Source organism: Bacillus infantis NRRL B-14911 (assembly GCF_000473245.1).
Classification (GTDB): domain Bacteria; phylum Bacillota; class Bacilli; order Bacillales; family Cytobacillaceae; genus Bacillus_AB; species Bacillus_AB infantis.
In genome coordinates, this window is sequence record NC_022524.1 from 1,942,310 (window position 1) to 2,172,995 (window position 230,686).

213 protein-coding genes, 4 pseudogenes and 1 riboswitch (2 of these 218 cut by a window edge) are annotated in these 230,686 nt (G+C 45.4%); of the genes and pseudogenes, 169 read left to right on the plus strand and 48 right to left on the minus strand.

What is annotated here, in order from left to right; all coding sequences use genetic code 11:
- From N288_RS09790 to N288_RS09915, 26 genes are all read left to right on the plus strand, one after another.
- Window positions 1-445, plus strand: partial view of an SIS domain-containing protein gene (locus tag N288_RS09790; RefSeq protein ID WP_009790977.1) — the 3' end only. It extends 530 nt beyond the left edge of the window; 445 of the gene's 975 nt are visible here — the last part of the coding sequence; the start codon falls outside the window, past its left edge; the stop codon is at window positions 443-445.
- 57 nt (window positions 446-502) lie between these two features.
- The gene (locus tag N288_RS09795) at window positions 503-1,783 is read left to right on the plus strand and encodes an ABC transporter substrate-binding protein (RefSeq protein ID WP_009790978.1); all 1,281 of its coding nucleotides are present in this window, start codon (window positions 503-505) and stop codon (window positions 1,781-1,783) included.
- Window positions 1,784-1,846: 63 nt separating this feature from the next.
- The gene (locus N288_RS09800) at window positions 1,847-2,731 is read left to right on the plus strand and encodes a carbohydrate ABC transporter permease (RefSeq protein ID WP_009790979.1); all 885 of its coding nucleotides are present in this window, start codon (window positions 1,847-1,849) and stop codon (window positions 2,729-2,731) included.
- Window positions 2,731-3,621 (plus strand): carbohydrate ABC transporter permease, encoded by an 891-nt coding sequence (locus N288_RS09805; RefSeq protein ID WP_009790980.1) that lies wholly within the window; start codon window positions 2,731-2,733, stop codon window positions 3,619-3,621. The genes N288_RS09800 and N288_RS09805 overlap by 1 nt, the downstream gene beginning before the upstream one ends.
- Entirely contained in the window at window positions 3,621-4,442 is an 822-nt protein-coding gene (locus N288_RS09810) for a PfkB family carbohydrate kinase (RefSeq protein ID WP_009790981.1), read from the plus strand. Before N288_RS09805 ends, N288_RS09810 begins: the two co-directional genes overlap by 1 nt.
- A 65-nt stretch (window positions 4,443-4,507) precedes the next feature.
- Window positions 4,508-5,248 carry a GntR family transcriptional regulator gene (locus N288_RS09815; RefSeq protein ID WP_009790982.1) on the plus strand — a complete coding sequence of 247 codons (741 nt, stop codon included), beginning with the start codon at window positions 4,508-4,510 and terminating at the stop codon, window positions 5,246-5,248.
- A 95-nt stretch (window positions 5,249-5,343) separates the two neighbouring features.
- Window positions 5,344-5,622 (plus strand): hypothetical protein, encoded by a 279-nt coding sequence (locus N288_RS25100; protein ID WP_156917004.1) that lies wholly within the window; start codon window positions 5,344-5,346, stop codon window positions 5,620-5,622.
- 304 nt (window positions 5,623-5,926) lie between these two features.
- A complete protein-coding gene (locus N288_RS09820; protein WP_009790985.1) occupies window positions 5,927-7,867 on the plus strand; it encodes a BglG family transcription antiterminator in 1,941 nt (646 codons plus the stop codon).
- A gap of 240 nt (window positions 7,868-8,107) precedes the next feature.
- Window positions 8,108-8,413 carry a PTS sugar transporter subunit IIB gene (locus N288_RS09825; protein WP_022543755.1) on the plus strand — a complete coding sequence of 102 codons (306 nt, stop codon included), beginning with the start codon at window positions 8,108-8,110 and terminating at the stop codon, window positions 8,411-8,413.
- Between the two features lie 14 nt (window positions 8,414-8,427).
- On the plus strand, window positions 8,428-9,777 hold the full coding sequence (gene celB / locus N288_RS09830) for a PTS cellobiose transporter subunit IIC (protein WP_009790987.1): 1,350 nt from the start codon (window positions 8,428-8,430) through the stop codon (window positions 9,775-9,777).
- 12 nt (window positions 9,778-9,789) lie between these two features.
- The gene (gene chbG, locus N288_RS09835) at window positions 9,790-10,533 is read left to right on the plus strand and encodes a chitin disaccharide deacetylase (RefSeq protein WP_009790988.1); all 744 of its coding nucleotides are present in this window, start codon (window positions 9,790-9,792) and stop codon (window positions 10,531-10,533) included.
- Window positions 10,534-10,665: 132 nt separating this feature from the next.
- Window positions 10,666-10,980, plus strand: a complete 315-nt coding sequence (locus N288_RS09840) for a PTS sugar transporter subunit IIB (protein ID WP_022543756.1) — start codon at window positions 10,666-10,668, stop codon at window positions 10,978-10,980.
- An 83-nt stretch (window positions 10,981-11,063) separates the two neighbouring features.
- Window positions 11,064-11,393: a PTS lactose/cellobiose transporter subunit IIA gene (locus N288_RS09845; protein WP_009790990.1), complete on the plus strand. Its 330-nt coding sequence runs from the start codon at window positions 11,064-11,066 to the stop codon at window positions 11,391-11,393.
- A complete protein-coding gene (locus tag N288_RS09850) occupies window positions 11,390-12,718 on the plus strand; it encodes a 6-phospho-beta-glucosidase (RefSeq protein WP_009790991.1) in 1,329 nt (442 codons plus the stop codon). Before N288_RS09845 ends, N288_RS09850 begins: the two co-directional genes overlap by 4 nt.
- A 211-nt stretch (window positions 12,719-12,929) precedes the next feature.
- Window positions 12,930-13,847, plus strand: coding sequence for a LysR family transcriptional regulator (locus tag N288_RS09855; RefSeq protein ID WP_009790992.1), 918 nt, complete (start codon window positions 12,930-12,932; stop codon window positions 13,845-13,847).
- 140 nt (window positions 13,848-13,987) lie between these two features.
- The gene (locus N288_RS09860; RefSeq protein ID WP_022543757.1) at window positions 13,988-15,091 is read left to right on the plus strand and encodes a 5-methyltetrahydropteroyltriglutamate--homocysteine S-methyltransferase; all 1,104 of its coding nucleotides are present in this window, start codon (window positions 13,988-13,990) and stop codon (window positions 15,089-15,091) included.
- Between the two features lie 131 nt (window positions 15,092-15,222).
- Window positions 15,223-15,663: a cell wall hydrolase gene (locus N288_RS09865; RefSeq protein ID WP_022543758.1), complete on the plus strand. Its 441-nt coding sequence runs from the start codon at window positions 15,223-15,225 to the stop codon at window positions 15,661-15,663.
- A gap of 299 nt (window positions 15,664-15,962) precedes the next feature.
- Window positions 15,963-17,552, plus strand: coding sequence for a malate:quinone oxidoreductase (locus N288_RS09870; protein WP_083783059.1), 1,590 nt, complete (start codon window positions 15,963-15,965; stop codon window positions 17,550-17,552).
- A gap of 99 nt (window positions 17,553-17,651) precedes the next feature.
- Window positions 17,652-18,116: an NUDIX hydrolase gene (locus N288_RS09875; RefSeq protein WP_022543759.1), complete on the plus strand. Its 465-nt coding sequence runs from the start codon at window positions 17,652-17,654 to the stop codon at window positions 18,114-18,116.
- A 217-nt stretch (window positions 18,117-18,333) separates the two neighbouring features.
- A complete protein-coding gene (locus tag N288_RS09880) occupies window positions 18,334-18,936 on the plus strand; it encodes a VanZ family protein (protein ID WP_009790999.1) in 603 nt (200 codons plus the stop codon).
- Complete coding sequence (locus N288_RS09885; RefSeq protein ID WP_035400995.1) at window positions 18,890-19,597, plus strand: response regulator transcription factor; 708 nt, start codon at window positions 18,890-18,892, stop codon at window positions 19,595-19,597. Before N288_RS09880 ends, N288_RS09885 begins: the two co-directional genes overlap by 47 nt.
- Window positions 19,587-20,717: a sensor histidine kinase gene (locus N288_RS09890; RefSeq protein ID WP_009791001.1), complete on the plus strand. Its 1,131-nt coding sequence runs from the start codon at window positions 19,587-19,589 to the stop codon at window positions 20,715-20,717. Before N288_RS09885 ends, N288_RS09890 begins: the two co-directional genes overlap by 11 nt.
- A 229-nt stretch (window positions 20,718-20,946) precedes the next feature.
- Window positions 20,947-21,348, plus strand: a complete 402-nt coding sequence (locus tag N288_RS09895) for an Rrf2 family transcriptional regulator (protein ID WP_009791002.1) — start codon at window positions 20,947-20,949, stop codon at window positions 21,346-21,348.
- 34 nt (window positions 21,349-21,382) lie between these two features.
- Window positions 21,383-22,294, plus strand: a complete 912-nt coding sequence (locus N288_RS09900) for an NAD(P)/FAD-dependent oxidoreductase (protein WP_009791003.1) — start codon at window positions 21,383-21,385, stop codon at window positions 22,292-22,294.
- 23 nt (window positions 22,295-22,317) lie between these two features.
- Window positions 22,318-22,893: a class I SAM-dependent methyltransferase gene (locus N288_RS09905; protein ID WP_009791004.1), complete on the plus strand. Its 576-nt coding sequence runs from the start codon at window positions 22,318-22,320 to the stop codon at window positions 22,891-22,893.
- 648 nt (window positions 22,894-23,541) lie between these two features.
- On the plus strand, window positions 23,542-24,747 hold the full coding sequence (locus N288_RS09915) for a YecA family protein (RefSeq protein ID WP_009791006.1): 1,206 nt from the start codon (window positions 23,542-23,544) through the stop codon (window positions 24,745-24,747).
- An 80-nt stretch (window positions 24,748-24,827) separates the two neighbouring features.
- Here N288_RS09915 and N288_RS09920 read toward each other — a convergent pair whose 3' ends face one another.
- Window positions 24,828-25,817, minus strand: a complete 990-nt coding sequence (locus tag N288_RS09920) for a linear amide C-N hydrolase (RefSeq protein WP_009791007.1) — start codon at window positions 25,815-25,817, stop codon at window positions 24,828-24,830.
- Between the two features lie 232 nt (window positions 25,818-26,049).
- On the opposite strand from N288_RS09920, the gene N288_RS09925 reads away from it, so the two are divergent.
- From N288_RS09925 to N288_RS09950, 6 genes are all read left to right on the plus strand, one after another.
- Window positions 26,050-27,384, plus strand: a complete 1,335-nt coding sequence (locus tag N288_RS09925; protein WP_232217714.1) for a PepSY-associated TM helix domain-containing protein — start codon at window positions 26,050-26,052, stop codon at window positions 27,382-27,384.
- A gap of 12 nt (window positions 27,385-27,396) precedes the next feature.
- Window positions 27,397-27,858 (plus strand): FixH family protein, encoded by a 462-nt coding sequence (locus N288_RS09930; protein WP_022543761.1) that lies wholly within the window; start codon window positions 27,397-27,399, stop codon window positions 27,856-27,858.
- 121 nt (window positions 27,859-27,979) lie between these two features.
- Window positions 27,980-29,422 carry a YcdB/YcdC domain-containing protein gene (locus N288_RS09935; protein ID WP_009791010.1) on the plus strand — a complete coding sequence of 481 codons (1,443 nt, stop codon included), beginning with the start codon at window positions 27,980-27,982 and terminating at the stop codon, window positions 29,420-29,422.
- Window positions 29,423-29,540: 118 nt separating this feature from the next.
- A complete protein-coding gene (locus N288_RS09940; protein ID WP_009791011.1) occupies window positions 29,541-29,837 on the plus strand; it encodes an SDR family oxidoreductase in 297 nt (98 codons plus the stop codon).
- Between the two features lie 332 nt (window positions 29,838-30,169).
- Entirely contained in the window at window positions 30,170-30,973 is an 804-nt protein-coding gene (locus N288_RS09945; protein WP_022543762.1) for a zinc-dependent metalloprotease, read from the plus strand.
- A gap of 286 nt (window positions 30,974-31,259) precedes the next feature.
- Complete coding sequence (locus tag N288_RS09950) at window positions 31,260-32,945, plus strand: methyl-accepting chemotaxis protein (RefSeq protein WP_009791013.1); 1,686 nt, start codon at window positions 31,260-31,262, stop codon at window positions 32,943-32,945.
- 42 nt (window positions 32,946-32,987) lie between these two features.
- Here N288_RS09950 and pdxR (N288_RS09955) read toward each other — a convergent pair whose 3' ends face one another.
- Window positions 32,988-34,391 carry a MocR-like pyridoxine biosynthesis transcription factor PdxR gene (gene pdxR / locus N288_RS09955; protein ID WP_035400998.1) on the minus strand — a complete coding sequence of 468 codons (1,404 nt, stop codon included), beginning with the start codon at window positions 34,389-34,391 and terminating at the stop codon, window positions 32,988-32,990.
- 107 nt (window positions 34,392-34,498) lie between these two features.
- Between pdxR (N288_RS09955) and N288_RS09960 the strand changes: the two genes are divergently transcribed.
- Window positions 34,499-35,203 (plus strand): aspartate/glutamate racemase family protein, encoded by a 705-nt coding sequence (locus tag N288_RS09960; RefSeq protein WP_022543763.1) that lies wholly within the window; start codon window positions 34,499-34,501, stop codon window positions 35,201-35,203.
- Between the two features lie 337 nt (window positions 35,204-35,540).
- Here the strand turns inward: N288_RS09960 and N288_RS09965 are convergent, their stop codons facing one another.
- A complete protein-coding gene (locus N288_RS09965; protein WP_009791016.1) occupies window positions 35,541-37,304 on the minus strand; it encodes an ABC transporter ATP-binding protein in 1,764 nt (587 codons plus the stop codon).
- A 33-nt stretch (window positions 37,305-37,337) separates the two neighbouring features.
- The gene (locus N288_RS09970; RefSeq protein ID WP_009791017.1) at window positions 37,338-38,024 is read right to left on the minus strand and encodes a rhamnogalacturonan acetylesterase; all 687 of its coding nucleotides are present in this window, start codon (window positions 38,022-38,024) and stop codon (window positions 37,338-37,340) included.
- A 295-nt stretch (window positions 38,025-38,319) separates the two neighbouring features.
- Here N288_RS09970 and N288_RS09975 point away from each other — a divergent pair, with 295 nt between their 5' ends.
- The 5 genes from N288_RS09975 (at window position 38,320) to N288_RS09995 (ending at window position 45,434) form a co-directional block, all read left to right on the plus strand.
- The gene (locus N288_RS09975) at window positions 38,320-40,542 is read left to right on the plus strand and encodes a helix-turn-helix transcriptional regulator (protein ID WP_022543764.1); all 2,223 of its coding nucleotides are present in this window, start codon (window positions 38,320-38,322) and stop codon (window positions 40,540-40,542) included.
- Between the two features lie 461 nt (window positions 40,543-41,003).
- A complete protein-coding gene (locus N288_RS09980; RefSeq protein ID WP_022543765.1) occupies window positions 41,004-42,152 on the plus strand; it encodes a glycoside hydrolase family 88/105 protein in 1,149 nt (382 codons plus the stop codon).
- Window positions 42,133-43,464 (plus strand): glycoside hydrolase family 28 protein, encoded by a 1,332-nt coding sequence (locus tag N288_RS09985; protein WP_009791021.1) that lies wholly within the window; start codon window positions 42,133-42,135, stop codon window positions 43,462-43,464. Before N288_RS09980 ends, N288_RS09985 begins: the two co-directional genes overlap by 20 nt.
- On the plus strand, window positions 43,461-44,363 hold the full coding sequence (locus tag N288_RS09990) for a dienelactone hydrolase family protein (RefSeq protein ID WP_009791022.1): 903 nt from the start codon (window positions 43,461-43,463) through the stop codon (window positions 44,361-44,363). The genes N288_RS09985 and N288_RS09990 overlap by 4 nt, the downstream gene beginning before the upstream one ends.
- A 303-nt stretch (window positions 44,364-44,666) precedes the next feature.
- Window positions 44,667-45,434, plus strand: a complete 768-nt coding sequence (locus N288_RS09995) for an NAD-dependent epimerase/dehydratase family protein (protein WP_009791023.1) — start codon at window positions 44,667-44,669, stop codon at window positions 45,432-45,434.
- A gap of 249 nt (window positions 45,435-45,683) precedes the next feature.
- On the opposite strand, the gene N288_RS25820 is transcribed toward N288_RS09995, so the two are convergent.
- Both N288_RS25820 and N288_RS10005 read right to left on the minus strand, forming a co-directional pair.
- Entirely contained in the window at window positions 45,684-45,971 is a 288-nt protein-coding gene (locus tag N288_RS25820; RefSeq protein WP_022543767.1) for a hypothetical protein, read from the minus strand.
- Between the two features lie 322 nt (window positions 45,972-46,293).
- A complete protein-coding gene (locus tag N288_RS10005; protein WP_009791026.1) occupies window positions 46,294-47,163 on the minus strand; it encodes a carbohydrate ABC transporter permease in 870 nt (289 codons plus the stop codon).
- A 351-nt stretch (window positions 47,164-47,514) separates the two neighbouring features.
- Here N288_RS10005 and N288_RS10010 point away from each other — a divergent pair, with 351 nt between their 5' ends.
- The 5 genes from N288_RS10010 to N288_RS10030 all read left to right on the plus strand — a co-directional run bounded on the left by N288_RS10010 (window position 47,515) and on the right by N288_RS10030 (window position 53,083).
- The gene (locus N288_RS10010) at window positions 47,515-48,498 is read left to right on the plus strand and encodes an ABC transporter permease (protein WP_022543768.1); all 984 of its coding nucleotides are present in this window, start codon (window positions 47,515-47,517) and stop codon (window positions 48,496-48,498) included.
- Between the two features lie 36 nt (window positions 48,499-48,534).
- A complete protein-coding gene (locus tag N288_RS10015; protein ID WP_009791028.1) occupies window positions 48,535-49,200 on the plus strand; it encodes a YesL family protein in 666 nt (221 codons plus the stop codon).
- Window positions 49,201-49,252: 52 nt separating this feature from the next.
- Window positions 49,253-50,773 carry an extracellular solute-binding protein gene (locus N288_RS10020; protein ID WP_009791029.1) on the plus strand — a complete coding sequence of 507 codons (1,521 nt, stop codon included), beginning with the start codon at window positions 49,253-49,255 and terminating at the stop codon, window positions 50,771-50,773.
- A 100-nt stretch (window positions 50,774-50,873) separates the two neighbouring features.
- A complete protein-coding gene (locus N288_RS10025) occupies window positions 50,874-51,866 on the plus strand; it encodes a pectinesterase family protein (protein WP_009791030.1) in 993 nt (330 codons plus the stop codon).
- A 275-nt stretch (window positions 51,867-52,141) separates the two neighbouring features.
- Window positions 52,142-53,083, plus strand: coding sequence for a pectinesterase family protein (locus tag N288_RS10030; protein ID WP_022543769.1), 942 nt, complete (start codon window positions 52,142-52,144; stop codon window positions 53,081-53,083).
- Between the two features lie 125 nt (window positions 53,084-53,208).
- On the opposite strand, the gene N288_RS10035 is transcribed toward N288_RS10030, so the two are convergent.
- Window positions 53,209-54,006, minus strand: coding sequence for an alpha/beta hydrolase (locus N288_RS10035; RefSeq protein ID WP_022543770.1), 798 nt, complete (start codon window positions 54,004-54,006; stop codon window positions 53,209-53,211).
- Between the two features lie 304 nt (window positions 54,007-54,310).
- On the opposite strand from N288_RS10035, the gene N288_RS10040 reads away from it, so the two are divergent.
- The 13 genes from N288_RS10040 (at window position 54,311) to N288_RS10100 (ending at window position 68,217) form a co-directional block, all read left to right on the plus strand.
- Entirely contained in the window at window positions 54,311-55,075 is a 765-nt protein-coding gene (locus N288_RS10040; protein ID WP_009791033.1) for a Nif3-like dinuclear metal center hexameric protein, read from the plus strand.
- A 108-nt stretch (window positions 55,076-55,183) separates the two neighbouring features.
- Window positions 55,184-56,134, plus strand: coding sequence for an aldo/keto reductase family protein (locus tag N288_RS10045; protein WP_022543771.1), 951 nt, complete (start codon window positions 55,184-55,186; stop codon window positions 56,132-56,134).
- Between the two features lie 354 nt (window positions 56,135-56,488).
- On the plus strand, window positions 56,489-57,925 hold the full coding sequence (uxaC, locus tag N288_RS10050; RefSeq protein ID WP_009791035.1) for a glucuronate isomerase: 1,437 nt from the start codon (window positions 56,489-56,491) through the stop codon (window positions 57,923-57,925).
- Window positions 57,926-58,018: 93 nt separating this feature from the next.
- On the plus strand, window positions 58,019-59,014 hold the full coding sequence (locus N288_RS10055; RefSeq protein ID WP_022543772.1) for a LacI family DNA-binding transcriptional regulator: 996 nt from the start codon (window positions 58,019-58,021) through the stop codon (window positions 59,012-59,014).
- A gap of 72 nt (window positions 59,015-59,086) precedes the next feature.
- The gene (locus tag N288_RS10060; RefSeq protein ID WP_009791037.1) at window positions 59,087-60,550 is read left to right on the plus strand and encodes a tagaturonate reductase; all 1,464 of its coding nucleotides are present in this window, start codon (window positions 59,087-59,089) and stop codon (window positions 60,548-60,550) included.
- Window positions 60,547-62,040: a UxaA family hydrolase gene (locus tag N288_RS10065; protein WP_009791038.1), complete on the plus strand. Its 1,494-nt coding sequence runs from the start codon at window positions 60,547-60,549 to the stop codon at window positions 62,038-62,040. Before N288_RS10060 ends, N288_RS10065 begins: the two co-directional genes overlap by 4 nt.
- Before the next feature lie 38 nt (window positions 62,041-62,078).
- On the plus strand, window positions 62,079-62,735 hold the full coding sequence (locus N288_RS10070) for a bifunctional 4-hydroxy-2-oxoglutarate aldolase/2-dehydro-3-deoxy-phosphogluconate aldolase (protein ID WP_022543773.1): 657 nt from the start codon (window positions 62,079-62,081) through the stop codon (window positions 62,733-62,735).
- Window positions 62,732-63,745, plus strand: a complete 1,014-nt coding sequence (locus tag N288_RS10075) for a sugar kinase (protein WP_009791041.1) — start codon at window positions 62,732-62,734, stop codon at window positions 63,743-63,745. The genes N288_RS10070 and N288_RS10075 overlap by 4 nt, the downstream gene beginning before the upstream one ends.
- A gap of 28 nt (window positions 63,746-63,773) precedes the next feature.
- Window positions 63,774-64,604 (plus strand): 5-dehydro-4-deoxy-D-glucuronate isomerase, encoded by an 831-nt coding sequence (gene kduI, locus N288_RS10080; protein WP_009791042.1) that lies wholly within the window; start codon window positions 63,774-63,776, stop codon window positions 64,602-64,604.
- 27 nt (window positions 64,605-64,631) lie between these two features.
- Window positions 64,632-65,414 (plus strand): 2-dehydro-3-deoxy-D-gluconate 5-dehydrogenase KduD, encoded by a 783-nt coding sequence (gene kduD / locus N288_RS10085; protein WP_022543774.1) that lies wholly within the window; start codon window positions 64,632-64,634, stop codon window positions 65,412-65,414.
- A 58-nt stretch (window positions 65,415-65,472) separates the two neighbouring features.
- Window positions 65,473-66,333, plus strand: a complete 861-nt coding sequence (locus tag N288_RS10090; protein ID WP_009791044.1) for a sugar phosphate isomerase/epimerase family protein — start codon at window positions 65,473-65,475, stop codon at window positions 66,331-66,333.
- Between the two features lie 226 nt (window positions 66,334-66,559).
- The gene (locus tag N288_RS10095; RefSeq protein ID WP_022543775.1) at window positions 66,560-67,570 is read left to right on the plus strand and encodes a VanW family protein; all 1,011 of its coding nucleotides are present in this window, start codon (window positions 66,560-66,562) and stop codon (window positions 67,568-67,570) included.
- Window positions 67,571-67,911: 341 nt separating this feature from the next.
- On the plus strand, window positions 67,912-68,217 hold the full coding sequence (locus N288_RS10100; protein ID WP_009791047.1) for a YkvR family protein: 306 nt from the start codon (window positions 67,912-67,914) through the stop codon (window positions 68,215-68,217).
- A 54-nt stretch (window positions 68,218-68,271) separates the two neighbouring features.
- On the opposite strand, the gene N288_RS10105 is transcribed toward N288_RS10100, so the two are convergent.
- Together N288_RS10105 and N288_RS10110 are read right to left on the minus strand one after the other, a co-directional pair.
- The gene (locus N288_RS10105; protein ID WP_022543776.1) at window positions 68,272-68,514 is read right to left on the minus strand and encodes a hypothetical protein; all 243 of its coding nucleotides are present in this window, start codon (window positions 68,512-68,514) and stop codon (window positions 68,272-68,274) included.
- Window positions 68,515-68,835: 321 nt separating this feature from the next.
- Window positions 68,836-69,129: a phage holin family protein gene (locus N288_RS10110; RefSeq protein ID WP_371931605.1), complete on the minus strand. Its 294-nt coding sequence runs from the start codon at window positions 69,127-69,129 to the stop codon at window positions 68,836-68,838.
- 204 nt (window positions 69,130-69,333) lie between these two features.
- On the opposite strand from N288_RS10110, the gene N288_RS10115 reads away from it, so the two are divergent.
- The 8 genes from N288_RS10115 (at window position 69,334) to N288_RS10150 (ending at window position 74,357) form a co-directional block, all read left to right on the plus strand.
- Window positions 69,334-71,079 carry a carbon starvation CstA family protein gene (locus tag N288_RS10115; protein ID WP_009791052.1) on the plus strand — a complete coding sequence of 582 codons (1,746 nt, stop codon included), beginning with the start codon at window positions 69,334-69,336 and terminating at the stop codon, window positions 71,077-71,079.
- A gap of 55 nt (window positions 71,080-71,134) precedes the next feature.
- On the plus strand, window positions 71,135-71,398 hold the full coding sequence (locus tag N288_RS10120) for a cory-CC-star protein (protein ID WP_009791053.1): 264 nt from the start codon (window positions 71,135-71,137) through the stop codon (window positions 71,396-71,398).
- 10 nt (window positions 71,399-71,408) lie between these two features.
- On the plus strand, window positions 71,409-72,362 hold the full coding sequence (locus tag N288_RS10125) for an ArsA family ATPase (RefSeq protein WP_022543778.1): 954 nt from the start codon (window positions 71,409-71,411) through the stop codon (window positions 72,360-72,362).
- A 96-nt stretch (window positions 72,363-72,458) separates the two neighbouring features.
- Complete coding sequence (locus tag N288_RS10130) at window positions 72,459-72,752, plus strand: DUF3817 domain-containing protein (RefSeq protein ID WP_022543779.1); 294 nt, start codon at window positions 72,459-72,461, stop codon at window positions 72,750-72,752.
- Between the two features lie 477 nt (window positions 72,753-73,229).
- Window positions 73,230-73,448, plus strand: a complete 219-nt coding sequence (locus tag N288_RS10135) for a DUF1659 domain-containing protein (RefSeq protein WP_009791056.1) — start codon at window positions 73,230-73,232, stop codon at window positions 73,446-73,448.
- 30 nt (window positions 73,449-73,478) lie between these two features.
- Window positions 73,479-73,697 carry a DUF2922 domain-containing protein gene (locus N288_RS10140; protein ID WP_022543780.1) on the plus strand — a complete coding sequence of 73 codons (219 nt, stop codon included), beginning with the start codon at window positions 73,479-73,481 and terminating at the stop codon, window positions 73,695-73,697.
- A 91-nt stretch (window positions 73,698-73,788) separates the two neighbouring features.
- Complete coding sequence (locus N288_RS10145; RefSeq protein ID WP_022543781.1) at window positions 73,789-73,956, plus strand: YvrJ family protein; 168 nt, start codon at window positions 73,789-73,791, stop codon at window positions 73,954-73,956.
- Between the two features lie 200 nt (window positions 73,957-74,156).
- Window positions 74,157-74,357 carry a cold-shock protein gene (locus N288_RS10150; protein WP_009791059.1) on the plus strand — a complete coding sequence of 67 codons (201 nt, stop codon included), beginning with the start codon at window positions 74,157-74,159 and terminating at the stop codon, window positions 74,355-74,357.
- A gap of 69 nt (window positions 74,358-74,426) precedes the next feature.
- Here the strand turns inward: N288_RS10150 and N288_RS25105 are convergent, their stop codons facing one another.
- Window positions 74,427-74,579, minus strand: a complete 153-nt coding sequence (locus tag N288_RS25105; protein ID WP_009791060.1) for a hypothetical protein — start codon at window positions 74,577-74,579, stop codon at window positions 74,427-74,429.
- A gap of 255 nt (window positions 74,580-74,834) precedes the next feature.
- Here N288_RS25105 and N288_RS10155 point away from each other — a divergent pair, with 255 nt between their 5' ends.
- A complete protein-coding gene (locus N288_RS10155) occupies window positions 74,835-75,980 on the plus strand; it encodes an exonuclease SbcCD subunit D (protein WP_009791061.1) in 1,146 nt (381 codons plus the stop codon).
- Window positions 75,977-79,117 (plus strand): SbcC/MukB-like Walker B domain-containing protein, encoded by a 3,141-nt coding sequence (locus N288_RS10160; protein ID WP_009791062.1) that lies wholly within the window; start codon window positions 75,977-75,979, stop codon window positions 79,115-79,117. The genes N288_RS10155 and N288_RS10160 overlap by 4 nt, the downstream gene beginning before the upstream one ends.
- A gap of 553 nt (window positions 79,118-79,670) precedes the next feature.
- Here the strand turns inward: N288_RS10160 and N288_RS10170 are convergent.
- On the minus strand, window positions 79,671-82,724 hold the full coding sequence (locus N288_RS10170; protein ID WP_009791064.1) for an efflux RND transporter permease subunit: 3,054 nt from the start codon (window positions 82,722-82,724) through the stop codon (window positions 79,671-79,673).
- Window positions 82,725-82,898: 174 nt separating this feature from the next.
- Between N288_RS10170 and N288_RS10175 the strand changes: the two genes are divergently transcribed.
- The 8 genes from N288_RS10175 (at window position 82,899) to selB (ending at window position 89,907) form a co-directional block, all read left to right on the plus strand.
- The gene (locus tag N288_RS10175) at window positions 82,899-83,780 is read left to right on the plus strand and encodes a TetR/AcrR family transcriptional regulator (protein WP_009791065.1); all 882 of its coding nucleotides are present in this window, start codon (window positions 82,899-82,901) and stop codon (window positions 83,778-83,780) included.
- 99 nt (window positions 83,781-83,879) lie between these two features.
- Window positions 83,880-84,557, plus strand: a complete 678-nt coding sequence (locus N288_RS10180) for a Dph6-related ATP pyrophosphatase (protein WP_009791066.1) — start codon at window positions 83,880-83,882, stop codon at window positions 84,555-84,557.
- A 24-nt stretch (window positions 84,558-84,581) separates the two neighbouring features.
- Window positions 84,582-85,289, plus strand: a complete 708-nt coding sequence (locus N288_RS10185) for a YwaF family protein (protein WP_009791067.1) — start codon at window positions 84,582-84,584, stop codon at window positions 85,287-85,289.
- Between the two features lie 695 nt (window positions 85,290-85,984).
- Window positions 85,985-86,341 (plus strand): hypothetical protein, encoded by a 357-nt coding sequence (locus tag N288_RS10190; RefSeq protein WP_009791068.1) that lies wholly within the window; start codon window positions 85,985-85,987, stop codon window positions 86,339-86,341.
- Window positions 86,342-86,506: 165 nt separating this feature from the next.
- The gene (locus N288_RS10195) at window positions 86,507-86,707 is read left to right on the plus strand and encodes a hypothetical protein (protein ID WP_157638536.1); all 201 of its coding nucleotides are present in this window, start codon (window positions 86,507-86,509) and stop codon (window positions 86,705-86,707) included.
- Between the two features lie 91 nt (window positions 86,708-86,798).
- On the plus strand, window positions 86,799-87,020 hold the full coding sequence (locus N288_RS10200; RefSeq protein ID WP_009791070.1) for a hypothetical protein: 222 nt from the start codon (window positions 86,799-86,801) through the stop codon (window positions 87,018-87,020).
- Between the two features lie 130 nt (window positions 87,021-87,150).
- A complete protein-coding gene (locus N288_RS10205; RefSeq protein WP_009791071.1) occupies window positions 87,151-87,987 on the plus strand; it encodes an acetate and sugar kinases/Hsc70/actin family protein in 837 nt (278 codons plus the stop codon).
- Window positions 87,988-88,023: 36 nt separating this feature from the next.
- Window positions 88,024-89,907 carry a selenocysteine-specific translation elongation factor gene (selB, locus tag N288_RS10210; RefSeq protein ID WP_022543783.1) on the plus strand — a complete coding sequence of 628 codons (1,884 nt, stop codon included), beginning with the start codon at window positions 88,024-88,026 and terminating at the stop codon, window positions 89,905-89,907.
- Between the two features lie 32 nt (window positions 89,908-89,939).
- On the opposite strand, the gene N288_RS10215 is transcribed toward selB, so the two are convergent.
- Window positions 89,940-91,334 (minus strand): M28 family peptidase, encoded by a 1,395-nt coding sequence (locus tag N288_RS10215; RefSeq protein ID WP_009791073.1) that lies wholly within the window; start codon window positions 91,332-91,334, stop codon window positions 89,940-89,942.
- A 417-nt stretch (window positions 91,335-91,751) separates the two neighbouring features.
- Between N288_RS10215 and N288_RS10220 the strand changes: the two genes are divergently transcribed.
- Entirely contained in the window at window positions 91,752-92,741 is a 990-nt protein-coding gene (locus N288_RS10220) for a C40 family peptidase (RefSeq protein WP_022543784.1), read from the plus strand.
- 471 nt (window positions 92,742-93,212) lie between these two features.
- Window positions 93,213-93,722: a M15 family metallopeptidase gene (locus N288_RS10225; RefSeq protein WP_232217729.1), complete on the plus strand. Its 510-nt coding sequence runs from the start codon at window positions 93,213-93,215 to the stop codon at window positions 93,720-93,722.
- Window positions 93,723-93,757: 35 nt separating this feature from the next.
- Here the strand turns inward: N288_RS10225 and N288_RS10230 are convergent, their stop codons facing one another.
- On the minus strand, window positions 93,758-94,807 hold the full coding sequence (locus N288_RS10230; protein ID WP_009791077.1) for a M42 family metallopeptidase: 1,050 nt from the start codon (window positions 94,805-94,807) through the stop codon (window positions 93,758-93,760).
- A gap of 156 nt (window positions 94,808-94,963) precedes the next feature.
- Here N288_RS10230 and N288_RS10235 point away from each other — a divergent pair, with 156 nt between their 5' ends.
- Entirely contained in the window at window positions 94,964-96,388 is a 1,425-nt protein-coding gene (locus N288_RS10235; RefSeq protein WP_022543786.1) for a PAS domain-containing sensor histidine kinase, read from the plus strand.
- 63 nt (window positions 96,389-96,451) lie between these two features.
- On the opposite strand, the gene N288_RS10240 is transcribed toward N288_RS10235, so the two are convergent.
- Entirely contained in the window at window positions 96,452-97,537 is a 1,086-nt protein-coding gene (locus tag N288_RS10240) for an AI-2E family transporter (RefSeq protein WP_009791079.1), read from the minus strand.
- A gap of 165 nt (window positions 97,538-97,702) precedes the next feature.
- Between N288_RS10240 and N288_RS10245 the strand changes: the two genes are divergently transcribed.
- Window positions 97,703-98,737, plus strand: coding sequence for a mechanosensitive ion channel family protein (locus N288_RS10245; protein ID WP_009791080.1), 1,035 nt, complete (start codon window positions 97,703-97,705; stop codon window positions 98,735-98,737).
- Window positions 98,738-98,784: 47 nt separating this feature from the next.
- On the opposite strand, the gene N288_RS10250 is transcribed toward N288_RS10245, so the two are convergent.
- Window positions 98,785-98,976: a hypothetical protein gene (locus tag N288_RS10250; protein WP_009791081.1), complete on the minus strand. Its 192-nt coding sequence runs from the start codon at window positions 98,974-98,976 to the stop codon at window positions 98,785-98,787.
- A gap of 215 nt (window positions 98,977-99,191) precedes the next feature.
- Here N288_RS10250 and N288_RS10255 point away from each other — a divergent pair, with 215 nt between their 5' ends.
- The 4 genes from N288_RS10255 to N288_RS10270 all read left to right on the plus strand — a co-directional run bounded on the left by N288_RS10255 (window position 99,192) and on the right by N288_RS10270 (window position 104,350).
- On the plus strand, window positions 99,192-99,638 hold the full coding sequence (locus N288_RS10255) for a C40 family peptidase (RefSeq protein WP_009791082.1): 447 nt from the start codon (window positions 99,192-99,194) through the stop codon (window positions 99,636-99,638).
- 103 nt (window positions 99,639-99,741) lie between these two features.
- A complete protein-coding gene (locus N288_RS10260; protein ID WP_022543787.1) occupies window positions 99,742-102,033 on the plus strand; it encodes a helicase C-terminal domain-containing protein in 2,292 nt (763 codons plus the stop codon).
- Between the two features lie 102 nt (window positions 102,034-102,135).
- Window positions 102,136-102,242, plus strand: a riboswitch (SAM riboswitch).
- An 81-nt stretch (window positions 102,243-102,323) separates the two neighbouring features.
- Entirely contained in the window at window positions 102,324-103,370 is a 1,047-nt protein-coding gene (locus N288_RS10265) for an LLM class flavin-dependent oxidoreductase (protein ID WP_009791620.1), read from the plus strand.
- Between the two features lie 14 nt (window positions 103,371-103,384).
- Window positions 103,385-104,350 (plus strand): ATP-grasp domain-containing protein, encoded by a 966-nt coding sequence (locus N288_RS10270; protein ID WP_009791621.1) that lies wholly within the window; start codon window positions 103,385-103,387, stop codon window positions 104,348-104,350.
- Between the two features lie 576 nt (window positions 104,351-104,926).
- Here the strand turns inward: N288_RS10270 and N288_RS10275 are convergent.
- Window positions 104,927-105,541, minus strand: a complete 615-nt coding sequence (locus N288_RS10275) for a YczE/YyaS/YitT family protein (RefSeq protein ID WP_009791622.1) — start codon at window positions 105,539-105,541, stop codon at window positions 104,927-104,929.
- Window positions 105,542-105,910: 369 nt separating this feature from the next.
- On the opposite strand from N288_RS10275, the gene N288_RS10280 reads away from it, so the two are divergent.
- The 10 genes from N288_RS10280 to N288_RS10325 all read left to right on the plus strand — a co-directional run bounded on the left by N288_RS10280 (window position 105,911) and on the right by N288_RS10325 (window position 113,932).
- The gene (locus tag N288_RS10280) at window positions 105,911-107,881 is read left to right on the plus strand and encodes an LTA synthase family protein (RefSeq protein WP_009791623.1); all 1,971 of its coding nucleotides are present in this window, start codon (window positions 105,911-105,913) and stop codon (window positions 107,879-107,881) included.
- Between the two features lie 133 nt (window positions 107,882-108,014).
- Window positions 108,015-108,248: a hypothetical protein gene (locus N288_RS10285; protein ID WP_009791624.1), complete on the plus strand. Its 234-nt coding sequence runs from the start codon at window positions 108,015-108,017 to the stop codon at window positions 108,246-108,248.
- An 82-nt stretch (window positions 108,249-108,330) separates the two neighbouring features.
- Window positions 108,331-108,570, plus strand: coding sequence for a hypothetical protein (locus N288_RS10290; protein WP_009791625.1), 240 nt, complete (start codon window positions 108,331-108,333; stop codon window positions 108,568-108,570).
- A gap of 122 nt (window positions 108,571-108,692) precedes the next feature.
- Entirely contained in the window at window positions 108,693-109,655 is a 963-nt protein-coding gene (locus tag N288_RS10295) for an RNA polymerase sigma factor (protein WP_022543788.1), read from the plus strand.
- Between the two features lie 91 nt (window positions 109,656-109,746).
- Window positions 109,747-110,118, plus strand: a complete 372-nt coding sequence (locus N288_RS10300) for a VOC family protein (protein ID WP_022543789.1) — start codon at window positions 109,747-109,749, stop codon at window positions 110,116-110,118.
- 21 nt (window positions 110,119-110,139) lie between these two features.
- A complete protein-coding gene (locus N288_RS10305) occupies window positions 110,140-110,862 on the plus strand; it encodes a nucleotidyltransferase domain-containing protein (protein ID WP_009791628.1) in 723 nt (240 codons plus the stop codon).
- A 34-nt stretch (window positions 110,863-110,896) separates the two neighbouring features.
- Window positions 110,897-112,081: a serine-tRNA(Ala) deacylase AlaX gene (locus N288_RS10310; protein WP_022543790.1), complete on the plus strand. Its 1,185-nt coding sequence runs from the start codon at window positions 110,897-110,899 to the stop codon at window positions 112,079-112,081.
- Between the two features lie 534 nt (window positions 112,082-112,615).
- Window positions 112,616-112,831, plus strand: a complete 216-nt coding sequence (locus N288_RS10315) for a helix-turn-helix transcriptional regulator (RefSeq protein ID WP_009791630.1) — start codon at window positions 112,616-112,618, stop codon at window positions 112,829-112,831.
- Between the two features lie 4 nt (window positions 112,832-112,835).
- Window positions 112,836-113,210 carry a hypothetical protein gene (locus tag N288_RS10320; RefSeq protein WP_009791631.1) on the plus strand — a complete coding sequence of 125 codons (375 nt, stop codon included), beginning with the start codon at window positions 112,836-112,838 and terminating at the stop codon, window positions 113,208-113,210.
- An 86-nt stretch (window positions 113,211-113,296) separates the two neighbouring features.
- The gene (locus tag N288_RS10325) at window positions 113,297-113,932 is read left to right on the plus strand and encodes an FMN-dependent NADH-azoreductase (protein WP_009791632.1); all 636 of its coding nucleotides are present in this window, start codon (window positions 113,297-113,299) and stop codon (window positions 113,930-113,932) included.
- Between the two features lie 47 nt (window positions 113,933-113,979).
- On the opposite strand, the gene N288_RS10330 is transcribed toward N288_RS10325, so the two are convergent.
- On the minus strand, window positions 113,980-114,606 hold the full coding sequence (locus tag N288_RS10330) for an FMN-dependent NADH-azoreductase (protein WP_022543791.1): 627 nt from the start codon (window positions 114,604-114,606) through the stop codon (window positions 113,980-113,982).
- 702 nt (window positions 114,607-115,308) lie between these two features.
- Between N288_RS10330 and N288_RS25825 the strand changes: the two are divergent.
- The 17 genes and pseudogenes from N288_RS25825 to N288_RS10410 all read left to right on the plus strand — a co-directional run.
- Window positions 115,309-115,701 (plus strand): annotated as a pseudogene (locus N288_RS25825) (PAS domain-containing protein); the annotation flags it as partial.
- Window positions 115,702-115,749: 48 nt separating this feature from the next.
- Window positions 115,750-116,244: a methyl-accepting chemotaxis protein gene (locus N288_RS25830; RefSeq protein WP_232217730.1), complete on the plus strand. Its 495-nt coding sequence runs from the start codon at window positions 115,750-115,752 to the stop codon at window positions 116,242-116,244.
- A 670-nt stretch (window positions 116,245-116,914) separates the two neighbouring features.
- Window positions 116,915-117,574 (plus strand): L-serine ammonia-lyase, iron-sulfur-dependent subunit beta, encoded by a 660-nt coding sequence (gene sdaAB, locus N288_RS10340; protein ID WP_009790788.1) that lies wholly within the window; start codon window positions 116,915-116,917, stop codon window positions 117,572-117,574.
- A gap of 26 nt (window positions 117,575-117,600) precedes the next feature.
- Window positions 117,601-118,473 (plus strand): L-serine ammonia-lyase, iron-sulfur-dependent, subunit alpha, encoded by an 873-nt coding sequence (gene sdaAA, locus N288_RS10345; protein WP_009790789.1) that lies wholly within the window; start codon window positions 117,601-117,603, stop codon window positions 118,471-118,473.
- 222 nt (window positions 118,474-118,695) lie between these two features.
- Window positions 118,696-119,748, plus strand: coding sequence for an ArsR family transcriptional regulator (locus N288_RS10350; RefSeq protein WP_009790790.1), 1,053 nt, complete (start codon window positions 118,696-118,698; stop codon window positions 119,746-119,748).
- 13 nt (window positions 119,749-119,761) lie between these two features.
- The gene (locus N288_RS10355; RefSeq protein WP_009790791.1) at window positions 119,762-120,478 is read left to right on the plus strand and encodes a class I SAM-dependent methyltransferase; all 717 of its coding nucleotides are present in this window, start codon (window positions 119,762-119,764) and stop codon (window positions 120,476-120,478) included.
- Between the two features lie 10 nt (window positions 120,479-120,488).
- Window positions 120,489-121,379 carry a phosphotransferase family protein gene (locus N288_RS10360; protein WP_009790792.1) on the plus strand — a complete coding sequence of 297 codons (891 nt, stop codon included), beginning with the start codon at window positions 120,489-120,491 and terminating at the stop codon, window positions 121,377-121,379.
- Between the two features lie 109 nt (window positions 121,380-121,488).
- A complete protein-coding gene (locus N288_RS10365) occupies window positions 121,489-122,436 on the plus strand; it encodes a Gfo/Idh/MocA family protein (protein WP_009790793.1) in 948 nt (315 codons plus the stop codon).
- 23 nt (window positions 122,437-122,459) lie between these two features.
- Complete coding sequence (locus N288_RS10370) at window positions 122,460-123,308, plus strand: GNAT family N-acetyltransferase (RefSeq protein WP_009790794.1); 849 nt, start codon at window positions 122,460-122,462, stop codon at window positions 123,306-123,308.
- 59 nt (window positions 123,309-123,367) lie between these two features.
- Window positions 123,368-124,297 carry an aminoglycoside phosphotransferase family protein gene (locus tag N288_RS10375; RefSeq protein WP_009790795.1) on the plus strand — a complete coding sequence of 310 codons (930 nt, stop codon included), beginning with the start codon at window positions 123,368-123,370 and terminating at the stop codon, window positions 124,295-124,297.
- Window positions 124,288-124,734 (plus strand): GNAT family N-acetyltransferase, encoded by a 447-nt coding sequence (locus N288_RS10380; protein WP_009790796.1) that lies wholly within the window; start codon window positions 124,288-124,290, stop codon window positions 124,732-124,734. The genes N288_RS10375 and N288_RS10380 overlap by 10 nt, the downstream gene beginning before the upstream one ends.
- A 146-nt stretch (window positions 124,735-124,880) precedes the next feature.
- Complete coding sequence (locus N288_RS10385) at window positions 124,881-125,288, plus strand: GNAT family N-acetyltransferase (protein WP_009790797.1); 408 nt, start codon at window positions 124,881-124,883, stop codon at window positions 125,286-125,288.
- A 54-nt stretch (window positions 125,289-125,342) separates the two neighbouring features.
- The gene (locus N288_RS10390; RefSeq protein ID WP_198018088.1) at window positions 125,343-126,584 is read left to right on the plus strand and encodes an MFS transporter; all 1,242 of its coding nucleotides are present in this window, start codon (window positions 125,343-125,345) and stop codon (window positions 126,582-126,584) included.
- Window positions 126,585-126,603: 19 nt separating this feature from the next.
- Complete coding sequence (locus N288_RS10395) at window positions 126,604-127,125, plus strand: NUDIX hydrolase (RefSeq protein ID WP_009790799.1); 522 nt, start codon at window positions 126,604-126,606, stop codon at window positions 127,123-127,125.
- 1 nt (window position 127,126) lies between these two features.
- The gene (locus tag N288_RS10400; RefSeq protein ID WP_009790800.1) at window positions 127,127-127,606 is read left to right on the plus strand and encodes an NUDIX hydrolase; all 480 of its coding nucleotides are present in this window, start codon (window positions 127,127-127,129) and stop codon (window positions 127,604-127,606) included.
- A 62-nt stretch (window positions 127,607-127,668) separates the two neighbouring features.
- On the plus strand, window positions 127,669-128,037 hold the full coding sequence (locus N288_RS10405; protein ID WP_022543794.1) for a hypothetical protein: 369 nt from the start codon (window positions 127,669-127,671) through the stop codon (window positions 128,035-128,037).
- A 242-nt stretch (window positions 128,038-128,279) separates the two neighbouring features.
- A complete protein-coding gene (locus N288_RS10410; RefSeq protein WP_009790802.1) occupies window positions 128,280-128,738 on the plus strand; it encodes an SRPBCC family protein in 459 nt (152 codons plus the stop codon).
- Between the two features lie 866 nt (window positions 128,739-129,604).
- Here N288_RS10410 and N288_RS10415 read toward each other — a convergent pair.
- The 3 genes from N288_RS10415 to N288_RS10425 form a co-directional block, all read right to left on the minus strand.
- Window positions 129,605-130,522 (minus strand): nuclease-related domain-containing protein, encoded by a 918-nt coding sequence (locus N288_RS10415; protein WP_022543796.1) that lies wholly within the window; start codon window positions 130,520-130,522, stop codon window positions 129,605-129,607.
- 71 nt (window positions 130,523-130,593) lie between these two features.
- Window positions 130,594-132,168 carry a histidine kinase N-terminal 7TM domain-containing diguanylate cyclase gene (locus N288_RS10420; RefSeq protein ID WP_022543797.1) on the minus strand — a complete coding sequence of 525 codons (1,575 nt, stop codon included), beginning with the start codon at window positions 132,166-132,168 and terminating at the stop codon, window positions 130,594-130,596.
- 148 nt (window positions 132,169-132,316) lie between these two features.
- Entirely contained in the window at window positions 132,317-132,742 is a 426-nt protein-coding gene (locus N288_RS10425; protein ID WP_022543798.1) for a VOC family protein, read from the minus strand.
- A 142-nt stretch (window positions 132,743-132,884) separates the two neighbouring features.
- On the opposite strand from N288_RS10425, the gene N288_RS10430 reads away from it, so the two are divergent.
- From N288_RS10430 to N288_RS10470, 9 genes and pseudogenes are all read left to right on the plus strand, one after another.
- The gene (locus N288_RS10430; RefSeq protein WP_009790806.1) at window positions 132,885-134,165 is read left to right on the plus strand and encodes an MFS transporter; all 1,281 of its coding nucleotides are present in this window, start codon (window positions 132,885-132,887) and stop codon (window positions 134,163-134,165) included.
- Window positions 134,166-134,317: 152 nt separating this feature from the next.
- Complete coding sequence (locus N288_RS10435) at window positions 134,318-134,716, plus strand: MarR family winged helix-turn-helix transcriptional regulator (protein WP_022543799.1); 399 nt, start codon at window positions 134,318-134,320, stop codon at window positions 134,714-134,716.
- Window positions 134,717-134,745: 29 nt separating this feature from the next.
- Window positions 134,746-136,344 (plus strand): MDR family MFS transporter, encoded by a 1,599-nt coding sequence (locus tag N288_RS10440; RefSeq protein WP_009790808.1) that lies wholly within the window; start codon window positions 134,746-134,748, stop codon window positions 136,342-136,344.
- Window positions 136,345-136,548: 204 nt separating this feature from the next.
- Window positions 136,549-137,732: pseudogene (gene kynU, locus N288_RS10445) on the plus strand (kynureninase).
- Between the two features lie 13 nt (window positions 137,733-137,745).
- Window positions 137,746-138,369 carry an arylformamidase gene (gene kynB / locus N288_RS10450; RefSeq protein ID WP_009790812.1) on the plus strand — a complete coding sequence of 208 codons (624 nt, stop codon included), beginning with the start codon at window positions 137,746-137,748 and terminating at the stop codon, window positions 138,367-138,369.
- Window positions 138,370-138,384: 15 nt separating this feature from the next.
- Window positions 138,385-139,083 carry a tryptophan 2,3-dioxygenase family protein gene (locus N288_RS10455; protein WP_009790813.1) on the plus strand — a complete coding sequence of 233 codons (699 nt, stop codon included), beginning with the start codon at window positions 138,385-138,387 and terminating at the stop codon, window positions 139,081-139,083.
- Window positions 139,084-139,363: 280 nt separating this feature from the next.
- Window positions 139,364-141,685 (plus strand): RNA polymerase recycling motor HelD, encoded by a 2,322-nt coding sequence (gene helD / locus N288_RS10460; protein ID WP_009790814.1) that lies wholly within the window; start codon window positions 139,364-139,366, stop codon window positions 141,683-141,685.
- A gap of 126 nt (window positions 141,686-141,811) precedes the next feature.
- Window positions 141,812-142,159 (plus strand): hypothetical protein, encoded by a 348-nt coding sequence (locus N288_RS10465; protein ID WP_009790815.1) that lies wholly within the window; start codon window positions 141,812-141,814, stop codon window positions 142,157-142,159.
- Between the two features lie 69 nt (window positions 142,160-142,228).
- Entirely contained in the window at window positions 142,229-142,420 is a 192-nt protein-coding gene (locus tag N288_RS10470; protein WP_009790816.1) for a hypothetical protein, read from the plus strand.
- 35 nt (window positions 142,421-142,455) lie between these two features.
- On the opposite strand, the gene N288_RS10475 is transcribed toward N288_RS10470, so the two are convergent.
- On the minus strand, window positions 142,456-143,832 hold the full coding sequence (locus tag N288_RS10475; protein ID WP_009790817.1) for a dipeptidase: 1,377 nt from the start codon (window positions 143,830-143,832) through the stop codon (window positions 142,456-142,458).
- Window positions 143,833-144,050: 218 nt separating this feature from the next.
- On the opposite strand from N288_RS10475, the gene N288_RS10480 reads away from it, so the two are divergent.
- The 13 genes from N288_RS10480 (at window position 144,051) to paaX (ending at window position 158,233) form a co-directional block, all read left to right on the plus strand.
- Window positions 144,051-147,464, plus strand: a complete 3,414-nt coding sequence (locus N288_RS10480) for a hypothetical protein (protein WP_009790818.1) — start codon at window positions 144,051-144,053, stop codon at window positions 147,462-147,464.
- A 118-nt stretch (window positions 147,465-147,582) separates the two neighbouring features.
- Window positions 147,583-148,338, plus strand: coding sequence for a TraR/DksA C4-type zinc finger protein (locus N288_RS10485; RefSeq protein WP_009790819.1), 756 nt, complete (start codon window positions 147,583-147,585; stop codon window positions 148,336-148,338).
- Between the two features lie 942 nt (window positions 148,339-149,280).
- A complete protein-coding gene (locus N288_RS10490) occupies window positions 149,281-149,709 on the plus strand; it encodes a hypothetical protein (RefSeq protein ID WP_009790820.1) in 429 nt (142 codons plus the stop codon).
- A 254-nt stretch (window positions 149,710-149,963) separates the two neighbouring features.
- Complete coding sequence (locus N288_RS10495; RefSeq protein ID WP_022543801.1) at window positions 149,964-151,298, plus strand: phenylacetate--CoA ligase family protein; 1,335 nt, start codon at window positions 149,964-149,966, stop codon at window positions 151,296-151,298.
- Between the two features lie 18 nt (window positions 151,299-151,316).
- Window positions 151,317-152,273, plus strand: a complete 957-nt coding sequence (gene paaA / locus N288_RS10500) for a 1,2-phenylacetyl-CoA epoxidase subunit PaaA (RefSeq protein WP_009790822.1) — start codon at window positions 151,317-151,319, stop codon at window positions 152,271-152,273.
- Between the two features lie 15 nt (window positions 152,274-152,288).
- Complete coding sequence (gene paaB, locus N288_RS10505) at window positions 152,289-152,654, plus strand: 1,2-phenylacetyl-CoA epoxidase subunit PaaB (protein WP_009790823.1); 366 nt, start codon at window positions 152,289-152,291, stop codon at window positions 152,652-152,654.
- Window positions 152,623-153,450 carry a 1,2-phenylacetyl-CoA epoxidase subunit PaaC gene (gene paaC, locus N288_RS10510; RefSeq protein WP_009790824.1) on the plus strand — a complete coding sequence of 276 codons (828 nt, stop codon included), beginning with the start codon at window positions 152,623-152,625 and terminating at the stop codon, window positions 153,448-153,450. The genes paaB and paaC overlap by 32 nt, the downstream gene beginning before the upstream one ends.
- A gap of 16 nt (window positions 153,451-153,466) precedes the next feature.
- Window positions 153,467-153,967 carry a 1,2-phenylacetyl-CoA epoxidase subunit PaaD gene (paaD, locus tag N288_RS10515; protein WP_009790825.1) on the plus strand — a complete coding sequence of 167 codons (501 nt, stop codon included), beginning with the start codon at window positions 153,467-153,469 and terminating at the stop codon, window positions 153,965-153,967.
- Between the two features lie 37 nt (window positions 153,968-154,004).
- Window positions 154,005-154,313 carry an EthD family reductase gene (locus N288_RS10520; protein ID WP_009790826.1) on the plus strand — a complete coding sequence of 103 codons (309 nt, stop codon included), beginning with the start codon at window positions 154,005-154,007 and terminating at the stop codon, window positions 154,311-154,313.
- A 13-nt stretch (window positions 154,314-154,326) separates the two neighbouring features.
- Complete coding sequence (locus N288_RS10525) at window positions 154,327-155,100, plus strand: enoyl-CoA hydratase/isomerase family protein (protein WP_009790827.1); 774 nt, start codon at window positions 154,327-154,329, stop codon at window positions 155,098-155,100.
- Between the two features lie 70 nt (window positions 155,101-155,170).
- A complete protein-coding gene (locus N288_RS10530) occupies window positions 155,171-156,025 on the plus strand; it encodes a 3-hydroxyacyl-CoA dehydrogenase (protein ID WP_009790828.1) in 855 nt (284 codons plus the stop codon).
- A gap of 4 nt (window positions 156,026-156,029) precedes the next feature.
- Window positions 156,030-157,232 carry a thiolase family protein gene (locus tag N288_RS10535; RefSeq protein WP_022543803.1) on the plus strand — a complete coding sequence of 401 codons (1,203 nt, stop codon included), beginning with the start codon at window positions 156,030-156,032 and terminating at the stop codon, window positions 157,230-157,232.
- 125 nt (window positions 157,233-157,357) lie between these two features.
- A complete protein-coding gene (gene paaX / locus N288_RS10540) occupies window positions 157,358-158,233 on the plus strand; it encodes a phenylacetic acid degradation operon negative regulatory protein PaaX (RefSeq protein ID WP_022543804.1) in 876 nt (291 codons plus the stop codon).
- A 723-nt stretch (window positions 158,234-158,956) separates the two neighbouring features.
- On the opposite strand, the gene N288_RS10545 is transcribed toward paaX, so the two are convergent.
- The 4 genes from N288_RS10545 to N288_RS10560 all read right to left on the minus strand — a co-directional run bounded on the left by N288_RS10545 (window position 158,957) and on the right by N288_RS10560 (window position 164,187).
- Window positions 158,957-160,468, minus strand: a complete 1,512-nt coding sequence (locus tag N288_RS10545; protein WP_009790831.1) for a glycine betaine uptake BCCT transporter — start codon at window positions 160,466-160,468, stop codon at window positions 158,957-158,959.
- 184 nt (window positions 160,469-160,652) lie between these two features.
- On the minus strand, window positions 160,653-161,789 hold the full coding sequence (gene sat, locus N288_RS10550; protein ID WP_009790833.1) for a sulfate adenylyltransferase: 1,137 nt from the start codon (window positions 161,787-161,789) through the stop codon (window positions 160,653-160,655).
- 5 nt (window positions 161,790-161,794) lie between these two features.
- Window positions 161,795-162,433, minus strand: a complete 639-nt coding sequence (gene cysC, locus N288_RS10555) for an adenylyl-sulfate kinase (RefSeq protein WP_009790834.1) — start codon at window positions 162,431-162,433, stop codon at window positions 161,795-161,797.
- Window positions 162,424-164,187: an SLC13 family permease gene (locus N288_RS10560; RefSeq protein WP_022543806.1), complete on the minus strand. Its 1,764-nt coding sequence runs from the start codon at window positions 164,185-164,187 to the stop codon at window positions 162,424-162,426. Before N288_RS10560 ends, cysC begins: the two co-directional genes overlap by 10 nt.
- Before the next feature lie 243 nt (window positions 164,188-164,430).
- Between N288_RS10560 and wecB the strand changes: the two genes are divergently transcribed.
- Genes wecB through N288_RS10580 form a run of 4 tightly spaced genes read left to right on the plus strand, consistent with a single transcriptional unit; the run spans window position 164,431 to window position 168,263 of the window.
- Window positions 164,431-165,522: a non-hydrolyzing UDP-N-acetylglucosamine 2-epimerase gene (gene wecB / locus N288_RS10565; RefSeq protein ID WP_022543807.1), complete on the plus strand. Its 1,092-nt coding sequence runs from the start codon at window positions 164,431-164,433 to the stop codon at window positions 165,520-165,522.
- A complete protein-coding gene (locus tag N288_RS10570; RefSeq protein WP_009790838.1) occupies window positions 165,515-166,504 on the plus strand; it encodes a polysaccharide biosynthesis protein in 990 nt (329 codons plus the stop codon). Before wecB ends, N288_RS10570 begins: the two co-directional genes overlap by 8 nt.
- On the plus strand, window positions 166,501-167,328 hold the full coding sequence (locus tag N288_RS10575; RefSeq protein ID WP_009790839.1) for a dTDP-4-dehydrorhamnose reductase family protein: 828 nt from the start codon (window positions 166,501-166,503) through the stop codon (window positions 167,326-167,328). The genes N288_RS10570 and N288_RS10575 overlap by 4 nt, the downstream gene beginning before the upstream one ends.
- On the plus strand, window positions 167,325-168,263 hold the full coding sequence (locus tag N288_RS10580; RefSeq protein WP_009790840.1) for an NAD-dependent epimerase/dehydratase family protein: 939 nt from the start codon (window positions 167,325-167,327) through the stop codon (window positions 168,261-168,263). The genes N288_RS10575 and N288_RS10580 overlap by 4 nt, the downstream gene beginning before the upstream one ends.
- On the opposite strand, the gene N288_RS10585 is transcribed toward N288_RS10580, so the two are convergent.
- Entirely contained in the window at window positions 168,260-168,964 is a 705-nt protein-coding gene (locus N288_RS10585) for a glycosyltransferase (protein WP_009790841.1), read from the minus strand. The genes N288_RS10580 and N288_RS10585 overlap by 4 nt on opposite strands.
- A 158-nt stretch (window positions 168,965-169,122) precedes the next feature.
- Here N288_RS10585 and N288_RS10590 point away from each other — a divergent pair, with 158 nt between their 5' ends.
- Window positions 169,123-170,352, plus strand: a complete 1,230-nt coding sequence (locus tag N288_RS10590) for a glycosyltransferase family 4 protein (protein ID WP_009790842.1) — start codon at window positions 169,123-169,125, stop codon at window positions 170,350-170,352.
- 43 nt (window positions 170,353-170,395) lie between these two features.
- Here the strand turns inward: N288_RS10590 and N288_RS10595 are convergent, their stop codons facing one another.
- From N288_RS10595 to N288_RS10620, 6 genes are read right to left on the minus strand one after another with little or no spacing between them, the layout of a single operon-like run.
- The gene (locus N288_RS10595; protein ID WP_009790843.1) at window positions 170,396-170,854 is read right to left on the minus strand and encodes a dTDP-4-dehydrorhamnose 3,5-epimerase family protein; all 459 of its coding nucleotides are present in this window, start codon (window positions 170,852-170,854) and stop codon (window positions 170,396-170,398) included.
- Window positions 170,844-171,695: a dTDP-4-dehydrorhamnose reductase gene (gene rfbD / locus N288_RS10600; protein ID WP_009790844.1), complete on the minus strand. Its 852-nt coding sequence runs from the start codon at window positions 171,693-171,695 to the stop codon at window positions 170,844-170,846. The genes N288_RS10595 and rfbD overlap by 11 nt, the downstream gene beginning before the upstream one ends.
- On the minus strand, window positions 171,692-172,648 hold the full coding sequence (gene rfbB, locus N288_RS10605; RefSeq protein ID WP_009790845.1) for a dTDP-glucose 4,6-dehydratase: 957 nt from the start codon (window positions 172,646-172,648) through the stop codon (window positions 171,692-171,694). The genes rfbD and rfbB overlap by 4 nt, the downstream gene beginning before the upstream one ends.
- Before the next feature lies 1 nt (window position 172,649).
- Window positions 172,650-173,537, minus strand: coding sequence for a glucose-1-phosphate thymidylyltransferase RfbA (gene rfbA / locus N288_RS10610; RefSeq protein WP_009790846.1), 888 nt, complete (start codon window positions 173,535-173,537; stop codon window positions 172,650-172,652).
- Window positions 173,538-173,578: 41 nt separating this feature from the next.
- Window positions 173,579-174,217 (minus strand): acetyltransferase, encoded by a 639-nt coding sequence (locus N288_RS10615; protein WP_009790847.1) that lies wholly within the window; start codon window positions 174,215-174,217, stop codon window positions 173,579-173,581.
- On the minus strand, window positions 174,214-175,335 hold the full coding sequence (locus N288_RS10620; RefSeq protein ID WP_022543809.1) for a DegT/DnrJ/EryC1/StrS family aminotransferase: 1,122 nt from the start codon (window positions 175,333-175,335) through the stop codon (window positions 174,214-174,216). The genes N288_RS10615 and N288_RS10620 overlap by 4 nt, the downstream gene beginning before the upstream one ends.
- Window positions 175,336-175,935: 600 nt before the next feature.
- Here N288_RS10620 and N288_RS10625 point away from each other — a divergent pair.
- From N288_RS10625 to N288_RS25650, 3 genes are all read left to right on the plus strand, one after another.
- Window positions 175,936-176,292: a hypothetical protein gene (locus N288_RS10625; RefSeq protein ID WP_009790849.1), complete on the plus strand. Its 357-nt coding sequence runs from the start codon at window positions 175,936-175,938 to the stop codon at window positions 176,290-176,292.
- A 598-nt stretch (window positions 176,293-176,890) separates the two neighbouring features.
- A complete protein-coding gene (locus tag N288_RS24675; protein WP_442852296.1) occupies window positions 176,891-179,950 on the plus strand; it encodes a hypothetical protein in 3,060 nt (1,019 codons plus the stop codon).
- A 188-nt stretch (window positions 179,951-180,138) separates the two neighbouring features.
- Window positions 180,139-180,333, plus strand: a complete 195-nt coding sequence (locus tag N288_RS25650) for a hypothetical protein (protein ID WP_269147789.1) — start codon at window positions 180,139-180,141, stop codon at window positions 180,331-180,333.
- Window positions 180,334-180,609: 276 nt separating this feature from the next.
- Here the strand turns inward: N288_RS25650 and N288_RS10635 are convergent, their stop codons facing one another.
- A complete protein-coding gene (locus tag N288_RS10635) occupies window positions 180,610-182,145 on the minus strand; it encodes a glycosyltransferase (protein WP_009790855.1) in 1,536 nt (511 codons plus the stop codon).
- A 187-nt stretch (window positions 182,146-182,332) separates the two neighbouring features.
- On the opposite strand from N288_RS10635, the gene N288_RS10640 reads away from it, so the two are divergent.
- Both N288_RS10640 and N288_RS10645 read left to right on the plus strand, forming a co-directional pair.
- Window positions 182,333-183,193 (plus strand): glycosyltransferase family 2 protein, encoded by an 861-nt coding sequence (locus N288_RS10640; RefSeq protein WP_009790856.1) that lies wholly within the window; start codon window positions 182,333-182,335, stop codon window positions 183,191-183,193.
- Window positions 183,194-183,213: 20 nt separating this feature from the next.
- Window positions 183,214-183,954, plus strand: coding sequence for a glycosyltransferase family 2 protein (locus tag N288_RS10645; protein WP_009790857.1), 741 nt, complete (start codon window positions 183,214-183,216; stop codon window positions 183,952-183,954).
- 85 nt (window positions 183,955-184,039) lie between these two features.
- On the opposite strand, the gene N288_RS10650 is transcribed toward N288_RS10645, so the two are convergent.
- Entirely contained in the window at window positions 184,040-184,882 is an 843-nt protein-coding gene (locus N288_RS10650) for a hypothetical protein (protein WP_022543811.1), read from the minus strand.
- Window positions 184,883-184,978: 96 nt separating this feature from the next.
- Window positions 184,979-186,184, minus strand: coding sequence for a hypothetical protein (locus tag N288_RS10655; protein WP_009790859.1), 1,206 nt, complete (start codon window positions 186,182-186,184; stop codon window positions 184,979-184,981).
- 160 nt (window positions 186,185-186,344) lie between these two features.
- Here N288_RS10655 and N288_RS10660 point away from each other — a divergent pair, with 160 nt between their 5' ends.
- Window positions 186,345-187,580 (plus strand): BMQ_0737 family morphogenetic spore coat protein, encoded by a 1,236-nt coding sequence (locus N288_RS10660; RefSeq protein WP_022543812.1) that lies wholly within the window; start codon window positions 186,345-186,347, stop codon window positions 187,578-187,580.
- A gap of 87 nt (window positions 187,581-187,667) precedes the next feature.
- On the opposite strand, the gene N288_RS10665 is transcribed toward N288_RS10660, so the two are convergent.
- Entirely contained in the window at window positions 187,668-188,762 is a 1,095-nt protein-coding gene (locus N288_RS10665) for a glycosyltransferase family 4 protein (protein WP_009790861.1), read from the minus strand.
- 143 nt (window positions 188,763-188,905) lie between these two features.
- Here N288_RS10665 and N288_RS10670 point away from each other — a divergent pair, with 143 nt between their 5' ends.
- Window positions 188,906-189,649 (plus strand): glycosyltransferase, encoded by a 744-nt coding sequence (locus N288_RS10670; protein ID WP_009790862.1) that lies wholly within the window; start codon window positions 188,906-188,908, stop codon window positions 189,647-189,649.
- 170 nt (window positions 189,650-189,819) lie between these two features.
- Here the strand turns inward: N288_RS10670 and N288_RS24285 are convergent, their stop codons facing one another.
- The 4 genes and pseudogenes from N288_RS24285 to N288_RS10690 form a co-directional block, all read right to left on the minus strand.
- Entirely contained in the window at window positions 189,820-191,460 is a 1,641-nt protein-coding gene (locus N288_RS24285; protein ID WP_022543813.1) for a collagen-like protein, read from the minus strand.
- A 332-nt stretch (window positions 191,461-191,792) separates the two neighbouring features.
- Window positions 191,793-192,992 (minus strand): annotated as a pseudogene (locus tag N288_RS10680) (collagen-like protein); the annotation flags it as partial.
- 193 nt (window positions 192,993-193,185) lie between these two features.
- Window positions 193,186-194,079: a glycosyltransferase gene (locus N288_RS10685; RefSeq protein WP_009790867.1), complete on the minus strand. Its 894-nt coding sequence runs from the start codon at window positions 194,077-194,079 to the stop codon at window positions 193,186-193,188.
- Window positions 194,080-194,116: 37 nt separating this feature from the next.
- The gene (locus tag N288_RS10690; protein WP_009790868.1) at window positions 194,117-194,734 is read right to left on the minus strand and encodes a hypothetical protein; all 618 of its coding nucleotides are present in this window, start codon (window positions 194,732-194,734) and stop codon (window positions 194,117-194,119) included.
- A gap of 119 nt (window positions 194,735-194,853) precedes the next feature.
- Here N288_RS10690 and N288_RS10695 point away from each other — a divergent pair, with 119 nt between their 5' ends.
- From N288_RS10695 to N288_RS10780, 17 genes are all read left to right on the plus strand, one after another.
- Entirely contained in the window at window positions 194,854-196,080 is a 1,227-nt protein-coding gene (locus tag N288_RS10695; protein WP_009790869.1) for a hypothetical protein, read from the plus strand.
- 303 nt (window positions 196,081-196,383) lie between these two features.
- Window positions 196,384-196,581: a hypothetical protein gene (locus tag N288_RS10705; protein ID WP_009790871.1), complete on the plus strand. Its 198-nt coding sequence runs from the start codon at window positions 196,384-196,386 to the stop codon at window positions 196,579-196,581.
- A gap of 498 nt (window positions 196,582-197,079) precedes the next feature.
- The gene (locus tag N288_RS10710) at window positions 197,080-198,048 is read left to right on the plus strand and encodes an NAD(P)H-dependent flavin oxidoreductase (protein WP_022543817.1); all 969 of its coding nucleotides are present in this window, start codon (window positions 197,080-197,082) and stop codon (window positions 198,046-198,048) included.
- A gap of 193 nt (window positions 198,049-198,241) precedes the next feature.
- A complete protein-coding gene (locus tag N288_RS10715; RefSeq protein WP_009790873.1) occupies window positions 198,242-199,249 on the plus strand; it encodes an ABC transporter substrate-binding protein in 1,008 nt (335 codons plus the stop codon).
- A gap of 19 nt (window positions 199,250-199,268) precedes the next feature.
- Window positions 199,269-200,291, plus strand: coding sequence for an ABC transporter permease (locus N288_RS10720; RefSeq protein ID WP_009790874.1), 1,023 nt, complete (start codon window positions 199,269-199,271; stop codon window positions 200,289-200,291).
- Entirely contained in the window at window positions 200,275-201,069 is a 795-nt protein-coding gene (locus N288_RS10725; RefSeq protein WP_009790875.1) for an ABC transporter ATP-binding protein, read from the plus strand. The genes N288_RS10720 and N288_RS10725 overlap by 17 nt, the downstream gene beginning before the upstream one ends.
- A 162-nt stretch (window positions 201,070-201,231) precedes the next feature.
- Entirely contained in the window at window positions 201,232-201,630 is a 399-nt protein-coding gene (locus tag N288_RS10730; protein ID WP_009790876.1) for a thioesterase family protein, read from the plus strand.
- A gap of 56 nt (window positions 201,631-201,686) precedes the next feature.
- Window positions 201,687-202,793: a Leu/Phe/Val dehydrogenase gene (locus N288_RS10735; RefSeq protein ID WP_009790877.1), complete on the plus strand. Its 1,107-nt coding sequence runs from the start codon at window positions 201,687-201,689 to the stop codon at window positions 202,791-202,793.
- Window positions 202,794-202,829: 36 nt separating this feature from the next.
- Window positions 202,830-203,888, plus strand: coding sequence for a pyruvate dehydrogenase (acetyl-transferring) E1 component subunit alpha (gene pdhA / locus N288_RS10740; RefSeq protein WP_022543818.1), 1,059 nt, complete (start codon window positions 202,830-202,832; stop codon window positions 203,886-203,888).
- On the plus strand, window positions 203,889-204,884 hold the full coding sequence (locus tag N288_RS10745) for an alpha-ketoacid dehydrogenase subunit beta (RefSeq protein WP_009790879.1): 996 nt from the start codon (window positions 203,889-203,891) through the stop codon (window positions 204,882-204,884).
- Between the two features lie 36 nt (window positions 204,885-204,920).
- Complete coding sequence (locus N288_RS10750; RefSeq protein WP_009790880.1) at window positions 204,921-206,096, plus strand: dihydrolipoamide acetyltransferase family protein; 1,176 nt, start codon at window positions 204,921-204,923, stop codon at window positions 206,094-206,096.
- On the plus strand, window positions 206,096-207,526 hold the full coding sequence (locus N288_RS10755; protein WP_009790881.1) for a dihydrolipoyl dehydrogenase family protein: 1,431 nt from the start codon (window positions 206,096-206,098) through the stop codon (window positions 207,524-207,526). The genes N288_RS10750 and N288_RS10755 overlap by 1 nt, the downstream gene beginning before the upstream one ends.
- Before the next feature lie 101 nt (window positions 207,527-207,627).
- A complete protein-coding gene (gene hppD / locus N288_RS10760; protein ID WP_009790882.1) occupies window positions 207,628-208,743 on the plus strand; it encodes a 4-hydroxyphenylpyruvate dioxygenase in 1,116 nt (371 codons plus the stop codon).
- Window positions 208,744-208,771: 28 nt separating this feature from the next.
- A complete protein-coding gene (gene hisC, locus N288_RS10765; RefSeq protein WP_009790883.1) occupies window positions 208,772-209,863 on the plus strand; it encodes a histidinol-phosphate transaminase in 1,092 nt (363 codons plus the stop codon).
- Window positions 209,864-209,865: 2 nt separating this feature from the next.
- Window positions 209,866-210,486, plus strand: coding sequence for a flavin reductase family protein (locus tag N288_RS10770; protein WP_009790884.1), 621 nt, complete (start codon window positions 209,866-209,868; stop codon window positions 210,484-210,486).
- 4 nt (window positions 210,487-210,490) lie between these two features.
- Window positions 210,491-211,408 (plus strand): fumarylacetoacetate hydrolase family protein, encoded by a 918-nt coding sequence (locus N288_RS10775; protein ID WP_022543819.1) that lies wholly within the window; start codon window positions 210,491-210,493, stop codon window positions 211,406-211,408.
- 29 nt (window positions 211,409-211,437) lie between these two features.
- The gene (locus tag N288_RS10780) at window positions 211,438-212,574 is read left to right on the plus strand and encodes a homogentisate 1,2-dioxygenase (protein ID WP_198018096.1); all 1,137 of its coding nucleotides are present in this window, start codon (window positions 211,438-211,440) and stop codon (window positions 212,572-212,574) included.
- 428 nt (window positions 212,575-213,002) lie between these two features.
- Here N288_RS10780 and N288_RS10785 read toward each other — a convergent pair whose 3' ends face one another.
- A complete protein-coding gene (locus N288_RS10785) occupies window positions 213,003-213,749 on the minus strand; it encodes a metallophosphoesterase family protein (RefSeq protein WP_009790888.1) in 747 nt (248 codons plus the stop codon).
- Between the two features lie 102 nt (window positions 213,750-213,851).
- The gene (locus tag N288_RS10790) at window positions 213,852-214,703 is read right to left on the minus strand and encodes a DegV family protein (RefSeq protein WP_009790889.1); all 852 of its coding nucleotides are present in this window, start codon (window positions 214,701-214,703) and stop codon (window positions 213,852-213,854) included.
- A 210-nt stretch (window positions 214,704-214,913) separates the two neighbouring features.
- On the opposite strand from N288_RS10790, the gene N288_RS10795 reads away from it, so the two are divergent.
- From N288_RS10795 to N288_RS10810, 4 genes are read left to right on the plus strand one after another with little or no spacing between them, the layout of a single operon-like run.
- On the plus strand, window positions 214,914-215,681 hold the full coding sequence (locus N288_RS10795) for a 3-hydroxyacyl-CoA dehydrogenase (RefSeq protein WP_009790890.1): 768 nt from the start codon (window positions 214,914-214,916) through the stop codon (window positions 215,679-215,681).
- A gap of 43 nt (window positions 215,682-215,724) precedes the next feature.
- A complete protein-coding gene (locus N288_RS10800) occupies window positions 215,725-216,876 on the plus strand; it encodes an acyl-CoA dehydrogenase family protein (protein ID WP_009790891.1) in 1,152 nt (383 codons plus the stop codon).
- Window positions 216,877-216,905: 29 nt separating this feature from the next.
- Window positions 216,906-218,054 carry a thiolase family protein gene (locus N288_RS10805; protein ID WP_009790892.1) on the plus strand — a complete coding sequence of 383 codons (1,149 nt, stop codon included), beginning with the start codon at window positions 216,906-216,908 and terminating at the stop codon, window positions 218,052-218,054.
- Window positions 218,055-218,096: 42 nt separating this feature from the next.
- The gene (locus N288_RS10810; protein ID WP_009790893.1) at window positions 218,097-219,656 is read left to right on the plus strand and encodes a fatty acid--CoA ligase; all 1,560 of its coding nucleotides are present in this window, start codon (window positions 218,097-218,099) and stop codon (window positions 219,654-219,656) included.
- Between the two features lie 30 nt (window positions 219,657-219,686).
- Here N288_RS10810 and N288_RS10815 read toward each other — a convergent pair whose 3' ends face one another.
- The 4 genes and pseudogenes from N288_RS10815 to N288_RS10830 all read right to left on the minus strand — a co-directional run bounded on the left by N288_RS10815 (window position 219,687) and on the right by N288_RS10830 (window position 223,329).
- A complete protein-coding gene (locus N288_RS10815) occupies window positions 219,687-220,388 on the minus strand; it encodes a DUF421 domain-containing protein (protein WP_022543820.1) in 702 nt (233 codons plus the stop codon).
- A gap of 68 nt (window positions 220,389-220,456) precedes the next feature.
- Window positions 220,457-221,347, minus strand: a complete 891-nt coding sequence (locus N288_RS10820; RefSeq protein WP_009790895.1) for a manganese catalase family protein — start codon at window positions 221,345-221,347, stop codon at window positions 220,457-220,459.
- 21 nt (window positions 221,348-221,368) lie between these two features.
- Window positions 221,369-221,584, minus strand: coding sequence for a YuzF family protein (locus N288_RS10825; protein WP_009790896.1), 216 nt, complete (start codon window positions 221,582-221,584; stop codon window positions 221,369-221,371).
- 184 nt (window positions 221,585-221,768) lie between these two features.
- Window positions 221,769-223,329, minus strand: a pseudogene (locus N288_RS10830) (ABC-F family ATP-binding cassette domain-containing protein).
- A gap of 244 nt (window positions 223,330-223,573) precedes the next feature.
- Here N288_RS10830 and trhO point away from each other — a divergent pair.
- A complete protein-coding gene (gene trhO, locus N288_RS10835; protein ID WP_009790899.1) occupies window positions 223,574-224,539 on the plus strand; it encodes an oxygen-dependent tRNA uridine(34) hydroxylase TrhO in 966 nt (321 codons plus the stop codon).
- Window positions 224,540-224,600: 61 nt separating this feature from the next.
- Here the strand turns inward: trhO and N288_RS10840 are convergent, their stop codons facing one another.
- Window positions 224,601-225,149, minus strand: coding sequence for a pyridoxamine 5'-phosphate oxidase family protein (locus N288_RS10840; protein WP_022543821.1), 549 nt, complete (start codon window positions 225,147-225,149; stop codon window positions 224,601-224,603).
- A gap of 106 nt (window positions 225,150-225,255) precedes the next feature.
- Between N288_RS10840 and pdxR (N288_RS10845) the strand changes: the two genes are divergently transcribed.
- Complete coding sequence (gene pdxR / locus N288_RS10845; RefSeq protein ID WP_009790901.1) at window positions 225,256-226,632, plus strand: MocR-like pyridoxine biosynthesis transcription factor PdxR; 1,377 nt, start codon at window positions 225,256-225,258, stop codon at window positions 226,630-226,632.
- Window positions 226,633-226,663: 31 nt separating this feature from the next.
- On the opposite strand, the gene arcA is transcribed toward pdxR (N288_RS10845), so the two are convergent.
- Window positions 226,664-227,893 (minus strand): arginine deiminase, encoded by a 1,230-nt coding sequence (arcA, locus tag N288_RS10850; protein WP_009790902.1) that lies wholly within the window; start codon window positions 227,891-227,893, stop codon window positions 226,664-226,666.
- Window positions 227,894-228,281: 388 nt separating this feature from the next.
- Between arcA and N288_RS10855 the strand changes: the two genes are divergently transcribed.
- The 3 genes from N288_RS10855 to N288_RS10865 all read left to right on the plus strand — a co-directional run.
- Complete coding sequence (locus tag N288_RS10855; protein ID WP_022543822.1) at window positions 228,282-229,178, plus strand: HD domain-containing phosphohydrolase; 897 nt, start codon at window positions 228,282-228,284, stop codon at window positions 229,176-229,178.
- Window positions 229,179-229,196: 18 nt separating this feature from the next.
- Window positions 229,197-229,517 (plus strand): hypothetical protein, encoded by a 321-nt coding sequence (locus N288_RS10860; protein ID WP_022543823.1) that lies wholly within the window; start codon window positions 229,197-229,199, stop codon window positions 229,515-229,517.
- Between the two features lie 608 nt (window positions 229,518-230,125).
- Window positions 230,126-230,686, plus strand: the beginning of a protein-coding gene (locus tag N288_RS10865) for a glycine C-acetyltransferase (protein WP_009790906.1). The gene runs 630 nt beyond the window's last position; the window shows 561 of its 1,191 coding nt (coding positions 1-561); it begins with the start codon at window positions 230,126-230,128; its stop codon lies off the right edge, out of view.

The following is a 230,686-nucleotide window of genomic DNA, read 5'->3' on the forward strand; positions in this document are numbered from 1 at the left end:
CGCTTTTGAATTCGGCAAACGCAATAAGAGGGAGAAGACCATCTATACGATGGCAAGCGGCGCTTATATCCACCATGCCTATTCCTTCACCAGCTGCCTGCTGATGGAAATGCTATGGATCCATTCAAATGCTATTCATTCAGGAGAGTATTTCCATGGCCCATTTGAAATTACAGACTTTGATGTGCCATTCCTCTTGATTGCAGGTGAGGGCCCAAGCAGGCCATTAGATGAGCGGGCACTGGATTTCGTAGCAAAGTACAGTGAGAAAGTAGAAGTAGTAGATGCTTCTAAGTTTAATTACAGCGGAGTGGATGAAGATTTGAAAGAGTACTTTGGACCGGCCTTAACAGGACCTGTCATGAGGCTTTATGCTGATGGCCTGGCAGAACATACAGGACATCCTCTTTCAGTAAGACGATACATGTGGAAAATGGAGTATTAATTCTATTGGAATTGGTGTAAAATCTTTAAAAATAACTATATCAATGAGGGCGATCATATGAAAAAAATGTTCAGCATTCTTTTAGTCGGCATTATCGCGGCCGGTATTATGGCTGGGTGTAACTCATCTGTTGACTCAGGCTCAAAATCGAATGGCGATGATGTAGTTATTGATTTCTTCCACCGCTGGCCAAATGAACCAAGAAAATCATTCTATGATCAAAAAATCAAAGAATTTGAGGAATCGCATCCTGGCGTCACAATTAATGTAGATTCTGTCTTGAATGATTCTTATAAAGAAAAGATACGGGTTTTAGTATCCAATGATGGCCTTCCAGAAATTTTCTCCTCCTGGTCAGACTCTTTCGCTGAAAATCTGGTAAGTTCCGGCCGGATTAAGGAACTTAATGACATCATGAATGAAAACACAGAGTGGAGCGGCAGTATTCTTGAGTCACAATATGCCGGATTTACTTTTGATGACAGCACATACGGCATTCCTTTCACAGTAGATGGAAAAGCCTTCTTCTACAATAAGGAGATCTTTGAGAAAAATAATATTAAGGTTCCAAAAACATACGATGAACTGGTCGATGTTTTAGAGCAATTAAAGTCTGCGGGTTATGAAACGCCTGTTGTCGAAGGGCTGACGAATGCCTGGGCTATCTCACACTACTTGGGTACCATTTTTGATAGAGTAGTAGATCCTGAAGTGCGGGAGGCAGACTATAATCTGGAAAGTGATACACCATACACAGATGAAGGATATATCCGCGGGTTAGAAATATTCCAGGAGCTGACTGGTTTTATGGGAGATGTGTCCACCGCAATTGACCATGAAGCTGCCAGAAATATGTTTGCTGCTGGAGAAGTGCCAATTTTGTATATGCAATTTGCTGAAGTAGGATTGGTTCAGGACATTGGCGATGTAGACATTGGATTTTTCAACTTCCCGGAAGTTACGGATGGGGCAGGACGTGCTGATTCGCTGACGGGTGCGCCTGAAGGCTGGATGCTTAGCAAGGATGCTCCTAAAGAAGCGGTTGAATTCCTGAAATTCCTGACTTCTGAAGAAACGGCCCAGGAATTTACGAAAGCAGATGGCCAGCTTAATGCTGTAAAGAATGGCGTGACGGAGGAAAACACAAGTCCTACCAGCTATGAAGCCTATCAAATAGTGTTAGATGCAGCATCTACATCACCATGGTTTGACAATGCGGTTGATATTACGATTGCCGACATCTTTATGCGCGGCGGCCAGGAGCTGGCTACGAAACAAAAAAAACCGGAAGATATTATGAAAGAGGTTCAAAAAGAAGCAGCGAAAAAGAGCGAGTAAAAGGGAGGGCCCTGACATTCGGGTGTCGGGGCTTTCTGATTATCAGGAAAGCGGGTGATAAGTATGAAATTGAGAAAAATTTCTTTGACGCCAATCCTATTCCTCTTGCCGACCGTCCTATTTCTGGGCATTTTCATCTACATACCACTCATTCAGAACTTTTATAACAGCTTCTTTGATTTCAGTGTATTTTCAGATTCAAAATCCTTTGTTGGCATGAGTAATATAAAGAAATTATTTGAAGATGAAGTAATCGGGATCGCACTATGGAACAATGTGAAATACGGAGTTATTTCTGTGGTTTTTCAAATATTTTTTGCTTTGATCCTGGCAAGTATTCTGGAAGATAAGTTGTTTCGCAGAGTCGCTCCAGCCCTCAGAATCATCTACTTTATCCCTGTGATGATTTCCATCTCTGTTATCGCCCTTTTGTTTGGCTTTGTATATAATCCGCAAATTGGATTGTTAAACAGCTTCCTGGAGTTAATTGGACTCGGGGATCTTGCAAAACCATGGCTTGGAAATTCGACAACCGCAATCTACAGTGTTATTGCCATGTCCCAATGGCAGAGTATCGGTCTAATTACAATGCTTTTCATTGTTGCCATTCAAAAAATCCCTAATGAATTGTATGAGGCATCCCATATAGATGGTGCAGGAAAAATACGCCAGTTTTTTCATATCACTCTTCCTCAAGTGAAGGAAACGATGTTTGTCAATTTGCTGATCACAGTTACTGGTTCCATCCTGGTCTTTAATGAGCCCTATATCCTGACCAATGGGGGTCCCGGCAACAGCTCAATGACATTGGCTGTTCATATGTATCAGAATGGATTCTTCAAAGACAATATGGGCTATGCTTCTTCAATCGCCACAACCATGTTTCTGCTGTCGGCCATCTTTGCCTTAGTCCAGATTAAAGTGTCTAAAACAGGAAAGGAAGATTGATGATGAAAACAGAAAATCTTCAAACGCAAGAGTTAACTTTCCCGGCCGTAAAAAGAAGGCAGCTGACTCGTAAAACGCGGCTTTCCAGAAATTTAGTTTTCCTGGGATTACTCATTTTCGCCATCATGATCCTCTACCCGCTTTTTTGGATGGTGATCTCTTCATTTAAAAGCTATAAGGAGATTTATTCAAATGTTTGGGCGCTTCCCAGTGAATGGCATTTTGAAAATTATGCATTAGCATGGGAAAAAGGGATCCAAAATTACTTTCTGAACAGTGCTTATGTTACTGGCTTTTCCATCCTGCTTACAGTTATGACAGGTACCATGGCAGCATTTGTTCTGGCCAGATACCGCAGCGGCTGGATAGATGCATCTCTTCTATTTATCATTGGCGGTTTAATGATGAATCCACAGGTGGCTCTCATTCCTTTATTTGAGATTTTATCACTATTTAATCTAATTGATACAAGGTGGGCTTTAATCCTGACGTATGTCGCTTATCGACTGCCCCTAACCATTATACTGATCCGCGCTTTTTTCATCACCGTACCTCATGAGCTGTCAGAATCCGCCTTGATCGATGGCTGCAGTGAGTTTGGGATCTATTGGCGGATATACTTGCCGCTGTCCATTCCGATTGTGATAACTTCTGTTATTATTAACGCCTTTTATGCTTGGAACGAGTTCTTATTTGCAACAGTATTTATTAATTCCAGCGAACTGAAAACGATACCATCAGGGCTGATGGTCTTCCGGGATGCATTGCGAACGGATTGGGGTGTCCTGTTATCAGGAATGGTCATTGCATCAGTCCCAATGGTTCTATTATTGATTGCCCTCCAAAAATATTTAGTGCGAGGCCTTGCAGAAGGCTCGGTGAAAGGATAATGACGATGAAATTAATGGCTGTTGGTGACAATGTTGTAGACTGCTATTTGGACCGGAACGAATATTTTCCTGGCGGCAATTGTGTGAATGTCGCTGTAAATGCCAAGAGGAACGGTGCAAGCCGTGTCGGCTATATTGGAATTTTTGCTACAGATGGACCTGCAGAACATATCAAAACTGCACTGCAAAAAGAGGGTGTCGACTTTCAGTTTTCCCGGGATGCTGTTGGGATTACTGGGCAGCCCAAAGTCGCGCTGACGGAGGACAATGACCGGGTGTTTGTGGGAGGACCTAAAGACACTGTCCAGCACCGGTTTAAAATTCAGCTGATTCCGGAGGAAATTGATTATATCAAGCAATTTGATGTTTGCCATGTCAGCTGCTATTCGTCGATGGAAAGCGAACTGGCCAAGATCGCTAAAGAGATTAAAGTTTCGTATGATTTTTCAAACCGGAAAGACCTGGAATATATTTCATCAATAGCCCCATCTATCACTTATGCCTTTTTTTCAGCTGCAGAATTATCTGAAGCAGAACTTCATGGATTTATTGCAGAACTTGCCCCTTTCGGTTTTGAGATTATAGGTCTGACGAGGGGAGGGGAGCCGGCTGTATTCGTCCATCAAGAGAATATCTATAAGCAGAAACTGAGGAAAATTAATGTTGTTGATACAATGGGGGCAGGAGACAGCTTGATTGCAGGGTTTCTGACTGAATATGTTAAGAGCGGCGATGTAGAAAAGGCGCTTGAGAAAGGAACCCTTTCTGCTGAAAAGACATGCCAGGAATATGGGGGATTTGGGTATCCCGCAAACATGTGATTCTTTTTATTTCCGGGCGGATTCATGTATAATTATTGTAAAATTGAGATATTGAGGCGTTGACAATGGAAAAAGACAATCTAAATCGAGATCAGCTTTATTTATACGAAGAGATCATGACCGGACTCATGCACTATATTAAAAGCAATGGACTAAAAGAGGGAGATCGAATTCCCACCGAGAAAGAATTGGGAGATTTATTCAAAGCCAGCCGCATATCTATCAGGCGCGCCATCAAGGAATTAGTTGACGAGGGTACTCTTACAATTGTCAGAGGCAAGGGCACTTTTGTAAGTGCCCCAAGAAAAGAAATTCATTTATTGGACCTGCAGGGTTTTACCGAAGGATTAACAACCGAAAATGACACGATAACGAAAGATATCATTTCCATCCAAAAAATCAAAAGCAATCCGGATTTAGACAAGATTTTTAACAGCCGATATAAAGAGTATATTGAACTTGTGCGAAAGGTCTACCGCAATGACCAGGCGCTAAGCGTAGATTATGCCTATTTGCCTGTGGATCTTTATCCAGGCATCGAAGAAAAAATAACGCCCGAAAGTTCTACTTTTGCTATTATTCATGATGAGTATGCTGTTAAGTTTAAAAGAGTCCGTAAAAACCTGGAATTTGTCTATCCAGACGAAGAATTGCAAACACACTTAAAAGTGAATAATTTCAATTTACTTGTCCTGGTGGATAAAGTGATTTATGGTGAACAGGATTTACCTGTCCACTATTCAAAGTACTATCTGATTGCTGAACGTGTACAGTTGAGGTTAGAGCATATTATTAATCCTGAATGATTTATAACTGTACTTCCGGACTGAAAATCCCTTAGAAACGAACGTTTCTGGAAGTTATGGGTAAAAGTACTTCTTCAGGGGGGCGGATGAGATAAGTGGAGTTTGAAATAGCAAATTACAATATCACAAGATCATCTGGTTTTAAGGGATTTGACATCAATTTTGAAGTGGATGGCAAGGCTTTTGTTTTCCTGCTTGGCAATGATAGCCATCCTTTCCCAGTAGGAGTAAAACATCAATTTAGACTAAAAGGCAATTGCCCACTTTGCGGGAAAGTTATTTTTCCATCACCAATTGGGCAGCAGCCGTGTACATATTTTGCTTATAATAAGCAACAGGATTTATTGGTGTATTTTGCGCCATTTTTGCCATAATACTAAAATTTTTTTGATTGATAGCACTTATAGGGAGACTGCTCTGAGCAGCTCCCTATTTATTTTGCCGGGTGATGGGTTAATGGTCTATTTACCCCAATTTTTTTTGTGAAAGTGCCCAAATTAAACTTTTTTCTATTAAAATGGTATTAACTTAACATATTTCTGATAATTTAGATAACTAAGCATTTTTAATGACAAGTATTTGGATCCTGGAAAATAACTTCCAGATGTTTACTTATAACAATAGTTCTAAAGAATTACAAAATAGATAAAAAATACTGTTGGTGGGGGGAAGATTAGAATGCTGAATACCCGAATGAGCAGTATTCTAAAAGCTTTAATAGAAACAGATGATGTAATCACAAGCGAGTACTTGGCAAATATCATACAGGTTACTTCCCGTACAATCAGGAATTCCATAAAAGAGTTAAATATGCTGCTTGCTGAAAATGGCGCTGAAATTAAATCGGTCCGCGGAACTGGATATAAATTGACTGTTGGGGATGATGCCAAATTTCAAAATTTGCTGGCTCAAGTTGCAGGAGAAGATTCATTAAAAAGCGGGCATATACCGAACCTTCCGGAAGATCGTGTCCAGTTTCTGATCAAGCGGCTTCTTTTTGCTGATAAATATGTGAAACTGGATGACCTGGCTGAAGAATTATTCATCAGCAAATCTTCCATTCAAAATGATTTAAGAGAGGCCAAAAGGATTTTACAGCAGTATGCTATTACAGTTGAGAAGCGGCCGAATTATGGTCTCAAGTTAAAGGGAGATGAAGTTAAACTTCGCTTTTGCATGTCCCAGTATATTTACAATCGGGAAAAAACGGTCCTTGACCTATTTGAAAGCCGCATGTCCATTCTTCCAAAAGAAGAAGTCCAGCTGATCCGTAAAATTATTCTTGATCAAGTGCGGGTAAGCGGTATATCACTTTCCGACATGGGCCTGAATAATTTGATCACTCATATTGCCATTGCCTGCTGCAGAATACGATGTGAAAAATATGTAATGATATTCCCGAAAGACATGCATGAAATCATAAACCAAAAGGAGTATATAGTAGCTTCTGAAATAGTCCAGGAAATAAATAAACATCTTTTCGTAGAGTTTCCAGAGTCGGAAATTGCCTATATAGCCATTCATTTAATGGGGATCAGAATGATTGCTCATTTTCATTTGAATGAAACAGAAATACGCAGTCTTGTTGATGAGGAAGTCTTTAATCTGGCAAAAAAAATCCTGAGTATGATTGAACAAAAGCTAAAGCTGGGCATTAAAAATGATAAAGAATTGTTTGTTAGCATGTGTTTGCATCTTAAGCCCGCATTAAATCGGTTCCGATTCGGCATGAATATCCGGAACCCGATGCTGGATGCGATAAAAGCTAACTATCCGGTAGCCTTTCAGGCAGGCGTCCTGGCTGGAATTTGTATCAAAGAAGAATATGGATACCAAATTGGTGAAAGCGAGGTCGCCTATCTGGCTCTTCACTTTGGTGCGGCGATGGAGAGAGTCAAAGCAAACCATTCAGTCAAACGCTGTCTGATTGTCTGTGCTTCAGGAGTCGGCAGTGCCCGGCTTTTATACCACAAGCTGGAGTCCCAATTTGGTTCCAGGCTGGAGCTGGCAGGAACAACAGAATATTATAAAATAAATGAAATCCCGCTGGATACGATCGATTTTATTGTCAGTACAGTTCCCATTGCCTCTGAGCTTCCAGTCCCGGTCATTCAGGTGAACACCATACTTGGGGGAACAGATTTATTAAAGATTGAAAGAGTACTGGATGATTATACCGGACAGTCTTTCGCTTATACAAGAAAAGAGCTGGTTTTCCTGCAGAAGGAATTTGAAACAAAGGAAGAAGTTTTAAAGTTTCTGGCACGTGAATTAACAGATCTAGGTTTGACTGATGAACACTTCTTGCCTGCTGTTTTGGAAAGGGAGGAAGTTTCTCCAACTTGCTTTGGAAACCTGGTTGCCATACCTCATCCGATTATGCCGCGAACGGATGAAACATTCTGGGCTATATGCACACTTCAGAAACCTGTCGACTGGGATGATAAGCGGGTTCAATTTGTTTGTTTGCTATGTGTAAGAAAAAACAGTAAAGAAGACTTGGTCAATATGTACAAGCTCCTGATAGAAGTGGTAGAGGACAGCACTCTGGTACATCATTTATTGAAATGTAAAACCTATAAAGAGTTTATCTCTGTTTTTCTAAGCAAAAAAAAATAAATGCCGTTCCACCATGCCAGTCAACTTGGCATAGTGTTTTTAAGTTTGTAAACAAACGAAATGACGAAGAAGATAAAGTTTAAAAAAATTACTTCAGCTGAAGGAAAAATAAAATAGTCAGAATTGTCTAATAAAAAATTTCCGTTGCTCAACGGAAAAAGTGTATGTGTTAATGGAAGCGTTTTCATTTTAATATTAAGGTACGAGCAAGGAGATTCCACTTAAAAGAGGGGTGATAAAGTGAACATATTGCTGTGCTGTTCAGCCGGGATGTCTACAAGTCTATTAGTTACAAAGATGGAGAAAAGTGCAAGAGAACAAGATAAAGAATATACCATTTGGGCTGTTTCAAGTGATGCGGTGCACCACCATATTGACAGGGCGGATGTGCTGCTTCTAGGCCCTCAAGTGCGTTTTATGCTTCCTCAATTGAAGAAGCTGGGTGAAGAAAAAAAGATCCCGGTTGACGTAATTAATATCGTTCACTATGGCACATGCAATGGGACCGAAGTATTAAGCTTTGCAGAAAAATTAGTAAATAAATAGGGGGAGTGAGTTTAATGAGCAAAATGAATGATTTCCTTGAAAATAAGGTGATGCCTGTGGCAGGCAGGGTAGCGGGCCAGCGCCATCTTCAGGCACTCCGTGATGGAATTATCCTGACGATGCCGCTGATTATTGTCGGTTCATTATTCCTGATTCTTGGTTTCTTGCCTATTCCCGGCTATGACGACTTCATGGCAAATACATTCGGTGATCAATGGCTGACAAAGCTGATGTATCCAGTGGGTGCGACCTTCGATATTATGGCCTTGATTGCCGCCTTTGGCATAGCTTACCGCCTTGCTGAAAAATATGGAGTGGATGCGCTGTCTGCAGGTGCAATTTCTGTTGCGGCATTTCTTTTGGCAACACCGTACCAGGTCTCCTTTACGCCAGACGGAGCATCAGAAGCAGTACTTGTAGGAGGAGCGATCCCGGCCGCTTTAATGGGAAGCAAGGGACTTTTTGTAGCGATGCTTATTGCCATGCTCTCAACGGAAATATACCGATTTATCATCCAAAAAAATATCATTATAAAAATGCCTGATGGCGTACCGCCTGCTGTCAGCAAATCATTCGTTGCACTCATTCCAGGTTTTATTGTTATCACGGTCATTTGGGTTCTTCGCCTGCTAGTAGAGCAGACGGATTTTCAGAGCTTGCATAATATCATTGGCGAAGTGCTTGGAAAACCACTTGGCATTCTGGGCGGAAGTTTGATTGGCAGCCTGGTTGCAGTATTTCTTGTACAGCTGTTATGGTCCTGTGGATTACATGGAGCTTCCATTGTTGGAGGAGTAATGGGGCCAATTTGGCTCTCAGCAATGGATGCCAACCGCCTTGCGTTCCAGGGGGGCGAAACTTTGCCGAATATATTCACACAGCAATTTTTCGATATCTTTGTATATATAGGAGGAAGCGGCGCAACGTTAGCATTGGTGCTTGCGATGATTTTGAGGGCACGAAGCAAGCAAATGAAGCAATTAGGCCGTTTAGCTATCGGGCCGGGACTATTCAATATTAACGAACCTGTCGTATTTGGAATGCCAATTGTGATGAACCCTATTTTGATCGTTCCGTTTGTACTTACACCGCTTGTAATGGTCTTAACCACCTATATTGGCATGAGTACAGGGCTGGTCGCAAAACCGGCAGGCATTGCGGTTCCATGGACAATGCCTCCGATTATCGGGGGATATTTGGCAGCAGGAGGAAAAATGTCAGGTGCTGTCCTGCAATTAATAAACTTTGCCTTAGCTTTTACCATCTATTATCCTTTCTTCCGCATCTGGGATAAACAAAAGCTCGTTGAAGAAGGCGGTTTTCAGCCTCCAGTCGATGCCAATAAAAAAGTTGCAAGCATGTAAGGAGCTGAAGTAATGACTAAGTTAATCATCAATGCCGATGATTTCGGCTATTCAAAAGGAGTTAATCTGGGAATCATTGAAGCCTTTCAAAATGGTGTGGTTACCTCAACCACATTAATGGCAAATATGCCTGGAGCAGAACATGCTGCCGGACTGGCGAAGAATAACCCTGGCCTTGGAGTGGGAATCCATTTCGTGTTGACCTGCGGAAGGCCGGTAAGCAATGAAGCGGCCTCGCTTGTAAATAGCCAAGGAGAATTTAACAGGATATCGGCAATAGAGGAGGATGGAATTCCAGAGGAAATTGAACTTGAATTAAGGAGCCAATTTGAAAAGTTCATTTCTTTTGGCATAATACCCACTCATATCGACAGCCATCATCATGTGCATTCACTTCCAAATGTTTATCCCGCTGTAGAAAAAATAGCCAGGGAAAATCAATTGCCTATTAGAAAAGTAAGTTCAGATCCAAACCCATTGCAGCCTGTCCAATATTTTAATCATGAATTTTATGGAGATCAGCTGACGACAGAGTATTTGCTCGAACTGCTTGATAAAGCACGTCCTTATGAAACTGCAGAGTTAATGACACATCCTGCTTTTGTTGATGAACAGGTCTATGCTGGCAGTTCATATGCTTTGCAGCGTGTCAGAGAACTAACCATATTAACCGACCCTGCTGTTCAAACGGCCATTACTGACAAGGGCATAGACCTTATAACCTTTAGGGAGGTTTCTATTAAGTCCGTGGTTTGAAAGGGATGAACAGGTTCCTGGACTGGCATGGTCCGGAACCTGTTTAGATGAATTCCAGTGATAAAAAAAGAATTAATGAATTTTATGGAGGACATTTTTTGCAAGATAAACAAATCAGGGAGGAATAAGAGGATGAATATTTTGCTATGCTGCGCAGCAGGAATGTCTACAAGCTTATTGGTGACTAAAATGGAAACAGCAGCTAAAAGCCAGGGCATTGAGGCAAAGATTTGGGCGGAAGGGGCAGATGCAGTTAAACGGCATATTGACAATGCAGATGTATTGCTCCTTGGTCCGCAGGTGCGTTACTTGATGCCTCAAATGAAAAAGCTATGCGAGGAAAAAAATATACCAGTTGATTCTATTAATCCTGTTCATTATGGAATGTGCAATGGACCGGAAGTTTTAAAGGCTGCTATTGATCTGATTAACGGTCAAAAGGGATAGCTTCATAGGTTCCCTTCTTGCACATGAAATAGGTAGAACGTGTCTTTTATAAATAAATCATAAAAGGAAGGGATGTTTTCTTTATGGCTGGCATCGAAGAGACAATCTTTCAAATCATCCTTCACGGCGGCAATGGGAAAAGCTCTGCCATGGAAGCAATTGCTGCTGCCAAGAGCGGGGACATACCAGGGGCAAGAAAGAAAATAGAGGAAGCTGCTAATGAACTGAATAGCGCGCATCTCATCCAAACGTCTCTGATCCAAAGGGAAGTGAGAGGAGAAAGTACAGAGATTACTTTGTTAATGGTGCATGCTCAGGACCATCTTATGAATGCGATTACGATAAAAGACATGGCAGGCGAATTTGTAGACTTGTATGAGCACGTAAATCTATCCGGAGGTGTGAATGCATGAAAAAAGGAATAAAAATAGCTACCATTGGTGGGGGGTCAAGTTATACTCCTGAGTTAGTTGAAGGCTTTATTAAGAGGTATCATGAGCTGCCGGTAAGTGAGCTCTGGCTGGTTGATGTAGAAGCTGGAAAAGAGAAGCTCGAGATTGTAGGGAATCTCGCTAAACGGATGGTTCAGAAGGCAGGGCTCCCCATTGAAGTTCATCTGTCCCTTGATCGTAAAGAAGCCTTGAAGAATGCAGATTTTGTAACAACGCAATTTCGGGTAGGATTATTAGATGCACGGGCAAAGGATGAAAGAATCCCTTTAAAATACGGGGTGCTGGGACAAGAAACAAACGGTCCTGGTGGATTATTCAAGGGCTTGCGGACCATACCGGTTATTTTAGATATTTGCAGAGATATGGAGGAATTGTGTCCTGATGCCTGGCTGATTAACTTTACAAATCCTGCTGGAATGGTAACGGAAGCAGTGCTCCGCTATTCTAATTACAAAAAGGTAGTTGGCCTCTGCAATGTACCTATAGGAATGGAAATGGGAATTGCTAAACTGCTTGATGTGGAACATTCCCGGATCCGGATCGATTTTGCCGGATTGAATCACATGGTATATGGTCTGGATGTGTACCTGGATGGGGAGAGTGTAAAAGGAAAAGTAATAGACCTTCTCACTGATCCGCAGAACAGCAGCTTTGTAAAGAATGTTCAGGGAATTGGATGGGAAACATCTTTTCTTAAAGCCCTAAACGTTCTTCCATGCCCATACCATCTGTATTATTATAAAACGAGGGAAATGGTAGAGAAGGACTTGAAAAATTCAGAGATGGAAGGTACCCGTGCAGAGGTAGTCCAAAAACTTGAAAATGACCTTTTCGAACTTTATAAGGATCCCAACCTGGACATTAAGCCGCCGCAGCTTGAGAAACGCGGAGGCGCATACTATTCTGATGCAGCTGTCCGGTTGATTTCTTCTATGTACAATGACAAACGCGATATCCAGCCTGTCAATACATTGAATAATGGAGCGATAGCGAGCCTTCCGGATGATTCAGCAGTCGAGGTAAGCTGTATTATTACCAAGGATGGCCCAAGGCCTATTGTCATGGGTGATCTCCCTGTGCCGGTCCGCGGATTGGTCCAGCAGATAAAATCTTTTGAACGAGTCGCTGCAGAAGCTGCTGTCACGGGAGATTATGATAAAGCTGTCCTGGCACTGACGATCAATCCTTTAGTTGCATCTGACAAGCTGGCAAAGCAAATTGTGGACGAAATGCTTGAAGCCCACAAAGAACATTTGCCGCAGTTTTTTAATAAGGTAGAAGCATAGAATACATAAGAATCTGGCTGCTGGGGCTGGATTCTTTCTTTTGCTTCAACACCTGGATCAGAAGTGTGTAAGCGCCAGAAGGATTTAATGGATTATTGCTGTAGATTGCCTTATAATCTTCTCCAAACCAGCTAGAAATTATGGAGAATTCTGCACCACATATACTATTTAGCAGCTTTAAAGCAAAAAACTCTTTGTAAAGGAAGTAGCCATGACACTACAACAGCTAAAATACGTAATCGAAGTAGCCAGAAGCCGTTCGATCAACAAAGCGGCACAAAGGCTGTTTATCAGCCAGCCCAGCCTTTCGAATGCACTGAAAGAGCTGGAAGAGGAAGTGGGAATCACGATTTTTTCGCGGTCCAATAAGGGGATTATCATCACTCCTGAAGGATCAGAGTTTCTTGGCTATGCCAGGCAGGTGGTTGAGCAGGCGGAGCTTCTTGAAAACCGTTATACGAATGCACGGTCCCCGCAGCAGCACTTTTCTGTTTCTGCCCAGCACTATGCCTTTGCGGTCAGTGCGTTTGTCCGCCTGTTAAAAGAATATGATCCGGAGGAATATGAATTCAGCCTGCGGGAAACGAAGACCTATGAAATCATTGATGATGTGAAGAACCTGCGCAGTGAGATCGGGATTTTGTATGTGAATGAATTCAATAAAAATGTCATTTATAAGTTTCTGAGGGAAGGAAGTCTGGAGTTTCATGAGCTGTTTGAGGCAGATCCCCATATATTTATCAGCTCCACAAATCCGCTTGCGGAAAGGGATTATGTCACTTTATCTGATTTGGATCCGTATCCATATCTCTCTTATGAGCAGGGAGACTATAATTCCTTCTATTTTTCCGAGGAGATTCTCAGCACCCTTTCCAGGCCGAAGAATATCCGGGTGACGGATCGGGCCACTCTGTTTAATCTGCTGATCGGGCTGGACGGCTATACCATTTCAACAGGTGTTATCAGCCATAAATTAAACAGCAAGGATATCATAGCCATTCCCTTAAAGGTGGATGAGAAGATTAATGTGGGTTATATCACGCATAAAAATGTGACCAACAGCCCGCTTGCGAATATTTATATTCAATATTTAAAAGAAAGCATAAAAGAAGAGCTTGGCGGGTTATAGCTTTAAGCTATAACAAGGCATAGCGACATTGTGTTACGTTATAAGAACTTCCCTGTGCTACACTTACTTTAATGAAAACAAGCCAAGTTCCAGGGCAGCATTTTTATAAGCCTTGGATATATGGGGAGAGGGAGTTCATTATGACTAAGACACTTGTTAAAGCTCCATTCAGAGCAGATCATGTAGGAAGCTTATTGCGCCCGGAGAGGATCCATAAGAGCAGGAAGGAGTTCCAGGAAGGCACGATTACAGCCCAGGAGCTGCATGCTATTGAGACAGAAGAAATCAAGAAGATTGTGGACAAGCAAATTGAGGTCGGCCTTCAGGCTGTCACCGATGGGGAATTCCGCCGCCGGTTCTGGCATACCGATTTCCTTGAGCATTTGAATGGGGTGGAGGGCTATGTGCCGGATCATGGCTTTGCCTTCAAAGGGGAAGAAACGGAAAGATATGATGTGAGAGTCACAGGAAAAATTACGTTTAACCAAGATCATCCGCATATTAAAGACTTTATCGAATTTAAAGAAATTGTCGGTGACCGTGCGGTTGCAAAGCAGACCATCCCAAGCCCTAACCAATTATTTAACGCAGGCATCCGCAACCTTGATATCTATCCGGACGTTGAAGAATATGCGAATGATATCATCAAGACTTACAAGGATAGCATCAAAGCCTTCTATGATGCAGGCTGCCGCTACCTTCAATTTGATGATGTGTACATCGCCGGCCTGAATGCACCGGAAATTCCATTCAATGACAGCGGCTATTCACGTGAGGAATTAATCAGCCTGGCATTAAGAGTTGTGAACGGTGTGCTGGAGGATAAGCCGGAGGATCTGACTGTAACCACTCACCTTTGCCGCGGGAACTACCGCTCTAAATGGGCATTCGAAGGCAGCTATGCCAAGATTGCGCCTGTATTGTTTGCAAAAGAGAAGGTGAACGGATTTTTCCTGGAATACGATGATGACCGTTCCGGCGATTTCGGTCCTCTGGAGTTCGTTCCAAATGGCGGCCCGCTGGTGGTGCTGGGTGTATTCACGTCCAAGCATGGCACTTTGGAAGACAAGGAGAACATTAAAGCACGTGTAGAAGAAGCAACCAAATATCTGCCGCTGGAGCAATTATGCATCAGCCCTCAATGCGGATTCGCTTCTACCCATCACGGCAATATCCTGACAGAGGAAGAGCAGTGGGCTAAGCTGAAGTATATTGTAGATATTTCTAAGGAAATTTGGGGATAAAATATTTAGCGAACAGCTTATGGATGCTGTTCGCTTTTTTTTGTACCGATTATAAAAAGGACATCCCCATTCCACAATCACTAACATTCAAACAGGCCTCCCCATCATACACTGTCATGGAGGTGAGATATATGCCACGAGTGAATTACCGAAGTGCTGACGTAGACCTGATGGCCAGGATGATGCGGGCAGAGGCCGAAGGGGAAGGCAAGCAGGGGATGCTGTACGTGGGAAATGTGATTGTGAACCGTCTTTTAGCCAATTGTTTGGATTTTAAGGATTTGAGATCCGTTCGGGATGTCATCTTTCAGGTGCAGGGCGGAAATTATTCTTTTGAAGCCGTTCAAAAGGGGAATGTGTTTTATCAAAGGGCAAGGGAAGCGGAGAGAAGATTAGCCAAGCAGAACCTTGATTATTGGAGACAGCATCCGGGGAAGTATGCTCTCTGGTATTTTAATCCGTATGCCCCTTGTCCTCCCACTTGGTATGATCAGCCTTTTGCCGGCCAGTTTAAGAATCATTGTTATTATGAACCGAAGGCAGGGACTTGTGAGGCTGTTTATTCCGGGTAAGCTTACTCTCTTTGAGTAGGCTTTTTTATTTTCACGGCAGCAGAAAGGGTGAAGATTAATATGCCAGTTTTTGAAAAAAATGCTGAGCCCTGATATGCCATACTTGTTAACGCTTACTTTTTATTTTAATATAGGAATATAATATATATAAATTTCCAATCCTGATATAATGATAAAAGTACAGAATTTTTGATTTTTCCAGTATAAAGTGAACCTTTGCACTTTTTTCCAAACGAAAAATAATATATAATTATCAGATAATAGTAGATAAATTACCCAATAAATCATTATAATAGAATATGAAAGGGTTTTATTTGAAACGGAAAAGTGAATTTCTAGGTGAAATAGCGCACAATCTTTTTTCACATATAGGAGGCAAAGAACGTATTATGAGCAGCGTACAGAAAGCAACAGACGTAATCTTAATTGGTGCCGGGATCATGAGCGCAACATTGGGTTCTTTTCTGAAGGAGCTTGCTCCTGAGTGGGAGATCAAGGTTTTTGAGAAGCTTGCGGGTGCAGGGGAAGAAAGCTCGAATGAGTGGAATAATGCGGGTACAGGCCATGCTGCCTTGTGCGAGCTGAATTATACGCCAGAGAAGCCGGATGGCTCTATTGATATAAAGAAAGCGATTAATATTAACGAACAATTCCAGCTGTCGCGCCAGTTTTGGTCTTATTTAGTCAAAAAGGACCTTATCCGCAATCCTCAGGAATTCATCATGCCTATACCGCATATGAGCCTTGTGGAAGGTGAGAAAAATGTAGAATTCCTGCAAAAACGATTTAAAGCGCTTTCAGGTGTCCCGCTGTTTCAGGGCATGGAATTCTCAAGTGATCCAAGGAAATTGAAGGAATGGATTCCTCTTATCATGGAGGACCGGAAATCAACCGAACCGATCGCCGCCACGAAAATTGATTCCGGTACTGATGTGAACTTCGGTGCTTTGACAAGGATGCTGTTCGACTATTTAAAAAAGCAAAATGTAGAAATGAATTACAAGCATACGGTAAAGGATATCAAGCGCAACAGCCAGGGCTTGTGGGACGTGAAGGTAAAGAATCTTGAGAGCGGTGCTGTGGAACACCATACTGCCAAGTTCGTATTCATCGGTGGCGGGGGCGGCAGTCTGCCGCTGCTGCAGAAAACCGGGATTCCTGAGTCGAAGCGTATTGGCGGCTTCCCTGTCAGCGGACTTTTCCTTGTCTGCAATAACCCGGAGGTCATTGCCAGGCACCATGCCAAGGTATACGGGAAAGCAAAGGTCGGAGCGCCGCCAATGTCGGTTCCGCATCTTGATACAAGGTATATCGATAACAAGAAGTCCCTGCTGTTCGGGCCTTTTGCCGGATTCTCTCCTAAGTTCCTGAAAACTGGTTCCAATTTCGATCTGATCGGTTCTGTTAAACCGAATAATGTCTTTACCATGCTGGCAGCGGGAATGAAGGAATTCCCTTTGACGAAGTATTTGATCGAGCAGGTACTGCTGTCGCATGAAAAGCGGATCCAGGAACTGCGCGAGTTCATCCCGAATGCCAAGAGCGGTGATTGGGATACAGTTGTAGCCGGCCAGCGTGTTCAGGTCATCAAGGACACAGAAGCAGGCGGCAAAGGAACGCTGCAATTTGGGACAGAGGTTGTAAGTGCTTCAGACGGTTCGGTTGCTGCCTTGCTCGGCGCATCTCCAGGTGCATCAACTGCTGTACAGGTCATGCTTGAAGTGCTAGAGAAATGCTTCCCTGAGCATATGCAGAAATGGCAGCCGAAAATCAAAGAAATGATTCCGTCATTCGGTGTGTCGCTGGCCAGCAATCCAGCACTTTTCCATGAGATCCAGACTTCAACAGCCGAGACACTTGGCTTAAGGAAAAAAGAACTGGTTTCCTAGAAAATTATTATGTCAACTTCAAAATCAACTAGAACCTTTAATCATGATAAGATTAGAGGTTCTTTTTCTATTTAAATGAGAAGGAAAGTGGGAAGGAAAATGGATTATATAAAAACAATGCGAAAATGGATTGGACACGAAACGCTATTCACTGTCGGCTGCGGCATGATCATTGAGAACGAGGGAAAAATCCTCCTTCAGCACCGTACAGACGAAGATAATTGGTGCATACCCGGCGGAGTGATGGAGCTGGGCGAAACATTTGAGAAGACAGCTAAAAGAGAAACCTTTGAAGAAACAGGACTTGAGGTTCAGGAGCTTGAGCTGTTCGGGATTTACTCAGGGGAAAAATGCTTTGTTGAATATCCCAATAAAGACAGGGTATTCAGTGTCCAGATTATATTCAAAACCAGCTCTTTCAGCGGGACCTTAAAGCAAACGGGAGACGAAAGCAGGGAGCATCGGTATTTTGAGAAGAGCGGCCTGCCAGGCAATTTAAATCCAAGGCAGAAAGAGTTTATTCAAGATTGGGCGGAGGGGAAGAAGACGCCTGTACTGGATTAAAATGAAAGAGTAATCTGTATACAGGCATCCAACTGAAGGAGTATCTGATATTTGAAAACCCTGCAAAATTGCGGGGCTTTTCTATATGTGCAAGCAATCCGCAGACAGACCCATTAAATCCTGAATAATTTAGTCATCCTTAATTCTTTCTTTAAAAATTCTTTAACGTTTCCTCCTATACTGAGTTTTGTTAAGAGAATGATTAGGAGGAAAGATAATGGAAAAATCGATTATGTTCACTATTGAATCATGGTATGTGCTTGGCCCGCTCTTTTTTATGGGGCTTCTGGTCCTTGCCGTCTGGGGTAAGCGTCAAAATAGGAAGGTGACCATAGCTCAATACGTTGTTTTATTGTCATTTGGAATATACTTGCTTTGCGTGATCCATCTTGTGTTTTTCCCGATAGAGGTGAATATAGGAAAGTATGCGAATCAGACAAAGTGGTATCAGACTGTGAACTTTATACCTGTGCTGACAATTGATATAACGACTTTTATGCTGAATGTACTTATGCTTGTGCCATTCGGGATGTACCTTCCGTTCCTGAACAGGAGAATGGTTTCCTTAAAAGACGCTGCAAAGTTCGGCTTTGCATTGAGTCTTGCTTTTGAATTGGTTCAGCTGCTGATCAGGGTGACGCTTGGAAGCGGCAGAAGCACGGATGTGAATGATCTGCTGGCAAATACAGCAGGAGCAATAGTTGGATTTTTCATAGTGAAAAGCTTGTTCAAGATAAATTTTATTGGCGGTCTGCTGAAGCAGTTTCAGCTGCATGAAAAGAAGGGAGAGTCAGTCATTGACGAGAATATTGATTGTTGATGATGATCAGCATATTACTGAGCTGATTGAGGTGTATTTAAAGAATGAAGGGTATGAGGTCAGTAAAGCTGGCAATGGGGTTGAGGCATTGAACAGCTTCGGCAAAAGCCAGCCGGATTTGATCATTCTGGATATTATGATGCCTGAGATGGACGGGCTGTCTTTTTGCACACAGGTGAGGAAGAGCAGCCAGGTGCCTATTCTGATGGTGAGTGCAAAGGTAGAGGATATGGACAAAATCGTGGGTCTGATGACTGGTGCCGATGACTATATGAGTAAGCCATTTAATCCGCTTGAGCTCACAGCAAGAGTGAAGGCTCTTCTCAGGAGAGCAAACTACTCCCAGCCAGAAAAGGGCGATGCTGTTCTGCAAATCGGCCCGCTTGCAATCGATAAACAAAAGCATCATGTGCTGGCGGAAGGTAATAGCATAAAACTGACTTCCATTGAGTTTGAGATCCTTTATCTGCTGGCAAGAAACCAGGGCCGTGTTTTTTCTTCTGAAGAAATATTTGAAAGTGTATGGAATGAACCAGGTGAAGGGTCCAATAAGACAGTTATGGTCCATATAAGCAATCTGCGTGAAAAGCTTGAAGCAGCTTTACCAGGCGAAAAAATCATTCACACGGTATGGGGAGTGGGGTATAAAATTGAAAGATAATTTTAAGCATATCCTCAGGTTCATTCCAAAATGGAAGATTGCGATCTATATCATCCTCTCTTTCTTCCTTGCACTGGCTGTTGCCGCCCTCCTATTGCCGGCTGTCTGGTATATCGAGGACAATTCGAGATTTGCTGAAAGCCTGCTGTTTCTTTTATTTTACGGAAGGTCATTGGTGCTTCTCGTTTTTTATGCAATCCTCATGATAGGGTTCCTGCTGCTTTTTTACCTGTACGAAAGAAAAAGGTACCTTAGCTATTATGTGAAAAAGCTGACAGAAGAGGTGCAGCAGCTGGCTTTTAAAGAGGGCAAAGCTGTATTATCCGGCAAAGGCGAATTCAGCAGGCTGGCTGAAGGGATTCAGGAGATCTTCACTAAATCAGAGCAGGCTATTGTAGAAGTAAGAAAAGCAGAACAGCTGAAAAATGAGCTGGTGACAAATGTGGCCCATGATCTCCGCTCTCCGCTCACTTCAATCATCGGCTATTTAAATTTAATCAATGAAGACCGCTATCAGGATGAGGTGGAGCTGCGCCATTATATCCAGGTCATCACTGATAAGACAGCAGGTTTGCATTCCTTGATAGACGACATTTTCGAATACACATACATGCAGAACCAGCAGGCACTCTTTGAAAAGCATCCGATCGATTTGGAGGAATTGATGAATCAGCTTGCGGTTCAATCCCGTGTGCAGCTGGAGGACGCGGGGATGGAGTGGCGGCAGTTCCTTGAAGGGGATGAACCCCCTATTGTTCTCGGGGACGGAGGGAAGCTGATCCGGGTCTTTGAGAACCTGATCCAAAACGCTGTCCGGTATGGCAGAGAAGGAAAGTATCTGGATATCATCCTTGGAGGCACAGGCCATAATGTCGAGATACAGGTTGCCAATTATGGGCCTGCCATCCCGGGGGCTGAACTGCCTCATATTTTTGAGAGGTTTTTCCGGGTAGAAAAATCCAGATCGCATTTTACTGGAGGGTCCGGGCTTGGTTTGGCTATAGCAAAGAGCATCATTGAGCTGCATGGAGGAACAATTGAAGCAAAGAGCAGACCGGGAAGGACAGCTTTTATCATCAGACTGCCAAGAGGATATAGTGATGAACGGCAAAGAACCTAATTAATTTCGGCTCCCGGCCAGTATAAAGTAGTTGGTAGGGAGAAAAATTTGAAAGGCCATATTACTTAACAGACCAAATCGCTTATGATTTGGTCTTCTTTTATTTTCTTTGTATCGCACTGGATATAAAAAATGTAATTCTCGTTGACTTTCTTTACCTCAAGTGATAAACTGGACACAATTGCAGATATTAAGAGTCTTTAATATCTTTTTATTAGAGGAGGTTATTATGAAATATTCAAACGCGACAAACTATGCTCTTCATACGATGGTCCATCTAATGCTGGAGCCTGGGGAGGGCACAGTGGGAGTACAGGAATTAGCAGAAATGCAGCACCTCTCCCCGACGTACCTTTCTAAGGTTTTAACCAAACTTGCGAAAGCGGGCTTGATCGAATCAACTCCTGGTGCAAAGGGAGGCTATAAAATTTCCAGAAAAAAACATGAAATATCCTTTTTGGATGTCATCCACGCGATTGAAGGGGAGACTAGCTTATTCGATTGCTCCATTCACCATGAAGGCTGCTTGATTGAGAACGTCATGAGACAGGCAGAGGAAAATATGAAAAGTGAACTGGCATCAAAGCTTCTAATCGATATCGCTAAAGAGGCAGAATCACAACGGAAATAAGAAAATATCTAAATTCATTGAGGGAGTGAACAAAATGGTATTAGACTGCGCGGTGATTGGCGGAGGCCCGGCTGGGTTGAATGCTGCTTTAGTGCTCGGAAGATCAAGACGTAAAACGATCCTGTTTGATGACAACAAACCGAGAAATGCGGTAACTTCTAAGTCCCATGGGTTTATCACAAGGAATGGTATACATCCGCAGGAATTCAAAAAGATTGCTCAAGGAGAATTAAGCAAGTACCCGAACGTGAGGCTTGAACCGCAGCGGGTGCATCGTATAAATAAAGAAAACAATTTGTTTCAAATAGAGACAGAAAACGCGGAAGTATATAGTGCCAAAAAAATAATAATCGCCACAGGCTTCAAGGAAATTCTTCCAGATATTCCAAAGGCGAAAGAGTTCTATGGCAAGAGCCTGTTCGGCTGTCCTTACTGTGATGGCTGGGAATTAAGAGATCGGCCGCTGGCGGTGATCGCTGAAGAGCAGCAGACTGCGTTTCATATGGCGAAGGTGGTGTCTAACTGGACGAATGATTTAATTATTTTTACGAACGGCAGGAAAGTCCTTTCGCTCGAAGAAAAAGCATTGCTCAAAAATAATGGCATCGGTATTAACGAAAAGAAGATTTCCTCACTCATTGGAAAAGAGGGGCTGCTGGAAAAAATCCAGCTTGAAGATGGAACTTCAGTGCTTCGTGAAGGAGGGTTCATTGCCTCGGAATGGAAACAAGCTGCTTCTTTTGATTCACTCGGCTACACACTGAATGAGCAGGGAGGGATTACAACTGACAGTTGGCAGCGCACGAACACAGAAGGGCTGTATGCCTGCGGGGATACGCGAATTGCCGGTGCTTCCCAGTTAATCATTGCGGCAGCGGAAGGCAGTATGGCTGCCATAGCTGTGAATGCAGCTCTTATAGAAGAGAAATATAGCCAGGATAAATAGAAGTCAAAAATAGGAGGATTTATATGAACCATCATTCTCATGGCAAGCACGAGAAAGGAAAAGTATCATACTTGGAAAGCCCAGAGCGGAGAAAGGTATTATCTCCCGAACAATTACTGAACATGATTCCTTTAAAGGAAAATGATAGCATGCTGGATTTTGGCGCTGGGACCGGTTATTTTTCCATCCCTGCAGCGAAAAGGATCAATGGCAGCGTATATGCGCTGGATAGCGATGCGGCTATGCTGGAAATCATAAAAGAGAAAGCATTGGAGGAACAGGTGACAAATATTGTCCCAGTGCTGGGGAGTATGGAGGCACTTCCTCTAAAAGACAGTTCTATCGATATCATTATGGCTTCTCTGGTCCTGCATGAAATTCAGCCACTCGCACCGCTATTACAGCAAATGAAAAATGTCCTGAAAAAAGAAGGTTATCTAATTTGTCTGGAACTTGAACCAAAGAAAAGTTCTGGGAAAGCGCCGAGAATTTCCATGGAAGGGATGGAGCGTGAAATGAAAGAAGCAGGATTTACAGTAACTGAGAAATCCTTTCCAGCATCATCTTTATACATGCTAATTGCGCAGGCAACGGAATAAGCAGATATTTTTTTATCTAATTAAGGATATTAAGTGTCTTTAAAGTATTTAATTTAAAAAGTTACGTGGTCTTTCCTTAAATAGAGGAGAGACCCTTTTTCTTATGTCACAAACACGGCAAGTCAGTATGTCATATACATCAAACCTGGGAGCGAAATTATGGAAGACCGACCCAAAACAGCAAGCCTTAAAATAAGCGGAGATTTTCCTGTTAGGCTGCTGAATATGGCACGGGAGGGTATAAATAAGCGGAAAATTTTCGGTGAAGCAGACGAAGTTGCCCTTTTTCCTGTTTTTGGAGTCGATAGCCGGAATTTCTCCGTCTATTTTGGCTATATTTATAGTTTTATTGAAATTAGAGGGAATTTCTCCGCTTATTTTTCAGCCTGCCACTGATTCCCTCATTCAGGTGCGGAAAGGACTGGTACTACATACTGACTATAGGAGACGTTAATTTTTGACAGCATAATCCTTTAAATCCCTTCAAATCAAGGGTTTATCATTATTGACGGACTATTTTCTATTTTGATTTATTTTATCCAGGCAGGCTCTTGTGTGTATAATAGTAGATTGGAAATGTACATGTATTCATGAATGAAAAATCGATGATTGATTGTGAATGAATAAGAGAGAAAGGAGTACATATACATGAGCGGAAATGCAGTACTTGAAAAACAGAAAAATAATATCCTGGACGGATTGAAAGATTTGAAGAAAAGCCAGGAAGTGAAGCAGTTCAAAAAGCACTGGAGTGAATTGAGTGTTCCTTTTACACTGAATGAAGGGCTGAGTCGTTTCACGAAAGGTGAACTTGATACAATAAGAAAAAATCTGGCCATTAAAAATGCGAGCAGCCTGAAAAAGGCGGAGCTGATCATCCTGCTACAGGAGAAAATTGCTGAAAATCTTGAAAGCATTCCTCTTAACTGGGACAGTGAAAGATTCCAGCTGCTGCTGGATATTGCCGAAAGCGGCGGACTGATGCCTGCACCACATATAGAGGCGCAGCAGATCGAATACTTCCGCGGAACCGGGATTATTTACAGCGGTATTATTGAAGGGGAGCCAGTTCTCGCTGTACCAAACGAACTGATTGATAAAGTAAAAGAACTAAAGAACAGTATACATATCAGATCTGCCGTCAATAAAAACACAGAATGGATCAGGCTTACAGGCGGGCTTCTGTATTATTATGGAACCCTGTCAATTGTTCAGCTGGCTGAATTTCTGGAAAAATATCTAAAACATCCAGTACACCTAAGGGAATATCTTAATGTAATCCGTGATGCCAACTCATTCCGTACGGAGCTGCAGATTAATGGGGATGGCTATTCTAATCGCAGGGTATTTGATGCTAAACGAGTGATCCAGGAGCATCAGGCAAGGAAGAGCCTATCATACTATCCTTTTACCAAACAGCAGCTGCTGGCGGCTGGTGAGCCTGGTTTTGTGGAAAGAAATAAAAGCTATATGCAGCTCGTCCAATTCCTGTCGCAGCATTTTGAAATTTCTAAAGAAGATGCAGACCAGGTCGCCGAAGAGTGTATTTTTGCAACAAGGGTAGGCGATACACCTGAAGATCTGATGAAATACTTAACAAGCATGTTTAAGTTCGACAGTGTTGAGAAACTGCAGGCACTGATGGACATAGTGGTGGAACTGATGAACAGCACAAGGGAATGGTTCCTCAAAGGCTATACCTCCCTGGAGCTGAGCAGCATGGAGAAAAAGCAGTTAAAGCCGCTGCCGGCTGCCGATAAAGACACTAATGCCGACGCAAAAGTGCGCAGAAATGACCCCTGTCCTTGCGGAAGCGGGAAAAAGTACAAAAAATGCTGCGGCAGATCAATATAACTCTATCAACATAAATGAAGAGGCTGCCCTGGACTGATTTTTTCACAGCAGGGGCTGCCTCTTTTTTTCATAACGAAAAATCAGCAGAGCTTCCCTGAAAGGTCCTGATGCCAGTCGGGCTGGCGGATATCAATCTGTTTTAGCTCTTGTGAATTCAGGTCCAGCTCGTTTAAATGGATAGCATATAGATTACTGTTGAAATCTGTGTAAAAATAATAGCTTCTGTTCGTATGGTCTCGTATCACACTCCATTGGGTCCAGCTGTAGATGCCGGGATATTCTCTCAGGTAAACAGTCCCTGCTGGTACTGATAAAGTCTGTAGGATTTGCCTGGCTTCTCCAATACTCTGCTGGGTATTCCTTGGATAAAACCTCGTTTTGCTGAAGAATTCTGCCCGGACAAAACGGGATTGCGGGGTAGGGTCTCCCGGAATCTGGCCGCTCCCGCCCAGTTCGACGCCGCAGAGAGAATTCTGCTTATCGGTCAGGCTCAGTTGCTCATATAAACTTAAATTGGCAAGATGCCACTCATATGGAGGGTCATTCGTCAAAACGCCCAGACTTGTTTGATAGGTTTTCATTTTTCCATCAATAAATTCGACAACTAAATGGCTGCCTGAAGCGTCACTGATGATATAGTGAAGGTTTCTTGATACATCAGGGACTGCTCTTGTGATGCTTAGCTGTGAGAGTCCGTTTTCAGCTTCCTCTACTGTTCTGAAGCTGCTTAGTACATAGGAAACCAGATTGTTATTATAAAGCAGCGGTTTGCCGGGGTCCGGCTCTGGATATTCACTGCAAAATAGCGATAAACCTGAAGCTGAAAGGCCAGCCTCATTGATTCCATCATAAAATATGACTATCCGGCCATCGGCAGGCTGATAGCTCACCCCGATAAAAGCAAGCTCGTTTTTCCACTTTATTTCTTCAGGCCTTTTTATTGCAGGAAAAGATTGGCCTCTGGGGACAAAGGTTACCTTCGTGGGATACTGTTCAGCCCAATCCCAGGTCCTTCCTGATATCAGAGGGGAATTTTTTCCTGACCGTGGAAATGATATATTCGTGCACATGCTATCTCTCCTAAATCAATTTTGTCTTACGAATATTTTATTCGCTCTTTTAAAAACTGCTTGTACCAATTCAGCAGGCAAAAGGCGGAAATGTTCACATATCATTGGCCAATTTAATTCTTTCACTGCAAAAACTTCATTCATCCCTCACATTTGCCCTTTATAGTATTTTTCGAGCAGCAGATTAAGAGATTTTCAAGATGAAAGGAATACAGCTTCTATGGAGAAAAAAATGAAACCGGAGGGCTCCCTCTATAAAACGGTTTGGCGATGGCATTTTTATGCCGGCATTATTTTTGCACCGTTCCTGATCATTCTGGCAGTGACAGGATCGGTCTACCTGTTCAAGCCGCAGATTGAACAGGTGATCTACAAGGAATATTATGAAGTCCAGCCGCAGGGGGATCGCATTCTTCCTTCAGAACAGCTTGAAGAAGTTAAGAGGCTGTATCCTGAGGCTTTTATATCGAAATACCGGCCTGGGGAGGGAGACGCCCGTTCTACTGAAGTAAGCATCATGAATGGGGAAGAGTCACTTACCGTATTTATTGATCCTTATACAGGAAAGTCATTGGGAACATTGAACAATGAGGACCGGATCATGGATAAAATTGAGGAAATCCATGGAGAATTGATGGCAGGAACCCTTGGCGACCGGGTTGTCGAATTGGCTGCCTGCTGGGCGGTTGTCCTGATTGTTACGGGCCTATATTTATGGTTTCCGAGGAAAACAAAAGGGCTGGCAGGCGTGCTGCTTCTCCGTTTGAATAAGGGAAAAAGAGTTTTCAGAAGAGATCTGCACGCTGTGCCTGCATGTTGGGTGACAGTAGGAATGCTTTTCTTAATCATGACCGGCCTGCCCTGGTCAGGCTTCTGGGGAGTGAACTTCCAGAACTGGGCCACGAACACAGGGGAAGGATACCCGCCTTCCGTCTGGACCGGGAGTGCTCCTGAATCGGAAATATTGACAAAAGACATTGCAGAAGTACCCTGGGCCGCCGAGAACCTCGAGGTGCCAAAATCGGAAGTGGAAGGCTTAATCCCGCTTTCTATTAATGATGCAGTCACGATTGCCCAGTATGAAGGCATGGATCCGGGCTATACAATCATTTTCCCTTCAACGAAGGAAGGCGTTTTTACACTTTCTGCTTTTCCGGCAAAGGCCCAGGATGAAGCCACCATCCATCTGGATCAGTATTCGGGTGCGGTGCTTGCCGATTACCGTTATGACAATTATGGCTTTATCGGGAAGCTGGTTGCCTGGGGAATCACCCTTCATAAAGGAACCCAGTTTGGACTGATCAATCAGCTGATAAGCCTGTTCATTTGTCTGGGCATCATTCTTGTCGCCGCAAGCGGGCTGTATCTCTGGCTGAAGCGGAAGCCGAAAAAAGGGATGGGTGCCCCTGCAGGTCCTTCAGCCTTAAAAATGAAGATGTTCCTGCTTATATTGATTGCACTGGGAATCATTTTTCCGCTTGTCGGCCTGTCGCTCATTGCGGTCTGGCTTGTGGACTGGCTCATCATCAGGCGGATTCAAGCTGTCAAAAAATTCATGAATGCATAAGGGAGTCTTATTGTGAAAAGAGTTTTATTTTTAATCGTAATGGGAGTGCTGCTTGGCGGCTGCTCCCTTGATGAAAATGCGGAGGAATTATATAAAATAGAGCAGCCGCTTCAGGCAGAAATCATGCTCCCTGACTCATTTGCTGCAGGTGAAGATGTGCCAATCCGGGCAGTGCTTACACAGAACGGAGAAAAAGTGGCAGGTGCAGATTATGTCCATTTTGAAATCTGGAAGCGGGACGGCAGCGTTCATTATCCAATGGAAGAAGCCGCTGATGAAGGTGAAGGTGTTTATCAGCTTACCAAAAAATTTGAACAGGATGGCGTCTATATAATTAAAGTGCATGCCAGCAGCGGCGGCTCGCTCATCATGCCGCAAAAGCAATTTGTTGTCGGGGAGCTTACCGAAGCCGAGCTGGAGGAGCTGATGAAGGAAGGAGAGGCGCCTTCCGGCAGTCATGAGGGACATCATTAAGGTATAAAATAGCAGGATCCATTGACAAATCCAATGGGTCTTTTTCCTATTCTGCCACATTTTTGAAGGTTATTAGATGGTATGATATTTGAAGATAAATAGCGTGAAAGGTGGGTTAAGGGTGAGTGAAGTATGGGAAAAACTGCTGACATTTGTTCCGCCGGGCATAATCAATAGGTTGGCGGAAAATGAGGAACAGATTTATGATCTTCTGGATTCAGGTACTTCAGAAAAAACTGGGAGCTATTCACTGGGTGAAAACGGCAAGCTTATCCATTTTGAAATAGAGGGGGAACCTCGTGCAGGGAATCTTTCCAAAGAAGAGATAGCAGATATTGCAGAAGGGTTCATTGGAGCCATTTATCAGGATCAGAAGGAGTTTGAGCTTTCTGCAGTCCTCGATCTGGGAAATCCTTATTGGGCTGTTTATGAAAAAAGAGATGAAAAGTACGGGTTATTTTTACATAGTACAGGATTTACTGTTTCCGTTTCGACTGCCGGCCAGGTGATGCGTTTTCACAGCAGCGGGGAGGAGTATGAAGTCAAGTACTCAGAAGAAGCAGTTTCCGAGAAAGAGGCATTGGAGAAATATCTCCATGGAGTAAAATTTGAGCTTTGTATTGAGCATTTTGACAAAGAGATTTTCAAGAATGGGGATCATCTATACCATCTTGCCTATGAGATTATTGAGCCGTTCACGGAGCTCCCGATTGATGGATCTGATTATAATCCCATCTGGGCGGAGCCTGCTGCTGATATGGCGATCTCTAGTGTTGAGCACAGTAATGAAACCATTTATGGTTTGTTCGGGATTAACCAGGATTACAAGCTCATGGAAACAAGGGAGAATGAAGGCAAGAAGGTCGAGGTTTGGACTAAGGAAGATGCCGGGTCGTATTCTTTTGAAATGGAAGAGGCAGATCACCATGTTCTGAAGCTATCCTTTGAACAAATGTCTGGTATGCTTCTGAGTGCTGTAAGCGGGGAGCTGCATGCCGGCGGCGGGGAAGAGATCGGGCAGGAAGCTGCCAGGAAAAAGGCAGTTGAGCTTATGTTCAAGCTGTATCCTGATGCCCATGAAAGATTCCGGCTGGAGGTTAACATAGACGAGGAAGAGGATGAGCCGGAGAACCTTGAAGAAGAGAGAGAAGAAACAGACCTGGATGGCCGGGATAAGGATTTTATTGAACAGGAGCCTGCCTACACCTTTTATTTTCACCTGTATTACAAGGGAATTAGGGCGGGGCAGCATGCGACGGTAATTGAAGTCGGGAAGTTTTCCGGGAAAGTCACTCATTTTCATCTTGATAGTCTGCCTGATGAGCTATATAGGCATTTGCCGGCCGAACCTGCCATCAGCCTTCAGGAAGCAAAAGATATATACCGGAAATTTGTCAAGATGGAAAAGATGTTCACGAGGGATTATGATGAAACCGGGAAATCTGTCTATTCCCTCTCTTACACGCCTTCATTCCCAGAAACAGTGGGCCATATCCGTTCAATAGATGCTGTTACAGGGAAAGCAATGTATGTGGATGTCGGTGATGCATTGTTTCTGGATTAAGGGAAGGTTTTCATTTCTTCGCCATCAAAAAACAAACCTGTTAAAGCCATATTAGGTCTCTTGGAGAAAAAGTCAGGCGTCATCATCAATGTAGCCTAAGCAGGCGGCCAGCGGGAAATTGCAGCCTATACTGCATGCAGTCAGTGGCATCACAAAAAATACAGGCATTATGTATGCGAATGAAGGCATCCGCTGCAATGCGGTTGCACCGGGCAGCGTTGAAACCAATATCAGCAGCTCCATGACCAATGTCAGTCCGTTCGGAATGAGCCGGATTCATCCCGGATTGGCTGTCAATCCGCGTGTAGGCAAGCCTGATGAAATGGCTCAAATTGCTCTGTTCCTGACATGGGAAGATTCCAGCTTTGTGAATAGGACTGTCAATACTGGTGATGCCGGGTGGACGGCATTTTAAGGAAGAGGTCTTTGGAGGAAGAATTTCTTCCTTCCGGAGGCCAATTTTTATTTCAGTGAAAAAGTCCTCCTTCTTATTCTCAAGTAATTTATCTTTGACCAAAAAAGCCTCAAAAAAAGGAGTTTTCCCAACTTTTTAATGACACCTTTCATAAAATTAGTAAAATCCTAATATTTTTTATTTCTCTTTTTTTAGAAACCGATTCTTTCCACTATAAAACTGCAGGTATTCTTTCCATTGTCCTATCATTGATTTCCCAATTCAATAATGAGAGGAAACTGGAAGAAATAGAAGAATATCTCCTTTGTATTAAAATTCAAGGAGGTATATCTATGAAAAAACAGTTGAAGGTCTTATCATTATCATTGCTCAGCACCCTTGTAATCAGCTCAAGTGCTTATGCCGGGTCCGGGGAGCACCATCATGAGCACCCGACAGACGCCTTACAATACATGGGCGATTCCTTGCCTAAAGCAGCGGATTTCAAGGATCTTGAAGATGAAGCTGTTGTTGAACGAGATACTTCAGTCAGCATCCTCAATGAAAAGGGGACTGTGACTGGTATTATGAAGTCTAACAAAAATACACAGAACGGAAAGGCCTCGCCTCAGGATACGGGAGCCAGGAAAGTGACGGTCCTTGCGGTGGCAGATGAAGAATACCGGAGCGCCTATAGCGATTGGCAGACCCGGATCCAAAATATTATAGAAACCGCGGATAATGCTTTTAATAGGGACCACGGCGTTGATTTTGTTGTCCAGGCGGTCGCAAGCTGGAGCTCGCAGGGATCAAACAGCTCCCAGATCCTCAGCGACCTTCAAAGGGACTGGGATGGAAGAGGCTATGATTTCGTTGCCGGTTTTACTAGAGATGCTGCATTTGATGCGGGTGGAATCGCCTATGTGTACCAGGCAGCTCCATCTGGCAGCGCGATCAGTGTGAACCTGGACCAGGGGACAGCCAATACTGCCAAAGCGGCACAGCATGAATTCTCCCATAATTTTGGCCTCGGGCATGATGCACAGGGAAGCGGGATACGCTGCATCATGAACTACGACTATTCTTATTCCGTCGATTACTGGCACTCCCAGCATAATTCACAGATTGCAGCGAATAAATATTGGTACGGGAATTAGCAGATTTGCTCCTCCAATTATGGGGGAGCTTTAATTTTTCGGGAGAATGAATTGGATCCTTCCTGAAAGGAAAAAGAGCATTAGTGGCGGGGATTGACGGGGTTCAGAAAAGAGTTGTATTAAATTATTTTAAAATAGTTTTATAGATGTGTTTTATACTGATTGTATTTTTTCTTTCCAAATATATCCTTGTTTTTATTTGGCTGTTCAACCTAAAAAACCTTGTTCCAATGACGATATTAAGGTTAAGAAATTATCCTTAATATAATGTATTTGGAGGAAACTAGTGAAAATTAAAACGCGGTTAATCACAACTATTTCAATCCTGGTAGGATCAATTATCCTGCTTGGCAGTTTTTCAATCTATGTAATTAACGCACAGGTAAAAAGAACTGACCTGCTTCAGGATAAAATGGATTTTCAAAAAGATATCATAAAAATCCAATACCGACTCGCCGGGATTTCAAACGATGAAAGAGCTTTGATTATGACGGGCGATAAGCAGTATGCAGTGAGTATGAATGAGAAGGCTGAGGATGTCCAGTCCCTGATCAGGCAGGCAGAGGGCAAAGCGCTTGAAAAAAAGAATCTTGAGCAGGTCGAGAAAATGGAGTCCAGCTTCAACCTGTTTTGGGATATCAATCAAAAAGTCATTGGGCTTTATGAGACTGATCCGGAGGCAGCCAGGGACCTTCATTTCGGAGAAGAACGCATGCTCAGAAAGGATGTGCTCGACCCGGCTGTGAATGAACTTGTTTCTGTGCTGAATAAAGAACTTGAACAGATTAATAAAATTAAAGAAGAAAATTCTGAGGGAAGTAAGGATATCCTTATCTTCCTGGCAGTTGCAGCATCGGTGGCAGGCGGCATTTTAAGCTTCATGCTGCTCCGGTCCATACTCATTCCATTAGGGGCACTCAACAGGCAATTAAATAATATTGCATTAGGAGATGCCGACTTAACACAAACGGTGGATGTAAAGGGCAAGAATGAATTCGGCCAGCTTGCCCACTCTTTTAATGCTTTTGTAGGTTCGCTTAGAGGGATGATTACCCACATAGGCTCGTCCTCTGAACAAGTGGCTGCTGCATCTGAAGAGCTCTCTGCAAGTGCGGAGCAGTCAAAAGCGGCGTCAGGGCATATAGCAGAAACAATGCAGACTATATCCACTCATAACCATAGACAAACGGAAATGACTGCCAGCAGTCTGAAATCTGTAGCAGATTCCCTTGGCGGCCTGAAAACTGTAGCTGCCAATACAGATAAAGCAGCAGAGGTTTCATCAGAAGTAAGGGAGCAGGCGGAGGATGGGGCTTCTTCCGTCAAAGAAATGCTATCGCAAATGAACTCCATCAGCCAGTCAGTCGATCGGGCTGGGGAAGGGGTAACTTCACTGGTTTCTAGCGCCGGGGAGATACAAAAGATTTCCTCGCTGATTGCTGATATCTCGGGGCAGACAAACCTTTTAGCCCTTAATGCAGCGATTGAAGCGGCAAGGGCTGGCGAGCAAGGAAAAGGTTTTGCGGTCGTTGCCGAAGAAGTCAGAAATCTGGCAGATGAGACCAATGCTTCGGCCGAGCAGATCCATAAGCTGGTGGCAACGATCCAAGCCGAGTCAAGCGGGACGGTTCGGGATATCCGTCTGGTAAAAGAAAATGTCTCTGCAGGCATCAGCCTCTCGGAAGAAACAGTCTCTAATTTTAATAGGATTCTTGCGCAGATTGAGCAGGTAACCTCTCAAATTCAAGAGGCAGCTGCAGCCACCAGGTATTTGACGGACGAGTTTGAAGGAGTCCACGATACCATTGTAGGAATAGCGGCAGGCTCCCAAGAGACGCTAGAAAGCTCTGAAAACGCAGCAGCTGCAAGCCAGCAGCAGCTTGCTTCTTCAGAAGACGTATCAAATGCAACACAATCCCTTGCCCGATTGGCAGAGGAATTGCAGGAAATGATTTCACGATTTAAATCATAATAAAAGGGGGGAGCAGACTTTATCGTTTGCTCTCCCCTTTTTTCACTTTTCCGGGAAGCTCCTGATTGCTTTTTTCAGCCTCGCAATCCCTTCTTCTATCCTATCAGGCGTCAAGCTCCCATACCCCAGCACAATCTTATTCTTATGGTTTCCTTTGATGATGCTGTACTGCTCTACCGGATACACACGAACAGAATGACTGAAGATCCATTCCAGCAGTTCCCCTTCAAAAACAGTGGAAGGGAATTCAGCAACCAGATGCATTCCAGCAGCATGCCCCCAGATACGGCAGTCAGGAAAGTGTTCTTTCAAGCTGTCCACCAAAGCCTGCCGCCGCTGCCTGTAGATTCTTTTCATCTTCCTTATATGCTTGTCAAAGTGGCCGTCTTTTAAAAAACGCGCAAGGATTAGTTGCTCTATACCTGAGTGATGGCGGTCGGAATACCATTTAAGCCTCTTGAAATCCGCCAGTAAATCAGCGGGCAGGACAGCGTAGCCAATCCTGAGGCCAGGCGAAAGAATTTTGCTGAAAGTCCCTACATAAATGACCCTCTCAGGATCCAACCCCTGAATGCTGTGGACCTGAGAACCTTCATAAGTGAACTCGCTGTCATAATCGTCTTCTACTATATAAGTATTATGTTTACGCGCATACTCGATGAGCTGGATCCTTCTTTGAATGGTCAACGTACTGCCCAGCGGAAATTGATGTGAAGGAAGGGTGAAAATAAAGCCTGGTGGCGTATCCATAGGAAGATGTTCAGGCTTAAGTCCTTTTTCATCCGCAGGAATAGGCACCAAGTCTGCTCCTTGATAGCTGAAAATATTCCTCATTTCATCGGTAACAGGATCTTCAACAGCTATCGATTGCTTATTTTTGACCAGCAGTTCGGTTATAAGCGAGAGCGCCTGCGTGGCACCGCTTGTAATGACAATATTGTCTGCCGTGCAATTCACGCCGCGTGTATGATACAGGTATCTGGACAATTCTTCCCTAAGCTCCTGCAGGCCTGAAGAATCAAGATAGCCAAATGCCTGTTCATCAGAATCAATGCATACATCCTTTGCCAGCTTGCCCCACACTTTTCTGGGGAAATGATCCATGGCCGGTGTAGAAGCTTTGAAGTCTATCATATTCTCTAAGTCATCGTTCACTTTCTCCTTTTCTTTCCGCCGATGGGCCATTTCTGGCCGGAGAAAGGCTGCGCCAGCAGCTATGTATGTCCCTGACTTTGGCCGAACCTCCAAATATCCTTCTGATGCCAGCTGGTCATAGACTTCCAGTGTAATATTTCGGGAGACCTGCAAAGAGGCTGAAAGCTCGCGTGTTGACGGAACCTTTTCGCCTTCCTGCAATTCCCCATTTAAAATATATGATCTCAGCATCTCATAAATCTGCTGAGTCAACGACTGTGTGCCTTCCCGATCAATTTGAAACCACATAATCTTCTCTCCAATCTGTCAACTGGTACTATAAAAGTCATCTAATTGTGGCTCTATTTTCATCCAGTATATCATGATATCTTTACAGTACCATAAGGAGGATGATCGAAATGAAAACAATTGGATTAATCGGGGGAATGAGCTGGGAATCGACAAGCGTGTATTATTCATATATCAACCGCCTTGTCCAGGAAAAACTGGGCGGGATCCATTCAGCCCGCTGCCTGCTTTACTCTTTTGATTTTGAAGAAATTGCTGCCCTGCAAAGAAGCGGGAACTGGGAAAAGGCGACTGAAAAAATGATTGAAGCAGCAAGGTTCCTTGAAACGGGAGGAGCAGACTGCATCGTTATTTGCACCAATACTATGCATCTGATGGCAGAAGATCTGCAAAAAGCCTGCAGGATTCCCGTCATACATATTGTAGAATGCGTGGTTGAGGAGATTAAAAAGCAAGGCATAGAGGCAGTTGGCCTGCTCGGCACCAAATTCACAATGGAGCAGACTTTTTATAAAAAAATTCTTGAGGAACATGGCATTAAGGTTCTCGTTCCAGAGGAAGGTGACCGGGAACGGGTTCATGAGGTGATTTTTGAGGAATTATGCAGGGGTAAATTCAAGGAAGACTCAAAGGCTGCTTATCTCGATATCATTCATCGTCTGGAAAAGAAAGGCGCCCAGGGAATTATCCTCGGGTGTACGGAGATCCCTCTGCTAATCAGCCAGGAAGACTGCCAGCTGCCTTTGTTCGACACAACCTTTATACATGCTTCAAAGGCAGTGAAATTTGCACTGAGTCACTCTGATAGATGGTAAGAGAGCCAGTCGATGCATGATGGCATACAAAAGAAGCCACTCATGTATAGAAAAGGGCCCAATCAATGCATGACCGCCATCAAAAGAAGCCGCTCATGTATAGAAAGAGGCCCAATCAATACATGATGGCTATCAAGAGGAGCCACTTATGTATAGAAAAGGGCCCAATCGATGTATGATTGCCAACAAAGGAAGCCGCCCGTGTATAGGAAAAGGCCCGCCCGATGCATGACGGCCATCAAAAAAACTACTCATGTATAGAAAGAGAACTATTGATGCATGACTATCACCAAAAAGCATCTATGAATGAAAAGAGTCATTCCCAAAAAAATAATTTTTACATCTGCAGCTGCTTCAACTCATAAAAGCTCCCTTGCTGATGCATCAGCTCCTCATAGGTGCCAAATTCTACACATCTTCCATCCTGGATAACAGCGATTTTGTCGGCATTGCGGATGGTAGAGAAGCGGTGAGCCACGATGAAAGTAGTGCGGCCCCTGGTCAAGGTGTCCAAAGCTTCCTGGATTTTTCTCTCAGAGTGGCTGTCAAGAGCAGAGGTTGCTTCATCAAGGATGATGACCTCCGGATCCCGGATCAATGCTCTGGCGATCGAAATTCTCTGGCGCTGCCCGCCGGAGAGTTTATCTCCGTGTTCACCTATTCGTGTTTCCAACCCGTCCGGGAGTTTTTTTACTACCTCCCACAGATTTGCGGCTTTCAGTACTCTTTTCAGCTCATCTTCTGTGACAGACAGCTTGCCGTAAGTCACATTTTGCCTGATGGTCCCTGAAAAAAGAATCGTTGATTGCGGGACAACCGCGAGATGATTGCGGAACGACCTTAGATCAATCTCTGCCATATCATGACCGTCCAGAAGGATTTTTCCTTCGCTCGGCTGAATAAAGCCAATCAGCAGATTGAGAATCGTTGATTTGCCGGAGCCGGATTCGCCTACAAAGGCAATGGTTTCACCCGGTTTGACTTCAATCGTGATGTCCTGCAAGGTATTTTCATAGGCGCCTGGGTACCTGTAGCTCACAGACTGAATGGAAAAGCTGCCGTGCACCTTCTTTAGCTTTGGTTTATTTTCATAGTTTTCAACCTCTCCTGCAGTCAATATTTCGCCGATGGATTTGACTGACTCAAGCCCCTTAGCAATCGTCGGGATCAAGGTAATCATGCCGGAAACCGAGTTCACCACTGTTGTAAAATAGGTCTGGTACATAACGACCTCTCCTGGTGTGATAGAGCCGCGATAGGCAAGGATGCCGGTGAACACCAGGCAGATGATCTGGAAAATCTGAAAGCTAGCCCAGCTGACTGAACCGAATAAGGATTGGATGATATCCAGGTGAAAGCCTTTTAAAAGAATCTGCTGAAAGCGGTGGTTAAGGCGATTGACCTCCTGCTTCTCCAAGGCATGCGCCCTTGCAATCGGGACAAGCTCAATCATTTCAATGACCCGGGCGGAGGTTTCTTCCATTTCCTGCCTGAATTCTGAATTCGAGTGTTTTATTTTTTTCCTGAAAATAACAATGATAAGTGCGGAAATTGGAACGGTAAGGATAAAAAACAGGAAGACAACAGGGCTGTTGTAGAGCGTGATGGCAAGAGCTACGATTAGATTGATAAATATATTCAGCAGGCTCACAAAAACCTGGGAGGAAAGAGTTTGGACCGCTTCAACGTCCCGCATGATTTTCGACTGCAGCCGGCCTGACTGCATTTCCTTCTGGTAGGGGATGGAGAGTTCCTGCAGTTTTTTGATGAGTGAAGCCCGCAGGCCGGATTCAACGCTGCGGATCGCATAGCTGTGCAGCTTTGTATGATAATAGTTTGATAGGATATTCTGCAGCACAAGGACGATCATCACGATGGCATTGATATAGATGGTGCGGATGCCGTTTCCCCCGTGATTGGTTGCTGCATTGATGACATTGGCAATGGCGATGGGCATGACCCAGGCAGGGATATGCTTGATTGTGAATAGGACGGCAGAATAAAACAGCTTTATCGCATGGCCTTTATACAGACCAATCAGCACTTTCAGTGAATTCTGCTGATTTTGTTTATAAATATTTTGTATAAATGAGTCCTCCAAAGCATTCCTCTCCTTGATGCCCCATGAAAGCTGCTAATTCAGCAGGTCTTTTAGCGGCAGATCGCTTTTTTTAATCTCTTCAGCAATTAAATGCGCTACTGCCTCGGCGCCTTTTTCATTGAAATGGGTATTATCTTCAAGGCCATCTGGATAATTTGGGGATTCACCCGGAGCCAGATGCATGAAATATAAGGCTGACTCGTCCTGTCCCATGCTGTTAAAAAAGTTTCGTGTAGCTTTGTGAATGTCCAGGAGCGGAACCTGATTTTTTTCGGCAAACTGCTTCATGGCTTCAGGGAAATCCCCGACTGAAAGCTCATCAATGGTATTGGTTCCGTCAAACTTTCTTCTTGTGACAGGGGTGAAGAGCACAGGATGAGCTTGATTTCTTCTGGCAGTTTCCACATACTCCAAAAGGTATTCCTGATAGTCACCATAGGGGCGGGTTCCGCGCTCAGGATCCTCTGTTTTCTGGTCGTTATGTCCAAACTGGATGATCAGGTAATCGCCAGGCATAATGCTGCTCTCAATAGAAGTCAGGTGGCCCTGTTTGATAAACGATTTTGTGCTTCTGCCATTGATGGCCCGGTTATCTAGCACAGCATGACGATTGAGGTATTGTACAAATGCTTCTCCCCAGCCCGTTTCCGGCCGCTTCTCAGGCAATTTGACAGCGGCAGTTGAGTCGCCGGCGATAAATATGGTGGTTTTTGGGTCCATAATTGTGCACTCTCTTTCAGGTAAATTTATCTGTCCGCCGTTATGTTAACGTTAACATCTTTAAGGGAAGTTGAAAAAGCCACTATATTAATAGATCATATTATGCTATTATCTATTTAATGACGGACAAGTTCGAAATTTCTGTATATTTATGTTAACGCTCACATTATATAAAAAGGGCTATCAGAAAGTCAAACAAATTGAAGCAGGCATCTAATCATTTCGTTTGATTCATTTATAGATTGTTGATAACGCTTTCATTTATGATATGGCGGAAAACAAGGAGTTGAACATTTTGAGGAATGGCAGAGTGTTTTACAAGCTGTTTATCCCATTCTTTTTATTGGGGATAGGTCTAGTGGCAGGCTTCAGCATTTTTATCTATAACTCGACTTACAATTCAGTTGAGGAAAGCTTTCTAAAGGATAAGGAAAGCTACACCAAACAAATTCTGCATAATGTCGAGCAGAAGGTCAGGACCATTGAATATGGCTATACCGCCTACAGCTCTACAGCAAGCTTTAAGGAAGTTTTCACAAGACCGCTTTCAGGCAGGGACTTTGAGGTATACCAGGATATCATCAAAGAAATGAGCTATATAGAGATGATGGGAATTGAGGGCAGCAAATACAGGCTCATCAGCCTGGCGGAAAAATGGGGAATCGTTAATGAATCTTTAAAGAAGCTGACCCCTGAAGAATATAACGCGTATAAGGAACAATACATAAATGAAAATGACCGGAATCTCTTCTGGAAGCCGACGGAAGAAGGCATAGAAATGGTCATGACACTACCATTTTATCAGCGCGAGAAATTTGCCCTGGGAATTGCCAATATCCCGAGAAGGAGCATTGATCAAATTGTCGGGGAACAAGATAATGCGGTTGAAATTTATAACAGCCAGGATAAGCTCTTATATTCCAGTGTGAACAAGGGGAGCAGCCTGACGGAAACAAGCTTTGATGAGGTGAAAGCGGCTGCCGAAGCAGCAGAGGAGAAAGCGGACGTCTTTAAAGCTGACAACGGAAAAACTTATGTTTTCCTTGAGGCAGATTATAACCATTGGCTGTACCTTGTGGAAATCAACGAAAACGAAATCGGAAGCATCATCCACAATACTAGGATGGGGCTGATTCTTGCTTCTGTCATCTTAATCCTTCTTGTCGGCGGAACATCCTACCTTTTGGCAGACTCTTATTCAAGGCCAATCAAAAAAATCCAGGAAAGATTGTCGCAGGGCGGCATCAGCCGTAAGCAAAATGAGCTTTCCTTCCTGGCTGCCTCTGTTGATAGGATCGTCGATCAGAATGAATTGCTCACTGAAAGCTTATCAAAGCAAAAGCCGGAGCTTGAAACGTTATTTGTTCTGAGTCTGTTTAGGAAGCGAATTGCTGAAAAGGATATCCAGCACAGGCTTGAGCAGTTTGACTACCATTTTGGAACAGACAAGGTCTTTTATACCGGCCTTATCCAAATTGACCAAATGGACGGCGGGCAGAATGCAGATAAAGATATCTTTCTGCTGGCAATCAATCATATAGTCCGCGAGATCGTCCCGAAGGAGGAAAGGCTGATCCCGATTGTTCTTAATGATGAGATGCAAGCGATGATCTTTGCCTGTGACAATGAACAGGAAGCCGAAAGGCGAATTATGATGTATTACGAGGAAATCCAGGAAAAAGTAAAGGAAACGCTCAATCTGGTTGTGAGCGTTGGGGTCAGCCCTGTGTATCATTCATTGATCGACAGCAAAAAAGCAGTGGATCTGGCAAAAGAATCGCTACATTACCGTGTAAATGTCGGGCCTGAAAGCATCATATTTTACCACGACATTTCCTCAATGCTGAATGATGCTTCGATTTCCAAATTTCCGATTGAATTGCACAATGAATTGATGAGCGCAATCCGCTCAGGCAGGGAGGAAGAGGTTCGGAATCTGACAGGTTTGCTTATCGATGAAATTTTCAGACTGAACAAAAACCCGATCAGTCTGGGTGTCACTCTAATCAGGGCGATTAATGATCTTGTCCAATTAGGACAGCTGCTTGGAGCAGAGTCGAATATATTCGAAAATATTAAGAAGCTCTACCAGACTGCCATGCATGCCTATTATCCGCAAATAATCAAAGACATGCTTTACCAGCAGCTGATTCAGCCGGTCATCATCAGTACGCAGAGCAATACAGAACAGGGCTTCAAAAACATATCCGATAAAATTGTCTATATTATCCAAAGTGAATTTGATCAGGAAATCTCCCTCGACATCATTGCTGACAGGCTTCATTACAACCCGAATTATTTAAGTAATGTGTTTAAGAAGGAATATGGGGAGAATTTTGTGGATTATTTAATGAATTACCGGCTCCAAATGGCGCAGATGTGGCTGAAGGAAACGGACATGACAATTAAAGAGATAGCCGAGAAGCTGCAATACCGCAACTCACAGAATTTTATCCGTTTCTTCAAAAAGAAAGTGGGCAAGACTCCCGGGGACTATCGAAAAGAATACCGCCAATAATGAAACAATGCAAAAGCTTCTTCCCTGTGAAGAAGCATTTGTTATACAGCTATGCTTACTAAGCTAACCATTTATCACTGTAGAAAAATTCTGGACAAAAGGATATGCAATCCAATCTGTCTGCCTATAGGAATATAAATCCCCCTTTAATACCAACTGATAGACATAAACAGTTTTCCAGTTTAAAAGTATCATTTTTACGCTATTATTTCTTAAATCATCGATATACCAGCCTTTGTAAGCGTAATCACAAAATGATTATATACGGAATTTTCTTGTTTTTAGTATCCTTAAAGCATTAAGTGCCATTAAGCCAGAAGGGAGCACTCTCCCAAAAAGGCTGCCTGGCAGGTAATCAAATATAAATAAAAGCAACCGCAACGCAGTTGGAAAATGGGGATGGGAGGCTCAAAACCTCTCTCCCAATTCAAACTTAAATTGAAAGTGGAGGGATTTTACAAGTGCAGGATAGAAATTGGTCTGTCAGGACAGCCGATTCCATTATGGAAAGAACTCCTTTATTGTTCGAGGACAAGGGCTATAATGGCAAATGGGCATATGATTATGGTGTGGTTCTAAAAGGATTCCATCTCGTATGGAAGAGTACCGGAGACCGGAAGTATTTTCAGTTTATAAAAGAGAATATGGATCACTTCATCAATGAAGACGGCTCCATCAGCCGGTATGAGATGGAAGATTACAATATTGACCATATCAACAACGGGAAGATGCTATTTGTGTTATATCGTGAAACTGGAAATGAGAAGTACAAAAAAGCAGCCGATCTACTCCGCAGGCAGCTGGAAACACATCCGCGCACCTCAGAAGGCGCTTTTTGGCATAAAAAGATTTATCCCTATCAAATATGGCTTGATGGATTATATATGGGTGCCCCTTTTTATGCGGAATACCAGAGGGCATTTATGGATGGAGAAGGGCTTGAAGATATCATCAGCCAATTCAAGATAAGCTTCAGCCATTTATTAGATGAAAAAACCGGACTGCTTTATCACGCGTGGGATGAGAAAAAGGAGCAACCTTGGGCAGATAAAGAAACGGGTCTATCGGCCAATTTCTGGGGCCGTTCCATGGGCTGGTATCTGCTTGCGCTCACTGATGTACTGGAGGTGATTCCAGAGGTCACTCCAGGCAGGGGCTTTCTTGTCAAAGTGCTTGAAAATACTCTTGAAGCGCTGCTCAACTATCAAGATGAAGAAAGCGGTGTGTGGCATCAGGTTGTCAATAAGCCAAATGAAAAAGGAAACTATCTCGAATCTTCCTGCAGCAGCATGATTGTCTGTGCAATTGCCCGGGGAATCCGGCAGGGGGTCCTCCATAGGGAGAAGTGGGAATCGCAGCTGCAAAAATCCCATCAAGGTCTGCTGGATGAATTTGTTCTTTTGACAAAAGAAGGCTGGGTAAATTTGAACAAAAACTGCCAGGTGGCAGGTCTCGGAGGACCAGATAAGAGGGACGGGACATACGCCTATTATATTAGTGAGCCGGTTACCTGCAACGACCAGAAAGGGCTTGGGGCATTTTTGCAGGCGGCGGCTGAGTTTGAATATTTGATGAACAGGAGCGTTGATCATGGCAGTCTATCATATTAGCGAATATTTAAAAGGGAATGCTGGACTTGCAACCGAAGGCATCCAAAAGGCCATTGATGAAGCCTATCAGAATGGCGGCGGCAAGGTGGTGATTCCAGCCGGCGAGTTCCTCACTGGCCCATTATTCCTTAAAGATAATATTGAACTTCACCTGGAGAATGGCGCTCATTTAAAGTTTTCCGACAAGCAGGAGGATTATCCGGTAGTAACATCGCGCTGGGAGGGTGTTAAGCGTAAGGTATACGCATCGTGCCTGTTTGCAGAAGGAGCCAGGAATATTGCTGTAACTGGATTTGGAACAATTGACGGTAATGGAATGGAGTGGTGGGATGTTTTCAGGAACCGCAGGGAGGAGCTGAAATATCCGCGTCCAAAGCTGATCAGCTTTGACCACTGTGAGCATATTACACTGCGTGATGTACGCCTGATCAACTCCCCAAGCTGGACCGTTAATCCAATCTGCTGCCGGGACATAACCGTAGATAATGTTTCAATCCTGAATCCAGCCGACTCTCCAAATACAGATGGAATAGACCCGGAATCGTGCAGAAATGTGAGGATCAGCAATTGCCATATTGATGTCGGTGATGACTGCATTGCCATAAAGTCAGGCACAGAGGATACCGAAGAAAGAGTAGCCTGTGAAAATATCACAATTACCAATTGTACGATGGTCCATGGCCATGGAGCTGTCGTATTCGGCAGTGAAATGAGCGGGGATATCCGCAATGTGACAATCAGCAACTGCGTATTCCAGGATACAGACAGGGGAATCCGCTTTAAATCAAGGCGCGGCCGCGGCGGAGTTGTAGAGGATGTCCGTGTCGACAATATTGTGATGGAGGGGGTCATCTGCCCATTCATTATCAATCTCTACTATTTCTGCGGACCGCGCGGGAAAGATCAATATGTTTGGGACAAAAATCCATATCCCGTTACTGCTGAAACCCCTATGTTCCGCCGCCTCCATTTTGCCAATATTACAGCGAGGAATGTGCACGCGTCAGCCGGATACATTTACGGCCTGGCAGAACAATATGCAACCGATATTACTTTCAGCCAGATTGATATTTCACTTGCGAAAAATGCCGTACCCGGCAAGCCTGCCATGATGGCCGGGATTGAGGATATGGCGAACCGCGGCTTTTACGTCGGCTTTGCGAAGGATGTCCTGTTCAGCCGGGTGACGATTGAAAATCATGAAGGGCCAGCCTTCCATATAGAACACAGCGAGGATGTTGAAGTCATCTCCTGCAAATCAAGGAACACAAAGGAAGGTGAAGAGCTGGTCAGGGAAGTGGCGGCAAAATGACAGCTGCAGATAAACGCCGGAAGCTTCTGAGCCTGCTGGGTGACCGCTCTGTTCCAGAAAATCATGAGCACCAGGTGCTGATGATTGAGAAAAGGCAGGGTTATGTACTGGAGACATTGATGCTGAGCCTGAATGGCCTGGAAACAGTGCCGGCCTATTTTGCAAAGCCTCTTAATGCCTCTGCCCCTTTGCCTGCCGTCATTTACTGCCATTCTCATGGCGGGAATTTTGAGAACGGTAAAGACGAGCTGCTGACAGGCAGCCCTTACCTGGTTGAACACTCTTTTATTGAAGAGATCACGGGGCTGGGATTTGCCGTCTGTGCCATAGATATGTGGGGATTCAATGAAAGAAGAGGAAAGCAGGAAAGCGAATTGGTCAAGGAGATGCTGCTGAAGGGCCAAACATTGTGGGGGATGAGGGTCTTTGACAGCATGTCCCTGATTGATTATCTTCAGAGCCGCCAGGATGTGGACGGAGAACGCCTTGCCGCCATCGGGATGTCGATGGGCGGACTGATGAGCTGGTGGCTCTCTGCACTGGACGAAAGGATCAAAGTTTCAGTTGACATTGCAGCACAGGTGCATATCGAAACACTGATGGAAAAACGCGGACTTGATCATCATGGCTTCTATTATTATGTTCCGGGTCTGCTGAAGCATTTTTCAACTTTAGCAGTCCAGGAGTTGATTTTACCGAGATCGCGCCTTAGCGTAATCGGCAAAGACGACCGCCTGTGTCCAGCGGAAGGAGCTGTATTTTTGAACAGCAGCCTTAAGGATTCTTATGAAAAGCGGCAGGTTCCCGGGAATTGGGAAGGACGGATTTTGACAGGTGGACATCAGGAAACGAAGGAAATGAGAGAATTATGGAAAGCTTTTTTAATAGATCATCTGTGAACATAAAAAAACGATTTCAATAGAATGACATACACTTCGGACTTGGTGCAATCGATCTTTGCCAGCCTGAGTATGAAGGGCTTATAAAGAAAGGGTATCGGAATAAACTATTCCGGCCTTTTTTTTTTGGCAGTAACATCCGGAGCATACTGTCTGTTTCTCTATTTTACAAATCTTTTAGTACAGCATCCGCCTCTCTGCCCGCTCATAAGCTAGCAAAGATTTCCTGCAAATAGGAATAACGAATGTATGGAAGGGTAATTTAAATAAAAATGACAGCGTTTACATGAGCAGGAGGAGAAAATGATGAGAAAGAAAATCACCCTTGTTGGCGGTTCGGGTACGATTGGCACGGTCTTATATAACGGTCTTAGCTCCAAATACGATATCGTCATTCTTGATAAAAAAAAACCTGAACAGACAGCGGAGTTTATTCAAACAGATGCAGCCGATTATGAGGACCTTGTGGAAAACATTCCAAAGGATACGGAGGTGCTTGTTAATCTGCTGACAATCAAGACAGACAATGATCTGGAGAATCTAAAGGAATTCCACATGATGACCAGCATCCATTTTATCGCTTCATTTTATATCCTCCATGCTGCCGATTCTCTCGGAATTCCCAAAGTCGTATTTGCAAGCAGCAATCATGCAGCTGATTATTATGAAAAGGATGGCTATTCTTCTTTGGGCAGAGAGATCACCACTCAGGATTTTCCTATATCCATAGGGTTGTACGGTGTTTTAAAATATGCATCTGAAGGCATCGGGCGAATCATGGCCCGGAACGAAAACAATCGCCTTTCAGTGATCAATTTAAGGATCGGAAGCGTTCTTCCAGATGAAAAGGAAGCCGTAAAGGAAGATGACAGGCTGCATAGAACTCTTTTATCACATGAAGATGCTGTACAGCTGTTTGATCTCGCCATCCAGTCGACTGTTAAAAATGGCACCTATTACGGTGTGTCAGATAATGCGGACAAACCCTGGTCTACAGAAACAGCCTGGAAAGAGCTTGGGTTTGTTTCAAAGAAAAATGCACAGCAGGTATTGAAAGAGAATCGTGAATAAACCCAGGAGGCTGGCCCCGGAAGAGGGCCAGCCTATTAATATGGCACTTGAAATTGAAATGGCCTATGTTTGGCTGGAGGAATCTGAATGTATGAACCAGATTAATATTAAAGCAAAAAAAGCAGCTGAAACTGTAACGGGTTCCGTTACGAGGTGCAAAAAGAGATAAAGCGTCAAAAAAACAATACAATAACAGGTTATTTAAACAGTAAAACGGCAGCCATTACGCTGCCGTTTTCTTTATTTCGTCTAAGGTGCGGTTCGAAGAAATTCATCTGTAAATTCCATAATTAAAGCGTAAATAAAAAGGCTTATTGGTAACAGATTTACAATCAAAGCAAAAATTCTTTTAGCTAATTTTTCTCTGCTAAACATTGAAATAATGCTAAAAGGGATGCCAATCAAGGAAATGAGAAATACGAGTAATCCAAACACTTTTGGTATCGGTGTGTATATGGATATAGGAATAACAATAATTGTAACTATTGCTATTATGAATGAGATTTTGGTGAATATCTTTAGATTTTTCCTTTCCAAATTAATGCACCTCTCATTTTATTTAACAGGGTCTTTGCTAAAATAATCATCTCAAATAGATTATATCTTTTAAAGTGAAAACCTTCTCTGTTAAACCCAATCGTTGTGCCGGAGTACCAACTTCAGATTTAAATCCCGTTGTTTTAAACGGGATGCAAAAGCAAAAATAAGAGAGCAAAATCTTTGCGATTTCACTCTCTAAATGTACTGCTAATTATAATGGTAGCACCCTAGAACGGAACCCGTTACTGTAACAGCTACTTTTTTTGTATTTATACTTCTTATTTCATTGGAAATTTAAGGAAACCCTATGGAAAAGTTCTTAAGCCTTAACAGAACCAACCATTGCTCCTTTAACGAAATATTTCTGCAGGAACGGATAAACGATAAGCATTGGAACTGTTGCAACAGTTATAACAGCCATCTTAACGGTTTGAGCAGGGGGGACAACATCTACTGCAGAAGAGTCTGCCTGCATACCGCTTGATACGATAACAATTTGTCGGAGTAAAACTTGAACTGGCCACTTATTAGAATCAGTCAGATAAAGAATAGCATTTGTATACTGATTCCAATACGCCACCGCGTAGAACAGGGAAATGGTGGCAATCGAGGGAAGCGATAATGGAAGCATGATTTTAAAGAAGATCATTAAGTCGTTGCATCCATCCACTTTTGCTGATTCTTCCAGGCTATCTGGAATGGCTGAAAAAAAGTTTCTCATGATAATAAGATTAAATGCATTAATCGCTATTGGCAAAATTAAAGACCAGTAAGAGTCGATTAAACCCAGGCTCTTTACTACTAGATAGGTAGGAATCATCCCCCCGCTAAATAACATTGTAAACACTACAAGAAAATTAATTGCACTTCTTCCTGTTAAATACCTTCGTGACAATGAATAGGCCATAAAAGCTGTTAAAACCATACTGACAAATGTTCCGACTAATGTTACCAGGATCGATACAGTCATACTTTTAAAAATCGTTGGTGTTGAAAAGATATACTCATAGGCACTCAGTGAAAAAGTAGTAGGGAACAAGATGAAATCTTTAGCCACCATCTCTTCTGTCGTTGCGAACGAGCTGGCAATCACGTTAATAAAGGGAATAAGGCAGGCTAAGGCGATGAGTAATAGGATCGCATGGTTAACAAAGTCAAATATGCGATTCCCAAAAGATTTGTCGTGCATTTGAGAATCCCTCCATAATGAAGTTAATATTTTCTTGAGTTAACTATATCAACCTGAAAAATAGTATGTCCATAATCATTTTCCATCCACCTGGTAATATGGGGGGGAAGTACATACATTGAGTTCTTTTATCACTCTTCAAGAATTCTAAAGTAAATACTCATTTACATAAATAGATAATCATTTTATATGATTGATATCAGAAAGCGCTTTCAAATCAGGGCTCTGAGCTTAATCTAACTGAATGATTGTAGACGTTATACCAGTTTTTTTATACCTTTAAATTGTACTCCGAAACACAAAAGCTATAAAAACTTAATAAAAAAATATTTAATGAAGGAGGAATTTCCGATGAGAGAGTCCGCTACTGTTGCAGAGGATCAGCAAAGTATTTTACCGGATCTCAATAAGAAAGCAGTCAAAAAATCCAGGAAGAAGACTTTCGCTGCTATTGTGAGAAATAAGTGGCTGTATTTAATGATGATCCCCGGTATCATATACTTTATTATTTTCAAATACCTTCCAATGGGAGGAATCATTATCGCCTTCCAGGACTATCAGCCATTCTTAGGCATAGCTAATAGTCCATGGGTTGGCTTCAAACACTTTGAACGGTTATTTACGGAACCTACATTCTTTATGCTGCTTGGGAATACACTATTGCTATTTGCATTAAACTTATTCATTTTCTTTCCAATACCAATCGTTTTGGCTCTTATGTTAAATGAGGTGAAAAATAAATATTTAAAAAGCGGGGTTCAAACGATTATTTATATCCCGCACTTTATGAGCTGGGTTATCATAGTTTCCATTTGTTATGTATTTTTAGCGCAGGACGGCGGAGCAATCAATGCATTGATTGCTGGTATGGGCGGAGAGAAAATACCTTTTCTGACTGATGGCACATGGTCAAGGATTATTTATATCCTTCAAATCATATGGAAAGAAATGGGCTGGTCCACCATCATTTACTTAGCAGCTGTAACGGCAGTGGATCCAGGTTTATATGAAGCAGCCAAAATGGATGGTGCGAGCCGGCTCCGTCAAATTTGGCACATTACATTACCTGCTATCCGGCCAATTATTATTATTATGCTGATCCTAAAAATTGGCCAAACTTTGGATTTAGGGTTTGAACATGTTTACCTGCTATTAAATTCAATCAACAGAGAAGCAATGGAAATATTCGATACTTATGTATACACAGCAGGCATGAAGAACGGACAGTTAAGCTTCAGTACCGCTGTAGGATTATTTAAAGGGCTTGTCGGTCTAATTCTCGTTGTTGGAGCGAACCGGTTAGCAAAAAAATTCGGCGAAGAAGGACTGTATTAACATTAAAATATTAATAGGGGAGGTCCCGAGGAGCTTATGAGCAGGATTGGAGAACGCTTCAATAACTTTTGCATCATTCTACTCAAGCTGGTTTATATCCAGATGCTATGGTTTTTATTCACCTTTCTGGGATTAGTAGTATTGGGGATTGGACCTGCTTCTTACGCAATGTTTACCGTACTAAGGCAATGGATTAGAGGAAACAAGGATTTTTCCATTTTTAAGGCATTTTATCACGCATACAGGACAGGTTTTAAAGAAGCTTCAGCAATCGGCCTTCTTTACACAGCAGGAGGATTGATTCTTTACGTTGACTTGCTGTATGTAGAGTCGCAGGTATTAAGAGGTCTGCTGATTGTAATCGGTGTACTTTACTTCATTTCATTAACCTACATCTTTCCTGTTTTAGTTCACTATGATTGGAAGAGTGTCACGCTGAAGCTGAAGTGTTCCCTGCTGTTCGGCATATCATATCTGCAGTATACATTGATGTTATTTGCTGCTCTCGCTGTGATTTATTTTATTCTTTTAATGTTTATTCCAATAACGGTTGTTCTCTTCGGAATTAGTTTAGGGGCATACACCATCATGTGGATGGCAATTCAGGTATTTAAGAGAATAGAATTGCAGGCAGATGCTAATCCCGTTGAAGGAGGTGGTGAGGCTAACGCGCCTTCTCTAAGCAAGAAACTTAGCCATTAAATTAACTTTTGCTTTTCCCAATAAATTTTATATTATCTAGGAGGATGTAAACATGGTGAAACCCAAAAAGTTTGGAAAAGTCTTAGCAGCGGGCACGATATTGGCCTCATCACTCATTCTGGGTGCTTGCAGCAAGGAAGATGAGGCAAGCAGTACAAAAGCAGCTGTTGACGCGGACGGAAAAGCTAATATCAGCTGGAGCCCGATCCTTTATGTAGCAACAGCTCCAAACGATGTGATAGAGAAGAAAATTGAAGAAGCTACAAATACCAATCTTACATTTAATTGGATTCCAGATGCGACTAAAGATGAGCGGCTGATTGCATCCATTGCTTCCGGGGAATTGGACGATATCATTTCTTTGCCATCTACTCTTGTAACAAATTCATCAGTCAGACAGGCGTTGAAATCAGGTGTATTTTGGGAAGTGAGCAAATACCTCGATGATTATCCTAATTTAAAGAAAATCTCTGAGGATCGCCGAACAGCAGCTTCTATCGAAGGAAATCTATACGGTGTTCCATTTCAAAAGGATTTCGCCCGCGGCGGTGTGCTAATCCGAAAAGACTGGCTTGATAATCTTGGCATGAAGGTTCCTGAGAACCTGGATGAGTTGTTTGAAGTGGCGAAAGCGTTTACTGAGGATGACCCTGATGGGAATGGCAAAAAGGATACTTTTGGCTGGAGTGACCGGAATGAGCTGAGATACGGCAGCTTTAAAACACTTGCTTCTTACTTTGGTGTACCAAATGGCTGGGCAGTGGACGACAATGGAAAATTTACACCAGAGCATGAAACAGATGAATATATGGAAACGATGAAATATTCAAGAGAACTATACAAAAATGGTTATCTTGATCAAGACTTTGCCGTAACTTCAAAAGATGACCAGCTGCAGAAATTTGCACAAGGCAAAGCAGGTATTTATGCAGGTCTTATAAGTATTACACAGTTAAAAAACCTGGCTGAGGGAATCAATAATAATGTGGCAATCGTTCCCCAGAATAAAATTGCCGGCCCGGACGGTGAATACAGAATCTGGTCCGAAGGTAACGGTGTTAACGGATTGCTGGCGTTCCCTAAATCAGCAGTGAAAACAGAAGAGGAATTAAAAGCAGTTCTCCAATTTGTTAACGATCTAATAAATGAAGACGTTTTCATGCTGATGACGGGCGGTATAAAGGAAACCCACTATACAATTGATGATAAAGATGCCTATACCATTTTGGATAATGAACTGTGGCAAAAAGAGGTTCAAGGCTTCTCAGGCTCCCGACCAAGTGAAATTACTTATAAACTAACTGACGCTGATCCTGATAAGCAATTGGTAAATGAAATGATTTCAGAAAATGACGAATTTGCAGTCATGGACCCGTCTGTTCCACTTGAGTCACCAACTGCCAGTGAGAGGGGTACTGAGCTTCAAAAGCTGATCATTGATGCTACGATAAAATACATCATGGGTGAAATAGATGACAAAGGATTTAAAGCTGAGGTTAAAAGATGGAAAGAATCAGGCGGAGACCAAATGAAGAAAGAATACGAAGAAGCCTATGAAAAATCAAACAAGTGATAACGAGCTTTAATATGCGGTCCTTCCTTTTATCTGAAGGAAGGATTGTTCCTGTTTTTTGTTTAATGCCTTTTCTAAAAATACTTATAGGGTGATACGAATGATTGTTGCACAAGACGGAACAGGTCAATTTTTAACGATTCAAGAAGCTATAGACAGTATTCCGAAAGGTAACAGCAGCCGGATAAATATTTATATAAAAGATGGTGTGTACAAGGAAAAGCTCGATATCAATAAGCCGTCAGTATCCCTGATCGGAACACACCGGGATCTGGTAAAAATCACTTTTAATGATTATGCGAATAAATTGGAAGATGACAGCAAAAAAATGGGTACATTCGGGTCTTATTCCTGCATTGTTACCGGTGATAGGTTTTTGGCTGAAAATATCACTTTCGAAAATAATGCAGGCAAAGGCAGTGAGGTTGGACAGGCGGTGGCCATGTATGTGGATGCTGATCAGACTGAGTTTCACAATTGTGCTTTTTTAGCCAGGCAGGATACTGTGTTTACTGCACCTCTTCCGCCAAAGCCGATTGAAGGCAGTTCGTTCGGCGGGCCGCGTGATGGATTGGAAAAACGACATTGCCGCAGCTATTTTAAGCACTGCTGCATAGAGGGCGATGTGGATTTCATTTTTGGTTCTGCAACTTCTGTTTTTGAAGATTGCGAAATTCATAGTTTAGATTTAAACCGAACAGATGTAAATGGCTATATCACAGCTGCATCCACCCCTTTTGACCAGGAACATGGCTATGTTTTTATCAATTGCACCTTATTAAGTAAGGCGGCAGCCCGTACGGTCTACTTGGGCAGGCCTTGGCGTGATTATGCCAAAACAGTCTTTATCAATACATGGATGGGTGAGCATATTAAAGCTGAAGGCTGGCATAATTGGGATAAACCCCAAGCGGAGAACACAGCGTTTTATGCTGAGTATAACAGCAGCGGCCCGGGCGGCTGTATGGACAAACGGGTAAGCTGGGCAAAATTTCTAACAGATGAGCAAGTTAAAGAGTATAAGCTTGAGAACATTTTTGGATCTTTGAAAGGCTGGCCAAAATTGGGTCTGCCTTACAGCACTGCGGGCTAAAGAAGTCTAATTAAAATGATTAAGGACACTTACAAAGCACTAGAAAAGAAATGAATATATTAGGCTGTATCAGCGGGATCAGTTATTTCGTGTTTTTTCTTATTTTCATAAGTAAATCTCAAAATTACTAAGTAAAAGACCAGAACTGAAGCTATCATAAAGAATTTCGCTTTGCAAAGTATTAATTTGGGTATCCAACGGCCTAAAATTTACTTCCTGAAAATTGGCGTTAAATATGCGGAATGGGAGCGTTTAGGAAAGGGAGTGGTAAGATAATGACTTTTAAAGAAAGTGTAACTAAACCATTAAAAATGACTGTAGCCAAAGACGGGAAAGGTGCTTATCAGACCGTTCAAGAAGCGATTGATGCTATACCGGCTGATAATAAAAATAAAGTGGAAATCTTTATTAAGAACGGAGTATATAAGGAACGAATCGTAGTTCCGGCAAATAAACCATTTGTGACGCTAATTGGAGAAAGTGTCGAGAACACAATCCTCACTTATGATAACCATGCAAAAATAATGTCCCCCGATGGCGGTATCATTGGAACACGCAATAGCGCAAGTGTATTCCTTTATGCGGGGGATTTTACAGCCAGAAACCTTACCTTTGAAAACTCATTCAATCCAAAACGCTTGGAAGAAGAGACACAGGCGGTAGCTGTTTATGCCAGCGGTGAGAGAATGGAATTTTACCAGGTGCGGTTTCTGGGAAATCAAGATACACTTTACCTAAAAGAGGGGTCTCAGTATTTTAGCCGGTGTTATATTGAAGGTGATATTGATTTTATTTTTGGAGGGGCAAGAGCAGTTTTCAAAGAATGTGAGATCTTTTCTTTGAATAGAGGGTCTTCTGCAGAAAACGGATATATATCAGCTGCAAGTACCCATATAAATGAGCCATATGGATTCCTGTTTTTAAACAATCGATTTACAAGCTCAGCGGCCAAAGGAACGGTCTATCTTGGAAGGCCCTGGCACCCTGGCGGGGATCCGGAGGCCATAGCAAGCGTCATATTCAAAAATAATTATTTGGGTGCCCACATTCATCCGGATGGCTGGACTGACATGTCAGGCTTCAGTGCCAAAGATGCAAGATTCTATGAATATATGAATGAAGGACCTGGCTCAAATCCCGATAGGCCTCAGCTTACAGATGAAGAAGCTGAAGCAGCCAACATCGAGACTGTGTTAAAAGGGTGGAATCCGGAATAGAGAAAAGGGTGCAGTCTGAAAATGACTGCCCCCTTTTTAATAGAATGTTTAAACACAAATGCTGTGCATTGAAAAGGAGAATTAGAAAGCTGACCAGAAACCGGTCTTCACTCTGTTGAATTAAATTATTGGCAGAATGCATGCTGAGCGAGCCATACAGCACAAAGCTCAGTCCATTTGCCTGCAGCAGGGTTATCGCTGGCAAGTCCTAGGCCATGCCGTCCATGCGGAAAAACATGTAACTCATATGGCACTTTTAATTTGCTCAATAATGAGACATATAATAGGCTGTTTTCAACAGGAACAGCTGCATCATCAGACGTATGCCATATAAAGGTTGGCGGCGGCAAAGTTTTAGCACCTTCACGTTCGCAGGATAATAAAGCCCTGATCTCCTCATTGGGCTCGTCTCCCAGAAGATTAGTCATCGATCCTTCATGATAATGCTCTAATAATGATATGACCGGATAGCTTAAAATAGCTAAATCCGGATGGCAGTTCTCTAAGTCAATGTTATCCTCTTCTTTTGTTGTACGCAGATGTGACAAAGTCGAGGCGCAGGCTGCTAAATGTCCGCCAGCCGAAAACCCCAGAACTCCTATCTTTTGCTTATCGATATTCCACTTTTCAGAGTGGTGCCTGACAAAGCGTATAGCCCGCTGCACATCTGCTAAAGGAACTGGATGCCTGTAGGGAGCTACTCGGTAATGCAGTACAAATGCTGAAATGCCAAGAGAGTTTAGCCATTTTGCAACCGGTTCTCCCTCATGATCAGCTCTATGGTGATACCCCCCTCCAGGACATACAATCACTGCACTTCTGCCTGTATTATTACTTGCAGGATAGAAAGCAAGAACAGGCTTGCGATCCTCATCTCCAGACTCCAGAAAAGGAATCTTTCCTGTCCACAATGAATAAATCAAAAGGTATTCCTCCTAAATTAATCGTTTGTAAAAGAACAGTTACATACACTTGCCGCAATTAAATTATATAGTAATTATAAATGTAGAAGAATAATCATTATTTAGTATAGTGGTTTTTATTCTGCTTTTTCCTTTTATTGTGGTGAATGCTCCTATTTATAAGCTCCATTCTAAGACGCATAGATATAAGACTGTCATTTAGGCAGTAAGGTATAATTGAAGCCCAGGGTAATGGGATACTTGAAATTTCTAATAATACTGTAAAGGTTTGTGTTAAAATGTGAAAAAAACGAGGTGGATAAAATTGGATATCGACCAGTTTACTTTGACTATAGAAGAATTATTCGGCAAAGAGCTTTTAGAAACGTTTGAAGACGATTATGGCTTCACGAACAGCACAGATAAGGAAATCAGAACCGTTGGCTATGCTACGAATCTATCTTTGGAAACCATCGAACATGCCGTCCGGAGTCAGGTTGATTTAATTATCACCCATCATGACGCCTGGGATTTCATTTACGGGCTTAATGAAGAATGCAGGAACAAATTGCAAAAGCATGAGATCAGCCACTTCTGGATTCATGGTCCCCTGGATTATATCCGTTTTGGGACATGTACCTCATTAATGGAGAAAATCGGCATTGACGAGATCATCCAATATTCTATTTTTGATAATGGCGGCATTCCGGGCATCGGTGAATTCAAGGAGCCTTTAGGTTTTGAGGAATTGGCATTTAAGCTCAGCCGCCTATTGAATGAACCGGTGAGACGCTGGAGAAATAACGGCAAAGAAGTCAAGAGGGTGGGGATCATGACAGGAGCCGGCCATTCTACCGATTACCTGAAGCTTGCTCTTGATGGCGGGTGCGATACTTATATTACTGGCGAAGCTTCTTTATATACCATTCAATACGCACAATTTTCCGGAATGAATCTGCTTGTAGGCAGCCATACCTTCACAGAAATTTTTGGGGTAAAGACTCTTGCGGGGAAAGTGAAGCAGAGGCATCCGGAAATCAAAGTTATGAAGCTGGAAGAATCACATTTTGAGCTCAATCCTATAAGATGAAAGATCTTCTGAGCATCTAAAAAGAAAATTTTCTTTAAGGGTGATAGACTAAAATACATAGAGTTTTCAAAAAACTCTATCAATACATAAATAAAGGAGCTAATGATCATGGAATACCGGCGTCTTGGAAATACCGGCCTTAAGGTCAGCGAGATCAGCCTCGGCAGCTGGCTCACCTATGGAGGGTATGTAGAGGAGCAGAAGGCATCATCTTCTATAGATAAAGCATATGAGCTCGGCATCAATTTTTTTGATACGGCGAATGTGTATATGCGCGGAGAGGCAGAAAAGGTCGTTGGAAAAACACTTGCCAAATATGACAGGAGTTCCTATGTTCTTGCAACGAAGGTTTTTGGCAAGATGGGGGACGGGCCCAATGATTCAGGGCTTTCGCGCAAGCATATCATGGAGCAGGCGGATGCAAGCCTGAAGCGGCTCGGGCTTGATTATATCGACATTTATTATTGCCACCGATTTCACCCGGAAACCCCTCTTGAAGAAACCCTGCGAGCTCTTGATGATCTGATCAGGCAAGGAAAGATCTTGTATGCAGGTGTAAGCGAATGGACGGCAGAGCAGATGACCGAAGCTGTTCATCTTGCAGATAAAAGGCTTTGGGACCGGATTGTTGTAAACCAGCCGAATTACAGCATGCTGCATCGGAACATTGAAAAAGAAATCATACCTGTCAGCGAAAAGCATGGAATCGGCCAGGTTGTGTTCTCGCCGCTTGCCCAAGGCGTGCTGACAGGCAAATATAAAAAAGGGGAAGCACCTCCAGAAGGAAGCCGTGCCTCTCAAAAGGACCTGGGCACTCTTTACGGCGTCCTGAACGATCGTAATCTTGAAAAAGCAGAGAGCCTGGAAAAGATTGCGCAGCAAGAGGATCTTACCTTATCCCAGCTCGCCCTTGCCTGGATCCTCAGACAGCCAAACGTAGCAAGCGCCCTTGTCGGGGCAAGCCGCCCTGAGCAGCTTGAGGAAAATGTAAAGGCATCAGGAGTAAAGCTGAAAGAAGACAGCCTCCAGCAGATTGAAGAAATTCTTACTGCAGAATAAGGCAATTATTATAGCTGTTGTTCTGCTATTTAAATTTATGGGGGTTCCGGGGATAAATCTTACCGGGACTCTTTATTTTTTTGGCTGTGTGAGTGTACCTTGTTGATTTTGGGCTACAACAATGTTTAACAAAGCCATTTTTAAAAAAAGTGCTTTTGCTTTCCAGGCAACAAACTAAACAAACAATTTAAATGACTGTTTACCAGTACAAAGTATCTTTTTAACTAAGGAAAGGAGCTGGTCAGAATAAAAAAATGTTAACGTTAACAAAAGTCGTTTACAGAACTTTCTAAATTTGTTAGACTGAATTTATAGAAAATTGTTAACGTTAACAAATAACGGAGGGTGATTCATATGGAAAAGTTTATGGGCGAGAATTTTCTCCTGAAAAATGAAACGGCTGCATTTTTGTATCATGAGGAAGCAAAGGATTTGCCGATCATCGATTACCATTGTCACATCAGCCCAAAGGAAATTTATGAAAATAAAAAGTTCAAAAATATTACAGAAGCCTGGCTGTATGGGGACCATTATAAATGGAGAGTAATGCGAGCGAATGGGATCAATGAAAAGTACATAACCGGTGATGCAGACGATTATGATAAATTCCTTGCCTGGGCGAGGACAGTGCCGATGACAATAGGAAATCCGCTGTACAATTGGACTCACCTGGAGCTTCAGCGCTTTTTTGGCATCTATGACATCTTAAATGAAAAGTCTGCACCAGACATTTGGCATAAGGTCAATAAGCAGCTCGCAACAGATGATTTCAGAGTACGGGAGATCATCAGGAAATCAAATGTCCGGGTCATCTGCACAACCGACGATCCGGCCGATTCGCTTGAATATCACAAGCTTCTTTCAAAGGAGGAAGACTTTCCGGTACTGGTCGTACCAGGTTTCAGGCCTGATAAAGGTCTGGAAATCAACCGCCATGGCTACAAAGAATGGATTGAACGGCTTGAGGCAGCGAGCGGGATTACGGTTGACAGCTATTCAAGCCTTCTTGAAGCATTGGATTCAAGAGTCCATTTCTTCCACTCCCTCGGCGGCCGGGTTTCTGACCATGCGCTTGATCAGGTTGTATATGAAGAAGCAGCATTTGAAGAGGTTTCACAAATTTTTGCTAAAAAGCTTTCGGGTGGCACTGTATCCGAGAAAGAGGAAAAGCAGTATAAAACCTATACGCTTATTCATCTGGGCAAGCTTTATGCCAGCCTGGGATGGGCTATGCAATACCATATGAATGCCCACCGCAATAATAATACGAAGATGTTCCAGACCCTTGGCCCTGATACTGGCTACGACTCTATTAATGATGACAAGATTGCAAAGCCGCTCGTCAGTCTGCTTGATTCTTTAGATCAGGCAGGAGGGCTGCCAAAAACGATCCTGTATTCTCTGAATCCGGGTGACAACCATATTCTTGCCAGCATCATCAACAGCTTCCAGGACGGCAGCATACCGGGGAAAATTCAATTTGGGACTGCCTGGTGGTTCAATGATACGAGGGATGGGATGCTCGATCAGATGAAAGCCTTGGCAAATATGGGGCTCTTCAGCAGGTTCATCGGAATGCTTACCGATTCAAGAAGCTTCCTTTCATACACCAGGCATGAATATTTCCGCAGGGTTGTCTGCAGTCTGATCGGTGAATGGGTCGAAAATGGTGAAATTCCAAATGACAAGGAACTGCTCAGCCGGATTATCAAAGGGATCTCCTATTATAATGCGGAAGAATATTTTCAATTCCAGGAGGCTGAAAAACAGCACGCAGCTGCTGTTAAATAAGCCGTAATCATGTCCCGGCTTGGAGCCGGCGGGCAGGGCAGGTTATAATAAAAGGATAAATAGCATTGATTGGTTAAAAAGGAAGGTTTATATATGGTAACAATTAAAGATATTGCAAGAATAGCCAATGTATCGCATACAACGGTATCGCGTGCATTAAACAACAGTCCTATGATCAAAGAGCCGACAAAGAGGAAAATTCTCGAAATTGCTGCCCAGCTTAACTATTCGCCGAATGTAAACGCCAAGAGCCTGGTTATGCAGAAATCGCATACAATCGGTCTGTTCCTGACAAGCTTTATAACTGGGACTTCGGCCAGCTTTCTTGCGGATACAATCAAGGGAGTTAACGGAGCTATTTCACAGGATTATAATCTGTTCATTCGAGGGATCGATGATTATCAGGATTTTACAAGCATCAACAGGCAGCGGTTTGATGGAATCATTCTTATGAGCCAAAGTGTCCGCGATAATCCTTTTATCTACCATGTGCTGCAAAAGGAGATCCCCCTTATTGTACTGAACAGGGATATAGAAGAAGAAAGTGTATATAATATATGCTCTAATGATGCAGAAGGCTCCAAACAGGCAGTGGAATACCTTATTGAAAACGGCCATAGGGATATTGCAATTATTGAAGGAACTTCAAGTTTCAAATCCTCCCAAATGCGCAAGGACGGCTATTTGCAGGCATTGATAGATCACGGGATATCCCTGAAAAGCAGTTATGCAGTGAAAGGCAATTATGATATGGAAAGCGGCTTTCTGGCCATGGAGCAGCTTTTATCCCTTAAGGACCCGCCGACTGCCGTTTTCTGCTCTAATGATGATATGGCGATTGGTGCCATGAACTGTGCATTTGAAAAAGGTCTGAAAGTGCCTGATGATCTATCTGTTATCGGCTTTGATGATATCGGTTATTCACAATACACGACTCCACCGCTATCCACCGTGAAAAGGCCTGTAGAGCAAATCAGCCTGCTGGGTGCGAAAAAAATGCTCACTCTTGTTCAAGGAGGGCTTGAGGCGGAAAAAATATTTGTTAACACTGAGCTCATCATTAGAAGCTCTGTGAAAAGGATTAGCTAGCACAGCCCGAAGCCAGCGGGCTCCTGGTAAAAATGTTAACGTGTGCATGATTGAATATAAGGGAGGAAGGATATGGAGCGCCTAAGCAGTAAAACACATGCCAAAAGGATATTCCCTGAAAGAATCCTTCAATTTGGCGAAGGGAACTTTTTAAGGGGTTTCGCAGACTGGCAGATTCAAATTTTAAATGAGAAAAAAGGGTTCAATGGAAGTTGCGTTGTCGTACAGCCCCGAGGGTCCAGTAAAATTGAACGGCTTAACCGGCAGGATGGGCTGTACACCCTTTATCTTGAAGGGCTGAAGGAAGGGATCCCTGTAAAGGAACATATGGTGATCGATTCAATCAGCAGGGGAATCAATCTTCAAACAGATTATGAGGAATTTATCAGGCTTGCCGGACAGAAGGAGCTCAGATTCATCATCAGCAATGCAACCGAGGCTGGAATGGTCTTTGATCCCGATGACAGGCTGGAAGACCGTCCGCAGAAGGGGTTTACCGGAAAGCTGGCAGGTTTTTTATACCATCGTTACCTGGCCTTTAAGGGCGATGAAAAATATGGTTGCATCATCCTTCCGTGTGAATTGGTTGAAGAAAATGGCGGAAAATTGAAGGGAATTATTCTCCAATACGCAGATTCATGGAATCTTAGCGAGGATTTCAAATGCTGGATTGATCATGCCAATGTGTTCTGCTCAACACTGGTGGACCGGATTGTCCCGGGTTTTCCGAAGGATAGCCTGGAGGAGAAAACAGAAGAGCTTGGTTATGAAGACGAACTCCTTGTAACAGGGGAGCATTATCATCTCTGGGCTATAGAGGGGCCGTCCTGGCTAAAAGATGAGCTGCCTGCTGAAGGGACTGGACTGAATCTTGTCATCACTGATGACATCACTCCTTTTCGTACAAGGAAAGTAAGGATATTAAACGGTGCTCATACGGCAATGACGCCCCTGGCACTCCTTTCCGGGCTTGAAACAGTTGAAGAATCTGTGAAACATCCTGAGGTGGGGCTTTTTATAAAAAAGCTGATCGAAGAGGAAATCCTTCCGGCACTTGATGGGGACAGAAAAGAGCTGGAGCAGTATGCAGAAGAGGTAATGAACCGTTTTGCCAACCCTTATATCAAGCATTACCTAAAGAGCATTTCCTTGAATTCAGTGTCGAAATTTTCTGCCAGAAATCTGCCGGCTCTGCTTGATTATATAAAAGAAGAAGGAAAACTGCCGGCAAAAATCGTCTTTTCCTTATGCTGCCTATTGTATCTATACAAGAAAATGGATGTGGAAGACAGCAGTACGGTACTCGAAATCCTTCTATCGGAGTGGAAAAGCTTTGAGAAAAAGCAGATTGGGATAGAGCAGCTGTCCGCTAACCTTTTGAAAGAACAAAAGCTTTTGGGCAGGGATCTCACCGGGATTGCAGGCCTTAAGGAAGCAGTGGCTGGATATCTCAGGGAAATAGAAGAAACAGGCATTGAGAAAGCGCTTCAGCGCGTAATTGACAAGCCTGTCCTGGCTAGGGGGGAACTAGAATGAGAGATTTTCTTAAAATCAATCCGGCAGACAATATTATTCTCGCACTAAAAGATCTGAAAGCTGGCGCTGAATTAACAGTGGATGGCCAATCCATCATTTTGCGCGAGGATATCCTCCGCGGGCACAAAATTGCAGCAGCCGGGATTAATGAGAATGAAAATATCGTAAAGTACGGCTATCCGATCGGGCATGCAACAGCAGTCATCCTTCCGGGAGAGCTTGTCCATACTCATAATACGAAAACGAATCTATCTGGCCAGGAGGAATATAGCTATTCTCCGGCTTTTACAGATAGCCCTTTCCGTAATGAGCAAAGAACCTTCAAGGGCTACCGGCGCAAAAACGGCAAAGCCGGTATCCGCAATGAATTGTGGATTGTCCCGACGGTCGGCTGTGTGAATGGAATTGCTGAAAAAATCATCAGCCGCTTTGAAAAGCATACCGGCGGCCAAAATCCATTTGATCAAGCCCTGGTTCTTAAGCACAGCTATGGCTGCTCCCAGCTGGGGGATGATCATGAAAATACGAAGCAAATCCTTCTTGATGCGGTCCATCACCCCAATGCAGGCGGCGTGCTCGTTTTAGGTCTTGGCTGTGAGAACAATGAGATGGAGGAATTCAGGAAATCTCTGGGAACAGTGGATGAAAGCCGGGTTAAATTCCTCGTATCCCAGGAAGTTTCAGATGAGATTGAAGCTGGATTTCACCTTGTGAAAGAAATCTATGAAGCAGCCAAGGATGATAAAAGAGAGGATGTTCCGCTCTCTGAATTGAACATCGGCCTGAAGTGCGGGGGATCTGACGGGTTCTCGGGCATAACCGCAAACCCTCTGCTCGGCCGCTTTTCTGATTATCTGATCGCCCAGGGCGGTACGACCGTATTGACTGAAGTGCCGGAAATGTTTGGTGCAGAGACCATCCTTATGGAAAGGGCGGAAAACGAAGAGGTTTTTGAAAAGGTGGTCAGCCTGATCAATGATTTTAAAGGCTATTTCCTTGAACATAAGCAGCCTGTCTATGAGAATCCATCACCAGGCAATAAAGCGGGAGGGATCACCACTCTTGAGGATAAGTCTCTTGGCTGCACCCAGAAAGCCGGAACCTCCAAGGTGGTTGATGTCCTGCCATACGGCGGTACTCTCCGTAAAAAAGGGCTGAACCTTCTCAGCGCGCCAGGGAATGATCTGATTGCTTCCACTGCACTGGCCGCAGCAGGCTGCCATATTGTCCTGTTCACGACAGGCAGGGGAACCCCGTTCGGAACTTTTGTACCGACGATGAAAATCTCGACCAATACCCAGCTTTATGAAACAAAGCCCCATTGGATCGATTTCAATGCAGGCACACTCCTTGAAGAAGAAATTTCCGCAGATGAGGTACTGCAGCAGTTCACAAACTATATCATCAGTGTGGCAAGCGGGGAATTGGTCAATAACGAGAAAAACGATTTCAGGGAAATTTCGATTTTTAAGAGCGGAGTCACTTTATAGGCGGGACATGCAGATCAATTTCTGCCGGGGAGGCAATTATGAAGAAGCTGAACATATTGAATCGATTGATTGATTCCGGAGTGGTAGCGGTTGTCAGGGCCGACTCAAGGGAAGAGGCCGTTAAAATCTCAGAAGCCTGTGTAAAGGGTGGAATTGCCGGGATTGAAATCACTTTTACCATTGATGGAGCTGAAGCTGTTTTAAAGGAATTGTCGGGATATTTTGCAGATGACTCGCGTGCCGTTCTGGGGGCCGGAACTGTCCTGGATGCGGCGACAGCGAGGATTGCCATTCTCGCCGGCGCTGAATTCATCGTCAGTCCTGCCTTTGACAGAGAGACTGCTAAACTGTGCAACCTTTATCAGGTGCCCTATATGCCCGGCTGCATGACGATCACAGAAATGAAGGAAGCGCTGGAATACGGGGCAGATATTATCAAGCTATTCCCTGGCAATGCCTTTGGGCCGGACTTCATTAAAGCGGTCAAGTCACCGCTTCCTCAGGCTAATATCATGCCGACCGGTGGAGTCAGCCTGGAAAATGCGGGGGAATGGATCAGAAACGGCTGTGTGGCAGTAGGGGTTGGCGGGAACCTGGCGGCGCCTGCCAAAACAGGAAACTATGAAAAAATTACCGAAATGTCTGCAGAATATATAAAAATTGTCAAAGAAGCAAGGAAAGAGGGGCTGCAATGATGAAGATTGTTACGCTGGGAGAGATTATGCTGCGATTTTCAACAGAAGATGGCGTAAGGCTTTCCCAGGCAGCAGGTCTTACCGTCCACTATGGCGGTGCAGAAGCCAATGTGGCCGTCTCTATGGCCAACTTTGGCTATGAATCATTTTTTGCAGGCAAGGTGCCTGACAATCCTCTAGGCCAAGGGGCAGAAAGGCATTTAAAAGCAAATGGCGTCCGGACAGACTTCCTTTTAAAAGGCGGAGACCGCCTCGGCACCTACTATTTGGAATCAGGGACAGGGGAACGAAGCGCCAAGGTCACCTATGACCGCAAGCATTCGAGCTTCTCAGAACTGGTGCCTGAAGAAGTAGACTTGGACGGCATGCTGCGCGAAGCTACACTTTTTCATGTAAGCGGAATCACACTTGCCCTATCTCCTGAGCTCAGGGAGCTTGCACTCCTCGCTTTCAAGAAAGCTAAGGAATATGGAGTGCTGACAAGCCTTGACTTCAATTACCGCGGAAAGCTCTGGAGCCAGTCAGAAGCCGGGGAAGCCTTAAAGAAACTGCTTCCATATGCAGACATCTGTTCATGCGGGGAATTGGACAGCATCCATCTCTTGGGGATGGAACCTGCAGATAGCTCTCTTTCACAAACGGAAAGGGTGCAAACCTATTATCGTAAACTGGCTGCTTCATATCCCGGCATCCGGTATATCTGCTCTACCTTCCGGAAAATCAAATCAGCCACAAGCAATACGCTTCAGGGTAATCTGTACACTGGAAGCCGGCTTTTTCAGTCTAAAGTCCACCATATAGAGCCTATCGTGGACAGGGTTGGCGGAGGAGATGCCTTTATGGCCGGGATTCTTGCTGGTGTGCTGGAAGGGTGGGATTCTCAGATGACGGCAGATTTCGCAACAGCGGCTTCAGCCCTTAAACACACAGTCCATGGAGACAGCAATTCATTTACAAAGGAAGAAGTGTTAGCTTTGGCGGGAAGTGAACCAGGAAAAATACTCCGCTGAAAATAATGATTGAAAAGGAGAATGCACAATGGAAACACGCTATGCGATTCATCCCGAGGATATGAAAAAGTATACGACCGATGATTTAAGAAGAGAGTTCCTGGTGGAAACACTGTTTGAATCAGGGCAGGTCCGCCTGACATATACACATAATGACCGGATGATCTTTGGCGGTGTTACACCTTCCGAGAATGAACTGACCATCAAGCTTGACAAGGAATTGGGCGTCGATTATTTCCTGGAGCGGCGTGAGCTCGGCATCATCAATATTGGCGGGGACGGCACGGTCATCCTTGATGGCACAGAATATGATATGCGGGCCAGGGACGGATTATATGTTGGAAAAGGGACCAGGGAAGTGCTTTTCCGTTCCAAAAATGCCGCACAGCCAGCCAAATTCTATATCAACTCCACCCCTGCCCATCACCAGTATCCGACGGTCAAAATTGATATCAATGAAATCAAGCCGCTGGAAATGGGTGGGCCGGGCACCTTGAATGAGCGGAAAATCTATCAGTATGTCCATCCAAATGTCTGTGAGAGCTGCCAGCTGCAGATGGGCTTAACGATGCTGTCTGCGGGAAGCGTCTGGAATACGATGCCGTGCCATACCCATGAGCGGAGAATGGAGGTATATCTCTATTTCGATATGGAGGAAGATACCCGTGTGTTCCACTTCATGGGAAGGCCTGATGAAACAAGGCATCTTGTTATGAAGAACGAACAGGCTGCCATCTCCCCGAGCTGGTCCATCCATACCGGCACGGCAACAAGCAATTATACCTTCATCTGGGGAATGTGCGGAGAGAATATCACTTATACCGATATGGACCATGTCAAAATGGAAGAATTGCGATAAGAGACTGATAGAAACGGAGGATTTCGTATGACAGAGGCACTAAGTTCTTTTTCAATGGATATGTTCAGCCTTGCCGGCAAGACTGCAATCGTAACAGGCGGAAACAAAGGCCTTGGCCAGGCATATGCGGCAGCGCTTGCCAAGGCAGGGGCCGACCTGTTTGTCATTTCCAGAAGCGGCGATTGGCAGGAAACTGAAAAATTAATAGAAGAAACAGGGCAGAAGGCGGTATTCTTCCAGGCAGACCTTAGCAATCGAACAAAGATTAAAGAAGCAGTAGACGCCTGTCTGAATGAATACGGAAAAATTGATATCCTTGTCAATAATGCAGGTACGATCCGCCGTGCCCCGCTTCTTGAGTATAAAGAAGAAGACTGGGATGCTGTATTGGAAGTTAATTTGAATTCACTTTATCTGCTCAGCCAGGAGGCAGCAAAAGTAATGGCTGAACAGAAATCCGGGAAAATCATTAATATTGCGAGCATGCTGTCTTTCCAGGGAGGAAAATTCGTCCCTTCCTATACGGCAAGCAAGCATGCAGTGGCAGGTCTGACAAAGGCGTTTGCAAATGAGCTGGCAGAATCCAATATCCAGGTAAACGCGATTGCACCTGGCTATATTGCGACAGATAATACAGCTGCAATCAGGTCTGATGAAAAGAGGAATGCAGAAATTCTTTCACGGATTCCTGCAGGGAAATGGGGGCAGGCTGCCGACCTGATGGGGGCCGTTGTGTTCCTGGCAAGTGACGCTTCCAGCTATATGAACGGACATCTTTTAGCGGTGGATGGAGGCTGGCTCGTACGATAAGAGAATATATGAAAGAAGCCGTACAAGAGTGCGGCTTTCTTATTAGGAGGAGACTAAGATGAACCTTGGAATCAGAGCCCACGATATTGAAAAAGATTCATTGGAAGAGCTGGCAGAAGAAATTGGCCGCAAGGGGTTTTCATGTATTCAGCTTGCTCTGGGAAAATCCCTTCCTGCTCTTTATCCATCACCGGGAACCCTTTCGCCGGGTCTTTCCCGTTACATCGGAAAGACATTCGGAGATGCCGGCGTCCAAATTGCTGTACTTGGCTGTTATGTTAATCTCATTCACCCAGACCTGTCAGAGAGGCGAAAAGGACTGGAGAAATTTAAAGAGCATATCCGGTATGCAAGGGATTTTGGCTGCAGCATCGTCGGTACCGAGACTGGAAGTGTTCTTCCTGAAATGGGCTATAGTGAAAGAAATTTTGAGGAAAAGCCCTTTTTAGACGCAGTGGAAAGTGTTGCCGAGCTCGCCCTTGAAGCTGAAAGATTCGGTGTAATTGTCGGTGTAGAAGCAGGGGTGAATCATCCAGTCCACTCAGCTGATAGGCTCAAACGCCTCTTGGACCTTGTAGATTCAAATAATGTCCAGGTCATATTTGATCCCGCTAACCTCATTACGGTTGAAAACTATCATAGGCAGGATGAGCTTTTAGCAGAAGCTATTGAACTTCTTGGGGAAAAAATCGCCATTTTCCATGCAAAAGACTTCGTTGTCGAAGAGGACCAGGTGAAGATCGTTCCGGCAGGACAGGGCCTGTTAAACTATAGCCTGATCTCAAAGCTGCTTAAAGATCGAAAGCCGTATATCCAGGTTCTCATGGAAGGAACAAAAGAACCGGATATTGAAGGATGTGCTGACTATTTAAGAATGAAATTCAGCAGCAGAAGCATTGGAAAAGGACTCTTAAGGTAAAAATGGTCACTTCCTCCGGGGAGTGTTTTTCGTTCAGCCAAACTGCTTCCTTTCATTCCCAACTCCCCTAATTCTTTATAAAGAATCCATTTTATTGTAAAATAGTAGATAGTTCCTAGCTTCACCGGGAATACCTTCAATATTGAAGAATAAGATGATAAGCGGAAGCTGTTTTTAGGATAGAAGTTTGTGGTTTTTGGAAATAAAAAACAGGGTTGGGGGACTCATGACAAAAAGCAGAAGATGGATGGCAGCTTTGTTGATTGGCAGTTTGGCAGTTTTGGGCGGGTGTGCGGACCAGGCATCCAAAGAGGAGAACCTAAAGGAAAAAGTGAATGAACCCGAAAGCCAGCTTCAGAAGGAGAAAGAAAAGCAGGAACAGGAAAAACTGGCTGAAGAAGCAAAAGAACCGGTAGTGGTCCAGGTGATAGATCCGAACACGAAAGCAATCATTAAGACGTTTAAACCCGAGGAAATGGGCTATGAAAATGATCTGGAAAAGTATAAGCAGCAAATCAGCCAATGGGCGAAGGGCCTGGCAAGAGGGACAGATGCAAGTCCCGGCTATGACAAAAGGATGTTCCCTGACCGGATCGATGCGAACGGTGGGATTGTAAAAGGGAATCCAAGGACGATCCTCGAGGAAGCGGAGCTGACCGCAAAGGTGATTGAGGCTTCTGCTGAGGGGGGAAATGTTGAACTGCCGCTCATCGTTTCCGAAAGCGGCTATAAGCCGGAGGACGCTGCCCATTTAAGCGAAGTGGTGGTTGCCTCTTATACAACCAAGTTTAATAGTTCTGTAGCAGGAAGGACTAAGAATATCGAGTTGTCTGCCCAGGCAATTCAAAATGTGATTGTGGGCGTCGACGATTATTTCTCCTTTAACACAACAGTAGGGCCAAGCGATGAGGCACATGGCTATCAGCCGGCTCAGGAGGCTATCAATGGAAAGCTGGTCATGGGCATAGGCGGCGGAATCTGCCAGACTTCGTCAACCCTCTTTAATGCAGTCGATCAGGTGGGGGTAGACTATGTAGAGAAGCACCATCATTCTGTTACGGTCGGTTATGTGCCCGTCGGCAGGGATGCCACTGTTTCCTACGGCGGCAAGGATTTCCGATTTCAGAATAAAGCCGGGGCCCCGTTCCTGCTGAAAACTGTCATGGCAAACGGACAGCTGACCGTTGAGGTCCGGACCTCCAAGCAGTATGCAGATGTCATTAAGAAGAGAACTTAATTATTTCTATAAATTGGATGTTATCTCTTCCGAAAATCGGGTAATTATGTAGTAACAATTCACCGAAGAGAGGGATTCATCCATGAAAATCATTGAAAAACTTTGGGACAATATGATAAAAAGCGACTGGACTTACCTGATAGATGAAGAAGAACATATGAATACGCCAGAAGAAGACGAATGAGAAAGAGCTTCCCCTTTGGAGCTCTTTTTTTTTAGGAAATCAAGTTGTTTGAATTCCTGTAAATAAAGGTGTACGATTCATTTAACCAAGAATTCTTACATAAAATAAGCCAATCTTGTCCGTTTCAAGATGAATAAGAAAAAGGAGGAATTCGTTCATGGCCAAGCAGGTAATCCTGAATGGGAACCGGATTGATGTATACAACTATAAAGAGGAAACAGTGGCTGAAAAAGGGGAGCAGGCCATTCATCTCTCTTTTGACTTCAAAGTGAGCCATCAGGAATATCATGATATCACTACCCTGTTATATGATCTGTATTTTGATGTATCGGTGCCTGAGGATGCATTGGAGTTTCGGGGAATGATCGATAAATATTATACCTCTTTAACGAATCTGTACGAGGAAGATGCTGTCGGGGAATTCCACCTGGAGCTGAAGGAAACAGACGGGGAAGAGGACTGAAAACAAAAAGCGGGAATCAGAGCGCTGCAGCCTGTTTCCCTTCTTCTTGCCTGATTATTGCGGAGTATTGTCCTGGTCGTATTTTAAATGCAATAGGATTTCATCTTCAAGAAGGGATAATGCCATCCTTACAGCCTTCAGCCGGCAATTTGAAAACTCCTGGACGGTAATTTGCCGGATCTGTTCCCTGGCCATGGCAACATACCCTTCCTCTCCATCTTTCGTGTTCCCTGCAGGGTATATGGATATTTCTATCTGCCTGTCCGGGTTATTGATGAATAAACCTCTCCATTCCATAGCATCACCTCTTATGTCTCTACGGTGCTCTTCCATTTTTACCCCCATTTCTCTAATTATAAGCCGTTTTGCTGAATAACAACCGAAAATTGATGAAAACGTTGAGATGATTTGTCCACACTTTTTCCGAAGGATTGAAATATATTGTTAGGGAAGATCTCCTCCGTATATTTCAGTATCTGCTGCTGCAGGTGCTGAGCTGCCGTCTTTATAGACGGGCACCATGAAAGCTGAATGCTTTTATGGTGTTTTTTTTGAAATCAAAAGAGCAGCATGTCTCCGGTATTCACTGATCATATCTAAAAAACAGCAAGCCTCCCCTTAGTCTTTATGCTTGTCTTTTTTCCTGTTTGCAGGTTTGCCGAGAAATGACTGCTTGTACATTTGATGTCCAAGCACAGCGACCCCTGCAGCAATAACGCCGTTCAGGATCCCGTTGATGGAAAAGCCAAAGGCAAACGCCCCAAAGCCGACTGACAGCAGCAAAAGAATCCAGATGATGGTCCAGTCAGGAACCCAGGGTGTGTGCTTCAAAGCCAATCCAATGACCCATAGCGCCGGCACAAGCATGATATATTTCTGGTTCAGAAATTGAAGCAAGTCCAAAATAGCCACCTCCTTCATGGTATGCGAATGCCGGTAAGATATGCTGCTAATGGTACATCCTATGCCTGCTGTGATTTTTTGCCTGTTTTATTGCCGTATGCCGTAAGCATCAATAATGAGTGAATCTATAAAAATATTCGGAATATATTGACTATAAGAAGGCGCTTTCATTATGATGTAATTGATACCAGGTGATAAAAGGAGGTTATAGAATTGAATTCGATTTGGCTGGCTGTTATCGGCATGCTTGTTTTTGCGGCAGGCTACAGGTATTACTCAAAATGGGTGGCAGAAAAGATTTACAGACTTGATCCCAACTATGTCACTCCTGCTCATCAATACCAGGATGGGGTTGACTTTGTGCCCACCAATAAATTTGTCCTTTGGGGCCATCATTTTACATCAGTTGCAGGGGCTGCCCCGATTGTGGGACCAGCTATTGCAGTATATTGGGGGTGGCTGCCTGCCTTTTTGTGGGTCATTCTCGGGACTGTTTTTGCAGCAGGAATCCACGATTTCGGCACACTCGTACTCTCTGTCCGGAATAAAGGGCAGTCAATTGGAACCATCACAAGCAAATTGATAGGCAAAAGAGCAAAAATGATGTTCTTATTCATTATCTTAATTTTAGTCCTTATGGTGAATGCTGTATTTGCCTGGGTTATTTCAAACCTTTTCATCCAGTTTCCTGCGAGCGTCCTGCCAGTGTTCATCGAAATACCCCTCGCCATCTGGATCGGGTATGCCGTATACAAGCGGAAAAAAGAAATGCTTATTCCCTCCATCATTGCCCTCGTTGTCATGTACGGAACCGCCGTACTTGCGAGCATGGTGCCTGCCCTGCAGATCGATTTGCCGAAATACTTTGGCGGAGCGGAAGCTGAGGTCCTTTTTGGCCTTGACGGCGTTGCCATGTCATTTTTTATCTGGATCGTCATTTTAATGGTGTATTGCTATATCGCTTCGATTCTCCCGGTATGGAAGCTGCTGCAGCCTCGGGACTATATCAACTCCCATCAGCTTGTCGTCGGCCTTGTCATCATGTATGCGGGACTTGTATTCCTGCAGCCGAAGGTGACAGCACCTGCTGTTAATGCGAGCGCTGCGGACCCTTCCTGGCTGCCGCTATTATTCATCACGATTGCCTGCGGTGCGATTTCAGGCTTTCACGGGCTAGTTTCCTCCGGTACTTCTTCCAAGCAGCTTGATAAAGAAACGGATGCCAGGTTTGTAGGCTACCTTGGGGCAGTAGGGGAAGGGGCACTTGCCTTAATCTCCATCATCGCTGTCATTACCTTATTCGCCTCACAGGGTGACTTCACGGCTGCTTACAGCAGCTTTGCCGCTGCAAGCTCAGGAGGGCTCGGGTCATTCATCAATGGAGCGGCCCAGCTGGCAACCGGCGTCTGGATCCCTGCTGATATTGCAAAGACGATTGTTTCTGTCATTGTCGTCAGTTTTGCTGCGACAACGCTTGATACATCAGTCCGGCTGATGCGCTATATCATTGCGGAAATAGGCGAAGAATACAATTTCAAGCCGCTCACAAAAGCCCATGTCGCCACATCGGCAGCTGTTGTTGCAAGTGCAGCGCTGGTGCTGCTTCCTAAGGGTCCGAATGGATTTGGTTCTGGCGGGTATCTGCTATGGCCGCTCTTCGGAACAAGCAATCAGCTTCTGGCAGGAGTCAGCCTTTTGCTGATCAGCATCTGGCTGAAGCGCCAGGGCAGGAATTTCCTCGTTACTTTTATACCGATGGTTTTTGTATTCATTATGACTCTGTGGGCGATGATCAAGCAGGTTGTATTTGACTGGTCAGGATTAGGTACAGCAGACGCCAATATGCTTCTGTTTATTTTGGGAGGGCTGATACTTGTGTTTGTTTTCTGGATCATCCTGGAAGCATTTGCAGCTTTCAGGAGGGATGCCCCGCCAGCAGACACAACCCATCATTTCTAAAGCCTGGCCGGCATTGCCGGCCATTGCTTTTTCTGACTGAGAGGAGGCGAAAGTGATGGACTTGCTGTCACAGCTGAAAAAGGCTGCTGCTTTTTATGATGAGGTGCTAAGGCTCCCGCATCGGGCCGAAATTGTGAGGGAGCTCAGGGATGAAGAGGATTTATTCATTCTTTTATGCTTCTCGGAAATGGCAGGGCTGCCCAATCCAGCTTTTTATTACACGCTGGAGCTTTATCCGCATATCATCGAGAAATTCCATGAGTGGCATCTCCGGATGGGGATGGAAAAGTCTCCGCTTGACGGAATCCGCTGCTGCTGAAAAGGAGGCTATGAAACTGATACTGGATAAAAAGGTTTATTTTGTCGGAGGAAAAGGGGGAGTAGGGAAAAGCACCTGTTCTGCGGCGCTTGCCCTGCTGCTTTCAGAAAAAGGAAAAAAAGTTCTTCTCGTTTCAACGGATCCTGCCCATAATACTGGGGACCTGTTCCATCTTAAGCCGGGTCAGGGTATCATGAATGTCAGCCAGAACCTCGATATTCTTGAAATTAATTCTGAGAGAGAAGCTAAAAGATATATTGAAGAGGTAAAAGGCAATCTCAAAGGCTTGGTCAAAGCGTCTATGGCTGAAGAGGTATACCGCCAGATCGATTTGGCCGCATCTTCTCCAGGCGCCGATGAAGCGGCCGTATTCGACCGGATCACTTCCCTGCTGCTTGATGAAATGGCCGCCTACGATACCATTGTGTTTGATACTGCCCCGACAGGACATACAATCCGGCTGCTGACACTTCCTGAGCTGATGAGTGCCTGGATAGACGGGCTGCTTCAAAGAAGAAAGAAAAATAACGATAACTTCGCCCAATGGATGAATGACGGGGAACCAGTTGAGGATCCCATATACGAAAAGCTTCTCAGCCGCAAAAATAAGTTTGCCAAAGTGCGGGAAATCCTCTTGGACAGCCAGTCTGCAGCCTGCCTGTTCGTCCTGAATGCCGAGCGTCTCCCGATCCTCGAAACAGAAAAAGCGGTTAGGGTCCTGGCTGGCCATGGACTTCATACGGAGGCAGTCATAGTCAATAAAGTGATACCGGAAGAAGCAGACGGCCGTTTCATGAAGATGAGAAGAGAAAATGAAAATCAGCATCTTAATGAGATCAGCAAGGTGTTCTCTGCTATGAAGAATATCCATATTCCCCTGTTTCATCATGATATATCAGAGCCTGCTCATCTAGGCGTGTTTGCCAGGCATTTAAGCTCCGAACTGGTGAAAAGCATAGAATAACAGGAGTGGTTCAAGAGCCACTGGATTTTTTGTAAGCAAGCCTATATGATAGCAATGAAAGGGCTTTGACCTTGATTGGAAAGGGGAGGATTGACCATGAACACACCGATAGGACGCTTTCGCATCATGGGGTTTCTTGAGGGAGGCTCGCTGCTGGTCCTGCTGTTCATCGCGATGCCTTTGAAGTATTTTGCCGGATTTCCGGAGGCGGTTACTGTAGTAGGTTCCCTGCATGGATTTTTGTTTGTTACATACCTGTTCATCATCGCCTATGTGACCTTTAAGGTCCGCTGGTCCTTTATATGGGTCGCAAGTGCATTGGCTGTAGCTTTTATCCCATTCGGCAATTTCGTTTTGGATTCTAGGCTGAGAAAATCGAGATTTGCCTGAAAAGCCGGTTTCCCGGCTTTTTTTGTTTTGAAATTTTTAAATTGTAAGTCCTATGGATAATGATCAGTGCTTGATCAACCTACAGCAGCTTCAATACATTGAAGTAATAGTTATATTTATTAAAGGGGGCTGCTGATTTGCGTTCCAGGCACTTCGCTTTCCGCGGGGCGGCGCTGAGCCTCCTCGTCGTACCTCCTGCGGGGTCTCAGCTCTGCCGCTGCAATCCCGCAGGAGTCTACGTGCCTTCCACTCCAATCAGCAGGGCTTCTAGAATTCGATAGCGTTCCCTCATAGCTTATATTTTTTTAGATTCGCAGACAAATTCATTTTCTTCGACGGCTTACCCCGCCATTACGCCTGCCCCTTGAAACTCTCTTTCACACACATCCCAGATAACCCTTTTTGAAAAATTTATCATCACCCATGTCCTTTTCGCCGGCAAATCTATATATAGAAGGTGAAAGGAGGTGATGCACGATGGCACAAACAGTTGCAGCAGCTACCAGCCTTCGAATCTACTTCGAAACAGGAATGAACGAAAAAGGCGATCCGATTTACAAGTCCAAGACATTGTCCAATGTAAAAAACTCAGCTACCGCTGACCAGCTTCACCAGGCAGCCCAGGCGTTCGGATCTCTAAGCGAACATCCTGTCAACTCTGTTCAAAGAAACGACACCTTTGATGTAATCGCCTAATAAAAATGAATCGGGAAAGGAGGTGAGATGATGGCTAAAACACTGGAAATCCAATTTCTCACTGAAAACGGCAAAACCGCATCCCTGACAGTAGATTCACCAAAAGAACCAATCGATACGGCCGCCGTGAAGCAGGCAATGGAAGAGCTGATCGCAGCTGACATTTTTGCAGGGCCCAGCGGAAAGCTGGTTTCTGTCAAAGGAGCCAGAGTAATTGACCGCAATGTAACTGACTATGAACTAGTGTAATAGAAGCAGGGCCGGTGCCGTCATGGGCCGGCCTCTTTCTTTATTAGAACTCTTTGAAGAAGAGACCAAAATCCTTAGGAGGAGGAATAGTATGGACCAATTAATTCCATTAATCAGCGATGTAGGATTCCCGATTGTTGTCACTTTGTATCTGCTTCACCGGATTGAGGCGAAGCTGGATTCAGTGGTGCAATCCATACAGAATCTGCCCGGCAGTTTAAAGGAAAAAGCCAGGCATGACAGTGCTTCCGGCCTATAATGAAACAGGTGCCAATCCTTGACAGTAAATTGGAATAATGCTACATTTAAATCAGCCGTTCTGCACCGTGATAGATTTGCAAAGCTGCTTGTTCCAGAGGTTAATACTTGCTTGGAGAAGTGAAGATTCGTAAAAGCTATATGCGCTGTAAATGGTGAATTAACACATGGCTGAAGCTGGCCATTAGGAGGATTTTTCTTATGAAAAACGGTAAAGTAAAATGGTTTAATGCAGAAAAAGGTTTTGGTTTCATCGAAGCTGAAGACGGAAACGATGTATTCGTTCACTATTCTGCTATCCAATCAGAAGGTTTTAAATCCCTGGAAGAAGGCCAAGAAGTTTCTTTCGAAGTTGTTGAAGGAGCTCGCGGACCTCAAGCGGCTAACGTTACTAAACTATAATTAGAAATACCATATATCGCAGTTCAGCCTCCGCGGCTGGACTGTTTTTTTATTTAAAAAGCAGGGGCTTCAAGCGGCGCGGCCTTCATCCATATTGGCAAATGCCCTGCAGATCAGAAGGATATCTTTATAAATAGCCTTTTTGACCGGCTTTACATTGCAGCGGCAGTATTCATTCAATAACTCTTTCAATTCATTTAAAAAAATCATTTGTTCTGTCATTTTTTCTCTGCCTCCATTTTAGTCTTATATTACTACTACTATATACCCATCATGAGCCATTTGAAACCTGCCTAAGTAAATTCAGTCTTTTCTGGAAAAATTTCCTCAGTGAGAAAGTGCGTTTTCTGTTAAAATAAGAGAACAAACATTCTGGATGAAAGCTTCCTATTTTTTCAGAAACCATCACTATCCTCTTTTTGATATAATGATAGGATTCTGAAATAGAAGCAATAAGGTTAAAAGAGGGGGAGAATCATGAAGTTTATCCATACGGCAGACTGGCATCTGGGCAAGCTTGTCCATGGTGTGTATATGACAGATGATCAGCGGGAGGTGCTGCAGCAGTTTGTCAAACTGGTGGAGGAAGAAAAGCCGGACGCCATTGTTATAGCAGGCGACCTTTATGACCGTTCTGTCCCGCCGACAGATGCTGTACGCCTGCTGGACGAAACCCTGTTTAAGCTTAATATTGATCTTAAAACGCCGATTGTGGCGATTTCCGGGAACCATGACAGTGCTGAACGACTGTCTTTCGGCAGCTCGTGGTATCAGCACAGCCAGTTTTATCTGAACGGCAATATTGAAGCCAGCTTTCGTCCTGTACATATAAATGGCGTTAACTTCTACCTGGTCCCTTATGCAGAACCCGGTACTGTCAGGCAGCTATTGGGAGACGATTCCATCCACTCCCATCAGGATGCCATGAAGAGCCTTATCGGAAAAATGGAAGAAACAATCAATCCTAATGAACCGAATGTGCTTGTCGGCCATGCCTTCGTGCTGGGAGGACAAACCAGCGATTCTGAAAGGACTTTATCTGTCGGCGGTTCCGGCTGCGTCACTGCGGATCTTTTTGCGCCTTTCTCCTATACGGCGCTCGGCCATCTTCACAGCCCGGACGCCATCAAGCATGATACAGTCAGGTATGCCGGCTCACTGCTGAAGTACTCTTTTTCTGAAGCTAAGCAGAAAAAGTCAGTTTCCATCATTGAGATGAATGATAATGGCTCTTTTGACATCCGCGAACATTCTCTTGCTCCCAAGCAGGATATGCGCGAGGTGGAAGGCTATCTGGAGGAGCTTCTCGATCCATCGTTTGCGGAAGGGCAGAATCATTTGGATTATCTGAAAATCACCCTGCTGGATGACGGCAGCCTCATTGATCCGATGGGCAAACTGCGGCAGTTATATCCGAACGTCCTCCATCTGGACAGAAAAATCGAACAGACCGACCTGAAAAGGAAAATAGCCTTCCAGGCTGTGAAAGAAGAGAAAAAATCCGAACTGGATCTTTTTGAGCAATTTTATAAAGAAATGACAGAAGCTGAATTCACAGAGGATAAAAAGTCAGCGATGGCGGATATCATCCAGTCTGTGCTGAAGGAGGAGGGATTGAAATGAAGCCTTTGAAGCTGGCAATGCAGGCATTCGGGCCTTATGCAGGGACCGAAGAGATTGATTTTTCCTCGCTCGGCAGCAAAACCATGTTCGTGATCTCAGGCAAGACCGGAGCGGGCAAAACCACGATCTTTGACGGCATCAGCTATGCCATTTATGGAAAAGCAAGCGGGGAAGACAGAAATGGCCCCGAGCTTAGAAGCCAATTCGCTGAAAATAATCTGCTGACAGAGGTGTCGCTTCAATTCTCACTCCGAGACCGCACCTACTATATCACACGTTCTCCACAGCAGGAAAAAAAGAAGGAGCGGGGCGAAGGCTTTACAACTATCGGCGCCAGGGCCGAGCTTTATATGTATGATGAAAAAAATGAGAAAGTGCTGCTCGCTGCCAATGTCAGGGATGTGGATGAGAAGATAAAAGAGATCATGCTCATCGACAGCAGCCAATTCCGGCAGATTCTGATGATTCCACAGGGGGAATTCCGCAAGCTGCTCACATCAGACAGCAAAGAAAAAGAGGTTATCCTCCAAAGGCTGTTCCATACGGAGATCTATAAAAAAATCGAAGAAAAGCTCAGGACTGAAGCGACAGAGCTGAGGAAGAGTGTCGAAAAGCAGGCTGACAGGAGAAACCATCTTCTGCATGGAATCCATGCCTCCTATCAGGAAGACCTGATCGAAGCTCTGGAAGAAGATACGCTGAATGACAGCAGAATCCTCCGGCTGCTCGAAAAAGAGATCGAGCTTTTAAACGGGGAAATGGATAAGCTTGTCTATGAGGGCCGTAAGAAGCAGGAGGAAAGGGATTCTCTCCAGCAGAAAATCTATGAGGCAGAAGCAGTCCTGAAGCAACTCGCTCAAAAAGAGGAGCTCAAGGCGAAAAAAGAAGAGCTGGAAAGCCGGAAGGAATGGTCAGAAGCAAAAGAGCAGGAAATCATCCTCGCTCAAAAGGCGGCAATACTTGAGCAGCAGGAAGAGCTGTGCCATAAGCTGAAGAGTGATTTGGACTCTTGCAAAGCTGAATTTGAACGGCTCGAGAAAAGTACGGAGGCATTATATCAGCTTCTCCAGCAAAAAGAAGCCGCATATCAGCATGAAAAGAACAGGGAAGCTGAAAGAAACGAGTCAGCGGAAGCAGTCTCAAGGCTGCAGGCGATGAAAGAAGATGTCCTCGCCCTGTCCAAAACTAAATCAGAGGCTGAAATACTGAAAAAGAGGCTCGATTCCTCGAGACAAACAATAGAGAATCTTGAAGCAGGCCAGAAGCAGTGGGAGGAAACATTAAAGAGGCTCAATGCTGAGAAAAAAGAGGCCGATGGAAGCCTCCTGCAATCCGTGGAAATGGAGAGGAAGCTTGAAGGCTCCCAATCTCTTCTTGAAAATATCAATAAATATGAGAGTCAGGAACAGAAGCTGGCTGATTCTCTTGAAAAATTGGAACAGCAAAAACAGCTGCTGGAAAAGCAGCAGGCCCGCGCTGAAGATGCCAGGCAGCTGGTGGCAGAGCTTGAGCAGAAATGGCTGCATGGCCAGGCGGCCATACTTGCCGGCAAGCTTCAGGATGGAGAAGCATGCCCTGTATGCGGATCCATGGAGCATCCATTGCCTGCCGTATCCGGCGGCCCGGATTTTCCCGATGAAAAGGATATTGAGGCAGCAAAGAAGCAGCAGCTCTCTTGCGAGGAAGACCGCTCGAAGGCAGAGTCACGCTATTATGAAATCCAGTCGGCAGCCACCAGCCTGAAAGAGTCGATTGCTGAACTTGCTGCCAGAGTGGCAGAACAAAAACCGGGGCTTTCAGAGGATAGCATCACGTCCTATAAACAGGAGCTCCTCTCGGAAAGTAGCAGGATGGAAAGTGAGCTTGCAGGGTTCCGCAGGAAAGCGGCTCAGGCTGACAGGCTTGAGCAGGAAATCAAAAGAGCTGAAAGTGAGAAAAGCAGGCAAGCTGATGAGCTTCGCCAGGCCGCAGCGGACAATCAGGAAGCAGGCATTCTTTTTGCGGAGAAAAATACAGTGCTTTCCAGAATGATGGAAACTGTTCCTGAAAACCTCCGCTCCCGGCAGGCATATGAGGAAGAGCTGCAGGCGGCCCAACAGCATCAGCAAAAACTTACTCAGAGGCTGGAAGAGGCACAGGCTGCCTATACCGATACAAGGGAAAAGCATTCTAATGAGAAGACTCGCCTTGAGGTTGCGGAAAACCAGCTGAAGCAGACCGGCGATAAGCTTTCCGCCGAGCGGGAGCTGTTCCGTGACAGGATGGTCGGGCAGGGCTTTACTGTATACCAGGACTATCATCATGCCAAAAGGAATGAAAGGGAGCTTGAGGGCCTGCAGGCAGAGCTCAGAAGCTATCGGGAAGAACTCCGCTCCGCTGCCGACAGGTACCATGAGCTTACAGAATTGCTGAAGGATGTTAAGGAGCCTGATATCCAGGCCCTGAAGGAGCAATTCGGGGAAGTGGACAAGCTGCTGGCTGCACTGCAGGAGCAGTATACCGGCCTGCTCGTGAAAAAGCGGGAAAATGGGGAAATCCACAAAAAGGTCACAGAAATCAACGAAGACATCAAACTGCTTGAGGAGCAGTATCATCTCCTTGGCCATCTGTTTGAGATTTCCAAGGGACAGAATACATTCAGGATTACATTTGAGCGCTATGTGCTTGCAGCTTTCCTTGATGATATCCTTCGTGAAGCAAATGGCAGGCTGGGCAAGATGACGAGCGGCAGATACCGGCTTCTAAGGAAGACGGACCGTTCCAAAGGAAATGTTCAAAGCGGACTTGAACTGCTCATTTTTGACCAGTACACAGGCCAGGAGCGCCATGTAAAGACACTGTCTGGCGGGGAGAGCTTTAAGGCGGCATTGTCGCTTGCGCTGGGTCTGGCAGAAGTTGTCCAGCAATATGCAGGCGGTGTCTCGCTTGAAACGATGTTCATCGACGAAGGGTTCGGGACGCTTGATCCCGAATCACTTGACCAGGCCATAGAAGCACTGATCGACATCCAGAGCACAGGAAGGCTTGTGGGCATCATCTCCCATGTGCCTGAACTGAAGGAGCGCATCGATGTCAGGCTTGAAGTCACCGCAACCCAGCAGGGAAGCAGGACTGAATTCCACTTTTTAAACGGATAAAATGAACAGGGCAGGAATTGGACTCCTGCCCTGTTTGGTTTGCGTTGGGATGTTTGATGATTGGAGCAGGAAGGGCAAGGGTGTTGTTTTATATAGAAAAGTGTAATTGATGAACGAGTGTAAGGGGAAAGAGCCGAGTCATGTATAGAATAGAGAGTATTCGATGCATGAGTGCAATGGAGAGAGCCGACACATGCATAGAATAGAGGGTAATTGATGCATGTGTGCATTAGACCGGGCAGAGTCATGTATAGAACAGAGAGTAATCAATGCATGATACCCGTGAGAAAAGCTGCGTCATGCATAGAATAGGGCACAATCAATGCATGAGTCCCCTGAAAAGAGCCAAGCCACGCATAGAATAAAACAAAATCAATGCACCAATACCGTAAGGAAATCCAAATCATGCATAGAAAGAATCCAAATCAAAGCAAGATCCACGTACAAATCCCCACATATATTTAAAAAGCCAAATTCCATCAATTCCAACCAAATAATCCTCCCCACATCAAAAAAAACATCCTGCAGCACACCGCAGGATGTTTTTCCCATTCTACTTGCTCTCAGCCGGCACTTTCTTAAATCCAAGATAAAGCATCGGCACGATGATGACAGTAAGGATAACTGAGAACAGTATCCCTGAAATGATCGTTATGGCCAGCGGTGTAAAGAGGGCATCTCCGCTGACTGCGACTGGTATCAGCGCCACGATGGATGTTAAAGCAGTCAGAAGGATCGGCCTCAGTCTCACACGGCCGGCTTCCACTACAGCATCCTTAATGGCCATTCCTTCACGCAGGCCCTGTTCCATAAATTCGATTAGGACGACAGAGTTGCGGACAACGATTCCCGTCAGTGAAACCATTCCCATGACAGCGAGGAAAGAGATCGGCGTCTGTGTAACGAACAGGCCGAGGATGCTGCCGGCAATTGCCAGGTAAACGGCTGTCAGAACCAGGAACGGAAGGCCCAGTGAATTGAATTGGAAGGCGATCAGCAGATACACCAGGAAGATGACAATGATGAACAGAACGGTGATTTCGGCAAAGAAGTCATTTTGCGCCTGGTTCTCTCCGCCTAATTGGATGCTGTAATCATTGCTGTCCAAAGCTTCCCGCTCTTCCTCTACGATTTTCTGGACATTCTCCTTGAAGCCTTCCTCCTCTTTAGGGAAGGCCCTTATAGTGATCGCCCGGTCTCCATCCTGGTGGGGGATGCGCTGAATTTCTTCAGTCCTTTCCTCATCCACAAGCTCTGAGACAGGAACAAGTTCCGGCGGCCCGGCCTGTGTGCTGCCGGCAGCCGGAATCTCGAGTTCTTCAAGGTTCAGGGGTTCTTCAGGGTCCCCAAGTATGATATTCATATCGCGCTTAGATACACCATTATCAAATGCCTGCAGCGGAATGCCTTCAGTTGCAAGGCTGATCTGTTCGCTGATCTGATTGATGGTAATGCCGTATTCTTCTAATTTGGCACGGTCAGGGACATATTTTACAGCCGGCTCTGGAGTTCCGATATTGTCGACTACAAAGTCTGCCCCAGCGTCTTCTATTTTCCCGGACAGTGTATCCCTGAGCTCAAGGAGCCTTTCTATTTCAGGCCCCTTTACCGTGACTGTGACAGGGGCGCCTGCAGGAGGGCCCTGCTGGATGGTTTCCATGAATATTTCAGCATCTGGATATTTTTCCCTCAGAACAGATGACCAGTCGTCAATAAGCCCCTGGGCAGTCTGGTTCTTGCGGTCAACCCTTGCGACGATCTGCCCCGTATTCTCTCCGGTTGCCTGCAGGGAGCTGTTGAAAAGGTTAGGCAGGCCGGTTCCGGCAAATACACTTGTTTCCTTGACGCCAGGGTCAGTCAGCAGCATTTCTTCAATGTCCCTAAGCTGCCCGGCTGTATCCTCGAGGGTCACACCGATTGGGAGTGTAACGTCAATCGTCACCTCTTCACGGTCGGCGGCTGGGAAGAACTCAAAGGGAGTCAGTACAGCGAGCCCAAAGATCGCCGTTGTAAAAATTAAGCCAAGAAAACCGACAAGCTTCGGCCTTTTGGAAAATGGCTTAAGGATTTTGTCTGCATAAATATCTGCCATTAGATTGAGCGGCCTTCCGAGCAGCCCGGGAGCGTCAGAAACTTTTTTGCTCGTTTTCCGGTAAAGCATAAAGCGCATCATTGGCACGAATATCAATGCGACGAGTGTTGATGCCAAAATGGTCGTTATTAAAACGGTCGGCAAAGCTCGTATGAAAGCCCCGTTCCCCCCGGAAAGAAAGACGAGTGGAAGGAAGGTGAAAACAATCGCAAGCGATGATGTGACGATGGAAAACCAAATCTCCTTTGTGCCATTGATTGCGCCAAGCATCGCCCCTTCACCCATTTTATAGCGCCTTTGGATATTATCATTGACGACGATACTGTCATCAACAAGGATACCTAGCGCGATGATCGCCCCGATGACGGAAATCTGGTTCAAGTCGACATCGGCGAACGGAAGGGGGATCAGCCCCATCAATACGGAAATCGGGACAGCGAGTGCAACGACGAATGCCCCTGAGGCGGTCAGTCCAAGAGCCGTAGTCAGGATGACTGCCGCAACTGATATGGCAAGAGACAAATAGAGGCCGTCAAAAATATCGGATACCTGATCTGCCTGTGAATAATATGGCTGAAGGTCAATATCGTCAGGCAGTCCTTTTCCCAAATCTTCGACCAGGCTGCTGACTGATTCGTCAACGGAGGGGATATCCTGTCCTGCTTCGACAAAGGCAGTAAAAGATATAGAAGGCTTTCCATCAATAGTGACAATATCCTCCGTTTCCTGCTGCACGACTTCAGCTTTTCCGATGTCGCCAAGCAAAACGGATTCACCCTGCGGCGATTTGCCGACAAATAATTTTTCCATATCCTCAACAGAGCCGTAATGCTCTAATGTAAGCTGCACGATTTCCTGATCCATTTCCTGCTTTCCTAATGGTGCAGGATAGAATTCATCATTGATGCTGCTGATTACATCCGGCAGAATAATGCCTTTCTCCTTCAGCAGCTCAGGATCCAGCTCAATAGAAATTTTCTCGTCAGGCAGGCCTTTGATTACAGCGCCCGAAATCCCAGGTACAGATTCAACCTCTTCTTTCCAGCGTGAAAGTTCGTCCAGAAGAGCAAAAAGGCTTTCACTGTCGCTGCCCGTCAAATGGTAAGATACAATTGGCATCTTGACATTTGCTTCACTGACTTCCGGTTCAAAGGCTTCTTCCGGGAAAGAAGCTGTAAGGTCAGAGATAGCCTGGCGCACATTGCCGAACACTTCTTTTTTGTCTTCTCCGTCGGCAACCGTTACGATAATAGAAGAAAAGCCTGCGCTTGAGGATGAGCTTAGTTCCTCGATTCCCTCAATGGACTGCAGCTTTGTTTCTATCGGGTTGGTAATATTTCTTTCCACACTATCGACCGTTGCTCCAGGATAGACGGTGCTGACCGTTCCGATATTGATGGAAGTCTCGGGAATTTCCCTTTGCGGAAGCTGAAGGAAAGTGAAGACGCCAACGATAATAAATAATAAGAACAAAATGATAAAGATTTTGGATCTCTTTAGTATCCATTCAAGCATAATGCATTCCTCCTGAGGTTTGACTGGTCGGTCAAATATTGTTTGATTTAAAATGAAATCTAATATTATCAAGGGGTAAACTCTTGACTACATGGTCATTTTTGCATGACTCCATTTAAATAGTCAAGAATGAATGTGTTTATAGAATGTGCAGGCATAAAGATATGAGGTGTGATGATGAACAAACGCGAAGCGATTTTAGAAACAGCTGTTGAACTTTTTGCTGAAAAAGGGTACAGCCAGACATCCATGCAGGAAATTGCGGACGGTGTAGGGATTGCAAAAGGATCACTGTATTCTTTTTTTTCATCAAAGGAAGATCTGATTATTTCCATTTATGAGCATTACCAGCAGCTCGTCTTTGAAAGAGTCCTTGTCATCGGACTGGATGGGGACTTGGAGCCTAAGCATAAGCTGGAGAAGCAGTTCAGTGCCCAGTTTGATGGGATTCTGGAATATAAGGCTTATATGAAGATGCAGATGCGGGGAGAGACGGCTGTTAACAGCGAAAAAATTGCAGGGATGGAGCACAGGATGCGGGGAAGATTGTTTTCCTGGCTTCAAAAAAGCCTGCTGGAGCTGTATGGGGAAAGAATCAGGACTTATCAATGGGATCTGCTGTTCATGATTCAATCGATCTATCGGACATATATGATGCTGATGGTGTCTGACCAGGCAAAGATCGAACCGGATGAGATCGGCGTCCATTTAGTCCGGCAGCTTGATGCGGTGGCGAATGATTTTCTTGAAAAGGGCGGAAACCCCATTCTTAATGACGAAATGATGCAGCATTTTGTCGTTCATATGGATAAGGAAGGCGCTTTTGTATCATTTGAAAAAAGGGAACAGGCATGGAAGGATCTTTATCAAAAGCTGAACAGTCTGGAACCGCAAAAATCTTCATGGTTAAAAGAGATCGCAAACCGGATTTCCGAAGAAACCAAAAAATCCAATCCTGAACAAATCATCCTGGAAGGGCTGTTTGCTTTACTGAAGGGTGAGGAAGATATCCGGAAGGAAGCCAAGGAACTGGAAAGGGAAATCCTGAATGACTGACTGTTGAAGTGAATACAGGCAGTCAACACTGTTCTGCCATACAGTACCTTTTCATGGTAAAATGGTGGCAGAAGATTTAAATAACAGGGAGTTGGAAAGATGAAGAAAGCAGCACTTTCGTGGAGCGGAGGCAAGGACGGCTGCATGGCTCTTGATCTAATGGTCAAGAAAGGGATAAAGGTTGAGTGCCTTCTGACAACAGTCCCTAAAGAGCTGGGAAGGACTTTTGGACATGGTGAGAAGCAGGAGCTTATATCCCTTCAGGGGGAAGCTCTCGGGATTCCGGTCCGCTTTATAGAATGCACGTTTGACGGATATACGGATTCCTTTGTCGCGGCTTTAAAAGAGGCAAAAAAGGAATACGGACTTGATGCGATTGCGTTTGGGGATCTTTATTTAGATGAGCACAGAGATTGGGGCGAAAAGGCGGCGGCAGCGGCAGGCCTGGAAGCATCCTATCCCTTATGGATGAAAAAAGAGGAAGCGCCATCAGCCCTGGAAGCATTCACGGATACTGGATACAAGGCTAAAGTGATCAGGGTAAGAGATGAGATTCTTGCTACTGAGTGGCTTGGCCGCGAAGTGGATGCATCCTTTGCCAGGGATATTAAAGATACAGCCAGCTGTCCGATGGGTGAAGCAGGGGAATATCATACTTTTGTCTATGACGGCCCTCTATTCCGTAAAAAAGTCAGCTTTGACACTGGAGAAATTATTCAGCTGGAGACAACGAAGCGGCTTGAGCTTGAAAACTTCGCTTTAAAAGAAAAAGCTTAATACATAAGTAAGGAGGATCCCCCTGTGGCAGAGCTATTCGGGCAAAATTCGGATCTCTATCCTTTTGCGGCTTTTTCGGCAGGCCATTGGACCATGCTGTTTGTGTTTGCGGCAGGCTCTTTTGCTTTATACTATTACCGGCAGTTTTTTGCAGCAAATGAATTAGCGGTCAGATGGACGTTCTTTTCAGGCTTATTCGTCCTGGAGTCGCTTTATCACTATTGGCTGTATCGTGCAGGAATATGGGATGTTTCATTCACACTGCCGCTTCAGCTGTGCTCCATCAGCCTGATTCTTTGCCTGATCCTTCTCGCATCAGGATCAAGACTCGTTTTTAACATTGTTTATTTTATCGGGATAGCAGGTGCCTTAATGGCGGTGCTGACGCCAGAATTATTTTTTGGCTATCCGCATTTTCGTTATTTTCAATTTTTCATCACTCATATACTGATCATATGGACCTGCCTTTTCTATGTATTTGCAAAGGACTTTGCACCAGATCATAAAGGGATGTGGCTGAGTTTCCTGTTCCTTAATTTATCTGCAGGCATTGCATACCTGGCCAATAAATGGACCGGGGGAAATTATATGTTTCTTGCCTATAAGCCTTCCAATGGCTCGCTGATTGATTTTCTGGGGCCTTATCCATTTTATATCCTGTCCCTTGAAGGGATTGCACTTTTCTTATTTTATGTGCTGCTTGCTCCGTTTGGTTTTCGGAAGAGAAAGTAAAAGAAAAGCCCTGCCTCTGGCAGGGTTTTTAATTTTGGCTCTTTTCGTAAAGAGCGTTGTTTTAATTAACCTAAGGAAGAGAGGAAGGAATGATTTTGCAAAAAGTCTTTACCTTATTTGAGTGAGTGACCAGCAGGCCATTAAATAAGCGGAGAATTTCCGGTTAAGCTGTTGAAAATGGCACTAGTGGGTGTAAATAAAGGGAGAATTTCCGCTTAAACGAAACGCAGTAGCCCATTTTCCAGTTTTTTGAGTTGATAGCCGGAATTTCTCCGTCTATTTGAACTATTTTTAGAGGTTTTTCGAAAATAGGGGGAATTTCTCCGCTTATTTTTACCCGTCCCGGACTTCCTCTTCTAGTCTGCTCTTTTATGTCAGTACGGGGGAATGACCCAACAACTAGCTTAATGAACAAACGGGAGTTATTTCGTAATAAGAAGTACAGTCATTCCATCATAGCAGTGGCGGCTTTTTATACCTCATGCAGGAAGGGTATGGTAGTTGAGTGTTAGCAGCACGAGCAGCATCCGCCTCCTGAAAGAGTATTTTAGCACCTTTTTTAAGGGTGGCAAAATAGCAGCAAAATATGCGTATTTACGGCAGGCTGACTGCACATGCCGGGATTAGAAGGCATCTTGCTGGGGTAGAGCAGGAGAAACAGCCAAGATGAAATCATTTTAGAAAGAAGGGTGCATATGAAGAAATTTTACATCCTGCACAGCATCAGCTGCCTGGCATTCCTTTTCGTTTTATGGGCTTCTTTTTTGTCTCCAGTATCAGAGAGCGGGGATAACAGGCAGATGAATGAAACGCTATTCCAGCCGGCGCCCTATGCTTTTTCCATCTGGGGGCTTATATATGTGCTGATCGCCATCTGGCTGGTCAGGGGATTTCTCTCATCAGGAGATGAAAGGGAGCTTTATAGGGACACAGCACCTTGGTTTTCAATCAGCGCCGTCTTGGGCGGGCTGTCGATTACAGCTGGATTGGCTGTAAAAGGTCTAGATGCCATTCTGCTCATTGCTTCACTGGCAGCACTTTGTATGGTTTAGGTAAAAATCAAGAAAAGCCAATACCATCGGACTTTTTTCAGAGTTCCGTTCTCATTCTATCTTGGATGGACCTCCATTGCTGTTATTGTGATTATCTTTCAGCAGTTTACAGACTTTGGCATCGGGGAGTTCCTTACTATAGGAGAGCTGGGGTGGACAAACATCATGCTTATTGCGGGAGCTATGCTTGCTATTGGCTTTATGCTGCTGCAAAAAGATATCATCTACCCGCTCGTATTCATATGGGGATATATTGGGATTGCGGTTGAGCAGCGCGGGCAGGCTTCAGTGGTCTGGACTGCTGCAGCAGCCTGCATTTTGATTGCTGCTGCTGGGTTGATTTACATTTTTAGAAAGAAACAATAAAGCGGGAAATCAGGCCAAGCAGAAAGTATAGTTTGTCTCTTCCGGCCCAATAATAAGCGTTAGAAACTGAGTTGGAAGGAGCTTTGCCTACATGAAAAACCTTCGTTTTTTATTGAAAGATGGAGCGGAAAGTGCGCAGATTGCAAAAGACCTCCGCGTCCAGCTGGATGTCAACCGCTATCAGAATGTGAGTGTAACACCGGTTACGGGCAGAAATGAAGTGATTGTCCAGGTTCCTGATGAAAGCGGCATGATCGAAGAAACAATTGAGAGCTTCATGAAGGATTATCAGACCGGCGAGATGCTGGAGTAGTAATTGGCCCCCTTTCTGCAAGGGGGTTTTATTTTTAGCGAGAACTATCACTGGATAAAGGCCTTAATGCTGGCAGGCCCCTCCTAAGATTGCTTATAATGAGGTTAATATATTCAGGGGAGGCATTCGTGTGAGAATAGGGATTGATGCTGGCGGGACTCTGATTAAGATCGTTTACGAAGAAAATGGCCTTCATTTTAAAAGAATTGAATATAATGAGGCTGAGCAGGCGATGAACTGGCTTAAGACGTTGGCTCCTTCTGCGGATTATGTCCTTACTGGCGGTAAAGCCGCCATCCTTAAGGAGGCCTTTTTTCCCGAAGCCGCTATCATCCCTGAATTTACGGCCACTTGTGAAGGGGCTCTCCATCTGATCAAGGAAGCGGGCCACCCGCATAAAAGATTGCTGCTCGTTAACATCGGCACAGGGACTTCCTGGTATAAAATAGAGGATGGAAAGCATGAAAGAATCCTGGGCAGCGGTGTGGGCGGAGGTACTTTTATGGGGCTTGGCAGGATTTTCACTGGAAAAGCGGACCATCAGAGGCTGGCCGGGCTGGCAGCTGAAGGTAACAGGGAAAAGGCCGACCTGCTGGTGAGCGATATTTATGGAGACAGAAGCTGGCTTCCTTCGACAGCAGGCCAGAATAAAAGGGTAAAGGATGTTGAAGCTCCTATTGACGGCAAGCTGACGGCAGGCAATTTTGCCAATATCACGGGTGAGCCTTCCGAAGAGGATCTTATGGCAGCGGCTGCTAACATGATTGCCGAAACAACGGTTCTTTTGACCAAAGGGGCTGCTGATATCCATCATTCTGAAAAGATTTATTATATCGGAAGTTCCCTGCAGGGTAATGAAATACTGAAAAAGGGACTTCTTACATACAGCAGGATGACAGGCCTGGATGCCGCCTTTCTGCCTAATGGGGAATACAGCGGTGCACTTGGTGCGTACTTATCCAGTTGAAATGATAAATTAATGAATTAAAGTAGGTGCACATTTGTGGGAAAGAAATACTTTACGATTGGTATGGCCGGCCATATTGACCATGGCAAAACATCGCTGACCAAAGCGTTGACCAATATAGATACAGACAGGCTGAAGGAAGAAAAAGAAAGGCAGATATCCATTGAGCCGGGATTTGCTCCCTTGTATGAAGATGAGGATTTGGAAGTATCTGTTATTGATGTCCCAGGGCATGAGCGGTTCATCAGGCAGATGATTGCCGGAGTTGCGGGCATTGATCTTGTGATCCTCGTCGTTGCAGCCGACGAGGGTGTGATGCCGCAGACAAAAGAGCATCTCCAGATTCTTGGGTTCCTTGGCATTGAGAAAGGAATCGTCGTTATCTCTAAAGCTGATCGGGTGGATGAAGAATTCATTGGCCTTGTTGAGGAGGAGATTCTGCTGGAGCTTGAAGGAACGGTCTTTGAAGGCTCGCCTTCGGTTCTCGTGGACAGCCTTTCTCTAAGAGGGATGGAAGAATTGAAAGTGCTGATTGAGGATGAACTCAAAGAAATCACCCCCCGCGGCACAACAGGCGCCTTCAGGCTGCCGATCGATCAGGCCTTTTCGGTAAAGGGGCAGGGGACTGTGGTCCGCGGAACCGTCTATGAAGGATCTGTTGAAGAAGGCCAGCAGCTGAAGATCCTGCCCTCAGGCATTGAAACGAGGGCAAGGCAGATCCAGGTGCACCGGAAGCAGGCAGAAAAGGCATTTGCAGGGCAGCGGACAGCCATCAACTTATCCGGGGTCGCAAAAGAAGATGCCGCCAGGGGGCAGGTCCTTGTCTCCGCTGACAGTTTTACAGTGACAAATGTGTTTGATGCAAGCATCAGGACAGCAGAGGGGCTGGAGTCTGCCATCAAGCAGCGGATGCCTGTCAAATGCCATATCGGAACTGCAGAAGTGATGGGCCGGATTGTATTTTTTGACCGCAACGAGCTCAAGGAAGATAAAGAAGAAATCTTGTGCCAGATAAGGCTGGACGAAGAGGTGGTTACAAAGCGGGGAGACCGGTTCATCCTCAGGAGGCCCAGCCCGGCTGAAACCATCGGCGGAGGATGGGTCATTGATCCTCATGGCCGGAAATATAAGTTTGGCAAGCATACCGTTGAGCTTCTCGATAAGAAAAAACAAGGTTCTCCCCACGAAAGGATCAGCGATGCCCTTAGAATAAACAGCAGCATGAAGCCTTCAGAGCTTGCCCATTTAACCGGTGTGGACGAAGAAACTGTCCTGCAGGTGCTTCAGGAAGACGGCTTTGTAAAAATCGGGCCCAATGACTTTGCTCACAGCGAAACGGTGCAGAACGCCTCCATGGAAGCAGCAGGGAAGCTTGGCGAATTCCACTCTGCTTTTCCGATGAGGAAAGGGATCCTTAAAGCAGAGCTGGTCCAGTCGCTGGCTGCCACCTACGGCAAAAGCCTGGTGGATTTTACGGTTGAAAAAGGGATCCTGGATGGAAAATGGATAAAAGAAGAGCAGTGGCTGTTTTCTTCAACCTTTGAAAGGAATATTCCGAAAAGCTGGCAAAAACGGGCTGGCAATATGCTGGACCAGTTAAGGGAAGATGGACTGCAGGTTCAATACCTAGACGACTACTTCGCCAAATCGGGTATTCCGGGAGATTTAAAGCCAGATATGATCCGCTTTCTGGCAGATGCTGATAAAATCGTGCCGATTGATGGCCAGTATTACTATCATGCAGACATTTTCAATGAAGCGGTTGAAAAGCTGAAGGCTGGAACCGGAGGCAGCTTTGATGTAGGTGTGGCTAAAGATCTTTTGGGCTTATCGAGGAAATATATCATCCCTCTCCTTGAGCGGCTTGATGAGCTGAAGCTGACCGTGCGGGAAGATAATAAAAGGATCTGGAAAAAATAAAGAAAAGCACCCAGTGAGGGTGCTTTTCTTTATTATTTTACTTCCTGTTCTTGATATAAATGAGGCGTTTTATGCTTTTTCCCTTTTTTCGGCTTAGGCAGCTTCCGGTCGAATTTTGCCTGATCATAAATCGCTGATCCCACAATTTCAGCTACATCCTGAAGCTTGTCCTTGCTGATTTTATCAATGGTGTCTTCCGGTGTGTGGTACCATGGCTCACTCGGGCTGTGGATGAACAGTGCTGCCGGAATCCCTGCTTCTGCAAAAGGCACATGGTCGCTCCGTCCTCCCTGTCCATACGGTGTTGCTGTGCCATTCAGCTTTAAGCTGGATTTCTGGGCCAGTTCTGTCACCAGATTCGGTTCGCCATCAGCCGTCAGCATCACCAGGTCGCCTGCATCCCTGCTTCCGACCATATCAAGGTTGAAATTGGCAATAATGCTATCCTGCTCCTTGTCTGACAGATTCTCTACATAATGACGTGATCCAAGCAAGCCGAGCTCTTCAGCACCAAATGTGACAAAGCGGATTTCTGAATCAGTGGGAATATTTTTGAACACTCTTGCCAATTCCAGTGTCATCGCTGTGCCTGATGCATCATCATTCGCTCCCGGTGCACCTGCGACAGAGTCATGGTGTGCGCCAAGCACAATGACTTCTCCTGTATCTTTCTTCTTATTAGTTGGTTTTTTAACGGCAATTACATTATGAGATGTTTTTTCACCGGCGTCAGCTCCCTCAATGACAAGGTTTGCTGTGAGGGTTTCTCCCTCTGCAAGTCTTGCTGACAGGCTTTCACCTTCAGCTTTTGATAAAGCTGCAGCGGGTATGTACTCCTCATTGGCTTCTCCAAGTGTCCCGCTGAGAGGGCCATCAGCATTATTATAGATCAGAACGCCTGCAGCACCTTGTTCAGCTGCATTCAATACCTTTTCGGCAAAGCTGATTTCCCCTCTTTGGATCAGTGCAATCTTACCCTCCAGATCAGCAGCTGCAGCGTCCTCCTTTGTTCCCAGGCCTGCTTCTGCCAGTTCAGCAGTGACATTCCCGTTGACTGTATAAGTGAAAGGGGCAGGGGATAATGGCTCTTCCGCTCCCTGGACGGTTAATTCAATCTTCTCAGGCGGCGTATAGCCATAGAAGGTGAAAGGCTGGATTTCTGTTTTATAGCCATAACTTTCGAATTTTTGCTTTATATACTGTACTGCCTGATCTTCTGACGCAGTTCCTGCCACGCGCGGAGACTGCGAGAGATCTGTGATGGATTGATAGATTTTTTCCGCTGATATCCTTTTGATAAGACTATTCTCAAGGCCATGAATAGCTTCCAGCTTCGGAGCTTCCTTTGGCTGGGCCAGCGCAGGAGCATGTACTGCCCCAAAGGCCAAAACGCCTGCTAATGACATAGAAACAAAAGTTTTTTTCATAGTATTCCTCCCTGGATAAAATTAATAGGCAACTAATAGTCTAGAATATTCTCAATTTTTCTATAAGGTAAAAAACTCCTGCATTTTTTAGTCCTTTGCATTCATTTTTCGGCCGGCATCCTGCTGGAGCGACTATTTAATCAGGAGGTGCTGACTAGAAAATTCATTAAGGAATAAATTTCCTTCCGGATATTGTCGTAAAATTTGAGTCTTAAGAAGGTAGAAATTATTTTTGTATAAGTTTAGAAGATGAAAGCATGGGGTATATAACCTATTTGTTTGTGGGAAATAGAAGATGATATTCCTTAATTAACCTATAAACATAGTTAATTCCAAGCACTCCATTTTTTACACATACTATTCTAGTGTAATGATTACTAAAATTAGGATGTGAAAGAAATTAAAGGAGTGTACACCATGAAAAAACAACTTATAACAATGGCAGCCGCAGCAGGCTTGATGCTGACTCCTTTTCAAGGTTCAGCAAGCGCACATGAAAAGACACATAAAGTAGCCTCCGGAGACACGCTTTGGAAGATCTCGAGGCAATACAATATAAATGTAGGCGAGCTTCAAAGCTGGAATAAGCTTAGCGGTGCTGTTATCTATCCTGGGCAGGAGCTTTCCGTCATTGCTCCGCACAGCCACACATCACAGCCTGCAGCATCAGGCACCACAGTACATACGGTGCAGGCAGGGGACACGCTATGGGGAATCAGCCTGAAATACGATGTCAGTGTCGCATCCCTAAAGCAATGGAATCGTCTGTCAACTGATACGATTTATAAAGGCCAGAAGCTCTCAATCAGCGCTGCTGCAAGCAGCTCTGCCAATGCTCCAGTGCTGAATCCGGCACCAGCCCAAACAGGGTCAAGTTATACTGTGCAAAAAGGAGATTCGCTTTGGAGCATTAGCAGCAGGAACAATACCTCTGTACTTCAATTGAAAGCATTGAATAATCTATCCAGCGATACAATCTATGCAGGGCAGAAGCTTCAATTGAATGGCACAGCAGCAGCTGCAAAGCCTCCAGCACCAGTATCTGTTTCCTCCAAAGCCGATGCGATTATCAGCGAAGCGAAAAAGTATATCGGCGTCCCGTACAAATGGGCAGGAAGCACACCGGCAGGTTTTGACTGCAGCGGCTATATCAACTATGTCTTCAAGCAGTCGGGAGTATCAATTCCAAGGACTGTTGCTACAATCTGGGGCGCCGGAAAAGCGGTATCTTCACCGTCACCGGGAGATATCGTCTTCTTTGAGACCGGGACAGGCCCTTCACATGCAGGCATCTATCTTGGCGGAAACAAATTCATCCATTCAGGCTCTTCCACGGGTGTAACAATCAGCGATATGAGTTTATCTTATTGGAAGACTAGGTATCTTGGGGCAAAGTCTTTGCTGTAATGGGCTGCAAGTATCCTGGTGTTGAAGCTTTGCAGTGTTAAGCTACGGGCAAAAAGAAAAAAATCGGAGAAGGATACAATTAGCTGCAATAAAATTTATGGGAATTACATTAGACAGGCTCTTTTCGAAAGAGCTGTCTTTTTTTATAATAATTCAGCTGCAAAAGATTCCTTCATATATCCCTTTTAATCAGAAACGCCATTTTATTTACCTGAAATTTTACAGCCAGCACGCTAAGCAGCTTCATTCTAGACTGAATAAACAATTTCCTAGTATAATAAGAAGCAAGATGTAAGGCATATTTCCAGATGATGCCCCGCATCTTTTTTTATATTTATTTGTATACGGCTTTATTCAACAGCATTGTTTAACACAGCCTTATATATAGAAAGGACTGACAAAGTGCCGGTTAAAAGATCAGGCTTCTGGATTTTTATATTGATTGCCGGGATGATTTATCTGCTTTTTCTCATGAAGGCAGAGCAATTTCCGGAAATTGATTTTCATATTGATATGGATAATGGCTTTGATGAGGATGCGCCCCTGCCGGTCCAGCTTCATCCGGTGGTAAGTGCCAAAAAGGATGAACTGATCAGCCTGGCGGCGGATAAAGGGATCAATATTGTCATTACACAGGATTTCCGCAGCATTGAAGAGCAGAATGAATTATACGCAAAAGGCAGGACGGCAGAAGGAGAAATCGTGACAAATGCCAAAGGCGGGGAGTCATACCATAATTTCGGCCTCGCCATTGATTTTGCCCTTCTTTCCTTAAACGGAGCTGTCATATGGGATATGAATTATGACGGCAACGGCAATTCGCGTGCAGACTGGGACGAGGTCGTTGAGATTGCAAAAGGGCTTGGGTTTGAATGGGGCGGCGACTGGCGCAGCTTCAAAGATTACCCTCATCTGCAATATGATTTCGGGCTAAGCATATGGGAGCTTCAGAGAGGGAAGAGGCCTCCTGAAGAGGAATAAAAAGGAGGATGCGCCGAAACGCATCCTCTTTTGCATTAGTTGACAAGCTCAGATTGTACATAATGGAACAGCAGTCTTGCTGTGTTGTCCAGGGATTCCATGTGGGTCCTCTCATAGGCATGCGAGGAGTCGATCCCCGGCCCGATCAGTCCGTGAATAATATCATGACCGGAACGGATGGCAGCAGAAGCATCAGACCCATAATAAGGGTAGATGTCAAGCTTGTAATCGATATGATTGTCCTTTGCAATCTTAATAAGATTCTTCCTCAATCCATAATGATACGGACCGCTTGCATCTTTCACACAGATGGACACCGTATATTCATCTGTTGACTGGCCTTCACCCATCGCGCCCATATCGACAGCCAGGTATTCAACAGTCTCCGGTGTAATATTGGAGTTTCCGCCATAGCCGATTTCCTCGTTGTTCGAAATCAGGAAGTGGGTCGTGTAAGGCAGCTCGATATTCTTTTCTTTTAAAGTCTTGATCAGCTGAAGCAGGATCGCGACGCTGGCTTTATCATCCAGGTGGCGCGATTTGATATATCCGGATTCTGTTTCCTGGACACGCGGATCAAAAGATACAAAATCTCCCACTTCAATGCCAAGAGCAAGTACATCCTCTTTGCTGTGAACCTTTTCGTCTATGCGCACTTCCATGTTCTGCTGATTTCTTTCAGCTTTCGCAGCATCCTTATACACATGTACAGAGGTTTGCTTCATGAGGATGGTGCCGGTATATTTATTTCCTTCTGCCGTTTCAATCTCGCAGTATTCGCCTTCAATCGAGTTGTATGTAAATCCGCCGATCAAATCGATTTTAAGCCTGCCATTTGGTTTGATTTCCTTTACAATCGCCCCTAATGTGTCAACATGAGCCGTAAGCATCCGGTGCTGCTTTTCATTTTTTCCTGGAAGTGTGGCGATCAGGCCGCCTTTCCTGTTCTGGTATGTATGTACGCCAAGCTGTTCAAGATAGTTCTGGACAAAGGAAATTACTTCGCTGGTATTCCCGGATGGACTGGGTATGGAAACGAGTTCCCTGATCAGGTCTGCCGTTTGCTTTACATTGCTGTTAGTCAAAAGATCACTCCTAATATGATTGGATTCCTTTCCATTATACTAGGAAAAAAACTTTTGTTAAATCTGATGATATTCAGGTTTTCCAGATTATGATTGAGTGAAAAGGTTAATATTTAGTAAGATGAGAGTAACGCTTAGAGGTTTATCGGAGGCAATATGAAGAATTCTAACATGTTTATGCAGCTGTTTTATCAATCCAGGATCCCGCAGACTGTAGTGATCGGCCATATAGACCAAGTGATTGTAAATGAGGCATTCTGCAAATTTCTCGGCTATTCAATGGAAGAGTGGGCAGGCCTTACAATTGAGGACATAAGCCACCCGGATGATTATAAAAAAGATTTGGAGCTGCTCAATGAAATCCTGGACGGAAAACGGACAGAATATGAGCTGGAAAAGCGTTACATTTGCAAGGATGGCTCACATAAGACAGGGCAGCTCAATCTATCCCTTGTTAAGGGAGAAAGTGCCGATGATCAATATATGTTCGGCCAGATCGTGGATATTACCGAACAAAAGCGATTGGAAAGTAAAAGAGAAGAAAGCGAGCAGAATTACCGGCTTCTGGCAGACAATATCTCTGATTTGATTATCCTGCACAAATATGACGCTACGTATTTATATGCTTCACCATCAGTGAACCGGATCCTGGGGTATGAGCCTGACGAGATGCTGGAGCTGAATGCCTTTAAGCTCATTCATCCTGATGATATCGAAGAAGTCCGCAGAAGATATCAGCTTATGCTGAGAATCGGAGAGCCGTTATTGATCACTCATCGTGTAAAAAAGAAGGATGGGAGCTACATCTGGATGGAATCCCATGTTAAAGGAATAGATGAATATACATTTGAAAGCGGCGCTCAGATTTTATCCGTTTCCCGGGACATTCAGCAAAGGATTGAGACCAATGAACTGCTGAGAAGGTCAGAAAAGCTGGCTGTTGTAGGCCAGATGGCTGCTGCAGTTGCACATGAAATCAGGAATCCGCTGACGCCTATCAAGGGATTCATGCAGCTGTTTTCAGATGGCCGGGACTTCAATCCTGCTTTTTCTTCCATCATCATCAATGAAATCAACAGAATAGACAATATCATCACTGAATTTCTGGCTCTTGCAAAGCCCCACAGCACAAAGGTCGAAGTTCTTGATTTAAATGATGTCATCAGGCATGTTGTTGACCTGATGATGCCGCAGGCGCTCATGAACAATAAAGAACTCACATTCGAGCCAGGAAATGGACCGTATCCACTGCTTGGAGATCCTAATTCATTAAAGCAGCTTTTTATCAATATCATTCAAAATGCGCTTGATGCCATTGAAGAAAAAGGGAGCAGCATCATTAGCACGGTAAAGGCGGATGGGGAGTTATGCGCCATCATCAAGGACAGCGGATGCGGCATCCCGGCAGAAAGGCTTGCAAACCTGGGAGAGCCTTTTTATTCAACAAAGGAGAAAGGAACCGGCCTTGGCCTGATGACAAGCTACAAAATCGCTGACGATCATCATGGGAGGGTGAAAGTCGAAAGCGATGAGGGCAAAGGGACTACGGTAAGAGTATATTTTCCGGTCCACGGTATGTGAAAAAACCTCGAAAAAGAACAAGAACCGCCTGGCTGCCTCTCCAGGCGGTTCTTGTTCTATCTATCATTCTTTGTTTCCAATTGAGCCTGCCAGGTGGCGGAGCCTGTAGAACTTCCAGAAATCCCTCACAATCACCTTAACAACAGAATAAAATGGAATGGCCACCAGAATGCCGATGAAGCCATAAAGGGAACCTGCCACCAGCAGGACAAGGATGACTGTCAGCGGATGGATGTTCAGTCTTTTTCCCATTACCTGCGGTGTTATGAGATTCCCCTCCAGCTGCTGGACCGCAACAAGGACAATCAGGATTTTAATCACCATGAAAGGTTCCTGCATCAAACCGACAAAAATGGCAGGAATGATGCCGAGAAGCGGTCCGAGAAAAGGGACGACTGTCAGGAACGTGGCGAACAATGCCAGCACTAAAGCATAATCCAGGCCGATGATCAGATAACCGATATACATCAGGACACCATCGGCAAAAGCTATGATAAACTGGCCGATAATATAAGTTGATAAGGTTTTGTCGATGTCCAGCAAAATCCGGTTGCCTTCTATTTTATGCTCATCCGGTATCCATTTCAGCAGTTTCGGCCGGAGTTTTTCGTCATCTTTTGAAAAGTAGAACAGAATGAAGGGGACAACAATCAATACGGTAGCGATGCTTGTGATGGCAGAAATGATCCCGGTAAGATTGCTGCCGACTGTATTGATGAATGATTGCGAATAGGAAAGGACCTTCTGCTCGATCTCCTCATAGGAAAGGAAGCCAAAGTCATTCTCATCCACCATTTCCTTTGTCTCTGATGTAAGATCCTCCATTTTGTCAGGGAAAGAGTCTGATATTTGGGTGATCTGTTCTGCTATCAGGCTTCCGCCGAAATAAAAAATTCCGGTTCCAATGCCAATCAGCGTACCGAATACAATAAGGATGGAAGCGGTCTTCGGCATATAGCCGCTCAGCCAGCGGATGACTGGCCTGAGGATATAATAAAGAAGACCCGATATCAGGATGGGGAAGAAAATGGTCGCCACAAGCTTCCGGAATGGCCAGATGAACCAATCGATCTTACCCAATAGAAAAATAACAACCAGCACGAGTATGGCTCCTGTTATATACATAAAAAACGGCTTTTTAATCCACATATAATCCCCCTGGAATCCCTGATTTCAATTGATAGTATCCTTCCTTTTTTCCCTTGCCGCCGGGACCGAAACCCCTTCTTTTATCGGCTTTTAAAATTATCCCTGTTTAGAAAGCGGCCCTATAAGGAATACAAAGAGAAATAAAAGAAGCAAAGGTGAACGGCAATGGACTTTTTTAAAGAACTATCAAGAGAAGAATATATTCAGTTTTTCTCCTGGTTTGCGGCTATTTGGCTTCTAAAATTCATCCTGCAATTTTTTGCTGCAAGAAGGCGATGGGCCCAGCCGGAAGCAAAAGAAGGCATGCTCTCGGTCCTCAATTGGGCGGCCTTTTACGCTTCCCTGATACTGTTCCTGAACTTTTTTTCAACGCAGGACTGGCTGAATTATACGCTCTATCAGGCAGGGGACGTTAAAGTCTCACTGCGGCTGATATTTACGGCCTTCCTTATTGTTTCTCTGGCGAATAAGTTTGTCAGGGTTCTTACGCTGCAGATTCTGTCTTCTGTCTATGAACATTATCATGTCGACAGGGGGCTGAGATATACATTCAACCGCTTCATCTATTATGCGATCATGATAGCGGCGGTTGCCGTCAGCCTTACAACGGTCGGTCTTGACCTTACTGCGGCAGGAGCGGCTCTCGGGGTGCTGGGGATCGGAATCGGCTTTGGGATGAGGAATATTGCCGGCAACTTCATTTCAGGCATCATCATCCTGTTTGAACGGCCTGTGGAAGTAGGGGAACTGATTGAGATCAATAATAAAATCGGAACCATTGAAAGCATACGGCTTCGTTCCACGATAGTAAGAACTGCGAAAGAGGGGACGCTGATCGTTCCAAACCAGCATTTTATTGAACAGATCATCAAAAACCGGACTGGATCGGAAATGCTTGCTTCTGTGGAGGTCAATATAAAATTCGGAGAAGATACAGGCAGGATTGAAAACTTGCTGAAAGAGGCGGTCCTTCAGGAAGCTAATCATTTTTCAGCGTATTTAAAAGTAAACCTTGCTGAAATCAGGCTGGTTGACTTTAAGTATGATACGATGCTGTTTTTAATCGAGGTCCCGGTCAAAAATTTCGATACTAAGCAAAAATATGAAAGCCGCCTGCGCCATGCTATAGCCGGCATCTTTTATGAACATGATATCAGCCTTGCCTCCTTTCCTGCTGCAGAGAAAGAGGCAGGTATGTAAAACAGAGGCCAGGGCACCTGGCCTCTGTTTTTTGCAGGTAAACAAAACTAAAGCTTGCGGCCCAATAAAGCCTTCAAGCCGAGGAAAAGCAGGGCAGCTGCAAATATTATCATGGCTGTTACACCAACAGCGGTAATAAATGCGGCAAAGCCCCCTGTCACAAAAGCCAGTCCGGCTGTTTGAATCAGTGCATACCCTGCAAGGATGCAGGCAAGATATAGAAGGGGAAGCTGCTGCACTAAGAACACCTCCTTTATTTACAGTATATGTATCTAATAAATTGGAGGATTGGGTACTTTGTAATCGCTTACTATAATTTTATTGGTCGAAAAACGTCAATATTTGTAATCCTTTTGTTACATAACAAACATGTTTTTGTAAATTATTTTTCAGGAAGCATGTGAGAAACTAAGTTCATCACAAAACAGAGAGAGAAAATTACTTGGGGGACAACATGAAGAAGCTGATCACAAGCGTTTTTCTTTGCACTAGCCTGCTTTTTGCCGGATTGTTTGGGGGAGAAAATACAGAAGCGGCTTCCTATGGTTCTTCTGCGGCTGCAGTGGCCCAAAAATACATAGGAGTTCCTTATAAATGGGGCGGCACTTCGCCTAAGGGCTTCGACTGTTCCGGCCTTGTCGGATTCACCTACAGCAAAGCCGGAAAAAAGATTCCCAGAACTACCGGGCAGCTTTATAAAACGGGACAAGCCGTACAAAAGAAAAGCCTGAAAAAAGGGGACGTCGTTTTTTTCAGCACCTATAAAAAAGGTCCATCACATGTCGGCCTTTACCTTGGAGGCAACAAATTCATCCATGCGTCAAGCTCTAAGGGCGTTAAGATTGATTCTATGTCCAATCCTTATTGGAGCAAAGCCTATTATGGAGCTAAACGAATTTAATTATGATAACCAAGGGCGGGGCAATCCCGCCCTTTTTGTTTGCCTGAATCCGGGAACATATGTGCTATAATGGTACTATCATAGATGGCAAGGAGACCTTGTGATGACTAAAAGCTGGAGAATTTCTGCCAGAAGCCTGGCGGAATATGTCTATCGTTCCGGAAGCATTGAGTCCGGGTTTGCAGCAGCTTCCTCGATGGCTGAAGGAACGAAAGCGCACAAGAAAATTCAGAGTACTTATAAGGAAGAAGATGAATATGAGGTTTTCTTGAAGGAAGCACTTCAGCATGAGGAGATTGAGTTCCTTCTTGAGGGGCGATGTGACGGGATTATTCAGGAGGATGGGGAACTGGTTGTAGATGAAATCAAGTCGACGGCAAAGGATTTGTCAGCTTTCGATGAAGATACCCATCCTGTGCATTGGGCTCAGGCAAGATGCTATGCTTTTATGCTTGCAAAAGAGCGCGGGCTTGAGAGAATCACCGTTCAGCTTACCTACTTGCAGATCCACACTGAAGAAGAAAAGCGCTTCAGGAAGGTGGAGACTTTATCCTTCCTCGAAGGTTATGTGAAGGGGCTGATTGCTGACTTTTATCCTTACGCACGGCTCATGCTCCATCATAGGGAAAAAAGGGATACCAGCATTAAAGCCCTGCCTTTTCCCTTTCCGGAATACAGGAAGGGACAGCGAAGGCTTGCAAAAGCAGTGTACAAATCAATTCTGGATGAAAAGGACTTGTTTGCCCAGGCGCCGACCGGGACAGGAAAGACCATTTCAACTGCTTTTCCCGCCATCAAGGCGATGGGAGAGGGGCTGCTGTCAAGGATGGTCTATCTTACAGCCAAAACTATCACAAGGCAGGCAGCCGAAGAAGCTTTTTCATTGATGCAGCAAAAAGGCCTCCATATGCACACGGTAACAATAACGGCCAAGGACAAAATATGCTTTCAGGAGCAGACGGTCTGCCAGAAAGAGCATTGTCCGTTCGCTGACGGGTTTTATGACCGCCTCAATGAAGCAGTCCTTGATATCCTCTCTCATGAATCCATCATTGACCGGAGTGTTATTGAAAAATATGCCATGAAGCACACAGTCTGCCCGTTTGAATTTTCCCTGGAACTTGCATATGCCGCAGACGCAGTCATATGCGATTACAATTATATCTTTGATCCCCGGGTGTCCCTGAAAAGGCTTCATACAGAAGGCAAGAAAAAGACAGCTCTTCTGATCGATGAGGCGCATAATCTGGTGGACCGGGCGAGGGATATGTTTTCGGCGGATCTGGGGAAGCAGAATTTCCTTCAGCTGAAAAGGGCTTATAAAAACACGGCCCCGCAGCTTTCTGCAGCAGCTAAAAAGATGAATGATGTTTTTATCTCTTTCAATAGAGAATTAAAGGAGGAAAGCTATCGCATTCACGAAGAGCTGCCGGAAAATCTGCTGGAGCATCTTGAGGACTTTGCTCATTGCTCAGAAAAGGAGCTGATCAGCGGCAGGGGAGATGAGGGCCAGGAACTGCTGCTTGATACTTATTTTTCTGTACAGGCTTTCCTGAGGATATCAAGGCTGGCAGATGAGCGATTTGTCATTTATACAGAAAAGTCCGGAAAGGATGTAGTACTCAAGCTGTTTTGTTTAGATCCATCCTATCTTGTCCAGAAAATGGGCAAGGGCTTCCGCAGCAAACTCTTTTTTTCGGCTACCTTCCAGCCATTCGATTATTTCAAGAACATGCTGGGCTGGAATGAGGATCATTATTCCCTGTCATTGCCTTCCCCGTTCCCGAAAGAAAATGCAGAAGTTCTTGCTTTGCCGCTTTCAACTAGATATAAGGACAGAAGCGCGACAGGTGAAGCTTTGATCCGATCGGTAGAAAAGCTGGCAGCTGAACGGCCCGGGAATTACTTAATCTTTTTTCCGTCTTACCAATATATGAGGGAAATCCATGAACAAATGAAAGAATCCAGCACTATCAGGATGATGGTACAGGAACAGGGGATGGCAGAGGGAGAAAAAGAAGAATTTTTGTCTTCCTTTAAGGAGGAACCTGAAGAAAGCCTTCTTGGGTTCGCTGTGCTGGGCGGAATTTTTTCAGAAGGGATCAACTTGAAGGGAACCCGGCTCTGCGGTGTCATTATTGTTGGTGTGGGGCTTCCACAGCTGAGTCTTGAGCGTAATCTGATTAAAGATTATTTTCAGGCTGAAGGAAAAAACGGCTATGATTATGCGTATACTTTTCCGGGAGCCAATAAAGCAGCCCAGGCTGGCGGGCGCCTCATCCGTTCAGAGGAAGACACAGGAACCATCCTGCTGATTGATGACCGCTTCCTTCAAAAAAGATATGAACAACTGCTCCCTGCAGAATGGTTTCCGCTAAAAAGGCTCACACGATAAAAAAGGCTTGCAGGAAAAAAAACATTTTTAAAAATAGTTAGACTAGTCAGTTGACAGAAAGCCGACCTTTGTTGTAGGATTACTATGAAATCAATTGAATATTTCTTATCGAGAGTGGTGGAGGGACTGGCCCTGTGATACCCGGCAGCCGCTGACTTAGTCAGAATGGTGCTAAATCCAGCAAAGCGCAATGCTTTGGCAGATAAGATAGAGGCATATCAAACTTCTTCTTATCGGGGAAGTTTTTTTTATTGCTGACAACAAGGTGCAAGTGAGAGGAGAAGAGACAGATGAAATACGGATTTTGGCTGCCGATCTTTGGCGGCTGGCTGCGCAATGTAGAAGACGAGAAGATGCCCCCGACCTTCAGCTATGCGAAAGAAGTCATCCAGGCAGCAGAGAAGTGGGGATATGATACCACATTAATAGCAGAACTTTACTTGAATGATATAAAAGGCCCGGAGCAGGATTCACTTGAAGCATGGTCAACTGCGGCCGCTCTTGCTGCGGTGACTGAGAAAATAGAAATTATGACGGCTGTCCGCCCAGGCTTCCATAATCCTGCGGTGACGGCAAAAATGGCAAGCAATATCGACCATATCAGCAATGGCCGTTTTACCCTGAATGTTGTATCCGCATGGTGGGAGGAAGAGGCGCGCCAGTATGCCGGCATCTTTACTGAACATGATGAGCGCTATGACCGGACAGAAGAATTCGTCAAGGTCATGAAGGGTTTATGGGAAGAAGAAACCTTTAATTTTGACGGCAGCTATTATTCTATTAAAAACGCCCATTTGTCCCCTAAGCCGGTGCAAAGGCCGAATCCGATCCTTTATGCAGGCGGAGAAAGCCCCCGCGGCAAGGAAGCAATTGTTAATCACTGCGATGCCTATGTGATGCACGGGGGGACAGTTGAAGAAGTAAAAACTAAAATTGATGACATGAGAGCACGCAGGCAGGAAAGCGGGAATGAGCCATTTAAGTCTTTTGGCATGGCAGCCTACATTGTCTGCCGCGACACAGAAGAAGAGGCGCAGGAAGAGCTTGCCCGCATCACCAATGTAAAAGAATCAAGCGGCTATGCAGGCTACAAAGATTTTGTAGGCAAATCGCAGCTTGAGCAGCAGGTAAAGCTGTACGATTATTCCGTTTCCAACCGGGGCCTCAGGCCAAATCTGATCGGAACCCCTGAACAGATTGCTGAACAGATTATTGCTTATGAAGAAGCCGGCGTCGATCTGCTTCTGCTTCAGTTCTCTCCACAGCTGGAGGAAATGCAGAGATTTTCGGAAAAAGTCATGCCGCTGGTTGAAGCCAAAAGGAAAATCTTAAAGTAAAAGAGGGAGAACATATGAGCAAAATACACATCATACACGAAAACAGCGAATGGACTGCCCATTTGACAAAAAGGCTGGAAGAGCTGGGTCTTCCTTATGAGGAATGGTTTTTGAATGAAGGGATTGTTGACCTGACCAGTGCACCTCCGGAGGGGATTTTCTACAGCAGGATGAGCGCATCTTCCCACACAAGGGGGAACCGCTTTGCACCGGAGCTGACGGAATCTGTCCTGTCATGGCTTGAGCAGCATGGCCGCACCGTTTTCAACGGAAGCCGCGCTTTAAGGCTGGAGGTCAGCAAAGTCAATCAATATACAGCGCTGAATGCTGCAGGAATCGCCACTCCGAAAACAATAGCAGCTGTCGGAAAAAATCAAATTCTTGAAGCAGCTGTAAAGCTCGACAGCGCTCCGTTCATCACGAAGCATAACCGCGCAGGCAAAGGGCTCGGCGTCCAGCTGTTCCATTCTCTGGACGCATTGAGGGAATATGTCGAAGGGCCGAATTTTGAAGAGCCTGTCGATGGCATCACTCTGATCCAGGAATATATTGAGTCGCCAGAATCATATATTACCAGATGCGAATTCGTGGGCGGAAAATTCGTCTATGCCGTCCAGGTGGATACATCAGAAGGCTTTGAGCTTTGCCCGGCCGATGCCTGCCAAATCGGGGATCTGTTCTGTCCTGTTGGCGAAGAGGTGGAAGAAAAGCCAAAGTTTAAGATCATTGAAGGCTTCAACGACCCGATCATTGAAAAATATGAACGCTTCCTCAAGGAAAACGGCATCCAAATCGCTGGCATTGAATTCATTAAAAATGCCAATGGGGATATTTATACGTATGATGTCAACACAAACACAAATTATAATTCTGACGCAGAGGCAAAAGCAGGCAAATACGGCATGCTTGAAGCCGCCAAATTCCTCGGTGCCGAGCTTGAAAAAGAACAGGCTAAGGTTAGGGAATACAGCAGAGTGTGATAACAATAGAAGAAGGCCGCTCATTTGGGAGTGGCCTTTTTTGATAGTGTGACTTCAATTCCGGATGGAAGGAGCAGGATAGTGAAGGAATGGAGTGGGTTGCCAACAAAAAATTAATAAGCGGAGATTTTCCGGTTAAATTGATAATAGGGCTCGAAAGGGTATAAATAAGCGGAGATTTTCCGGTTAAGCGAAGCAAAATGGTGAATTTTCCTTTTTTTCGGGTCGATAGCCGGAATTTCTCCCTCTATTTAAGCTGTTTTTAGAGCTCTTTTGAAATTAACGGGAATTTCTCCGCTTATTTGTTAATCCGCGCTGAACCTCGTCATGTCCCTGGAAGGTCGGCTCTTTTAGTAGGGTGGGGTGGGGAAAAAGTTGCTCTTTTAGCTGGTATTCCTGCCTCACAACAAAATCGTTAATTGAACATACGGTTGCTTATCTTCAACAACGTGCTATCTCTATAAAAAAAGCTCAGAACATTATAGCTCCGAGCTTTTTGTGTGCTAATTTCACTGCTAAAGAGTCAGCTGCAAGTACTGCCAATTCGGACTTTATACTGACAGAACCCGAAATATTTTATACAACAGCTTTCTTCAACCCATTTGCCATTATAATTTCCAGCTTAGGATGGAAATACTGCACCACTAGGCCGAGTGTCAGTGTGACCAGGATTGTGCCGGGGCCGATCGCTCCCTGGAAAAGAAACGCCAGAATAAGGGCAAATCCTTCACTGGCTATACGGGAAGTCCTTAAAGAAAGGCCAAACCTGGTGTGAACGGCGACCATCAAGGTATCCATCGGGCTTGGAGGGAATTTTGCCTGAAGGTAGACGGCGATCCCCAGACCCATTGTCAATATGCCTGAGAGCAAAGTACAGGACTGGGTGAGCAGCATGCTTGGAGAAAAGTCCTTGAATACTGCCAGCAGCCAGAAATCAATCAAAGCACCAATGACCAGAATGGTTCCTGCCGCCAGGATTTCCGGCTTTTTCTTTAATAATATAGAGTTGATGATGATTAGAGCCATTCCATTTATGAATATACAAGTCCCTACGGTCAGCCCGAAAAGATGGGACTCGCCAACTGCCAGTGCATCCCAAGCAGAGGCGCCGAGGGCAGATTTGATAATAAGCGCCACACCTAACGTGAGGACAAGCAGCCCTGCTGCAAAAAATAAGATTCTTTCCTTCATGTTGTTCTCCTTTATCAGGCTGTTACACCTTATTTTCCTGTTTTAGCCACATGAGAGAAAGCGGATTCATGCGGAAGGTACATTGTATCATCATCATTTGCCTTATGAAAAGATTAATTTTTTCCCAACATAAACTTTGCTTCAAATTTGATGAATGTTTTCAAGTGGGTTAAAATATGGTATAGTATTTAACATTCGTTCACTATTAATTAACGAATCTTTTACAAAAACTAGGTTCTGAGCCCGTGGGTTTGGAGTATAACGTTTTTCCGAACTTAGCGGCTGCTAAGTTTTTCTAGTTTTGGCAGGAAGTATGAAATAGGAATTTGTGCTCTTGCAATAACTTTACAAATTAAGAGGTGTAAAAGGATGAAATCGATCTTGAAATCGCCTAAGGAGCTATTTAAAAACAGCATGAGCGTTTTTTTCCTGGCAGTTGTTTTGCTGTGGCTGAAAACATATGCTGCATACCAGATTGAATTCAATTTAGGAATCGACAACAGCATGCAGGAATTTTTGCTTTTCCTGAACCCGCTGAGCTCATCCCTTCTATTCTTGGGGATCGCACTATTTTTTAAAGGAAAGATACAGTCAGGCGTACTGATTGCTGTTCAGTTTCTGCTGTCTTTCCTGCTGTACGCCAATGTGGTGTACTACCGTTTCTTCAATGACTTTATTACAGTCCCTGTCCTTATGCAGACAAAAACAAATGCCGGACAGCTTGGAGACAGTGCACTTTCGCTCATGTCACCGTTTGATATCCTGTACTTTGCCGACACGATCCTTTTGGTTGTGCTGGCAGCAGTCAAATGGTACAGACCGGCGAAGCATACACGGAAGAGAATGACGGCAAGCCTGGTGATTGCTGCTGCTGTCATCACATTCTTCATTAATCTTGGGCTTGCTGAGAAAGACCGTCCTGAACTCCTGACACGCTCATTTGACCGCAATTATCTGGTCAAGTATCTGGGCGCCTATAATTTCACGGTTTATGACATTATTCAAAATGCCAGATCTGCCAGTCAGCGCGCCATGGCAGACAGCAGTGATATCACAGAGGTTGAAAACTATGTGAAAGCCAATTATGCAGAACCGAATCCTGATTATTTCGGAAAAGCAAAAGGCATGAATGTGATCTATGTTTCACTGGAATCTTTCCAGACATTCCTGATCGACTATAAGCTGGACGGCCAGGAAGTAACACCGTTCCTGAATTCCCTGGCTCATAATGGACAGACTTTTTACTTTAAGAACTATTTTCACCAGACAGGGCAAGGTAAAACATCCGATGCCGAGTTTATGATGGAGAATTCACTGTATCCGATGTCCCAGGGGGCTGTTTTTGTCAACAAGGCCCAGAACACCTACCAGGCAGCACCTGCGATATTGAAGACGCGCGGCTATACGTCGGCCTCTTTTCACGGGAATTATAAAACGTTCTGGAACCGGAATGAAATTTACAAATCCTTCGGCTATGACCATTTCTTTGATGCCGAATATTACAACATGACAGATGAGAACACCAAGAACTATGGCCTGAAGGATAAGCCTTTCTTTAAAGAATCCATGCCGATGCTGGAAAGCCTGAAGCAGCCGTTCTATACAAAGTTCATCACTCTGTCCAACCACTTCCCATTCAAAATGGATGAAGGGGACACAGAATTCCAGCCGGCAGAAACAGAAGACAGTGTTGTTAACCATTACTTTACTTCTGCCAATTATATGGACCAGGCGCTTGAGCAGTTCTTTAACGACCTTAAAGCATCCGGCCTGTATGATAATACAGTGATCGTCATGTATGGTGACCATTATGGCATTTCTGAAAATCACAACCCTGCAATGGAGCGGGTTCTTGGCAAGGAAATCGATTCCTTTGAATATGCCCAGCTGCAGAGAGTCCCTCTTTTCATCCACGTACCTGGGGTAAAAGGCGGCGCGATGGACACATACGGTGGCGCGGTGGATGTAATGCCGACCCTGATGCATCTTCTTGGCGTCAGCACAAAAGACTATATGCAGATCGGTTCAGATTTATTGTCTGAAACCCACCGGGAAGTTATTCCTTTCCGCAACGGCGACTTCATCAGCCCGGAATACACTTCTGTTGATGAAAAATGCTACTCCACGGAAACCGGTGAAGAGCTTGAGGAAGGCAGTGCTTGTGTAAGGCTGTCAGAACAGGCGAAAAAAGAACTGCTGATGTCTGACAATATCGTGTACAAAGATCTGCTGAGATTCCACAATCCAGAGGGCTTTGAACCAATCAACCGCAAGGATTACAAATATATCAAAGAAGAGCCTGCCGAGGAAGCGAACCCAATGACAGGGCTCCAAAAATAAAACACCAAAAAGCAGAAGCCCCGGCTTCTGCTTTTTCCATGTTAGGATACTCCAAGGCAGGTGTAAATCCCCTGAAAATAGGGAAGCTATCTAAATAGCCACAGACTTTATATAACAGGAAGGAGAGGTAAACATGAGTGAATGCCAACTGAACCATTCAGCAGAAGATGTCAAAAATAAATATGAACAGCAAAAGGAACATCTCCCCAGCCAGCTCCAGCCGCTGATGGAAGAATTCCTGCAAAAAGAACACACACAGGAAATCCTGAATGACGTATTTCACCTATTGAAGAAATATGACCTGGCTTCTGAAGACGAGAAGGAAGAACGGGAGAGAAGGCTGTATTTGGTTGTTAATAATGTGTAACAGCAGATTAGAGAGCTGCTGTAATCGGGTTAAGAATGCATCATGTATTTTTAAATAGCCACAGTGATTTGAGCAGCTATCTATGTTTGAAGAAGTGAGCTTCATGCAGCTGCAAAATCGCCATATAATTAAAAAAGCCCTGGTGTTTGCAGTGGAAGGCACACAGACTCCTGCGGGAAATAGCGGAAGAGTTGAGACCCCGCAGCGCGCGGCGCAAGGAGGCTTAGGCTTCGTCCCGCGGAAAGCGAAGTGCCTGGAACGGAAAACACCAGCCCCATTTAAAAGTAAAACAAATTTTAAAACCATACTTATAATTTTCTGAGTATCAAAAAGAGCCACAATGGCTCTTTTTTGCTGTCTGTTAAAGGAAATTGCCGAAAATCGTCGAAGTTGTTAGGTGAGAAGCAAAAAAACGAATTTTTTCATTTTAACAAAGGAGCCTCCATGGAAGGTAATCAAGGTTTACACACAATAAGCAAGGAAATCAAAGACCTGGAAAAAAGATTCAAGCAGGAGATAGAACCTTATCGCTCTTTACTGTGGAAATATTGCTACAGATTGACAGGCTCTCCATGGGATGCAGAAGACCTCGTCCAGGATACATTGCTGAAATCCCTGGCTATGCTCTCAAAGGTCTTTCAAGAGTTGAATGTAAAATCCTACTTATTCAAAATCGCCACTAATACATGGATCGATCAGCAAAGAAGAAATCGGATTGCCTATACAGATTCATACCTTGTAGAACTTCTGGAAAGCGGCAGCGAAAAGGAGCTTAAGATTCTCCCAGCCCTCGATTATCTGGCCCGCCAGCTGAGTCTGAAGCAATTTGTCTGCCTTCTGCTTACAGACGTTTTTCTTTTTACTGCAAAAGAGGCTGCAGATATCGTCAGTCTTTCGCCTGGTGCTGTCTATGCAAATGTACAGAGAGCAAGAGATGTGTTGAAGAATATCCCTGAAAGAGAGCAGATTCATAGACTGCAGGAAGGGATAGCTATATCTGCCTCACATGACAAAACAATCAGCACCCTGCTTGAAGGCTTCCGAAGAAAAGACATGGCCATGATTGCTTCTCTTCTTGACGAGAATCTTCTCACAGATATTACCCATGCTGGAGTTGAATTTGGAAAAAGAGAAACAGAACGAAATTCGCTCAAAGACTGGGCAGAGGTGGTATCCAGGCAGGAAGGGGCCGAAGCCGCCATCACGACGCTATGGGGCAGGCAGGTCATTTTGGAGTTTGCTCTTAAATCCGGAGAGAAGCTGCTGCAGAACATTCACTTTATGGAACTGGAAAATGATAAAATAGTGTATTGGAAATTTTATTGCTTTTCCTGGGATTTAATGAATGCAGCTGCAAAAGAGCTGGATGTGAATCTGGGAGCTGAATATTTTTATCATATTTTTTAAATCCCGCGTATAATTTGGCATCTTTTTCCCGTTATAGATCTTGAAGAGCTGTTGTTCAGGTTCTATTTAAAAGAAAGGGAGAGATGGGAAGATGAAAACACCTATAGTCAATAGGATGAATACCATTTTTGTACATGTGGCAGATCTGGAAAAGTCAGCAGGATGGTACTGTAAGCTTCTTGGCCAGAAAGTCACAGAGCCGGTTGAGAACCCGGTATATAATGTAAAAATGAATGGGGCAACCGGTCTTACCCTGGATGCAGGACCTTACGGTGAAAGGGAAAGACCGCAGGCTGGGCTTTATCCATTGTTCAACTTGCATACTGAGGACATTCAAGAGGCTTACAGCTGGATGGAAAGCGAGGACTTTGCCGTTGACCCAGAGATAACCCGCTTTGACGATTTCAGCTTTTTCAACGTAAAAGATCCTGACGGCCATATCATTATGATTTGTACAGGATAAAAAGTATGGGGAGACAGAAAAATGACAGAGATAAAAGAAAGGCTGCCTGCGGTCGAAACTGCACAAATGCTCATCAATGAAAGATTCCCGGACTGCAGAGGGGCCATCCTTGGAGGAAGTATCGTAAGGGGAGAAGGAACCGCGACCTCTGATCTGGATATTATCGTAATAAATGACAAAGCTGGTTCTGTCAGAAGAGAATCTTTCCATTATAAAGGATGGCCGGTTGAGCTTTTTGAACACACTAAAGATTCGTGCAGGGGATATTTCCAGAAGGATGCAGAAAGGGCCAGGCCGACGCTTCCACGGATGGTGGCGGAAGGGTTGGTGCTTAGAGGTAAGGACTTTCTTGGCGGGATTAGGAAGGAAGCTGCCGCCTTGATGGCTGCGGGCCCTGCTCTGTGGACAGATGCTGAGCTGACATTTAAGCGCTATTTCCTGACTGATGCACTGGAGGATTTCATCGGCAGCACCAAAAGGCATGAATCTCTTTTTATTGCTGGAAAGCTGGCTGAGCTGGCGCATGAATTTCTTCTTAGAACCAATAAACAATGGATTGGCCAGTCTAAATGGATTTACAGGGAATTATCCCATTATGATCAAGCTCTGGCATACAGGTTTGCTGAATGCTTCGACGGCTTTTATCAATTCGGGGAAAAACAGCCCGTCATTGAGCTTGTGGATGACATCATGAAGCCATTTGGCGGCAGATGCTTTGACGGTTTTTCGCTAAGTGGGAAATAATCATAAGAAATAATAAAAAGGAATGAAAACCCAGATGGAAAAGTTATATTATCAAGATCCTTACATAAAAGAATTTACAGCTTCGGTCATCCGCCAGGATCAGAACTCTGACGGTAAGTGGTATGCAGTTCTTGACCGGACTGCTTTTTATCCGACCGGAGGAGGCCAGCCCTTTGATACAGGGACGATTCACGGTATCTCTGTAACAGATGTTGAAGAAGAAGAAGGCGAAATCAGGCATTATCTTGAAGAGAGGCTTCCGGAATCAGGAGAAGTCGATGGAAGGGTTAACTGGCAGAGAAGATTCGATCATATGCAGCAGCATTCAGGCCAGCATATTCTATCTGCTGCCTTTGATGAGCTGTTCGGGTACAGGACTGTCAGCTTTCATCTTGGAAAAGAGACTTTGACTATCGATATTGAAACAGAGAACCTGAGTGAGGAAGAAGCAGCAAGGGCAGAAAGAAAATCGAATGAAATTATTACCGATAATCTTCCGATCGAAACCAAATGGGTCAGTGAGAGTGAGCTTGCGGGCTACCCATTAAGAAAAGAAACTAAGGTAAAAGAGAATATCCGCCTTGTTATCATTCCTGAATTTGACTATAACGGCTGCGGCGGAACCCACCCGAAAGCTACAGGGGAAGTCCAGGCTATAAAGATTCTCGGCTGGAGCCGGCAGAAGAAGCAAACCAGGGTAGAATTTGTCTGCGGCGGCAGGGTGCTGAAACAGCTGCACACTAAGAATGTGATTGTGAATCGGACAGGCCAGCTGATTAGTTCGCCAGAGGGGGAAATACCCGAGGCGATCATCAAGCTGCTCGATACGCAGAAACAGATGGAAAAAGAACTGGAGGAACTAAAGAACCAGCTGCTTGAGCAGGAAGGAAAGGAATATGCCAGAAGCATCCTTGATGGATCAGCCATCATCCGGAAGGTTTTTCGCGATAGAAATGTTAAGGAGCTTCAGAAACTGGCCAAGTCTATTGCCATTCAAAATGACCAGGCGATTGTCTTGTTTGCAGCGGAAAACGGCCGGCAGCTGCAGGCCGTATGTGCGAGCGGAACAAAAACGGAGGCAGATATGAAAAAGATCATCCAGTCCATTCTTCCTGCCATTCATGGCAGAGGCGGGGGAAACAAGCATTTTGCCCAGGGAGGCGGAGAAACTGAAATGAGCGGAGAAAGGCTTCTTGAGCTGATGGCGGATAGTCTTTGATTGATTTTTTGTGGAAGGTCCTGGGAAATATGGGGTCTTCCTTTTTTTGATGTGGTGTTTTTAGCTTTTCTTTTGTCAGAAAAGTGATTTTTGGGAGTATGGCTAGCTATTTTAGTGGTCTTTCAGCGAAGTAGTGGACCCAGCGTGTTAGCCTGGAACCGCTATTTTGGCTTTTCGCATAAATAGTGGTTCCAGCGAGCGTGGCTGGAACCGCTATTTTGGCCATTCACAGAAATAGTGGTCCCAGTGCTCGTGGCTAGAACCACTATTTTAGCTTTACACAGAAATAGTGGTCCCAGCGAGCGTGGCTAGAACCGCTATTTTAGCTTTACACAGAAATAGTGGACCCAGCGAGCATGGCTAGAACCGCTATTTTGGCTTTACGCGTAAATAGTGGTTCCAGCGAGCATGCTTAGAACCACTTTTATGGCTATTCGCAGAAATAGTGATTACTGTCCACCCCTCAGTATCATATGTAAAGCACACTTGACGTAAAGTTCCCTTTACAATATAGTAAAACCAAGGAGGACGTTTATGAAAAATAATTTGGCAGAGCTGAGAAAGAAGCATGGTTTTTCGCAGGACCGGCTTGCGGTCAGGCTGGGTGTCTCAAGGCAGACGATCATTAGCATTGAAAAAGGAAAATATTCACCTTCTCTTCCGCTTGCATTTCAAATTGCGAAGACCTTTGATACAACGATTGAACATATTTTTATCTATGAAGAAGAAACAAACAAGAAAGGAGAATGAACGGATGGAATCAAGACTGACTTTCTTTATATGCGGGGGCTTATTTTTAATCATGACCCTCTTTATGGCCGTCATCGGCATATCGGCAGGGGAAAGCATCCTGCCGCAGACATGGACACTTCTTTCGATGACAGTTATGAGCTTTTCAATGGGATACCTTTATCCTCAATTCAAGCAAAAGGACGAAAGAATGAAGATGATCCGCCAGAAAGGCCTCTTTTACGCTTATTTTGCCCTCATTGTCTATTTCTTCATCTTTTTTCTGCTGCTTGGTCTTGGGATTATTGATATTTCTGCGCTTGAGCTGCTGCAAATTTTATCCGGCCTGACAATCAGCACGGTCTTTTTGTCCATGGTATACGTTTCTAAAAGGATTTGACAGGGACGGCGGAATTTAACAGAACTGAAATCCTGCCTTTTTGAGAAAGCTAAAAAGGTAAATCTCAATAAAAAGGCGGGTATTCTATGGCAACTTTATTGTATATCACTGCACATCCCCATGATGAAACACAATCATTCAGCATGGCTGCCGGAACGGCATTTATTGAATCTTACCGTGAATCCAATCCAGGGGATGAAGTCATAAGGCTTGATCTGTATAAAGAGCATATTCCCCAGATTGACGCAGATGTATTCAGCGGATGGGGCAAGCTTCGCACGGGAAGCTCTTTTGATGACTTGTCTCAGGAAGAAAAAGAAAAAGTGAACAGGCTTTCTGAACTGACTGAGCAATTTGTTTCTGCGGATAAATATGTTTTTGTTACTCCTTTGTGGAACTTCTCATTTCCTCCAGTGATGAAGGCTTATCTTGATTCTGTTTGTACAGCAGGGAAGACATTCAAATATACAGAACAGGGGCCGGTAGGTCTTCTTCCTGATAAGAAGGCCCTTCATATCCAGGCGCGCGGCGGGATCTATTCCGAGGGTCCGGCTGCAGAGATGGAAATGGGCCACCGCTATATCGGAATCATTATGCAGTTCTTTGGGATTCCTTCTTTTGAAGGCATCTTTATCGAAGGCCACAATCAATTCCCGGACCGCGCCCAGCAAATTAAAGAAGAAGGCGTGGCAAAGGCGAAAGAGAAAGCCAAAACCTTTTAAGCATGAAAAAAAAGAGATTTCTGCCAGGCAGAAATCTCTTCTTGTATTTAGAATTTTGCAGCTGTATCAGCAGCCTGCTTGATGCCTTCAGAAATGATTTCTTCCGCTTTATCAGGGAACTGGTTGTGCCCCTCGGTCACGATGGAAGTGACGTCCTGTACTCCGAAGAAAGCCAGAAGTGTACTTACATACTTCTCAGACATTTCGACCTCTGCAGCAGGGCCTTCTGAATAAACTCCGCCCCTTGCATTCAAGAGAGCGACTTTTTTATCAGTAAGAAGTCCTACAGCACCGTTTTCAGTGTATTTGAATGTTTTGCCGGCTTGTGCCAGATAGTCAAAGTATGTGTGAAGGACAGCTGGGACCGTAAAGTTCCAGAGCGGGAATGCGAACACAGCTTTATCCGCATCAAGGAATTGGTTCAAATACTTTGTGACGCGGGCTGCAGCAGCTTCTTCTTCTGCATTCAGCTCCATGCCCTGGCCCTGCTTGTACATTGCTGTAATATGAAGATTATCATAATAAGGAAGATTTTCTTCAAACAAATCCAGTTCAATGATGGTATCTTCCGGGTGGTTCTCCTTATAGCTGCTTAGGAATGCATCGTACATTTGCACGCTGACTGCCTGATCAGCTGGACGTGAGTTTGCTTTGATGAATAATACGTTTGACATAAGAATAATTCCTCCGTTAGTTACTAAGAAGTTTTCCGCAGATTAAATACTTTTAATTCAAGATAATAAGCGGATATTGGCTATTATAGCTAGTCAGGCTGAATGGGTCAAAGCATCTGCTTATACAAAAAACATTTAAGTCTACTCCAGTCCTGAAGCTGTCAATAAAAAAAGAAGGCGCCGGTCTCCCGGCCCGACTTCCTTCCATTACACACAACTATGACGATGCTTTTAACTGGCGCGCTTTCCTTTTTCCCCACATTTTTTTCACGATCGGATAGGCTATAGGAGCCCATTTAATGATATTTTTCACCAATTTCTTCATAGCGGGATACCTCCTCGGTTTATTTCCATTTCTATTCCCTTTCAGTGCCGGGGACAAACCTGCAGAGGGTAAGAGGGAGTCTGCTTTGAAAGGCGAAAATCTATTTTGAGATGTGAGAGAATAGTTTTAAAAATGGCATGTCAATTCTAGCTGTGTAGCTGTTTTGTTACATTTAGCGGAACACTCCTGGTTGTTTACTGCTTACACTGGCTAGTACAATAGTCTTATATAGGTGGAGGCGTGGAATTTACGTATGTTTCGGCGCTTTCATGAGCAGGAGCCGGCAGTGCAGCCGGCCTGCAGGATCAGGCTGACATGCTTCCTCGGAGACTTTGCCGCAGAAGCACCGGCCTAAATATAAGGAGAAGAGGAAAAGCATGACATTGACTGTCCCAGCTAACAATATTCCAAGCACAACACAGGTTCTGGATGAGGGAGCCGTATTGGCTGCCATTGAAAGGTCACATGCGATGATTGAGTTCAGCCCGCAAGGCACTGTGCTATGGGCAAATCATCATTTTGCAAGTACCATGGAATATGATGTAAATGAAATGAAGGGCATGCATCACCGGAAATTTTGTACAGATGAATTTGCCAGCAGTCCCGCTTATTCTGTACTATGGAAAAACTTACGGAGCGGCAAAAGCTTTCAGGAAAAAATCCAGCGTGTGACGAAGAGAGGAAACCTGATTTGGCTTGAAGCTACATATACCCCAGTGAGAGATGAAGAAGGAAATGTCATCGCCGTGGTAAAACTGGCTACAAATATAAATGAAAGAGAAAGCAATACGGTTGCGGTTGCAAACGAACTCCAAAACATGGCGGGAGAGCTGCTAAATCGGGCCGAGCTCGGGATTACCAGGAGCGAAGAAGCTGCGGAAGCATCCGAGAAGCTTGCTGGAGATTCAAGAGAGAATCTGAAAATGCTGGATACTCTTAAAACGCAGGCACTGTCCATTGGCGATATTGTCAAAACAATCCGCGAAATAGCTGCCCAGACAAATCTTCTTGCACTCAATGCAGCCATCGAGGCAGCCCGTGCAGGCGAGCATGGGAGAGGGTTCAATGTTGTTGCCGGCGAGGTCAGAAAGCTTGCCACCAGGGTCCAGGAATCCATCGGTGAAGTGAACGCCCATATCGAAGGCATTTCAGGCGAGGTAAAAAATATCAGTGAAGCCACCAGGCAATCAAGGGATGGAATTGAAAAAAGCAGGCTGCTGAACGAACAGGCAATGGCGGAATTCAAGGGCATAGAGAGTGCAGCCCGATCGCTTGATAGCAGGGCAAAGGCGTTCAAGGACATTTTGAAGTAAGTAATTTAACGGAAAGAAGACCGGCTGCCTGCTGACAGGCAGCCGGTTTATGTTTTTAAACAATGGAAGGGATACATGCAGAATAAAAGGCAGCGGAAATTACTGACCTGAGCTGATTATTGTCGAGCACAAATAATGATTGGTTTTGCTGTGGCACATCTAATGCGAAAGAGAAGGCTGCTTAAGAAAAAAGAACTTTTTGAGGCCCTTTTCCAAACGAAAATTATTTAGGACTAGATTTTTTCATAAAATGGCTGTTAAACTCATTGGAGACAAGCAGAATCTATGTTATTATGAATTTGTTTGTTGGTGGAAGCGTTTACACCAGAAATTCTTCATATGAAAGCAGATCACAAAACAGATGCAATCAGTGATCAAACTTGCAAATATAGTCTTTCCATTGTATCTTAAGAGATTGAGTGTATGCTTTAGAAAGCAGGATATTTAATTGATCAAAATGTATGATATCCTGCATCCTTTCAGCGATAAAGGAAAGAATTTTTTAATGCTATTTTTAAAAAGGCTCCAATAGGTAAGCTGAAAGCATATACGATTGATGCACAAAGTGTATATATTTAAATATATTTAGAACAGCAGCGTACTTAAAATTTAAAAGCCAACAGGTTCAGTATACTGCCTGAAAATCATCTGATATTGCGAGGGTTGCAAAATGAAATATAGATCTGCGTTTGATATTATTGGTCCGGTCATGATTGGTCCATCGAGCTCACATACTGCTGGTGCTGCACGCATCGGCAGGGTGGCAAGGACCCTTTTTGAAAACATGCCAAACAAAGCGGTCATTTCCCTGTACGGTTCATTCGCCAAAACATATAAAGGGCATGGAACAGATGTGGCCATTGTAGGCGGGCTTCTCGACTTCGACACATTCGATGAAAGGATTCCGCAGTCCTTGGGCCTGGCAAAGGAAGCCGGCCTTGACATTGAATTCAGAATAGAAGACACTGTCATGGACCATCCAAATACTGTATCCATTCACTTGACTGACGGTAAGCATGAGCTTGACCTGACAGGCATCTCCATCGGCGGTGGCACAATAGAAATTACAGAGCTTAACTCGTTCAAACTAAAGCTTTCTGGAAATCCTGCCATACTGGTCATCCACAACGACCAATTCGGCGCCATATCCGCTGTCACTCATGTACTGGCGATGCACCGGATCAATATCGGCCATATGGAAGTTTCCCGCAAAGAAAAGGGCCAGATGGCAATGATGGTCATTGAAGTGGACCAGCGCATCGATCTGGACGTGATCAGAGAATTGGAACAGCTTCCTAATATCACACAAATCATCAGAATGGCAGAATAGAAGATTAGGAGCCGGGAGGGAATACAATGTTATTTCGCAATGTAGCAGAAGTAGTCGAACTTGCCGAAAGCAAGGGCGTTAAAATAGCTGAAATCATGATTCAGCAGGAAATAGAAGTATCAGGGCGGACACGCGAGGAAATCATTGCCCAGATGGACCGTAACCTGACCGTAATGGAAGAAGCGGTCGAACGCGGCCTGAAAGGCGTCAAGTCGGTTTCCGGCCTTACAGGCGGAGACGCGGTCCTCTTGCAGAATTATATCAAAAGCGGAAAAGCTTTATCCGGAAACCTGCTGCTTGATGCTGTCAGCAAAGCGGTTGCCACCAACGAAGTCAATGCCGCAATGGGCGTCATCTGTGCCACACCGACAGCCGGATCAGCTGGTGTAGTGCCTGGCACCCTGTTCGCAGTAAAAGAAAAGCTGAACCCGACAAGGCAGGAAATGATTGAATTCCTGTTCACATCAGCAGCCTTTGGATTTGTTGTCGCCAACAATGCTTCCATTTCCGGAGCTGCCGGCGGGTGCCAGGCTGAAGTGGGCTCAGCGAGCGGAATGGCTGCGGCTGCCATTGTCGAGCTGGCAGGGGGAACTCCTTCCCAGGCAGCAGAGGCTATGGCCATCACCTTGAAGAATATGCTCGGCCTTGTCTGCGACCCAGTTGCAGGTCTGGTTGAAGTCCCATGTGTAAAAAGAAACGCTATGGGAGCATCGAACGCCATGACGGCTGCAGACATGGCTCTTGCCGGCATCACCAGCCGGATTCCATGCGATGAAGTCATCATTGCTATGTATAAAATCGGACTGACAATGCCATCCTCACTGCGTGAAACAGCAGAGGGCGGGCTTGCCGCCACTCCAACAGGAAAAAGGCTGCAGGCCGAAATATTTGGAAAATAATATGCTGGAGAAATCCTCTGCTTTTATAAGCGGGGGATTTTTTTGTTTTATAACCGTAATTAAAGGTAGGTAAGCAAGCGGAATGGTCATCAAATATTTAAAAAAACATTCCTTGTTGAAAACAAATAAAACTTTCTGAAAAATCAAGATCATTTGTAGATATTATGCTATTATGTAATTACGTAATAACATAAAAGGTGATGCGGAACTACGGAGGTCATTATGCCATTCAAAGAAGAACTTAACCATATCAAGCAGCAGCTGGAGATTCTTATAAAGAAAGCAGACAGCATAGATGCAGTTTCTTTGATCCAAGAAAGTGAAGAAGAGAGCCTGTTTACCAGTATCTCCTATAGAGGGACAATAACAACCGATGAAGGAAGGAGAAAATGGAGGCCGGCGTCCAAAACCCTCGGGGAAGTGCTGGCGCCAGACAGCGGCAGCCTTGCGAATATTCTCTCCTCTCTTGGCCACAAACAAAGAATAGAAATAATCAAGTCTCTCCTGCAGGAGCCGAAGAATGCAGCGGAATTAGTCAAAGAACTCGGGATGGGGACGACCGGCCAGCTCTACCACCACATGAAGCCGCTGCTGCATGCCGGCATTATTGAACAGAAGGAAAGGGGAGGAAGCTATTCAATCGCAGTCGATAAAATTCTTCCAATACTTCTCCAGTTGGCTGGCGCAGCAGAAATGTTTGAGAGCAGCCGCTATTCAGCACTGGAAGCGCTTAGGGAAGAACCAGAAAAAATGGACATGAAAACTGAAGGAGATTTTGACGCAAACATATTGCTGTTTTCACTCATCCATCACGCAGTCCAGGAGCATGAAGCAGGTTTCGCGTCCAGAATAAATATATACCTGCATAGTGATGGAAGTGCGACTGTTTCCGATGATGGCCGCGGCATCCCGGTTTCCCTGCTGGAGGGAACCTCCATGAGCAGGCTGCAGGACGTGCTGACAGATGTTGAGAAAAACTATCTGGAAGATTCATTGAATGAAAAATCCGGTATTCCTGTTGCGGCAATCAACGCTTTTTCAGAAAAGCTGACAGTCCTGATCAAAAAGGACACGATGATTTACAGTCAGGAATATCAATATGGCAAGGCTCTTACCCGGGTGGTTCCTATAGGGAAAACAAATGAAACGGGAACGAGCATCACCTTTCTGCCGGATAAAAAAGTGTTTAAGAGTGGATTTAATGCTGCAAAGCTGGAGGGAAAAATAAACGAGCTGCAGGGACTTCACCCAGATTTATTAGTGTCTCTGCAATGAAGGGGGAAGAAAGATGTCTGGCTTAGAAACGATTAGAACAGCAGAAGATGTAATGAACATGCTGGATCTCCTGCTTAAAGAGAAAACTTCATTTCAATGGGACCAATTTTATGAAAGAAGGGAAAACCATGTCCCTTTTTTCAGAAATGTTCCTGATGAGAATTTGGCTGCTTATTTCAATAAGGGGCAGGTGAAAGCAGGCAGGGTGCTGGAACTCGGCTGCGGACCAGGAAGGAACGCCATTTACATGGCAGAAAGAGGGTGCACGGTGGATGCTGTAGATTCTTCTAAAGAAGCACTGAATTGGGCAAGGGAGAGAACGAGGGAGAATCTTGCGAATATACGTTTCACTGAAGCGGATATTTTCCAGCTGGACCAGAGCTTTGCCGGATACGATTTTATTTACGATTCAGGCTGCTTTCACCATATCCCGCCGCATCGGAGAGCCGATTACTTTGCCATCTTGCGTGACAGGCTGAAGCCAAATGGCTTTTTTGCGCTAACATGCTTTGAAAAAAACGGTGAGCTGGGCGGCTCGTCTCAATCAGACTGGGATGTCTATAGAGAACGCAGCATGAAGGGCGGACTCGGCTTCACAGAGGAAAAACTCCTCCATTTATTCAGCGATTACAGAGCAGTTGAAATCAGACCGATGAAAAAGAAGAACGGGGATGATGCAGAGTTCGGTGTTTCCGGCCTGCTGACTGCGCTTTTTCAAAAGAAAGAATAGGAGACCTGCTATGGATGAGAGAATAAAAGGATTATTAAAGAATGTACAGGAAGAATGCGAAGGAAGAACCCACATTTCAGATATTGAACCATTTGCGTTTGGTGTTGAAAATTGCGTGTTCAAGGGCTATTCACCTGAGTGGGGAAAGGTAGCCATCCGGACTCCCTGGTCCCGGCAGATTGATAGGGAAACAGATACCATCAGCGATTCAAGGGTGGGATTGCTGAAAGAATATGCATTGACTGGCCATGGCAGAAAGTATGGCCTGCCGGTGCCGGCCATCTGCCATCTGCACCTTGGTGAAACAGCAGATTTTCTGGTTCAGGAATTTGTGGAGGGAGATCAGAGTGTCTCCATTGAAGAAATAGGAAGAATTGCAATGGAGCTTCACAGCATTGAAATTTTGCCAGAGTCAGGCGTCTCTGAGCAGGATGTACACCAGTCATTGGCTGAGAGGATTGCCATGAGGGCAAAAGCAGCTGAAAGGGTTTTAAAGTGCAGTCTGCCGCTGCCTGACCCGGAAGATATTTTCGGAATCTTATCTTCATTCAAGCATAAAAAGCGTTTGCTGCATATGGATCTGAGGCCGGAAAACCTTATTTTCCAAAAAGGAAAGGCGGCTGCTGTCATCGACTGGACAAATGCGCTGATTGGAGATCCTGTCCTGGAGCTTATGAGAATAAAAGATTATGGGCTTCTGACAGATGAATTTATCCTGGGATATGCAGGGGCGGAGTTGGAAATAGCAAGGGTGCCAGAGGCTGTTCAGTATCTTTATCAGTTTGATACAGCCACAATGCTTGCCGTGTTATTTCATACTGAAAGCATTGATCCAAAACAGGGGGAAGCAGCGGGGATAAGAGTTAAGGAGCTTCATAGAAGAATAGCCTATCTATTGTAGTTTATAATATTATTATGTAAACTACAAAGGCTCAAACATTCCAATCCCCATTTCCGCCGCAATAAGCTATAATAGAAATTGTCAAAAGATTAGAAATAGGAGTGTTAGCATGTCTAAAAATGTGGGGATTATCGGACTCGGTGCCATCGGAGAGAGAGTGCTGAGAAATTTTCAGTATAATGAAGGAACAAGAGTCGCAGCACTTTGCGATACGAACGAAACCCGGCTCGAAGCTCTTAAAAGCGAACTAGGGGAAGTTGCTTTGTACAGCAACTATGAGGAACTATTAAATAATGAAGAAATCGAACTAGTATACATAGCCGTGCCTCCAAAATTCCACCATCAGATCGCTTTGGATGCAATTAAAAAAGGAAAACATATTCTTTGTGAAAAGCCGCTTGCCAATTCAATTGAGGAAGCAAAGGAAATGGCAGAGGCTGCAGAGGCGGCCGGCATCGTCAATGCAATCAATTTTCCAATGATGTACAGCAATGTGTTCCGCCTTTTCAAGGAAAAAGCAGCAGATGGGTCGCTCGGTGAAATTAAGCGTGTGGAAGTAAATCTTCATTTCACTGAATGGCCAAGGAAATGGCAGAAGAATAATTGGATCGCCGGCAGGGAGCAGGGCGGATTCATCCGCGAAGTCGGGCCGCACTATATCCAAATGATCATGGACGTTTTCGGCGATATTAAGGATGTCCGTTCCTTTGTTGACTATCCTGAAGATACGGATTTATGCGAGACAGGTTTTGTGGCAGTGATGACGGCTGGCGAGAATATTCCTGTCGTCTTCAACGGTGCGAGCGGGATCGGCCAGCAGGAAAAGATTTCTTTCAAGATTTTTGGAGAAAAAGGGACCATTGATCTGCAAAACTGGAGCCAGCTTGCTGAAAGCACGATTGATGGTGAAGCAGAAATGCTGCCTGTCGAGCGTGAAAATGATATGGATCTTGTCAGCGAAATCTGCCATAGCATTGATGGGGGAAAAGCAAGGATAGTCAGCTTTAATCAAGGATACAAAGTGCAGGAAGTTCTTGAGCAGCTGCTGAATACATAATTAAAGGACTTGGGGGAAGCAGAATGGGTCTGCGTTTTACTATATATGAAAACCCGCAGGAATTTCTGCAGAGAACAGAAAGGTTCCTGCTTAAACGTGAAGCTGAAAACAATCTTCCGCTTGGGCTGCTGTACCAGGCTGCAGAACCTGACAGCCCTTATAAAAATCCCTTACTTGCATTGGCAGAAAGGGAGGCAGAAATCATAGCAGCACTGATCATGACACCGCCGCACTATCTGATATGGTCTGCAGGAGACATTCCTGATGAAGCGGCTGCTTTGGTCCTGCGCGAGCTTTTTGAAAGAAACATATCTTTTCCGGGAATCGTGGCACCAAAGGAAACAGCGCGGAAGGCTGAAGCGGAATGGAAGAAATTGACCGGTGCCGGCAGCGAAACTGTGATGGATCAGAGGATTTATATCCTGGAGAAAGTGAACGATCTTCCATATGCAGGCGGAACATTGTCACTGGCTTCTGAAAAGGATGAGGAGCTCGCTGCAGGCTGGATATCCGATTTCAGCAGAGCCACTCCTGAAAATACCCTGAGCATAGAAGAGGGAAGGAAAAAGGCCCGGCAGTTTATCTCGGAAAGATCCCTTTATTTATGGCTAAAGGATGGCAGGCCGGTTTCCATGGCGAAAAAAGCAAGGCCAACCAAACATGGTGTTGTTGTCAATCTCGTCTATACGCCTGATGAGGAGCGGAAGAAAGGCTATGCTTCGGCCTGTGTGGCGGCATTGAGCAGGGAATTGCTGAAATCCTATAAGTTTTGCTCACTCTACACAGATTTAGCCAATCCAACCTCCAATCATATCTACCAGGAAATCGGCTATAAGCCGGCAGCTGATTCTGTGATGCTGAAGTGGGTTTAAATTGAAAACGGAAGGCCAAATCACGGAGATTTGGCCTTTTTATCATCGGAGGTGACAGGATGCTGGAAAGGCTGGCAGAGGAAATACCGCTGCTCAAGAAGAGCATCGGAATTGTCCGTTTACAGAAAGGATTTTCACAAGATGAGAAGTATATGGTTTCTTTGGATAAAAGCAAATTACTTCTGAGGCTCTTTGATTTGTCAGGACTTCCATCAAAAAGACAAGAGTTCACGATTTTAGAAAAAATGCATGGTTATGCTATCCCCTGCTCCCAGCCAGTAGAGATTGGCGAAGCAGGAGGGAGAGGATATATGATCACCACCTTTATCGAGGGGAAGGATGCGGAGGAAGAAATAAAGCTCCTTTCTGATCAGGATCAGTATGCAATAGGGTTAGAGGCCGGAAGTCAATTGAGGAAAATGCATCAGCTTCATGCTCCTGAAGGAATGCCTTCCTGGTATAAAAGGAAAGCAGAAAAGCATAAGAAGTATATGGAAGCATATTCTTCATGCGGTGTAAAAATCAAATATGATGATAAAATCATCCAGTTTATTGAAAAAAACCTTCACAGGATGAAAAAACGTCCCAGCCTTTTTCAGCATGATGACTACCATCCTGGTAACCTGATTATTCAAAATAAAAGTCTGGCCGGCATTATTGACTTTAACCGGTTTGACTGGGGAGATCCGATACATGAATTTCTAAAAATCGGCATCTTCAGCCGTAATATAAGCATTCCTTTTTCAATTGGCCAAATAAAAGGCTACCATGATCAGGAAGAACCGGGAGAGGCGTTTTGGACCTTATATTCCGTTTATCTGGGAATGTGTGCTTTTTCCACGGTTATCTGGACATTAAAACATACCCCTGAAAACCTTGAGGGGATGATGGAAAAAGTGTATCTGTTTTTGGAAGACCATGATTATTTTTCTAAAATGAGGCCTAAGTGGTACGATTTGCATCAGGGGGGACAGCGCCAGTGGAAGTAAACTATCAAATTTATGCCGGAATGCCAAAACAGGAAATGCTGGACAAAATCCTTCCATTGCATGCTTCCATTTTCGGGGAATCGGGCCAGCTGGAAAGTAAGATGGCTGATAAGCCTAAGCTGCTTGTTGCAGTTGCTGCCTGTCAAGAACGGGTAATTGGCTACAAGATGGGCTATGAATTAGAGGAGAGCAAGTTTTACAGCTGGCTCGGCGGTGTTGATGAGGAGTTCAGAGGAAGTGGAATTGCTTCCAGGCTGATGGAGATGCAGCATGAATATATCAAGCGGCGGGGGTACAGGCTGGTCCGGACAAAAACGATGAACAAGTGGCGGGACATGCTGATCCTGAACATAAAGCACGGATTTGATGTAATGGAAACATACATAGATGAAAAAGGGATGCATAAAATCATCCTTGAGAAAAAGCTGCGGGACTAGCAAAATTATTTATGGAAGAAAAAGGTTTTGGCTGTTTTTTGTCGAAATATTCCTTATTACACATTTCGGAGGTAGACAGTGTTCTTATTATTTTATTGAGATCCGGGAAATCAACATACCTAATAAATGACAGGAGTTGAATTCTTATGATCTATACATCTTCCTTAAAGGGCATTTCATCTGACATGCTGAATGGTTTTTTTGCAGATTGGCCGAATCCTCCCTCCCCGGACACGCATCTGAAATTGCTGGAAAACAGCTTTAAAGTGGTCCTCGCCATCGATGAAAAAGCGGAGCAGGCAGCCGGCTTCATCACTGCCATCAGTGACAATGTTCTATCTGCGTATATCCCATTGCTCGAAGTCCTCCCGGAATATCAGCACCAAGGGATAGGAAAAGAGCTGTTAAACAGGATGCTTAAAGAACTTGATGGCCTTTATATGATTGATCTGCTTTGTGATGATTCCCATGCTCCGTTCTATGAGAAGGCGGGAATGACTAGGGCCGGCGGAATGGTATTCAGAAATTATGAGAGGCAATCAGGTGTAGAATAGGGGGAGCACAGGGGTATACTCAGTGCTTTTTTCTAAATGAGCGAGGAGAAATATATGAAACAATTTTTATCTTTTGATGTAACCATCCGGGTAAGAATGCTATTGAAATTTTTCACCGTGCTTGCTCATACGATGGTCATGCCTTACACGGTTGTCTATTTTGCAGCGAAAATTGGCCCTTCTTTAACAACTATGATGATTATCATCATTGGAATCATTAGTATCATAGGATATCTTTTAGGCGGACAAGCAGCTGACCGGATCGGACGGAAAAGAGTCATCATCACCAGTGAAATGATGACTGGAATCGGCTTTTTAATTGTGTACTGTTTTGATTCACTCCACCATTTTTACGCCATTCCCATTGTAGTTGCATTCAGCTTTATTTATTTCTTTGAAAGTGCCTCAAATCCCGCCTATTCTGCTTTGATCATTGATGCGAGCAATGAGAAGGACAGAAAAATCATCTATACCTACTTTATGTGGATTACAAGTACTGCATTTGCCGGCGGAAGCTTATTGGGCGGATTCTTTTTTGAAAATCATTCTTCCATGCTGTTCTTTATAGTTGGCCTGACTTCCATATTATCCGCTGTATTGACCTCCCTGCTGATAAAAGACATTCCTCTTAAAGCTGCTGATGCAATCACTGAGCTGCCAGCCGCACCGGCAAAGAAACTAAGTATTTTTGCCTCACAATTATTTCTTTTCTTATGCATAGGACAGCTGCTTATCAATATATTGAAAGAACAATTCCCCAATTATTTAAGCATCAGGATCGTGTCAAAATATCCTGTTGGGGATATTGATATTTCAGGATACAAGATGATCGGCTATTTAAATCTGGAAGAAACGATCATCATCACCATAGCAGCAGGCTTCATATTCAAGCTGACCAAAAGGCTTTCGGAAAAAATGTCCCTCATGCTGGGCTTGCTGCTTTTTGTACTGGGCTATATCTGCCTAAGCTATTTCATTCATCCAGCCCTCTTAATGCTGGGTATGCTTTTCATTTCTGCCGGCGGGCTCATCTATCTGCCAACCCTTCAGGCCATCACCGCTAAATCGCTTCCTGCCCATTCAAGAGGAAAGCATCTATCAGTCCTTGGACTGGTGGGGGCGGTTGGAGGGATGATCTCCAGTTTATTTATCTGGGCAATGGCATATATACCGGAAATAGGGATTACTTTTATTTTTGTAGGAATGGGGATTTTTTTGGTGGGGGTTTATTGGAGGGTTTATCATATTTCTGAAGATACCCCTGAAATCCAACTTAAAATGACCAAGGTTGGATAGTATCTTGCGAAATAAACCTATGCGTTATAAAAAAGCTAACAAATTTTTCGGAGGTATATCTATGTCAGAAGTCGCAATAAGATGCACAGGCATTGCAGCAATCTTAATTAAAAAGCTTGAGAAGGAAAGCAAGGTATTGCTTTTAAAAAGAGCCGGAACTGTTTTGCCGGATGCCTGGTGCTATATTGGCGGCAGCATAGAGGATGGTGAAACCGCCTGGAAAGCGGCTTTAAGAGAGATAAAAGAAGAAACAGGCATCTCGCTGCCCTATCTTTATGTATCCAACCAATATGATCAGATATACTCTGCGAATGACAATTATATTTACATGGCGCCTGTTTTTGTCGGCTATGTTCCGGAACATCAGGAAGTTATCTTAAATCATGAACATTCAGCTTATAGATGGATGTCATTTGCGGAAGCGATTGAAACCGCATCATTGCCGGGGAATGATGCGGTTTTGATGAGTGTGGAAAGACACTTTGCTAAAAAGAGTCCTCCTGACTTTTTACGTGCAGGCAAACTGGTGGTAGCCCGCTGATATGAAATCAAAAATGCACCGGGCTTATGGTGTGTATGGCCTCTTTTTCAAGAAAAACAAACTCCTGGTGATAAACAAAAAAGGCGGTCCATACACCAATCGCTATGATCTGCCGGGAGGAAGCCTTGAGGATTCAGAAAGCCTGGCTATGGCTTTAAGGAGAGAGTTTCTTGAAGAAACAGGCTTAGATATAGAAATCATCCGGAATATCGGCGTTATTGATTTCATGCTTCCTTGGGGTTGGAAGGAATATACCCATGTGCATCATATCTGTGTTTTTTATGAAGTCGAGGGGACTGGCAGACTGACTCAGCCGCTGGAGTTTGATGGTCAGGATTCGTTTGGAGCCTTGTGGCTTGCTGAGTATGAAGCAAGCTGGGATAATGCGTCGCCATTGGTGCTCAAAGCATTTGAATGGCTTAGGACTAAAAAGCTGAGTGTTGATGCAGAGTGCTATGATGATTGGGAAGTGAAGGGCTAGTCGAAAAATCTTGAAGTAACCTCTTGAATGGAAAAACGTCTAACCTGTTAGAGGTGATTTTTTTGAAAAAAAGACTCCTGATTATTTTGGCGGCATTTGTTCTTTTAGCCGGCTGGAACCTGTGGCCGGAGAAGGTTGAGAAAGTGGAAGTGTATAAGATGCATGCATCAGAAGGGGAAAAGTCCATTACAATTTCCGACTCTAAATCAGTCCAGATATTTAGGAATGCCTTCAGGAACGCTAAGAAACAACCTGGTATCGCAGATATGGCGGAGCCGGATTACAAAGTAGCTATGGGGAATAAGATTTATTTTCTCTGGATTGGTGAAGGTCATGGGACAATTATGAATATTGATGATACACATAAAATCTATGCACTTTCCCGTCGGTCCGTTGATAAGATTGGGAGAGTGTTAAGCAGGCAGGAGTAGGTTCTTATTTTCTTTAGCTGAGTACAAACAGATATAGCTGTTAGCAGGTAAGGACATCCTGTATTAGTTAGTGCTTTCAGAGACCATGCAAGGAATATCTATACACCTCATTAAGAAGAAAATTTATTTGGAAAAATTATTTGAACTCCTAAACTGGAAAGAACAGTCCTCTTTGGAAGACTGTCCTTTTTTTTGTTGTTGAGTTAAAATAGTATTAATGAAAAAAATGAGGAGTCTCCATTATGCCAACCATCAGACATTCACAATTCATCAAAGCACCAATTAAAATATGTTTTGACCTTGCCAGAAGTGTTGAAGTACATACGCAAACAACATCTAGAACACAGGAAAGGGCAGTTGGAGGAGTGACCAGCGGATTGCTTGAAAAAGGCGATATGGTAACTTGGGAGGCCGTGCATTTCGGTATCAGACAGAGGCTGACGGCCAAAGTGACAGTTATGGAAAAGCCTTTTCGTTTTGTCGATATCATGGTGAAAGGCGCTTTCAAGTCGTTTGTTCATACTCATGAATTTTTCGAGGAAGCTGAAGGAACGGTAATGATTGATACTTTCCAATATGAATCGCCTTTGGGACTGCTGGGAATTGCTGCTGATAAGCTGATTTTGGAGAGGTATATGCGGGAGTTTATAATGTTTAGGGCTGAGGGGTTGAGGGAGTTGGCTGAGAAGGAGGGAAGGTAGTGATATGAACAGGAGGGTTGGTATAGGCAGGAGCAGCGGTCTTTATCTTAGGTGGAATTGGACGACCTTGGAACAAAATAAAAAGAGAGGTCTCGAGATAGTGAATGGGTCACTCTAACCAAAGAAAAGTGAGCCAGGGTGCCTCAAAAGGAGGTCATGAGTCACTCTAACCAAAGAACATAGAATCAGAGTGCCTCAAAAAGAGGATATGAGTCACTCTAACCAAAGAACATAGAATCAGAGTGCCTCAAAAAGAGAATATGAGTCACTCTAACCAAAGAACATAGAATCAGAGTGCCTCAAAAAGAGGATATGAGTCACTCTAACCAGAGAACTTAGTATCAGAGTGCCTCAAAAAGAGGATATGAGTCACTCTAACCAGAGAACATAGAATCAGAGTGCCTCAAAAAGAGGATATGAGTCACTCTAACCAGAGAACATAGAATCAGAGTGCCTCAAAAAGAGAATATGAGTCACTCTAACCAAAGAACATAGAACTAGAGTGCCTCAAAAAGAGAATATGAGTCACTCTAACCAAAGAACATAGAATCAGAGTGCCTCAAAAAGAGAATATGAGTCACTCTAACCAAAGAACATAGAATCAGAGTGCCTCAAAAAGAGGATATGAGTCACTCTAACCAAAGAACATAGAATCAGAGTGCCTCAAAAAGAGAATATGAGTCACTCTCACCGAAGAACATAGAACCAGAGTGCCTTAAGAATAGGGTGTGAGGCTCCCTAACCAGTGTTATAGTAGAATTAGGATTGAAAACTGAAATTAGAAAGAGGTTCCAGAAAGAAAGTCAGGAACCTTGTATTATAAATCAACACATTTTTAAAAAACCCTGACTTCCATCTCCGAAAGGCTAACTGCGCTCTATAAAGTGAGAAGAGTAGCCATGTCCTTTTAAATCATAATGGCTAGATAGTGCCTTCCGAATAGTTCTACTGCATTTAATAACCCCACACCACTCATAAATCCCATTAGTCGTTACTTTCCTATCCGGAAAAAGTAGCTTATATTCTTCTGCAGCACGTATAATCGCTGTGGCATAGCTTTCTTTTCCTCCGCAGTAATTGCATTTCAGATTTTTCCCATCAAAGTACTCATACAGCACCCCACACCCCCTACACCCAATCCCCTTCCTCAACCCCTCCCACCCATACTCTGGCACAGATGAAAAAGGTGATTTATCAAGGTGGGCAGCGGCCAGTCTGTCTGCGAGTTTGGTATGTGCTGATGATAGTTTCAGTGAGGTATCCTTCTTTAGAGGAGCGGCAAAGCGGTTGAGCTGCGGGTGGAATACGGCAGGGAGGTTGAGAGGGGCTTGATAGAGCTGGAATTCCGGGTTGATGAAAATGAGGTGGGATTGGATTTTGGTTTTGCAGCCTAGTTCCTGGAGGAGCCGGCGGAACAGCTGCTCGTTTCTTTTGAGCTGCAGGAGGGGGTTTTTGATTTCGGTTTTTGAGGCGGTGAACCATTGGTCTCCTTCGGCCACAAAGTCGCCTTCGAAGTTTTTGACTTCAAAGAGATAAACGATGTATGCGGTGATCAGCAAAGAGTCGATTTGAAATAAGGTGTTGTTCCTTTCCAGCAGCAAATCGTTTAAAATCAGGCCTCCTTCTGCTGCAGAGAGCAGCCATTCATCAAATTGAAGTTCGCCCTGGTAGCCTTTCTCTAAATTAGAATAGTAAGTCTCATCCTTAGTTGACAAATCCATACGGGAATTCAATGCCCTGAAAAGACGCAACTCACGGGGTTCTGTCCGGGTTTTTACAATCAATCATCATCACTCCTTTTGCCACATTTTAACATAATTTAAAAGAACAGGTGCAAATAAAAGCCTGTTCCCGCCTATACTTCCGTCAACTCTGTTTCCCTCACAAACCGCTGAACATTATTTCTTCCATTCCTTTTGGCAGCATACAAAGCCTGGTCTGCTTCTCTCATCAGAAATTGAATAGGATCGTCCAAAACCTGCGGAAAAAGAAACATATGTGAAACTCCTAAACTAAGCGTTGCATGCACATTAACCTGGCCCAACTTGGTGTACTGTTCTGAAACATTGAGTCGTATCGCTTCAGCTAAATCATAGGCTTCGTCAAAGGAAGTATCCGGGAGCAGAATGATAAATTCTTCCCCTCCGTATCTGCCTATCACATCCGCAGCGCGAATGCTCTCTTTGGCAACCCTCGCAACATGGGAGAGTACCAAATCCCCGGTCTCATGGCCATATTCATCATTAATTTTTTTAAAATGGTCGATGTCAAACATGATTAAGGAGACATCCCCCCCATTGGGACTGATGCCCCCCAGTGATTCCAGCGATTGCTTCATAAAATAAGTCCGATTGTAAACTTGTGTCAGGCCGTCAATGGAAGCGAGTTCCTTCAGTTGTTCCTGTATCAGGATTTTTTCAGTAATGTTAACAAATGAAATAATCCGCCCAATTTGATGGCCGTTTTTATCCTCGACATCTGACATTTGAACCTGGTGGTGGATTTTTTTTCTATCCTGAATCCACTCATAATCGCAGTCCATCCCATTCTCTATAATTTCCTCAAGTATGCGGAATCCGGAAAATGCCTCTTTAAATGGCTTGCCGATCACAGAAGGCTTGAGGAAGGGCATGATAGGAACCATCGCTGCGTTGTAATCAAGGATGGCTCCCTTCCGGTTCAGGACAATCACGCCTTCTTTCATTCTGTCAAAAACCGTATCTCTTAATATCGGGGTAACATCGAACATTTTGAAAGACATCAAAGCGACCCAGTGGAAAAGATAAGATAAGCTCATGGAAACGGGTCCAAGATCAATGCCATAGGGGCTCAGGTCGTTTAAGTAAAAATAATTTGCAAGAATCGGGAATACCAGACCGGCAGCCATGGCCATTAATTGGATTCTGAACAGGAGGGATGCACCTTTTAGCCGAAGAAGCAATGTCAGGACACTGACCGTCAGACAGATGAACATATAAAAAGCGTGAACATAAAAGAAAGGGCCATATTCCAGATCGGCAATCGGGAAGGGGGCATCATTTCTCAGCTCAACAGCCTTATAGTACAGATGGTGAAGGCCATTTGTGGCATGCATGAAGATGGTTGCACTGGGTAAAAGGAAAAGAATATAAATGACCCAGGGCTTCAGCTTTTGCCCGGCATATTCAGCACACATTAAGAAGATAAAGGCAGGAATAAAGGGCATGACAAGATATTCCATACTTAACCATAGTTTGATGCCCTTCAGTGTGGAACTGGACAGTTCAAATACATAGAAAAAGGAAAAGAGCGACGATAAGATGGTCGCGATGATATATGGTTTAACACCTGGAGCGCCTTTTAGCTTATAGAAGGCAAATAGGCATAAACATAAGCTCAAAACTCCTGAAAGAGCGACTAGCGATTTATATAAAATCAATTCATTGGTCATGTTATATACTCCAGTAGAATAAATCTTTTGATAGATTATTAATCATATAAAGTATACTTGAAGACCTATGAGACAGGAAAGGACTTTTGTCATTTAAAGGATGAAAAAGAAAAAACCGCCTCCTTTTTAACTGAGAAGGCGGTTTTGCTTATTCCTTTGCGATCCCTGGATAATCACAGTACTCAATGATGGTTCCTTCTGTATCAGCAGGATTCAGATACACGAGCCTCCTGCCATGCTTGTTTGTCCTGAGGGAATCCTCAAGAATCCGGATTCCGCTGTTTTTCAGGTCAGCGATTGCCTCCATTAAATCAGGCACCCGGTAGGCGATATGGTGGACGCCTTTCCCTTTTTGCTTGATGAACCTGGCGATGGGGGAGGTTGTATTATTGGTAGGTGCCAGGAGTTCGATCCGGTCGCCATTAACCTCTAGTATGCAGACTTCGCTTTCGACTCCTGCTGCTTCACTTACATATCTGTCAATCAGTTCAGCATCCAATATGTGTGTGTAAAATTTGAGGGTGCTGTCTATATCTCGTACGGCTATTCCAATATGATCCATTATTTTTTCCACAAGTATGGCTCCTTTCATTCCCTAACAGTGTAAAGGATGGAAGCCTTGTTTACAATTCATCTGAAAAATTCACAAAAAATGTATAAAAAGCACTTGCAACGGTTTTGCTGAGAGACTATGATAGCTAAGGAAATTATTGTTTATGAAAAATTCTACAATGAAAGAAGATGTATATATGGCCCGATCAGCTTCGGCTGTCGATGCAAATGAGAAGCTCAGCATCCGCAATGGGATTGCTACTACTGTCATTTTGAACATCAGCACCAATTATTTTCCTCTGTTTGCGATCAGTGTACTTGGCGTTTCGAACTACCAGGTTGGATTGATCAGCTCCCTGCCTCAGTTTATAGGAATTTTTGCCATGGTGATCGGCTCCCTGCTTATAGGCAGGATGGAAGAAAAGAAGCGGCTTACTGCATACTCCTTCCTGGCCGCGCGTTTTTTCCTTTTAGCGATGTTTTTGCTTGTGTATCTGCCTGAGGAGATGAGAGGGTGGATATTTGTCCTCCTTGTCGGCCTGATGAATTTTCCAGGTTCGATTGCCAATTTGAGCTGGCAGTCCTTCATCGGCGATCTGATACCTGACAGCCGCCGGAGCGGTTTCTTCTCCGAGCGGAACAAAGTAATGACCATTGTCGGCATGCTTTCAACTTTCGCCATCGGCATTCTTCTGCAGCAGTTTGACCAGTCCAATTCTCTGCCTTTCCAGGTTTTATTTTTAGCCGCGTTTTTGATTGGACTGGCGGAAGTGTACTATTTGTTCAAGCATGAAGAGCCAAAGTCCAGCAGGAAAGCGGAGAAAAAACTAAGCATCGGCCTTCATGTTTTCAGGCACAAGCCTTTCTTGTTTTTTATCATCTGCAGTCTTTTCTTTAATTTCGGGTGGCAGATGGCCTGGTCGCTTTTCAGCATCTATCAGATCAAAATTGCCGGCGCCACGGCACTTTGGATCAGCCTTTTCACTGTTGCGAATCAGCTTGCCCAGATTGTGAGCTTTAAATGGTGGGGAAGGATGGCTGATAAACACACTAATGCGAAAATGATGATTCTTGTATCTTTGGGTATGGCATCGGCACCTGTGCTGACAATCCTCTCGCCGAATATGGTGTATCTGGTTATCGTCAATTTCTTTTCCGGTCTGTTTGTTTCAGGCACCGTGCTGCTGCTCTTCAACCAGCTGCTGGAGGTAACTGAAGAGGAAACACGCAGCATCTGTATTTCGAACTATAATATTCTGCTGGCCCTCGTCGCCTTCATTGCGCCGCAGTTTGGTGTATTCCTTCTTGAAGCGGCCGGCATGAATGCTGCTATGACAGTTTCTTCAGTCCTGAGAGGAGCAGGTGCGATATTCTTCTTGTGCCTATTCGTCTATTTAAGGAAATCAAAGGGACATTCATTAAAACTAGCCAGAAATATTTTTTAAAATAACCAAAACCAAAAGCTTGAAAAGCTTTTGGTTTTTTTATGTTGACAAAAAGAAAGCATAGGATTATAGTTGCTTAAGTTAATAGTTCACAAAGTTAATTATTTATCTGGTAAATGGAAGCAGGGGGGATACCAATTAGCAGGGATAGATTGATTTACGACCTGATTGCAACAGTGAGAGGAACTGTGAAGAAATCAAAAGCAGATTTTCATGGCCTGTTTGACGGGTATATTCCTTTTAATGAATTCCTTGTTCTCAGGAAGCTTGCAGAAAAAGGGGAAAGTAAGGTCTCCCAGCTGGCGGGTGAGCTCGGGGTCTCGAGCAGCCATATAACAGCAGTCAGCGAAAAGCTGCTTAGCAAAGGACTGATCGTGCGGGGCGGAAGCGAACACGACAGAAGAATTGTATGCTTGTCCCTGACAAATGAGGGAAGAAAGATGGCAGCAGAGCTGGAGCAGGTTTCCAAGGATTATTTTGAAGAAAAGCTCCGTGATTTATCGGATGAAGAGCTTGCTCTGACAAGCAGCCTGCTGGGCAGGGTCCACTAAAAGAGACATCATAAGAGGTGAAGCAAATAATGGAACATTTGAGCCAAAAAGAAAAAATTACGATTATGATCGCCATCATTGCCGCAATGTTCTTTGCCGCAGTCAATCAGACAATCGTAGGCAACGCCCTTCCAAAAATCATATCTGACCTGGGCGGACTGGATTATTACAGCTGGGTTTTCACGATTTATATGCTGACCAGCGCCATTACAACCATACTTGTCGGGAAACTGTCTGATATTTATGGACGGAAGCCATTTATTTTAATTGGAATTATTATCTTTTCTATCGGCGCCTTTTTATCGGGAACGTCCTCTGATATTTTTGACCTGATTACATACCGCGGCATCCAGGGCTTTGGGGCCGGTATGATCATGTCTACTGCCTTTACTGCCGTAGGGGACCTTTTTGCGCCCCGCGAGAGAGGGAAGTGGCAGGGGGCGATGAGCGCTGTGTTCGGGATCTCCAGTGTCTTCGGTCCGACGCTCGGCGGTTATATAGTTGATAACCTGGAGTGGAAATGGGTATTCTGGGTATTCCTGCCGCTTGGCATTGTAGCACTTGCATTGATTTGGAAGCTGTTTCCGTCACAGGAAAAGAAAAAAGGGGAAAGCGTCGATTATGTTGGGGCAGTATTCCTGACAGCGACCATCGTTCTCACTTTATTAGGATTCTCCTGGGCAGGAACAAAATATGACTGGGGTTCATCACAGATTATCATGCTGTTCGGCGGCGCTGTGATTGCACTCATCTTGTTCATCCTAATCGAAAGAAAAGTCAAAACACCGATTCTGCCGCTATATTTATTTAAGAACGGTATCTTTACAATCTCGAATATCATTGGCTTCGTCATCGGGGTATCCATGTTTGGCGGCGTCATGTATGTGCCTTATTTCATCCAGGGTGTTCTTGGATATTCAGCCACACACTCAAGCTTCCTGACGATGGCCATGACTCTGGGACTGGTTTTCGCCAGTGCCCTTGGCGGCCAGATCATCTCGAAGACAGGTAAATATAAGCTGCAGGCAATCATTGGGTTATGCATCTCTGCAGTAGGATTGTACTTATTATCACGGATGGATGCAGATACTTCCCAATATGCACTTGTTGGATTTCTGATTCTTGTAGGATTTGGTATCGGGATCGGCATGACGGTATTCACGCTGACTGTCCAGAATGCGGTTGAGCAGAAATTCCTGGGGGTTGCCACCGCGACATCCCAGCTTTTCCGCTCAGTCGGCGGAACTGTAGGTGTTGCTATAATGGGAACACTTTTGAATAACCGCATGGAAGACAAAATGACCACCATGTCACAGAATCAGAATACCAATAATATGGCTGCTTCTCCTGAGCTTGCAGGGAAACTGGAGTCATTGAAGAACCCTCAGCTTCTCCTGGATCATGAGAAACTGGCCCAGGTTAAGTCTTCGCTGCCGGCAGAAGCTGCTTCCCTGTTCGAGCATATCATTTCAATGCTCAGGGAGGCGCTCAGCTATGCATTGTCGGGCGTGTTCTTATTTGTCACCATCACGATGCTGGTGGCAGTCATTCTTACCTTCTTCCTGAAGGAAATTCCTCTCAGGAGTGCAGCGGATTCAAAGGCACCCGAGCCTGCAAAAAGCGAATAAATAAAAAGATGGGGACCTGGCTGAGCCAGGTTCTTTTTCCATTTACCGGGTTAATTCAGAATATTGACAATACCCTTATTCTGGCTTACCTTTTAAGAAGAGCAGGGAGGGAATCACTTGGAACAATTAAGAGAGAGAGCAGATTATTTGGATAGCCAGGATCCGCTCCGCAAATTTGCAGAAGAATTTTACATAAAAGAAAATATGATTTATCTGGATGGCAATTCACTCGGGCTTTTATCGGCAAGGGCAGAACAAACACTCTTCGATATGCTTGATTCATGGAAAAACTTAGGCATAGACGGATGGATGAGCGGGGAGAATCCTTGGTACTATGTATCCGAAAGATTGGGACATAGGTCAGCAGCGTTGGTTGGAGGAGAGCCTGAAGAAGTAATTGCAACCGCTTCCACTACAACGAATTTGCACCAGCTTGCCGCAACCTTTTTCAAACCGGAAGGCAAGCGGACCAAAATATTGGCCGACGAATTGAATTTTCCATCAGATATTTATGCTTTGCAGTCGCAGCTCCAATTGAAGGGTCTGCCGCCTGAAGAGCATCTCGTCCAGGTAAAGAGCAGGGATGGCAGAACAATCACCGAGGAAGATATCATAGAGGCGATGACGGATGAGATCTGCCTGATCATCCTTCCTACTGTTTTATATAGAAGCGGACAGCTTCTGGATATAGAACGGCTGACAAAGGAAGCCCATAAGAGGGGCATCCTTATCGGCTTTGATGCGTGCCACTCTGCCGGGCGGTTCCGCACCATTTTTCAGAATGGGGCACTGATTTTGCTTATTGGTGCAGCTATAAATATATGAACAGCGGGCCTGGGGGAATCGGAGGCCTTTATGTGAATAAAAAGCATTTTGGCAAAATGCCGGGCTTATCCGGCTGGTTCGGATCGGATAAAAGCCTACAGTTCGATATGGAGCATACTTTCACACCAGCTCATAATGCAGGCGCTTTTCAAATTGGGACGCCTCATATTTTAAGTGCCGCTCCGCTATTAGGCTCGCTCGATATGTTTGAGGAAGCCGGCATCGATAGAATCAGAGAGAAATCCTTGAAAGCTACCGGCTACCTGATAGAATTGGCAGAAACTTATCTGTCCGGTTATGGGCTTACAATCGGAACGCCGAGAGAAGATATGCGGCGGGGAGGGCATGTTGCTCTTGAGCATCATGATGCCGCAAGGATCTGCAAAGCCTTAAAAGAAAAAGGTGTGGTGCCGGACTTCCGTTCTCCTAATATCATCAGGCTCGCACCGGTAGCCTTTTATACTTCGTACAATGATATCTGGAGGGCTGTGTCGATTCTAAAGGACATCATGGAGAACAGATTATACGAAAAATATGAAAACAAGCGAGAAATCATCGCATAAGGAGTCATAAAAGATGATCATTGATATTTCAAGGAAGCTTCACAAGGGGATGCCTGTCTGGCCGGGAGACACAGCGTTTGCCTATGAAGTCAGCTGGCCAAAGGAAGAGAGCGGCTCTGTGAATGTCGGGAAGCTGACCATGAGCATACACACAGGTACTCATGTGGATTCCCCTTTCCATTTTGACTCAGAAGGGAATCGAATGACCGATATACCGCTTGAAGTATATATAGGAAAAGCGTTAGTTGCCGATCTTGCAGGCGCAGCCAGCATTGGGAAAAAAGAGCTTGAAGGAATTGATCTTCACGGCGCTGAGAGGCTTCTATTAAGGACGGAGTCATGGAAGGATGCCTCTGTATTTCCGGAAGAAATCACTTTTTTAAATCCTGATATTGCACCATTTTTGGCTGAAAAAGGCGTCAAGCTTATTGGCATGGATGTGCCTTCTGTTGATAGGCTGGACAGTAAGGAGCTTCCCGCCCATCATGAGCTCCAGCGATGCGGGATCCATATACTCGAGGGGCTGGATTTAAGTGAAGCAGAGCCGGGGGTCTACGAATTGATCGCACTTCCCCTTCCGATTGAATATGCCGATGGAAGCCCGGTGCGCGCAGTCCTCAGAAAATATGCTGATTGAAATGGGAGTGATACTGTGAAAGAGGAAAGCAAACAGCTGTCTGACTATGAAAAATACATCCGCACACAAGAACTGCTCAGCCTTCAGAAGGAAGAAGAAGAGCTCTGCTGCGAGGATGAGCTTACTTTTCAGACAGTCCACCAGATTGCGGAGCTGCACTTCAAACTGATCCTTCAATATCTGGACCGGTCATGCAAGAGCATGCAAAAAGGAGATGCCGAAGGGGCAAGTCTTATGCTTGACCGGATCAATGAGCATCTGCGCCAGCTTCCGCCTGTTTTCGATCTCGTAAAAGCCATCACACCTGCCGATTATCATACGATCAGGCTGTTCCTTGGAAGGGGCAGCGGCCAGGACTCGCCGGGATTTAATGCTATTTTAAAAGAAGGACCTAAGCTTTGGGAACCGTTCGAAAGGCTGTTAAAGAAGGAAAACAGGACTCTGCTCCAGCTTTTAGAAACACCTGACGGCAATCGGACGCTTTATCGGCTTCTAAAGACTCTGCTGACATTTGACGAGTATTTCCAGACTTTCCGCCATTCCCACATCCAGCTGGTCAAAAGGATGATCGGCCTGCGGACGAAAAGCCTGAAGGGCATTCCAGCCCAAGCCCTGGAGCGCGGTGCCAGGCATGAATTTTATCCGCATGCCTGGGATGCTGTCTGCGAGCTGACTGATCTTACAGGATCCAGCTATGATCCTAAGCCTTTATAGATAGTGAAAATAGGGCTCCTGCAGTTTTGCAGGAGCCCTGGCACTAGTTTTTATTGAAAAAGTGAACTGAATAGAGCAGATTCAAAAATACAAAAAAACAAAAAAACAAGACCGGCTAAAAACAGCGGTCTTGTTTAATATATGTATTAGTGTTACAATGAAGAGCGGTCTAAAAAAGCCATTTGAAAATATATATTATTATCTAATTAAATAGTAACACAGAAACACAAGTGGTGTCAACTAAAAACGGCCGTAATTTTTTCCGGGGAGTGTTTTTTTTATGAGCAAACCAGGCGATAGCAAAGAAATGGAACAGCATCGGGTTAAAGAGATCATCGGGATTGCAGACAGCAAGATGCACAAGCTTTTGGGTAAAGGGTCTGCAGCAGGCTCAGATGTGCTTGAACTCAAAAAAACATTCTGGGAAGATGTTACAGTCAATCTGGATGAGCCGGATGATGTGATTGAGACATTTACGAGCATCAAGCAGCAGGCTGAACTTTTATCTGAAAGGGAAAGGACCAAAAGCCAGCTTGATCGGCAGCTGAGTACATTGGCAAAAATCAAGAATTCTCCTTATTTCGGAAGGATTGATTTCCATGAGGAAGGAGAAAAAGAGGAAGATGTCATCTATCTCGGAATATCCTCTCTTATGGATGAAAAAGATGAAAATTTTCTCGTCTATGATTGGCGGGCTCCGATTTCAAGCATGTATTATGATTATGCTCCCGGCCCCGCCCAATACCAAACGCCAGAAGGAACCATTGAAGGAGAAATGCTGCTGAAGCGGCAGTTCATCATCAGGGGCGGTAAGATTGAAGGAATGTTTGATACAGGGCTGACGATTGGGGACCAGCTTCTTCAGGAAGTTCTCGGCAATAAGGCGAGCACCCAGATGAAGTCGATTGTAGCGACCATTCAGAAAGAACAGAATGAGATCATCCGCAATGAAAACAGCAAGGTGCTCATTGTACAGGGTGTTGCCGGAAGCGGGAAAACATCGGCTGCCCTCCAGCGTGTGGCCTATCTGCTTTACAGGCACAGAGGCACCCTTCAGGCGGACAATATTATGCTGTTTTCTCCGAATTCCCTTTTTAACAGCTATGTTTCAACCGTCCTTCCTGAACTTGGCGAGGAAAATATGTCACAGGCAACCTATCAGGAGTATATAACGCGAAGCCTGGGCAGGGAGCTTGGTGTAGAAGATCCTTTTGATCAGCTGGAATCTATCCTTTCAGAAGAAGAGTCTCCTGAAAAAGAGATGAGGAAGAAGGCAATCAGGTTCAAGTCTGATACCGGATTTGTTGAAATGATTAATGCATATGCCGGGAAGCTCTCGGAGGAAGGGCTGCAATTTGAAGACCTGCGCTTCCGCGGCGAGACTCTTTTTTCCCATGAAGAGATCAGCCAGTATTTTTACTCACTGGATAAATCCATCTCCATCCCAAACCGGATGCAGCTGACTAAGGACTGGCTGCTGCAGGAGCTCCGGAAAATCCAAAAAGCAGAGCGAAAAAAAGAATGGGTGGAAGAGGAAATTCAGCTTCTCGATAAAGTGGATTATCTGGAAGCCTTTAAAAAAGCACAGCAGAAGCAAAATAAAAACGGAGAGAATTTCGATGAGTTTGAGCAAGAGCAGAAGTTCCTCGAGAACATGGTTGTCAACAAAAGGTTCAAAGGGCTGAAAAGCAGGGTGAAGAACTTAAAGTTCCTTGATGTATTTGCCACTTATGAGCAGCTCTTCTGTAAAGATCATGTATTGGGTGATTCCCTCTATCCGGAAAACTGGGATGCTGTATGCAAGATTACTGCAGCAAATCTGAGCAAGGAAAAAATCCCTTATGAAGATGCCACTCCATATTTATATTTGCAGCATCTCCTGGAGGGGAGAAAGCAGGATACAGGCATCAGGCATGTGTTCATTGATGAAGCACAGGATTATTCTCCTTTCCAGTTTGCTTATATCAAAGAGCTGTTTCCCTACAGCAGGCTCACTCTTTTGGGCGATGTGAACCAGGCGGTGTATACTCATTCCATCGGTGCTACGACGCTGTACCATGGCCATGAGGAAGAAGCGAAGACCATCGTGCTGACAAAAAGCTACCGCTCTTCCAGGCCAATTGTAGAATTTACAAGATCTTTTATCAGCGGCGGGGATCTTGTTGAGCCATTCAATCGGGAAGGCAGGCTTCCTGCTGTAATATTTGAAGAAGACAGGGAAGCTCTTCATGCTAAGATTGCTGAAACAGTGAATAGGCAGCTGAAAGAGGCTCATAAATCAATCAGCATTATCTGCAGAACGGCAAAAGAGAGCAAGGAAGCGTTTGAAGGCTTGAAGGAACTGCTGCCGGATGTGCGGCTGATCGAAAAGGGAACCCTCTCCTATGAAAAAGGCGTCACCATCATTCCGGCTTATTTGGCAAAAGGCATCGAGTTTGACACTGTCATTATTTATGATGCGTCTGCCTATGATCATGAAAGTGACCGGACCATTTTTTATACTGCCTGCACAAGGGCCATGCATGAGCTTGATATTCTATATACAGGCAGGAAAAATGATTTTATCCTTGAAGTGGACCCAAAACTGTATACGACTAAGTAACTTCTTAATGGCATTGAGCGCAAACTCAATGCCTTTTTCCATGTTTTGCTCAGTAAAAAGAGGTTTTGGACGTTTCCATTAGGGAAAAATGCGAAAGAGATGCCGGAAGGAGAGTGAAGATACATAATGGCTGATTCAAAAGTGGCAGGCGTATTTTCTACTGCAGATGAAATCATCCGGAAAGCAGCGGATGCTTCTTCCGCAGAAAGCTATATAGTGGTGTGCAGGGAGAGTGAAGAGGCCCACAAGCTGAAAGAGAAAACAGGATTGCAGATTGAAATGGTTAAACATTCACCTTCAAATGACGGTCCGGTCTTCCGGAATCTTGCTACAGCGTTTGAACAGGATGGAGAAGATCCCGCTCTTTCCAGTGTTCTTGGGAGGCTTTCAGACCTTGGCCTCTCAGACGTGGACGCCCGGGAAGTCCTGGGGTATGCAGAAGATGGGCTGCTTGTACTCTTAAAAACAAACTGATCTATCGCGGTTTGGAGACCTTCCTTCCGGTGAAGGCAATCATATAGAATAAAAGAGGAGATGTTAGCAATGGAAAATTTTAAAATTGTTTACACATTTGAGAAAGGCCTGGAGGTCATTGAGGAGATTGAGGCCGAAAGCCGCTCTGAAGTTATTGGAAGGATCAAGGACCTTGAAGGATTTATTGAGTTTACCGACAAAGAGGAAAATTACCACCGTTTCAGCTTTGATGATGTAAAATTGGTTTCTATCAGGAAATAAAGAAAAGGCGCTGAGAAGCGCCTTTTCCTATGGTCTCAAAACCTTTCTTCCGCCAGGTCAGCCCAGTAATGGCAGAGGGTCTGCATGCCTTTATCAAAGTTCTCAAGATGAAAGTGCTCATTGGGAGCATGGAAATTTTCTTCCGGCAGACCGAAGCCCATCAGGACGACGGGCAGACCCAGCAGCTGGTCGAAAACGGAAACGATCGGAATCGATCCCCCTCCGCGGGTGAACACCGCCGGCACACCGTATACTTTTTCATAAGCTTTTCCGGCAGTCTGGATGGCCGGGTGGTCAAATGGAGTAACATAAGGCGCTCCTTTGTCAAATAAGGAAACGCTCAGTTCTACACCAGGAGGAGTATGCTTTTTGATATGTTCCTCGAGCAGGCGGGCGATTTCATCTGGGTCCTGGTTGGGGACAAGGCGGCAGGTGATTTTGGCTGATGCCCGGGAAGGGATGACCGTTTTGATCCCTTCACCCTGGAAGCCTCCGCCGATTCCATTGACTTCCAAAGTCGGCCTGACCCAAAGCCTCTCAACAGTTGAGTACCCCGATTCCCCAAACAGCTCCTTTACGCCGGCTTGTGATTTAAAGCTGTCATCCTCTAAGCCAAGTGCATCATAAGCCTCTTTTTCCTGCTCGGTCAATGTTTCCACCTGATCATAGAAGCCGTCGACCAATATTTTACCGTCAAAATCATGAAAGGAAGACACAATTTTAGCCAAGGCATGTATCGGATTTTGCACCGCTCCTCCATATAAACCTGAATGCAGATCAGCATTTGCTCCTTTCAAGTCAATCTGCAGCCCGCAGAGCCCCCTTAGTCCATAGCATATGGAGGGCCTGCCTTTTTCCATCATGCTGGTATCCGAAATCACCGCTGCATCTGCAGAAAGGAGCTCTCTATGCTCCTCAGCGAATTTTGGCAGATTCGGACTCCCGATTTCCTCTTCACCTTCTATGCAAAACTTGAAATTGACAGGTGCATTTCCAGTCACCTTCAACAGTGCTTCAAAAGCTTTTATATGCATGAAGACCTGTCCTTTATCATCGCTCGCTCCCCTGGCAAAGATTTTCTCATCCCTGATTTCGGGATCGAAAGGCGCACTCTCCCAGAGCTCAAGCGGATCGGCCGGCTGGACATCATAATGGCCATATATCAGGACAGTCGGTCTGCTTTCATCCCTTATATAGTCTCCGTATACAACCGGATGGCGGGAAGTATCATAGATATTGACATTCTCAGCACCTGCTTTTTCAAGCGCTTTCGCCGTCCATTCTGCTGCCTTTCTGACATCTTCCTTATGATCAGGCAGGGCGCTGATGCTTGGAATCGATAAAAACTCCGTCAGCTCCTGCAGGTGGGTGTCGCGTTCTTTTATCAAATAATCGAATACATTGTTTAGCATAGCAGCCTCCTATTTCTCTGTACGGGCTGGGTATATTCCCGCAGCCGGCAGAGCCTTCGCAAATAAATACTTTATATTCTCCATAGCGGTTAAGAAAACCTCCCTCTTGCAAAAATTCTGTCAATTTTTTAAAAAATAGTTTTAAAAAGGATTCATTTGGTGTAATATTACACCAAATGAATATGATGGAATTTTAATCCACAGAAGGGGGCATATCCTTGGGTTCTCTTACCAAAGAGCATGAAAAGCAAATTTTCCAAAAAGAACTGTATAAACTGAAAAAGCAGGAATTCATTGGTCCGGACGATTACAGCCGGGTGCTTGAAGCCCATCTTTCCTACTATCAGTCACTGGAATTGGATGCAGTGGAATTGAAAACGGCTGAGCAGCCGAAAAAGGAAGAGAAGGTGATCACTGCACCTGCGCCTGTATCTGTACCTGAAAAGCCTTCTGCTGAAGAAAAAACACGGAGCCCCGAGGAAGTGCGGGAACGGAATATATCAATGACGCTGAATCTCGGTGTTGTGCTGCTCCTGGTTGGAGGGCTTTTTGTCGCAACCAGCAATTGGGATGAAATGAGCGACTGGATGAAGAGCGGTTCCATCGCACTTGTTTCATTGCTGTTCTTCGGGATCTCCCTTGCAGCCGGGAAGCTTCTTGGAATACAAAAGACTGCTCTTGCCTTCAATGTGCTGGGGAGCTTGTTTCTGCCCATCTTTCTGCTGTCGGTAAGCTGGTTCGGTCTCATGGGCGAGTATTTATCTTTTTATGGTGAGGGAAGTTATTTTTATGGTGCTGCTGGAGCTTTGATCCTGGCTCCATTCTACGGTTTCCTTGCCCGGCAGATGGGTTCGAGGCTTTTCGTCTGGTTTTCTTTCTCTGCATTAACATCTGCTGCCGGCTTCCTGCTGCTTGCACTGGGGGCAAGGCAGGATACCTTTTATTTAGGCATGATGATTTATAATGCGGGACTGATTGCCCTGTTCCTGAAGGGGCGGAAAAAGAGTATTTCTCCCCTGTTCTTTAGGGAGCTGGCTTATATCGTCCAGGCAAGCCTGATTTTGTCTACTGTTATGATGCTGGCTTTTTATCAGAATACTTTTAGTGTTGGCATCAATCTGCTTCTTGCAGCTGTTCTCTTTATGGCGAGTGTGTATGTTTCCGGCAGGAAGGAATATCATTATGCGTTCACACTGCTGATTGTTATGGGGATATACCAGCTGACGGAAAATTCCCTGCTGGAGCTTCTTAGCCCGGCAATTTATGCTGCTGCCGGTGCAGGGTTTATGTTCCTGCCAAAACTGCTCAGGGAAGATGAAGGCTGGAAGAAGATATTCAACTGGACGAGTGCAGCTGTGTCTCTTTTTGTCTTCTTATTGATAAGTGCAGAGGCAGCGCTGGCAGGATTGAATGAACCGTCCATTAGCATGCTCCTCGCTTACCTGATTCTTTCCGGCCAGTTTTTGTTTTTGGCTGAAGGAAAAAATGGTTTTTTTGCTTATTTTAGCCCTGTTTTTCTATTCGCGGCATCATGGGAGCTCCTATTAGTGGCTGATACGCTTTTCTCATTCAAAGATTTTCTATTGCCTGTATTTCTGTCTGGCGCTGCTATCTATGTCATATTGGGCATTCTTAAAACACCTGTATGGCTTGGGGTAATCAGCCAAAGTTCCCGGGATATCGGACTGGGTGTAATGGGCATCTGCATGCTGCTGTCCGCAAGCTTTGCCTACTGGGGCAGGCTAGGCGTTATGCTGATGCTTCTCAGCGTCCTGTTCTGGATGTCCCGAACCGCTGAAAAAAGGCAGGAGTTCAACGAAGCTTTGTCATGGGCAGTTCCTTTGTTCTTTGCACTTGCCTTCTTCTCCTGGGGGGAATGGCTGCGGACCAGCTGGCCATTTTACAGAGAGACACTCGGATTTGCGATGAATGCAATCCTGGCTGCAGCCAGTTTGGCGACAGGCATGCTGCTGAATAGGAAAATGGAGCCGGCAATGAGTAAATATATGTTTTTTATTTCACAGGCCTTTTATTCGGCAGCCGTTCTATCTGCGATCTTCCTCCCGCTGAATGAGTGGGCCAGAGCAGCGGTATTGGTTTGCGGAATAGGGATTTATTACAGACTTCATAAAGCAGTGAAAAATAGGCTGTCATCTTATCTGATGCCGGCAATCGTGTTTGCAGCATATTTTGCTCTTTTAACTGCCGTCAGCAAGGCTGTGCTCTTGCCTGAAATAGTCCGATGGACAGAGATGGTCATGCCGGGCATTGTCCTTGCCGGAATTTCGGCTTTCTTAAGGAATAAAGAACCAATGCTATTTCGTTCTTTTGCATGGTCAGCCCATATTTATCTTCCGTTTGCATTGGTTTTGACCTGGCTGCTACATAGTGAGCATGCTTTCATCAGTTTGGCTGCTGCAGGTGCGGTATATTGGATCAGTTCCCGGCAATCCTATCGTGAGTGGCAAACGAAAGCCTTTTTATATAGTGCTTGTTTATCGCTGTTTTTGTTTTTCTATTCGCTTGACCTTTTGATTTTTGAGGGAAGCAGCAGGCAGTATGTTTTTCTGCTCTCAAGCTTTGTGACCTACGGGCTTTCACGCCTAATGTCAGAGGAAGATCAAAAGCGGCTGCCTTATTATCTTGTCCCATTCTCCTTAATCGGCCTTGCAACCTCGGTGCTGGTGTATCCTTTTGGACTGGCGGATTTCTCCTTATCTGTGATATATGGTGCTGCTATCTTATATTATCTCCACAGCAGAAGGTGGGAGCTCCTGAATGGTGTTCCGCTGGTCCTCATCTGGTTTGCATCTATGATGTATATTTCAGCATCTGGTATGGGATCTGTATTCTGGCTGCTGGTTATGGGCGGAATGGGGGCTGTGTTGATCTTTATCGGCCAATTTCTTTCCAAACAGCTTTATGAAAAAACGGAACGGAGTTTGAGGTTTGACAGCTACACACCGGCCGGCCTGCTTTTCCTGGCAGGAATGTATCCGGCGGAAGGCGGAATTCTTACGGAAATGCTGCCAGGCATTCTCATTTCTTTGGCATTATGGTCTCAAGGCAGGCGGATGCCGAAGGAATGGGGCTGGATTCCTCCCGCTGCCGGTGCAGTGTTTTTGCTTCACCCATACTTTGCCCTTATAGAATATTTGCCGATCCCTCAAGTACTAATCAGGGAGGCATATGCGCTTCCTTTCATTGCAGTTAGTATACTGATAAGACTAATCCTCAAGGGGCGTTTCCCGGACTTCATCAGCAAGCTTCAATGGGCAGTGCTTGCTGTGTCAGCCGTTCTTCTAGTGGAGGACGCTCTTGCAGGCTCGACCATTCAGGATGCCCTGGTCATTGGAATCTTATCGCTGCTGTCCATTTTTGGCGGGCTGATCTGGAAAATCAAATCATATTTCTTCACAGGCTTTGCCGTTCTTTTACTTAATGTATTGATGCAATCCAGGCCGTTTTGGGGCAATCTGCCATGGTGGGCGTACCTGCTGATCGCCGGAAGCCTTTTGATTGCAGCTGCAAGCTATTATGAATGGAATAAGCAGAAAGTGGCAAAAGGTGAGACTGGCGTACTGGAACGTTTCCGAAAAAGGATCATCCAGGGTCTGAAAAAATGGAAATAAAGAAAGGGAGGGCCCAGGGCCTTTCCTTTTTGTTCATTTAACACTATTTAACACTCATGAGATTGCACCGTACATCCCAAAATATAGGTAGAACAAAACAGAAGGGAGAGATGGAATCTTGCTTACTAAAGACGAAATAGCAGCGTTCCGTTCCCAGCTATTGCATGAAAAAAAAGATCTCGAAGAAAGATTTCAGTCCAATGACAATTTCGACCTGACAAGGGACCATCCCCATGAATCCGTCGGGGAGCTGTCCAGCTACGATAACCATCCTGGCGACGAAGGGACTGAGCTGTACGAACGTGAGAAAGACCTGGCGCTGAATGAGCACTATAAGCTTGAACTGAGCAATATACTAAAAGCGCTGCAGGCGATTGACCAGGGGACCTATGGCATTTGTGAAGTATGCCATAAAGAAATTCCAAAAGAACGCCTGGAAGCTCTGCCGAACACAACGTACTGCAAGGAGCACAGCCCTGACCAGGTTACTTCCCATGAAAGGCCGATCGAAGAAGGTGTGCTGATGCCTCCTTTCGGTAAATTCGATATGGACGAACAGGATGAAAATGTTTCATTCGATGCGGAGGACGCATGGCAGGAAGTCGAAAGCTGGGGGAACTCCGAAACGCCTTCCGACTTTATTGTTCCGCATGACCATTATAACGATACCAATATAGAAGCAGAGGAAAATATCGGTTATGTTGAGGATTATGAAAACTTCATCGGTACCGATATTGAAGGCAAGAACATCACAGTATACCCAAGTGCACAGCATGAAAGGTATGAAGAGGCCCTTGATGAAGAAGGCATCATGACAACCTTCGGCGACCTTCCTGCCTATGAACATGATCCATATGTCGAAGGCGAAAGCTGACTCTTAGGAGTTGGCTTTTTTTATGTGAAGGGTGCAGGACAAGTAGTTTTCCGTTTTCTTTGTGGCTCAACAGATACACCGTATCTGCCGAAAACAGGGGTTAATGATTTGGCATGGATTTTTTTCAAGGATATAATAAAAGAAACATAAAGGGATGAAAGATAATTTTTAGCCAAAAGGGAACTGGAACATTCTGAACAAGGAAAAAGCCGTACAGAGGGTCTTAGAGGAGCAGACTAGAACCCCCTAAGCAGGAAAAAGAGGTATAGAGGGTCTTAACGGAGCGGAATAGGACCCTCTAAACCGAAAAAATCAAATCAGAGGGCTTTAAAAGAGCGAAATGGAACCCTCTAAACTGAAAAAATCAAATCAGAGGGCCTCAAACGAGCGGAATGGAACCCTCTAAACTGAAATAATCAAATCAGAGGGCCTCAAACGAGCGAAATGGAACCCTCTAAACTGAAATAATCAAATCAGAGGGTCTCAAACGAGCGAAATGGAACCTTCTAAACTGAAATAATCAAATCAGAGGGCCTCAAAAGAGCGAAATGGAACCCTCTAAACTGAAATAATCAAATCAGAGGGTCTCAAACGAGCGAAATGGGACCTTTTAAACCGAAAAAATCAAATCAGAGGGCCTCAAACGAGCGGAATGGAACCCTCTAAACTAAAAAAAGCTAACCACAAGGTCTCAAAAGAGCGGAATGGAACCCTCTAAAAGAAATAATTAAATCAGAGGTCCTCCAACGGTCAAACTCACCCCCTTCTGCTAAAAAATACAAAAAGCTTCCATCCAAACAGGCTGCTTTTTATTGAAACCATATAATCCTGATAACATACATACAAAAATGATTACATTACTTTTAAAAAAATGGAAGGTGCTTACAGACCAGTGCTGCGATGTTTTAAAAGAAGTATACAAAGCTGGGAGAATACAACTATATGAGCAAATTAAGCGGTATCGATTTTTCGCATTTTGAAAAGCAATCCATTGTCAATGTTATTATTGGCTCAAATTCTCTGCTTGAACTGGAGCTGACAGCAGGCGGCCTTGTCGCTGAGTGTCCATGGAGGCTCCAGCGCGAAAATAAAATCATGGCTGGAAGCAGTGATTCCCGTGAGGTTCCTGCCAATGTTCAGCTGAAAGAGTCTCTCATCGGCTGTCAGGTAATTGAAGTGATTTTTATGGAGGAAGTTAAAATGCTGCGCATCGCTTTTTCCGGCTCAATAGTTCTTGACTTATTTCATGACAGCTGCCATTTTGAGGGATGGGAATTATACAGTGAGGATGGGTTTACCTTTATTTCACTGCCTGAAGGGGACTTTTCTCTGCAGGAATTATGTACAACCCAAGGCCAATGCGGGGAATAGTGAGTTCAATCATATAGCCGGCAGGAGATCAAATTCTCCTGCCGGCTTTTATATTCTATAAGGAAGCTTCGAATGAGTGACTGAAGACTGAGAAAAAAAGAATCCTCCATCTGGCATAATATTTAACGAGGATTGAATTTTCTGAAAAATAATTTGACAACGGTTTTTGTTCAGGTTATCTTAATGGTATAACAGATATTAAACGAGACGATTTTTTTACGTTATATGACGGAATGGGAATAGGAGGGTGCCCTTTGATTCTTCATAGCATTGAAAAATCGGGCAGAGATGTGATTGAAGCCGTTCAATTGGAAGGGCTTAAGAGTACAGCAGCAAGAGTTTTTCACGAAGTGCCATTTTACAGGCAAAGATTTTCTGAAGCTAACCTGGTGCCCCAGGATATTCAGACGCTAGAAGATCTAAAAAAACTGCCATTTACAGAGAAAGCAGATTTAAGGAGCCAGTACCCGTTCGGCCTTTTTGCTGCTCCGATGGATAAAGTGGTCCGTCTGCATGCTTCTTCTGGCACGAGCGGAAAGCCGACGGTTGTCGGCTATACAAAGAAGGATATTGAGATTTGGACAGAGCTGGTCGCCCGTGCTATTGCGCTGGGTGGCGGAAGACCTGGCGAACGCCTGCATAATGCATATGGATACGGCCTTTTTACAGGGGGCCTTGGATTGCATTATGGCAGCGAACATCTCGGAATGGCCACTGTACCTGTCTCAGGCGGCAACACGGAACGGCAGATCATGCTCATTCAGGATTTTAAACCTTCCGTTATATGCGGGACTCCTTCTTATATATTAAGTCTTGCTGAAAAGATGGAGGAAATGGGTATTGATCCTGCAAGTACTTCGCTGAAATACGGCATATTCGGAGCAGAGGCCTGGTCGGAAGAAATGCGTGAAGTTCTGGAGATGAAGCTCGCCATTAAAGCCTGCGACATTTACGGCTTAAGCGAGGTTATGGGTCCTGGCATCAGCATGGAATGCCATGAGGCACAGGATGGGCTGCATATCGCTGAGGATCATTTCATTGCGGAGGTGATCGATCCGGAAACTTTGGAAGCGCTTCCTTTTGGGAGTGAAGGGGAGCTGGTCTTCACAAGCATTTCAAAAGAAGCCTTTCCCGTTATCCGTTATCGGACCGGTGACATTGCCAGCCTGTCAAAGGAAACGTGCAAGTGCGGAAGGACCACTGCCAGGATGTCGAGAATAAGGGGCAGGATCGACGATATGCTGAACATTAATGGCGTGAATGTTTTTCCTTCCCAGATAGAAAGCTGTCTGGTTGGCCAGGAAGATATCTCCCCCCACTATCAGATTGCACTTCATTCCGGCAAGGCTCTTAAATCACTTGTCCTGCATCTTGAATTGGAGGAAAGGTCCTATTCAAAGATGGGCGGCGATTTACAGTCCGATTATGCGGAAGCTATCCGAATGAGGCTTAAAAACCATTTACAATCTCAATGCTATATTTCCATTTCCGTTGATCTTCATCCGCCGAAAAGCATTCCCCGGTCCGAGGGGAAAGCTGTGAGAATAATTAATAACAAAAATGCCCCTGAAGCTATAAGCGGGATTTAATAGAAGGAGGCTGACAATATGGCAGGACAGCTGTATTCTTCTTTAACCGAAGAGGAGAAGCTGGGAAACTTCATGCACAGGATTTCTAATGGGGAAAAAATAGAAGCGGATGACTGGATGCCCGATGATTACAGGCTCACACTCATCAAGCTGATCAGCATGCACGGAATAAGCGAAATCATGGGTGCCCTGCCTGAAAAGGAATGGGTCCCTAAAGCGCCGACTCTAAAAAGGAAGCTTGGCATCATGGCCAAGGTCCAGGATGAAATGGGCCACGGACAGCTTTTGCTTCGGGTTGCAGAGGATCTGATGCTGCCGCTTAGCAAAAGCAGGGAACATATAATGGAAGATCTTTTTACAGGGAAGCTCAAATTCCACAATGTCTTTCATATGGAGGCTCCTACATGGGGGGACGCCGGGCTTATAGGCTGGCTGGTCGACGGTGCAGCGATCATCACCCAAACGAATATGCTTGGTTCATCTTATGGACCTTATGCAAGAGCATTAAAACGAATCTGCGCTGAAGAGGTTTTCCATGCCCAGCATGGTGAGGCGATCATCATGGCATTGGCCGAGGGGACAGAAAAGCAGAGAGAAATGGTTCAGGATGCTGTCAATCGCTGGTGGGAAGCATTATTGATGTTTTTCGGCCCGGCAGATGCCCGGGCGACCGGTACGTCCAAGCAGGATATTACGATTAAGTATAAGATCAGGACGAAAACAAATGAAGAGCTGCGGCAGGATTTCTTTTCGAAGTATGTGCCAAGGATCCTTTCACTCGGACTGACCATACCGGATCCGACCCTGGGATACAGTGAAGAAACAGGATGGACATATAAACAGCCTGACTGGAGCCGCTTTAAAGAAATTATCAGCAACAGCGGCCCGAAATCGGCTGAAAGGCTGAGTCTGCGCCGGGATGCCTATCAGTCCTCCCAATGGGTCCGGGATGCACTGAGTGTGCAGGCTAATTAAGAAAGGAGGGAGCATGTGCCTGCTTCTGAATTTTTCAGTGAATACGAAGTGTTCAGCAAAAAAACGGATACGTCACCAATGCAGCATCAATTTTCGCTGATGGCGCCAAATGAAGAGCTTGCCCTTGTTTTTGCACAGGAAAATTTCATGAGAAGAGAGCCGGTTGCTGACATCTGGGTCGTCAAGCGTTCACAGATACGCAAGATGGATCCGGAGGAAAGGCTCACCCTTCAGCGGCTCGATAACAAGGATTACAGGACTGCAAAAGGATACGGATATTTAAAGAAGAAATGGCGCCAGTACGAACAGAATATGCTGGATGAAAAAGAAATTCTTTCTTGGGGAGGGAATGGGAACATTGACAGGCGAACTGAAGGCTGAGCAGCCTGGAAATAAAGCTTCCAGGGCTGCCATTGAACTATTATACCAGCTCGCGGATGATGATTTCATCCTTTCATACCGCGGTTCAGAGTGGCTCGGCCTTGCTCCGCACATCGAAGAGGATGTTGCTTTTTCCTCTATCAGCCAGGACACCATGGGGCATGCCAGTATGTACTATCAGATTCTGGAGGAAATGGGGGAAGGAAGCTCAGATGATCTCGCCCATTTAAGGAAGGCTGAAGAAAGAAGGAACAGCATTCTCGCAGAAAGAGCGAATGGGCCGGGCCATTATCTGCAGAATCCCCAGTATGATTGGGCTTTTGCTGTTGTCCGTAACTTTTTCTATATATACGCAAAGAAAGTGAAAATGGAATCGCTGAAAACTTCCTCCTTTCTTCCGCTCCGGACAGCTGCCGTGAAAATAAGCATGGAGCTTCACTACCATCTTCTTCATTGGAAAACCTGGTTCCTGCAGCTGATGCAGGCCGGCGGGGAGGCGAGGAGGCGCATGGAGGAAGCGGCATCCGGCACTTATACCATGATGGGGGACCTCCTGAACCTGGGCCCGTTCGCAGAAGAAATGCAGGCCGAGGGTCTGATCGCCGGGGAAGAGCAGCTGTTAATAAGCCTGGAAGCAAATCTGTCCTCCGTATTTGAAGCAGCCGGCTCTCTTTTCCCCCGCCAATTCGGGCTTGATTTGGGGAATGGAAGAGAAGGCCAGCATACAAAAGACTTAACAGAAGCTCTGGATACACTTTCTGAAGTGTACAGAAGCGACCCGGCAGCCTGCTGGTGAAAAAGGAAGTGCAGATATGGACAACGCCGGAAACGAGCTCGACCAATCTATTCTTAGAGCATTGAATGTAGTCAAAGACCCGGAAATCCCGGCTGTCTCCATTATTGAACTTGGAATGGTCGAAAGAGTGCAGGTGGAGGAAGAAAGAATATTGATTGAACTCCTGCCTACCTTTCTGGGCTGCCCAGCCCTTGAAATGATTCAAAGCAGCGTTGAAGAACAGCTAAGGTATTTGGATCTCGAACAGTCTGCTGAAGTGCGTTTCATCTATGATCCTCCCTGGACTTCTGACAGGATTTCTGAAAAGGGCAGAACGCATCTGAAAGAATTCGGCATCGCGCCGGCCCCGGAAAGAGTGGAAGAAACCGGAGTGTGGAAGGTGGATTGCCCTTACTGCGGCTCTCCTTACACCTCCCTTGAAAATATATTCGGGCCGACTGCCTGCAGGAGCCTGCTGTACTGCCGTGCATGCAGGAATCCTTTTGAAGCCATGAAGCCGGTATCCAGCCTTTTATAGGCAATAATAAACTTATAGATTGAAAGGATGATAGAAAATGGTAAAACTGATCGCGCTTTACAAACACCCCGAAAATAAGGAAGCCTTCGATGAGCATTATTTTAAGACGCATGCGCCACTTACAGCCAAGATACCAGGGCTTAGGGAAATGAAGGTTACCAGAATCACCGGCAGTCCCATGGGTGGAGAAGGCAAGTATTACCTTATGTGCGAAATGTTTTATGACAGTCATGAAGCACTCAAAGCTGCCATGAAAACGGACGAAGGAAAAGCCTCCGGAAAAGATGCCATGTCATTTGCAGGCGATATCATCACCCTGATGATCGGCGAAGAAACAGAAGAATAAGGGGGCGCGTCCCATGTATCAGACTATCATTTATGAAGCTGAAGGCAAGATTGCCTGGATCAGGCTCAACAGGCCGGAAAAGCTGAACGCTTTTACGGCAGATCTCAACAGTGAAATCGGGCAGGCTTTGCGGGAGGCGGGGTCTGACCCCAGGATAAGAGCGATTGTCATAACCGGTGAAGGCAGGGCTTTCTGTTCAGGGGAGGATCTGGGCAGTGTCAGCGAAAACACAGATCATGGGGAAATTCTGCGGAAAAGGTACAACCCGATGGTCATGGAGCTGTATCATTGTGAAAAGCCTGTCATTGCAGCAGTAAATGGTGTTGCCGCAGGGGCCGGGATGAGCCTGGCGCTCGCCTGCGATTTCCGGCTTGTCTCGGATAAAGCAAGCTTCATTCAGTCTTTTATACATGTCGGCCTTATTCCTGATGCAGGCAATATGTTTTTCCTGCCCAGGCTGATTGGCCAGGCAAAAGCTTTGGAGCTTGCCTTGCTGGGGGAAAAAGTGACCGCTGAAGAGGCTTTGCGGCTGGGACTGGCGACAAGAGTTATCCCTCACGAAAGCTGGGAGGAAGGTGTAAGATTGTTCGCTGATAGAGCAGCCGCCCTCCCGACTGCAGCCGCAGGATTGATTAAAAAACAGCTTAAGGATTGCTGGGAACTGAATCTAAATGACTACCTGGAAGAAGACGCCAAAGGTCAGCGGATGGCCGGGCTGACGAGAGACCATCAGGAAGGTGTTCAGGCTTTTCTCGAGAAAAGGAAGGCAGCTTTTATAGGCATGTAGCACATGCTTACCATTTTGGCACTCGCTCTTGGGTGCTTTTTCTTTTCAATTCACTTACGGGGGGATAAGGATGAAAAAGATAGTGGTCATCGGCTCCGGGGTCATGGGCAGGGGCATTGCCTATGTTAGTGCAGCCAGCGGTTTCCAGACTGTCTTGGTTGATATCAGCGATGCCCAGCTAAAGGATGCTGAAAAAGAAATCTCATCTATTATGCAAAAAGGTGTGCAGAGGGGGAAGATGACAGAAAATGAGGTTTCAAACACTTGGGAGAAGCTGCATTTTTCAGTAAGCCTGGCAAGCAATGCTGCCGAGGCCGATCTCATCATTGAAGCAGTCCCTGAAAGGCTTGATATTAAGAGGAACATATTTGAAGTAATCGATCAGCATGCTTCAGAAGACTGCATTTTTGCTTCAAATACATCGACAATGAGCCCGACGGAAATCGGCTCTTTTACCGGGAGGCCGGACAAAGTGCTGGCCATGCATTTTTTCAACCCGGTCCATAAAATGCCTCTTGTAGAGATTGTCAAAGGGCTTGAGACGAGCGATGAATCTGTGGAATTTATACGCCAGACTGCCGAAGAGATGGGCAAAGAAACCGTCATCATCAATGAATTTCCCGGGTTTGTTACCAGCCGCATCAGCGCCCTCGTCGGCAATGAAGCCTTCTATATGCTGCAGGAAGGGGTAGGGACTGCTGAGGAAATCGATAAAGCAATAAAATTGGGGCTTCATTATCCTATGGGGCCATTTGAACTGGGGGATTTGGTAGGCCTGGATACAAGGCTGAACAATTTGACATATCTTCATGAAAAGCTTGGTGAAAAATACAGGCCTGCACCTCTTCTGGAGCAGTATGTTAAAGCAGGCCGTCTTGGAAGGAAGTCCGGCCGCGGCGTATATGACTATGGGGAAAGGAGATGAGGTGATGAGGGAAGCTGTCATCATTGATGCTGTCCGCACTCCGATCGGCAGGTATAAAGGAAGCCTGAAAGATGTCCGGCCGGATGATCTTGCAGCTGTGGCCATAAAAGGAATGCTGGCCAGGAATCCCCGGGTCCTGCCCGCAGACATTGAGGAAGTTGTATTGGGAAATGCCAATCAGGCTGGCGAAGATAACCGGAATGTCGCCAGGATGGCAGCCCTCCTGGCAGGGCTGCCGGTCGAAACAGCAGGTACGACGGTTAACCGGCTCTGCGGTTCAGGACTTGATGCGGTCAATTATGCAGCAAGAGCGATATTGGCCGGTGAAGGAGATATATTTATTGCAGGGGGGACAGAAAGCATGACAAGGGCTCCCTTTGTCATGGCCAAGCCGGAAAATGAATTCCAGAGGGGGAACAGGCAGCTTTACGACACAACGATCGGCTGGCGTTTTACAAACCCGGCATTGATGGAAATGTATGGAGCAGAGTCGATGCCGGAAACGGCTGAAAATGTAGCAAAGAAATTCGGGTTAACCAGAGAAAGGCAGGACCTTTTTTCATTTGAAAGCCAGATGAAGGCGAAGGCAGCGATGGAGGAGGGAAGGCTGACCGATGAAATCATCCCCGTTGAATTAATAAACAAAGGTGAATCCAAAACCTTCTCGATTGATGAGCATCCGCGCCCGACTACCACCTTTGAAAAGCTGAGCCAGCTGAAGCCCCTGTTTTCCGGAGGCACGATAACGGCAGGAAATTCATCCGGCATCAATGATGGGGCCTCTGTCCTTTTGCTGATGAGTGCGGAAAAAGCGGCTGAGCTTGGTCTTAGCCCGCTTGCCAAATACTCAGCTTCAGCGGTTGCGGGTGTTGAACCTTCTATCATGGGAATCGGCCCTGTGCCGGCAGTTAGAAAGGCTATTGAACGGGCCGGCATTTCAATTGAAGAGGTAGACCTTATTGAATTGAACGAAGCTTTCGCGGCCCAGTCGATTGCCTGCATTGACCAGCTTGGCCTTGATCCTGCCCGCGTTAATGTGAATGGAGGGGCCATCGCCTTTGGCCATCCCCTTGGTGCAAGCGGGGCAAGGATATTGACTTCATTGGTCCATGAAATGAAAAGAAGAAACAGCCGTTATGCCATGGCGGCGATGTGCGTTGGTGTCGGGCAGGGAATCGCAGCCATTCTGGAGCGGTGGGAAGAATAAGAACCAGCTGTTTTAAAAATAAGAATTTTCATGTAATATATAGATATTGCACAAAAGAGGCCGGGCCATCCGTCTCTACAGCAAGGGACAGCATATGGCAGAGGGAAAGAAAAGGATGAAGAGCTTTGAATACAAGATCGATGATTTTTACATTGTATGGAGATTATATCTCACACTACGGAAGCAAAATCTGGATAGGCAGCCTGATCAGGCTTTTAAGTGAATTCGGCCATAATGACCAGTCGGTGAGGGCTGCAATTTCCAGAATGAATAAGCAAGGATGGGTGCAAGCCGAAAAGGCTGGCAATAAGAGCTATTATTCTTTGACCGATCGGGGCCAGAAAAGAATAGAAGAAGCGGGAAAGCGGATCTTCAAGCTTAAGCCTGAAGAGTGGGACGGCAAATGGCGCATGCTTATGTATACGATACCGGAAGAGATCAGATCTGTCAGGGATGAACTGAGAAAAGAGCTGGTCTGGAGCGGATTCGGCTCTTTTTCCAGCAGCTGCTGGATTTCTGCAAACAATCTGGAAAAGCAGGTTTCCGACTTGATTGATAAATATAAAATTGAAGATTATGTTGATTTCTTCATCGCTGAATATGAAGGCCCCCATGAGAACAGCAGGATTGTGGCGAAAAGCTGGGACCTGGACGAAATCAATGGGAAATACCAGAGCTTCATTAGTGAATACAGCGAGAAATATATTATCGCCAAAAGCAGGATCCAGAAAGGTCTTATGACAGATGCCGACTGTTTTGTAGAGAGGACGGGGCTTGTCCATGAATATAGGAAATTTCTTTTCGTCGATCCGGGCCTTCCCGCGGAGCTTCTTCCGGTTCAGTGGCTCGGGGCCCATGCAGCCTCCTTGTTCAGCGATTATTATAAAGAACTGGCAGAACCGGCATCCCGTTTCTTTGAAGCTGTATTTAAAGACGGCAATGAGATCGGGAGCAGGGAAGATGGTTATGACGTTTTGGATCATCCTTATATCCTTGAATGAAAAGAAGAGACCCGCAAAGGTCTCTTTTTTTTGCTCTTTTCGTAAAGAATGGTGCTTTTCATAGTAAGGAATGATTTTCATAAAGGGTAAAAAAACAGGAAGTCTTATCCTTATTTGAGTGACCTGTAAGCCTTAAAATAAACGGAGAATTTCCCGTTAAGCTACTGAATATGACCCAGGCAGACGTAAATAAGCGGAAAATTTCCGGTTAATCGGAGCAAAGTTGCCTTTTTTCCTGTTTTTTGAGTCGATAGCCGTAATTTCTCCGTCTATTTTAGCTATTATTTGCGTCTTTTTGAAAATAGGGGGAAATTTTCCACTTATTTTTCAGCCAGTCACTAAACCCCCTCATGCAGGCGCTGCCACAGAACGTAGCGCCTTTTGCCTGCGTTCCTTAATTCTGAGCAAGCCGCTTCCGCTTTTCATTGTCCAGCTCCGGGCGCTAGCCCCTCGAGTCTTAAGCCAAGCAAATTAAAGAACAACCTTCCAATCTGCTTGTCTTAAGCTTGTCGGGGCTGAGCAAGCGCCCTCCGCTTTTCATTGTCCAGCTCCAGCGGCTAGAGCCTCGAGTCATAAGCCACGCAAGAATTAAAGGCAAAGAACGCCTTTTATTCTTGCGCGTCTTATGCTGGGCCCGCAGGACGCGGGTCATGCAGGCGCTGCCACAGGACGTGGCGCCTTTAGCCTGCGTTCCTTAATTCTGGGCAAGCGCCTTCCGCCTTTCTACTGCTTCCGTCTTTTTATCTGACCGATCCCCAGTTCTTTGGATTCCTTATACAATGCTTTGATAAGGGATATGGTCATGAGGGCCATGATGATTGAGAACGGGAGAGCGGCGACAATCATGGTATTCTGAAGTGCCTGCAGCCCGCCGCTGTACAGGAGTACAAGAGAAATGACGGCAAGCAGGATGCCCCACGTAAGTTTAATTCTGTTGCCGGGCGTATGGGACCCGTTTGTTGTCATCATGCCAAGGACATAGGTGCCGGAGTCAGCTGACGTAATGAAAAATGTACTGACAAGAATGATGGCAATGATGGAAAGGACCATTCCAAGCGGAAAGTTTGAGAATACAGCGAAAAGGGTTTCCTCGGTTGCCAGTCCGGAAATTGAAATATTCTTCACATGCTCAAGATACATGGCCGAGCCGCCGAATGTGGAAAACCACAGAAACCCGATGACAGTCGGCACGAGAAGGACGCCAAATACAAACTCCCTAATACTGCGTCCCTTGGAGACGCGGGCAATGAATATGCCGACGAAAGGCGACCAGGCAATCCACCAGGCCCAATAAAAGATTGTCCATCCATTAATCCACTCACGTGAGTCAGGATCCAATGGAGCAATCCGGAAGCTCATCTGAAGGAGAGACTGCAGATAAGTCCCGATTGTATTGGTGAACAGGTTCAGGATGAACAGGGTAGGGCCAATGAAAAACATGAGAACGAATAAGACCAGGGCCAGTCCCATGTTGGCATTGCTGAGAATTTTGATGCCTTTTCCAAGTCCCGACCAGGCGGAAATCATGAAAAGCACTGTCACGATGGATATGATGATCAGCTGCACAACAAAATTGGAAGGGATGTCAAAAAGGAAGGACAGGCCTCCGTTTATCTGGACAGCTCCAAAGCCAAGGGTGGTGGCTACACCAATCACGGTAGCAAGGACAGCGATAACATCGATGACCTTGCCCAGCGGGCCTTTAACGGCATCGCCGAAGATAGGCTTCAGGGTTGCGCTGATCAGTCCGGGTTCGCCATGCCTGAAGTTAAAATAGGCAAGTACAAGTGCGACAATCCCATAAATAGCCCAGGCGTGGATTCCCCAATGGAAGTAGGTAAACCTCATAGAATCTTTCAATGCTTCCGCAGTGCCGGTCTCTCCGGTTGGCGAGCTGACAGCATAATGGGAAAGAGGTTCGGCCGCTCCCCAGAAGACCAATCCGATACCCATCCCTGCGCTGAACAGCATGGCAAGCCAGGTAACCCTTGAAAACTCAGGCTTGTCCTCAGGTTTTCCAAGCTTCAGCCTGCCGATCGGGCTGATCAGGAAGTAGAGGCAGACAATGACCAGCAGTGTAACCAGAATAAGATAATACCATCCGAAAGCGTTGCTGATGAAGTCCTGGAGTCCGGCAGTTACACTTTCAAGCTGATTTGGTGCAAAAATGCCAACAAGTACAAGTACAAGTAATAATAGTACGGATATGTAGAATACCGCGAGTTTTTGCTTCAAAATTTATTCTCCCTTCTTTCGCAGATAACAGGCCTTCTTCATCAGTCGAGCATATGTATATTGTTTTCGAACGCTGATGGATTATGTAATAAAGAAAGGCCCGTATCTAAAGTATTTTAGCAAAGCCCCCTGAAAAATAAAAGGAAGGGGGCTTCTTCAGCAGCTGAAGGCATATACGCCAGCTTCATTTCCTCATACCCTCCGAGAGTATGGCAAAAACCTCCGGACGGCTGAACTTGGAAGGAAGGGGCTGACCTTTCCTCAGCATTTCCCTCACCTTTGTCCCTGAAAGGTGGAGATGATGCTCTGGGCCGTGCGGACAGGTTTTGGCTGAAGCCATCTGATCGCAGGTTTTGCAGTAAAAGCTGTGTTCAAACGGCATGATGATGATTCCCAGCTCTTCTTCGGTAAACTGCAGGAAGATATTTTGAGCATCATAAGTCCCATAATAATTGCCGACACCGGCATGATCCCTTCCTACAATAAAATGTGTGCAGCCATAGTTTTTACGGACTATTGCATGAAAAATGGCCTCCCGCGGCCCCGCATATCTCATGCTCGCCGGAAATACGGCGAGTATAGCCCTGTCTGAAGGATAATAGTTGTCAAGAAGGACTTTGTAGCTTTTCATCCTCACATCTGCTGGGATATCATCTTTTTTCGTTTCTCCGACAAGGGGGTGCAGCAGCAGTCCATCAGTCATTTCCATGGCTGTTTTCTGGATGTGTTCGTGCGCCCGGTGAACAGGGTTCCGGGTCTGGAAGCCGGCTGTTGAGTTCCAGCCTTTACTGTGTATCTTTTCTCTCAATTCTGCAGGGGTGAATAGGTACTCTGCCCATTCCGGATCAGCAGGTGGGAATTTTACAAGGGTAACCTGGCCGGCCAAATAGACATCACCTCGCTCAAAAAGCTTCTGAACCCCCGGATGATGCCGGTCATCAGTCTGGAATACTTTTATTGCTTCCTCTCGTTTATCAGGCCGGTAGATTTCACTGAGCTCTATAAGACCATAGGTGCTTCCCTTAAATGTAAGCCGTAGAAAATCTCCTGGGGAAAGAGAGGAAGCCATTGCTTCATGAATCGTTAAAGTGATGGGAAGGCTCCAGACTGTACCGTCGGCCAATCTCATCTTTTCAAGAACAGAGCAATAGTCTACTTTAGTCATAAAGCCATTCAGCGGGCTATACGCTCCAGTAGCGATCAAAACAAGGTCGGATAAAGCTGCCTCATCCAATTCTGCTTCCTTTTCAATTTCCTCCCAGCTTCTCTTCAAATCGACTTTGTTGATCAGTGTTCCACCGTGAGGTATGCTGCAGGGCATTCTTTTCACTCCTCTTTAAAAGTCTTCAGTTCATAAACATCATCTAAATACTTCATTACGGATTGAACGCATTCTTCCAAAGAATGCTTTCCTGTATGCAAAATGATCTCAGGCTTCTCGGGCTTTTCATAGGGATCGTCGATGCCGGTAAATCCTTTGATTTCGCCATTTCTGACTTTTTTGTACAGTCCTTTAGGATCCCTCTTTTCGCATTCTTCTACAGGGCAGTCAATATAAATCTCAATGAATTCCCCTTCATCCATCAGTTCCCTGGCCATCTTTCTGTCTGCTTTATAGGGAGAGATGAGCGATGCAAGCACGACAAAGCCTGCATCTGAGAAGAGTTTTGCCATTTCGGCAGTCCTCCTGATATTCTCCTTCCGGTCTTCCTGGCTGAACGATAAATTTCCATTGATGCCGTGGCGCAGATTATCTCCATCCAGCAAATAGGCCTGGATTCCCCGTTTGAAAAGCATTGCCTGGACCGCGTTTGCAATCGTTGATTTTCCTGATCCTGACAGCCCGGTAAACCAAAGGACAGCACTTTTATGCTCATTTTGCTTTTGCCGGAGACTTTTGGTTATGGCTGAGCAGTGCCAGGTAATATGTTTCTCTTTCAAAGGAACACTCCTTTCTAAAGCCATCTAATATAAAGCATGGTAATGGCGGCTGCCATTGAAATGAAGCTTAAAGGCAGTCCGACTCTCATATAATCCGTAAATCTGTATCCGCCGGGACCGTATACAAGAAGATTGGTCTGATAGCCGATAGGGGTTAAAAAACTGCATGAAGCGGCAACGGCAGTAAGCATGGCAAACATAGCCGGATCTATCTGCAGGCTTTCTGCCATCGTGTAGCCGATCGGGAACATCAGGGACGCTGTAGCCAAATTATTCAGGATTTCGGTCATGAGCATTGTAAGCAAATAATAGATGCAAATAATGCCAAGCAAGCTCAGCTCATCCTGCCATTTAAGGAGAAATGAAGCGGCCTGTGATGCAAGGCCGGTTGATTCAATTGCTTTTCCGAGGCCGATGGAGCTTCCCATCAAGATAATGATCCGCCAATTCACTGCTTTCAGTGCCTCTGAAAAAGACAGTGTACCTGTTGCAATGATAAGCGCGGCTGCAAGGAGAGCCAGATGATAAATGGGTGCAGCCTGAATAAGCGAGCATATGATAAAGCCTGCAAGGATCAGCGATACTGAGAGCTTCTGCCTCCGGCTGTTTTTAGCTGCAGCTGAGGAGGAGATAAAATAAAAATCGTCGCTGCCCGCCCATATTTCGCCAAAACCCTGCCTTGCCAGGAGGATGAAGGTATCTCCCGGGGCAGCTGTCAGGCTGCCAAAGCCGCTGGAGATGAGTTCTCCCTTTCTTTTCACACCCACAATGACAGCCTGGTACCTTGAACGGAAATGGATATCCTTGATTCTTTTATTGACGAGAAAGGAACCAGGGGGAATTCCCACTTCAAATAATCCGCTCCCTTTCCGTTCAGAGTGGGAAGAGGGTCCGGCCGGCCAGGGCTTAAGCCCTAGAAGATGAACGGAAGGGAGCGCTTTTTGGGGATCTCCTGAAAACACCAGAAGATCCCCAGCCTGAACCACTTCATCATTGGCGGCTGGAGTTTTAACTTTGTCACCTCGGATGATCTCAATCAGGAATAAATGGTTTAGATTCCGCAGTAAAGCTTCTGTCACCGTTTTTCCGGCCAGAGGGGAGTCTTTAAGCACTTCATAATAATGAATATGAAGATGCTCTTCTTCTTCAAACAATTGGATGTTATGCGACCTGTCGGGAAGAAGGCGGTGTCCGAAGACAATCATATAGAGAATGCCAGCTGCAGCTATAGGAACCCCGATGACGGAAAAAGAAAACAAATGGAATCCTTCCCCGCCTCTCTCAATCATGAGCCCGTTAACCAATAAGTTTGTAGAAGTGCCTATCAGTGTAATGGTCCCTCCGAGAATGGAAGCATATGAAAGTGGGATCAGCACCTTTGAAGGCTGGATCCTGTTCTCAATTGCCCACTTTTGCAGAAAAGGAAGAAAAAGAGTCACCAATGGAGTGTTATTAATGAAAGCCGAGGCAGTGCTTACCGGCACCATGATACGAAACAATGCTCCGGGTACAGTCCTGCTCCTGCTGAGAAATCTGCCGGCAGCATCCTGTATCAGCCCGCTTTTTGAGACGGCAGCTCCTGCTATAAATAAGAGGGCTACGGTATGGACGCTTGTGTTGGAAAAGCCGGATAAAGCCTCACCGGCGGGCAGGATGCCGCTGACAATCAAGAGGGCGAGGGTTGAAAAAACGGTCATTTCAGCAGGCAGCCATTCTTTGACAAGGACAAAGAACATGATGGCCAGCAATACACAAAGAACAGCAGCGGAAAAGGGCATCGGCAATTCTCCTTGAAATCATGAGTTTTAATATTTTATGAGAGTATATCAGGATTGTACATGGCAGGAACCTAGCAGGAGCATCTTCTTCTGCAGTCATGTTCATTGCCTTAGTCATGGAGGGCGTATGCCCCCTGAATCAAATTGATAGAGATGCCTAGAACCAACAAACTATACAAGCATATTTTAATAACTATATAACTGTGTTTTTCGGGAATGCAGGACAGGGAGTGGAATAAAACCATGAAAGTAATGACCATCTTGGGTACAAGACCGGAGATCATCCGGCTGAGCCTTATCATCAACAAGCTGGATCAGTTATGCAGCAGGCATATCCTTGTGCATACCGGACAGAATTTTACAGGCAATCTGAGTGATGTGTTTTTTCGGGAAATGAAGGTGAGAACGCCTGATGTTATTCTTCTGGATAAGCAGCATTCTCTCGGGGAACAGCTGTCAGCGATATTCTCGGGACTTGAGAAACTCATCCTTGCCGAGCGCCCTGACCGTGTCCTTGTGCTTGGGGATACAAACAGCGGCCTTGGAGCCATTATAGCTGAGAGGATGGGAGTCCCTGTCATTCATATGGAAGCAGGCAACCGCTGCTTTGATCTTGAAGTGCCTGAAGAAAAAAACCGCAAAGTGATTGATGCAATCTCTACTTATAATCTCCCCTATACGCCTCAAAGCAGAGAAAACCTGCTGAGGGAAGGAATTCCTTCCAGCAGAATCATCGTGTCAGGAAATCCAATATATGAAGTGCTTCAGCATTATAAAAGCGAAATTAATCAAAGTCCGATACTAGAGGAATTAAAACTGGAACCAAAAAGCTATTTCCTGGCGACTATCCACAGAGCTGAAAATGTTGACCGGGCAGATCGGCTTAAGGAAATCATGAAAGGACTGAATCTTACGGCGCAGAAATTCCAGCTCCGCATGATATGCAGCATCCATCCGCGGACCAGGTCGAAGCTGTCGCAATTAGAATCACTTGATATGCATCCCCTGGTAGAATTTCATGATCCATTTGGTTTCTTTGATTTCGTGAAGCTGGAGAAAAATGCTTTTGGTGCACTTACCGACAGCGGCACTGTCCAGGAAGAATGCTGCCTTTTCCATGTGCCTGCAGTAACCATTAGAAAAACAACGGAGCGGCCGGAAACGATTGAATGCGGAAGTAATATGGTTTCAGGCCTGAAAGCTGAAGACATCCTGAGGTGTGTGGAGGTCATGGCTGCTTCTGACAGGAATTGGAGTTTTCCGGTCGGATATGAACAGCCTTTTGTATCTGATAAAGTCATTAAAGTTCTATTGGGAGGAATGAAAAATGTTTAAGGATAAAACCATTTTGGTGACCGGGGGCACTGGTTCATGGGGATATGAGCTTGTCCGGCAGCTTCTTGAAGAAAGCCCGCAGGAAATCAGGATTTTTTCAAGGAATGAATCCAATCAATTCACCATGAAGCAGGAGTTTGACAATAATCCCCGCCTTCATTTTATTATTGGCGACATCAAAGAAAAGGATGAACTGACTGAGGCCTGCTGCGGGGTGGATTTTGTGTTCCATCTGGCGGCGCTTAAGCATGTCCCTGTTTGTGAGGATCAGCCACTTGAAGCCTTAAAAACGAATGTACACGGCACTCAAAATGTCATTGACGCGGCCATTCATAATAATGTCGAGAGCGTTATCTATATCTCAACGGACAAAGCCTCCAATCCTTCTAATTTCTATGGGCTCTCAAAAGCGATGGGCGAACGGCTTATCATCCATGCCAATACGCTTCCCACTAACACAAAGTTCGTATGCATACGCGGCGGGAATGTGCTTGGAACGAACGGAAGCGTCATTCATGTATTCAAAAAGCAGATTCGGTCAAAAGGGAAAATCGGCATTACAGATCTGGAGATGACAAGGTTCTTTCTGACTCTCGAGGACGCAATCAAGCTTGTTTTCAAGGCGACAAAAGAAAGTGCGGGCGGTGAAATCTTTGTTATGAAGATGCCTGCCTGTAAAATACTGGACCTGGCTTATGTGCTGGCAGATGAAGCCGGGAAGCAGGATATCGAGATCGAAGTGCTCGGGACACGGCCGGGTGAAAAGATCCATGAGCTCCTTCTTTCTGAGTATGAAGCAAGCACAACGGTCATTTTTGACGAGGAATACTTTGTTATTCTGCCGCCCATCCATATTCCGGGGCTGAAAGAAGCCTATTCAGACTGTAAGCCTGCTGAGCTGGAAACCTATAATTCCAGCAAAGGACTCATGGGCCGGAAAGAAATCAAAGAAATCCTGAAGAAGGGCGGTTTTATTCAGTGAAGATACTGATCCTTGGGGGAAGGGGCATGGCAGGCCATATGATGGTTGCCTATCTTAGGGAAAACACTGATTACCAGGTTTTTTTTACCACAAGGGACCGTGCTGATAGGGAAGGCATTTATCTGGATGCAGCGGATTCACCCATGCTGGAAAAAGTAATAGATCAGCATAGGCCTGATATCATCATCAACTGCATCGGCCTGTTGAATGGCCAGGCAGCTGAGAATCCCAAGCTCGCTTTTCAGCTGAACGGCCTTTTGCCCCACCAGATTGCAAGGTTTGCAGAACGCTATGGGGGAAGGCTCATCCATATCAGTACAGATTGCGTGTTTTCCGGCGGGATAGGCAGCTATAAGGAAGAAGATACACCTGATGGGACATCGATTTATGCCCAGTCCAAGCAGCTAGGGGAAATTGTGGACAGCAGGCACCTGACAGTCAGGACCAGCATTATCGGACCTGAGCTGAAGGATGACGGAATCGGCCTGTTCTTATGGTTCATGAAGCAGCAAGGCAGGATCAATGGGTATACGGAAGCCTTATGGAACGGCGTCACAACACTGGAATTGGCCAAAGCAGTGCGCGGCATGATTGAAACTGAACTTAGCGGCCTGTGCCATCTGGGCGGCGAAAGGAAAATATCAAAGCATGATCTGCTTGTATTGTTCAAGGCGATATTTAATAAGGACGGAGTAGATATCGTTCCGGACAGCGGTTTTGTGCTGGACAGGACCATTGTGAACACAAGAACAGATTTTGACTATCATGTCCCTGGCTATGACGAGATGATCCTTGAGCTGAAAGATTGGATGGACAGACATTGAAAGACGCAAAGAGAATCCTTATTACAGGAGCTTCAGGTTTCACAGGCAGGCATGCCTGTTCTTATTTCAGGAAAAAGGGTTTTTTTACAGCAGCTTCTGTGCATCGCGGAAATTTGCAGGAAAGCGAGGCAGATCAGATAGAAATCTGCAATCTGCTTGATAAAAATTCTCTGGATCAGCTTGTCAAAAAAACCGATCCCGGGTATGTCCTTCATTTGGCAGCCCAAAACCATGTAGGGAAATCCTGGGAGGATCCTTCTTCTTCCTTTGAAGCGAATGTGCTTTCAACACTATATCTGCTGGAAGCACTCCGCAGGTTAAAGCCTGAAGCCAGGGTGCTGGTCACAGGTTCTGCGCTGCAGAGCTGCTCTGAAGATCATCCGCATCCCTACAGCCTTACAAAGTCGATGCAGACATCACTGGCCCGGGCATGGGAGTCTCTTTTCAAAATGGATGTGATGATTGCTAAGCCCTGCAATCTGATCGGCCCTGGGAATTCAAATGGAGTTTGCTCTTTATTTGCAAGCAGGATTGCCAGGATGGAGTCAGGGCTTGAGGAAAAAGTGCTTTACGTAAACAGCCTGCAATCGAGCCGGGATTTCCTGGATGTTCGGGATGCAGTTCGGGCATATGGATTCATATTGGACAAAGGGGAGCGGGGAGAAATATATGATGTCTCATCCGGATCCTCCCTTACTTTAGGGGATGTGGCCGGCTATTTAAAAGCGTGTGCTAAAACAGATTTTGAAGTAGACAGCAAATCCGCTGATCCGGATTCTGAAAGGTATTCACTGGATCCAGGAAAACTGCAGAAGCTGGGATGGAATCCGGAAATAAGCAGAGAGCAAACCTTTGAGGATCTATTACACTATCAACGTGACATTCTAATCAATGAAGGCAGGTTGAGCTCCAAGGAACAGAAGGGGATGTCTTAATGCAGTTTGCTTAAAAGAAAAGTGTCATATTTCTTACTGACTTCTGCAAATTCTGCCCATAACTCATTAAGATGCTTTATGGTGCCCATGTTTTCGTGATGCCTGTGATGGACCAGCGGAGCATTCAGGAATTGAAAATCTGTATGATGAAGCACGCGGAGCCACATGTCATAATCCTGGGTGTACAATAGATTTTCATTAAATAACCCAGTTTTTTTAAACAGACTGGACTTCATGATCACAGTGCAGCCGTTAATATGGCAGGATGTTCTTAAAAAAGAATAAAAGGCCTTTTGATCAAAGATGGTCTTTCCGGCAGATTGCTGTATAATGACTGATTGATTATTGATAATATGGAAGTTTGTATAAGAGGCACTGGCATTTATCTTTTTCATATATGCCATCTGCAGTTCTGTTTTACGCAAATCAAAAAGATCATCTGAACTGAGCCATGAAAAATATTCCCCGGTCGAATGCCGGATGCCCAAATTGACCGCACTCGCTGTTCCGCCATTTTCCTTTTCCAGGTAGATGATCCTGTCACGGAAAGGAGCTATTTTTTCAATATGCCTGTCTGAACCGTCATTGACAACGATAACTTCTTTGTTTGGATAAGTTTGATTAACAGCACTCGAAATGGACTGGGCTATATATTCATCATTATAAAAAGGAATGATAATGCTCACTTTAGGCTGTGTCATTGTAAGTGCCCCCTAACATAAATTAACAATAGACTGTTTTATATATACGCCAGAGAATCGAAGGGTATGCGCCGCCTTAGCTTCCGGCCGGCGGGGCATAGACGGAAAAGAGAAAGGATGTTTAGAATGAGAAAGTATACTGCCTGGTGGGCTGTCACATGAAAATCTTGATTACCTCCTTCTATCCCCTCCCGTATCCGGGTGGGATCTGGACATTTGTTTCAAAGCTTAAGGAACGCCTGGAAAGTATGGGGCACAGCATTACCATTCTAAGCCTGAATCAGGACACCCTGAACTACAGGATTCTCGGACAGCCAGAGGAGCTGACAGAACAGCAGGTGTCAGCAGGTTTATATGAAAAGGTAAAAAGGGCTTACCCACAACAGAATACGGGGAGTTATATTTTCCAGACAGAAATATCCAGGGGCTTCTTGGAGCTGGCTGCACTGCATTACGGGCTGGATGGCTATGATGTGATTTATGCGCAGGACGCTATGTCAGCAGGCGTCATCAGCAGGATTAAGCCAAGAGGAGTACCGCTTGTCATGAGTGCCCATGGATATTTATCAGGCGAAATCTTTCACTATCTGAAGAGCCTGCGGCCAGGTGCGCCAGATCAGGAACTTCTCCAGACTGATGTGTATAATTTCTTTCATAATCTGGAAAGGCTGGGCTATAACTCCAGTGACTTCATCCATTCACAATCCGAATGGATGAACAGGTTAATCATTGATGGCTCACAGGTGCCTGCTGAGAAGGTGATGCAGTTTCCGTACGGGATGGAAACTGACAGCTTTATTCGGGCCATTCAAGGAAGCGGAAAACTAAACAAAAGGGGAAAGAAAGTCATTCTATTTACGGGCAGGCTTGTCACTTTAAAAGGTCTGCACTCTTTAATACCAGCGCTTGGCAAACTCTCTAGGGAGAGGCAGGACTGGGAATGCTGGATTCTTGGCGAGGGAAGTATAAGAGCAGAATTAGAACAGGCATGCCGAAAGTTTGGGATTGATGGTTCTGTCAGATTCTTCGGCACAGTCGAAAATGTTCTGCCCTACTTGAATAGTGCAGACATCTTCGTCCTGCCTGGGCTACAGGATACACAGCCCCATTCTGTCATGGAAGCACAGCTTGCCGGCCTGCCGGTTATTGTCAGTGATGCTGCCGGTTTGCCCGAGATGGTCCAGCACCAGGTGAATGGCATGATCTTCCCTGCAGGAAACAGCGAAGTGCTGTTTATGCAGCTCAGAAGTCTCCTGCAGCATGATAAAAAACGGCTTATGATGGGTGTGAGTGCCCTTCATTGGGCAAAAGCAAAATGGAGCTATGATTCTTTGGTTACTAACATTCTTTCCATGTTCAACAGAGCAATCGCGTTAAAGCATCCATAAAAAAGAGCTGGCCTTTATGTAAAAGGGCCAGCTTTTCTTTTTGCTATCTATTTCTGGTCTCCCAGTCAAATCCGATGGAGGGATCATCCCACGGAATCCTTTTTTCATCTGGTGCAGCAGGGTTATAGGATTTTGTCGTACAATACACGACCGTAGCCGGATTCTTGCCGAGCACCCTGTAGCCATGTGCTACTCCTTTGGGAATCAGGAGAATCATGGGATTATTTTCACCCATATAATACACATTGGTTTCACCGAATGATCTCGAGTTTTCCCTCAGATCATACAGGACAACCTGCGCATTGCCTGATGGAAAGAACCAAAGGTCATCCTGCTCTTCATGATAATGGAAGGCCTTGATCACTCCTGGATAGGAGGTCGACCAGGAAAGCTGCCCGAAATGGGACAAAAGGTTTTCATCATCGCGCACCACTTCTGCAAAAAATCCGCGGTCATCACAATGCTTGATTAGTTTTTTCGTTATGACACCCTCAATTTGCATCACTTTCAGCCTCCTTTGCCAAATAGTCGTACAAGGCATCCTTCCAGTTCCTCATAAAAAACCCGCAGCCATTCAATTTCTTATTGTTAAGCACCGAATATGGCGGCCTGCGGGCAGGAAGGCCATAAGCCTCTGTCGAAACGGGTTCTATTTCTGCACCGCTTTTTAAAAATACTGCAATTTCCTTTGCAAACTCAAACCAGCTGCAGCTTCCCCCGTTGGAAACATGGTAAATGCCGGGAGCCTGCTCTAAAAGAAAATAAACGGCTTCGGCCAGATCTTTTGCGTAGGTAGGAGAGCCCATCTGGTCACTCACGACCTCCAGTTTGCTTTCGGTTTGCAGCAGCCGGGCGATAGTGTTGACAAAATTCTTGCCGCCATGTCCGTAAAGCCACGAAGTCCTGATAATCAGGGTATCCGGATTGGCAGCCATGGCCAGTGTTTCACCGGCCCGTTTGCTTTCTCCATAAGCATTAAGGGGGAAAGGAGGATCCTGTTCTTCCCACGGGACGGATTGATCACCGGAGAAAACATAGTCTGTGCTGATATGAATGAACCTGGCCTGCAGCCTTTTCGCTTCCCGCGCCAAATAAAAAGGAGCAATAGCATTGATAAGGAATGCTTCCTCTCTTTGGGTTTCACAGAGGTCGACAGCCGTAAATGCTGCCGCATTGATCAGCACTTCCGGCGCCACTTCCTTCATCCGCTCAGCTGTGGAATATGCATCTGTAATATCCCACTCGTCCCGTGAAAAGGGTAATACGCTGCATCCAAGCCGGGCAAGTGAGGTAGTCAGCTCCCTTCCCAGCTGGCCGCCAGCTCCTGTAATCGCAATTTTCATCCTGCATATCCTTTCAGCCGGCTCTTATACCAATCAACGGTTCTTTCAAGTGCCTGTTCAAGCGGAGCTTCCTGCTTCCATCCCAGTTCAGACTGGAGCTTGGAAGAATCAATGGCATATCTGCGGTCATGGCCTTTCCGGTCCTCCACATATTCTATCAGGCTGTCAGGCTTCCCGAGGAGGTCCAGGATATGCTTCACAACCTCGATATTTGTCTTTTCATTGCCTCCGCCGATATTGTAGACTTCGCCCAGTCTGCCTTTTTCAAGAATCAGCCGAATGGCTCTGCAGTGATCTTCTACATAAAGCCAATCCCTGATTTGCAGACCATCCCCGTATACCGGGATTTTTTCATTATTGAGCGCTTTGCGCACAATGGTCGGTATGAATTTTTCGCTATGCTGGTAGGGTCCGTAATTATTGCTGCATCTAGTGGTGATGACAGGAAGCTTGTAGGTTTCCCGGAATGAACGGACAAGTAGGTCGGAGCTTGCCTTGGTTGCAGAATAAGGATTGTTCGGCATAAGGGGGGAATCCTCTGTAAAAGCGGACTTGCCTGCTTCAAGGGTCCCGTACACTTCATCCGTAGATATATGAATCATTTTTGCCGCACGGCCTTTAAGCATATTTAATAGAAGCTGATAGGTGCCGCTGATGTTGGTCTCAATGAACAGGCTGGCATTCTGGATGCTGTTGTCGACATGCGATTCTGCAGCAAAGTGGATGATGCTGTCATAGTGCCGGTCAAAGGCCGTTTCAAGTTCCTGTTCATTGGCAATATTGCCTTTAATGAAACGGAAGCGGGGATGACTGTAAAGTTTCTTCATTTCTTCCGGATGGCTGGCATAGGTAAGTGCGTCGATGACCGTAACGCTGACGGAAGGATCTTTCAGGGCAAGATGGACGAAATTAAGTCCGATGAATCCTGCAGCACCTGTTACTAGAAGTTCCATGCTAACTCCTTTCCTGAGTAGAATCAGATTTAATGAGCCTTTCAAGATATTGGCCGTAGTCGTTCTTCTTTAAAGGCTTAGCAAGATCAAGCAGCTGATCTGCGGTGATAAATCCTTTTCTGTAGGCGATTTCTTCAATGCATGATATACGGATATTCTGTCTGCTCTGGATCGTTTCGATAAAAGAAGAGGCCTCCATCAGTGATTTATAGGTGCCGGTGTCCAGCCAGCTGAAACCCCGGCCAAGCAGCTCAGCCCTGAGGGTACCCTGCTTTAGATATAGCTCATTAACCGAGGTGATTTCGTATTCCCCCCTGGCTGACTTTTCAATGCTTTTTGCAAAGTCGACCACCTGGTTGTCATAGAAATACAGTCCGGTTATGGCATACTGTGATTTCGGCTTCAGCGGCTTCTCCTCAAGTGACACGACATTCTGGTCTTTGTCGAACTCTACCACGCCAAAACGCTCGGGGTCTTTTACCTGGTACCCGAATATCGTCGCTCCTTTGTTACTGCTCACAGCCTGTTCAAGGATTCTGGTAAAATTATGGCCGTAAAAAATATTGTCTCCGAGAATCAAAGAAACAGAATCTTTTCCGATGAAACTTTCGCCGATGACAAATGCCTGAGCGATTCCTTCAGGTTCCGCCTGGATGATGTAGCTCAGGCTGATGCCAAGCTTTGAACCATCTCCAAGGAGGCTTTGAAAGCGCGGGATATCCTCCTTAGTCGAAATAATAAGAATTTCTTTTATTCCTGCCAGCATCAGAACGGAAAGGGGGTAATAGATTAATGGTTTGTCATATACAGGAAGGAGCTGTTTGGAAACTGCTTTTGTCAGCGGATAGAGGCGTGTGCCATGGCCGCCGGCAAGTATGATGCCTTTCATGCTGTTCACATCCTTTACATATTGCAGACCTCCCCAGAGTGCTATTCTTCCAGCCTCTTTTTAAAGACTGCAGGCACGCCTGCATATAAAGACTTTTCCGGTACATCATCCTTTACGAAGGCACCGCCGCCGATCATTGACCATGCACCGATGATCACTTTTTCTCTGATAGAGGAACCAATGCCGATATATGCGCCTTCCTTAACCGTGACATTGCCGGCAATATTTCCTCCCGGGCTGATGGTTGCATAATCTTCAATAATATTATCGTGGCTGATGTTCGTTCCGCGGTTGATGATGACATGATCGCCGATCCTTATATTGGTGGTCATGATGGTTCCTTCACAAATCACCGAACCTATGCCGATTGTATTTCTATTTGAAATATTGACAACAGGATGTATGAGCGGCGGAGCAAACTGGAAGCCGGCGCTTCGGGTCATTTCTGAAAATCTTTTCTTCAGAGAAGGATCTCCAACGCTTGCGCAAAAGATTTCGGCCTGGTCTCTTAAATGGTAAATATCGCTTAAGGTTCCGAGCACCTCAATATCATCAACGAACCGGCCTTTCATTTCCGGTCTTTCGTCCAGGAATCCCGCCACCTCAATGCCTAACTGCCCGCACATATGGAGCACCTCCCGGGCATGGCCGCCAGATCCCCAAAGAATTAACTTTTTCATCCCATGCTTCCCTTTGAAAGAGATGCAGCAACTCGCTCCACATCTTCTTTTACCATACCTTCCCAGAGCGGCAGGCTGAGAATTCTGTCAGAAAGGCTATCGGTGACTGGCATTTCAGACTTTTTGCAGGCAGAGAACAGCTTCTGCTTGTGGCAGGCTGGCGAAAAGTAAGTGCGTGCTTCAATGCCATCTGCTGAAAGCAGCTTGACATACGACCCGCTGTTTTCATTTTCAGGACATAGGGCCGGCATAAACTGATGGGCAATCGAGCCTTCAGTTCGCTGCAGCTTCCAGTTTTTCAGGGACGGGAGTGTCAGAAAAGCTTCTTTATACCACTCGTAAATCTGCTGCCGTTCCCGCACTTTTTCCGGATAGGCATCAAATGTTGCGAGAGCTATAGCGGCTGCATATTCTGACAGCTTGCTGTTCAATCCCATTTGGACGGACTCCCTGTCAGCAGAAAAGCCGAAATTGCCTGCTTTCCTGAGTTCCTGTATCGTCGCCGCGTCCCCGCTGTACAGGAGGCCGCCTTCACCGATCCCAAATGATTTGGTGGCATGGAAGCTGAACACACTTACACCGGGAAAGCCTTTTGAAAAAGCACCTTCCTTGCCCATGGAACCAAAGCAGGGTGCCGCATCAATCACTACAGGAATTCCTGAGCGGTGAAGCTTAACATAGTAATCTAAATCTAAGTTTGTGCCAAAGGTTGCATACGGTACAACGACCGCTGTTTCATCTCCAAGGAGATCCAGCGCTTCCTCAAGGAGGGACTCATCCATGCACCAGCTGTCTTTATCGACATCAATGAAATATGTCTCCAGTCCGCACCACATCGCTGCCAGGGGTGTTGCTGAAAAAGTAAAGCTCGGCATGATGGCATACCTGCCCTCTTTGCGTCTGGTTCCGCTTATTGCCAGCATCAGCCCGATTGTAGCGTTGTTCACTGTAAGCGCTCCGCCATTTCCTTCAAAATACTCAGCAAGAACCCTGTCCTCGAACATGGTATTTAAAGGACCGTAGTTGCTGTACTTTCTCGTTTTTTCAATTTGGCTTAAATAATGTGAAAAGGATTCCTGTTTAACAAGATTCGGCTGTAAAAACGGAATGTTTTTCATATTTCTTCTTACCATCTCCGTTTCTATGATTTGTATTAGGAGGTATTCACCGGCAAGGTGGACACGATGCTGAACCCTCTCAGCGTTACGGGATTTTAAAGTGCTTAGTTGATAATTAGTGAGCTGTTCATAAAGCATAGATTTTCTCGCCCGGAAGTAAATTCTGAAAAAGAAAAATACAGCATTCAGTGTTTCGTTAGCAGAGGCCGGTTATTCTCTTTTCTGCCGCCAAATTATATTATGATGATTTACCTGTTGAAGTTCACAACATCCGTTTTTTTAGTGAATCCGTTTAAAGGGGAGTCTGGTTCCTCATAGATTTACTTCCCTCAAAATTTCGGGTCCGTTGAATTTTGTAATTACATATTTTGTAACTTTGCATTCATATAAGGCATACGTACAGTGTGCAAAAGCCTGAAATTATAAAAGATAGGCTAATAGAGCTTCACATAAAACAAAGGATGAATATTATGAGTTGAGGATGAGATGTTATTCATTCTTGCAATAGAGATACTCTGCCTGTGTAGATACAGAGGTGACTTTAGACAAAAAGATTAACAGCTTTGGCATATGAACAATATTTAAAAGGAGGTAAATTTTATGGCAGTCATTTCAACGGGGCCAATCGAAAATCCGGCTATCAGCGGAGCCAGACAGGTTACCCAAATTACCGTAATTGCGGATAACAGAAATTCTATGAATGCATCTACAATCCTTATTCAGGGCTACATTTTAAATGGGACAAGGACTCTTTATGTTTCGGAAGTTGTCAATCTTGGTCCAAATCAGGTGGCAACTCGTAATTACTTTGGAAATGTTGATGCATTTGAATATGTTTTTACGACAAGCGGGCCAGCCGAAGCAAGCACCCAAATCTCTCTTTGGGGCAGATCAGCAGCTGGTGCTATTACATTCACTCAGCGCCTTGTTTCCGATGAAATATTAGGACAATTTTAGACTGAACCAACCTTAAATCAGCTGTACCTTATAAAGGATAAGTCATGAATTGCTTTTGGAATTCAGTCTTTAAAACGTAAAAAAGGAGGGAATAAATTGGCGGTACTTTCCACAGGCCCTATTGCCAACCCCACGGTAGCAGGAACAAGGCTGTCCAGGACAGTTTTAATCAAGGTTGATAATAGGGACAGTATTAATTCTTCCACCGTATTAATACAAGGGTACTTTTTGAACGGTTCAAGAGTCGCATATGTTATTGAACAAGTGAGCCTGGCACCGAATCAAGTTGTGACTAGAGAATATTTTGCAAACTTTAATGGATATGAATTCGTATTTACAACCGGAGGATCTGCTGAAGCTAGCACTCAGATTTCTGTCTGGGGAAGGGATGTAAATGGCCAGCTTGTAGCTGCCCACAGGCTTGTATCAGATGAATTATTAGGATCCAATCAAGGTGTACAGGGTCCTCAAGGACCGCAGGGAGTAACAGGATCCCAAGGTCCGCAAGGAGCAACGGGAGCTCAAGGATCTCAAGGGCCTCGAGGACCTCAAGGAGCAACAGGGTCACAAGGATCTCAAGGGCCTCAAGGATCAACTGGTGCTCAGGGATCTCAAGGGCCTCAAGGATCAACTGGTGCTCAGGGATCCCAAGGGCCGCAAGGATCAACTGGCGCCCAAGGATCTCAAGGACCGCAAGGATCAACTGGCGCTCAAGGATTTCAAGGACCGCAAGGATCAACTGGCGCTCAGGGATTTCAGGGACCGCAAGGATCAACTGGCGCAACGGGAGCCCAAGGACCGCAAGGATCAACTGGCGCTCAAGGAGTTCAAGGAGTTCAAGGACCGCAAGGATCAACTGGAGCAATGGGAGCCCAAGGACCGCAAGGATCAACTGGAGCAATGGGAGCCCAAGGACCGCAAGGATCAACTGGAGCAACGGGAGCCCAAGGACCGCAAGGATCAACTGGAGCAATGGGAGCCCAAGGACCACAAGGCTCGACTGGTGCACAGGGAACGACAGGACCACAAGGCGCAACTGGAGCCCAAGGGGCTACTGGTCCGCAAGGAGCCACAGGAGCCCAAGGAGCACCCGGCCCGCAAGGAGAACAAGGTCCACAAGGAGCCACAGGAGCTCAGGGAGCAACCGGCCCACAAGGAGAACAAGGTCCTCAAGGAGCCACGGGAGCTCAAGGAGCCACAGGTCCACAAGGAGAACAAGGTCCACAAGGCGCAACGGGAGCCCAAGGGGCGACTGGTCCACAAGGAGAACAGGGACCACAAGGCGCAACGGGAGCCCAAGGGGCGACTGGTCCACAAGGAGAACAGGGACCACAAGGCGCAACTGGAGCCCAAGGGGCGACTGGTCCACAAGGAGAGCAAGGCCCTCAAGGCGCGACTGGAGAACAGGGAGCGACAGGACCACAAGGAGAGCAAGGCCCACAAGGAGCAACTGGAGCCCAAGGGGCGACTGGTCCACAAGGAGAGCAAGGCCCTCAAGGCGCAACTGGAGCCCAAGGAGCAACCGGCCCGCAAGGAGAACAAGGTCCACAAGGAGACACAGGAGCCCAAGGAGCAACCGGCCCACAAGGAGAACAAGGTCCTCAAGGAGCCACGGGAGCTCAAGGAGCCACAGGTCCACAAGGAGAACAAGGTCCACAAGGCGCAACGGGAGCCCAAGGGGCGACTGGTCCACAAGGAGAACAGGGACCACAAGGCGCAACGGGAGCCCAAGGGGCGACTGGTCCACAAGGAGAACAGGGACCACAAGGCGCAACTGGAGCCCAAGGGGCGACTGGTCCACAAGGAGAGCAAGGCCCTCAAGGCGCGACTGGAGAACAGGGAGCGACAGGACCACAAGGAGAGCAAGGCCCACAAGGAGCAACTGGAGCCCAAGGGGCGACTGGTCCACAAGGAGAGCAAGGCCCTCAAGGCGCAACTGGAGCCCAAGGAGCAACCGGCCCGCAAGGAGAACAAGGTCCACAAGGAGACACAGGAGCCCAAGGAGCAACCGGCCCGCAAGGAGAACAAGGTCCACAAGGAGCCACAGGAGCTCAGGGAGCGACAGGACCACAAGGAGAGCAAGGCCCTCAAGGCGCAACTGGAGCCCAAGGAGCAACCGGCCCGCAAGGAGAACAAGGTCCACAAGGAGCCACAGGAGCCCAAGGAGCAACCGGCCCACAAGGAGAACAAGGTCCTCAAGGAGCCACAGGAGCTCAGGGAGCAACCGGCCCGCAAGGAGAACAAGGTCCTCAAGGAGCCACAGGAGCTCAGGGAGCAACCGGCCCGCAAGGAGAACAAGGTCCACAAGGAGCCACAGGAGCCCAAGGAGCAACCGGCCCACAAGGAGAACAAGGTCCTCAAGGAGCCACAGGAGCTCAGGGAGCAACCGGCCCGCAAGGAGAACAAGGTCCTCAAGGAGCCACAGGAGCTCAGGGAGCAACCGGACCGCAAGGAGAACAAGGTCCGCAAGGAGCAACTGGAGCTCAGGGAGCTACAGGTCCGCAAGGAGAACAGGGACCACAAGGAGCCACGGGAGCTCAGGGAGCCACAGGTCCACAAGGAGAACAGGGACCACAAGGAGCCACTGGAGCCCAAGGGGCGACTGGTCCACAAGGAGAGCAAGGCCCTCAAGGCGCAACGGGAGCCCAAGGAGCCACAGGTCCACAAGGAGAGCAAGGCCCACAAGGAGAGCAAGGCCCACAAGGCGCAACGGGAGCCCAAGGAGCCACAGGTCCACAAGGAGAGCAAGGCCCACAAGGCGCAACTGGAGCACAAGGGGCGACTGGTCCACAAGGAGAGCAAGGCCCTCAAGGCGCAACTGGAGCACAGGGAGCGACAGGACCACAAGGAGAGCAAGGTCCTCAAGGAGCCACAGGAGCTCAGGGAGCAACCGGCCCGCAAGGAGAACAAGGTCCTCAAGGAGCCACAGGAGCTCAGGGAGCAACCGGACCGCAAGGAGAACAAGGTCCTCAAGGAGCCACAGGAGCTCAGGGAGCAACCGGACCGCAAGGAGAACAGGGACCACAAGGAGCCACGGGAGCTCAGGGAGCCACAGGTCCACAAGGAGAACAGGGCCCACAAGGAGCCACTGGAGCCCAAGGGGCGACTGGTCCACAAGGAGAGCAAGGCCCTCAAGGCGCAACTGGAGCCCAAGGAGCAACCGGCCCGCAAGGAGAACAAGGTCCACAAGGAGCCACAGGAGCCCAGGGAGCAACCGGCCCGCAAGGAGAACAAGGTCCTCAAGGAGCAACAGGAGCTCAGGGAGCAACCGGACCGCAAGGAGAACAAGGTCCGCAAGGAGCAACTGGAGCTCAGGGAGCTACAGGTCCGCAAGGGGAACAGGGACCACAAGGAGCCACGGGAGCTCAGGGAGCTACAGGTCCGCAAGGAGAACAGGGACCACAAGGGGCGACAGGACCACAAGGAGAGCAAGGCCCACAAGGCGCAACTGGAGCACAGGGAGCCACAGGTCCACAAGGAGCAACTGGAGCCCAAGGTGCTACAGGTCCACAAGGAGCCACAGGGGCAACAGGATCTCAAGGTCCACAGGGCCCACAAGGAGCCACAGGGGCAACAGGATCTCAAGGTCCACAAGGCCCGCAAGGAGCAACCGGAGCTCAGGGACCACAAGGACCATCAGGAACCCAGCCAATATTAGCATTTGTTAATATTCCGGGCGGAATTAGTGTACTCCCAGCTGGAAGTGAGGTAGTGGTAGCAAGTGTAACAACCAGTGTAACAGCTGGACAAAATATTAAAATTGATTCCGCTGTCCAATTGGATACTTCCGCCAATGCAAATAACTCAATAACAGTACAGTTCAGATTATATCGAGATGGCACTCTCTTGACGACAAGAACACTTTCAAGGGTTTTAGCTGCGGCAGGAAATCAAACCTTTGACATTGCGGACACATATGTAGATACACCTCCGGCCACGAACCCTGCTTCTATCTATCAATTAAGGGTCATTGTCACTGCGCAAACAAACTATACGGCTGCTACTGTGAATCAGCGGAACCTAAATTTAATCAAATTTTAATAGATTAGAGGAATTCATAGATTTTAATCTAGTGACTGATTCAAGGGTAGTTTTACTTCCGATGAATCAATTATTTTTGTGCAGCGAATCAAATTGAGTGTACGCAAAAGCATAGTAAACTACCTTATAGAGTTGTAAGCTCCGGGTACCTCTCAATGTTAAAAGAAATCATTGCAATAATACTCAATGTAAAAGCTGGAGCAATCAGTCTGAAAACATGATTTTTGAAATTTTATAAATGAAAAAGGCTGCTCATATAACGCAGCCTTTTTCCCTTTAATGAGTGGGCATTATGACAATTTTATCCCTGCATGAAGCACAAAACTTTCCATATTCAACATAAAACTCAATTGGATCGGAAGCTTCCATCGGCCACCAACGGATGCTGCCGGAAGTTGCTTTTGAAGCAAAGAGATTAATATCAGCAGGAATATTCCCGATTATAATCACTTCGAAATCTCTGAATCCATTTTTTATGCCTTTATTTAAAATCTCGTACAGCTGAATGTGCTCCTTCTCATCAGAAGAATAGGGAATCGGAAAAATGATTGATTTCTTTGACATGTCTTCACGGATAGCGTGTGCTGTTTTTCTGGCCGGGTCGTCCTGGCTGGTTTCCCAGATTCTGCTGTACGGGACCAGCTCAGGCATCTCCATGCTCCTGATTTTTTCGTAAATCCGATTGTAATAATAGTTCTTCAGCTCCCTGACGAGAATCTGTATTTGTCCGTTTCTTGTAAAGGTTGAGTTGCTTCCACCTTCATTTCTGTACTGGATATACAGCAGGTCTGGAACAGAAGCATATTTAGTAGACAAGAAGGTCCTGACAAGGAGGTCGTAATCATCGCTGACAAGGAGCTCCTCGCGATGCCCGCCTACAAGGTGATAGCATTCTCTAGTCCAGGCGCGGGGGTGGTTAGGTAGCCCGACCAGATGACGTATGGTATTTCCATTGATGGTTGTATGGCGCAATATGTTTTGCCACCGGTTCATTGAGTGCAGCCAGATCCGATAATAGACGCTGTAGCCGAAGCCACAGTCCCATCCGTACCAGTGGGCGTGGAGGTTTTCAGCGAATACCTCTGTACAGTCGCCGTAAACAAAGCCGCAATCAGGGTTTTCCTGAAAGGCACGGACAATCTTTTCCAGGCAGTCTGCTGTTAATTCATCATCATGGTCTAATTCAACTAGAATCTCACCCGTACAAAGGCCGGCTGCATATCGTTTGATAGAGCCTATATAACCATTATAGCTGTCCTGCCTGTATCTCCTGATTCTCGGGTCGTCCAGCTTGCTTAAATAATCCCTGTAGGTTTCTTCGTTATCACCGGAATCATCGACTATGACCCATTCCCAATTATCATATGTCTGTGCCTGCAGTGATTTGAAGGGCCTCTGAATCTTTTCTTTAGATCTGTAGGCAGCCGTAAAAACAGACACAAGGGGTTTGTCAGAAGTGAAGCTTGAAAGCGGCACGGTTTTATTCTCAGGAAGAGGATCGGTCGCTGAGAGCCAGCAATAAAAAAGCTTACCGGGTTCAATTTTATCGGGTGACTCAAAGTGCAGCCAGCGTTTTTTTTCGTGGGCCGGCATGCTGATGAGACCTGGGAAATCCCTCCAATCACTGCCTATCGAGACATAAATCCTCGGCAATTTCGAGTTGATGTCTGTAGGTTCGTCCTCGTTTCCGCACAAAATGACAAAGATGTGATCTTCGTATAGTTTTGTTTGAAGGGTGTCCAATTCTTCCAAAGGGACATCTTCTGCAATAAAAAAATAAGCCTTAAGCATTGGGGTCATTTTATCCTGCATAGGTAATCTCCTATTCTATAAAGTGGCATACTCTTCTATTATTTATATGCACACCTCAAACCTTGTTGCCAAAACTGGGGCAGGGCGGAATTTCAGCAGAACTGGGCGGAGAACTGAACACAGGAAGGGGATACGGAATAGAGTAATTAAAGCGAGAAATCCAAAAATCACCGGAAGGAGATTATCTATGTCTTTGCCCCTTGTGAGCATTCTAATTCCTGCCTATAATCGGCCGGTTACTCTTAAGACAGCAATCGAGAGCGCGCTAAACCAGACTTATCCCTGCAAAGAGATTATTATTTGTGATGACAGCTCTGACAACAGGGTAGAAGAGATGATGAAAGCCTGCTTCAGCGGTACAGACAATATCCGCTATTATAAAAATGAGAAAAATTTATTTTTGAAAAACTGGCATAAGCTGCTTGACCTGGCTTCAGGAGAATATGTCAATTACTTAATGGATGACGATGTTTTTGATAAATATAAAATCGAGAAAATGATGTATTACTTCCAAGGGTTCCTGGATATAAAGCTAGTCACCTCCTATAGGCAGACAATTGATGAAAAGGGGAATTGGCTGTCTCCGCTGTATGCAACTGAAAGGCTTTTCCATGAAACAAGGGTGATGGACGGGAAGGTTCTTGCTGATATGGCCCTTTCCCGCTGTTTGAATATCATAGGGGAGCCCACGACCGTTTTGTTTAAGAAAGAGGACTTGAAAGAGCCGTTTGGGGTTTTTGCAGACCAGCAATATTCACTCCTGAATGATATGGCAGCCTGGCTGAATCTTCTGTCCGATGGCAGGGCGGTTTATATGCCTGAACCTTTGAGCTTTTTCCGCCTGCATGCAAATCAGAACAATAATGTCCTTGGACCAGCAGCATTCAGTGAATGGCTTGATCTCCTGGTTGCTGCGAGGGAAAAAGGGTTTCTTGCATTGGATGAACTGTATAAACAGGGACTGTTAAATTATCGCTCCAGAGTGGCGGGGATTGAACGGTATACCACGGATATCAGTCGAATAGACCAGATTATCAAAGACTTATAGCATGGAGGGGGGAGAGTGTTATGGTCAATAAAGCGGCTGCAAAGGAACTTGTGTCAATTGTCATTCCGTTTTACAATTGCCAATATATTGCGAGGGCAGTCGAGAGTGCACAAAGGCAAAGCTACCCATATGTTGAAATTATTGTAGTGGACGATGGCTCCACAATGTATACTGAGCAGCTGGCTCCTTATATGAACAGCATCCGCTATATACGAAAAAATAATGGCGGGACAGCATCAGCCCTTAACGAAGGAATAAAGCAGGCAAGGGGGACGTATTTTGCCTGGCTGAGCTCAGATGATGAGATCCAGCCGTCTAAGGTCCGGGCCCAGCTTGCTTTTATGCAGAGAAGGGGAAATATGATCTCCTTTACAAATTTCAATCAGATCGACAGCCAAGGCAGAATGATCAGAGCTTCTCTCAATAGGAAATATACCGACCAGCTTACCTTTTACCGTGACTTGAAGGATTTTTGTCCTGTCAACGGTTCTACTGTAATGGCTCATATGAAAGTCATACGGAGTATAGGGCCGTTCAATGAAAAGTTAAAAAATACCCAGGATTATGAGATGTGGCTGAGAATCGCTTTGCAATACGAATTTGGGTTCCTGGATGTGCCTTTGACACATTACAGGGTTCATGAAAGGATGGGCAGCAAGGTTCGTGCACACGATTCCACTGTAGAAATTGCAGCTCTTCATCAAATTTATAAACCTAAAATTGCCGAACATATCCGGAAGCTTGAAGCGGTATCCGGATGAGAATACTTGGAAATATATCATAAAAGAGGTGGCCAGGGAGCCATCTTTTTTATTGTAAAGAAAAAGCATCCTGTTGGATGCCTCTTCAATGGTGCTTAAAGTTCTCTGGGCTGATCGCTTCCATTTTTAGAATGAAAGCGGAAAGGAGGCCGATTTGTCCTTCGAGCTCTGTGATCTGCTGAAGGCATATAGAAATGGAGGACTCATATTCCTTCACTTTGCCTTGGAGCTCTTTCAGCTTATCAGTTAAGCCGGGATTTTTATTTTCCGGCCGGGGAGGTGACGGAGTTGTGTTTTCATGTTCCTTAGAAACCGGACTGGCCATTCCAATCTTTGTTCTAAAACTTAAAAGCTCATTCATGGTGTTCTGCTGCATTTGAACCAGCTGATTATTGTCTTCAAGCAGCCTGTTCCGGTCCTTTTTTAAGATATAAAATTCCTCTAGCTGGTCTTCAAGAGACTTTTCTTTAGCTTTTAATTCTGCCTTTAACCTGACCACCTCTTCTTGTTTGGGATAAGTGTTCTCCTTGAATTCTGCAAGTTCAGCCTGCAGCCTATCATTTTCCTCCCCTTTGATCTGCAATACTTCTTCCAGTTCTATTATCTTCGCACTGCTTTTGCTGCATTGTTCTTCCAGCTCTCCAATATAGTCCTCTAAATGGCTGAAGGACGACAAACTGTTTCGTGACTCTTCCTCATGCTTTTTTACAAAAGCCATTCTTTCTTCATCCCGGCTGTGCACCAGCTCTGCCAGTTCTTTTTCGAGAAGCAGATTTTTTTCTTTCAATGTTTCCAGCTGGCTGTAATGATAGTCATCCTGGTATTCTTTTACCTTTGCTTTGTAACGGGACAGCTCGGAGTTCAGGTGGATGATTTTCTGCTTGAGCATGTGATAATCATCTTCTCTATACACGCTGGATCGGAGCATTTCGCCACCTCTGCTTTCTGGGCTGTAATGGTATTGCCATCCTATGCAGGAATATGTAAATGGTGATAAAAAAGAAAACCTGGCATAAAGCAGGTTTTAAAAGGAAAGAGATATGCTGTTGCTTGAAGCAAAACGATGCTTTCCTTCATTAAAATAAACAAACGCCTGAATAAGAACTGAGGAATCTTCCTCCGGCTCTTTGATTGATAAGTTAAGGGCGTTGAATATACTCGTTTCCCCCGGCAAAATCTCAAGCTGATGGATGCTAGTGATCCAATATTCGCCTTTTGTCTTAACTCTTTCACGCCAATTATCATAAACATATTTCCAGCCTTTGTCTCCGCTGCTTCCTTTGACAGCCATTCCTTCGACCATTTTAGGAGGGAGGATCTGGCCTTGCAATGATATCCCTTTTTCCACAGGGACTTTAAAGCATATCACTGGATCAACGAGACTGGCATTTCCAATATTCTTCATTAGTAGTGCGCCATTTATCATTACTTCCTGAGCGTTATCTCCTGGCCTTGGAAGGAGAAGGGTATAATTCATGGCAATTTCTGCATCTGCCTTCATATCTTCCTGCTTGCCGCTCAGCCGTGATGGGACAGGCTGCAAAGGCTTCTCTGCCGGCTTTTCAGCAGAAGCAGTATGGCCTTTTCCGGTCTGGGGCAGGAGGAACCCTTTGATTAAGGTTTTCAAGACAGGCATGGGCAGGAAAGACCCTTTTTGATTTTGCCCTTTTTGACTGTAGATTGAGTAGCAGACAAATGCCCTGGTCAGGATAAAAGCGAGGTTACTGACTGCCGTCTCTTTTTTTGGCAGCCTGCAGACCATTTTCAAGCGAAGGGGGGAATTGGCTTTTATATACTTCAATTCTCTGAACTGGAAGGGAACAGACCTCTTATTCAGCTCGGATAGAAGAGCATTCTTCACCCGGTCATCCATGTGGCTGGGATGCTCCAGTGATAGCTGGGGAAGCGTTGTATGTTCCTCTTCAATCATATCTAATATAATATGCGGTTTAGCCTTTGCTTCATCATTGCCATTTGTAAAAGTAATGAAGCCCTCTGCCTCCAGGTAATTTCTCAGTTCTTCCACCAGTGCTGTATTTGAAGAGTCTGCCGGAAGGGTCTGGCATATGATGGACTCCGGCATTCTCCCTGGGTTGATATGGAGCTTCCTTTCAGAAACCTCCCATCTGGTGTTATACCCATGTGCTTCGCAAAAAAGCGTGATGCTCATTAATGCTGAAGGAAGAACTTCTCCCAATGATTCCTCTCCCAAAAAAACAGAAATATTCATGGCTGATCCTCCTTTATACCGGCGTTAGTCCAAAATATGAATATATGAAAATAAGCCCAAGATCAGCACACTGAAAAAACAGGCTCGTTGATTAGAACCATTTATCCCAAATATCCATATGATGAATTGAATACACAACCTATTAGAAAGGATGATTTAGTTGAAGCCTCATAAGAGACCCCAACTGACCCCTAATAACGTTCAAGAAGAATGTATTCGGGTTTCCAAGGTATATGACTGGGTATTTGATGCGATTACAACTGATACAGGCATTACCTTGCCGCCCGATTGTGAAGCAGCAGTTGCGCTGGCAGTTGCAGAAGGGAGAACCCCGCTTGATGTAACATGCTGCGTTCCTGATGTAGGAGGATTTTTCCCGCTTGATCCTCCAGACACAGACGGAAATGCTACTTGCACTGTTTCATCCCGTATTGAAAGGCGCAAAATCCCGGTAAACGGCGTCATGACAGACCTGGCTATTGTGAAGGTCATCTTCACTATCAGGCCGCTTGTCACAATCTATGACAGCACAGGAGCTGTGATTTGCAGCTTCCGTCCAACTATCAGTGAATCGCGCCGGCTAGTTGTCTGTGCTCCTGAGCCATTCACAAGCGACAATGTGTTCTGCCGCCTGATTTCTCTGAACTGTGAAACAAACTTCATTGAAACTGGCATTCCTGATGTTGGATTGCAAATTATGCTGGATATTTGCTTCGAAATCCAGGTTGAAGCAGATGTGAAGCTGGAAGTCCTGGCTAAATTCTGCTTCCCGCGTCCAAATGACATCGTCATTCCTCCTGGTGGGGTCTGCCCGCCGTTTGAATGGCCGGAGCAATGCGACTTTTTCCCGCGCGACAACTGTGACTGCCAGGCGTTTGTGGATACAGACCCTATTACAGGTCCAGTTCCTATTGTGTTCAGCCCGATTCTGTTTGCAGAAGATTTGGCTGCAGGGACTTATACAACAGAGCTGAGAGCCGAAATCTGCGACAACTGCCAGCTGACTGGCAGCACACTGCAATGGATCGTGGAGGATTTCGTTGTGCCGACTGGAACTGGTACGCTAGCTGTTGACCAAAGCTTTGTCTTTACAGCAGAAGAATTCAATATGCCAACCTGTTCGACTGTATTGGGAATCACCACATTGACGGTAACTGGTGCAGGTACAATTGTTTTCTCTGATCCAAGCGTGACAGACCGCACTGCTTTGTTCACACTAACTCTGGTCGAAAATATTGGCACTGATCTGGATGCTTACTCTATCACTCTTACTGATATCGCTGGAGCTCCGCTGGTGACATTTGCAGGTGCAGGTACTGGTTTTGTGCCAGATGAAGACTTGATCATCCAGGATTGCGTAACCTTCCCGAATCTATTGGGCGGCCAGCCTCTATAATTCTTGGTTATAGTTTCGAAAGAAGGGGAAACCCTTCTTTTTTTCTGTTTTATTTCCTTTCAAGATGAGATTTCTTATGAGGTGAAGCTATTTCATTTGTTTCAATTCAGTGATCATATTTAAAAAGTGGGCAGCGTACTCCCCGGGCGAAAAATTCTGCTGGATATGCTGTGATGCCCTTTGCCTGATTGCTTCCCGGAGTGAAGAATTTGCAATCAGATCGTGCCCTTCTTTGACGGCTTGCTGGATATTGCCCAGCGTGAAAAACTTTCCTGTTACATTATGGATGATAAAATGCCTGACCCCATCTGAATCTGTGGAAATAACAGGGCATCTGCATACCATTGCTTCTAATACAGCATAGCCGAATCCTTCTACTTTGGAGGTTGAACAGAGAAAACCTCCTGAATCTCCAATCATGGAATAATGGTCAGCCATCCGGTCATGCGGAAGGTTGGCAAATACAGTCAAGTGGGACTGGAGGTTCAGCTGCTTAATGACTGTTTCGAACGCTTTTCTCTGGTCCGGCGGGGCAAGGGTGCTGTCCTCGAACATCCAAAGCCGTATAGAAGGGTTCTTCCTGATCAGTTTAGCTCCGATCATAAGGAAGTCTCTCCAATTCTTGTTTTCTTCGAGTCTTCCAACCCAGCCTATAATGGGGTTGGGCTTTTTCGGAAGGTGCCTGTAATGAAAGTCCCTGGAGTTAAAGCAGTTGTGAAATGAATACTTTTTCTTGGCAGGAAAATAGGTTTCAAACGCTTTGATCAGATGAGGTGTTTTTGGATAAAGGATTGCATCACAATAAGGATTTATGATCGGCAGTGCATTTGCTTTGACGAACTTTTCTGCATAGTCCTTATCATGGCCGATGCCCTGGCTTTCAAATATCAGGATCCCTCCATAGCCCAGCGACCGGAGGCGCTGAAGCATAGCAAGGTCAGAACCGACAACGATTGCATCATAATTGCCTTTTTGAAGGATTTCTTTTATGCCTAAATCGGTATTGGTCACATATAAAGTGGCATCCGTCTTGTTCTGCAGTCCTGTACCGCTTTGACTGTAGAGGAAATGGCAGTTGATACCTACCTGGCTGAGGGCATATAGTCTCTGCCTGTTTAATGTTTCAACGCCTCCGCTGGGTATATAAAAGGTAAAGAGAACATTCAGTTCCTGACCACTCATTATAATTTCTCACCCCATTCCTGTTAATGTATACAGCATCACTTAGACACCTTTTTGAAACCATAAACTATAATGTTAGAAGGTCTTGCGGAAACCTTTCTCCACAATGGAATTTCAGATTAAGTATAAGAAGGGGGAACCAAATGGCGCTCTCAAGTTCCGATTCAAACCCAAGTGATCTTGTCTCCATCATTATTCCATTCTATAACTGCAGCTATATTGGCAATAGCATCGCCAGTGCATTGCAGCAAACCTATAATAATATTGAAATAATCGTAGTAGATGATGGCTCCACAGCTCATTTTCAATCAGTAAAGCCATTTCTAAGCCAAATTGTCTATGTAAAGAAGACAAATGGAGGGACGGCGTCTGCATTAAATAAGGGGTTTAAAATAGCAAAAGGCAATTATATGGTATGGCTGAGTTCTGATGATATAATGCTTCCAGATAAAATCGAAAAGCAGCTTAAGTTTATGAAAAAAGAGAAGGCCGTATTTTCTTTTACTGATTATAAACTCATCAATGATAAAAATGAAAACCTGACTGCTTCCGGCATCCTTAGCAGCTACAGCAGGGAATCAATCCTGGATGGACTGAAAACAAACTGCACAATCAATGGATCAACTATCATGATGAAGAGGGATCTGTTCGCAAGTGTTGGCGTTTTCGACCCTTCATACAGGTATGCCCATGACTATGAATACTGGATTAGGGCTTATTTGAAGCATGACCTTGCTTTTCTTAAAGAGCCTCTTACCTTTTATCGAATCCATAACCGGATGGGGACAAAAAAGCATTTACGAAAAATCAGTGAGGAAACGGATCGAATACAAAAACAGTATGGTCATTTTTTAAATAATTTCCATGGATGGAAAAGGGCAAAATGACTGTTCCTCCTTAAGCTTATGGCGGGCATCGCCTGGCCTATTACTGTAAACATGTTCTGGAATCTTTTCATCATTGAAATTAGACATGTGAAAGCAAAATAGTAAAATGTGCTGCCAGGTTATTGTGTCACCAGCCTGGCAGTATTTTGCAATATTTTCCTTAAGCTTTATTAGGTTCCGTTGAACAAAACAAGTTTCGTACCAGTTACAGAAGACCCGGAGTTGACGAAATAGTAGTTTGAAGCTCCGTCTAATGTCAGATTTCCGGTCCAGGTAATCGTACCGAACTGGCTGCCGAAGATGCCGATTGGCGGAACATCCGTTGCAGGATTGGCTGTTACATTCCCGCCGATAAACGAGTTAAGGATATTACTGTAGACGGCTATCTGTATCGTGCTGTCTGAGCGGCTGTCCACCATGCGCTGAAGCCTCAGGCCATTGTGGATGACGGTTCCTGCAAACCAGCTGTTGTAGACGTAAGTGTTCAGCTGGCCCATATGGCCGGATTGGACGACATTTCCGTTGATTTTAGCATTATGAAGCTGAAATTCAATCGTTGTGAATGGATCTCCGACTGCTACGTTCTGAAACGTTACATTTCCGCTGATTATGGCGCCATTTGTGTAATTTGTATGTGTGCTGACGGAGGTACCGTTGTTAAAGGTGCCTATTACAGTTACAGGGCGGGCATCAAATGCAGGGCCTTGCATCAAGTAAACATCCTCTGCAGCCTGGCTCGTTTGGATTGTCACATTTCTCGGTGTTGAAGACCCAAAGTTTGCCAGATCGGCGTTCCCGAGCACCCATGGTCCAAGCCCCAACAGCTGGACATGCCGTGCCGGCGGAATCGTAATATCTTCATCAAATACAGAATTGGCTGCAATCAGAATAACCAGCCTTGCACGCATCCCGAATGTGACTGCCAAAGCACTGCTTGTGGCAGCTGTAATGGCGGCCTGCAGAGAGTTGAATGGATTGAGAGGGGAGCCGTCGCCTGGTCCAGGTGCACTGGAGTCTGCCCAGAATACGGTTTCTTCTCCCCATAGGAAGTCGCTTGGACCTTGAGGACCTTGTTCGCCTTGCGGGCCAGTAGAGCCTGTAGTTCCTTGAGGACCCTGAGGACCTTGAGCCCCTTGTTCTCCAGTGCCCTGAGGACCTTGTTCGCCTTGAGGACCTTGAACCCCTGTATTGCCTTGAGAACCTTGGACGCCTTGGGGGCCTTGAGCGCCAGTGGCGCCGGTACTGCCCTGAGGACCTTGAGCACCGGTGGCGCCAGTGCTGCCTTGAGGGCCTTGAGCGCCAGTGGCACCAGTACTGCCCTGAGGGCCTTGAGTGCCAGTGGCGCCAGTACTGCCTTGGGGGCCTTGAGCGCCAGTGGCGCCAGTGCTGCCTTGAGGACCTTGATCACCGGTAGCCCCAGTGCTGCCTTGAGGGCCCTGAGGCCCTTGCACCCCTTGGTTAGATCCGAGAAGCTCGTCTGATACTACACGATGTGCAGCAACAAGCTGTCCTGCCACATCTCTGCCCCAGACAGAAATTTGAGTACTGGCTTCAGCTGGGCCGCTGGTTGTGAATACAAATTCAAATGCATCAAAATTAGCGGTAAGGTTTCTGGTGATAACCTGGTTTGGTCCGATATTGATGTTTTCAAGTGCATATAATATCCTGGTGCCATTCAGCCTGTATCCCTGAAGCAGTACTGTCGAAGCGTTTACTGAATCCCTGTTATCTATCTTAATATTTACTGTCCTTGTTAGCCTGTTGCCGCCTACAGGTATATTGGAAATAGGTCCAGTAGATAAAACAGCCATAAGTTGTCCTCCTTTGCTAATTGATTTTAGAGATGAAATTCTAGTAAACTCTTTCATTCTCATATTTATTTTATTATTGTTTCTGACCAATGCTTGTGAGTTTGTCCATCCGATGTAGCTGATTTTAAGATCCGTAGCAGAAAGATATAAGCAGGAAGAATATGCACTGCGTATTTTTATTGCTGGGTTTTTCGTTCAGTTCAGAAACATAAAAAAGCCTGCCGGCTCAGTAAATTGAACCTGCAGGCAGTTTTCAATAATAGAAGGAATAGATTCTAAAACTTCTTGCCAATCAGGCCACTGTTTGGCCTTGAAGATCCAGGAGGGCCTTAGGCTCCAGTTTCTCCCTGAGGACCTTGCTCCCCTTGAGGACCTTGCTCCCCTTGAGGACCTTGCTCTCCTTGAGGGCCAGTTGCGCCTTGAGCGCCAGTGGCTCCCTGAGGACCTTGCTCTCCTTGAGGGCCAGTTGCGCCTTGAGCGCCAGTTTCTCCCTGAGGACCTTGCTCTCCTTGCGGGCCAGTTGCGCCTTGAGCGCCAGTGACTCCCTGAGGACCTTGCTCTCCTTGCGGGCCAGTTGCGCCTTGAGCGCCAGTTTCTCCCTGAGGACCTTGCTCTCCTTGCGGGCCAGTTGCGCCTTGAGCGCCAGTGACTCCCTGAGGACCTTGCTCTCCTTGAGGGCCAGTTGCGCCTTGAGCGCCAGTGGCCCCCTGAGGACCTTGCTCTCCTTGAGGGCCAGTTGCGCCTTGAGCGCCAGTGACTCCCTGAGGACCTTGCTCTCCTTGCGGGCCAGTTGCGCCTTGAGCGCCAGTGGCTCCCTGAGGACCTTGCTCTCCTTGCGGGCCAGTTGCGCCTTGAGCTCCAGTAGATCCTTGAGGACCCTGTGAACCTTGAACACCAGTGGCTCCCTGAGGACCTTGAGCGCCTTGCGCCCCCGTTACTCCAGTCGGGCCCTGTGAACCTTGAGCGCCAGTGGCTCCTTGAGGACCTTGAGCGCCTTGAGCCCCCGTTGTTCCAGTCGGACCCTGTGAACCTTGAGCCCCAGTAGTACCTTGAGGGCCTTGAGCGCCATTTGCTCCAGTGACTCCCTGAGGACCTTGAGACCCCTGTGCACCAGTCGCACCGGTTGGCCCTTGAGCACCTTGAATGCCACTAGGACCTTGAGGACCTTGAGCGCCTTGATCTGATCCTAATAGTTCATCAGAAACGATGCGGTGTGCAGCTACCAATCCTCCAGCAGCATCACGGCCCCAAACAGAAACCTGAATATCCTCTTCCGCAGCTCCTCCAGTTGTGAACACAAATTCAAAGCTGTCGAAATTTGCAAAGTAGTTTCTTGTTATGACAGAGTTTGCCGGAACGTTCAACAGTTCAGAGACATACAGAGTTCGCGATCCATTCAGCTGATAACCCTGAATTAAAATTGTGCCTGGGCTTGCTCCATTCCTATTGTCAATTTTAACTGTGACCGTCCTTGTTTGCCTTGAACCGCTTACTGCGGGATTAAGAATTGGGCCGGTTGACAATATTGCCATATAATAACCTCCCTTCAACGTGAGTCCAAGTCAATACGATTATGACAAGCTATCGTATTTCTCTATATAATATTTTGGAGCAAAAGTTTTGTCAGTGAGTTTGTCCCTGTACTGTTGCGGATTTTATTAAAATTCTATTGGCAGAGCAGACAAAAATGCCGCCCCGGAATCATTCCCGGAAAGCGGCAGAGAACTAGAAATCTATTTTGAATTTGGCAAAAAACCAGTCATCATCATACCTTCGCCTTGCAAGATAAGCCTGCTTCTTTTCCAGTGCACCTTGCGCAAGCACTTTTCTCTCAATTTCTTTTTCATTCCCATTGATCAGCATTTTTCTGGTTTTGTAGATTCTTGCAGGGCTGAAGTGAAGGTAAGCCAGCCTGAGCAAATTATAAAAATATTCATCAAGTTCAACTCTATAAGGCTGTACCTTCCTGAATAAGTGAAGCACTTTAGCTTTTGGCTGAACATGGCATTTATACCCGAACAGCCAAAGCTTGATTGAAATCTCCACATCCTCATATCCCCAAACTGGAAACCCAGTCTCAAAACCTCCCGCTTCCTCAAAGACCGATCGATTGATGGCAAAGCATCCTCCCGGCAGGATGGCAGTCTCAAAAAGATCGTCCTGTTTGACATTCCAGTGTGTCCGGATCTTTGAAGATCTCTCATTTACCCATAATGTCTGGCCATAGCCGGTGAAATGGGGGTTGCCGATGGCCCCGATGGCAGGTGTGACGGCATCGGTCAGGCCTGTTAGAAGAGGCTCGATCAGCAGGTCCAGCCAATAGTCTTCAAACTCCAGATGGGCATCACAGAAGACGAGCACTTGTCCTTTTGCAAGCTTGGCTCCTTCATTCCTCGCATTGGCTGCTCCGACACCGTCTGTCGTGATGAGACTGATGTTTTTATCCAAATAATCAGCTTTCAAAAAGTCACAGCATTGATCAGTTGAACGATCATCGACAATTATCAATTCATAAGGCTGGCGAATCGGGGCCGAGAAGAATGATTCCAGCGTTTTTTTTACATTTTCGCCTTCGTTTTTCACGGGGAAGATGATAGAAGCAAGTGCAGTTTCAGTCAATTTACTCACTCTCCTTTAAGGCTGATTGCAATATCATTCAAAAAACCGGGAAGACCCTTTTTTCAGCTTCTTCAAGCGTTATCTGTCCAGCCAAATAGCTGCAAATGAGCGAATAATTGAAATGAATGCTGAATAAGTTCCTGTCCAGCGAATGGGCAGCAGCTTTAAGATGGATATAAGGAGGGAGAATATAGGCGGTGATTGTCTTCGGGCTTTCTGCCAATTTCTTCGTATCGCCCTGGGCAATGATGAATTTCCTTGAAATAGGCGGATAAGACAGCAGAATGATATCTTTGTTTTCAGCATCTGCGGGGAATTTTTCTATATCTGATTTCCGGCTGAGCTTTTCTGCCAGATCCTCAGGCAAGGCGGTCTTCTGTATCTGCTCTCTTTCTATCAAGTACAGGAGTTTCGGGATATTCCATTTGATCTGATAATATTCCGCATTATTTAACGGAATTTCTGCCATTACCATTTCATCCTCATTTACTATATAAGGGGCTTCATTCCCGGAATCGAGTTTATTCTTATAATACAGCAGTGTCTTTTTTAGATCTTTCGGAGGCTTGTTGACAAGGCTGAACCCGTTTCTTACTACAAGCTGTTCCATATAATCCACAGTCAGAAAGCGGTCAAGCAGAAAGCTTTTTTTCAATTAGATCACCCCTGCATATACATATTGCCGATCATTCTTTTCGTGCCTGTATCGTGTAACGGAGAAGTAAAATTCACATATAGATAAATAAGATAAATGCCTCAGAAGGAGGGGATGCAATGAAAAAGGATGCAGGTCAATCAGCACCGGAAGAAATTGAAGATCTGGAGTCATGGGAGCCGGAAAGCATTTTCAATTTTTTGGATACCTCCAGGCATAATTTAAACAGCATAAAGAAATCTCTGCTCTTTTACAATGGGAAAACAAAAGAACTTCTGTCAGACATCGCGATATTAGAGCAGGAGACAGCTGCGGTTCCGGCCCCGGCAATAGACCGGCCAGAACAAGAAGAAGAGGAAGCAGTTTCCGGCCAAGAGAATGACTTCAGGGCAAATGAGCTGCTTAAAGACATTTTAATAAAAATCAATCAGATCCAGGCGGAAAATCAAGAACTCAGGCGGGATATGAAAAAGAAAAACCAAACCATTAATGAATATGCCCGGCAGAGAATGGATATGTACAATCAAATTTCAAACCTCGAGTTTTTATTGACTTCCTCCGCGCAGAAAAACCAGGAGCTGGAGAAAGAGCTCAGACAAAGGGAATGGGAGTATAAAAGGAAGCTGAAGGAGACTGGAAAATTTGAGGACGATATGGCCATCAAGCTGGAGGAAGAAACACAAAAGCTTTCCAGCCTCGCCTTAAAGGCAGGTGAACTGACCGGCAGTAAATATCACGAAGACAGAAGAAACATTCTCATGCATCTCCAGTCCAGCCTGGCAGGGATGATGACTATGAGGGAAGCACAAACCAAATGGTTCGGAGAAATGAAAGGCACCTTTCAACATATAACAGAAAAATGGGTGACTGATGGATTCACATTGCCTACTCCAGAAGAGCAAGACGTGAATACTATAAAAAGAGGGAGCTGGATACATTTGCTAAGGTCTTGGTGGAATAATGAAAGTCAGACGCAAAGTTTAGCAAAGCTTGAGGAGCTTCAGGATAAAATCAAGGAACTGCATTCTCTTTTAAGCTCATATGAAAATCTGCTAAGCGATATGAACGGGCATTTTGAGCGTTATGAAGAAAATGAAGTGCAATATACAAGCGAAATGAAAGAGCTGAAAGAACAGATCCGCGATTTCATCAAAAGGGATGAAGAATACCTTCAGAAAACGAAAGAGCTGGAGGCCGAACTTGCCGATTATAAAGAACAGAACTTGAAGCTTGGCGGCAAAGTGAAAGAAATGGAGCAGCGTGATAAAGAACTCAAGACCAAAGTGGAAACCATGAAAAAGAGATCTGCAGGCAAAATCCAGCAGGCAAAAAATGCCGCTTCCTAAAGGCAGGACCAGGATAAAATGCATCCGCGGCAAAACCAGAATTCAATGGGAAATTCCCAGAGAAGCACAGCAATGATGATGCCGCCAAGAAAGCCCGAATCCTCAAAAGATCAGACAGCAGAAATGGCTGAGGCACTTATCAGAAGGGCCAGGGACAAAGCAAGGAATGATAAAAATCAGAACCAGGACAACAAGATGGAGCTGATCCAAAAATATTATCCCCAAGCAAAATCCCAATCAAGTGTTTTCAATCCATTTAAAAATTGATCATCATCCGGGTAAAATAATCAGGGAGTGAGAGAAATGGAACAGGCCAGAAAATTCTATGAAAGCTTCAAAAAAGGAAAGAAGTTTCCTGCCGGAAAGATTACCGGCGAAGCCAAAAAGAAAAATTTGCTGGAAAATAAAAACCAGCTGCTTCCCAGCGGGGACAGCACAACATATGTCTCAGGCGCTGCCGGCGGTAAACGCCCGCGCCGCAGAACCTGCTGCGGCCGTTAGACTGATTAATCATTTGTCCTTCCTGCTTCAAACACCAGCATCACAGCCACAGGAATAATAAGCTGTCTATAGGGCAGAAAGAAGCTGCAGCATTATAAGGATAGACTCAGACAGAGCGGACCCGCTTCTGGTCTTTCTATCTGCGATATGAATATAAGCATAGATCCCTTCTGGAAAAAAACTTTGCGCTGACCAGCACACTAGTACAGTTATAGCCAAAAATAAAGTTTCACATAAAATAGAGTTAGTGACAGATCCTTTCTAATATAAGAATAAGTTGTGTAAAAGAGCGTATAAGAAAGGCTCCTGGATACGGGAAATCCAGGAGTCTTTTTCGTGTCTTGATTCAGGAGACAGTACCGATATGCTTTACCTTTCAAAACAGAGCCCCTTAAGCGTACAGATTATATGAGTTTATGGAACGTACCTTGCGGTTTTGTTTATATTATGTTAATTTTCAAAATAGTGTAACACTATTTTTACGGAAGGGGTAATCTATTGAATAGGTTGACGGAGATTTTAAAAATCAAGTATCCGATCATACAAGGAGGCATGGGAAATATCAGCAGCAGCCGGCTTGCAGCCGCGGTTTCCAATGCCGGAGGGCTTGGCACCATAGGGATAGGGACTATGCTCCCTAAAGAAATTGAAGCTAAGCTGCTTGCGCTGAGGAACCTGACAAGCAGGCCATTCGCTGTCAATATTCCCATCACCGTGTCCCCTTTTGCGGAAGAGGCAATGGAGCTTGCTGAAAAATACGGCGCAGCAGCTGTATCGCTTTCAGCTGGAAATCCCGCACCATATATAAGCCGGCTGAAGTCTAAAGGAATCAAAACCATTGCTGTCACTGCATCGGTCAGACAGGCTGAAAAGGCGGAAGCTTCAGGAGCGGACATTATTTCTGCTGAAGGCTATGAAGCAGCAGGCATCAATTCCAGGCTGGAAACGACAACGCTTTCTCTTATCCCCCAGATCTGCAGCAGGGTCAACATTCCGGTGGCGGCAGCAGGCGGGATCAGCGATGGAAGAGGAATGGCTTCTGTATTCATGCTAGGTGCAAGCGGCGTGCAGATCGGCACGCGCCTCATCGCAGTCAAAGAGGCACCTTTCCACGAAAATTACAAAAATGCTCTGCTTGATGCCAGCGATGCAAGCACGATCATAGTCGGCAGAAGTGCAGGGCAGATCCGAAGAATACTGCATACAGAGTATGCTGATTTTCTGCTTCAGAAAGAAACAGAAAATCCTTCTGAATACAGCTTATTTACTAATGAAGATTATCATAAAAAAGGAGCTCTTGAAGGAGATGGGGTGAGAGGGTTCATGAATGCCGGGCAGACCGCCGGGCTTATTGCAGATATTCCGGCGGTTGCCGATCTGTTTAAGCGGATGATGGAAGAGGCGGAAGAAGCTATCGAAAAAACAGCAGGCCAGTTTAAAGTTTTCAGTAAAGCCCGGCAGCAATAAGTAAGATGAAGATTAATAGTTTTAATTAACTAAATCTTTAGAATATTATTGACATATTTTAAAACCAGGTGATAATATAACGGTGTAAAAACGCTGATGAGATAATTTATCATATTTTATGTAAGCGATTACATAAATGCAGCAGAAGAGAGAGTCAGTGTGAGATGCCAATAATTTTGCAAGGGGGATTGTCATGAAAAAATCGATCAAAGCTGCTTTTTTACTGTTGGCAGGAAGCCTGCTCCTGTCTGGCTGCGGGAGCGATGAGGCTACAGGCGGTAATAGCAAAAATGGGGACAAGAAGATTTATCAGATCGGATTGACTCAATTTGCCGAGCATCCTTCACTGGATGCAGCAACTGAAGGCTTCAAAAAGGCGCTAGAGGAAGCAGGCTTCAAAGAAGGCGATAATGTTGAATATGACTTCCAGAATGCCCAGGCAGATATGAATAACACACAGACCATTGCCAATAATTTCGCGGGTGACCAGGTGGACCTCATTTTTGCCAATGCCACGCCAAGTGCGGTCAGTGCATTGAATGCGACAAAGGATATTCCCATTGTATTTACCTCAGTAACAGATCCTGTCGGTGCCGGGCTTGTGAAGTCATTTGATGAACCGGGCGATAATATCACCGGCACGACAGATAATCATCCTGATGCTACAGGAAAAACGATTGATTTCATGACAAAGGAAGCAGGTGCCAGGAAGATTGGCGTCATCTTTAACGCCGGAGAGCAGAACTCTGAAGTACAGGTTGAGAAAGTCAAAGAACTGGCAGAAAAAAATGGGGCCGATGTGGTAGAGGCGTCCGTCTCCACTTCCGCAGAAGTCAAGCAGGCTGCAGAGTCTTTAGTAGGAAGGGCAGATGCCATCTATGTCCCGACAGACAATACGGTCGTTTCCGCACTTGAATCGGTCATAGCTGTAGCACAAAGCAAAAAAATCCCTCTTTTTGTGGGTGAGCTCGATTCCCTTAAGCGGGGCGGGGTAGCGGCAAGCGGGTTTGATTACTTCGAGATTGGCTATCAGACTGGCAAAATGGCCGCAGACATCCTCAAGGGAGATAAGAAGCCAAGTGAAATCCCGGTAGGACTGCCTGAAAATATCAAACTCGTGTTCAATCCAAAAGCTGCGGAAGAACAAGGACTTGAGATCAAGGAAGAATGGAAGGATCTAGCCGAGTTTTATGAAGAATAGCGAAGGGCGTGGTCTTTAGATGTTTACAGCAATCTTCGGAGCATTTGAGTCAGGCATCATCTATAGTATCATGGCGCTCGGTGTCTATCTTTCTTTCAGGGTGCTGGATTTTCCGGATCTTACAGTGGACGGCAGCTTTGTGACGGGTGCTGCCGTTGCAGCAACCCTGATCGTAAGCGGCGTCAATCCTTTTATCGCTACAGCTGCTGCCCTTATAGCAGGGTTTGCCGCCGGCTGCCTTACCGGAATCCTGCACGCTTATGGAAAAATAAACAGCCTGCTGTCCGGCATCCTGATGATGATCGCTTTGTATTCCATTAATTTAAGGATCATGGGAAAGTCCAATGTACCTCTTCTCAATACAGAGACAGCCATGACTGGCATCAGGGATGCATGGGATAAAACAGGGATCGATCCCATGCTGAATGGCATTCTTGCAGCCGTAGGGCTGGGGGACAGCCTTCCAAGGACATGGGGGATCCTCATAATGATGCTGTTAACTGCATTTGCCATTAAGCTTCTGGCGGATCAGTTCCTGAAAACGGAGATAGGCCTTGCTTTAAGGGCAACCGGCGACAATAAAAGGATGATCAGAAGCCTCTCAGCAGATACAAATCTGATGGTCATACTCGGCCTGGGGCTGTCTAACAGCCTTGTCGCTTTCTCTGGCGCATTGATTGCCCAGCAGGGTGGATTTGCTGATGTCGGGATGGGCATCGGGATGATCATAATCGGATTGGCATCGGTCATCATCGGGGAAGCTATATTTGGCACAAAAACCATAGCAAGGACAACTCTTGCCGTAATTGGCGGAGCAATCATCTACAGGATCGTCGTCACACTTGCCCTGCGTGTAGATTTCCTTGAACCGGGGGACATGAAGCTCATTACAGCGGTCATTGTCATCATTGCTCTGATCATGCCTAAAACACTTGATCGGATAAGGGAAGGAAGAAGAAAGGCCAAGAGGCTTCGCACTCAGCCCGGTGAAGGCTATCTTTCCGGAGAAAGGGAGGAGGATCAGCGTGCTGCAGCTAAATAATATCAGCAAAATCTTCAATGAAGGGACGCCTGATGAGAAAAATGCTCTTGACAGTGTGAGCCTTTCTTTAACTGCGGGCGATTTTGTCACTGTCATCGGTTCAAATGGGGCGGGGAAGTCGACACTGATGAATATCATTTCAGGCGTCATGATTCCAGATGCAGGAAGCGTGCTGATTAATGGTAAAAATGTGGCGATGATGCCTGAGCATAAAAGGTCATTTCTGATCGGGAGGGTTTTTCAGGATCCAATGGCAGGAACGGCCCCAAGCATGACGATAGAAGAAAATCTGGCTATGGCCTATTCCCGCAATAAAGGCAGGACTTTTAAAAGGGGCGTCACTAAAAAGCGGAGGGAAAATTTCAGGGAAGTCCTTGAGGCCCTTCATCTCGGTCTTGAAAATAGGCTGAATGCCAAGGTTGGACTGTTATCCGGAGGTGAAAGGCAGGCTTTATCCCTGCTTATGGCCACCTTCACAGAGCCTTCCATCCTCCTGCTTGATGAACACACTGCGGCCCTTGATCCTGCCAGGGCCGAGCTGATCACCCGCCTCACAAAGGAGATTGTCAGCAATTACAAGCTGACTACCATCATGGTCACCCATAATATGCAGCAGGCTTTGGATCTCGGGAATCGGCTTATCATGATGGATAAAGGACAAATCATCCTGGAGATTGAAGAAGATAAAAAGAATAAATTAGGGATTGAAGATTTGCTCAGCGAGTTCCAGCGAATCCGCGGCCGGCAGCTGGCAAGCGACAGGGCTCTTCTCTCGTAGATGAATGAAGGAAAAGGATTAAGGAGGCAGCACTATGCCTTATGTTAATCCTTTTTCTTTTGCTGGATGATTTAAGAAAATTTGTAATTGATTGACTATTCGTTTGTCATAATGTTATTATAACGTTAAAAATACGTCATACATATTTGAGGGTGTTGTTCAGTGAAGCCGGGTTTAAAAGAAGGAGCGGCTGCATCCATCCATCTGACAGTCGGATCCGAGATGTTTGCGCAATTCGGGGGTCAGATTGTCCACCAGCTCTTTTCCACAGCCAGCATGGTCTATTATATGGAGTGGGCATCAAGAAAAGTAATCCTCCCATTTTTAGAAGAGAGCGAAGAAGGGATGGGGAACGCAGTCTCAGTCAAGCATCTTGCTCCTGCTGCTGAGGGGAGCTTATTAAAAGTCACTGCGGAAGTCGTCAGTCTTGAACGAAATCTGATTTTTACCTCAGTCAAGGCTTTCCATGGGGATACAGTGATCGGCAAAGGGCAGGTCACCCAGGCGATCCTTCCGCGGAGCAAGATTAAAAGATTTACAGAGAAGATCCGGTTGGACTAAAGCTTTTATGCATCATTAAATGAAAGCGCTAACATATAGAGGAGGATTGAGAGACGATGGATATGTTTGATACGATCCGTGAGCATGAACAGGTGGTGTTCTGCAACGACGAAGCAACAGGCCTTAAGGCGATCATTGCGATCCACAGCACAAGGCTTGGCCCGGCGCTGGGCGGCTGCAGGATGTTTCCCTATCCTTCTGCAGATGCAGCACTTGAAGATGTCCTGCGTCTGTCCAAGGGAATGACTTATAAGTGCGCTGCAGCAGATGTTGACTTTGGCGGAGGGAAAGCGGTGATCATCGGCGATCCTTCAAAGGATAAGACACCCGAGCTTTTCAGGGCATTCGGCCAATTCGTTGAATCGTTGAATGGAAGGTTCTACACAGGCACAGATATGGGAACCACTCCTGAAGACTTTGTCCACGCCATGAAGGAAACCAATTGCATTGTAGGTGCTGACGAAGAATATGGGGGAAGCGGGGACTCTTCTGTTCCGACTGCCCAAGGGGTGATTTATGGGCTTAAAGCCACAAACCAGGTTCTTTATGGGACATCGGACCTTGGCGGACGGTCCTACAGCATCCAGGGGCTCGGCAAGGTAGGGTTTAAAGTGGCTGAAAAGCTGCTGGAGGAAGGCGCTGATCTTTATGTTGCTGATATCAATGAAGAAGCCATCAATGAGCTGATGGCAAAGGCGGGAAAAATGGGAGCGGGCCTCAAAGCGGTCAGCAGTGAAGAAATTTACCGTGCAGATGCTGATGTCTTTGTCCCCTGTGCTCTGGGAGGCATCCTCAACGATGAAAGTATAGAACAGCTCCGGGTCAGGGCGGTTGCCGGGTCGGCGAATAATCAGCTGCTTGAATTCAGGCATGGCGGCATGCTCCAGCAAAAAGGAATTCTTTATGCACCGGACTATATTGTGAATGCCGGCGGACTTATCCAGGTGGCAGATGAACTGTATTCCCCTAATAAAGAAAGGGTCCTCCGGAAAACGAAGGCGATATATAGTGCGCTGCTTAATGTGTACGACTATTCGGCAGCTGAAGGGATCACAACCATTGAGGCTGCCAACCAGTTCTGCGAGCAGAGGATTGAAGCGAGAACCAGGAGGAACAGCTTTTTTTCCCATATGAAACGGCCGAAATGGGCAGTCCGGACATAACTGTATGCCAATGACTTTACTGAAAAGGGTGATAGGATGGAGAGCCAATTTCCAGTCAATAGGATGATTGATGAAAACGGAAACGAGGTATCCGGTACCTCAGGGTTTGACACAGAGCTGGCTCTGGAGTTCTACAGGCAGCTTGTCCGGATCAGGGTCTTTGACCGGAAAGCGGTCAGCCTGCAGCGCCAGGGAAGGATAGGGACGTATGCTCCGTTTGAAGGCCAGGAAGCTGCCCAGATAGGGAGCGCGATGGCGCTCGAAGAATCGGATTGGATGTTCCCTACCTATCGGGACCATGGAGCAGCTTTGGCTTTCGGGCATTCAATGAGAAACGTGCTGCTATTCTGGAACGGACGAAATGAAGGATGCATTCCCCCTGAAGGAAAGAATATCTTTCCTCCTGGAATTCCGATCGCCACCCAGATCCCACATGCAGCCGGGGCGGCATATGCGGAAAAACGAAAAGGAACGAAAAAAGCTGCCATTGTCTATTTTGGAGACGGGGCCACTTCTGAAGGGGATTTTCATGAGGGCCTCAATTTTGCCAGCATCGTTAAGGCACCTGTGGTGTTTTTCAATCAAAACAACCAATATGCGATTTCCGTCCCGCTGTCAAAGCAAATGAATACCAAAACTATTGCGCAAAAAAGCCTTGCCTATGACATTCCTGGTGTCCGGGTTGATGGGAACGATGTATTTGCTGTATATCGTGAGACCAAAAAGGCGCTGGAGAGGGCAAGGGAAGGCGGCGGTCCGACCTTAATCGAGGCGGTGACATGGAGATATGGTGCCCATACGACCGCCGATGATCCCGCCAAATACAGGGATCAGCAGGAAAGCAGCGTTCTAAGAGGAAAAATCGATCCGATTCTTAGAATGGAACGCTGGCTGAAGAATAAAGATCTGTACGATGAGAACTGGGCAAAGAGAGCAGAATCGGAAGCAGCTGCAGAAATTGATTTGGCTATTGCAGAGATGGAAGCATACCCGCCTGCCGATCCGGCTGATATTTTTGATCATGTGTTTGCAGAGCTGATATGGCCGCTAAAAGAGCAAAAGGAAAAATACCTTAGCCAGCTTGGGGGTGCTTAGATGGAAACAGCAGTCAAGACCAGCACCATGACGCTTGTACAGTCAGTAAATGAAGCATTGGACATCATGCTGGCGGAAAATGATGAAGTTCTGGTGCTCGGGGAGGATATCGGGAAAAATGGAGGGGTGTTCCGCGCGACCGAAGGCCTGCAGGAAAAATACGGTGAAGAGCGGGTCATGGATACCCCGCTGAGTGAAGCGGGATTCATCGGTGCAAGCATCGGGATGGCCGTCAATGGATTCAGGCCTGTGGCGGAAATCCAGTTTCTTGGCTTTATTTATCCTGCCTTTGAGCAGATCATGACACATGCCTCCCGGCTCCGAATGAGGACGATGGGACATTATACCGTCCCGCTTGTGATAAGGGCCCCATATGGTGCAGGAGTAAGAGCACCGGAAATCCATTGTGACAGTACTGAAGCCCTTTTTACCCATATGCCGGGCATTAAGGTAGTCTGCCCGTCCAATCCGGCTGATGCAAAAGGGCTCTTGATTGCCGCCATTGAGGATCCTGACCCTGTCCTGTTTCTAGAACCGATGAAAAGCTATCGGTCACTGCGGGCAGAGGTGCCGGAGGGAAAGTATGCCGTAGAGATAGGCAAAGGGAGTAAATTAATGGATGGAGATGATGTGACGGTCATCGCCTGGGGCGCTATGGTGCCGATTGCCATGAAGGCTGCTGAGGAAATGAAGAGAAAAGGTATTTCATGTGATGTTCTAGACCTCCGCACCTTGTATCCTCTGGATAAGGATATCATCTCTGCCTCGGTGCAGAAAACGGGGCGCACCGTCATTGTCCAGGAGGCTCATGCATCAACCTCTGTTGGCAATGATGTTCTGGCCATTATCAATGATACCTCCTTCTTATATCAGAAAGCACCGGCTGAACTGGTTGCAGGCTTTGATGCACCTGTTCCCTATTTCGGTTTTGAAGACCATTATCTGCCGACGGCTGAACGAGTCTGCCGTGCGATTGAAAAGGTCTGGACGTTCTAAGCAATCAACTGAGCTTTTATCAGGAGGTGTTTTAATATGGAAGTGAAGCTCCATGATATCGGGGAAGGGATGTCAGAAGCAGAAATCAATTGTTTCCTTGTCAAACAAGGTGATTTTGTGCGGGCGGATGAGCCCCTGGTCGAGGTTCAGACCGATAAAATGACAGCAGAAATACCTGCGCCAAGAGCGGGCATAGTCCGTGAGTTTGCGGTAAAGCCAGGGGAGACGGTAGAAGTTGGGGCAGTACTGCTTCTGCTGGAGCCGGAAAACAGCCGCCAAGCAGCAATTGAAGAGGGATCACATGCTGGCAAACAAGCGAAGAGAATCCTCGCATCACCTTACACAAGGAAGCTTGCAAGAGAAAATGATATAAACATAGATGATATTGAAGGATCAGGTCCTGGCGGAAGAGTGGTGGACACCGATATTTTCAGGATGGCCGGACAAGGTGATGTGTCTGCAAGGGAAAAAGAGTCCGGGAAGATAAAAAAAGATGCAGAGAGACCGGTAGCCGCTCATGATTCTGCCATCTCTTACTCCGGACGGCGGAAAATGACTGCCGAGAAGATGGTTCAGTCGCTTTCCCTTATTCCTCATTGCACCCATTTTGAGGATGTGGATGTCACAGAGCTTTCCGTATTCCGGGAAGAGCTCAAAAAGCAGGAAAAGCAAGTGACGATGACAGCTTTTTATATAAAAGCTTTATCAATGGCTCTCAAACGCTTCCCTGTGTTTAACAGCAGGCTTGATGAGAAGGCTGGACTGATCCATTTGCTGCCGGAGCACCATATTGGGGTGGCCGTCAATGCGGAGGATGGCCTTATCGTGCCGGTCATCGGGAATGCGGAGGAAAAGACGATTGCCGAAATCGCAGAGGATCTGCAGAATTTGACCAGGAAGGCGCTGGATGGCAGGCTGTTGGCAAAGGAAACGGCCGGAGGCACTTTCACGGTAAGCAATGTGGGGCCATTGAACGGCAGCACCGGCGCCACCCCGATCATCCTGCACCCGCAGACAAGCATTATTTCCTTGCATAAGACGAAAAAAATGCCGGTGGTCGATAAGGACGATCAGATTGTCATCCGCTCCATCATGAAGCTTTCCATGTCATTTGACCACAGGATAGCAGATGGCGCTGCTGCTGTCGGTTTTACTAACCGTTTTGCGGAACTGATCGAGAATCCCAAACTGATGCTATTGGAGCTGGTGTGATGGTAGTAGGGGAACTGGCTTATGAAAAGGATGTTGTGATCATTGGAGGGGGACCAGGCGGCTACCAGGCAGCCATCAGGGCGGCACAGCTAGGCAGAAAGGTCACGCTGATTGAAAAAGCGGATCTTGGCGGTGTGTGCCTCCATAAGGGGTGCATTCCTTCTAAGCTTTTTGCCGAAGCTGCAGACCGGATCAGGAAGATAAAGGCTGCGGGTGAATACGGCATTGAACTGTCTTTTTCCGCTTTCCAGCTGGAAAAGCTCATGAATGAAAAAGACCGGAAAACAGCACAGCTGAAAAAAGGAGTTGAAGAGCTGTGCAAAAGCAATGAGATTGAGCTGGTGAAAGGCAATGCCTTTTTTCTCTCAGCTGACCGGATGGGCATTGAAAATGGCGAAGCATATCAGGTATTCCGCTTCAAACACTGCCTCATAGCAACCGGAAGCACACCAATTTGGCCACACGATAATTCCCCGCGTTCCGAAAAGCTTTTGGACTGCTGGTCTGTATTTTCCCTGAAAAAGCTTCCTGATGAGCTCATTATTTACGGGAGCGGCTATATCGCCCTGGAAATGGCCATGAGCTTTCAGGCTTTCGGGGCCAGGACATCAATTATGCTGGATCAGGAAAAAGATGATTTTGGATTTGATGCGGCTGTGAATAGGGAGATCGGCAGAATCTTGAAGAAAAATAGAATCAAAGTTTACCGCGGGGCAAAGCTGCTGTCTGTAGAAGAAAGCGGTTCGGGTGTCGAGATTAATTATGAACTGGGCGGAGAAAATAAGCAGCTGAAAGGAAGCTGTTTCTTAACTGCAGCCGGCTTCCGGCCCAATACTGCCAATCTGGGGCTTGATAGAGCGGGAGTGGAAATAGACACAGCGGGATTTATTAAGATAGACCAGCAAGGGAAAACCTCTGTCAGCCATATTTTTGCAGCTGGGGACGTGGCAGACGGACCGCCGCTCGCATCAAAGGCAATCAGACAGGGAAAGGCTGCAGCCGAAACGATTGCCGGTTTGAAAACGGAGGCTGACTTGCGTTTTGCCCCTGTTGTCATCCATACCCAGCCGCCTATTGCTTATGCAGGTCTGACGGAGCAAGAGGCACTGGAAGCGGGTTATAAAATAGACACGGGAATCTTTCCTTTTTCTTCCTTGGGCTATGCAAGTGTGAAGGGGAGCAGGGAAGGAATGGCCAAAGTGATTTTTGAAAAGGAAACAGGCTTTCTTTTAGGCGTTCATATGATAGGAGATGGCGCACAGGAACTGATTTGTGCTGGTGTCTCTTTGCTTGAAATGGCTGCCAGGGAAGAAGATATGCTGTTTCCTGTGTATGCTCATCCAAGTTCAGCAGAAGCCCTGCTGGAAGCGGTGGAATCTCTTAAAGCGAGAAGCATCCATCTGCCTGCTAGGGAAAAAGTGAAAACATAAGAAATGCTTTACAGCAGCAGAGCTTCACACTGCGCTCTTGCCTGAAGGAAAAGAAATATTTTAAGATAAATCTGAAAATTAAAACAGTTGGAGGGATTAGGATGGAACAAAGAACGGTTTCGCCATTACAAAAGGCAGAAGAAATTTTTCCGGTCAAGGAAGTCGACTATCTTGAAATTTATACAGGCAATGCCAAACAGGCCAGCCATTACCTCTGCACATGCTTTGGCTTCAAGCCTGTCGCTTATTCAGGGCTTGAGACAGGAAACAGGGAGACAGTGTCATATGTACTGCAGCAGCGAAAAATCAGGCTGGTAGTGACAGGCTCGCTCACAGAGGAAACAAAGGTGGCTGCTTTTGTGAAGAAGCACGGTGACGGCGTCAAAGATATCGCCCTTGCTGTTGATGATGTTGAAAGTGCTTACAAAGGTGCGGTAGAGCGCGGCGCAATTGAACTGGTTCCGCCATTTGAGCTGGAGGATGACCATGGCAAGCTCAAAAAGGCGGTGATCGGTACATATGGAGATACCATACACACTTTGGTGGAACGGAATCATTATAAGGGTGCCTTTATGCCGGGTTATGAGCCATATGAAACGAAGGCCCCATTCGAGGATGCCGGCTTCATCGGCATCGATCATGTGGTCGGAAATGTGGAAGAAATGGAAGAATGGGTGAACTATTACGCCAATGTCATGGGATTCAAGGAAATGAAGCATTTCACCGATTCTGACATCAGCACAGAATATTCCGCACTCATGTCCAAAGTGATGCATAACGGCGGAAGAATCAAGTTCCCGATTAATGAACCGGCAGAAGGGAAAAGGAAATCGCAGATCCAGGAGTTCCTGGAATTCTATAATGGGGCAGGCGTACAGCATTTGGCCATCCTAACAGAGGATATTGTTCAGACGGTATCTGTCCTCAGAAAAAATGGGGTTGAATTCCTTGATACTCCTTCTTCCTATTATGAGATGCTGTCTGAGAGGGTCGGCCAAATAGACGAAGAGATTGATAAGCTGAAAGAGCTCAGCATTCTGGTAGACAGGGATGATGAAGGCTACCTCTTGCAGATCTTTACAAAGCCGGTCGTCGACAGGCCTACTTTATTCATCGAAATCATCCAGCGCAAAGGAGCAAGAGGGTTTGGCGAAGGCAATTTCAAGGCGCTGTTCGAGTCGATTGAAAGAGAGCAGGAAAGACGCGGAAACCTGTAATTCTTATAAACAGAAAGGGGGTTCTCCTATGGATCGGATTTTAACGAAGGAAAGCATCAGGGGAATCACCCCTTATCCTTTAGGGATAGCTGCAGAAGAATTAAAAGAAAAATACAAGCTTTCCCGCATCAGAAGCCTTGCAGACAATGAAAATGCATACGGCTGCTCAAAGCTAGTCAGTTTAGCCATGAGCAAACAGCCCGGAAACCTCTCCCGCTACCCTGATGGGGCATGTTCAGCGCTCAAACGGACATTGGGCAATTTCCTCAATCTGCCTTCTGCGTATATTTCAATCGGCAACGGTTCCGAGGAACTCATCAGGCTTCTGGCAAGAGCCTATATCAGTGAAGGTGATGAAGCAATCATGGCAGACCTTACCTTTCCCAGGTACAAGGCAAATGTCGTGATTGAAGGCGGAAAGGCTGTCGAAGTCCCGCTTAAAGATGGCTTACACGATCTAGTAGAGATGGGCAGCCGCATGAGCTCCAGAACAAAGATGATCTTTATCTGCAATCCAAACAACCCGACAGGTACAGCTTTATGTAAAGAGGCTATTCAGCAATTCATCGCTGCTGTACCGGCACATATACTTATCGTTCTGGATGAAGCCTATTATGAATATATGAACCATGAAAAAAGGACTGAGGCAGAAAAACTGCTTACCTTCCACGATAATGTTGCAGTATTGCGGACATTTTCAAAAGCATACGGGCTTGCAGGGCTCCGGGCAGGATATGGAATGATGCATCCATCCATCATAGCAGAGCTGGATAAGGTAAGGGAGGTATTCAATGTGAATGCCCTCTCACAGGCCGCAGCCATAGCAGCGCTGGAGGATCAGTATTTTGTCAGGATGAGTGGAGAAAAGAACAGAACGGAAAGAGAAAGAATGCGCGGCCGTATTCAAGAGCTTGGATTCATGTGTTATGCCTCAGAAGCTAACTTTCTTTTCATTCAAGGGGCACTTGCTGAAAAGCTCATGGAATCAGGCATCATCGTCAGGAAATTTACTCATGCAAGCTTTCAGGGAGAGGCTGTCAGATTAACAATCGGTACAGAGGAAGATAATGATGCAGTTCTTGAAGCTATTGGCCAGGCCGTGAGGGGGAGGAGAGTGTAAAAGTGGAAATCCCGGTGTCTTCCCTATCCTGGCAGGAGGGGTACAAAATCCTGTCAGGATCCATTCTTCCCCGTCCCATCGCCTTTGTAACGACCATGGACAACAGCGGCAACGTCAATGCAGCACCATTCAGCTTTTTTACAGCCGTCTGTGCGAACCCCCTGCTTGTATGCTTTTCCCCTATGCGAAAGGGAACAGACGGAAAGAAAAAAGATACACTTCTTAATATTGAAGAAACCGGGGAGTTTGTCATCAATATCGTCAGCAGAAGTATGGCAGAGAAAATGAATATATGTGCAGCGGATTATGCACGTGAAGTAAATGAACTGGAAATGGCGGGGCTGGAGCAGGAAAGAAGCGCTAGTGTGAAGCCGCCGAGAATTAAGCGTTCCCAAGTCCATCTTGAATGCACTCTCCATCAGCTCCTGCACTTTGGAGACGGTCCAGGGTCTGGAAGCCTGGTGATTGGCATGGTTAGGCATGTGCAGGTGAATGATGACCTGTATCATAATGGGAAAATCGACACTGAAAAGCTGGATCCGGTTGGAAGGCTGGCGGGACATATGTATACTGGCCCGCTTGCAGATGTTTTCGAGATTATCAGAAAATCAGATCCGGGGTGATGGAATGAAGTTCATAACCTTTCAAAAACAGGATGGATCGGTCAGGTCCGGCTGGCTGGAGGGCACTGCTGCTGTTGATATGCATGAAGCTTCGAAGGGAATCCTCCCAAAAACATTATTGGCATTTTTAGAAAATCATCCATTTTTCATGGAGCAGATTGAGTCACATCCTGAATGGAAAGAATCGGGCAGCGGTGCTTACCCTTTGGAGGAAGTAACACTGAAGGCTCCGCTTCCATGCCCAAAAAGCTTCCGTGACTTTTATGCTTTTGAGGAGCATGTCAAAACAGCCCGGGAAAACAGGGGCCTGGAAATGGTTAAAGAATGGTATGAGCTGCCGGTATTTTATTTTTCCAACCATCTATCCATAAAAGGGACAGGTGAGCCTATTACTCTGCCTGCGGGCTGCAGCAAGCTGGACTATGAATTGGAAATTGCCTGCATCATCGGCAAAGAAGGCCAAAATATCTCTGCCAAAGAGGCGGACGGATATATTTTTGGATACTGCATCTTAAATGACTGGAGTGCCAGGGATATTCAAAGAAAAGAAATGAAGGTCGGTCTTGGACCGGCAAAAGGAAAGGATTTTGCCACTTCGATCGGCCCTTATATTGTGACAAAAGATGAGCTGGAGAGCTATCGGATGGACAATGGGTATGATTTGGATATGACAGCGAAAGTGAACGGGATCCTGCTGTCAGAAGGAAATCTTAAGGATATCTATTATTCATTCAGTGAAATGATAGAGAGGGCTTCAGAGAATACCACACTTTACCCTGGGGAGCTGATTGGTTCTGGTACAGTAGGGACCGGCTGCATCCTTGAGCTCGGGGAAGATGTTCACCGCTGGCTTAAGCCCGGCGATACGGTAGAGCTGGAAATCACGGGTCTTGGAAAGCTGTTAAATACGATTTCAGACTGAAAGGGGGAGAAGGCTTGTACTACAGGCAAATGGGGAGGATCCCGCACAAACGCCACACGATGTTTAAAAAAGAAGATGGGTCCCTTTTCAGGGAGCAAGTCATGGGAACAAAGGGCTTTTCGGGGACTCAGTCAATTTTGTATCATCATTTTATGCCGACAGAAACAGAAGAGGTATCCCTCTCAGGCAGCTATCTTCCAGAATATGAGGAAATGGCGGCACTTAAACACCGGCATCTTCTGACGGAGAACATCAAGCACGGAGGAAATGCCCTTCAAGCAAGGGAATATCTGCTTGGAAACGATGATCTGCTGATCGCTTATGCTAATATCTCAGAAAATATGCAGGATTATTACCGGAACAGCGATGGAGATGAGATGTACTATATCCATTATGGAAACGGCATGTTTGAAACGATGTTCGGGACAATCAGCTATGGGCCGGGGGACTATATTGTCATTCCGATTGGCACGATTTTCAGGATCATTCCGGAAAAAGACACAAAGGCACTTATTGTTGAATCATTCAGCCAGATTACGACTCCAAAAAGGTACAGAAATGAGTACGGACAGCTGCTTGAGCACAGCCCATTCTGCGAGCGTGATATCCGTGGCCCTGAAAAACTGGAGACCCATACAGAAAGAGGGCCTCATAAGGTAGTCACAAAAACGAGGGGCCATCTTCATGAACATATTCTTGCCCATCATCCTCTTGATGTCGAGGGGTGGGACGGGTATCTATATCCATGGGCCTTCAATATTTCCGATTTTGAGCCGATTACCGGCCGTGTCCACCAGCCGCCGCCAGTCCACCAGACATTTGAAGGGCATAATTTTGTTGTCTGCTCATTCGTCCCGCGATTATATGATTATCATCCGGAAAGCATCCCGGCACCCTATTACCACAGCAATGTGAACAGTGATGAGCTTTTATATTATGTCGAAGGGAATTTCATGAGCCGAAAAGGGATCAAGGAAGGCTCCATCACCCTTCATCCCGGAGGAATCCCGCACGGCCCTCACCCGGGAAAGACAGAGGCAAGCATTGGCAAAAAGGAAACACTGGAGCTGGCTGTTATGATAGATACTTTTAAGCCTTTAAAGGTTGTGAAGAAGGCAAGGAAATATGAAGATGAAAATTATATGTATTCCTGGCTGGAGAAGTGAGGGAAGTGGTGATTTTTTAAAAAATGTACGGACTGTATGCTATATGTGTACAGTCTGTTTTGTTTGAGGATGGGGCTGTTGCTTTGCGTTCCAGGCACTTCGCTTTCCACGGGGCGGCGCTGAGCTTCCTCGTCGCTGCCGCTCCTGCGGAATCTCAGCTTTGCCGCTGCAATCCCGCAGGAGTCTACGTGCCTCCACTCCAAGCAACAGGGTTTTTAAAATTTATGTGCAATAATACGTTGCAAGCTAAGAGTTTCAGTTTCTATTATTTTTCGCAATCCTTACTCTCTTTTTATATCCTTTGGAAACATTATTAAGTTCAACATCCGTACCTTGGTAGTTTTCCCGACTGTTGCCAAGGAGTTCAATATCTACATCCCAACAAATATAAACTTCCCTTAGCTCCAGCAGACATTTCTTTATCCAGCCTAAGCCTTCTGCCTGCCTCTATAAATAGCCTCCCTCAGTTCCAGAGCATAGGGTTCAAGGTTTGGCATGCCCATCTCGCGGGCCATGCTGATTTCTTTTTCAATATCATAAGGAAGGCGGACCATTTCGATTGAAAAAGGGGCCGGCTCTTCCGAAAGATATGTACCATGCAGGATAACAAAAGAGGCTTCCGGCACATCAAGCGGATTGCCGACGCTTCCAGTGTTGAACAGGACCTTTTTGGGATCAATCGGCTCCAGCATAGCAGCATGGATATCTCCATACCCGACTACGTCAGGAATGATTTCCCTTTTATCTTCGTCAATGAAATCGCTTGCCCCGAACATAGCCTCCCGTTCCTCAATCGGGTGGAGCATCGGCACTACCCGGTGGTAAATGCTTTTAGCGGAAGCATGAAAAAGTCTGATATATTTTCCGCTCATCATAAAGTCATGATGAAAAGGAAGGGTACCTAAATAGTCCATTCCTTCCTTGCCGATTTGTTCCTGATGCCATTGAAGATCAGGAAAATCGGCCGGCTTCTGGATAAAGTCATCCCAATTTCCGCGCACAACTACTTCACATTTTTCTTGAACCCGCGCTATCGCTTTCTTTGAATGCGGCCCTTTCCCGACGAGGTCGCCGAGACAAAAGATCCGGTCGATCCTCCGCTCCTCTAAATAACCCAGCACCCGATCGAGTGCGGTGATATTTCCGTGTATATCTGAAATTACTGCAATGCTCATTCGTTCATCTCCCTTTGCTGCATCTCATTCTAATAGTTTCGCTTTTTCCATAAAAAAAACCTCCCAAAACAAGAAGATTCCTGTTCGGAAGGTGCAGTATATTTATTCAAAATGCCAGACGACAGCAACGGTGCCTTCCCCGGCATGCACAGCAATTGTTGAACTGATTTCCCCGATGAAGGTACCCATTTCAGGAAACCTGGTTAAAATCTCTTTTTCAATTTCCTGTGCTTTTTCAAGGACATTGCCATGCATGATCTGTACTTGTTTTATTCTGTGTTTCTCTGCAGATTCTTCAAGAAGCTCTATCATCCGCCGTACGGCTTTTTTCTCCGAACGCACCTTATCAAAAAGCTGAAATTCTCCATTCCGGTCAACGTGGATAATCGGCTTTACTTTTAGTATGCTTCCCAGGAGATACTGAGTCCCGGACATTCTTCCGCCCTTGTAGAATTGGTCAAGATTGCCCAGCAGGATATAATTCTCAAACTGATTGGCTTCAAGCCTTAGTGTTTGGGCAATTTCTTTCCAGTCCGTATCTTGGGATTGAAGCTCGATCCCCTTATTCAGCAGGCCGGTAATGATATAAGACATCATCTTTGAGTCTACTGTTTCAACTGGAAAGCCTGCTATCTCTGCGCCCTGCATGCAGCTGTTCAGGGTGCCGCTCAATTTGGAAGAGATGTGGACAGCGATTGCACAGTCATAATCAGCTTTTAATTTTTCAAACAGCTCGGCGAATTTACCGACAGAAGGCTGTGATGTTTTCGGAACTTCTTTTTCAGCTTTTAGTTTCATATATAAATCATCAGAGGATAAATCGATCCCATCCTCATAGGTGCCCGATGAAAATGCAATGGTAAGAGGCATTACATAAACATCCTGATGCTGCTCAAGCTCCTTGGTGATAAATGCTGTGCTGTCTGTAATCCAAGCAATTCGTTTATTTGTCATTTAACATATCCTTTACAGAAAGATTGTAGTGCTGTTGTAAGCCATTTCATTATACACGAACTTCTCTATGAATGTTTCAAAAGTTTTGTGAACGCCAATGGTAACTTTAAACAAAGGAAATAGCAATATTCTACAGGAAGAAAAAGGAGAATTCAGCAGGTAGCTAGAACTATATATTCAGAATATTCTTTAAAAAGGAGGATTGCCCGAATGCATATGAAAAACATATCAGCTGTTGTAACTGGCGGTGCATCAGGACTGGGCGAGGCTGCAGCAAGAAGGATCATAGAGAAGGGAGGCAGAGTTTGCATTGTTGATATGTCTGGTGACAAGGGCAGCAGCATTCAAAAAGAGCTTGGCAGCAGCTGCCTGTTTGTCAAAGCAGATGTTACAGATGCCCATCAAGCGTCCGAAGCTTTCAACTCAGCCATTGAGAGGTTTGGTAGCATAAACGTATGCATTAACTGCGCAGGCATTGCAGCGGGTCAAAAGGTAATAAGCAAAAGGGGGGTACATGATCTCGAATTATTCTCAAAAGTAATATCAGTCAATTTGATTGGCACCTTCAATATGATCCGGCTGGTTGCAGAAAAGATGAAGAATAATGAACCAGATGAAGGAGGGGAAAGAGGAGTCATTATCAGCACCTCTTCTGTTGCTGCCTTTGAAGGGCAGGTCGGGCAGGCAGCCTACAGTGCTTCCAAAGGAGGCGTGGCAAGCATGACCCTTCCGATTGCCAGGGAACTGGCTGAATACGGCATTAGGGTGATGGCAATTGCCCCTGGCCTGTTTCATACTCCCATGTTTGATTCTTTGCCTGAGGAAGCAAAGTCTGCACTTGGCAAAACGGTCCCGTTTCCCCGCCGTCTTGGCTTTCCAGAGGAATTTGCTTTGCTGGCACAAAGTATAATAGAAAACCCGATGCTCAATGGAGAGACCATCCGGCTTGACGGGGCAATCCGCATGCAGCCGAAGTGAGATATTAATTATTGATGTAAGCGTTTTCTAAGGGGGGAGGAGCATGGTTATAAAAACAGGATTTCTTAAAGAGGAACATCAGATTTTTCAAAAGGCCTTAAAGAAATTTCTGGAGAAGGAAGCCTATCCCTTCTACGGTCAATGGGAGCAAGAGCGGCTTATACCAAGGGATTTCTGGAGGAAGATGGGAGAGCAGGGTTTTCTCTGTCCTGATTTAGATGAAGTATACGGAGGCAGCGGAACTGACTGGGGTTTTTCCGTCATTATAAATGAAGAATTGGAAAGAGTAGGTTCAGGGCTGGTTGGCTTTGGACTGCATAATGATATAGCTGTTCCCTACCTTTCTGAATTTGGTTCTGAGAAACAGAAAAACAGGTGGCTCCCCAAATGTGCTTCCGGTGACATTATTACAGCGATTGCGATGACAGAACCTGGTGCAGGTTCCGATCTTGCAGGGATCAGTACGACAGCCGTTGACGAAGGTGATTATTATCTTCTCCACGGGCAAAAAACATTCATCACAAATGGGATGCACGCCGATCTGGTTATTGTCGCCTGCAAAACAGATCCTCAAGCGGTCCCCAAACATAAGGGAATCAGCCTGCTTGCGGTAGAAAGGGGATGCAAGGGTTTTTCGAGGGGGAGAAAACTGGATAAAATCGGCCTTCATTCTCAGGATACGGCTGAGCTAATCTTTGAAGACTGTCTTGTTCCTAAAGAAAATCTGATTGGAGAAGAAGGGCAAGGGTTTCAATATATGATGAAAAAGCTGCAGCAGGAAAGGCTTGTAGTTGCCATTGCTGCACAAGCTGCTTCTGAAGTCATGCTGGAGCTTACATTATCTTATGTGAAAAGCAGGGAGGCCTTCGGCAGACCGGTCGGAAATTTCCAGAACACCCAATTTAAAATGGCAGAAATGGCCACTGATATCGAGATGGGAAGAAGCTTCCTCGACACCTTGAATAAGGAGCATGTGGAAGGCAAGGATATCACGCAAAAAGTTTCTATGGCTAAATGGAAGCTGACTGATAATGCCAGAAGGATAGCAGCTGAATGCCTTCAGCTTCATGGCGGCTATGGATATATGGAAGAGTATGAGATTGCAAGAAGGTACAGGGATATTCCGGTTGCGAGCATTTATGCCGGTACCAATGAAATCATGAAATCCATCATAGCCAAAGGGCTTGGCCTTTAGGAATATGCTGATAGAAAGGAGATTGGCCGATGAGGGAAGCTGTTATTGCTGAAGCTGTGCGGACGCCGATAGGAAAGAAGAATGGCGTACTGAAGAATATAAGGCCAGATGAGCTTGCAGCTTTCATATTGAAAGAGCTGACTGAGAGGGCGGGCCTCAATCCTTCTTTAGTTGATGATGTCATCATGGGCTGTGTCAGCCAAACCGGTGAGCAGGCAGGTGATATAGCGAGGATTGCCTCTTTGATTGCCGGATTTCCTGTTGAGGTACCTGGTGTATCCATTGACAGGCAATGCGGTTCAAGCCAGCAGGCAGTCCATTTTGCAGCGCAAGCAATACTCGCGGGGGATATGGATATCGTCATAGCCGGCGGAGTGGAGAGCATGTCCCGTGTTCCAATTGGCAGCAGCTTTCAGGGAGCCAAATTAAGTGAAAATCTTAAAAGGAAGCATGAGATGATCCACCAGGGCCTTTCAGCAGAGAGAATCGCAGAAAAATACGGATTCTCCAGGCAGCAGCTTGATGAATATTCTCTTGAAAGCCACGAGAAAGCGCTGAAAGCACAGGCAGAGGGCAAATTCCAAAGTGAGATTGCCCCAATTAAGGCGCTGCAGGATGATGGGACAATGTTTATTGCATCAGAGGATTCCGGACCGCGGAAGGACACATCACTTGAGCTGCTGGGAACCTTGAAGCCGGCATTCATGGAGAATGGCAGGATCCATGCAGGCAATTCCAGCCAGATAAGCGACGGGGCAGCTGCCCTTTTGATCATGTCAAGGGAGAAGGCAGAGAGTCTTGGGCTTCGTCCGAGATTCCGTATCCTTACAAGAACGGTGGTAGGATCAGAATCGACCCTAATGCTGACAGGGCCGATTCCGGCAACGGAAAAGGCGCTGCAAAAAGCAGGGCTCTCAATCGGGGATATTGATATATTTGAAGTGAATGAAGCCTTTGCTTCAGTGCCTCTTGCGTGGCTGAAGGAGACTGGAGCCGATCCGGCTAAGCTGAATCCAAACGGCGGAGCCATTGCACTCGGCCACCCGCTCGGCGCAAGCGGCGCAAGGATCATGACAGGGCTGATCTATGAACTGGAAAGGACAGGAGGGAGGTACGGGCTGCAGACAATGTGCGAAGGCTATGGAATGGCAAATGCGACCATCATAGAACGCTTGTGACAGACTGGTAAGGTGCTGATAAATATATTCAGGAGGTACGCCATGACAGTGACGATAGGAAGGATTTTAGATCTTGCTGTAATGAAATTTCCGGCAAAAGAGGCAGTGTACGATGTCAGGAAGAACAGGCGATACACTTATAGTGAATGGAATCTGCGCATCAACCGGGTCGCACATGCGCTCGCTGCTGAAGGTGTCAGCAAGGGGGACAGGGTTTCTGTTTTTTTATATAACACAGAGGAATTGGCGGCAGTCTTTTTCGCCTGTGCTAAAATCGGGGCCGTTTTCAATCCAATCAATTTCCGCCTTCAGGCTGAAGAAGCAGCATATATCCTTAGAGATGCCAGCCCGAAGGTTCTAATTTACGAAGAGGCACTTGAACCAGTGGTTTCCGCTCTTGAAGGACAATTTCCTGCAACAGCTTTCTGGTATATTGATGAGGAGCCGCCTTCCTATGCGGCCTCATTTGATGAAAAAGTCTCGCAAGCCTCTGACAGCCCGGTTTTTGCTGATGTCAGTGAAGATGATGATTATGCGATCATGTATACAAGCGGAACGACCGGCCGGCCTAAAGGAGTCATTCATACACACAGGCATATGGCTGAACAGAGCTTGACGGTTATTGCAGCGACAAAGCTTGAACCCTCTGACAAAGGGCTGGTCACTGCACCGATGTTTCATTGTGCAGAGCTGCATTGCGCCTTTCTTCCCCGCGTCCATGTAGGGGCTGGAAATATCATCCTCCATCAATTCAACCCGAAAAAGGTGCTGCAGCTGATAGAGGAGGAGGGAATCACTAAGTTTTTCGCTGCTCCGACTATGTGGAATATGATATTGCAGGAAGATCTTATGGCTTACTGCCTGGACAGCCTGAAACTTGGCTTGTACGGGGCTGCGCCGATGGCCCCGGCACTTGTTAAGCTGTGCAGGGAGAAGCTTGGTATCTTATTGGTCCAGGCTTACGGAATGACAGAGATGGGACCGGCCATCACATTCCTTTCTGAGCATGATCAGCTTTCAAAAGCAGGCTCTGCCGGCCAGGCATGCCTGAATCATGAGATCAGGATTGTCAGGCCGAACGATAACGGGCCATCAAATCCCGAAGATATCCTTCCTGCAGGGGAAGCAGGAGAAATCATTGTCAAAGGTCCCAGCATGATGAAGGGATATTACAATATGAAAGAAACAACAGAAAAAGCATTATATAAAGGATGGTACCATTCAGGGGACATCGGTGCTTTAGATGAAGATGGCTACCTATGGGTAAGGGACAGGGTGGATGACATGATCATCAGCGGCGGCGAGAATATCTACCCGAGGGAAATTGAGGATGTCCTGTTTGAACATAGCGGAGTCCTGGACGCAGCAGTCATCGGCCAGCCGGATGACAGGTGGGGAGAGACTGTGACGGCATTCGTTGTTAAAAAAGATCCTTCTGTATCAGAGGAAGAATTGGACAGCTGGTGCAAGGAAAGCAGCAGGCTTGCCAATTATAAGCGGCCGAGAAAATACATTTTCTGTGAAAGCCTGCCGCGGAACGCGAGCGGAAAACTGCAGAAATTTGTGTTGAGGAGTGAACTGTCCCAATCAGCACAATCGTGAAAATAGGAGCTGCCTGTAAAAAGGCAGCTCCTATTTTTCCTGTCTGCGGTGATCCTTGATCGTTAGTTTGCCTTTTCCTCTTTTGTTTACAATCAGGGTCTTTGTCTTTTCATTTACAAAAGCATAGAGGATGTCTTTAGCTGAAAGGCTGTTCTCATCCAGTTTTTTTGTCAGCCAATCTTTTGAAAGATGCAGAAGCTTTAAATTTCTGAGCTGAATCTTTCCGTCGACTATGACAGAAACAGGCAGGCCTTCATCTTCAATATTAATGTTGAGATGCTCGACAGTAACAGGGGTATTTTCCGTCTTGGGAATTACGCTGATTTCCCCGATTGGTTCCAGTACAGCATACTCAACATCAGAAACTTTGGGAAATCCTTTGCTCCGCAGGATCGATAAAACCTGTGAGACTGACAAATGCGCTTTTTCAAGCTGATCTTCAATGATTTCACCATCCTTAATCAGGATAGATGGCTCTCCCAGAAAGAATTTGTTCCCAATCTGGTTTAAGGTTAAGTAAGAAAAACAGATATGAAGCACAACCAGGATGGCCAGGGAGCCAATGGTAGGCCAAAATTCTGTGCTGATCAAGGGTTCGGATGCGACAGTGCCGACAATGATAATGGCGACAAGGTCATAGGGTGTCATCTGTACAATGGAAGACTTCCCCATCAGCCGCATGATTGCAATAGTTACAAGGTATAATACCAGAATTTTTATAAACAGAAACAATCTGACCTCTCCCAACGCTAAAAAAGGATAGTGTCAGTTTTCCCGGTTATAATCCATTTAAGTCTTTTTTAAAGTCCCTCCAGCAGCCGTTTGGCGATCCTTTCATAATCATCTTTTGTAATGCCAGGTGCAAATTCTTCCGGGAGCTCATCAAGATCAGGTACCGGGCCGCCTTCAGGCGTACCGTAAATGACTTTCAGCGGCTCGCCGTTTTCCGGATTTGTCCCTTTCCAAATCTGGCCTATTCCCTTAAAATCCGTGTCACTCCATGTATAAAGAACATTGCTGAGCCCTTTTTCTTCAAACTTCCGCGCTGCATCAAATCGGGAGTTGCTTAAGTCGGGAATGGGCAGCATCTTTGTTAAGTCGACGCCAGTCGCGATATCGAGCGCTTTTGCGTAGGCTAATATGTGTGTACCTCCCCTGACCAGAAGATAGCCGATCATTTCCCTTGCAACAGGGTGATCTGTCATCTCATAAACGCGCATTTTATGTGTCCTGGCACCGACTTCCAGGAAAAAATTATGAAGAAGATCCAGCACCAGATTGCCGCTGCTGAACACATTGTCCCCGGTCCATGCCCTTCCCATTGAGTCGCCGGGAAGGCCAGTCTGGGCAGAGGCTATAAAATGATAAGTGTTTCGTGCATCCTTCCCGTTCTGAAGCGGTGCAATATCCGGATCACCAGGAAAGGTATTTCCTTTCGAGAGCAGATTGATTGCATTTGTCACCAGTTCCACATGGCCAAACTCTTCTGCGGTTATGCTGGCGACCAGATCGTAGAATGGCTTCAGCTTCTTTTTACTCCTGAAGTTGAAGGATTGGAACATATAGTTATTGAGAGTAGACATTTCGCCAAACTTGCCTCCAAGCAGTTCCTGGACGGCAGCTGCAGCATTCATGTCACCGTGAGAAGGCTCAGGGAGTTCAATTGCCAGCCTGTTTATTCTCTTGAACATATTTTTCCCTCCACTGGGTTGTTAGCCTGGAAAAATCCAGACAATCTGCTGAATGCGGATATAGAATGGTGTCCTGGCAGACTCGACTACCAGGTGGTCCGGCAGGGCATTAATCAAGACGCCCCTTACAGATCCATGAGTGGTCTGCACTGTTACAGAATCACCTATTAAAGTAAGGGCGGCCTGGTATACATAAGGATCGAAGCTTGAATTAAAAGAAACTGCTGTTCCGTCCATCTTTTCAGCTCCTTTTCGCCAAAATCTATCATAAGCCTATGAGCGTGAAGGAAGTTTCAGAATATGTCCATGAAAGAAGGACAGGCGGATGGAGTTACCTTTGGCAGCCGCCGTGTGGGAAAATAAAAGGGAGTGGAAGGAGTTAATAAAAAACCCCCATGCTTTCACAGCAGGGGGGGAATGTTTATGCCTGATTCATTTTTTGGGACCATTCTTCAACGTCCCAGGTCTTAGTTACCCAGTCTTTATAAAAGTCTGGCTCATGGCATACAAGCACAACAGTGCCTTTATAAGCTTTCAGCGCACGCTTCAGCTCTTCTTTTGCTGCAATATCCAGGTGGTTTGTCGGCTCATCGAATAAGAGCCAATTGCTTTCATTCATCAGGAGCTTGCAAAGGCGGACCTTCGCCTGCTCGCCTCCGCTCAATTGTTTCAGCGGGCGGGAAATATGTTCATTTTTCAATCCGCATCTTGCCAATGAGGCGCGGACCTGGTGCTGGTCGAGGCTTGGGAACTCGCTCCATACATCATCGATCGGAGTGATGTTGCCCGCTTTTACTTCTTGTTCAAAATAAGAAGGGAATAAGAAGTCTCCGCGCTCGATTTTGCCGCTGAGAGGGGAAATCTTGCCAAGCATTGTTTTTCAGCAGCGTCGACTTCCCGACTCCATTGCAGCCCACGATCGCAATTTTTTCTCCCCGTTCAACTGTCATATTCAGTTTTGGAAGGAGCGGCTCGGAATAACCGATCTCAAAATCCTTCCCTTCGAACACGTACCTGCTGCTGCTTCTGGACTCTTTGAACTCGAATGTTGGCTTAACAGCAGTTTCAGGACGATCAATCCGTTCCATCCGGTCAAGCTGCTTTTGGCGGCTTTTTGCACGGCCTGTTGTTGAATAGCGGGCTTTATTTTTAGAAATGAAATCTTCCTGCTTTTTAATGAATTCCTGCTGTTTTTCATAGGCATTGATATGCTGGTTTTTATTGATCTCAGCAAGCTCAAGGAATTTATCATAACTCGCGGTATATCTGCTGAGCTTTGAAAATTCCAGGTGGAAAATGACATTTGATACAGAATTCATAAATTCTGTATCATGGGAAATCAGCATGAATGCATAAGGATATTCCTTCAGGTAGCCGGTAAGCCAGCGGATGTGTTCAACATCCAGATAGTTGGTCGGCTCATCAAGCAAAAGGACCTGAGGCTGCTCCAGGAGAAGCTTGGCCAGAAGAACCTTTGTATGCTGTCCGCCGCTCAGTGCAGCAACGTCACGCTCAAGTCCGATTGCATCCAGGCCAAGGCCGCGTGCTGCTTCCTCAATCTTGATATCAAGGGAATAGAACCCGCCGGCATCGAGACGGTCCTGGATTTCACCCATTTGCTCAAGGAGCTCTTCAAGCTCTTCAGGAGTGGCATCAGCCATTTTTGCTGTCACTTCATTCAGGGCTTTTTCCTGCTCGAATAATGGAAGGAAAGCATCCTTCAGCACATCGCGCATTGTCCTGCCCGGAGTAGGAATTGTATGCTGGTCCAAATAGCCGTAATGCACATTGGGAGTCCACTCCACTTTACCGCTGTCGTGGATCAGCTGATTGGTTATAATGTTCATAAGAGTCGATTTCCCGACTCCGTTTGCGCCTACAAGGCCAACATGGTCTTCCTGGAGAAGACGGAAGGATACATCTTTGAATAAAGTTCTATCAGCAAAAGTATGGCTTAAATGATCTACAGTTAATAAACTCATCGTTTATATTCCTCGCTTTGCATGTCTAATCCATTATTTCATCATACTAAAAAACAATAGCGAAAACCAGGTGTTTTGGATTCCAATTACCATTAGAAGCAGCCCATTTATTACGGGTTACGGGAAACAATGTTTTTGACACCCTTTATTTGGCTGTTATAATGGAATAGGTTTAAAAAATCCGGTAAGGGGCTGCCTGCCGGAACAGAATCTTGCATACGGTCTGGAAAGGAAAGAAAAAATCATGGATACACAATCATATAGAATTTTGCTTTATTACAAATATGTTCATATAGAAGATCCTGCGGCACAAAGAGAAGAACACTTGAATTTCTGCAACGGCATCGGCCTTAAGGGACGTGTGCTGATCTCTGAAGAGGGCATCAACGGCACCGTGTCAGGCACGGTTGAGCAGACACAGGCCTATATCGACATGATGGACAATCATCCATTATTCAAAGGTACAGTGTTCAAGATTGATGAGGCAGAAGGGCATGCATTCAGAAAAATGCGCGTCAGAGTCAGAAAAGAACTTGTGAACCTGAGCCTTGAAGATGATGTCGATCCATTAAAGCTGACAGGGACACATTTAGAACCAAAAGAGTTTTTTGAAAAGATGCAGGACCCGGATACTGTCGTCCTCGATGCGAGAAATGACTATGAATACGACCTTGGACATTTCAAGGGGGCAATTAAGCCGGATATCCAAAATTTCCGTGAGCTTCCTGAATGGATCAAGGAAAACAAAGATAAGTTTGAGGGCAAGAAGATTCTTACCTATTGTACTGGAGGCGTCCGCTGCGAAAAGTTCTCCGGGTGGCTTCTTAAAGAAGGATTTGAGGATGTCGGCCAGCTGCATGGGGGCATCGTAACGTACGGTAAAGATCCTGAGGTGCGCGGCAAGCTGTGGGATGGCCAATGCTATGTGTTCGATGACCGGATCAGTGTTCCTGTCAACCAGGAGGAGCATGTCATCGTCGGCCGTGACTATTACACAGGCGAGCCTTGCGAAAGATATGTAAGGTGCGCAAACCCCGAATGCAATAAGCAAATCCTGAGCTCTGAAGAAAATGAGCATAAATATCTGCGGAGCTGCAGCCATGATTGCCGGGTGCACCCTCGCAACCGCTATATCAGCGAACATGGCCTTTCAGAAGAAGAAGTGGCTAAGAGAATGAAGAAACTTGAAGAAGAAGCTGTTCAATCTTGATAAAATGACGTGCAGGAGGCTGCACGTCATTTTTATATTAAAAATTGGGCCAAACTGTTCTTCACTTAAGATCGGCAGCTGCTGTTTTGCCTGGATAGTACTTTCTTTCTTCTTCGGCAAAATTACCTTTTGCTGTTATAGCATCAGGACAGATTTTTATAACTGCTGTCCTGCTTCCTAGCGAAGAACGGTATTTATCTACATGGGCTTTTGGCAGCGGTGCCTGGAAGTAGCCGGGTACATACTTGTCGAGCATGTTCTGCATAACCATAGTTGCTTCATCTATATCGGATAGCACAAATGCTTTTCCAAATATCATGACACTCATATAAGCTGTATCTGTTTTTGCGGGGACGGGGTCGGTAAGTGTGCCGAAATCTTCGCTTACCGTAAAGCAGACATGCGGATTGTTTAGCAGCAGCTCCATTTTCCTTCCTTCAGAAGCTCCATGAAAATAGATACAATCATCCTGCCAAATAAAATTAAGAGGCACCACATAAGGGTAAGAACTGTCATTGAGTCCAAGATATCCTGTTCTGGCCCCCTTAAGGAAGGTGCTGATTTTCTCCGGACCTTTGACTTCAAGCATTGATTGGCGCATTGGAAACATTTACTCCACTCCTTAGGAATTTGTGATATATTCAGATTAATGTAAATGTGACCGCCTTAAAAGTGACAGATTTATAATATCTTAAGGGGACAGATGGGAGTGCCGCATGACGCCGTTTTTAGACAGGGAAAGCCAGATGCCTTTATATGTTCAGCTATATCAGTATATCAAGTCGGAAATCGAGTCAGGAAAAATAAAGCCAGGGGAAAAGCTTCCTTCCATCCGCAGGTTTTCCCAATTTCTGGACGTAAGCAAAAATACAGTGGAAGAGGCGTATCAGCAGCTGTTGGCAGAAGGCTATGCCGAAAGCAGGCCGAAGAGCGGGATCATTGTAAACAAATTAGATGAATTTCCATTGAAGCAGGAGAAAGAACAATTGCCTGTTATATTAAAAGCAGAGCTGGAAAAACCCAAGATAGATTTCCAATATGGCCATATTGATGCAGTAGCTTTTCCAGCCAGAAGATGGAAAAACGCCCTGTCTGAAGCAGCCTTTGATCTCTCTCTTTTGCAATATGGAGACAAGCAAGGCCAATTTTCCCTAAGGAGAGAGCTGACAGGGTATTTGTACAGATCCAGGGGTATAGAGTGCACTCCAGAACAAATCATCATCACCTCAGGAACCCAAAACAGCATTTCAGTGATTATGAGCATACTCGAGCTTCGCGGAGAAGTGATAGCGATGGAAAATCCAGGCTATGACGGGGTGGGAAAAGTGCTGCTGCATCAAGGGGGAATAGTAGAGCCAGTCACTGTGGAGGAAGATGGAATCAGTGTTGAAGAGCTTGCAGAAAAGAGGGCGAAGGCGGTTTATGTGACACCTTCCCATCAATTTCCGCTGGGTATGGTCCTTTCAATCAATAAACGGCTGAAACTGCTGAAGTGGGCTGCGGAAACTGGCGGTTATATTGTGGAGGATGATTATGACAGCGAGTTCAGATATCAGGGACAGCCGATTCCGCCGCTTAAAAGTCTGGATCCTAATGATCGCGTCATTTACCTTGGAACTCTTTCCAAATCCTTTCTTCCTGCTGCCCGTCTGAGCTATATTGTTTTGCCGCCGGCCCTTATGGCTGGCTATAAAAGGGACTTCAGCCTGTACAGCCAGCCAGTCTCTCCCATTATCCAAGAAGCTGCAGCACGTTTTATGAAGGAAGGGGACTTTGACCAGCATATCCGGAAAATGCGAGTCCTTTATCAGGCAAAGCATAAAGTACTGCTGGAGTCGGTAAGTTCTATGATGGAACATAAAGCCGCTGTGATTGGGCAAAAGGCAGGGCTTCATATCCTCATAAAGCTGGAAGGGAGGAAGAGTGAAGAGCTGGCTGCCAAGGCTGCCAAAAAAGGCGTAAAAGTGTATCCCGCGAACCAGTATTGGGCAGGTGGAGAAGGTGATGACTTGATAATGCTGGGGTTTGGAGGACTTTCTCCCGAAGAAATAGCTGAAGGAATTAAGCTTCTTAGCGAGGCTTGGATTGATTAAACAGCAAAAGAAAAGGGCCATCCAGGCCCTTTTATAGTTCTTCTCTGACAATCGGCATGCTCATACAGCGAGGTCCGCCTCTGCCGCGCGAAAGTTCAGAGCTCATGATTTCGAGGACCTCGATGCCATTTTGCCTCATCATATCATTGGAAACATAATTACGGTCATAGGTAACCACTACTCCAGGGGCAATTGCCAGGGTATTGGAGCCGTCATTCCATTGCTCCCTGGCTGCTGCAATGACATCTCCGCCTCCGCAAGGCAAGAGGACCAGCTCAGGAAGGTTCAGGACTTCTTTAAGTGTTTCTACAAGGCTGTCCTTTTCGGTAATTTTCAGATCACCAGAGTTCCCCTGCTCCAGAATATATATCTTCATTTTCCCATCGGTAGATTCAATTGCAGGGTGGTAGGTGAATTTATCATGGTCAATCATGGTGAACACAGTATCCAGATGCATGAATGCCCGTGATTTAGGGATTTCGACAGCTACTACCTTCTTTATATCCTCCTGGCGGGCAAATAATTCCCTTGCCAGCTTTTCAATTCCCTGGGCAGATGTCCTGGCACTGACACCAATGGCAGCGACTTCCCTGCTCAGCACCAGCTCGTCTCCGCCTTCGAGTGTATAATGTTCATCCCGATTAAAGAAAACAGGGATATCATGCTCTTTGAAGCGGGGGTGATGCTTGATGATATAATCCATGAAAATGGATTCCCGTCTTCTGGCCGGTTCATTCATATTGTTAATGGTTATACCTTTGCCGATGACTGCTGCAGGATCTCTTGTGAAATATAAATTTGGCATCGGATCAAGGAAGAATGGGTAAGAATCCGCCATGATTTCATGAAGGTGCACTTTTTCTTTTAAATCAATTTCATTCTTCCGTACCCCGGCCATTACTTTCCTCACTAGTTCATCTGCCGGCAGTGAATTCAAATATTCAGAGACTGCCTCAAAAGAGCCATTTACATTCGACTGGCTTTCCATCAGGATCTGTTCTGTGAACCGGCTGTGGATTTCAGGCTGTGCAAGCGTTTCTGTCATCAGCTTATCAAGATAAAGCACTTCAATGCCCCGATTGCTTAGAACTCCTGCAAAATAATCATGTTCCTTTTGAATCGCCGGCAAATAGGGGATATCATCAAATAACAGCCTTTTTAAGTATTGAGGGGTAAGGTTTTCTACCTCCTTGCCGGGCCTGTGCAGAAGGACCGACTTCAACTCTCCTATTTCCGAAGTAACATGTAACGGATGCTTCATTTAAATAACCTCCAAATATGTATACGAGCCAGTTTGGCTGATTTCATGTGTACTGTTCATTTTCCTTTAAAGTAATGTGAGTAAACTAATCAATTTTTTGTATGATTATTCAGAAGGTGATGAGCGATTGGCCAATGAAACCACAAAACCACGGCGCCTTTTGGTACCCGCAGCAGCAAAGATTGATAGTTAAGAGGGCGCCGCTGCGCTATTTATAGGACTTTCTCAGTATTTACCAAAAAAAATATGTAAATTCTTGTTTATTTTTCTAATTCTCTATATTACTATTTAACTTTATGTATTATAATGTTGGAGAATAGAAGAAGATTTGACATTCTTTTCTTCTTGTTTCGACAGCAATCTTAGAAATAGAAATGAGGGTAACACAGTGGGCATTATAAATGAAGATCGTTTCATTGAAACAGTCCACATGAAAGGCTTGCAGATCTCCCTCCTCGCATCTGGTGATGGTACGGAGGTTATTTATCATAAGCTGCAGCCGGGAACAAGGTGGGGATTAGAACCTCAAGACGGATGGGACGCCTTAGAGTTTTTGCAGATTCTTTCAGGTGGGTTAAAGGTGCTTTCACATAATCACCTAAAAGATCTACAGGCTGGAGACTCGTTTCATGAATGCCCTATCAAAGATCATTACTTTTTTGAATCTATTGGGGAAACAGAATTTTTATTTATCACTTCTCAACCGGTATTCCATTTTTATAGCAAAATATCTAATGAGTTGAAGGAGCTTGCTGTTTCAATAGAGGAGAAAGACGGATACACGAAAGATCACTGTGATAGGATTAAAACAATGGCTACTCTTGTTGGGGAGAAGGCAGGATTAACTTCCAAACAACTTATGAGGCTGAACTTGGCCAGCTTTTTACATGATATAGGTAAAGTTAAAATTCCGATAAGTATACTTCAAAAACCAGGGAAATTAACTTCTGAAGAATGGGAGTTAATGAAGCTTCACACTGTATTTGGTAAACAAATATTAGTAGAGACCAAGTTGCCTAGCTTAATTGAGGCATCAAAAATTGTTGAACAACACCATGAGAGGTTTGACGGGTTGGGCTACCCCTACAACTTACAAGGGGATCAGATTTCAACAGAGGCTTCTATAATTTCGGTTGTTGATGCTTTCGATGCTATGACTACCAATAGAATCTACCAAAGTGCAAGAACACGTGAAGAAGCTTTTGAAGAAATACTTAGATGCCGAGGAACTATGTACAATCCGTACATTGTAGATATATTCCTAAGTTTAAAAGATAAAATATAAAAGAAAAGGGGAAAAGCTATGAAGAAAGTTAGCGTATTACTTATGGCACTGCTAATTGGTGCTGTTTTCAGCATCAAACCAGCTGAAGCAGCATACCTGCCTGAATACGATCAGTATGTAGAAGTTTCTTATGAACAGGCACGTGCAATTGCTGATATTGTTGGTCTTGAAGGTGTTGAATTGGGAGAAGAAACTGCGAGAATTTCTTTTGACTACCAGGAAAAGTTAATTGCTAAAATTGAAAAAGTTCTAAAAACAGAAATTGATCATTACTATATCTGGCTAACTGTTGATGGTCAGCCAGTATTAGGAATTGATCCACCTCATCCATTCTATTAATCAAATAAAATATGCCAAAGAGTATTTTGGGTAAAAAAGTAAGGAGTGATTGCATTCCTTGCTTTTTTTGTTTTTTATAGGGTTTTAAACACCAGTGGTGAGAGCATTGGTTAAAATATGACAACAATTGGTTTATACTATTTTTTTCAATTTTATATTGTATCTGTGATATATTTTTTAACCCTGTTGATTGTAGTGGAAGGCACGCAGACTCCTGCGGGAAATAGCGGCAAAGCTTAGACCCCGCATGAGCATAGCGAAGAGGAGGCTCAGCGCCGCCCCGCGGAAAGCGAAGGCCAGGAACGGAAATCAGCAGCAAAGTTGATAAGCTAAGCCACCGACATCCTAATTAAAAATGATTCTCCAATTTTTAGGAAGCTTAAAGGCTTCCTTCTTTTATTTTTAAACTAAAATACACTCCTCCCGGGAAAAATAAAGTACCTGCTGTTTTGTCCTTTTCAAGTGTACAATTTCATCAAATATGTTAAAGTAACTAGTAAGGAACTCCTTGATACATAAGTCTTTTTCAGACATCGAAATGTCCATCCAAGGAGTACAGTTGTTTGTTTGCAGATGACATTCTATTCTATATAAAGAGAGGGATCTATATGTCCAGCAAAACTTTGGATAGCTTTTTAAATGAAAATCTCGAGGATCTTAAAAGCAGGGGCCTTTACAATGTAATTGACCCGCTGGAAAGCCCTAACGGACCCATGATTAAAATAAATGGCAGAGAATTGATCAACTTATCCTCTAATAATTACCTGGGCCTTGCTACCAGCGACAGGCTTAAAAGTGCTGCCAAAAAAGCAATTGATACATACGGTGTAGGAGCAGGTGCTGTCAGGACAATCAACGGCACAATGGATATCCATATCAAATTGGAAGAAAAACTGGCAGAATTCAAGCATACAGAAGCAGCCATCGCTTACCAGTCAGGCTTTAACTGTAATATGGCTGCCATCTCTGCAGTCATGGACAAAAATGATGCTATTCTTTCCGATGAACTGAACCATGCTTCCATCATTGACGGCTGCAGGCTGTCCCGCGCAAAGATCATCCGCTTCAATCACTCAGATATGGAAGATTTGCGTGCAAAAGCAAAGGAAGCGACAGAGTCAGGACAATATAATAAAGTCATGGTAATCACAGACGGAGTATTCTCCATG

Bases quoted from the DNA above. Each gene is read 5' to 3' on its own strand.
- N288_RS09795 (WP_009790978.1), top strand. From the start codon at position 503: ATGAAAAAAATGTTCAGCATTCTTTTAGTCGGCATTATCGCGGCCGGT.
- N288_RS09800 (WP_009790979.1), top strand. From the start codon at position 1,847: ATGAAATTGAGAAAAATTTCTTTGACGCCAATCCTATTCCTCTTGCCG.
- N288_RS09805 (WP_009790980.1), top strand. From the start codon at position 2,731: ATGATGAAAACAGAAAATCTTCAAACGCAAGAGTTAACTTTCCCGGCC.
- N288_RS09810 (WP_009790981.1), top strand. From the start codon at position 3,621: ATGACGATGAAATTAATGGCTGTTGGTGACAATGTTGTAGACTGCTAT.
- N288_RS09815 (WP_009790982.1), top strand. From the start codon at position 4,508: ATGGAAAAAGACAATCTAAATCGAGATCAGCTTTATTTATACGAAGAG.
- N288_RS09820 (WP_009790985.1), top strand. From the start codon at position 5,927: ATGCTGAATACCCGAATGAGCAGTATTCTAAAAGCTTTAATAGAAACA.
- celB (WP_009790987.1), top strand. From the start codon at position 8,428: ATGAGCAAAATGAATGATTTCCTTGAAAATAAGGTGATGCCTGTGGCA.
- chbG (WP_009790988.1), top strand. From the start codon at position 9,790: ATGACTAAGTTAATCATCAATGCCGATGATTTCGGCTATTCAAAAGGA.
- N288_RS09840 (WP_022543756.1), top strand. From the start codon at position 10,666: ATGAATATTTTGCTATGCTGCGCAGCAGGAATGTCTACAAGCTTATTG.
- N288_RS09845 (WP_009790990.1), top strand. From the start codon at position 11,064: ATGGCTGGCATCGAAGAGACAATCTTTCAAATCATCCTTCACGGCGGC.
- N288_RS09850 (WP_009790991.1), top strand. From the start codon at position 11,390: ATGAAAAAAGGAATAAAAATAGCTACCATTGGTGGGGGGTCAAGTTAT.
- N288_RS09855 (WP_009790992.1), top strand. From the start codon at position 12,930: ATGACACTACAACAGCTAAAATACGTAATCGAAGTAGCCAGAAGCCGT.
- N288_RS09860 (WP_022543757.1), top strand. From the start codon at position 13,988: ATGACTAAGACACTTGTTAAAGCTCCATTCAGAGCAGATCATGTAGGA.
- N288_RS09865 (WP_022543758.1), top strand. From the start codon at position 15,223: ATGCCACGAGTGAATTACCGAAGTGCTGACGTAGACCTGATGGCCAGG.
- N288_RS09870 (WP_083783059.1), top strand. From the start codon at position 15,963: ATGAAAGGGTTTTATTTGAAACGGAAAAGTGAATTTCTAGGTGAAATA.
- N288_RS09875 (WP_022543759.1), top strand. From the start codon at position 17,652: ATGGATTATATAAAAACAATGCGAAAATGGATTGGACACGAAACGCTA.
- N288_RS09880 (WP_009790999.1), top strand. From the start codon at position 18,334: ATGGAAAAATCGATTATGTTCACTATTGAATCATGGTATGTGCTTGGC.
- N288_RS09885 (WP_035400995.1), top strand. From the start codon at position 18,890: ATGAAAAGAAGGGAGAGTCAGTCATTGACGAGAATATTGATTGTTGAT.
- N288_RS09895 (WP_009791002.1), top strand. From the start codon at position 20,947: ATGAAATATTCAAACGCGACAAACTATGCTCTTCATACGATGGTCCAT.
- N288_RS09900 (WP_009791003.1), top strand. From the start codon at position 21,383: ATGGTATTAGACTGCGCGGTGATTGGCGGAGGCCCGGCTGGGTTGAAT.
- N288_RS09905 (WP_009791004.1), top strand. From the start codon at position 22,318: ATGAACCATCATTCTCATGGCAAGCACGAGAAAGGAAAAGTATCATAC.
- N288_RS09915 (WP_009791006.1), top strand. From the start codon at position 23,542: ATGAGCGGAAATGCAGTACTTGAAAAACAGAAAAATAATATCCTGGAC.
- N288_RS09920 (WP_009791007.1), bottom strand. From the start codon at position 25,817: ATGTGCACGAATATATCATTTCCACGGTCAGGAAAAAATTCCCCTCTG.
- N288_RS09925 (WP_232217714.1), top strand. From the start codon at position 26,050: ATGAAACCGGAGGGCTCCCTCTATAAAACGGTTTGGCGATGGCATTTT.
- N288_RS09945 (WP_022543762.1), top strand. From the start codon at position 30,170: ATGAAAAAACAGTTGAAGGTCTTATCATTATCATTGCTCAGCACCCTT.
- N288_RS09960 (WP_022543763.1), top strand. From the start codon at position 34,499: ATGAAAACAATTGGATTAATCGGGGGAATGAGCTGGGAATCGACAAGC.
- N288_RS09970 (WP_009791017.1), bottom strand. From the start codon at position 38,024: ATGGACCCAAAAACCACCATATTTATCGCCGGCGACTCAACTGCCGCT.
- N288_RS09985 (WP_009791021.1), top strand. From the start codon at position 42,133: ATGGCAGTCTATCATATTAGCGAATATTTAAAAGGGAATGCTGGACTT.
- N288_RS09990 (WP_009791022.1), top strand. From the start codon at position 43,461: ATGACAGCTGCAGATAAACGCCGGAAGCTTCTGAGCCTGCTGGGTGAC.
- N288_RS09995 (WP_009791023.1), top strand. From the start codon at position 44,667: ATGATGAGAAAGAAAATCACCCTTGTTGGCGGTTCGGGTACGATTGGC.
- N288_RS10005 (WP_009791026.1), bottom strand. From the start codon at position 47,163: ATGCACGACAAATCTTTTGGGAATCGCATATTTGACTTTGTTAACCAT.
- N288_RS10010 (WP_022543768.1), top strand. From the start codon at position 47,515: ATGAGAGAGTCCGCTACTGTTGCAGAGGATCAGCAAAGTATTTTACCG.
- N288_RS10015 (WP_009791028.1), top strand. From the start codon at position 48,535: ATGAGCAGGATTGGAGAACGCTTCAATAACTTTTGCATCATTCTACTC.
- N288_RS10020 (WP_009791029.1), top strand. From the start codon at position 49,253: ATGGTGAAACCCAAAAAGTTTGGAAAAGTCTTAGCAGCGGGCACGATA.
- N288_RS10025 (WP_009791030.1), top strand. From the start codon at position 50,874: ATGATTGTTGCACAAGACGGAACAGGTCAATTTTTAACGATTCAAGAA.
- N288_RS10030 (WP_022543769.1), top strand. From the start codon at position 52,142: ATGACTTTTAAAGAAAGTGTAACTAAACCATTAAAAATGACTGTAGCC.
- N288_RS10045 (WP_022543771.1), top strand. From the start codon at position 55,184: ATGGAATACCGGCGTCTTGGAAATACCGGCCTTAAGGTCAGCGAGATC.
- uxaC (WP_009791035.1), top strand. From the start codon at position 56,489: ATGGAAAAGTTTATGGGCGAGAATTTTCTCCTGAAAAATGAAACGGCT.
- N288_RS10055 (WP_022543772.1), top strand. From the start codon at position 58,019: ATGGTAACAATTAAAGATATTGCAAGAATAGCCAATGTATCGCATACA.
- N288_RS10060 (WP_009791037.1), top strand. From the start codon at position 59,087: ATGGAGCGCCTAAGCAGTAAAACACATGCCAAAAGGATATTCCCTGAA.
- N288_RS10065 (WP_009791038.1), top strand. From the start codon at position 60,547: ATGAGAGATTTTCTTAAAATCAATCCGGCAGACAATATTATTCTCGCA.
- N288_RS10070 (WP_022543773.1), top strand. From the start codon at position 62,079: ATGAAGAAGCTGAACATATTGAATCGATTGATTGATTCCGGAGTGGTA.
- N288_RS10075 (WP_009791041.1), top strand. From the start codon at position 62,732: ATGATGAAGATTGTTACGCTGGGAGAGATTATGCTGCGATTTTCAACA.
- kduI (WP_009791042.1), top strand. From the start codon at position 63,774: ATGGAAACACGCTATGCGATTCATCCCGAGGATATGAAAAAGTATACG.
- kduD (WP_022543774.1), top strand. From the start codon at position 64,632: ATGACAGAGGCACTAAGTTCTTTTTCAATGGATATGTTCAGCCTTGCC.
- N288_RS10090 (WP_009791044.1), top strand. From the start codon at position 65,473: ATGAACCTTGGAATCAGAGCCCACGATATTGAAAAAGATTCATTGGAA.
- N288_RS10095 (WP_022543775.1), top strand. From the start codon at position 66,560: ATGACAAAAAGCAGAAGATGGATGGCAGCTTTGTTGATTGGCAGTTTG.
- N288_RS10100 (WP_009791047.1), top strand. From the start codon at position 67,912: ATGGCCAAGCAGGTAATCCTGAATGGGAACCGGATTGATGTATACAAC.
- N288_RS10105 (WP_022543776.1), bottom strand. From the start codon at position 68,514: ATGGAATGGAGAGGTTTATTCATCAATAACCCGGACAGGCAGATAGAA.
- N288_RS10120 (WP_009791053.1), top strand. From the start codon at position 71,135: ATGGACTTGCTGTCACAGCTGAAAAAGGCTGCTGCTTTTTATGATGAG.
- N288_RS10125 (WP_022543778.1), top strand. From the start codon at position 71,409: ATGAAACTGATACTGGATAAAAAGGTTTATTTTGTCGGAGGAAAAGGG.
- N288_RS10130 (WP_022543779.1), top strand. From the start codon at position 72,459: ATGAACACACCGATAGGACGCTTTCGCATCATGGGGTTTCTTGAGGGA.
- N288_RS10135 (WP_009791056.1), top strand. From the start codon at position 73,230: ATGGCACAAACAGTTGCAGCAGCTACCAGCCTTCGAATCTACTTCGAA.
- N288_RS10140 (WP_022543780.1), top strand. From the start codon at position 73,479: ATGGCTAAAACACTGGAAATCCAATTTCTCACTGAAAACGGCAAAACC.
- N288_RS10145 (WP_022543781.1), top strand. From the start codon at position 73,789: ATGGACCAATTAATTCCATTAATCAGCGATGTAGGATTCCCGATTGTT.
- N288_RS10150 (WP_009791059.1), top strand. From the start codon at position 74,157: ATGAAAAACGGTAAAGTAAAATGGTTTAATGCAGAAAAAGGTTTTGGT.
- N288_RS25105 (WP_009791060.1), bottom strand. From the start codon at position 74,579: ATGACAGAACAAATGATTTTTTTAAATGAATTGAAAGAGTTATTGAAT.
- N288_RS10155 (WP_009791061.1), top strand. From the start codon at position 74,835: ATGAAGTTTATCCATACGGCAGACTGGCATCTGGGCAAGCTTGTCCAT.
- N288_RS10160 (WP_009791062.1), top strand. From the start codon at position 75,977: ATGAAGCCTTTGAAGCTGGCAATGCAGGCATTCGGGCCTTATGCAGGG.
- N288_RS10170 (WP_009791064.1), bottom strand. From the start codon at position 82,724: ATGCTTGAATGGATACTAAAGAGATCCAAAATCTTTATCATTTTGTTC.
- N288_RS10175 (WP_009791065.1), top strand. From the start codon at position 82,899: ATGATGAACAAACGCGAAGCGATTTTAGAAACAGCTGTTGAACTTTTT.
- N288_RS10180 (WP_009791066.1), top strand. From the start codon at position 83,880: ATGAAGAAAGCAGCACTTTCGTGGAGCGGAGGCAAGGACGGCTGCATG.
- N288_RS10190 (WP_009791068.1), top strand. From the start codon at position 85,985: ATGAAGAAATTTTACATCCTGCACAGCATCAGCTGCCTGGCATTCCTT.
- N288_RS10195 (WP_157638536.1), top strand. From the start codon at position 86,507: ATGCTTATTGCGGGAGCTATGCTTGCTATTGGCTTTATGCTGCTGCAA.
- N288_RS10200 (WP_009791070.1), top strand. From the start codon at position 86,799: ATGAAAAACCTTCGTTTTTTATTGAAAGATGGAGCGGAAAGTGCGCAG.
- N288_RS10215 (WP_009791073.1), bottom strand. From the start codon at position 91,334: ATGAAAAAAACTTTTGTTTCTATGTCATTAGCAGGCGTTTTGGCCTTT.
- N288_RS10220 (WP_022543784.1), top strand. From the start codon at position 91,752: ATGAAAAAACAACTTATAACAATGGCAGCCGCAGCAGGCTTGATGCTG.
- N288_RS10225 (WP_232217729.1), top strand. From the start codon at position 93,213: ATGAAGGCAGAGCAATTTCCGGAAATTGATTTTCATATTGATATGGAT.
- N288_RS10235 (WP_022543786.1), top strand. From the start codon at position 94,964: ATGAAGAATTCTAACATGTTTATGCAGCTGTTTTATCAATCCAGGATC.
- N288_RS10240 (WP_009791079.1), bottom strand. From the start codon at position 97,537: ATGTGGATTAAAAAGCCGTTTTTTATGTATATAACAGGAGCCATACTC.
- N288_RS10245 (WP_009791080.1), top strand. From the start codon at position 97,703: ATGGACTTTTTTAAAGAACTATCAAGAGAAGAATATATTCAGTTTTTC.
- N288_RS10255 (WP_009791082.1), top strand. From the start codon at position 99,192: ATGAAGAAGCTGATCACAAGCGTTTTTCTTTGCACTAGCCTGCTTTTT.
- N288_RS10260 (WP_022543787.1), top strand. From the start codon at position 99,742: ATGACTAAAAGCTGGAGAATTTCTGCCAGAAGCCTGGCGGAATATGTC.
- N288_RS10265 (WP_009791620.1), top strand. From the start codon at position 102,324: ATGAAATACGGATTTTGGCTGCCGATCTTTGGCGGCTGGCTGCGCAAT.
- N288_RS10270 (WP_009791621.1), top strand. From the start codon at position 103,385: ATGAGCAAAATACACATCATACACGAAAACAGCGAATGGACTGCCCAT.
- N288_RS10275 (WP_009791622.1), bottom strand. From the start codon at position 105,541: ATGAAGGAAAGAATCTTATTTTTTGCAGCAGGGCTGCTTGTCCTCACG.
- N288_RS10280 (WP_009791623.1), top strand. From the start codon at position 105,911: ATGAAATCGATCTTGAAATCGCCTAAGGAGCTATTTAAAAACAGCATG.
- N288_RS10285 (WP_009791624.1), top strand. From the start codon at position 108,015: ATGAGTGAATGCCAACTGAACCATTCAGCAGAAGATGTCAAAAATAAA.
- N288_RS10290 (WP_009791625.1), top strand. From the start codon at position 108,331: ATGTTTGAAGAAGTGAGCTTCATGCAGCTGCAAAATCGCCATATAATT.
- N288_RS10295 (WP_022543788.1), top strand. From the start codon at position 108,693: ATGGAAGGTAATCAAGGTTTACACACAATAAGCAAGGAAATCAAAGAC.
- N288_RS10300 (WP_022543789.1), top strand. From the start codon at position 109,747: ATGAAAACACCTATAGTCAATAGGATGAATACCATTTTTGTACATGTG.
- N288_RS10305 (WP_009791628.1), top strand. From the start codon at position 110,140: ATGACAGAGATAAAAGAAAGGCTGCCTGCGGTCGAAACTGCACAAATG.
- N288_RS10310 (WP_022543790.1), top strand. From the start codon at position 110,897: ATGGAAAAGTTATATTATCAAGATCCTTACATAAAAGAATTTACAGCT.
- N288_RS10315 (WP_009791630.1), top strand. From the start codon at position 112,616: ATGAAAAATAATTTGGCAGAGCTGAGAAAGAAGCATGGTTTTTCGCAG.
- N288_RS10320 (WP_009791631.1), top strand. From the start codon at position 112,836: ATGGAATCAAGACTGACTTTCTTTATATGCGGGGGCTTATTTTTAATC.
- N288_RS10325 (WP_009791632.1), top strand. From the start codon at position 113,297: ATGGCAACTTTATTGTATATCACTGCACATCCCCATGATGAAACACAA.
- N288_RS10330 (WP_022543791.1), bottom strand. From the start codon at position 114,606: ATGTCAAACGTATTATTCATCAAAGCAAACTCACGTCCAGCTGATCAG.
- N288_RS25830 (WP_232217730.1), top strand. From the start codon at position 115,750: ATGGCGGGAGAGCTGCTAAATCGGGCCGAGCTCGGGATTACCAGGAGC.
- sdaAB (WP_009790788.1), top strand. From the start codon at position 116,915: ATGAAATATAGATCTGCGTTTGATATTATTGGTCCGGTCATGATTGGT.
- sdaAA (WP_009790789.1), top strand. From the start codon at position 117,601: ATGTTATTTCGCAATGTAGCAGAAGTAGTCGAACTTGCCGAAAGCAAG.
- N288_RS10350 (WP_009790790.1), top strand. From the start codon at position 118,696: ATGCCATTCAAAGAAGAACTTAACCATATCAAGCAGCAGCTGGAGATT.
- N288_RS10355 (WP_009790791.1), top strand. From the start codon at position 119,762: ATGTCTGGCTTAGAAACGATTAGAACAGCAGAAGATGTAATGAACATG.
- N288_RS10360 (WP_009790792.1), top strand. From the start codon at position 120,489: ATGGATGAGAGAATAAAAGGATTATTAAAGAATGTACAGGAAGAATGC.
- N288_RS10365 (WP_009790793.1), top strand. From the start codon at position 121,489: ATGTCTAAAAATGTGGGGATTATCGGACTCGGTGCCATCGGAGAGAGA.
- N288_RS10370 (WP_009790794.1), top strand. From the start codon at position 122,460: ATGGGTCTGCGTTTTACTATATATGAAAACCCGCAGGAATTTCTGCAG.
- N288_RS10375 (WP_009790795.1), top strand. From the start codon at position 123,368: ATGCTGGAAAGGCTGGCAGAGGAAATACCGCTGCTCAAGAAGAGCATC.
- N288_RS10385 (WP_009790797.1), top strand. From the start codon at position 124,881: ATGATCTATACATCTTCCTTAAAGGGCATTTCATCTGACATGCTGAAT.
- N288_RS10390 (WP_198018088.1), top strand. From the start codon at position 125,343: ATGAAACAATTTTTATCTTTTGATGTAACCATCCGGGTAAGAATGCTA.
- N288_RS10395 (WP_009790799.1), top strand. From the start codon at position 126,604: ATGCGTTATAAAAAAGCTAACAAATTTTTCGGAGGTATATCTATGTCA.
- N288_RS10400 (WP_009790800.1), top strand. From the start codon at position 127,127: ATGAAATCAAAAATGCACCGGGCTTATGGTGTGTATGGCCTCTTTTTC.
- N288_RS10410 (WP_009790802.1), top strand. From the start codon at position 128,280: ATGCCAACCATCAGACATTCACAATTCATCAAAGCACCAATTAAAATA.
- N288_RS10420 (WP_022543797.1), bottom strand. From the start codon at position 132,168: ATGACCAATGAATTGATTTTATATAAATCGCTAGTCGCTCTTTCAGGA.
- N288_RS10430 (WP_009790806.1), top strand. From the start codon at position 132,885: ATGAAAAATTCTACAATGAAAGAAGATGTATATATGGCCCGATCAGCT.
- N288_RS10440 (WP_009790808.1), top strand. From the start codon at position 134,746: ATGGAACATTTGAGCCAAAAAGAAAAAATTACGATTATGATCGCCATC.
- kynB (WP_009790812.1), top strand. From the start codon at position 137,746: ATGATCATTGATATTTCAAGGAAGCTTCACAAGGGGATGCCTGTCTGG.
- helD (WP_009790814.1), top strand. From the start codon at position 139,364: ATGAGCAAACCAGGCGATAGCAAAGAAATGGAACAGCATCGGGTTAAA.
- N288_RS10465 (WP_009790815.1), top strand. From the start codon at position 141,812: ATGGCTGATTCAAAAGTGGCAGGCGTATTTTCTACTGCAGATGAAATC.
- N288_RS10470 (WP_009790816.1), top strand. From the start codon at position 142,229: ATGGAAAATTTTAAAATTGTTTACACATTTGAGAAAGGCCTGGAGGTC.
- N288_RS10475 (WP_009790817.1), bottom strand. From the start codon at position 143,832: ATGCTAAACAATGTATTCGATTATTTGATAAAAGAACGCGACACCCAC.
- N288_RS10490 (WP_009790820.1), top strand. From the start codon at position 149,281: ATGAGCAAATTAAGCGGTATCGATTTTTCGCATTTTGAAAAGCAATCC.
- paaA (WP_009790822.1), top strand. From the start codon at position 151,317: ATGGCAGGACAGCTGTATTCTTCTTTAACCGAAGAGGAGAAGCTGGGA.
- paaC (WP_009790824.1), top strand. From the start codon at position 152,623: ATGGGAACATTGACAGGCGAACTGAAGGCTGAGCAGCCTGGAAATAAA.
- paaD (WP_009790825.1), top strand. From the start codon at position 153,467: ATGGACAACGCCGGAAACGAGCTCGACCAATCTATTCTTAGAGCATTG.
- N288_RS10520 (WP_009790826.1), top strand. From the start codon at position 154,005: ATGGTAAAACTGATCGCGCTTTACAAACACCCCGAAAATAAGGAAGCC.
- N288_RS10525 (WP_009790827.1), top strand. From the start codon at position 154,327: ATGTATCAGACTATCATTTATGAAGCTGAAGGCAAGATTGCCTGGATC.
- N288_RS10530 (WP_009790828.1), top strand. From the start codon at position 155,171: ATGAAAAAGATAGTGGTCATCGGCTCCGGGGTCATGGGCAGGGGCATT.
- N288_RS10535 (WP_022543803.1), top strand. From the start codon at position 156,030: ATGAGGGAAGCTGTCATCATTGATGCTGTCCGCACTCCGATCGGCAGG.
- sat (WP_009790833.1), bottom strand. From the start codon at position 161,789: ATGCCCTGCAGCATACCTCACGGTGGAACACTGATCAACAAAGTCGAT.
- cysC (WP_009790834.1), bottom strand. From the start codon at position 162,433: ATGGCTTTAGAAAGGAGTGTTCCTTTGAAAGAGAAACATATTACCTGG.
- N288_RS10560 (WP_022543806.1), bottom strand. From the start codon at position 164,187: ATGCCCTTTTCCGCTGCTGTTCTTTGTGTATTGCTGGCCATCATGTTC.
- wecB (WP_022543807.1), top strand. From the start codon at position 164,431: ATGAAAGTAATGACCATCTTGGGTACAAGACCGGAGATCATCCGGCTG.
- N288_RS10570 (WP_009790838.1), top strand. From the start codon at position 165,515: ATGTTTAAGGATAAAACCATTTTGGTGACCGGGGGCACTGGTTCATGG.
- N288_RS10585 (WP_009790841.1), bottom strand. From the start codon at position 168,964: ATGACACAGCCTAAAGTGAGCATTATCATTCCTTTTTATAATGATGAA.
- N288_RS10590 (WP_009790842.1), top strand. From the start codon at position 169,123: ATGAAAATCTTGATTACCTCCTTCTATCCCCTCCCGTATCCGGGTGGG.
- N288_RS10595 (WP_009790843.1), bottom strand. From the start codon at position 170,854: ATGCAAATTGAGGGTGTCATAACGAAAAAACTAATCAAGCATTGTGAT.
- rfbD (WP_009790844.1), bottom strand. From the start codon at position 171,695: ATGAAAATTGCGATTACAGGAGCTGGCGGCCAGCTGGGAAGGGAGCTG.
- rfbB (WP_009790845.1), bottom strand. From the start codon at position 172,648: ATGGAACTTCTAGTAACAGGTGCTGCAGGATTCATCGGACTTAATTTC.
- rfbA (WP_009790846.1), bottom strand. From the start codon at position 173,537: ATGAAAGGCATCATACTTGCCGGCGGCCATGGCACACGCCTCTATCCG.
- N288_RS10615 (WP_009790847.1), bottom strand. From the start codon at position 174,217: ATGAAAAAGTTAATTCTTTGGGGATCTGGCGGCCATGCCCGGGAGGTG.
- N288_RS10620 (WP_022543809.1), bottom strand. From the start codon at position 175,335: ATGAAAAACATTCCGTTTTTACAGCCGAATCTTGTTAAACAGGAATCC.
- N288_RS10625 (WP_009790849.1), top strand. From the start codon at position 175,936: ATGGCAGTCATTTCAACGGGGCCAATCGAAAATCCGGCTATCAGCGGA.
- N288_RS10635 (WP_009790855.1), bottom strand. From the start codon at position 182,145: ATGCAGGATAAAATGACCCCAATGCTTAAGGCTTATTTTTTTATTGCA.
- N288_RS10640 (WP_009790856.1), top strand. From the start codon at position 182,333: ATGTCTTTGCCCCTTGTGAGCATTCTAATTCCTGCCTATAATCGGCCG.
- N288_RS10645 (WP_009790857.1), top strand. From the start codon at position 183,214: ATGGTCAATAAAGCGGCTGCAAAGGAACTTGTGTCAATTGTCATTCCG.
- N288_RS10650 (WP_022543811.1), bottom strand. From the start codon at position 184,882: ATGCTCCGATCCAGCGTGTATAGAGAAGATGATTATCACATGCTCAAG.
- N288_RS10655 (WP_009790859.1), bottom strand. From the start codon at position 186,184: ATGAATATTTCTGTTTTTTTGGGAGAGGAATCATTGGGAGAAGTTCTT.
- N288_RS10665 (WP_009790861.1), bottom strand. From the start codon at position 188,762: ATGAGTGGTCAGGAACTGAATGTTCTCTTTACCTTTTATATACCCAGC.
- N288_RS10670 (WP_009790862.1), top strand. From the start codon at position 188,906: ATGGCGCTCTCAAGTTCCGATTCAAACCCAAGTGATCTTGTCTCCATC.
- N288_RS24285 (WP_022543813.1), bottom strand. From the start codon at position 191,460: ATGGCTGTTTTATCTACTGGACCTATTTCCAATATACCTGTAGGCGGC.
- N288_RS10695 (WP_009790869.1), top strand. From the start codon at position 194,854: ATGAAAAAGGATGCAGGTCAATCAGCACCGGAAGAAATTGAAGATCTG.
- N288_RS10705 (WP_009790871.1), top strand. From the start codon at position 196,384: ATGGAACAGGCCAGAAAATTCTATGAAAGCTTCAAAAAAGGAAAGAAG.
- N288_RS10715 (WP_009790873.1), top strand. From the start codon at position 198,242: ATGAAAAAATCGATCAAAGCTGCTTTTTTACTGTTGGCAGGAAGCCTG.
- N288_RS10720 (WP_009790874.1), top strand. From the start codon at position 199,269: ATGTTTACAGCAATCTTCGGAGCATTTGAGTCAGGCATCATCTATAGT.
- N288_RS10735 (WP_009790877.1), top strand. From the start codon at position 201,687: ATGGATATGTTTGATACGATCCGTGAGCATGAACAGGTGGTGTTCTGC.
- pdhA (WP_022543818.1), top strand. From the start codon at position 202,830: ATGGAGAGCCAATTTCCAGTCAATAGGATGATTGATGAAAACGGAAAC.
- N288_RS10745 (WP_009790879.1), top strand. From the start codon at position 203,889: ATGGAAACAGCAGTCAAGACCAGCACCATGACGCTTGTACAGTCAGTA.
- N288_RS10750 (WP_009790880.1), top strand. From the start codon at position 204,921: ATGGAAGTGAAGCTCCATGATATCGGGGAAGGGATGTCAGAAGCAGAA.
- N288_RS10755 (WP_009790881.1), top strand. From the start codon at position 206,096: ATGGTAGTAGGGGAACTGGCTTATGAAAAGGATGTTGTGATCATTGGA.
- hppD (WP_009790882.1), top strand. From the start codon at position 207,628: ATGGAACAAAGAACGGTTTCGCCATTACAAAAGGCAGAAGAAATTTTT.
- hisC (WP_009790883.1), top strand. From the start codon at position 208,772: ATGGATCGGATTTTAACGAAGGAAAGCATCAGGGGAATCACCCCTTAT.
- N288_RS10775 (WP_022543819.1), top strand. From the start codon at position 210,491: ATGAAGTTCATAACCTTTCAAAAACAGGATGGATCGGTCAGGTCCGGC.
- N288_RS10780 (WP_198018096.1), top strand. From the start codon at position 211,438: ATGGGGAGGATCCCGCACAAACGCCACACGATGTTTAAAAAAGAAGAT.
- N288_RS10785 (WP_009790888.1), bottom strand. From the start codon at position 213,749: ATGAGCATTGCAGTAATTTCAGATATACACGGAAATATCACCGCACTC.
- N288_RS10790 (WP_009790889.1), bottom strand. From the start codon at position 214,703: ATGACAAATAAACGAATTGCTTGGATTACAGACAGCACAGCATTTATC.
- N288_RS10795 (WP_009790890.1), top strand. From the start codon at position 214,914: ATGCATATGAAAAACATATCAGCTGTTGTAACTGGCGGTGCATCAGGA.
- N288_RS10800 (WP_009790891.1), top strand. From the start codon at position 215,725: ATGGTTATAAAAACAGGATTTCTTAAAGAGGAACATCAGATTTTTCAA.
- N288_RS10805 (WP_009790892.1), top strand. From the start codon at position 216,906: ATGAGGGAAGCTGTTATTGCTGAAGCTGTGCGGACGCCGATAGGAAAG.
- N288_RS10810 (WP_009790893.1), top strand. From the start codon at position 218,097: ATGACAGTGACGATAGGAAGGATTTTAGATCTTGCTGTAATGAAATTT.
- N288_RS10820 (WP_009790895.1), bottom strand. From the start codon at position 221,347: ATGTTCAAGAGAATAAACAGGCTGGCAATTGAACTCCCTGAGCCTTCT.
- N288_RS10825 (WP_009790896.1), bottom strand. From the start codon at position 221,584: ATGGACGGAACAGCAGTTTCTTTTAATTCAAGCTTCGATCCTTATGTA.
- trhO (WP_009790899.1), top strand. From the start codon at position 223,574: ATGGATACACAATCATATAGAATTTTGCTTTATTACAAATATGTTCAT.
- N288_RS10840 (WP_022543821.1), bottom strand. From the start codon at position 225,149: ATGTTTCCAATGCGCCAATCAATGCTTGAAGTCAAAGGTCCGGAGAAA.
- pdxR (WP_009790901.1), top strand. From the start codon at position 225,256: ATGACGCCGTTTTTAGACAGGGAAAGCCAGATGCCTTTATATGTTCAG.
- arcA (WP_009790902.1), bottom strand. From the start codon at position 227,893: ATGAAGCATCCGTTACATGTTACTTCGGAAATAGGAGAGTTGAAGTCG.
- N288_RS10860 (WP_022543823.1), top strand. From the start codon at position 229,197: ATGAAGAAAGTTAGCGTATTACTTATGGCACTGCTAATTGGTGCTGTT.